This window comes from Natrinema sp. H-ect1, from assembly GCF_041821105.1.
Taxonomy (GTDB): Archaea; Halobacteriota; Halobacteria; order Halobacteriales; family Natrialbaceae; genus Natrinema; species Natrinema thermotolerans.
Genome location: NZ_JBGUBA010000003.1, coordinates 165,095 through 388,870 on the forward strand (window position 1 = coordinate 165,095; position 223,776 = coordinate 388,870).

The 223,776-nt window shown below is 65.0% G+C and carries 215 protein-coding genes, 5 tRNA genes and 2 pseudogenes (2 of these 222 only partly in view); 108 read left to right on the top strand and 114 right to left on the bottom strand.

The features are described 5' to 3' along the window. Both ACERIM_RS09150 and ACERIM_RS09155 read right to left on the bottom strand, forming a co-directional pair. A protein-coding gene (locus tag ACERIM_RS09150) for a hypothetical protein (protein WP_373632213.1) crosses the window boundary here: on the bottom strand, positions 1-170 show its 5' portion. 142 nt of this gene lie to the left of the window's left edge; the window shows 170 of its 312 coding nt (coding positions 1-170); the start codon lies at positions 168-170; its stop codon lies off the left edge, out of view. Between the two features lie 113 nt (positions 171-283). Further along, the gene (locus ACERIM_RS09155; protein ID WP_373632215.1) at positions 284-961 is read right to left on the bottom strand and encodes an IS6 family transposase; all 678 of its coding nucleotides are present in this window, start codon (positions 959-961) and stop codon (positions 284-286) included. 174 nt (positions 962-1,135) lie between these two features. On the opposite strand from ACERIM_RS09155, the gene ACERIM_RS09160 reads away from it, so the two are divergent. Then, a complete protein-coding gene (locus tag ACERIM_RS09160; RefSeq protein WP_373632217.1) occupies positions 1,136-1,723 on the top strand; it encodes a hypothetical protein in 588 nt (195 codons plus the stop codon). 72 nt (positions 1,724-1,795) lie between these two features. Then, on the top strand, positions 1,796-1,999 hold the full coding sequence (locus ACERIM_RS09165; protein ID WP_373632219.1) for a hypothetical protein: 204 nt from the start codon (positions 1,796-1,798) through the stop codon (positions 1,997-1,999). A 52-nt stretch (positions 2,000-2,051) separates the two neighbouring features. On the opposite strand, the gene ACERIM_RS09170 is transcribed toward ACERIM_RS09165, so the two are convergent. The 4 genes from ACERIM_RS09170 to ACERIM_RS09185 form a co-directional block, all read right to left on the bottom strand. Then, entirely contained in the window at positions 2,052-2,498 is a 447-nt protein-coding gene (locus tag ACERIM_RS09170) for a hypothetical protein (RefSeq protein ID WP_373632221.1), read from the bottom strand. Positions 2,499-2,552: 54 nt separating this feature from the next. Then, the gene (locus ACERIM_RS09175; protein WP_373632222.1) at positions 2,553-2,960 is read right to left on the bottom strand and encodes an HNH endonuclease; all 408 of its coding nucleotides are present in this window, start codon (positions 2,958-2,960) and stop codon (positions 2,553-2,555) included. 86 nt (positions 2,961-3,046) lie between these two features. Continuing rightward, complete coding sequence (locus tag ACERIM_RS09180; protein WP_373632224.1) at positions 3,047-3,277, bottom strand: hypothetical protein; 231 nt, start codon at positions 3,275-3,277, stop codon at positions 3,047-3,049. Between the two features lie 169 nt (positions 3,278-3,446). Next, positions 3,447-3,656 (bottom strand): hypothetical protein, encoded by a 210-nt coding sequence (locus ACERIM_RS09185; protein ID WP_373632227.1) that lies wholly within the window; start codon positions 3,654-3,656, stop codon positions 3,447-3,449. A gap of 194 nt (positions 3,657-3,850) precedes the next feature. Here ACERIM_RS09185 and ACERIM_RS09190 point away from each other — a divergent pair, with 194 nt between their 5' ends. Continuing rightward, positions 3,851-4,087, top strand: a complete 237-nt coding sequence (locus ACERIM_RS09190) for a hypothetical protein (protein ID WP_373632228.1) — start codon at positions 3,851-3,853, stop codon at positions 4,085-4,087. 19 nt (positions 4,088-4,106) lie between these two features. Here the strand turns inward: ACERIM_RS09190 and ACERIM_RS09195 are convergent, their stop codons facing one another. From ACERIM_RS09195 to ACERIM_RS09205, 3 genes are all read right to left on the bottom strand, one after another. Continuing rightward, entirely contained in the window at positions 4,107-4,679 is a 573-nt protein-coding gene (locus ACERIM_RS09195) for a hypothetical protein (protein WP_373632231.1), read from the bottom strand. A gap of 597 nt (positions 4,680-5,276) precedes the next feature. Then, on the bottom strand, positions 5,277-6,581 hold the full coding sequence (locus tag ACERIM_RS09200; RefSeq protein ID WP_373632233.1) for a tyrosine-type recombinase/integrase: 1,305 nt from the start codon (positions 6,579-6,581) through the stop codon (positions 5,277-5,279). Between the two features lie 339 nt (positions 6,582-6,920). Then, positions 6,921-7,832: an alpha/beta fold hydrolase gene (locus ACERIM_RS09205; protein ID WP_373632234.1), complete on the bottom strand. Its 912-nt coding sequence runs from the start codon at positions 7,830-7,832 to the stop codon at positions 6,921-6,923. A 351-nt stretch (positions 7,833-8,183) separates the two neighbouring features. Here ACERIM_RS09205 and ACERIM_RS09210 point away from each other — a divergent pair, with 351 nt between their 5' ends. After that, entirely contained in the window at positions 8,184-8,522 is a 339-nt protein-coding gene (locus ACERIM_RS09210; protein WP_006183028.1) for a hypothetical protein, read from the top strand. A gap of 173 nt (positions 8,523-8,695) precedes the next feature. Next, entirely contained in the window at positions 8,696-9,601 is a 906-nt protein-coding gene (locus ACERIM_RS09215; protein WP_373632236.1) for a ketopantoate reductase family protein, read from the top strand. Positions 9,602-9,698: 97 nt separating this feature from the next. On the opposite strand, the gene ACERIM_RS09220 is transcribed toward ACERIM_RS09215, so the two are convergent. Both ACERIM_RS09220 and ACERIM_RS09225 read right to left on the bottom strand, forming a co-directional pair. Next, positions 9,699-10,064 (bottom strand): NifU family protein, encoded by a 366-nt coding sequence (locus tag ACERIM_RS09220; RefSeq protein ID WP_006183026.1) that lies wholly within the window; start codon positions 10,062-10,064, stop codon positions 9,699-9,701. Positions 10,065-10,136: 72 nt separating this feature from the next. Next, positions 10,137-10,454 carry a DUF5783 family protein gene (locus ACERIM_RS09225; RefSeq protein ID WP_373632238.1) on the bottom strand — a complete coding sequence of 106 codons (318 nt, stop codon included), beginning with the start codon at positions 10,452-10,454 and terminating at the stop codon, positions 10,137-10,139. A 157-nt stretch (positions 10,455-10,611) separates the two neighbouring features. On the opposite strand from ACERIM_RS09225, the gene ACERIM_RS09230 reads away from it, so the two are divergent. Then, positions 10,612-11,001, top strand: coding sequence for a hypothetical protein (locus tag ACERIM_RS09230; RefSeq protein ID WP_006648394.1), 390 nt, complete (start codon positions 10,612-10,614; stop codon positions 10,999-11,001). Positions 11,002-11,033: 32 nt separating this feature from the next. Here ACERIM_RS09230 and ACERIM_RS09235 read toward each other — a convergent pair whose 3' ends face one another. Both ACERIM_RS09235 and ACERIM_RS09240 read right to left on the bottom strand, forming a co-directional pair. Continuing rightward, positions 11,034-11,840 carry a hypothetical protein gene (locus tag ACERIM_RS09235; RefSeq protein WP_373632240.1) on the bottom strand — a complete coding sequence of 269 codons (807 nt, stop codon included), beginning with the start codon at positions 11,838-11,840 and terminating at the stop codon, positions 11,034-11,036. Continuing rightward, on the bottom strand, positions 11,837-12,763 hold the full coding sequence (locus ACERIM_RS09240; RefSeq protein WP_006648392.1) for a hypothetical protein: 927 nt from the start codon (positions 12,761-12,763) through the stop codon (positions 11,837-11,839). The genes ACERIM_RS09235 and ACERIM_RS09240 overlap by 4 nt, the downstream gene beginning before the upstream one ends. A 1,063-nt stretch (positions 12,764-13,826) precedes the next feature. Between ACERIM_RS09240 and ACERIM_RS09245 the strand changes: the two genes are divergently transcribed. After that, positions 13,827-14,582 carry a PHP domain-containing protein gene (locus tag ACERIM_RS09245; protein ID WP_006183022.1) on the top strand — a complete coding sequence of 252 codons (756 nt, stop codon included), beginning with the start codon at positions 13,827-13,829 and terminating at the stop codon, positions 14,580-14,582. A 328-nt stretch (positions 14,583-14,910) separates the two neighbouring features. On the opposite strand, the gene ACERIM_RS09250 is transcribed toward ACERIM_RS09245, so the two are convergent. Further along, the gene (locus ACERIM_RS09250) at positions 14,911-16,395 is read right to left on the bottom strand and encodes a DHHA1 domain-containing protein (protein ID WP_373632242.1); all 1,485 of its coding nucleotides are present in this window, start codon (positions 16,393-16,395) and stop codon (positions 14,911-14,913) included. 158 nt (positions 16,396-16,553) lie between these two features. On the opposite strand from ACERIM_RS09250, the gene ACERIM_RS09255 reads away from it, so the two are divergent. Genes ACERIM_RS09255 through ACERIM_RS09265 form a run of 3 tightly spaced genes read left to right on the top strand, consistent with a single transcriptional unit; the run spans position 16,554 to position 19,194 of the window. Further along, positions 16,554-17,432, top strand: a complete 879-nt coding sequence (locus ACERIM_RS09255) for a complex I NDUFA9 subunit family protein (protein WP_373632244.1) — start codon at positions 16,554-16,556, stop codon at positions 17,430-17,432. A 53-nt stretch (positions 17,433-17,485) separates the two neighbouring features. Beyond that, a complete protein-coding gene (locus ACERIM_RS09260; protein ID WP_006648389.1) occupies positions 17,486-18,169 on the top strand; it encodes a DUF4166 domain-containing protein in 684 nt (227 codons plus the stop codon). Next, a complete protein-coding gene (locus ACERIM_RS09265; protein ID WP_373632246.1) occupies positions 18,166-19,194 on the top strand; it encodes a YndJ family transporter in 1,029 nt (342 codons plus the stop codon). The genes ACERIM_RS09260 and ACERIM_RS09265 overlap by 4 nt, the downstream gene beginning before the upstream one ends. A gap of 13 nt (positions 19,195-19,207) precedes the next feature. Here the strand turns inward: ACERIM_RS09265 and ACERIM_RS09270 are convergent. The 5 genes and pseudogenes from ACERIM_RS09270 to hemC form a co-directional block, all read right to left on the bottom strand. Continuing rightward, positions 19,208-19,360, bottom strand: a pseudogene (locus ACERIM_RS09270) (recombinase RecJ); the annotation flags it as partial. 68 nt (positions 19,361-19,428) lie between these two features. Further along, a complete protein-coding gene (locus ACERIM_RS09275) occupies positions 19,429-20,517 on the bottom strand; it encodes a CapA family protein (RefSeq protein ID WP_373632247.1) in 1,089 nt (362 codons plus the stop codon). Further along, complete coding sequence (locus ACERIM_RS09280) at positions 20,514-21,254, bottom strand: uroporphyrinogen-III synthase (protein WP_049965321.1); 741 nt, start codon at positions 21,252-21,254, stop codon at positions 20,514-20,516. Before ACERIM_RS09280 ends, ACERIM_RS09275 begins: the two co-directional genes overlap by 4 nt. Positions 21,255-21,257: 3 nt before the next feature. After that, complete coding sequence (cobA, locus tag ACERIM_RS09285; protein ID WP_006648384.1) at positions 21,258-22,064, bottom strand: uroporphyrinogen-III C-methyltransferase; 807 nt, start codon at positions 22,062-22,064, stop codon at positions 21,258-21,260. Between the two features lie 14 nt (positions 22,065-22,078). Beyond that, complete coding sequence (gene hemC, locus ACERIM_RS09290; RefSeq protein ID WP_373632249.1) at positions 22,079-23,218, bottom strand: hydroxymethylbilane synthase; 1,140 nt, start codon at positions 23,216-23,218, stop codon at positions 22,079-22,081. A gap of 185 nt (positions 23,219-23,403) precedes the next feature. On the opposite strand from hemC, the gene ACERIM_RS09295 reads away from it, so the two are divergent. Then, positions 23,404-23,769 carry a group 1 truncated hemoglobin gene (locus ACERIM_RS09295; RefSeq protein ID WP_049965323.1) on the top strand — a complete coding sequence of 122 codons (366 nt, stop codon included), beginning with the start codon at positions 23,404-23,406 and terminating at the stop codon, positions 23,767-23,769. Between the two features lie 250 nt (positions 23,770-24,019). Then, positions 24,020-26,344, top strand: coding sequence for a nitric-oxide reductase large subunit (locus ACERIM_RS09300; RefSeq protein WP_006648381.1), 2,325 nt, complete (start codon positions 24,020-24,022; stop codon positions 26,342-26,344). Positions 26,345-26,517: 173 nt separating this feature from the next. Here the strand turns inward: ACERIM_RS09300 and ACERIM_RS09305 are convergent, their stop codons facing one another. The 6 genes from ACERIM_RS09305 to ACERIM_RS09330 all read right to left on the bottom strand — a co-directional run bounded on the left by ACERIM_RS09305 (position 26,518) and on the right by ACERIM_RS09330 (position 34,143). After that, positions 26,518-26,970 carry a hypothetical protein gene (locus ACERIM_RS09305; RefSeq protein WP_373632251.1) on the bottom strand — a complete coding sequence of 151 codons (453 nt, stop codon included), beginning with the start codon at positions 26,968-26,970 and terminating at the stop codon, positions 26,518-26,520. Between the two features lie 96 nt (positions 26,971-27,066). Next, entirely contained in the window at positions 27,067-28,413 is a 1,347-nt protein-coding gene (locus tag ACERIM_RS09310) for a glutamate-1-semialdehyde 2,1-aminomutase (RefSeq protein WP_373632252.1), read from the bottom strand. A gap of 139 nt (positions 28,414-28,552) precedes the next feature. Continuing rightward, complete coding sequence (locus tag ACERIM_RS09315; RefSeq protein WP_006648377.1) at positions 28,553-29,140, bottom strand: PH domain-containing protein; 588 nt, start codon at positions 29,138-29,140, stop codon at positions 28,553-28,555. A 126-nt stretch (positions 29,141-29,266) separates the two neighbouring features. Beyond that, complete coding sequence (locus tag ACERIM_RS09320) at positions 29,267-30,967, bottom strand: ammonium transporter (RefSeq protein WP_006648376.1); 1,701 nt, start codon at positions 30,965-30,967, stop codon at positions 29,267-29,269. 490 nt (positions 30,968-31,457) lie between these two features. Then, positions 31,458-32,471, bottom strand: coding sequence for a porphobilinogen synthase (hemB, locus tag ACERIM_RS09325; RefSeq protein ID WP_373632255.1), 1,014 nt, complete (start codon positions 32,469-32,471; stop codon positions 31,458-31,460). Between the two features lie 52 nt (positions 32,472-32,523). After that, entirely contained in the window at positions 32,524-34,143 is a 1,620-nt protein-coding gene (locus tag ACERIM_RS09330) for a succinic semialdehyde dehydrogenase (protein WP_373632256.1), read from the bottom strand. A gap of 417 nt (positions 34,144-34,560) precedes the next feature. Between ACERIM_RS09330 and ACERIM_RS09335 the strand changes: the two genes are divergently transcribed. Then, positions 34,561-34,884, top strand: coding sequence for a ferredoxin family protein (locus ACERIM_RS09335; RefSeq protein WP_006648373.1), 324 nt, complete (start codon positions 34,561-34,563; stop codon positions 34,882-34,884). Here the strand turns inward: ACERIM_RS09335 and ACERIM_RS09340 are convergent, their stop codons facing one another. Then, entirely contained in the window at positions 34,885-35,049 is a 165-nt protein-coding gene (locus tag ACERIM_RS09340; protein ID WP_006183007.1) for a DUF6757 family protein, read from the bottom strand. 56 nt (positions 35,050-35,105) lie between these two features. Then, positions 35,106-35,885 carry a PHP domain-containing protein gene (locus ACERIM_RS09345; protein ID WP_373632258.1) on the bottom strand — a complete coding sequence of 260 codons (780 nt, stop codon included), beginning with the start codon at positions 35,883-35,885 and terminating at the stop codon, positions 35,106-35,108. Between the two features lie 159 nt (positions 35,886-36,044). Between ACERIM_RS09345 and ACERIM_RS09350 the strand changes: the two genes are divergently transcribed. Then, positions 36,045-36,332 carry a hypothetical protein gene (locus ACERIM_RS09350; RefSeq protein ID WP_006648371.1) on the top strand — a complete coding sequence of 96 codons (288 nt, stop codon included), beginning with the start codon at positions 36,045-36,047 and terminating at the stop codon, positions 36,330-36,332. Positions 36,333-36,603: 271 nt separating this feature from the next. Here ACERIM_RS09350 and ACERIM_RS09355 read toward each other — a convergent pair whose 3' ends face one another. Continuing rightward, positions 36,604-37,668 (bottom strand): zinc-dependent alcohol dehydrogenase family protein, encoded by a 1,065-nt coding sequence (locus ACERIM_RS09355; protein WP_373632259.1) that lies wholly within the window; start codon positions 37,666-37,668, stop codon positions 36,604-36,606. A gap of 89 nt (positions 37,669-37,757) precedes the next feature. Continuing rightward, positions 37,758-38,765 (bottom strand): DUF5784 family protein, encoded by a 1,008-nt coding sequence (locus ACERIM_RS09360; RefSeq protein ID WP_373632261.1) that lies wholly within the window; start codon positions 38,763-38,765, stop codon positions 37,758-37,760. Between the two features lie 136 nt (positions 38,766-38,901). On the opposite strand from ACERIM_RS09360, the gene ACERIM_RS09365 reads away from it, so the two are divergent. After that, positions 38,902-39,075, top strand: a complete 174-nt coding sequence (locus ACERIM_RS09365) for a DUF5786 family protein (protein ID WP_006183001.1) — start codon at positions 38,902-38,904, stop codon at positions 39,073-39,075. Positions 39,076-39,112: 37 nt separating this feature from the next. On the opposite strand, the gene ACERIM_RS09370 is transcribed toward ACERIM_RS09365, so the two are convergent. Beyond that, positions 39,113-40,105, bottom strand: coding sequence for a YkgJ family cysteine cluster protein (locus tag ACERIM_RS09370; protein WP_373632262.1), 993 nt, complete (start codon positions 40,103-40,105; stop codon positions 39,113-39,115). Between the two features lie 117 nt (positions 40,106-40,222). On the opposite strand from ACERIM_RS09370, the gene ACERIM_RS09375 reads away from it, so the two are divergent. Continuing rightward, a complete protein-coding gene (locus tag ACERIM_RS09375; RefSeq protein WP_049905478.1) occupies positions 40,223-40,468 on the top strand; it encodes a hypothetical protein in 246 nt (81 codons plus the stop codon). Between the two features lie 160 nt (positions 40,469-40,628). Here ACERIM_RS09375 and ACERIM_RS09380 read toward each other — a convergent pair. Further along, positions 40,629-40,717: transfer RNA gene (locus ACERIM_RS09380), tRNA-Gly, on the bottom strand. Positions 40,718-40,940: 223 nt separating this feature from the next. Here ACERIM_RS09380 and ACERIM_RS09385 point away from each other — a divergent pair. After that, positions 40,941-42,782 (top strand): helicase C-terminal domain-containing protein, encoded by a 1,842-nt coding sequence (locus ACERIM_RS09385; RefSeq protein ID WP_373632264.1) that lies wholly within the window; start codon positions 40,941-40,943, stop codon positions 42,780-42,782. Positions 42,783-42,788: 6 nt separating this feature from the next. Here the strand turns inward: ACERIM_RS09385 and ACERIM_RS09390 are convergent, their stop codons facing one another. From ACERIM_RS09390 to ACERIM_RS09405, 4 genes are all read right to left on the bottom strand, one after another. Then, positions 42,789-42,911 carry a hypothetical protein gene (locus ACERIM_RS09390; RefSeq protein ID WP_275040184.1) on the bottom strand — a complete coding sequence of 41 codons (123 nt, stop codon included), beginning with the start codon at positions 42,909-42,911 and terminating at the stop codon, positions 42,789-42,791. Between the two features lie 35 nt (positions 42,912-42,946). Then, complete coding sequence (locus tag ACERIM_RS09395) at positions 42,947-44,086, bottom strand: class I SAM-dependent methyltransferase family protein (RefSeq protein WP_373632266.1); 1,140 nt, start codon at positions 44,084-44,086, stop codon at positions 42,947-42,949. Continuing rightward, entirely contained in the window at positions 44,079-45,200 is a 1,122-nt protein-coding gene (locus ACERIM_RS09400) for a 60S ribosomal export protein NMD3 (RefSeq protein WP_373632267.1), read from the bottom strand. The genes ACERIM_RS09395 and ACERIM_RS09400 overlap by 8 nt, the downstream gene beginning before the upstream one ends. A gap of 302 nt (positions 45,201-45,502) precedes the next feature. Next, positions 45,503-46,276 carry a creatininase family protein gene (locus tag ACERIM_RS09405; RefSeq protein ID WP_049965338.1) on the bottom strand — a complete coding sequence of 258 codons (774 nt, stop codon included), beginning with the start codon at positions 46,274-46,276 and terminating at the stop codon, positions 45,503-45,505. 137 nt (positions 46,277-46,413) lie between these two features. Between ACERIM_RS09405 and htpX the strand changes: the two genes are divergently transcribed. The 10 genes from htpX (at position 46,414) to ACERIM_RS09455 (ending at position 60,017) form a co-directional block, all read left to right on the top strand. Continuing rightward, complete coding sequence (gene htpX / locus ACERIM_RS09410) at positions 46,414-47,304, top strand: zinc metalloprotease HtpX (protein WP_006648361.1); 891 nt, start codon at positions 46,414-46,416, stop codon at positions 47,302-47,304. A gap of 24 nt (positions 47,305-47,328) precedes the next feature. Beyond that, entirely contained in the window at positions 47,329-47,934 is a 606-nt protein-coding gene (locus ACERIM_RS09415; RefSeq protein ID WP_373632269.1) for a hypothetical protein, read from the top strand. A 274-nt stretch (positions 47,935-48,208) separates the two neighbouring features. Then, entirely contained in the window at positions 48,209-49,417 is a 1,209-nt protein-coding gene (locus ACERIM_RS09420; protein WP_373632270.1) for a PQQ-binding-like beta-propeller repeat protein, read from the top strand. 143 nt (positions 49,418-49,560) lie between these two features. Beyond that, positions 49,561-50,592 (top strand): DNA repair and recombination protein RadA, encoded by a 1,032-nt coding sequence (gene radA, locus ACERIM_RS09425; RefSeq protein WP_006182991.1) that lies wholly within the window; start codon positions 49,561-49,563, stop codon positions 50,590-50,592. A gap of 602 nt (positions 50,593-51,194) precedes the next feature. Then, on the top strand, positions 51,195-52,568 hold the full coding sequence (locus ACERIM_RS09430) for a diaminobutyrate--2-oxoglutarate transaminase (RefSeq protein ID WP_373632272.1): 1,374 nt from the start codon (positions 51,195-51,197) through the stop codon (positions 52,566-52,568). Continuing rightward, positions 52,565-54,148 (top strand): aspartate aminotransferase family protein, encoded by a 1,584-nt coding sequence (locus ACERIM_RS09435; protein WP_373632273.1) that lies wholly within the window; start codon positions 52,565-52,567, stop codon positions 54,146-54,148. Before ACERIM_RS09430 ends, ACERIM_RS09435 begins: the two co-directional genes overlap by 4 nt. Next, positions 54,145-56,034, top strand: a complete 1,890-nt coding sequence (locus ACERIM_RS09440) for an IucA/IucC family siderophore biosynthesis protein (RefSeq protein ID WP_373632275.1) — start codon at positions 54,145-54,147, stop codon at positions 56,032-56,034. The genes ACERIM_RS09435 and ACERIM_RS09440 overlap by 4 nt, the downstream gene beginning before the upstream one ends. Next, complete coding sequence (locus tag ACERIM_RS09445) at positions 56,031-56,696, top strand: GNAT family N-acetyltransferase (protein ID WP_373632276.1); 666 nt, start codon at positions 56,031-56,033, stop codon at positions 56,694-56,696. The genes ACERIM_RS09440 and ACERIM_RS09445 overlap by 4 nt, the downstream gene beginning before the upstream one ends. Continuing rightward, positions 56,689-58,155: a lysine N(6)-hydroxylase/L-ornithine N(5)-oxygenase family protein gene (locus tag ACERIM_RS09450; protein WP_373632277.1), complete on the top strand. Its 1,467-nt coding sequence runs from the start codon at positions 56,689-56,691 to the stop codon at positions 58,153-58,155. The genes ACERIM_RS09445 and ACERIM_RS09450 overlap by 8 nt, the downstream gene beginning before the upstream one ends. Positions 58,156-58,157: 2 nt before the next feature. After that, entirely contained in the window at positions 58,158-60,017 is a 1,860-nt protein-coding gene (locus tag ACERIM_RS09455) for an IucA/IucC family siderophore biosynthesis protein (protein WP_373632279.1), read from the top strand. A 308-nt stretch (positions 60,018-60,325) separates the two neighbouring features. On the opposite strand, the gene sufU is transcribed toward ACERIM_RS09455, so the two are convergent. The 8 genes from sufU to ACERIM_RS09495 form a co-directional block, all read right to left on the bottom strand. Further along, the gene (gene sufU / locus ACERIM_RS09460) at positions 60,326-60,745 is read right to left on the bottom strand and encodes a Fe-S cluster assembly sulfur transfer protein SufU (RefSeq protein WP_006182984.1); all 420 of its coding nucleotides are present in this window, start codon (positions 60,743-60,745) and stop codon (positions 60,326-60,328) included. Positions 60,746-60,856: 111 nt separating this feature from the next. Beyond that, positions 60,857-61,489: an HD domain-containing protein gene (locus ACERIM_RS09465; protein ID WP_049965349.1), complete on the bottom strand. Its 633-nt coding sequence runs from the start codon at positions 61,487-61,489 to the stop codon at positions 60,857-60,859. A gap of 50 nt (positions 61,490-61,539) precedes the next feature. Continuing rightward, complete coding sequence (locus ACERIM_RS09470) at positions 61,540-61,992, bottom strand: response regulator (RefSeq protein ID WP_373632281.1); 453 nt, start codon at positions 61,990-61,992, stop codon at positions 61,540-61,542. Positions 61,993-62,223: 231 nt separating this feature from the next. Continuing rightward, positions 62,224-63,471, bottom strand: coding sequence for an aminotransferase class V-fold PLP-dependent enzyme (locus tag ACERIM_RS09475; RefSeq protein WP_373632282.1), 1,248 nt, complete (start codon positions 63,469-63,471; stop codon positions 62,224-62,226). A 361-nt stretch (positions 63,472-63,832) separates the two neighbouring features. Beyond that, positions 63,833-64,684 (bottom strand): sensor domain-containing protein, encoded by an 852-nt coding sequence (locus ACERIM_RS09480; protein ID WP_373632284.1) that lies wholly within the window; start codon positions 64,682-64,684, stop codon positions 63,833-63,835. Positions 64,685-64,695: 11 nt separating this feature from the next. Next, complete coding sequence (locus ACERIM_RS09485; RefSeq protein ID WP_049965352.1) at positions 64,696-65,031, bottom strand: hypothetical protein; 336 nt, start codon at positions 65,029-65,031, stop codon at positions 64,696-64,698. Positions 65,032-65,074: 43 nt separating this feature from the next. Continuing rightward, positions 65,075-65,398, bottom strand: coding sequence for a hypothetical protein (locus tag ACERIM_RS09490; protein WP_049965353.1), 324 nt, complete (start codon positions 65,396-65,398; stop codon positions 65,075-65,077). A gap of 5 nt (positions 65,399-65,403) precedes the next feature. Further along, a complete protein-coding gene (locus ACERIM_RS09495; RefSeq protein WP_006182977.1) occupies positions 65,404-65,745 on the bottom strand; it encodes a winged helix-turn-helix domain-containing protein in 342 nt (113 codons plus the stop codon). A 102-nt stretch (positions 65,746-65,847) separates the two neighbouring features. Here ACERIM_RS09495 and ACERIM_RS09500 point away from each other — a divergent pair, with 102 nt between their 5' ends. Then, positions 65,848-66,834: an ATP-binding cassette domain-containing protein gene (locus ACERIM_RS09500; protein ID WP_373632287.1), complete on the top strand. Its 987-nt coding sequence runs from the start codon at positions 65,848-65,850 to the stop codon at positions 66,832-66,834. Then, positions 66,831-67,706: an ABC transporter permease gene (locus ACERIM_RS09505; protein ID WP_373632289.1), complete on the top strand. Its 876-nt coding sequence runs from the start codon at positions 66,831-66,833 to the stop codon at positions 67,704-67,706. Before ACERIM_RS09500 ends, ACERIM_RS09505 begins: the two co-directional genes overlap by 4 nt. A 43-nt stretch (positions 67,707-67,749) precedes the next feature. Here ACERIM_RS09505 and ACERIM_RS09510 read toward each other — a convergent pair whose 3' ends face one another. Further along, a complete protein-coding gene (locus tag ACERIM_RS09510; RefSeq protein ID WP_006648342.1) occupies positions 67,750-67,950 on the bottom strand; it encodes a hypothetical protein in 201 nt (66 codons plus the stop codon). Positions 67,951-68,547: 597 nt separating this feature from the next. On the opposite strand from ACERIM_RS09510, the gene ACERIM_RS09515 reads away from it, so the two are divergent. Next, positions 68,548-70,152 carry a PH domain-containing protein gene (locus ACERIM_RS09515; RefSeq protein WP_373632290.1) on the top strand — a complete coding sequence of 535 codons (1,605 nt, stop codon included), beginning with the start codon at positions 68,548-68,550 and terminating at the stop codon, positions 70,150-70,152. Between the two features lie 102 nt (positions 70,153-70,254). On the opposite strand, the gene ACERIM_RS09520 is transcribed toward ACERIM_RS09515, so the two are convergent. The 4 genes from ACERIM_RS09520 to ACERIM_RS09535 all read right to left on the bottom strand — a co-directional run bounded on the left by ACERIM_RS09520 (position 70,255) and on the right by ACERIM_RS09535 (position 74,679). Then, on the bottom strand, positions 70,255-71,160 hold the full coding sequence (locus ACERIM_RS09520; RefSeq protein WP_373632292.1) for a halocin C8-like domain-containing protein: 906 nt from the start codon (positions 71,158-71,160) through the stop codon (positions 70,255-70,257). Between the two features lie 569 nt (positions 71,161-71,729). Next, a complete protein-coding gene (locus ACERIM_RS09525; protein WP_006648339.1) occupies positions 71,730-72,020 on the bottom strand; it encodes a DUF424 domain-containing protein in 291 nt (96 codons plus the stop codon). Positions 72,021-72,024: 4 nt separating this feature from the next. After that, the gene (locus tag ACERIM_RS09530; protein ID WP_373632294.1) at positions 72,025-72,963 is read right to left on the bottom strand and encodes a tetratricopeptide repeat protein; all 939 of its coding nucleotides are present in this window, start codon (positions 72,961-72,963) and stop codon (positions 72,025-72,027) included. Between the two features lie 63 nt (positions 72,964-73,026). Beyond that, a complete protein-coding gene (locus ACERIM_RS09535) occupies positions 73,027-74,679 on the bottom strand; it encodes an FAD-dependent oxidoreductase (RefSeq protein WP_373632296.1) in 1,653 nt (550 codons plus the stop codon). 119 nt (positions 74,680-74,798) lie between these two features. On the opposite strand from ACERIM_RS09535, the gene thpR reads away from it, so the two are divergent. The 5 genes from thpR (at position 74,799) to ACERIM_RS09560 (ending at position 77,092) form a co-directional block, all read left to right on the top strand. Beyond that, the gene (thpR, locus tag ACERIM_RS09540) at positions 74,799-75,356 is read left to right on the top strand and encodes an RNA 2',3'-cyclic phosphodiesterase (protein WP_373632297.1); all 558 of its coding nucleotides are present in this window, start codon (positions 74,799-74,801) and stop codon (positions 75,354-75,356) included. 175 nt (positions 75,357-75,531) lie between these two features. Further along, a complete protein-coding gene (locus tag ACERIM_RS09545; RefSeq protein ID WP_004267621.1) occupies positions 75,532-75,684 on the top strand; it encodes a 50S ribosomal protein L39e in 153 nt (50 codons plus the stop codon). Between the two features lie 2 nt (positions 75,685-75,686). Continuing rightward, positions 75,687-75,965, top strand: a complete 279-nt coding sequence (locus ACERIM_RS09550) for a 50S ribosomal protein L31e (protein WP_006182969.1) — start codon at positions 75,687-75,689, stop codon at positions 75,963-75,965. Positions 75,966-75,967: 2 nt separating this feature from the next. Then, positions 75,968-76,633, top strand: a complete 666-nt coding sequence (locus tag ACERIM_RS09555; RefSeq protein WP_373632300.1) for a translation initiation factor IF-6 — start codon at positions 75,968-75,970, stop codon at positions 76,631-76,633. 135 nt (positions 76,634-76,768) lie between these two features. Further along, positions 76,769-77,092, top strand: coding sequence for a hypothetical protein (locus ACERIM_RS09560; protein ID WP_373632302.1), 324 nt, complete (start codon positions 76,769-76,771; stop codon positions 77,090-77,092). Here ACERIM_RS09560 and ACERIM_RS09565 read toward each other — a convergent pair whose 3' ends face one another. Beyond that, positions 77,093-77,404 (bottom strand): ASCH domain-containing protein, encoded by a 312-nt coding sequence (locus tag ACERIM_RS09565; RefSeq protein WP_373632304.1) that lies wholly within the window; start codon positions 77,402-77,404, stop codon positions 77,093-77,095. It lies immediately after the preceding gene. 150 nt (positions 77,405-77,554) lie between these two features. Here ACERIM_RS09565 and rpl18a point away from each other — a divergent pair, with 150 nt between their 5' ends. The 6 genes from rpl18a to ACERIM_RS09595 all read left to right on the top strand — a co-directional run bounded on the left by rpl18a (position 77,555) and on the right by ACERIM_RS09595 (position 84,388). Next, a complete protein-coding gene (gene rpl18a, locus ACERIM_RS09570) occupies positions 77,555-77,728 on the top strand; it encodes a 50S ribosomal protein L18Ae (RefSeq protein WP_006182965.1) in 174 nt (57 codons plus the stop codon). Then, positions 77,728-78,174, top strand: coding sequence for a prefoldin subunit alpha (gene pfdA, locus ACERIM_RS09575; RefSeq protein WP_006648332.1), 447 nt, complete (start codon positions 77,728-77,730; stop codon positions 78,172-78,174). Before rpl18a ends, pfdA begins: the two co-directional genes overlap by 1 nt. 28 nt (positions 78,175-78,202) lie before the next feature. Beyond that, positions 78,203-79,846 (top strand): signal recognition particle-docking protein FtsY, encoded by a 1,644-nt coding sequence (ftsY, locus tag ACERIM_RS09580; RefSeq protein ID WP_373632306.1) that lies wholly within the window; start codon positions 78,203-78,205, stop codon positions 79,844-79,846. 239 nt (positions 79,847-80,085) lie between these two features. Further along, complete coding sequence (locus ACERIM_RS09585) at positions 80,086-80,670, top strand: hypothetical protein (protein WP_373632308.1); 585 nt, start codon at positions 80,086-80,088, stop codon at positions 80,668-80,670. A gap of 303 nt (positions 80,671-80,973) precedes the next feature. After that, on the top strand, positions 80,974-82,674 hold the full coding sequence (locus ACERIM_RS09590; RefSeq protein WP_373632310.1) for a nitrite/sulfite reductase: 1,701 nt from the start codon (positions 80,974-80,976) through the stop codon (positions 82,672-82,674). Continuing rightward, positions 82,664-84,388: a Coenzyme F420 hydrogenase/dehydrogenase, beta subunit C-terminal domain gene (locus ACERIM_RS09595; RefSeq protein ID WP_373632311.1), complete on the top strand. Its 1,725-nt coding sequence runs from the start codon at positions 82,664-82,666 to the stop codon at positions 84,386-84,388. Before ACERIM_RS09590 ends, ACERIM_RS09595 begins: the two co-directional genes overlap by 11 nt. 359 nt (positions 84,389-84,747) lie before the next feature. Here ACERIM_RS09595 and ACERIM_RS09600 read toward each other — a convergent pair whose 3' ends face one another. Beyond that, a complete protein-coding gene (locus ACERIM_RS09600; protein ID WP_373632313.1) occupies positions 84,748-85,707 on the bottom strand; it encodes an AEC family transporter in 960 nt (319 codons plus the stop codon). A 322-nt stretch (positions 85,708-86,029) separates the two neighbouring features. Here ACERIM_RS09600 and ACERIM_RS09605 point away from each other — a divergent pair, with 322 nt between their 5' ends. The 4 genes from ACERIM_RS09605 to ACERIM_RS09620 all read left to right on the top strand — a co-directional run bounded on the left by ACERIM_RS09605 (position 86,030) and on the right by ACERIM_RS09620 (position 88,576). Continuing rightward, entirely contained in the window at positions 86,030-86,638 is a 609-nt protein-coding gene (locus ACERIM_RS09605) for an N-acetyltransferase family protein (RefSeq protein WP_373632314.1), read from the top strand. Between the two features lie 84 nt (positions 86,639-86,722). Further along, positions 86,723-87,388, top strand: coding sequence for a thiamine phosphate synthase (gene thiE, locus ACERIM_RS09610; protein ID WP_373632316.1), 666 nt, complete (start codon positions 86,723-86,725; stop codon positions 87,386-87,388). Beyond that, positions 87,385-88,215: a hydroxyethylthiazole kinase gene (gene thiM / locus ACERIM_RS09615; RefSeq protein WP_373632318.1), complete on the top strand. Its 831-nt coding sequence runs from the start codon at positions 87,385-87,387 to the stop codon at positions 88,213-88,215. The genes thiE and thiM overlap by 4 nt, the downstream gene beginning before the upstream one ends. Positions 88,216-88,303: 88 nt before the next feature. Further along, positions 88,304-88,576, top strand: coding sequence for a hypothetical protein (locus tag ACERIM_RS09620; RefSeq protein WP_066299301.1), 273 nt, complete (start codon positions 88,304-88,306; stop codon positions 88,574-88,576). Positions 88,577-88,887: 311 nt separating this feature from the next. On the opposite strand, the gene ACERIM_RS09625 is transcribed toward ACERIM_RS09620, so the two are convergent. The 3 genes from ACERIM_RS09625 to ACERIM_RS09635 all read right to left on the bottom strand — a co-directional run bounded on the left by ACERIM_RS09625 (position 88,888) and on the right by ACERIM_RS09635 (position 90,853). Then, entirely contained in the window at positions 88,888-89,523 is a 636-nt protein-coding gene (locus ACERIM_RS09625) for a hypothetical protein (RefSeq protein ID WP_006648320.1), read from the bottom strand. 68 nt (positions 89,524-89,591) lie between these two features. Beyond that, positions 89,592-89,804, bottom strand: a complete 213-nt coding sequence (locus ACERIM_RS09630) for a hypothetical protein (RefSeq protein WP_006648319.1) — start codon at positions 89,802-89,804, stop codon at positions 89,592-89,594. A gap of 191 nt (positions 89,805-89,995) precedes the next feature. Further along, a complete protein-coding gene (locus tag ACERIM_RS09635) occupies positions 89,996-90,853 on the bottom strand; it encodes a sulfurtransferase (protein WP_006648318.1) in 858 nt (285 codons plus the stop codon). 279 nt (positions 90,854-91,132) lie between these two features. On the opposite strand from ACERIM_RS09635, the gene ACERIM_RS09640 reads away from it, so the two are divergent. Then, positions 91,133-91,936: a sulfurtransferase gene (locus ACERIM_RS09640; protein ID WP_373632320.1), complete on the top strand. Its 804-nt coding sequence runs from the start codon at positions 91,133-91,135 to the stop codon at positions 91,934-91,936. Positions 91,937-91,952: 16 nt separating this feature from the next. On the opposite strand, the gene ACERIM_RS09645 is transcribed toward ACERIM_RS09640, so the two are convergent. The 4 genes from ACERIM_RS09645 to ACERIM_RS09660 form a co-directional block, all read right to left on the bottom strand. Then, the gene (locus tag ACERIM_RS09645) at positions 91,953-92,294 is read right to left on the bottom strand and encodes a HalOD1 output domain-containing protein (RefSeq protein WP_373632322.1); all 342 of its coding nucleotides are present in this window, start codon (positions 92,292-92,294) and stop codon (positions 91,953-91,955) included. 52 nt (positions 92,295-92,346) lie between these two features. Continuing rightward, positions 92,347-93,024, bottom strand: coding sequence for a helix-turn-helix domain-containing protein (locus ACERIM_RS09650; RefSeq protein ID WP_049965374.1), 678 nt, complete (start codon positions 93,022-93,024; stop codon positions 92,347-92,349). 59 nt (positions 93,025-93,083) lie between these two features. Then, positions 93,084-94,538: a dihydrolipoyl dehydrogenase gene (locus tag ACERIM_RS09655; RefSeq protein ID WP_373632323.1), complete on the bottom strand. Its 1,455-nt coding sequence runs from the start codon at positions 94,536-94,538 to the stop codon at positions 93,084-93,086. Between the two features lie 85 nt (positions 94,539-94,623). Continuing rightward, complete coding sequence (locus ACERIM_RS09660) at positions 94,624-94,845, bottom strand: hypothetical protein (RefSeq protein ID WP_049965376.1); 222 nt, start codon at positions 94,843-94,845, stop codon at positions 94,624-94,626. A 145-nt stretch (positions 94,846-94,990) separates the two neighbouring features. Between ACERIM_RS09660 and ACERIM_RS09665 the strand changes: the two genes are divergently transcribed. The 4 genes from ACERIM_RS09665 to ACERIM_RS09680 all read left to right on the top strand — a co-directional run bounded on the left by ACERIM_RS09665 (position 94,991) and on the right by ACERIM_RS09680 (position 98,604). Then, positions 94,991-95,527, top strand: coding sequence for a sugar-specific transcriptional regulator TrmB (locus ACERIM_RS09665; protein WP_373632325.1), 537 nt, complete (start codon positions 94,991-94,993; stop codon positions 95,525-95,527). After that, positions 95,528-95,977 carry a hypothetical protein gene (locus tag ACERIM_RS09670; protein ID WP_373632327.1) on the top strand — a complete coding sequence of 150 codons (450 nt, stop codon included), beginning with the start codon at positions 95,528-95,530 and terminating at the stop codon, positions 95,975-95,977. Between the two features lie 123 nt (positions 95,978-96,100). Then, entirely contained in the window at positions 96,101-97,495 is a 1,395-nt protein-coding gene (locus ACERIM_RS09675) for a signal recognition particle protein Srp54 (RefSeq protein ID WP_006648310.1), read from the top strand. 113 nt (positions 97,496-97,608) lie between these two features. After that, positions 97,609-98,604 (top strand): hypothetical protein, encoded by a 996-nt coding sequence (locus tag ACERIM_RS09680; RefSeq protein WP_373632329.1) that lies wholly within the window; start codon positions 97,609-97,611, stop codon positions 98,602-98,604. On the opposite strand, the gene ACERIM_RS09685 is transcribed toward ACERIM_RS09680, so the two are convergent. Together ACERIM_RS09685 and ACERIM_RS09690 are read right to left on the bottom strand one after the other, a co-directional pair. Beyond that, complete coding sequence (locus ACERIM_RS09685) at positions 98,601-99,014, bottom strand: RNA-binding domain-containing protein (RefSeq protein ID WP_373632330.1); 414 nt, start codon at positions 99,012-99,014, stop codon at positions 98,601-98,603. The two genes, ACERIM_RS09680 and ACERIM_RS09685, sit on opposite strands and share 4 nt — an antisense overlap. After that, positions 99,011-99,589, bottom strand: coding sequence for an AAA family ATPase (locus ACERIM_RS09690; RefSeq protein ID WP_373632332.1), 579 nt, complete (start codon positions 99,587-99,589; stop codon positions 99,011-99,013). Before ACERIM_RS09690 ends, ACERIM_RS09685 begins: the two co-directional genes overlap by 4 nt. A 390-nt stretch (positions 99,590-99,979) precedes the next feature. Between ACERIM_RS09690 and ACERIM_RS09695 the strand changes: the two genes are divergently transcribed. The 3 genes from ACERIM_RS09695 (at position 99,980) to ACERIM_RS09705 (ending at position 104,032) form a co-directional block, all read left to right on the top strand. Beyond that, positions 99,980-103,351 (top strand): carboxypeptidase regulatory-like domain-containing protein, encoded by a 3,372-nt coding sequence (locus ACERIM_RS09695; RefSeq protein ID WP_373632334.1) that lies wholly within the window; start codon positions 99,980-99,982, stop codon positions 103,349-103,351. Between the two features lie 90 nt (positions 103,352-103,441). Then, positions 103,442-103,516: transfer RNA gene (locus ACERIM_RS09700), tRNA-Arg, on the top strand. A 186-nt stretch (positions 103,517-103,702) separates the two neighbouring features. Beyond that, positions 103,703-104,032: a hypothetical protein gene (locus tag ACERIM_RS09705; RefSeq protein ID WP_373632335.1), complete on the top strand. Its 330-nt coding sequence runs from the start codon at positions 103,703-103,705 to the stop codon at positions 104,030-104,032. 287 nt (positions 104,033-104,319) lie between these two features. Here ACERIM_RS09705 and ACERIM_RS09710 read toward each other — a convergent pair. Next, positions 104,320-104,640, bottom strand: a pseudogene (locus tag ACERIM_RS09710) (glutamate--cysteine ligase); the annotation flags it as partial. A 429-nt stretch (positions 104,641-105,069) separates the two neighbouring features. Here ACERIM_RS09710 and ACERIM_RS09715 point away from each other — a divergent pair. Genes ACERIM_RS09715 through ACERIM_RS09725 form a run of 3 tightly spaced genes read left to right on the top strand, consistent with a single transcriptional unit; the run spans position 105,070 to position 106,982 of the window. Then, entirely contained in the window at positions 105,070-105,675 is a 606-nt protein-coding gene (locus ACERIM_RS09715) for an NAD(P)/FAD-dependent oxidoreductase (protein ID WP_006648303.1), read from the top strand. Between the two features lie 48 nt (positions 105,676-105,723). Continuing rightward, positions 105,724-106,344, top strand: a complete 621-nt coding sequence (locus ACERIM_RS09720) for a VOC family protein (protein WP_373632337.1) — start codon at positions 105,724-105,726, stop codon at positions 106,342-106,344. Then, positions 106,341-106,982, top strand: coding sequence for an alpha/beta hydrolase (locus ACERIM_RS09725; RefSeq protein ID WP_373632339.1), 642 nt, complete (start codon positions 106,341-106,343; stop codon positions 106,980-106,982). The genes ACERIM_RS09720 and ACERIM_RS09725 overlap by 4 nt, the downstream gene beginning before the upstream one ends. Positions 106,983-107,015: 33 nt before the next feature. Here the strand turns inward: ACERIM_RS09725 and ACERIM_RS09730 are convergent, their stop codons facing one another. After that, positions 107,016-107,435: a universal stress protein gene (locus tag ACERIM_RS09730; RefSeq protein ID WP_006182934.1), complete on the bottom strand. Its 420-nt coding sequence runs from the start codon at positions 107,433-107,435 to the stop codon at positions 107,016-107,018. Positions 107,436-107,553: 118 nt separating this feature from the next. Then, positions 107,554-108,648 carry an aminopeptidase gene (locus ACERIM_RS09735; RefSeq protein ID WP_006648300.1) on the bottom strand — a complete coding sequence of 365 codons (1,095 nt, stop codon included), beginning with the start codon at positions 108,646-108,648 and terminating at the stop codon, positions 107,554-107,556. A 125-nt stretch (positions 108,649-108,773) separates the two neighbouring features. Between ACERIM_RS09735 and ACERIM_RS09740 the strand changes: the two genes are divergently transcribed. Next, complete coding sequence (locus ACERIM_RS09740) at positions 108,774-109,790, top strand: low specificity L-threonine aldolase (RefSeq protein ID WP_373632342.1); 1,017 nt, start codon at positions 108,774-108,776, stop codon at positions 109,788-109,790. A 20-nt stretch (positions 109,791-109,810) separates the two neighbouring features. On the opposite strand, the gene ACERIM_RS09745 is transcribed toward ACERIM_RS09740, so the two are convergent. Both ACERIM_RS09745 and ACERIM_RS09750 read right to left on the bottom strand, forming a co-directional pair. Then, entirely contained in the window at positions 109,811-109,957 is a 147-nt protein-coding gene (locus ACERIM_RS09745) for a hypothetical protein (protein ID WP_006182931.1), read from the bottom strand. 439 nt (positions 109,958-110,396) lie between these two features. Further along, positions 110,397-110,909 (bottom strand): metallophosphoesterase, encoded by a 513-nt coding sequence (locus ACERIM_RS09750; RefSeq protein WP_373632344.1) that lies wholly within the window; start codon positions 110,907-110,909, stop codon positions 110,397-110,399. A gap of 148 nt (positions 110,910-111,057) precedes the next feature. On the opposite strand from ACERIM_RS09750, the gene ACERIM_RS09755 reads away from it, so the two are divergent. Next, positions 111,058-112,002, top strand: a complete 945-nt coding sequence (locus ACERIM_RS09755) for a cation diffusion facilitator family transporter (RefSeq protein ID WP_373632345.1) — start codon at positions 111,058-111,060, stop codon at positions 112,000-112,002. A 20-nt stretch (positions 112,003-112,022) separates the two neighbouring features. Here ACERIM_RS09755 and ACERIM_RS09760 read toward each other — a convergent pair whose 3' ends face one another. Then, a complete protein-coding gene (locus ACERIM_RS09760; RefSeq protein ID WP_373632347.1) occupies positions 112,023-112,433 on the bottom strand; it encodes a hypothetical protein in 411 nt (136 codons plus the stop codon). A gap of 150 nt (positions 112,434-112,583) precedes the next feature. Here ACERIM_RS09760 and ACERIM_RS09765 point away from each other — a divergent pair, with 150 nt between their 5' ends. Continuing rightward, positions 112,584-114,752: an ATP-dependent DNA helicase gene (locus ACERIM_RS09765; protein WP_373632349.1), complete on the top strand. Its 2,169-nt coding sequence runs from the start codon at positions 112,584-112,586 to the stop codon at positions 114,750-114,752. Between the two features lies 1 nt (position 114,753). On the opposite strand, the gene ACERIM_RS09770 is transcribed toward ACERIM_RS09765, so the two are convergent. Further along, a complete protein-coding gene (locus ACERIM_RS09770) occupies positions 114,754-115,254 on the bottom strand; it encodes a 2'-5' RNA ligase family protein (protein WP_006648294.1) in 501 nt (166 codons plus the stop codon). Positions 115,255-115,302: 48 nt separating this feature from the next. Further along, complete coding sequence (locus ACERIM_RS09775; RefSeq protein WP_006182922.1) at positions 115,303-115,488, bottom strand: hypothetical protein; 186 nt, start codon at positions 115,486-115,488, stop codon at positions 115,303-115,305. Positions 115,489-115,572: 84 nt separating this feature from the next. On the opposite strand from ACERIM_RS09775, the gene ACERIM_RS09780 reads away from it, so the two are divergent. The 10 genes from ACERIM_RS09780 to argF all read left to right on the top strand — a co-directional run bounded on the left by ACERIM_RS09780 (position 115,573) and on the right by argF (position 126,263). Next, positions 115,573-116,694, top strand: a complete 1,122-nt coding sequence (locus ACERIM_RS09780; RefSeq protein ID WP_373632350.1) for a helix-turn-helix transcriptional regulator — start codon at positions 115,573-115,575, stop codon at positions 116,692-116,694. 340 nt (positions 116,695-117,034) lie between these two features. Beyond that, the gene (locus ACERIM_RS09785) at positions 117,035-118,237 is read left to right on the top strand and encodes an argininosuccinate synthase (RefSeq protein ID WP_373632604.1); all 1,203 of its coding nucleotides are present in this window, start codon (positions 117,035-117,037) and stop codon (positions 118,235-118,237) included. Between the two features lie 2 nt (positions 118,238-118,239). Next, on the top strand, positions 118,240-119,802 hold the full coding sequence (argH, locus tag ACERIM_RS09790) for an argininosuccinate lyase (protein WP_373632352.1): 1,563 nt from the start codon (positions 118,240-118,242) through the stop codon (positions 119,800-119,802). Positions 119,803-120,030: 228 nt separating this feature from the next. Beyond that, the gene (gene lysW, locus ACERIM_RS09795; RefSeq protein ID WP_006182918.1) at positions 120,031-120,195 is read left to right on the top strand and encodes a lysine biosynthesis protein LysW; all 165 of its coding nucleotides are present in this window, start codon (positions 120,031-120,033) and stop codon (positions 120,193-120,195) included. Positions 120,196-120,283: 88 nt separating this feature from the next. Next, entirely contained in the window at positions 120,284-121,162 is an 879-nt protein-coding gene (gene lysX / locus ACERIM_RS09800; protein ID WP_373632354.1) for a lysine biosynthesis protein LysX, read from the top strand. Beyond that, positions 121,159-122,235 (top strand): N-acetyl-gamma-glutamyl-phosphate reductase, encoded by a 1,077-nt coding sequence (gene argC, locus ACERIM_RS09805; RefSeq protein ID WP_373632356.1) that lies wholly within the window; start codon positions 121,159-121,161, stop codon positions 122,233-122,235. Before lysX ends, argC begins: the two co-directional genes overlap by 4 nt. Next, the gene (locus tag ACERIM_RS09810) at positions 122,232-123,098 is read left to right on the top strand and encodes an acetylglutamate/acetylaminoadipate kinase (RefSeq protein ID WP_373632358.1); all 867 of its coding nucleotides are present in this window, start codon (positions 122,232-122,234) and stop codon (positions 123,096-123,098) included. Before argC ends, ACERIM_RS09810 begins: the two co-directional genes overlap by 4 nt. Further along, positions 123,095-124,243, top strand: a complete 1,149-nt coding sequence (locus ACERIM_RS09815; RefSeq protein ID WP_373632360.1) for an aspartate aminotransferase family protein — start codon at positions 123,095-123,097, stop codon at positions 124,241-124,243. Before ACERIM_RS09810 ends, ACERIM_RS09815 begins: the two co-directional genes overlap by 4 nt. Continuing rightward, positions 124,240-125,310, top strand: a complete 1,071-nt coding sequence (locus ACERIM_RS09820; protein ID WP_373632361.1) for a [LysW]-lysine hydrolase — start codon at positions 124,240-124,242, stop codon at positions 125,308-125,310. Before ACERIM_RS09815 ends, ACERIM_RS09820 begins: the two co-directional genes overlap by 4 nt. Positions 125,311-125,333: 23 nt before the next feature. Beyond that, positions 125,334-126,263 carry an ornithine carbamoyltransferase gene (gene argF / locus ACERIM_RS09825; protein WP_373632363.1) on the top strand — a complete coding sequence of 310 codons (930 nt, stop codon included), beginning with the start codon at positions 125,334-125,336 and terminating at the stop codon, positions 126,261-126,263. Between the two features lie 220 nt (positions 126,264-126,483). Here argF and ACERIM_RS09830 read toward each other — a convergent pair whose 3' ends face one another. Then, positions 126,484-126,969: a hypothetical protein gene (locus tag ACERIM_RS09830; RefSeq protein WP_049965416.1), complete on the bottom strand. Its 486-nt coding sequence runs from the start codon at positions 126,967-126,969 to the stop codon at positions 126,484-126,486. A 472-nt stretch (positions 126,970-127,441) separates the two neighbouring features. On the opposite strand from ACERIM_RS09830, the gene ACERIM_RS09835 reads away from it, so the two are divergent. The 3 genes from ACERIM_RS09835 to ACERIM_RS09845 all read left to right on the top strand — a co-directional run bounded on the left by ACERIM_RS09835 (position 127,442) and on the right by ACERIM_RS09845 (position 130,628). Next, the gene (locus ACERIM_RS09835) at positions 127,442-127,825 is read left to right on the top strand and encodes a helix-turn-helix domain-containing protein (protein WP_006648283.1); all 384 of its coding nucleotides are present in this window, start codon (positions 127,442-127,444) and stop codon (positions 127,823-127,825) included. Between the two features lie 55 nt (positions 127,826-127,880). Continuing rightward, entirely contained in the window at positions 127,881-129,158 is a 1,278-nt protein-coding gene (gene thrC, locus ACERIM_RS09840; protein WP_373632366.1) for a threonine synthase, read from the top strand. 543 nt (positions 129,159-129,701) lie between these two features. Next, the gene (locus ACERIM_RS09845) at positions 129,702-130,628 is read left to right on the top strand and encodes a transcription initiation factor IIB family protein (RefSeq protein ID WP_015299249.1); all 927 of its coding nucleotides are present in this window, start codon (positions 129,702-129,704) and stop codon (positions 130,626-130,628) included. 90 nt (positions 130,629-130,718) lie between these two features. Here ACERIM_RS09845 and ACERIM_RS09850 read toward each other — a convergent pair whose 3' ends face one another. Next, on the bottom strand, positions 130,719-134,237 hold the full coding sequence (locus tag ACERIM_RS09850; protein WP_373632368.1) for an LAGLIDADG family homing endonuclease: 3,519 nt from the start codon (positions 134,235-134,237) through the stop codon (positions 130,719-130,721). A gap of 86 nt (positions 134,238-134,323) precedes the next feature. Next, positions 134,324-134,971 (bottom strand): DUF502 domain-containing protein, encoded by a 648-nt coding sequence (locus ACERIM_RS09855; RefSeq protein WP_006648279.1) that lies wholly within the window; start codon positions 134,969-134,971, stop codon positions 134,324-134,326. A 243-nt stretch (positions 134,972-135,214) separates the two neighbouring features. On the opposite strand from ACERIM_RS09855, the gene ACERIM_RS09860 reads away from it, so the two are divergent. Next, positions 135,215-135,391, top strand: a complete 177-nt coding sequence (locus ACERIM_RS09860) for a hypothetical protein (RefSeq protein ID WP_006182904.1) — start codon at positions 135,215-135,217, stop codon at positions 135,389-135,391. Positions 135,392-136,327: 936 nt separating this feature from the next. On the opposite strand, the gene ACERIM_RS09865 is transcribed toward ACERIM_RS09860, so the two are convergent. Continuing rightward, a complete protein-coding gene (locus ACERIM_RS09865) occupies positions 136,328-136,468 on the bottom strand; it encodes a hypothetical protein (RefSeq protein ID WP_157557362.1) in 141 nt (46 codons plus the stop codon). Between the two features lie 729 nt (positions 136,469-137,197). Between ACERIM_RS09865 and ACERIM_RS09870 the strand changes: the two genes are divergently transcribed. Beyond that, the gene (locus ACERIM_RS09870; protein ID WP_172704512.1) at positions 137,198-137,875 is read left to right on the top strand and encodes a hypothetical protein; all 678 of its coding nucleotides are present in this window, start codon (positions 137,198-137,200) and stop codon (positions 137,873-137,875) included. Between the two features lie 387 nt (positions 137,876-138,262). Then, the gene (locus ACERIM_RS09875; protein ID WP_084813283.1) at positions 138,263-138,673 is read left to right on the top strand and encodes a helix-turn-helix domain-containing protein; all 411 of its coding nucleotides are present in this window, start codon (positions 138,263-138,265) and stop codon (positions 138,671-138,673) included. A gap of 440 nt (positions 138,674-139,113) precedes the next feature. On the opposite strand, the gene ACERIM_RS09880 is transcribed toward ACERIM_RS09875, so the two are convergent. Beyond that, positions 139,114-139,186 (bottom strand) — tRNA-Pro (locus tag ACERIM_RS09880). An 82-nt stretch (positions 139,187-139,268) separates the two neighbouring features. On the opposite strand from ACERIM_RS09880, the gene ACERIM_RS09885 reads away from it, so the two are divergent. Beyond that, positions 139,269-139,520, top strand: coding sequence for a pro-sigmaK processing inhibitor BofA family protein (locus ACERIM_RS09885; RefSeq protein WP_006182897.1), 252 nt, complete (start codon positions 139,269-139,271; stop codon positions 139,518-139,520). On the opposite strand, the gene ACERIM_RS09890 is transcribed toward ACERIM_RS09885, so the two are convergent. Further along, a complete protein-coding gene (locus tag ACERIM_RS09890) occupies positions 139,521-140,213 on the bottom strand; it encodes a hypothetical protein (protein ID WP_006649753.1) in 693 nt (230 codons plus the stop codon). It abuts the gene before it with no gap. A gap of 110 nt (positions 140,214-140,323) precedes the next feature. Further along, the gene (locus ACERIM_RS09895; protein WP_006649754.1) at positions 140,324-142,390 is read right to left on the bottom strand and encodes a DEAD/DEAH box helicase; all 2,067 of its coding nucleotides are present in this window, start codon (positions 142,388-142,390) and stop codon (positions 140,324-140,326) included. Between the two features lie 142 nt (positions 142,391-142,532). Between ACERIM_RS09895 and ACERIM_RS09900 the strand changes: the two genes are divergently transcribed. Beyond that, positions 142,533-144,881 (top strand): methyl-accepting chemotaxis protein, encoded by a 2,349-nt coding sequence (locus ACERIM_RS09900; protein WP_373632371.1) that lies wholly within the window; start codon positions 142,533-142,535, stop codon positions 144,879-144,881. 1 nt (position 144,882) lies between these two features. Here the strand turns inward: ACERIM_RS09900 and ACERIM_RS09905 are convergent, their stop codons facing one another. The 6 genes from ACERIM_RS09905 to ACERIM_RS09930 all read right to left on the bottom strand — a co-directional run bounded on the left by ACERIM_RS09905 (position 144,883) and on the right by ACERIM_RS09930 (position 149,114). After that, positions 144,883-145,992 (bottom strand): ABC transporter substrate-binding protein, encoded by a 1,110-nt coding sequence (locus ACERIM_RS09905; protein ID WP_373632372.1) that lies wholly within the window; start codon positions 145,990-145,992, stop codon positions 144,883-144,885. Between the two features lie 54 nt (positions 145,993-146,046). Beyond that, positions 146,047-146,904 carry an ABC transporter ATP-binding protein gene (locus ACERIM_RS09910; protein WP_373632373.1) on the bottom strand — a complete coding sequence of 286 codons (858 nt, stop codon included), beginning with the start codon at positions 146,902-146,904 and terminating at the stop codon, positions 146,047-146,049. Beyond that, entirely contained in the window at positions 146,904-148,013 is a 1,110-nt protein-coding gene (locus tag ACERIM_RS09915; protein ID WP_373632374.1) for a FecCD family ABC transporter permease, read from the bottom strand. The genes ACERIM_RS09910 and ACERIM_RS09915 overlap by 1 nt, the downstream gene beginning before the upstream one ends. 124 nt (positions 148,014-148,137) lie before the next feature. Further along, entirely contained in the window at positions 148,138-148,503 is a 366-nt protein-coding gene (locus ACERIM_RS09920; RefSeq protein ID WP_006649760.1) for a cupin domain-containing protein, read from the bottom strand. A 110-nt stretch (positions 148,504-148,613) separates the two neighbouring features. Beyond that, positions 148,614-148,808, bottom strand: a complete 195-nt coding sequence (locus ACERIM_RS09925; RefSeq protein WP_005554588.1) for a cold-shock protein — start codon at positions 148,806-148,808, stop codon at positions 148,614-148,616. 87 nt (positions 148,809-148,895) lie between these two features. After that, positions 148,896-149,114, bottom strand: a complete 219-nt coding sequence (locus ACERIM_RS09930) for a hypothetical protein (protein WP_373632376.1) — start codon at positions 149,112-149,114, stop codon at positions 148,896-148,898. Positions 149,115-149,197: 83 nt separating this feature from the next. Here ACERIM_RS09930 and ACERIM_RS09935 point away from each other — a divergent pair, with 83 nt between their 5' ends. The 3 genes from ACERIM_RS09935 (at position 149,198) to ACERIM_RS09945 (ending at position 153,906) form a co-directional block, all read left to right on the top strand. Beyond that, the gene (locus tag ACERIM_RS09935; protein WP_006182886.1) at positions 149,198-149,659 is read left to right on the top strand and encodes an Lrp/AsnC family transcriptional regulator; all 462 of its coding nucleotides are present in this window, start codon (positions 149,198-149,200) and stop codon (positions 149,657-149,659) included. A 304-nt stretch (positions 149,660-149,963) separates the two neighbouring features. Continuing rightward, entirely contained in the window at positions 149,964-151,460 is a 1,497-nt protein-coding gene (locus ACERIM_RS09940; RefSeq protein WP_373632378.1) for a proton-conducting transporter membrane subunit, read from the top strand. Beyond that, positions 151,450-153,906 (top strand): DUF2309 domain-containing protein, encoded by a 2,457-nt coding sequence (locus ACERIM_RS09945; RefSeq protein WP_373632379.1) that lies wholly within the window; start codon positions 151,450-151,452, stop codon positions 153,904-153,906. Before ACERIM_RS09940 ends, ACERIM_RS09945 begins: the two co-directional genes overlap by 11 nt. An 18-nt stretch (positions 153,907-153,924) precedes the next feature. Here ACERIM_RS09945 and ACERIM_RS09950 read toward each other — a convergent pair whose 3' ends face one another. Continuing rightward, complete coding sequence (locus tag ACERIM_RS09950) at positions 153,925-154,644, bottom strand: carbonic anhydrase (RefSeq protein ID WP_373632381.1); 720 nt, start codon at positions 154,642-154,644, stop codon at positions 153,925-153,927. A 130-nt stretch (positions 154,645-154,774) separates the two neighbouring features. Between ACERIM_RS09950 and ACERIM_RS09955 the strand changes: the two genes are divergently transcribed. Beyond that, positions 154,775-155,791: an NADP-dependent oxidoreductase gene (locus ACERIM_RS09955; protein WP_006649766.1), complete on the top strand. Its 1,017-nt coding sequence runs from the start codon at positions 154,775-154,777 to the stop codon at positions 155,789-155,791. A gap of 34 nt (positions 155,792-155,825) precedes the next feature. On the opposite strand, the gene ACERIM_RS09960 is transcribed toward ACERIM_RS09955, so the two are convergent. From ACERIM_RS09960 to ACERIM_RS09975, 4 genes are all read right to left on the bottom strand, one after another. After that, positions 155,826-156,338, bottom strand: coding sequence for a DUF4870 domain-containing protein (locus ACERIM_RS09960; RefSeq protein WP_373632605.1), 513 nt, complete (start codon positions 156,336-156,338; stop codon positions 155,826-155,828). A 31-nt stretch (positions 156,339-156,369) separates the two neighbouring features. Then, complete coding sequence (locus tag ACERIM_RS09965; protein ID WP_373632382.1) at positions 156,370-157,173, bottom strand: ABC transporter permease; 804 nt, start codon at positions 157,171-157,173, stop codon at positions 156,370-156,372. Further along, positions 157,173-158,180 carry an ATP-binding cassette domain-containing protein gene (locus ACERIM_RS09970; protein WP_373632384.1) on the bottom strand — a complete coding sequence of 336 codons (1,008 nt, stop codon included), beginning with the start codon at positions 158,178-158,180 and terminating at the stop codon, positions 157,173-157,175. Before ACERIM_RS09970 ends, ACERIM_RS09965 begins: the two co-directional genes overlap by 1 nt. Before the next feature lie 94 nt (positions 158,181-158,274). After that, entirely contained in the window at positions 158,275-159,513 is a 1,239-nt protein-coding gene (locus ACERIM_RS09975) for a CBS domain-containing protein (protein WP_373632386.1), read from the bottom strand. A gap of 196 nt (positions 159,514-159,709) precedes the next feature. Between ACERIM_RS09975 and ACERIM_RS09980 the strand changes: the two genes are divergently transcribed. Next, positions 159,710-159,961, top strand: coding sequence for a MarR family transcriptional regulator (locus tag ACERIM_RS09980; RefSeq protein ID WP_373632387.1), 252 nt, complete (start codon positions 159,710-159,712; stop codon positions 159,959-159,961). Positions 159,962-160,008: 47 nt separating this feature from the next. Here the strand turns inward: ACERIM_RS09980 and ACERIM_RS09985 are convergent, their stop codons facing one another. Continuing rightward, positions 160,009-161,283, bottom strand: a complete 1,275-nt coding sequence (locus ACERIM_RS09985) for an RNA-guided endonuclease TnpB family protein (RefSeq protein ID WP_006649772.1) — start codon at positions 161,281-161,283, stop codon at positions 160,009-160,011. Continuing rightward, positions 161,280-161,660, bottom strand: coding sequence for an IS200/IS605 family transposase (tnpA, locus tag ACERIM_RS09990; RefSeq protein WP_006649773.1), 381 nt, complete (start codon positions 161,658-161,660; stop codon positions 161,280-161,282). Before tnpA ends, ACERIM_RS09985 begins: the two co-directional genes overlap by 4 nt. A gap of 164 nt (positions 161,661-161,824) precedes the next feature. On the opposite strand from tnpA, the gene ACERIM_RS09995 reads away from it, so the two are divergent. Beyond that, the gene (locus ACERIM_RS09995) at positions 161,825-162,355 is read left to right on the top strand and encodes a 50S ribosomal protein L16 (protein WP_006182876.1); all 531 of its coding nucleotides are present in this window, start codon (positions 161,825-161,827) and stop codon (positions 162,353-162,355) included. Positions 162,356-162,661: 306 nt separating this feature from the next. Beyond that, entirely contained in the window at positions 162,662-163,531 is an 870-nt protein-coding gene (locus ACERIM_RS10000) for a RimK family alpha-L-glutamate ligase (protein ID WP_373632388.1), read from the top strand. Positions 163,532-163,971: 440 nt separating this feature from the next. On the opposite strand, the gene ACERIM_RS10005 is transcribed toward ACERIM_RS10000, so the two are convergent. Next, positions 163,972-164,373, bottom strand: a complete 402-nt coding sequence (locus tag ACERIM_RS10005; protein ID WP_373632390.1) for an Hsp20/alpha crystallin family protein — start codon at positions 164,371-164,373, stop codon at positions 163,972-163,974. 156 nt (positions 164,374-164,529) lie between these two features. Then, positions 164,530-165,543: a type II glyceraldehyde-3-phosphate dehydrogenase gene (locus ACERIM_RS10010; protein ID WP_373632392.1), complete on the bottom strand. Its 1,014-nt coding sequence runs from the start codon at positions 165,541-165,543 to the stop codon at positions 164,530-164,532. A gap of 212 nt (positions 165,544-165,755) precedes the next feature. Here ACERIM_RS10010 and ACERIM_RS10015 point away from each other — a divergent pair, with 212 nt between their 5' ends. From ACERIM_RS10015 to ACERIM_RS10035, 5 genes are all read left to right on the top strand, one after another. After that, positions 165,756-166,712 (top strand): aminopeptidase, encoded by a 957-nt coding sequence (locus tag ACERIM_RS10015; RefSeq protein ID WP_373632394.1) that lies wholly within the window; start codon positions 165,756-165,758, stop codon positions 166,710-166,712. A 71-nt stretch (positions 166,713-166,783) separates the two neighbouring features. Beyond that, positions 166,784-167,365 (top strand): LURP-one-related/scramblase family protein, encoded by a 582-nt coding sequence (locus ACERIM_RS10020; RefSeq protein WP_373632396.1) that lies wholly within the window; start codon positions 166,784-166,786, stop codon positions 167,363-167,365. 66 nt (positions 167,366-167,431) lie between these two features. Continuing rightward, positions 167,432-168,085, top strand: a complete 654-nt coding sequence (locus tag ACERIM_RS10025; protein ID WP_006649778.1) for an HVO_0476 family zinc finger protein — start codon at positions 167,432-167,434, stop codon at positions 168,083-168,085. 163 nt (positions 168,086-168,248) lie between these two features. Further along, positions 168,249-168,890, top strand: coding sequence for a protein-L-isoaspartate(D-aspartate) O-methyltransferase (locus ACERIM_RS10030; protein ID WP_373632397.1), 642 nt, complete (start codon positions 168,249-168,251; stop codon positions 168,888-168,890). Positions 168,891-169,021: 131 nt separating this feature from the next. Beyond that, complete coding sequence (locus tag ACERIM_RS10035) at positions 169,022-169,792, top strand: protein-L-isoaspartate O-methyltransferase (RefSeq protein ID WP_373632399.1); 771 nt, start codon at positions 169,022-169,024, stop codon at positions 169,790-169,792. Between the two features lie 555 nt (positions 169,793-170,347). On the opposite strand, the gene ACERIM_RS10040 is transcribed toward ACERIM_RS10035, so the two are convergent. From ACERIM_RS10040 to ACERIM_RS10055, 4 genes are all read right to left on the bottom strand, one after another. Further along, entirely contained in the window at positions 170,348-172,462 is a 2,115-nt protein-coding gene (locus ACERIM_RS10040; RefSeq protein ID WP_373632400.1) for a bacterio-opsin activator domain-containing protein, read from the bottom strand. Between the two features lie 111 nt (positions 172,463-172,573). Beyond that, positions 172,574-172,987, bottom strand: coding sequence for a group I intron-associated PD-(D/E)XK endonuclease (locus tag ACERIM_RS10045; RefSeq protein WP_373632401.1), 414 nt, complete (start codon positions 172,985-172,987; stop codon positions 172,574-172,576). A 223-nt stretch (positions 172,988-173,210) separates the two neighbouring features. Further along, positions 173,211-173,283: transfer RNA gene (locus ACERIM_RS10050), tRNA-Asp, on the bottom strand. A gap of 366 nt (positions 173,284-173,649) precedes the next feature. Next, positions 173,650-173,722: transfer RNA gene (locus ACERIM_RS10055), tRNA-Asp, on the bottom strand. A gap of 316 nt (positions 173,723-174,038) precedes the next feature. Between ACERIM_RS10055 and ACERIM_RS10060 the strand changes: the two genes are divergently transcribed. The 6 genes from ACERIM_RS10060 to ACERIM_RS10085 are packed head-to-tail and all read left to right on the top strand — an operon-like array spanning position 174,039 to position 182,229. Then, entirely contained in the window at positions 174,039-174,266 is a 228-nt protein-coding gene (locus ACERIM_RS10060; RefSeq protein WP_006649783.1) for a DNA-directed RNA polymerase subunit H, read from the top strand. After that, positions 174,267-175,847: a DNA-directed RNA polymerase subunit B'' gene (locus tag ACERIM_RS10065; RefSeq protein WP_049905742.1), complete on the top strand. Its 1,581-nt coding sequence runs from the start codon at positions 174,267-174,269 to the stop codon at positions 175,845-175,847. It begins immediately after the preceding gene. 3 nt (positions 175,848-175,850) lie between these two features. Next, positions 175,851-177,680 (top strand): DNA-directed RNA polymerase subunit B, encoded by a 1,830-nt coding sequence (rpoB, locus tag ACERIM_RS10070; RefSeq protein ID WP_006649785.1) that lies wholly within the window; start codon positions 175,851-175,853, stop codon positions 177,678-177,680. Positions 177,681-177,683: 3 nt separating this feature from the next. Continuing rightward, positions 177,684-180,611, top strand: a complete 2,928-nt coding sequence (locus ACERIM_RS10075) for a DNA-directed RNA polymerase subunit A' (protein WP_006649786.1) — start codon at positions 177,684-177,686, stop codon at positions 180,609-180,611. Beyond that, complete coding sequence (gene rpoA2, locus ACERIM_RS10080) at positions 180,604-181,800, top strand: DNA-directed RNA polymerase subunit A'' (RefSeq protein WP_006649787.1); 1,197 nt, start codon at positions 180,604-180,606, stop codon at positions 181,798-181,800. The genes ACERIM_RS10075 and rpoA2 overlap by 8 nt, the downstream gene beginning before the upstream one ends. Positions 181,801-181,803: 3 nt before the next feature. Beyond that, positions 181,804-182,229, top strand: a complete 426-nt coding sequence (locus tag ACERIM_RS10085; RefSeq protein WP_373632404.1) for a NusA-like transcription termination signal-binding factor — start codon at positions 181,804-181,806, stop codon at positions 182,227-182,229. Between the two features lie 85 nt (positions 182,230-182,314). Here the strand turns inward: ACERIM_RS10085 and ACERIM_RS10090 are convergent, their stop codons facing one another. The 4 genes from ACERIM_RS10090 to ACERIM_RS10105 form a co-directional block, all read right to left on the bottom strand. Continuing rightward, the gene (locus ACERIM_RS10090) at positions 182,315-183,160 is read right to left on the bottom strand and encodes a molecular chaperone (RefSeq protein ID WP_006649789.1); all 846 of its coding nucleotides are present in this window, start codon (positions 183,158-183,160) and stop codon (positions 182,315-182,317) included. A 2-nt stretch (positions 183,161-183,162) separates the two neighbouring features. Continuing rightward, the gene (locus tag ACERIM_RS10095; RefSeq protein WP_373632406.1) at positions 183,163-184,365 is read right to left on the bottom strand and encodes a 4Fe-4S dicluster domain-containing protein; all 1,203 of its coding nucleotides are present in this window, start codon (positions 184,363-184,365) and stop codon (positions 183,163-183,165) included. Positions 184,366-184,367: 2 nt separating this feature from the next. Continuing rightward, positions 184,368-187,907 carry a molybdopterin-dependent oxidoreductase gene (locus ACERIM_RS10100; RefSeq protein ID WP_373632407.1) on the bottom strand — a complete coding sequence of 1,180 codons (3,540 nt, stop codon included), beginning with the start codon at positions 187,905-187,907 and terminating at the stop codon, positions 184,368-184,370. A gap of 420 nt (positions 187,908-188,327) precedes the next feature. After that, positions 188,328-189,533, bottom strand: coding sequence for a P-loop NTPase (locus ACERIM_RS10105; protein ID WP_373632408.1), 1,206 nt, complete (start codon positions 189,531-189,533; stop codon positions 188,328-188,330). 269 nt (positions 189,534-189,802) lie between these two features. Between ACERIM_RS10105 and ACERIM_RS10110 the strand changes: the two genes are divergently transcribed. Further along, positions 189,803-191,314: an aldehyde dehydrogenase family protein gene (locus ACERIM_RS10110; RefSeq protein WP_373632410.1), complete on the top strand. Its 1,512-nt coding sequence runs from the start codon at positions 189,803-189,805 to the stop codon at positions 191,312-191,314. A gap of 72 nt (positions 191,315-191,386) precedes the next feature. On the opposite strand, the gene ACERIM_RS10115 is transcribed toward ACERIM_RS10110, so the two are convergent. Continuing rightward, positions 191,387-192,022 (bottom strand): 4-vinyl reductase, encoded by a 636-nt coding sequence (locus ACERIM_RS10115; RefSeq protein WP_049965455.1) that lies wholly within the window; start codon positions 192,020-192,022, stop codon positions 191,387-191,389. Between the two features lie 415 nt (positions 192,023-192,437). Here ACERIM_RS10115 and ACERIM_RS10120 point away from each other — a divergent pair, with 415 nt between their 5' ends. The 3 genes from ACERIM_RS10120 (at position 192,438) to ACERIM_RS10130 (ending at position 193,889) form a co-directional block, all read left to right on the top strand. After that, positions 192,438-192,866: a 30S ribosomal protein S12 gene (locus tag ACERIM_RS10120; RefSeq protein WP_004267302.1), complete on the top strand. Its 429-nt coding sequence runs from the start codon at positions 192,438-192,440 to the stop codon at positions 192,864-192,866. A gap of 2 nt (positions 192,867-192,868) precedes the next feature. Continuing rightward, complete coding sequence (locus ACERIM_RS10125; protein WP_373632412.1) at positions 192,869-193,477, top strand: 30S ribosomal protein S7; 609 nt, start codon at positions 192,869-192,871, stop codon at positions 193,475-193,477. Between the two features lie 283 nt (positions 193,478-193,760). After that, a complete protein-coding gene (locus ACERIM_RS10130) occupies positions 193,761-193,889 on the top strand; it encodes a hypothetical protein (RefSeq protein ID WP_006182851.1) in 129 nt (42 codons plus the stop codon). Positions 193,890-193,984: 95 nt separating this feature from the next. Here the strand turns inward: ACERIM_RS10130 and ACERIM_RS10135 are convergent, their stop codons facing one another. The 4 genes from ACERIM_RS10135 to ACERIM_RS10150 form a co-directional block, all read right to left on the bottom strand. Next, the gene (locus tag ACERIM_RS10135) at positions 193,985-196,054 is read right to left on the bottom strand and encodes a hypothetical protein (RefSeq protein ID WP_049965457.1); all 2,070 of its coding nucleotides are present in this window, start codon (positions 196,052-196,054) and stop codon (positions 193,985-193,987) included. A gap of 72 nt (positions 196,055-196,126) precedes the next feature. Beyond that, positions 196,127-196,825, bottom strand: coding sequence for a hypothetical protein (locus ACERIM_RS10140; RefSeq protein WP_373632414.1), 699 nt, complete (start codon positions 196,823-196,825; stop codon positions 196,127-196,129). 129 nt (positions 196,826-196,954) lie between these two features. Beyond that, positions 196,955-197,710, bottom strand: coding sequence for a DUF5781 family protein (locus tag ACERIM_RS10145; protein WP_049965459.1), 756 nt, complete (start codon positions 197,708-197,710; stop codon positions 196,955-196,957). 164 nt (positions 197,711-197,874) lie between these two features. Then, positions 197,875-199,686: a hypothetical protein gene (locus ACERIM_RS10150; protein WP_373632415.1), complete on the bottom strand. Its 1,812-nt coding sequence runs from the start codon at positions 199,684-199,686 to the stop codon at positions 197,875-197,877. Between the two features lie 243 nt (positions 199,687-199,929). Here ACERIM_RS10150 and ACERIM_RS10155 point away from each other — a divergent pair, with 243 nt between their 5' ends. After that, entirely contained in the window at positions 199,930-202,116 is a 2,187-nt protein-coding gene (locus tag ACERIM_RS10155; RefSeq protein ID WP_006649801.1) for an elongation factor EF-2, read from the top strand. A gap of 473 nt (positions 202,117-202,589) precedes the next feature. Continuing rightward, on the top strand, positions 202,590-204,128 hold the full coding sequence (locus ACERIM_RS10160) for a hypothetical protein (RefSeq protein ID WP_373632417.1): 1,539 nt from the start codon (positions 202,590-202,592) through the stop codon (positions 204,126-204,128). 383 nt (positions 204,129-204,511) lie between these two features. Here ACERIM_RS10160 and serS read toward each other — a convergent pair whose 3' ends face one another. Then, positions 204,512-205,891, bottom strand: a complete 1,380-nt coding sequence (gene serS / locus ACERIM_RS10165) for a serine--tRNA ligase (protein WP_373632419.1) — start codon at positions 205,889-205,891, stop codon at positions 204,512-204,514. Between the two features lie 109 nt (positions 205,892-206,000). On the opposite strand from serS, the gene ACERIM_RS10170 reads away from it, so the two are divergent. After that, the gene (locus ACERIM_RS10170) at positions 206,001-207,209 is read left to right on the top strand and encodes a potassium channel family protein (protein WP_373632421.1); all 1,209 of its coding nucleotides are present in this window, start codon (positions 206,001-206,003) and stop codon (positions 207,207-207,209) included. A gap of 161 nt (positions 207,210-207,370) precedes the next feature. Here the strand turns inward: ACERIM_RS10170 and ACERIM_RS10175 are convergent, their stop codons facing one another. The 4 genes from ACERIM_RS10175 to ACERIM_RS10190 form a co-directional block, all read right to left on the bottom strand. After that, positions 207,371-207,952 (bottom strand): magnesium transporter, encoded by a 582-nt coding sequence (locus ACERIM_RS10175; protein ID WP_006649805.1) that lies wholly within the window; start codon positions 207,950-207,952, stop codon positions 207,371-207,373. Next, positions 207,952-208,527, bottom strand: a complete 576-nt coding sequence (locus ACERIM_RS10180; RefSeq protein WP_373632423.1) for a magnesium transporter — start codon at positions 208,525-208,527, stop codon at positions 207,952-207,954. The genes ACERIM_RS10175 and ACERIM_RS10180 overlap by 1 nt, the downstream gene beginning before the upstream one ends. Before the next feature lie 141 nt (positions 208,528-208,668). After that, complete coding sequence (gene crcB / locus ACERIM_RS10185; RefSeq protein WP_373632424.1) at positions 208,669-209,097, bottom strand: fluoride efflux transporter CrcB; 429 nt, start codon at positions 209,095-209,097, stop codon at positions 208,669-208,671. Next, the gene (locus ACERIM_RS10190) at positions 209,094-209,501 is read right to left on the bottom strand and encodes a CrcB family protein (RefSeq protein ID WP_373632426.1); all 408 of its coding nucleotides are present in this window, start codon (positions 209,499-209,501) and stop codon (positions 209,094-209,096) included. The genes crcB and ACERIM_RS10190 overlap by 4 nt, the downstream gene beginning before the upstream one ends. 211 nt (positions 209,502-209,712) lie before the next feature. Between ACERIM_RS10190 and ACERIM_RS10195 the strand changes: the two genes are divergently transcribed. Continuing rightward, a complete protein-coding gene (locus tag ACERIM_RS10195) occupies positions 209,713-210,624 on the top strand; it encodes a cation diffusion facilitator family transporter (protein ID WP_006649809.1) in 912 nt (303 codons plus the stop codon). A 12-nt stretch (positions 210,625-210,636) separates the two neighbouring features. Here the strand turns inward: ACERIM_RS10195 and ACERIM_RS10200 are convergent, their stop codons facing one another. Then, positions 210,637-211,797, bottom strand: a complete 1,161-nt coding sequence (locus ACERIM_RS10200; protein WP_373632428.1) for an ATP-binding protein — start codon at positions 211,795-211,797, stop codon at positions 210,637-210,639. A 144-nt stretch (positions 211,798-211,941) separates the two neighbouring features. On the opposite strand from ACERIM_RS10200, the gene ACERIM_RS10205 reads away from it, so the two are divergent. The 3 genes from ACERIM_RS10205 to ACERIM_RS10215 all read left to right on the top strand — a co-directional run bounded on the left by ACERIM_RS10205 (position 211,942) and on the right by ACERIM_RS10215 (position 217,095). Then, entirely contained in the window at positions 211,942-212,862 is a 921-nt protein-coding gene (locus ACERIM_RS10205; protein ID WP_049965467.1) for an MBL fold metallo-hydrolase, read from the top strand. Between the two features lie 203 nt (positions 212,863-213,065). Continuing rightward, a complete protein-coding gene (locus tag ACERIM_RS10210) occupies positions 213,066-215,024 on the top strand; it encodes a long-chain fatty acid--CoA ligase (protein WP_006649812.1) in 1,959 nt (652 codons plus the stop codon). Between the two features lie 187 nt (positions 215,025-215,211). Continuing rightward, the gene (locus ACERIM_RS10215; RefSeq protein ID WP_373632430.1) at positions 215,212-217,095 is read left to right on the top strand and encodes a cation:proton antiporter; all 1,884 of its coding nucleotides are present in this window, start codon (positions 215,212-215,214) and stop codon (positions 217,093-217,095) included. Positions 217,096-217,125: 30 nt separating this feature from the next. On the opposite strand, the gene ACERIM_RS10220 is transcribed toward ACERIM_RS10215, so the two are convergent. Together ACERIM_RS10220 and ACERIM_RS10225 are read right to left on the bottom strand one after the other, a co-directional pair. After that, the gene (locus ACERIM_RS10220; RefSeq protein ID WP_006649814.1) at positions 217,126-217,539 is read right to left on the bottom strand and encodes an EamA family transporter; all 414 of its coding nucleotides are present in this window, start codon (positions 217,537-217,539) and stop codon (positions 217,126-217,128) included. A gap of 51 nt (positions 217,540-217,590) precedes the next feature. Beyond that, complete coding sequence (locus tag ACERIM_RS10225; protein ID WP_373632433.1) at positions 217,591-218,214, bottom strand: DUF2391 family protein; 624 nt, start codon at positions 218,212-218,214, stop codon at positions 217,591-217,593. Between the two features lie 145 nt (positions 218,215-218,359). On the opposite strand from ACERIM_RS10225, the gene ACERIM_RS10230 reads away from it, so the two are divergent. Next, positions 218,360-220,045, top strand: coding sequence for an aldehyde ferredoxin oxidoreductase family protein (locus ACERIM_RS10230; protein ID WP_006649816.1), 1,686 nt, complete (start codon positions 218,360-218,362; stop codon positions 220,043-220,045). A 45-nt stretch (positions 220,046-220,090) separates the two neighbouring features. Here the strand turns inward: ACERIM_RS10230 and ACERIM_RS10235 are convergent, their stop codons facing one another. The 4 genes from ACERIM_RS10235 to ACERIM_RS10250 form a co-directional block, all read right to left on the bottom strand. Then, the gene (locus ACERIM_RS10235) at positions 220,091-220,849 is read right to left on the bottom strand and encodes a TraB domain-containing protein (RefSeq protein ID WP_373632607.1); all 759 of its coding nucleotides are present in this window, start codon (positions 220,847-220,849) and stop codon (positions 220,091-220,093) included. Between the two features lie 47 nt (positions 220,850-220,896). After that, on the bottom strand, positions 220,897-221,214 hold the full coding sequence (locus tag ACERIM_RS10240; protein WP_049965474.1) for a hypothetical protein: 318 nt from the start codon (positions 221,212-221,214) through the stop codon (positions 220,897-220,899). Positions 221,215-221,298: 84 nt separating this feature from the next. Then, a complete protein-coding gene (locus ACERIM_RS10245) occupies positions 221,299-221,433 on the bottom strand; it encodes a hypothetical protein (RefSeq protein WP_373632435.1) in 135 nt (44 codons plus the stop codon). Between the two features lie 381 nt (positions 221,434-221,814). Next, a complete protein-coding gene (locus tag ACERIM_RS10250) occupies positions 221,815-222,951 on the bottom strand; it encodes an acetyl-CoA C-acyltransferase (protein ID WP_373632437.1) in 1,137 nt (378 codons plus the stop codon). Between the two features lie 206 nt (positions 222,952-223,157). Here ACERIM_RS10250 and ACERIM_RS10255 point away from each other — a divergent pair, with 206 nt between their 5' ends. Next, positions 223,158-223,776, top strand: partial view of a DUF5806 family protein gene (locus ACERIM_RS10255; RefSeq protein WP_006649821.1) — the 5' portion only. Its footprint extends 38 nt past the window's final position; 619 of the gene's 657 nt are visible here — the first part of the coding sequence; it begins with the start codon at positions 223,158-223,160; the stop codon falls past the right edge of the window.

Here is a 223,776-nt window from a genome sequence, read left to right on the forward strand (position 1 = left end):
TGTCTTGCCTGGTTGAACGTGAGATCATCAAGATCATGCAGATTCGAAAGTTCATCACCCTGATCTACATCTATAGACACGTCAATACTGTCCACCATCAGCCCACGTTCAGTATACACCTTCCGAACAGCGCTTGCAACAAAATCTTCCATTATCTCGGTATCGGTCATATGCCCGTGCCCATCATCTGTTACCATGAGGAAAATGAATGCTAAGGCGTCGGGAATCCTATTATAAAGCGTTCTCTGTTCTTCTAATGGTATTTCTTGATCATCGGCACTGTCTAGTTCTGCACCTCCTCGATCGGTGTCTTTCCGTCGAGAGCTTGATGCGGTCTCTGGCGGTTGTAGTAGTGCATGAATTGTTCAAACCATTCGCGTGCGCTCGACCGACTGCCCACCCACGAGTTGTGGAAGCGGTCGATCCGCATTTTGAGGGTGTGAAACCACTTTTCGATGAGGTTTCGCTCGGTATAGTTGACCCGACCGTTCAATCCTAATCGAGCAAGGGCAGTCCGATATCCGAACTGATCGACGAGAAATACGGTATCGGAGAGATCGTATTTCTCGTCGAGTCGATGCAGAAACGCAGCTGCCGGATCGGTGCCATGCCGACCAAACAACGCGACATCGAGAATCAACTTCGTCTCGGTATCTATTGCAGCATATAGCCAAGACCACTCGCCGTTGATTTTGACAGCGGTCTCGTCAACCGCGACCCTTGACGGCTTCGCCGTCGGTGGGTCGCGCCCGCTGTCAGCCAGCCGATGTACCCAATTCCAGACGGCTCCATGTGAGCGTTCAACGCCTAATTCAGCTAAAATCGTTGTTGTCTCTCGAAGAGAACAACCAGTCTCGTGGAGGCGGACGGCGAACGCCCTGACGGGCGTCGCCGTCCGCTCGTTCTCCCAAGATTCTTCTAAATCCGCGTCGTAGCTCTCGCTGAGCAGGTCTGCGAGCATCTTGGTCGATTAACTCAACGACCTGCTCACTTCTCAAACTGGCTCAACTAGACAGTGCCTAGTGTTATTTCTGATTAAAATCAAATACTGCGACCCTGCGAAATACTTATTTACCAATAGATAGTGGTTGTAAATATAACTGGTGATAATAACTGGACACGAAACAGGCGTACTGTGCTTCGATCAGCAGCCTCTCTCGGAGGAATAGTTTCGATCCCGTTTGTATCAGAGACAGTCGCAGCGAAGTCCGACGAGACAGAGACAAAATACGGATACGAGATCAACGACAATGGAGATCTCGTCTACAACGGTCCGAAGGATTCAGAACACATCGAAGAAGCTGTAGAAGGAATGAACGAAGCAAAGGACGAAGGAAAGATTGAGTTTGCCGTCGAGGACGAGAGGGTCGTCACGAAGAGTACGTCTGACGTCAAAATCGCAGAAAATTGTCCTGGAGAGGACGACTACTGGAACAGTTTCGATGGATTCGAAGGCGTCCGGCACTATTGCCTATGGGACGACTGTACCACTCGCGAAATCATAGATAAGATGCTTGCTGGAGCCGGAGCTTCCCAGATTGCAGCTATAATCACTGGAGTCCACGGAGCGATCCCAGCTGCAGCAGCTGCCGAGATCGCTGCGGTACTCTTAGCTGCCGGGTGGCAAATACTCGACAACAACAATAACGGAGAAGGGGTGGAATTCAATATTCTGCTTCCGATGTGGCTCACGACTGATCCGTGGGACATCGAGCCTCAGTAACGAATTCACAGTAGACCAGACTACCTCGAACCACCAAAAACACTATTTCGACACACCCATTACTTATTTGCTATGGAATCAGAAGTCATCAGTAAAAATCAACTGCGTAAGTTATCGGTCGCAGCATCGGTTATAATCCTGGCATTGCTCGTTGGGGGCCTCATGCGTGGCGGGAGCTCAGCAAACTTCGGAAACCCATACTTCACGTTCGCGTTTATCGTGACTGTTCTTAGTGGGATCTACGCGATTGTCATGCTCTTCCGAGAATCGGAGTAAGTGACATCACTCAATATACCAATTCTACTCCCGAATCATAGGCTATAGCCGCTTACCAGGAACCATCGTCTTCAACACGGACCTCGTATTCTAAGTTACTCAATCGTTCACCTAGTTCACTAATCTCTCCCTCAATATCCTCAAACCGTTCTGGAACCTCATGGTTCAATCTAACGTTCGGGTAGAGGGCATCTCCCTCTGAATTTTTGTAATAGAGTTCTGCGTCTTCCCCCTCTATCTCGATAGCCCTACACGTAACAAACTCTCGCCGGTCTAATCGGTCAAGGACTGCCGCAACGAGTGTCGTCACTCTCTCCTTACTGTCATGGATATGGTTCGGGACTAGTTCGGGATATTCCTCTAAAACCCAATCTGCGATCTCTTCGACAGTGTATGCCTTATCTGGATTATTCAGTAGAAGTCGGTGAGCGATATTGGTACTTAGCCTATCAACGCCTACTCCTGACTCCCACTTTTCTGAATCCGTATCTATTGGCATACTCTCACTTCTCGGTCACTAATCATAAATCTTGGAGAAAACTCTAGTCAACAATTACACCTTTGGGATCACCTTATGACATTCTTCACACAGGGTTACGAGGTTTGTGAGTCGGTGTGTCACTTCCGGCACCCCTCTCGGTACGATATGATGTGCCTCGAGTTCCTTCGGTCCCATTCTATCACCGAGTTTCCAACAGTTCTGACAGAGAAACCCGTCGCGAACAAGAGCGTATTGGCGGCGCATCGGCCAATCACGTGGGAGTTCTCCCTTATTCGTGACCTTCGGTAAGCCTGCCTCGGAATCTGTATCCCAATCAGTGATGTCCTCAATCAGGTCTATTGGAACTCTATCCCGTTGTCCATGTTTCCCGTCCCATAGTATCGCCCATTCTCCGCTCTCATGGAGTTTGCAGTTTTCCCACGTTTCAGAACGGCCGTCTCTAAATCGGACAAGTACCATGCCAGTGAAACCCCCAGACTAACGAAAATAGGTATTTCGACCGTTCCTTCCCCAATCAACTGGGTGAATGTGCTAATTGTGTGTTCCTATAGCATACCGACATCTTTCAGATGGTCTGTTCCACAGCCCCGACAGAGCGTTTTCTGAGTCTCTTCTTTCTCATCACGGGGGACCGTGGCTTCGGCGAAATCCCCACACTGTCCGCACTCGAGTTCGACTGTCTCGCCCTGTTGCTCGAGTTCGTTCAGCCACAGTTCGGCTTCGGCTTTCGTTGGGAGTTCGATCGTCTCGGCCGTGGGTTCGGTGGTTTCGCTCATGTGTCTCTGTTGAAGGTCGTTCTTAGTTCTCGCCCGATCCGGCACCGCTGAGCATTTCGGCTTGCTCGTGACAATTCGAGCAAGCGTGTAGAACGCCGCTGTTGTCGGCAAAGACGCGCTTGTACTGCTCCGTAACGTGTGAACCACAGTTGTCACACTCGGGCATAGTTCAGTTACCACCGAACCGGCAGCCGTCCCGGTGGGAGACGTGTTCTCGGTCGATCCCTTCGAGGACTTCCCGGCCACAGTCCCGGCAGCGGTAGTATTCCGCGCCGGTCAGGTTACCGTACTTGTCGTATTCAGGGAAGGGGCCTTCCCAAGCGTCAGTCGTTTTACTAACTTCGCAACCGTCTTGAATCGCCGAGTCGTTCGTTATCATGGGTTTCTCTGCCCCGAGACAACCCGGCTCGAGTGCTCCAACACTCGGGCGTTTCTACGAAAATCACGCCCCAAGAAGCGGGTCTGTCTCTAACTATACAATATAGTGCGAACCACATATAGGTTGCGGCCATAATGTAGACGTTGTCTGTATACACGCAACCCTTTTGCATTCGGGGGTCCACAGTATAATGTATGGCTACGCCCCAAACGTCGACTATGGCAGAACGCCGTGCATTGTTGACTGAACGAGAGCGGGAGATAGTTTCTGGAGAAGCTGACGATGTCAGCGACTCGTACCGCTATCAAACGATCAGTCGAGTCCGAAAGCGTATGGAACTCTTAGAGGATGATTTGGAAGCACTTGAGAAACATGGAGATCTCTTCGATGAACTTCAAGAAATAGTCTGCGGAGATGAACTCGAGCAATAAGCCATTCAATTTTGTCCCGTCAAAAGGAGAGATACAGGGCTACTAGGACTAGACTGGGGATAATTCCAAGAGTGGCTACCAGTACTCTTTCTATAAATGGAGTATTATCCATCTTCCGTTGCAAAATATAACCTAAGCTACGTAATGACGACGCGAAAAATAAACCTGGTATCACACCAACTATTGACATGATTAAACTATCAGCAAATTTCATATCTGAAAATGGCCTGAGTAATAGCGTTAATACTGCAAATAGTGTATGAGAAATCAAGAATGCGGAAAAGGAAACCAACGGCTCCGGCTCATAGATTAAATCATATATCCTCACGCCTATGACTTCTTCTAATATTATGACACCTGTGATGGATGTTAGATAAAAAACGAGGCCACGGAAGAACCACCGGTAACTCCGTTCATGTAGAATATTGTATATATCATCATTATTTTCAGTTGGTTCAGTATCCTTTTTGGTATATGGGTTCTTACGAGTCCTATTCCAGGGAAGCTCTATCAGTATCTTCACAAAATAGAACGCTTTTATCGCGTAAACTAGTATCAGGGCGAAAATTAACGGGACAGAAAGGAGGACCATGATGAGGAGACTTGAGTTTACTATATTTCGGTAAAGAATGTCACTGTTTAATAATTCTGTTATGAAAAGCCTATCATAGCAGGCAAAAGAGATATCCAAGCGAGAATTGTGAAGCTGACCCAACTATTGAGTGCTTTTGGCCACTTTTCGCAGAAATTTTGCACACTATCCTTCCAGTGAACGGGATCGGTAAGAATCACATGTTTTGCTAACTCCCAGTCCATGCCCACAGAAGAGTTCCAAGCCAACTTATCAACTTTGACTAATCATATCTGATATAATCAATTCCGATTGGGCGTGGTGGCAAATTTCTCCCCATATCACCACTATCACCACTATCTCACGTACACCGGTTAGAAATAGAAATCCGATTCTGATTTTCTAGCCAAATCAATGTAGACCCAAGACCCGTGATAGTAGTGACACCCGGCAAAATGACCCGGGTCTGTGGCTACTCGCGGAGGGTCAGATGAATAAGAAAAAGATCGGTCCATCATTGGCGTGGGGTTACTATAGACCACCACGTCCAGTGAAAGGACTTCAGCGGGACGGTCTGGATCGATAGACAACTAGACAGCGATTCCTACAGAGTGATTCTCAATGACTCTGATCGTCTATTTTCTCGAGTAACGCTTTTCTCACTTCTGGGTCCTCTAAGAGGCCATCTAAAGCGTCAATCTTGTCCATCGTGTCTTCATCCTCTGGGTCCGTTTCCCCATAAGATCGCTTCATATCTTTCTCTACTTGCTCTCTTGCCTGTTGCGCATCTGGTGTGTAGACAGTTCCACAATTGGAGCAAGCCTTCGCACTTGGTTCCAGAGGATTGTTACAAACCCGACACACGTCGGGGGTAAAAGACGATTCTTCTTCGGGTTCACGGATGCCAAAGGCCTCTTCAGCCCGTTGTACGTGGTCGTCACCGGATAGATGTGCGTATGTACTTTCCATGACGGTCGAATCCGCGTCATGGCCGATTAGATACTTGATCGTATCGTCGGGTATGTCATAGTCCCGTTTTGCGATAGTGACGAAATTGTGCCGCATGGCGTGTGGGTGCATCGGCTTGGTGATGTCGGTCTCTTTCTTGATATTCTCCATAACCTTCCGAATCGTCTCACCACTAACTGGCGTCGTTGGATCAACAGCGGAGTACCCCGTTCTTGCCGTAATGAGGTAGTTTTCTGGATCCGACGGTTCAGGGTGGTAGTTGTTGATCCAGTCTTGCACCGTCGCTTTCGCGGCTAGGAGTGGTCTATTACCATTCCGATCGCTTGCCCCTTTCAAGCCCTCAACTTCGGGGTTAAGTCGAAATGTTCCTTCTTGTGGACTCACGTCCTTAATCCGAAGCGTTCGAAGCGCCTCTCGTCGCTGCCCGGTGTAGATCAATAAGTCATAGATCAGCAGATCGCGCGGATTATCAATTACGTCTCGGGCTTCATGGATCTCCTCCTTAGTGAGCATGTCATTGGGATCAACAGATGTTTCTTCTTTATCGAATAGAGGGATGTCGTTCGGGTCTACCCCATAATCGTGGTAGCCGTAGAACTTCCGTATTGCCGCCTGATACGCTCTCAGTGTCCCTTTCTTGAGTCCTTTATCTTGAACGTGTGGATACTCACCCGAATGCATCTCTTGCACGTCTTGGTTAATGTCGTCGGCTGCCGCTTCGGTTAAGTCCCGGTATTGAGCAAAAACCATCAACCGATAGAGCCACGCCATGAGTGTTTGTGGTGTTCGGTGACTCTCCCCCTTGGGTTTCGTCACCATGACGTTATTCTCGTCGTAGGCATTGAGCAATTCGCGGATGGCCTCGGCCGTATATTCGTCTATCTTACCGTCCGTGACGAGTTTCTCAAAACGATCTTTCCGTGCCTGCAGCTTCTCGCGCGGACTGTTCCCCATGTTTGTGTATCATTCTACTAGAACATAGTACTTTGGAATTCCGCAGAAGTCGTAACGTAGTTCGACAAGAACAAGCAAAGTGGGATCGAGGATTTCATGTAGACCTAAATTTTGCTCTGCGGGCCGCCTACGGCGGCCCTCGGCAAAATTTAGTATAAAAGCACTCCTCGTTCCGTTCGCTCGCGCTGCTCGCTCACATCAGTCGTCGGCCCGCTCGCTCACCCTTCGGGTTCGCTCGCGGTCGTGATCGGGTAGCTGCCTGCCCTTCCCCGGGTTCTGCGTCTCTCGCGTCTGCTCGAGACGCACTCCCGGCCGAAACGAAAACCGAATGCTCCGAACTCAATCGCCGCTGGCTCGCGTCACGCCGGGCATTCCTTCCTTGGTGTACTGCGGTTCCGGCGCGTATCGCGGGTCCGGCAGCCAGTCCTCGAGGATCTCGTTGAACCGGTCGGGTCGCTCTCGAGGCGTCCAGTGGCCGCAATCCTCGATCACCCTGAGTTCGGCGTCGGGGATCCGGGCGGCGGCCCGTTGTGACCACTCGAGGGGGACCAGCGGGTCCTGCCGGCCGTGGACGAGCAGCGTCGGCACGGAGAGGGTCTCGAGGTCGTCGACGTAGTTCGTCGCGACCCGGCCGTTGAAGGAGAGTTCGTTGTCCTGGAACTGCTTGAACGCCTGTATCGAGCCCGGTTCCTGCAGCTTTTCCCTGACGTCCGCGACGAAGGGCGCGGGGAGGGCGTCGGCGTCCGCGACGAGGCTATCGAGGACCAACCGGACGCTCCGCGTGGATGCGCTGGCCGCGATCTTCCCGAATTCGGTTGCGCCGGGGAACCGCGAGAGGACCTTCCACTGGAGGGCGCTCGGTAGTCGGTCGCCGAGTCCGTAGCTGTCGATCAGCGCCAATTTCTCGACGCGGTCGGGGTTCGCGAGCGTATAGCCCAAGGCGACGCCCCCGCCCATCGAGATGCCTGCAAGCGTCACGCGGTCGAACGGCAGCGTCTCGAGAAAGCCCTCGAGGACGTCGATGTATCCGTCGACTGTGTGGGTGACGTCGCCGGTGCTGTCGCCGTACTCGGGCCAGTCGATCGCGTAGACGCGGTAGTCGTCGGCCAGTGCGTCGATCGCGTGTTGCCAGGAGACGGTCGCGTCGTCGATCCCCGCGCCGTGACAGAGGACGACCGGCGGGCCGTCCGTTCCCGCGCGTCGGTAGGCGACCCGACAGCCGTCGATCGTGGCGACGCCGGTCCCGCTCATGATCGAATCACGTGCCCGTTTCGAGGGCTCGTGACTATCTCAGCGACCGGGTTGCCCGTGCCGGCCGCGACCGGCCACGGGAGACACGCACTACCAGTGGCCGTGTCTGGTGGGACGCCGGCGAGTAATCCCTGGGTGAGACGAACTATCATGATACGGGTTCAGTACTGGGAGTGTATATTGTTTTCTATTAGCACGGTGTGGCTTAACAGTCGTATCTCGTCGCGGTGCTGACGCATCGACTGCAGCCGTCGCTCCGTTCGTGCCGATTCACGCCGTCTCGAGGCTGTGAGCGGCCGCTCGCACAATGCACGCCCTGTCTTTATTCCGATCGGCGGTGTGGCTCCGGTCATGGTCGAAACCGGTGAGAAGCCCGCGGAAGAAGGTGAGCAGGAGGCAATCGAGGCGGTAGAGAAACTCAATTTCGGCCAGCGGGTCTACGACGAGGACGGGAACGAGATCGGGCGGATCCGGGGGTTCGAGCAGAGCGGCGTCTTCGTCACGACCCGCGAGGGCGCGGAGGCGATGAGCGTCGAACACGCCCGCTCGGGCCACGAGTTCGGCGAGGCCGAACTGATGTGGCGCTGCATGGAGTGTGGCGAGATGGGCGAAATCGACGACGGACTGCCCGACCGGTGTCCGAACTGTGACTCCGAGCGCGAGCAGTTGATGTACTGGACCGAGGACTGACTCGACCGCGTCGACCGGGTTTCTCCACCGGCTAGTCCGCGATTTAATATAGCACCATAGGATTTACGGAGGGTATTGCTCACGTCTTCGGGTGTCGGCGGGGAACTCGTCCAGCCGGTTCGAGCCGTCCATCGGACGAAACCCGTTTATACCGCTCCGTGTGACCTCGAGCCATGGAGATCGTCGTGTTCGGAGCCGGCAGCCTCGGCAGTCTCGTCGGCGGCCTCCTCGCGCGCGACCACGACGTGACGCTGGTCGCTCGCGAGGACCACGCCCGCGCCGTCCGCGAGTCGGGGCTGTCCCTCGAGGGGGCAGTCGACGGCCCTGACCGCGTCTTCCCGGCGGCGACGACTGACGGCACCGGGCTCGAGGCGGACCTCGCCGTGGTGACCGTCAAGGCCTTCGATACGGCAACGGCGGCCGACCGGCTCGCGACGGGAGCCATCGATGCGGTTCTCTCGTTGCAAAACGGGATGGGAAACGAATCGATCCTCGCCGACCGGCTCGAGGCCCCGGTTCTCGCCGGGACGGCGACCTACGGGGCCGTCCTGCGGAAGCCGGGCGTCGTCGAGTGTACCGGCGTCGGCGAGGTGGTACTGGGCGCTCGCGAGGGCGGTCCCTCCTCACTCGCCGACCGCGTCGGCGAGCGGTTCCGCTCGGCGGGCATCGAGACGCTCGTCGCCACGGATATGCCCCACCGGCTGTGGGAGAAACTCGCGGTCAACGCGGGGATCAACGCCGTTACTGCCCTGACCGAAACCGAAAACGGGGCCGTCCTCGACGCGCCGGCGGCCGATCTCTCGCGCGCGGCGAGCCGCGAGACGGCCCGCGTTGCCCGCGCCTGCGGCGTGTCGCTCTCGAGCGACGAGGCGGTGGCTGCCATGGAGGCCGTCGCCGAAGCGACGACCGCGAACACGTCCTCGATGGCCCAAGACGTCCGTGCCGGTCGGCGCACCGAGATCGACGCGATCAACGGCTACGTGGTCGACCGGGCGGCCGACCACGGTCTCCCGGTCCCGACGAATCGGACGTTGGCGGCGCTGATACGGACGTGGGAACGCGGTCGCGGGTTGCGATAGCGCCGTTCGCTCGGATCAATAATGGACGTTCCGCGACCCGTACCGTCGGCTATCGGGGCGGAAATAGCGGAAAACTCGCGTCGAAACTACGGCGGCGTTAGAACGGTGCTTCGGGGCCTTCGTCGACCTCGCCGTCGTCGTCATCGACGGTTTCGCCGGGGAAGGAGGGACTCATGCCGCCCATCTCCTCTTCGCCGCCGTCCATGCCGGTGGAGGCGTTGACTTTCTCGATTTCGGGAATCTCCTTGACCATCCGGCTCTTGATCGCCTGGATCGTCATCGGCGAGATCCCACAACCGCTGCAGGCGCCACCGAGAGCGATGCTGACTTCGCCGCTCTCGCGATCGATGTCCTGAATCGCTGCGCTGCCGCCGTGCATCTGGATCTGCGGGAAGTTCCGGCGAAGGAAGTTCGTCACGCGCTCCTCGAGGTCGTCCCCGTCGTTCTGGGTCTCGGTGCTCATGAAACGCTCTTGGGTATCAGCCCCCCTAAACCTTCCGTCCGCCATGTTCGTCTGCCACCGTCGCCGACGGCGTTACTCGAACTCGAAGACGCGTCGGAGTTCCGTTTCGATCTCCGTGACGTGTTTCTCGAGGAGTTGCTCGAACCGCTCTTCCTCGACGAGGACGCCGTCGAGACGGCCATAGGGGTCGTTCGGGAGTTCGACCCGGAACTCGCCGTCGCCCTCGTAGAAGGGCTCGCTCTCGTTCAGGACCTGCTGGTCGATCGCGTGGACCAGTTCGGAGTCGTAGCTGTCGTTCATCCGGTTGAACGCGTTCTTGTACGCCTGCTGGAGTTCGGGGAAGTAGTTGGCGTACTTGTCCTCGAACTGCTCGGGGTCGAAATCGGCCATACCCGACTCGAGGACGAGCGGAGACAAAAGTCGGACGATCGACCCGTTCGCCCGGCTTCCTCGCGACCGACCGTCGACCCGCGGTAGGGGATGCCTACAGAGATGCCCGCGCTCGCAAGCGGAACGAACACCCCCGCACCCGGCGATATCAGCGTACATGGCTGTCGACCAGGATCCTATTCCCCAGGAGGCCCTGCCGCCGCGCTGGGGCCTCGCAGAACGCTGTGAGGGTCGATTCGTCTACCGACACGCTCGCCCGCGGATCGACCTGATCGCGGACTGTGTCCCCGCACGGTCCCATCCGACCCTCGGTCTTTGTCGACACTGGGAGCTTCAGTACCGCTTTTTCCTCACTGATCGGTCGGTCTCCCGCTCGATCGGGCGCGTCTCGACCCGACGGGCGGCCGTCGACGGCTTGCTCGAGTGCATGCGGCGGGTCCACGAGAGGGTCTCGACGGCCGACGATCCGCTCACGGTCGGGACCGTTCTCGAAGACGTTTCGCTGGCCGATCTCGTTCCGGACCGACTCTCCGAGTCGCCGCCGTAGCGCGGTCCCGCCGGACTGAGACGCGATACGGACTACACGCGCCGAGTCAGGTGGGCCCGGACCGTCCGCTGACAGTCGCCACAGACCCCGTAGAGCCGCGCGGCCGTCGAGAGGAGCGGATATCTAGCCGGCTGCGCGGAGTACACCGACTCGACCAGCGTCCGATACCGGGTCCCGCCCGGCCCGTACCGGTTCGTCGTCTCGGTGAGCTGTGACTGCCGCCGGGCAGTCAGTTCGTCGAGTCGCTCCCGGTAGCGCTCGAGGCGGTCGTGTTTCGCCCGCAGCGTCTCGAAATCACACTGTAGCAGCGACTCCTCGGCCGTCGACTGCAGCCACGTCAGGACCTCGTCGACCTCGTCGATCGCCGCGACGACGGTCTCCCGTTCGGTCTCGAGGGTCTCCCGAACGACGTCGACCTCGCGGCGTCTGGTGGCGATCTCCTCGAGAACCGCGCGTTTGAGCGTCGGCGTCCAGCCCGTTTCGGCGGCGAGCGCGACGGCGACGTCCTCGTTCAGTTCGGCCGCGATCGTCTCGACGAGCGGTTCGTCGTCCGCGAGGTCGGCGGTGCTGTGGGGTGCGACCGTCTCGGCGAAGGCCTCGCGAACGGCGACACACTCCTTCCCGTCCGTCGTCGCGCTCGCGCCGCCCGCTTTACCCGCCGTCGTCATCGCGACCGGCGCCGCCGCGGTCGTCCCTCCGCGGCCCGTCGCCGGGTTCGTCGCTGGGAGGTCACGGACACGCCGGGCGAACGTCCCGAACGCCTCGTCCCGAGTGGCCACCGCCGCCAGTTCCCGGTCGACGCAGTCGGGGGCGCCGTGGAGCGCGGTCGATCCGGTCATGGCCGCTCCCCTCGAGTACAGACGAGTCCGGCCGCCGTTCCCGCGTTGCTGGTGAGGACGAACTCCCAGTCGCCGTCGCCGAGGGCCCGCACGTCGGTGACCGCCGGCGCGTCGGCCGTTTCCGACCGTCGCAACACGTCGATCCCGATCGGCAGCGTCGGGAACCGCCGGTCGCCACACTCGATGGCGTACCCCCGCAGCGAGACGGTCCATACGTCCCGGTCCCCGGCCGCTGTCGACCCGCGGCTCAGTCCGTACTCCCGGAGCAGCGACAGCGAGTCCAGGAACTCGAGGCTCGCGGCGACCGGATCCGCAGCCGACGCCACCGGCGGGAGGTTCGACGCCGCTGCCTCCAGCAGGCGGGTCCGCTCGGCCGCCGCGAGGTGGGTCTCTAACTCCGCGGCCATCGCCTCGAGCAACACCAGACAGAGCGTGTTCGGATCGGTCGTCGCCTCGGCCGCAGCCAGATACGTCTCCATGATCGCTCGCTCTGCGGCGTCGTGATCGCGGGCCGACAGCGCCTCGAAGACGGAGCCGGAGACGTCGTGGCAGAAGCTGATCAGGGGGTCGTCGTCCGCGGGCGCGCTTCCGGTCGTCGACGCCGAGACCGCCTCTTCCGCCCGTGGCTGTCCCGACTCCGGGGTCGGCCGACTCGAGGCCGTCGGCGTCGGGTCGTCGCCGGACCGCTCCTGACAGACGACCGGATCGTAAAACGGGAGCTGTGGATCGTAGCGTCTGAGCGCGGCGCGGTACTGTTCGGTCGCCTGTGCGGCGTCGGCCGCGGCGGTCCGCGTCGGGAACCGCTGTCCGGCAACCGGGACGGGGCGCTCCCCGGAGCGGGCACAGACGACGTAGTAGTTCCCGTCGTCGCTGGCCAACTGTTCGATGTGATGGCGAATCTCTCGGAGCGTGGTTCCGACCATGGGTTCCTCCTGTCTCGTCCCCGAAGAGCCGACTCCGAGCCGTTCGGGATGGCTCGAGTGCCTATCGGCGACGGTGTTGTTATCGTTTAGGCCAACCTAAACAATGATAAGTCCATCGGAATTTAGGCCGGCCTAATTCACTCGTTCACGCGAACGATCCGGCAAACCCGGCTCGAGAATCCGGTAACAGGTGATTTCCGGTCGATCCCCTGTTCGGTCTTTCTGACCGACCATCACCAATTCTGTATACCGAAATGGGATATATGATCGGGCCGCGTTCCGGTCGGCTGGGTCACGATTCCCCGACGAGACGTCCTGTCGCCGGGTCACACGACCGTTTACGAGGATTCGGCCCTAACCGGTGAGCAACTGCCGTCTACAGCACGCGTATCGGATTCGGCCATCTATTGTGGCCGTTCCTCGAGCGCGGGCATCCGCTACGTCTCGCGACGCGGCGAAAGCGACGGATTCGACCGACGCTCGAGACGGTCGTCCGCCACGTAGCGACTCCGATGCGGTCGTGCGGTTCGGCGGCTGGCTGCTGTCGCGTCGGCTCGGTCCCCGGGTGTGAACGGCCGGTTGCCGGCTGCCTACCGGTGACGACCGAACGAAACCGACCTCCTCCTGACCTCCCACGGGGTCACGTCGTGCCCTCGAACGGAGTCCCCGGCCTCGAGTGGTCGTCACCCGTCACCCGTCGGCTATCGACCATCGTGGACACTGGTGAATACCGGTCACGCTGACGACCGTCGACGCAGTGGGGTCGTTCGCTCGCGACTCGGGATCAGCGACTCCCGTGATGACTGTTCACGGCTGCTCGTCGACCATCGAGTATGGCATTTCCGTCGGTGTAATCCGCTGACACCGCGTTTTCACTGTTTTGCTGCCGTCTCGCCGTTCGCGACTGCCGCTCTCGAGTCGCCCGTTCCATCCCCTATTAAACTGAATAACGATATATTGAATTGGGCGACGGCTCGACGATGCCCCGATCGCCGCGACACACAGTGTTTATGCTCGGCAACGAGCTATTGGTAGTCACGACGCGCAGGCCAGTCATTCCCCTATGTCCTCTCAGATTCCGTTCGCGATCGACTTTCACGTGCATTCGGACGACTCCTACGACGGCCACGAACCGATCGAACTCATCCTCGAGCAGGCCGCCGACATCGGACTCGACGGCGTGGTGATCACTGACCACGACGAGATCTCGGAGTCGCGGCGGGCTGCCGACCTCGCGCCCGACTACGGGTTGATCGGCATCCCCGGCGTCGAGGTGTCGACGCGACACGGGCACCTGCTGGCGATCGGGGTCGAGGAACGGCCCGATCCCGGCCAGCCGTTCATGGCAACCGTCGAGACCGTCCGCGAGTTGGGCGGGGTCGCGATCGTTCCCCATCCGTTTCAGCGCAGTCGCCACGGCGTCCGCAAGCGCTATATCGAGGACGCCGACGCGATCGAGACCTACAACTCGATGGTCTTTACCGGGTACCGCAACCGTCGGGCCCGGACTTTCGCCAGCCGGCGGGACTACCCACAGATCGGTGCCAGCGACGCCCACTACCTGCCCAACGTCGGCAAGGCTTACACCGAGGTCCTCGTCACGCCCGAGGCCGCGACCCCGACCAAAGCCGACATCGACGGCGACGACCTCGTCGAGGCGATCCTCGAGGGCCGGACCCAGATCCGCGGCAAGCGCACACCGATCCGGAAAAGCGCCGTCCAGTACGGCAAGGGAGCAGTGCGCAAGGCGACCTACATGTTCACCTCGCGCGCGCCACTGTTACCGACGGTGCCGGCCTCGATGGACCGATCGACCTGATTCGTGGGTAGCGGAACCGAGTTGCGTCGCCGTTCCGTCTCCGTTCCGTTCGAACCGGTATCACACCGGCAGACTTGCGTACAGGATTCCAAAATCGGGTCGAGTCTGCTATCGTGGCTGCAGTGAGTCGCCACGGCCTCCCCAACCGACTCACTCGCTGCTCACGGCTCCCTCCGGTCACCGTTCGCTTTCGAGACCTCACTCCGTTCGGCCTCGCACCGCTCGTTCGTCCCTCGCACGACGTCGTGAGACGGCTCACTGGTCGTTCGCCGTCTCACAGCGCGCGCCACCGCAGACCGGTCGAACGGTCCGAGCTGCGACGACAGTACTAGGACAGTTGCTCGCCGACGATCTCGTCGGCGCGGTCGACGAACGTCTCCTCTTCGCCTTTCGGTACCGTCGCGCCCGCGGCCACGTCGTGACCGCCGCCGTCGCCGCCGACGGCGCGGGAGGCTTCACCCATTACGACCGAGAGGTCCAGTCCCTGCCGGACCAGCGAGTGGGTCCCTCTGGACGAGACCTTGACCTCCTCGTCGTTCTTCTCTGCAAAGGCGATGATGGGCTTCGAACGACTGATTCCCTCGTTGCCCATCGCCATCCCGGCGACGATGCCGACGATGGTCTCGCGGATCTCGTCGCCCGCGTGGAACCACTGGATGTGGTCTTCTTGGGTCGCCCCCTTGCGTGTGACCAAATCGATCCCGTTCGAGAGGTTCCGCCGGTGTTCGCGCAGGAGCTGTCGCGCCCGCTCGAGCGCGCCGTCGCGATCGCCCAGACAGACCCCGAGGCCGACGTCGGCCCGCTCGTAGCGGGCGGTCGCATTGAGTAGCGTCGAGAACTCGCTGGCGTCCCGGAGTTCGGTGCCGACCGGCTCCTCGCACAGGACGTAGGCCGTACTGACGAGTTCGTCGATCTTTGTCGCGGGGACGCCGCTCGAGACCGCCCGCTGGACGAGCGCGCTGGCGACGGTCCGTTTCTCGTCGTTCGAGAGATCGGCCCACGTTCGCCACTCGCCGTCGCGTTGCAACTCGAGATCCAGCCCGTCGAGAAAGCGCAGCGCCCCGTTCTCGTCGTTCGAGATGCCGGGAATGTGAACGTCGGTGGCGTACTCGAGCAGTTTGGGAAGCGGCCGGGTCTGCTTGCCGTAGAGCGCGAGGTCCTTGCCCGTCTCGAGGACGCCGGCCTCGACGCCCTCCTCGACGATACCCGCGTTCGCCCCGTGGAGTTCCCCGCTGGTGGCTTGCATGTCCCCGACCGCACCGACCACGGCGAGGGCGGCGAGATCGCGGTTGTCCGCGCGGGCGTCGGCTGTTCCCGACGCGGTGATCGTCCCTCCATCGGTCGCGACCGACGAACCGGGACCGCCGTCCGCTACGTCCGCGAGCCCCCGAGCGAGGACGTAGCTCGCGCCCGCTCCCGACAGCTCCGACGCGCCGTTGATCCCGAACAGCAGCGGATTGAGGTGGTACTCGGTCTCCCGGTCGGCGGGCTGGTGGTGGTCGGCGATGACGGGGGTAAAGTCGCCCGCGTCCTCGTGGTCGCCGATGAGATCGAGCTGGCCGCTCCCGAAGTCGGTAAAGAGGACGGTGTCGTACTCCGTCGCCGCGATCGCCGCGATCGCCTCGTCGTCGAGTTGCTTCTCGAAGACCGTCTCGAACGGAATCCCCGCCCGCTCGAGCGCCTGTGCGGCGATCGCGGCGCTGGTGAGTCCGTCGGCGTCGATGTGTGAGGCAAGCAGCACGCGGTCGGCCGCACACAGCCGCTCGGCGCACGCGACCGCACGATCCTCGAGTTCGGGAACCGGCCCTGTCATCGGTGCATCGGTCGATGATGGGGCGCCATCGGGGATAAATTTCCGGATGCACGTTCCCCCGTCCGACGTGTCACGTCCCGGCGCTCGAGCGTTCCGAACCGGATTGTGTGCCGTCAGTACAGCGGTAACATTAGGTTGCGTTGGCCGAATAAAAGCGTATGAACGTCCTGATCGCGGGCGGTACGGGATTCGTCGGCCGCTCCCTCTGTCGCGTTCTGGTCGACCGCGGACACGCGGTGACGGCCGCCTCGCGGACGCCCGACGCGGCCGGATTGCCGGACGGCGTCGAGACGACGATGCTGGACGTGACCGAACCGGATCTCACCGACGCCGTGACCGGTCACGAGGCGGTCGTCAACCTCGTAGCGCTCCCTTCTCACGTCCAGCCCCGCGGCCGGAGCCACGAGGCGGTCCACTACGACGGGACGCGCCACCTCGTCTCGGCCAGCGAGGACACCGGCGTCGAGCGGTTCGTCCAGCTGAGCGGACTGGGCGTCGACGACGGCGTGGAGACGGCGTACTTCCGAGCCAAGCGGCGAGCAGAGCGCGTCGTCCGCGATTCGAGTCTCGAGTACGTGATCTACCGCCCGTCGGTCGTCTTCGGCGACGGCTGTGCGTTCGTATCGTTCGTCGAACGGATGGTCCCGCCGCTCGTGACGCCGCTGCCCGGCGGCGGCCGGATGCGACTGCAGCCGATCTGGGTCGAGGACCTCGCCCCGCTGATCGCCGATGGACTCGAGGACGACCGCCACGCGGGCGGGTGTTACGAGATCGGTGGCCCCGAGCGGCTCACCCTCGCGGAGACGGTGACGACGATTCGCGGCGGTGGCGTCGTCGTGCCGATTCCGATGGCCGTCGCCGGACTCGCGGCGCGAGCCGTCGACCCGCTCCCCTGGCCCCCGTTCGGTCGCGATCAGTACCGCGCGCTTGGGTTGGAGAATACGACGGCCGACGCCGCCCTCGAAGCCTTCGGCGTCGATCCGGACGCGCTTTGCACGCTGTCGGCGTACATCGAACGGTCTCGAGGTGAGCGATAGATGCGAACGACGGGTGCAGGCGACCGGATCGACGCAATCGCGGAGGGACGACCGTGACCGGACTCTTCGAGCGTGCGGTCGGCGAGGGCTGGGACACCCTCCATCCCCGCGTCCGAGAGCGCTACGGCCTCGAGGCCGGCGAGGACCGCGAGGCGGTCGGCGTCGGTCGGATGGACGACCTCCAACGGAACCCGCTCGCGACGCCGATCCGCTGGCTCGCGACCCTCGACGACTTCCTCTTTCCGGAGGGCGGTACCGACGTTCCGTTCTCCATCGTCACGGAAGCGTTCGTCGACGACGCCGGGAACGAGGCGCTGTGTCTTCACCGGCGATTCGAGACCGACCCGCCGCGGGAGTTCGTGGACACGCTACGGTGGAATCCCGCTCGAGGCTGTCTCACCGACCTGTTCGGCCGCCGGGGCCACGTCGCTGCGGACCTCCACGTTCGAGCCGACGACGGTGCGCTCGCGCTCTCGATCGGGACGCAGTGGCTCCGTGCGGGTGGACGCTACGTTGCGCTCCCCGGCCCGCTGTCGGTCGACGGCCGGCTCCGCGACTGGTACGACGATGACAGCGACCGGTTTCGCGTGGCCGCGGAGATCACCAACCCGATCGTCGGGACCGTGTTCGGCTACACGGGCAGGTTCGAGAGCGACTTCCGGACCGTCGACCGCGACGCGGCGACTCGGACCCGATCCGATCTCGGCGGCGTCGATCTCCCGGGTGAGAACGCGTGACCGGCCTCGAGCCGTCGAGCGCCAGAACGCGGCGCTCGAGTCCGTCCCCGACCGTCGCCGGCCGGCGTCTCACCGACCTGAGCGCGCTGATCGGCGGTGCCGTCTGGCTGGCGCTGGCGATAGGGACTGTCGGCGGGTCGATCCCGCTTTCGCCCGTCGAACGCTACGTCGCCCTCGCGACGTTCGTCGTCGTGCCGCTGGGGCTCGGGCTGCTCGAGCCGATGAGCGACGCCGCGGGATCGCTCCCTGACCGAACGGTGACTCCATATCGAGTCGCCGTTGGCGGCCAGCTTCCCGCCGCGCTGGCCGTCGTCGCCGGACTCGTCGCGCCGCAGGGATCGCCGGCTGCGGTGGCGCTCGTCGCTCCGTGGCTCGTCGTCACCGGTGCGATCGCGCTGGTTGGACTCCGACGATCCCTGGCTCGAGGCACCGGTCCGCTGCCGGAACTCGCGATCGACGCCGCGCTCCTCTACGTGCCAGTGGCCGCAGTCTTCCTGTGCCTGCACGCGGCCGACATCAGTTTACGATTCGCACCGATCATCGTTCTTCTGACAGGGGTCCACTTCCACTACGCGGGGTTCGCCCTGCCGCTGGTCGTCGGCCTGACCGGGCGCATCGCGGCGACCGACGACGGCGGATTCCCGCCCACCGTCGCGGGACGAGTGTCGGCCGCGGTGACGGCCGTCATCGCGGTCGGCATTCTCCTGATCGCCGTCGGTATCACCTTCTCGCCGCTGCTCGAGGTGGTCGCGGCTGCTGCGTTCTCGGCCGCCGTGGTCGGGTTCGCGCTGTGTCTCCTCCGCACGGTCGTCCCGACGGTCCCGCGGTTCGCTGGGGCGCTGTTCGCGGTCGCCGCGGTCTCGCTGTGCTGGACGATGGCACTGGCGCTCGCGTTCGCCTACTCGGCCCTTCCCGGCACCGCCACGCTCGTGTCGATTCAAGAGATGATCCGCTGGCACGGGAGCGTCAACGCCTTCGGGTTCGCGCTGCCGGCGCTGCTCGCGCTTCGATCGCTCGAGCGATGATGCATCACGTACGGATCGCCGCCCGCTCGAGGGCCCGGGCGGCGATCGCGGCGCTGGTGAGCCCGTCGGCGTCGATGTGTGAGGCGAGCAACACGCGGTCGGCCGCACACAGCCGCTGGGCACACGCGACCGCACGATCCTCGAGGTCGGGAACCGGCCCTGCCATCGACACACTGTGGGGCGGCTTCGCCCATAAACCAGCGGATCGCCGGCAGCGAGCGGCCGCCGACGCACTTACAGCGAAAGGACGAGGTCTCTGCCGTCGCGGTCGTACTCGGTGTCGAAGGGTGCCGAACGCTCGCGCATCGTCTCTCGGAGCCACGCCGCCTCGTCCCCGTCGGCCGGTGTGACCGTCTCGTCGTCGATGACGGCGGGAACGAGGCGCAGTTCTGCCGGCGTTCCGTCCTCGAGCCCGAGTTCGAAGAGGACGGTTCGGTCGTTGCGCAACTCCTCTTTGATCACGTAGTCGTCGACGATGTCGCCGGTGTCGTGGAGGACGAGGCCGTCGCCGTATCGCTCGACGCCCTGGACGACGTGAGCGCTATGGCCGTGGACGACGTCGACTCCCTGATCGATCAGCCAGTGGCCGAACGCCCGGAGGTCGTCGTCGGGATGTTCGACCCAGTTCGGTCCCCAGTGGACCGACGCGACCAGCAGGTCGGGGTCGGTCGCCGCGGCGCGCTCGAGGGACTCGCCGACGAGCCGCCGACTCTCGGCCGATTCCGGGTCGAACTCGACGTAGGCCGTGCCGGGTCGGTCGTCGGTCGCGCCGTACTCGGCGTAGTGGTCCGCGAAGGAGACGACCGCGACGTCGACATCGCCGATCGAGACCGTCGCGGGAGCGTGGGCCGCCGTCGGCGTCTCGCCGGCACCCGCGAACCCGATCCCCGCGTCGTCGAGGGCGTCGACGGTGTCGCGAAGCGCCGTCGGTCCGTAATCCAGCATGTGATTGTTCGCGAGCGATGCAAAGCGGACGTTTCCGGCCTCGAGGGCGGGAACGGCCCACCCGGGATCGGCCCGGAAGTAGTAGGTCCGGTCGGGGAACCGCTGGCCCCGCGTCGACAGACAACACTCGAGATTACAGCAGACGCCGTCCAGCGACTGCAGTCGGGGTCGGAGGGCCCCCCAGACGGCTGCCGGGTCGGTTCCGGCGCGTCCGTATCGCTCGTCGACGTTGCGGCCGAGCATCGCGTCGCCGACGAATCCGATCGTCGCGTCGTGGCGCTCGTGGTCCTCGAACGCGGTCGGCTCGACAGCGGGCGCGGCACAGCCGCCAAGCGCCGCGGCACCTGCGGTCGCGAGAAACGCGCGACGGCCGGTCATTCGCCGTCTGTCGCCGCGTCGACGGTCTCCGCGGCCAGCCGCTCGAAGGTCGCTTCGCTCGCGACCAGATCGACATCGACGCCCCGCTCGGCGGCGGTCTCGGCCGTCGGCTCGCCGATGACGCCGACGACGGCGTCCTCGAGTCCCGCGATGGTTGCTTCCCGAACCCCCGCCTCCGCGGCGGCCTCGAGGAAGTGGTCGACGGTCAGCGACGAGGTGAAACAGGCGGCGTCGAGGTCGCCCGCCGCTGCCAGCCGGGCGGACTCGCCGCTTCCCTCGGGACGGACCAGCCGGTAGAGGATCGTCTCGTGGACGTACGCGCCAGCCTCCTCGAGCCCGTCGAGCAACACCGGGCTGCCGTGGTCGCTGCGGGCGACCTCGACGCGTGCGCCGTCGACGGCGTCCGAAAGCGCTGCGACCAGCCCGCTCGAGGTGTACTCCTCGGGGACGAGGTCGACCGCGTACCCCTCCGCGCGGAGCGCGTCGGCCGTCGCTGGCCCGATGGCACAGACGGTTTCGCCGGTCGGCTCCCAGCCGGCTGCGGCGATCAGTTCCGCGCCGGTCTTGCTCGTGAAGACGACGTAGTCCGCATCGGTCCGCGGGACGGCGTCGGTCGCCTCGACCGCGAGCATCGGGTCCGGGACCGGCTCGGCACCCAGTTCCGCGAGCAGTTCGGTCGCCCGCTCGATGCGGTCGTCGTCGGGCCGAAAGACGGCGACTGTCGGTGTCTCGGTCATCGGTTACTCCCCGGCCCCGGCGTCGCCGGCCGCGCCGTAGTCGTTTTGCAGGAACTCAACCACCGACTCCCGCGTCCCAGCCACGTCGCCGATCACCGTCACCGCGGGCGGTTCGATCCCCGCCTCGTCGCGGGCGTCGACGATCGTCTCGAGGGTGCCCGTCGCGACTCGCTGGCCGGGCCACGTCCCGCGCTCGACGAGCGCGACCGGCGTCTCGGGGGCCATCCCGGCCTCGAGCAGGGCCGTGGTGTAGTCCGGCAGGCGGCCGACGCCCATCAGGACGACGATGGTGCCGCCGGTGGCGGCAAGCGCGTCCCAGTCGACCGCGGATTCCGCCTTGGTCGGGTCCTCGTGGCCGGTCACGAACGAGACCGAGGAGGCGTGATCGCGGTGGGTGACGGGAATGCCCGCTACCGCGGGCGCGGCGATCGCCGAGGTGACCGCGGGAACGACCTCGAAGGGGACCTCGTGGGCCGCGAGATACTCCGCTTCCTCCCCGCCGCGGCCGAAGACGAACGAGTCGCCGCCCTTCAGCCGGACCACGCTTTTGCCCTCGCGGGCGAGTTCGACCAGCCGCTCGTTGATCTCGGACTGGGGCGTGCGTTCGCCACCGGCGCGCTTGCCCACGTCCTCGCGGCGGTCCTCGGGAAGCCGGTCGATGATTTCGGGGCCGGGCAGCTTGTCGTGGAGGACGACGTCGCACTCCTCGAGCAGCCGCTTCGCTTTCACGGTCAACAGGTCGGGATCGCCGGGGCCGCTGCCGACGAGGTAGACGGTGCCGGGTTCGGCGTCGATGGCGTTGCCTGACATTCGTTACTCGCTAGCTATTTCCCCTCGGGCTTATCTTCCTCGGAGACGCCCTCGTCGTCGCCCTCGGCGTCCTCCCGTGCCCCTTCGATCAGCGCCGCGGCCCCGCGGTTGGCGAGGTCCCGGGCGAACTCCCGGGCGGCCTCGGCGTGGCTGTCGACGGGCAGGTCGCGGCTCCCGGTCACCGACTCGTCGCCGTCCCGATCGAAGACGGTCACGGTCGCATGGACGTGTTCCCCCTGCAGGATCGCGTAGATGCCGACCGGCGCGATACAGCCCCCACCGAGTTCCGCGAGGATCGTCCGCTCGACGGTCGTCTCGACGCGGCTCCGCGGGTGATCGATCGCGCTCTTGATCTCGCGTGCGGTCTCGCTGTCCGGGGCGGTCACCGCCAGCGCCCCCTGTCCCGGCGCGGGAACGAACGTATCGGTCGGCAGTTCCTGATACGCCACGTAGTGGGCGAGCCCGCTGCGCTCGAGGCCGGCCTGTGCCAGCACGATGGCGTCGTACTCCGTCTCGACCTCCCGGCCCAGCGCCTGGCGCTCGAGTTCCGAGAGATCGTCGAACCACTCGTCGGTGGTGCGGTCGTACTCGGCCTCGAAATCGTCGTCGCCGGTATTCCCCTTCCGCTCTTTGTCGGCTTCCGAGCGCTCCTGATGTTCCGCCTGCAGCGACGGGGCCAACAGCTTCTCGAGGCGCGTGTCGACGTTGCCACGCAGGGGTTCGACCTCGAGGTCGTCCCGTTCCGAGAGCAGTTGCGCGCGCCGGCGCAGACTCGAGGTGCCGACGGTCGCACCCGCCGGCAACTCTTCCAGCGTCGAGCCGTCGGGCGTGATGAGGACGTCACCCGGTCGTCCGCGCTCGGGAATCCCGGCGGTCACGAGTTCTTCGGGCTGTTCGGTGGGCATGTCCTTCATCGAGTGGATCGCGCCGTCGAGGTCGCCCTCGAGGACCCGTTCGTCGAGTTCGCGGACGAACGCGCCCGTCTTGCCGAGCCGGTGAATCAGTTCGTCCCGGATCTGGTCCCCCGTCGTTTCGACCGTGACGAGTTCCACCTCGTACCGGCGGTCTTCGAGGGCCTCCTTGACGAGCGAGGCCTGTCGCCGGGCGAGAGCGGACCCCCTCGTCGCCAGTCGTAACGTCCCGCGTGTTCTCATAGGCGTCAGTCCGAGCCTCGGGTATGAAAAGCGCACGCTTGTCCGACGCGTGGCGGACCGGTCTCGGACCCGTCGATCGAGAATGAAGTCGGTCTCTTTTCATGTGTTTGGTAACCACACACAAGTTTTTTCCACAACGTGTTCGGGCCGGACTTTATCTACTTCAAGTGGGTACATATGACCCGATGACAGACTCGCTTTACGAGCGACTCGGTGGCGAAGACGCGATTACGGCCGTCGTCGACGAATTCTACGACCGCATCATGGCGGACGAACAGGTTGCAGGGTACTTCGACGATGTCGATATGCAGAAACAGCGGGCCCATCAGGCCCAGTTCATCAGTTCGGTCACCGGCGGTCCCGTCGAGTACGCCGGCGGGGAGATGGAAGCCGTCCACGCGGACATGGGTATCACGCCGTCGGACTTTCAGGCGATCGCAACCCACCTCGACGACGCGCTCGCCGAGTTCGATGTCGACGAGGACGACCGCGAGGCCGTCCTCGATGAGATCGCGAGCTATCAGGACGCGATCGTCACGGCCGCCGACTGAGACGGTCCATCCGAATCGCGGATCGACCATACCCGTCGTATGATGGGGCCAGCACCGTTTTCGTGACTCGAGCGATCACCGCCTCGCAGCGGCGGCCGCGACCCGTTCTAGCCCCGTAATTTTCGACCTTGTCCGGACTGATACTCGCTCCGTTCCCCTAACCGCTGTCGCGAACACGTTCGTATGTTTTTCCAGTCCGTAGGAACTCCCGGGACGTTTGACGGGGGTCACGGACTGAGTTGCGATCGTCATGCAAGTAACGCGAAAACAGCTGGCGACGTTCCTCGCCACGATCTTCGTCGTCAACCTCATCGTCATGGGCGGTGGGGCGTGGCTCTCCTATGCGAACTCGCCCGACATCCCCGATACCATCGTCGGGCCCGACGGCGAGACGGTCGCCACGAGCGAGGACGTCCAGGACGGCAAAGCTGTCTTCCAGGAGAACGGCTTGATGAACCAAGGGTCGATCCTCGGGCGCGGTAGTTACTACGACACCGACTACACCGCCGATACGCTCGATTCCAAGGCCGAGTACATGCGCGACTATTACGCGCAAGAGCGCCACGACGAGAACTACTCGGCGCTGAACGCCTCGGTCCAGGCCGGCATCGACCAGCAGGTCCGGCAGGAACTGCAGGACAGCGAGTACGGCTCGCAGGTCCAGTACTCCGCGGCGGAAGTCTATGCCCACCAGCAGGTGCGTGAGGACTACGTCGAGCGCTACCACGAGGGCGACCGCGAGCGAGGCATCCCCGCCGGACAGATCGAGAGCGCCGAGGAAGCGGAGGAGTTCGCCGACTTCGCGCTCTGGACCGCCTGGATCTCCCACACTGACCGCCCGGACTCCTCGGCTTCGTTCACCAACGACTGGCCGTACTCGCCCGCGGCGGGCAACGACGCCGGCGGCCCCATCATGATCTGGAGCGTCATCGCCATGGTGTTGCTGGTCGGCGGTGCCGGGGCCGCCATCTGGCTCTACCAGTCCATCGACCTCCCCGAACCGGAGGCCGAGGGCGCGTCGATTCCCCACCCCAGCGAGATCGAACTCACGCCGAGTCAGCTGTTGAGTACCCGGTTCGTCCTCATCGGGGCCCTGCTGTTCGTCGCCCAGACGTTCCTCGGGGGCTTGCTCGCCCACTACTACATCGAGCGCGACGGCTTCTTCGGCATGCGGGAACTGATCGGCGTCGACATCCTCCAGTGGCTCCCCTGGTCGATCGTCAGGACCTGGCACGTCGATCTGGGTATCCTCTGGATCGCCACCATGTGGCTCGGCGCCGGGCTCTTCCTCGCGCCGCTGCTGACCGGCCGCGAACCGCCGAAACAGGCGCTGTACGTCAAAGGCCTCGTCGGCGCACTACTGGTCGTCGCCGTCGGCGGTCTGGCCGGCATCTGGCTGGGCATCAACAACTTCTTCGACGGCCAACTGTGGTGGCTGCTGGGCAACGAAGGCCTCGAGTACGTCGAGATCGGCCGGATCTGGCAGGTCGGCCTGCTGGTCGGCTTCCTCGGCTGGACCGCCCTCGTGGCGCGGGGCTTCAAGCCGCTGCTCGATCGCGAACCCCGCTACGGACTTGCCCACATGATCGTCTACGCGGGCGGCTCGATCGGCCTGTTGTTCATGGCCGGCTTCCTCTATACGCCCAAGACCAACATCGTCGTGACGGAGTTCTGGCGCTGGTGGGTCGTCCACATGTGGGTCGAGGGCGTCTTCGAGTTCTTCATCCTCGTCGTCATCGCTCTGACGCTGGTCTCGATGAACCTCCTCTCGAAGAAGTCCGCCGAGAAGGCGGTGATATTCCAGGCCGCCCTCGTGATGGGCAGTGGGATCATCGGCGTCTCCCACCACTACTGGTGGGCCGGCCTCCCCGAGGTCTGGCTCCCCATCGGGAGCGTCTTCTCGACCATCGAGTTCATTCCGCTCCTCTTTATCCTCTACGAGGCGCTGGGCCAGTACCGCGCGATGGATACCGCCGGGAAGGACTTCCCTTACCGGATGGCCTTCTACTTCATCGTCGCCTCGAGCGTCTGGAACTTCTTCGGGGCCGGCGTCATCGGCTTCTTCATCAACCTCCCGATCATCAGCTACTACGAGACCGGGACCTACCTCACGGTCGCCCACGCCCACGGCGCGATGTTCGGTGCCTTCGGCCTGCTCGCGATGGGGATGTCCGTCTACATCCTCCGGGTGACCACCCGCGCCGAGAGCTGGACCACGCGCCGGCTGCGCTGGTCGTTCTGGCTGTGTAACCTCGGGCTGGCGCTGATGATCTTCCTCTCCCTGCTGCCCGTCGGCTTCCTCCAGCTCGAGGTCGGGTTCACGCAGGGGTATGCCGCCTCACGGAGCCTCGAGTTCTACAACGGCGAGCTGATCCAGACGCTGTTCTGGCTGCGTATGCCCGGCGACACGATGCTGATCGCCGGTGCAGTCCTCTTCGCCTGGGACGTCGTCGCGAAGCTGCTGTTCCAGCGGAAAGCGACCGCCGGCGAGTCGAGCAGTCACGTCATCGCCGACCGGATCTTCGGCGACAGTGACCCGTCGGACGTCGTCGACCCCGTCAGCGACGACGACTAACCCGACGCGGGCCGGCGGCTCTTTTCGAGGTATCCTGCCGATCAGTGACGGCCCCTCGGCCGTCCCAGTCCCGTCGAGACCGAAAACAGATCGCCGGGGCCGGAACCCGATCCCGACTACTGAAACGATTCTCCACCGATCATACCGCATCGGACGAGCAGGGACGTTCGATTTCAGTCGCTACTCGAGTCCGTGACCGCGATCGTGTGTTCCTTCGTCACCGAGTCGGCGTCGTCGCGGTCGGCATCGGCCCAGGCCGTGACCGCGTAGGCGTACTCCCCCGGCGCCGCGTCTTCGGTGGCCCGAATCGGCACCTCGAGGTCGACGTTCGAACGCGTCTCGGCCCAGCGCCAGCACGGCGGCGACGAGTCGGTCCGATCCGACGGCGACGGTGACAGCGTCGCTGCGTCGATCTCGAAGACCACCGTCTCGGTGGCCGGGACGCGCTCGAACTCGATCGCGCCGACGGTCGTGGCCGAGAGGTAGAGAGTCGTCTCTTCGCCGGGACCGAGCGAGACCGTTCCGCCACCGATACTGGGAGACCGCTGTGCGCGGGCACCGAGACACCCGGCAAAAGCGCCGATACTCGTGACTGCCGCGGACGAAAGCAGCGCCCGTCGATCCATGCCGACGGCTTTCCGGACGACCCGGATACGTGCTCCCCCGAACACGTCCGCGTCGGCGGCGAGGGTTCAGCGATCGAGCCCGCGACGGGCGGACACCTATAGCGCTTCTTTGTACGCCTCGAGGGTCCGCTCGACGTCGTCGTCGGTGTGGCCGTAACTGACGAACTGACACTCGAACTGGTTCTGCGAGAGGAACACGCCCTCGTCTTTCATCCCTCCCCAGAAGACGCGCCGCCAGCGTTCGGTCTCGGCGTTTTTCACGTCGGCGGCGTTTTTCGGACAGTAGTCGTAGCGCGGACAGGTCGGATCCTGTCGACAGCCGGCCGAACACTGCTCCTCGAGCGAGTCGGGACCGGGACCGTCTCGAGTGAAGATGACTTTGAACATGCTGTCGGTGCCGGTGACGGTGTAGCTCGGTGCCTGGTCGGCGACGATGTCGCTGAGCCCGCTCCGGAGCCGGTCGCCGAGCCCGTTGACGTGGTCGTAGACGTCGTTTTCCGCGGCGAACTTTAGGGTCTCAAGGCCGGCGGCCATCGTAACGGGGTGGCCCGAGAAGGTCCCGGCCTGGAAGACATCGCCGGCGGGCGTGAAGTTCTCGACGATTTCGGCGCGGCCGCCGATGGCGCCGACGGGGAAGCCGCCGCCGATGATCTTGCCGAACGTGGTCAGATCGGGGGTGACGCCGAACTCGCTTTGGGCACAGCCCAGTCCGCCCACGCGGAAGCCGGTGATCACTTCGTCGAAGATCAGCAGGGAGCCGTGTTCGTCGGTGATCTCCCGGAGGAACTCGTGGTAGCCCTCTTCGGGGTAGACGATGCCGTAGTTCCCGAGGATGGGTTCGGTCAGCACCGCGGCGATGTCGTCGCCGTGTTCCTCGAAGACTTCTCGGATGGCGTCCTCGTCGTTGAACGGCACGGGGAGGGTGTGTTCGGCAAAGGACTGCGGGATGCCGGCCGAGGAGGGTCGGGGGTTCTCGGCGTCGCCCTCGACCAGCGTCGACTCCTGTGCGCCGTGGTAGCCGCCCTGCATGACGACGATCTTGTTCCGGCCGGTGTAGCCCCGCGCGAGCCGCACTGCGGAGGTAGTCGCCTCGGTGCCGGAGTTGACGAAGCGGATCTTCTCGACGCTTGGGACGTGGCGAACGACGAACTCCGCGAGGTCGACCTCGATCTCGGTCGGGGTGCCGTACATCGGCCCTTCGCTTGCCTTCTGCTGGACGCTCGCCTGGACGGGGTCGGGTAGGTCATGGCCCAAAAGCAGCGGGCCGAGCCCCATCACCCAGTCGATGTAGCGGTTGCCATCGGCGTCGATGACGTGGCCGCCCTCGCCCTTCCGGACGAAAAACGGATAGGGTTCGATCGCTGCGCGAACTGCGGAGTTGACGCCGCCGGGCAGCACCGACAGCGCTCGATCGTACAGGTCACGCGAGTTGTCGTCGCTCATATCGCTGCCTTGGAAACCCGACGGGAAAGTAGTACCGAGGTCTCCTCGCTGGCGGTTCCGGACCGGCGGTTCGGACGGCTACGAGTCGATTTCGGTGCGGTCGAGACCCATCCATCCGTCACCGAGCCGACAGCCCGTCTCAGTAATCGCCGGCCTTCCGCTCGGATTGGCGCTGCCGGATCGTGTTCGCCACGTCGTCGTAGTTCGGCACGCCCGAGAGTACCAGCGCGTTCGTTCGGCTGAACCCCTGCGTGAACCCCTGCGGGATCACTGCGTGCGAGACGGCGATCGTTCCGAACCCCCGGTCGCGGCTGAAGGCGGTCGTACTCGTCTGTAGCCCGCGGATGTCCTCCATCCACGTCTCGGTGGTCTTTCTGGCGGTAAATCCCGCGATCACGACGATCCGCCGATCGGTGACGAGGTAGCGGACTCGGTTCCGTCGATACCAGATATAGCCCCCGATCACGAGCGCCGTGACGAACCCGAGCAACGCCGCCGCCGTACTCCCGACTGCGAGGCCGACTACCCCGACCAGTCCGGCCAGTCCGCCGACGACGGCGTGGCCGATCCAGTTCCACCACGTCGGCTGTGCGTCGACGAGGACCTCCTCGCCCTCGAGAAGCGAAAGTGGGCTCGTCGAGTCGGTTCGATCCGACCGGTCCGGATCGCGACCGACCGTTTGAGCTTCGTCGTACGCTACGTTCGACCCGTCGCGTTGCTGACTCATTCACGATCCGTCTCGGCGGCAGATAAATCAGTGTACTGGTCGGTTCGCTCGAGCATCACGCGAGCGCTCGGGCGACACACGAGGGAGGAGGACCCACAGAAGCAGTGAAACGGGGTGTGGCCGCGATCAGACCGCGTCCCGGCCGGTCTTGCCGGTCCGGATCTGGGTCGCGCTCTCGACGGGCATGACGAAGATCTTGCCGTCGCCGGGCTCGCCGGTTTCCGCGCCCTCGCGGATGGCATCGACGACCTCTCCGGCGGGGATGTCGGCGACGACGCACTCGATCTTGACTTTCTGGTGGAGGTCGACCGTGTACTCCTCGCCGCGCCATTGGCCCTTCTTCGCGGGCTGGGAGCCGCGGCCGGAGACGTTGGTGACCGTCAGCGACGGCGCGCCGGCTTCGGCCAGCGACTGCTTGATCGCCCCGAGGCGGTCGGGGCGGACGATCGCGGTGACCATCTTGATCTCGCCGTCGTTCGGCTCGCCGCCGTCAGAGCGAAGCTCTGACGAGGATCGCGACTCGTCGAGTCGCTCACCCCCGTCGGCGCGGATGACTTCGTCGGAGCCACCGTCGGTGGCGACGTCGGGCTGGCCGAACTCGGGGTAGGTGTCGACGCCGTGTTCGGAGACGTCGAGCCCGTCGCGTTCGTGTTCCGGCGAGACGCGGGCCTGGCCGGTGGCCTTGAACGCGTACCAGATAACGCCGGTCGCGACGATCGTCCAGGCAGCGATGACGACGACGCCGATGACCTGGGCGACGAACGCGTTCGCGATGCTATCGACGACCCCCGGTGCGGCGACGAAGGGGAACAGCAGCGTCCCGAGGACCCCGGCCGAGCCGTGGACGGGGAACACCGCACAGACGTCGTCGATCTTCAGGTACTGCTCGACGAACTCGAAGACGAGGGGCAGTTGCACGCCGGCGAGGCCGCCGACGACGAACGCGCCCCACCACGCCGTGGTGTCGGGGATCGCGGTGATCGCGGCGAGGCCGGCCAGCAGCCCGTTGGCGACGTACAGGGTATCGACTTTGCCGGTCTTGAGCCACGCGACGAGGCCGGCCCCCATCGCACCGCAGGCCATCGCGGCCGTCGTGGTCAAGGCGACGCGACCGAGCTGATCGCCGAGGAACGCGCCCTCGCCGATGATCGCCGAGGTACCGACGTTGAAGCCGTACCAGCCGAAGGCGAGGATCAGCGTGCCGAGCACGGCGAAAGTCAGCGAGTGACCGGGAATGACGTTCGCGCTCCCATCACTGTTGTATCGGTCCATGCGCGGACCGAGGACCCACGCGGCGGTGAGACCGGCGATACCACCCATGCCGTGGACGATCATCCCGCCAGCGAAGTCGTGGAACAGGACGTCGCCGTACGCGAGGTGTTCGCCGGCCCACGTGAGACCGGTGACGACCGGGTAGATGACCGCCGCCAGCAGGAAGGTGTAGCTGACGTACGCACGGAGTTTCGCACGACCGGCGACGGCACCCGAAACGATCGTCGCCGCGGTCATGGCGAAGACCGCACCGTACAGCCAGTCGAGCCAGCCCGCGGCATCGCCTTGGAAGGCCGGCACGAAGCCGTCACCGGCGACGACGCCCTCGACACCCACGCCGATGAGGAAAAACACCGTCACGCCGACGCTCCAGGTCAGCAGGTTCTTCGTCAGTTGGTTCGCCACGTTCTTCGAGCGCACCTGCCCCGCCTCGAGCATGGCGAAGCCGGCGTGCATGAAGAAGATCAGGAACGTGGCGACCAGGATCCACATGTAGTTGATCGAGTCGATCAACATCTCGACCTCGGCCTCGCTCTGCAGGAGCGTCGGCTCCATCAGGCGTCCACCCCAGTTTGCCACGCACTGTTACTCTCGCCGACCAAACGATCGTCGTCTTCCAATGCAATTGCGCTCATGTTTGACCTCTTAATCACGTTTGAGTTGGTTGCACTTACACCATTTAAGGGTTAGCGTTGACAAATGGCTAAAATTGTGGGTGTAATAGGGTCATCCGTTCAAAGCTAAAGCAGCTTTAATGTGTATAAGGGTGTTGGAAATTACGTCCTTTTCGAACGGCGGTTATATTTTGCTTGTTTGTAAACCCGGACAGTACGGGCTATCCGCTCGCTGTTGCGAGAATTACCGGTTATCGTCGGCCGGGAGGGGCCTATCAGTGCGATTCCGCTCGCGCGCGGCAGATCTTGCCACTCCTTGCTCCGCGGCGGACTGCTAATTGACGATCGTCTATTATTCGGTCCAGAGCGGTCAAACGTGGTCGATTCGACGGTGGCCGACTACGGGCGGGTCGACCGGCAACCCGACCGATCTACAGTTGCTTTGCGACGTCCTCGGCGAAGTAGGTCAGAATCAGGTCCGCGCCGGCTCGCTTGATCGACAGCAGCGACTCCGTCGCGACCGCCTCGAGGTCGAGCCACCCCTTCTCGGCGGCCGCATGTAGCATCGCGTACTCGCCGGAGACGTTGTAGGCGGCGACGGGATGGTCGAACTCCCGGCGGACGGCACTGATGATATCGAGGTAGGAAAGCGCGGGCTTGACCATCATCACGTCCGCGCCCTGCTCGGCGTCCAGTCGGACTTCCCGCATGGCCTCGCGGGCGTTGGCCGGATCCATCTGGTAGTGTCGGCGGTTCCCGAAGGTCGGCGCGCCGTCGGCGGCGTCCCGGAACGGCCCGTAGAACGCGCTCTCGTATTTGGCCGCGTAGCTCATGATCGGGACGTTCGCGAACCCCTCGCGGTCGAGCGCCGACCGGATGGCCCCGACCATTCCGTCCATCATTCCGCTGGGCGCGACCATGTCCGCGCCCGCCCGGGCGTGAGACGCCGCGATCTTCTCCAGGGCCGCGAGCGTCGCGTCGTTGTCGACGGTCATCGTGGGCTCGCAGGCCGGACCGTCCGCGGCGACGCCGCTCTCGCTTCGCAGCTCCTCCTCGAGCGGGCCGCAGTGGCCGTGGTCGGTGTACTCGCAGAGACAGACGTCCGTGATGACGTAGGCGTCGGTCTCGCTCGTGATTCGGCGCAGCGCCTCCTGGACGACGCCGTCCTCGGCCCAGGCACGGGTCCCCTCGGGGTCTTTCGATTCCGGGATCCCGAACAGCATGACGGCCTCGACGCCCGTCTCGAGGACGTCCTCGACGCGGGCGACCGACTCCGCGATCGGGACCCGCTCGTGGCCGGGCATCGACTCGATCGGCCGGCGCTCGTCGGTCGTCGCGTCGACGAACACCGGGGCGATCAGGTCCGAGGGCTCGAGGCTCGTCTCGCTGACGAGCCCGCGAACCCGGTCCTGTCGGAGCCGCCGGGGGCGATGTGTGAGGTCCATACCCGAGTATTCGACGGGAGCCGCAAAAGCGCCTCGTTCGAGGAATCGCTCGTCAGAAGCCCGCGTCCCGGAGTCGCCGCGTGACGCTCGCAACCGTTGGCAGCCGCTGTTGGAGGCGCGCCAGCGCGAACATCCCGCGAGCGTACCACGCGGTCGGCACCCCCGGCGGGACGTCGAGCGGTCCGGTTCGGGAGGTGGCGATCGTCCGGGACTCGAGGTAGCGCTTGATTCCCTCGGGGCCGTGCCGGCGGCCGAGCCCGGAGTCGCCGAAGCCGCCCATCGGCGCGTCGACGGCCGCCCAGCCGGAGACGTAGGCGTCGTTGACACAGACGGTTCCACAGTCGATCTCGCGGGCGACGGCGACGCCGCGCTCGCGGTCGCCGGTCCAGACGCTCGCGTTCAGGCCGTACTCGGAGTCGTTGGCTCGCTCGATCGCGGTCGCAACGTTCGGGACCGACTCGACCGACACGACCGGGCCGAACGTCTCCTCACAGGCGGCCGTCGCCTCGGGCTCGAGGTCCGTCAGGATCGTCGGTTCGTAACAGAACGGCCCCACGTCGGGGCGGCGTTCGCCGCCGGTAAGCACCGTCGCACCGCGCTCGCGCGCGTCCTCGACGTGACGCTCGACACGCTCGAGTTGGTCGCCGTCGATCAGCGAGCCCACGTCGTCCTCGTAGTCGAAGCCGGTTCCGAGGGTCAGGTCCCGCGTCGCCGCGACGAAGGCCTCGACGAACTCGTCGTGGATCGAGTCGGCGACGTAGACCCGCTCGGCCGCGAGACACAGCTGGCCGGCATTCGAGAAACAGGCCTGGACTGCGCCGCGGGCGGCCTCCTCGATGTCGGCGTCGTCGAGGACGAGCAAGGGGTTCTTGCCGCCGAGTTCCAGCGAGCAGCCGATCAGGTTGCGGCCCGCCTGTTCCGCGACGAGCCGGCCCGTCTCGGTACTCCCGGTAAAGGAAATGTAGTCGACGCGGTCGATCAGCGCCGGCCCGACGGTCGCGCCGCGGCCGGTAACGATCTCGAAACAGCCGTCCGGAAGCCCGGCTCGCTCGAGCAGGTCCGCCAGTGCCAGCGCGGTGTACGGCGTCTTCTCGTCGGGTTTGAGGACGACGCTGTTGCCCGCGATGAGCGCGGGGAGGACGTCGGTCAGCGAGAGCGTGAGCGGGTAGTTCCACGGGGAGATCGCGCCGACGACGCCGACCGGCTCGTAGGTCACGCGGGCGGTCGTCGCCGGCGGGATCGCACCGCGTCGTCGCTCCTCGCGAAACGCCGCGTCCCCGCGATCGGCGTAGTACGAACACGTCAGCGCCACGTCGACGACTTCCTCGACGGCGTGGCGGCGGGATTTACCGGTCTCGAGTTGCAGGATATCGAGCAGCTCCGCCCGGTGGTTCAGCACGAGGTCGCCGAACCGGGCGACGATCTCGCGGCGTTCGTCCATCGCCGTTTCGGCCCACGACGATTGGGCCGCTCGAGCGCGGTCGACGGCCCGCTCGACGTCGGAGCCGTCGCAGTCCGGAACCGCACCGACTGCGGTGTCCGTCGCCGGCGCTCGTACCTCGATCGTCTCGCTGCCGTCGGCGTCGACTCGATCGGCCAGCGCCGCGAGTCGACTCGCGGAGATGCCCGTCGCCGCGAGGACGTTCGCTCGGGATTCGGTCTCGAGTGACATGTGTACTCATCTCGTCTGTGCCTGCACCCATACGCCTTTGTGTCGCGGAGGGTCTCGATCGGTCTCGGCCGCCGAAGCGGTTCCCGTGTCCCGTTTCGCTATAGTAGCCACTGACAGTCATTGCACACCTGACTGCACGACAGCGTTGCGATCAGTGTGTGAATCGTTTCAGTGGCTACTATAGCGGAGGCCCGGCCGACCGGAACGCGATCGGCCGTCCGGACCTACGGCCGGAATCACGGCTTCGCCGTCTGGACCCGCGAACTGCTCGACGACCGGGTGGCGGACCGCGACGCGGACCGGACGACGGGCGGCTGCATTCCTGCGACCGCGTCCTGCGGTCGCTCGAGTCGGCGAGTCACGCGTCGCAACGAGTACGCAAATTTAAGTGCGCGTCCCGCATTGAACCTGTTAGCAATGGCCATAGATCCGCAGTTCAATGAGAACCGCGAACAGGTCGACGAACACGAGGGCCACGCGGTCTGGGGCCCGGTCGAGGAGCCGGAGGAACTCGGCATCCACGGCACCCACGTGGCGGTCGATTTCGACATCTGCATCGCCGACGGGGCCTGCGTCGAGGACTGCCCGGTCGACGTCTTCGAGTGGATCGACACGCCGGGGCATCCGGAAAGCGAGGAGAAAGCCGACCCGGCCAACGAGGCACAGTGTATCGATTGCATGCTCTGTGTCGACGTCTGTCCGGTCGACGCCATCGACGTCGACGCCGGACGAACGGCCTGATTACTCGGCGCGGTCGACGTCGACCTTCTCTTTGAGGCTCTCGAGCCCGTCGGCTTCGGCGAGTTCCTGGAGGCGCTCGCGGAAGTGTTCCTCACAGAGGCCGACTTTGAGTCCATCGGACTCGGCTGCGAAGGCGGCCTCGCGGTCGCAGTAGTGGCAGTTCATACTCACGCGTTGGGACCACGTCGCATTGAACCCTCCGCTAGCGGCCAACGTTTGGATCAATCGACTCTCAACTCGAGTCGCTCGAAGGCGTCTCGCGAGAGGCCCGCGACGCCGATTCGGTCGTCGTGGGCGTCGCTGCCGCCGGTGACCAGCAGATCGTGGCGCTCGATCGCCCGTTCGACGGGGGCGCGGTCGACGTCGCGGCCGTACGGATATCGCAACTCGACGGCGTCGAGATCGGCCGCCAGCGCGAGCGCGCTCTCGGGGTCGCGATACCGCAACGGGTGGGCGAGCGAGACGAGCCGACACGACTCGGCCAGTGCCGCCCGCCCGCGCTCGAACGACGGTACGTCCCGGGGCACGTAACACGGACAATCCGAGCCGATGAGGTGGTCGAACGCGCCCTGGTAGTCGTACTCGGCGTCGGGATGGGCCTCGATCGCCCGCGCGATGTGGGGTCGTCCGAACCCGCCGTCGACCGTCACGTCCAGTTCGATCCCCAGCCGGGATTCCACGCAGTCGACGATCGCCCGGCCGCGCTCGATGCGGTTCTCCTGAATCGTCTCGAGGATCGCCTCGAGGTCGCCGCTCGGCTCGAGGCCGTAGCCCAGCAGGTCGAGCCGCTGGCCGCCCGGCGTCTCGACGCGAAGCTCGATCCCGTGGATGAGCGTCACGCCGTCGCGTTCGACGACCGGGCCGGCGAACGGCTGGACCCGGTCGTGATCGGTCACCGCGACCACCTCGACGCCGCCGCGGCGCGCGGCCTCGGGCACCGCCTCGAGATCGAGGCTCCCGTCCGACCGCGTCGTGTGAACGTGTAAGTCCGCGTGAGGCATACGCTATCCGAACCGGGCCGCTCCTAAAGGCGTTTCTCCGTGCCCGCGTTCGGTTTTCGAAAATCTCTAGGGGTCTACTAGGTGTTCTAGGTCTACAGTGCGACTAGGAAACATAGATGGACAATGTTTATAATCATTGTTCACGGAGGATCTGGTGTAATGCTGCTCAATGGCACCGGCGACGTCATCGACGACCACGAGTACCCCGCCACGACCGAGGAACTGATCGAGGAGTACGGGGACCGCACGCTCGAACTCCCCAACGGGACCGAGACGGTCGGCGATGTACTCGCCCGCCTCGAGTCCGAAACCTTCGAAAACTCGGAGGACGCACGCTTTGCCGTCTACTCCGCCGTCAGCGACAAGGCCGTCGGCCGCGTCGGATACAGCGACCGCGACCCGACGCCGGTCGGCAGCCCGTACGCGCCCGACGCCGTTTCCTTCTGAACCGAACTTTTTCCGCCTCGGGTTCGCTCGCGCTGCTCGCTCACCACTCGGCGCAAAAACTTCGATGAAAAAGGGCCGAGCGCTCACTTCGTTCGCGCTCGGTACAACTACTTGCACCTGCTACGGTCGTTGCGGGTAGAGGAACACCGTTTGCACCCGCGAGCGAACGCAGTGAGCGAGCGGGCCGACGACCGACCCGTAGGGGAGGGAGGAGTGCTTTTATACTAAATTTTGCCGAGGGCGCGGCAAGGCCGCGCCCGCAGAGTAAAATTTAGTTGAATGTGTCGATAACCGGAATGCCGACCGTCTCGAAGTCGGTCATCGACTCGAGTTTGTCGCTGACGTCCTCGAGGCCGATCGTCTCGGAGACGACTTTCTCGGGCTCGAGTTTGCCGGTCGAGACCATCCGGAAGATCTCGTCGTAGCGGGTCGGGGGCATCCCCAGCGAGCCGATGAACTCGATCTCCTGCATGACCATCGCGTCGGACGGCAGCGAGATCATCCCCTGTTCGTCCTGGGTCGTCAGCCCGACCTGAATGTGCTGGCCGCGGGCGTCGAGGCTCGAGACTGAGTTTTGGCTGGTCGTCGCGATACCCAGCGCGTCCATCGAGACGTGAGCGCCGCCGTCGGTGATCGCCGAGACCTCGCCGGGGACGTCGCCGACGTCGTCCGCGTTGATCGTCTCGACCGCGCCGAGGGACTCGGCTTTCTCGAGTTTCTCGTCTTTGAGGTCGACCGCGACGACGTTGGCACCGAGCGCGTCGGCGATGTGGACCGCCGAGAGGCCGACGCCGCCGCAGCCGTGGACCGAGACCCAGTCGCCGGCACCGACGTCCGCGCGGTGGGCCAGCGCGTGGAACGAGGTCATGAACCGGCAGCCGAGGCCGGCCATATCGACCGACGAGACGCCGTCGGGGAGTTCCACGAGGTTGTGGTCGGCGACGGGGACGTGGACCTGTTCGGCGAACGCACCCTGTGCCTGCTCGATGAACCCAAGCGGCATCACGTTCTCGCAGATGTTCGAGCGGCCGCGCTGGCACCGCGGACAGGTCCCGTCGCCGAGGTTGAACGGGACGGCGACGTGATCGCCTTCCGCGACGTTTTCCACCTCGTCGCCGACGGCGACGACGTGGCCGGCCGGCTCGTGGCCGAGGATCTGGCCGGGCTGGGTCTCGAGGCCGAGCCAGCCCCAGTCGCCCTGCCAGCCGTGCCAGTCGCTCCGACAGACCCCGCATGCTTCGAGTTCGACGACGGCCCCGGTCGGTGCCGGCTCCGGCGCGTCGACGTCTTCGATCGAGAGCGGTTCGCCGTGTTCTTCGAGGACTGCTGCGCGCATGGCTGTGGCTATCGTTGCCAGTGGTCAAATACACCCGACCCCGTCTCAGAACCTGATAATTCACGCAGCCGAACGGTCGGCGGCCGCGCTCAGTCCAGAAAGTCGATCGCGTCGGCCAGCTCGAGCGGGACCGCGCCCTTGCGATAGCCCTCGACGTGGCCGTTCGGACGGGTGCGGTAGACGACCGCGGGGCGGTGGCGTACGTCGGGTTGTTCGCCCCGAACGGCGGCCCACGCGTCGTCGCGAAAGCTCGAGCAGTCGACGAAAAGGGTCGCGCCGCCGCCGTGTTCCGCGAGTTGGCCGTTGGTCTTGGTCTCGGCGGTATCGCGGACGGCGGCCACGGGGCCGGCCGCGGCGCGGTTGATCGGCGGCTGGGGCCGCGTGACCTCCACGAGGACGTTCGTCTCGGCGTCTTCCGCCCGGAAGTCAAGCGAGTGGCCGGTCGTGACCTCGATCTCCGGGACCACGTCGTAGCCGGCCTCGGTGAGGATCTTCGCGGCGATGAACTCGGCCATCGCGGCGCTCATCCGGACGCGATCGACGTGGTCGCTGGTGCCGAGTTTACCCGACATGACGTGTCGGTACCCGTCGAGGACGCCGGTCGAGAGGAAGTCCTCGAAAAAGCGGGTCGTCTCCCGGCGGCCGGCGTCGGGGAAGCCGGCCGCATGCTCGCGGAAGAACGCGCGGGTCGACTCGCGGCCGTCCTTGGACATGAACACCGGGAGGAAGAACCACGAGAGATGGGGATACTCGGCGAGCCACGGATCTTCCTCGTGCAGCGTCGCGGTCAGTTCCCGCGTCGCCCACCGCGAGACGGGGTAGGGGATCTCGCGCCAGCCGAACTTGTCGGTCTTCCACAGCGCGGAGGGCGTTTCGGTGTTGCCCATCCAGTAGGCCTCCCCGTCGGTGCGCGCGAACAGTGCGATGTCGCCGTTTGCCATCTCGAAGCGGTGTGTCTGCCAGTCGCCGCCGATCTTGAACCACGGCGAGACTGACTGTGCGCCGATGTTCGACTGCAGCGGCTGCAGAATCTCGTTGTGAACTCGCCCGTCGCTCCACGACTGGGGCGAGTACCGAAAGCGAAGCGGCCGTGCCACGGCCGTCCCTACGGGTCGGGGTCGCATATATCGTTCGTTGCGCGTCTCGACGGCGCGCCTACGTTTCACTCGTCCGAGGGGTGTGATGGACCGTTACATTCATACCTACCACGCGTCTACTATGTACATACCTACCATGTCAATGGGTGCCTATGACGAGGACGAACACGAGCGTCGCGAACAGCAAGCCTCGAAGGTGGACACCGATTTCGACGACGAGCGGACGATCTATCACGGCGAAGTCGAGTACGACTCCGGCGACTCCGCCGAGGACCTGCTAGACACCTTCGAGCAGATCAAATCCGAGTAACGACGGTCGGTTCGCTTCTCCCTTCTTCGCCGCTGTGTCACTCGAGGACGTCCCAGCCCGGCGTCTCGGGCGCGCCCCGATCGGTCTCGACGGCGTCGGCGACGGCCGGTGACGGTACCGTGCCGTCGGCGTCCCGAAAGCGGCGCTGCCAGTCGCGGATCACCGGCCCGACCCACGAGGACCGCTCGTTGTCCCCCTCGAAACTCGCGTCGTCGTCCGCATTGCCGAGCATGCGCTCTCTGGCTCGCTCGTAATGGTGGTCGGAGATGGCCAGCGTTCCGGGGCTCGAGGCGGCTGCGATCGCGACGGGTTCGGTCCGATCGTCCCGCGTCAGTTCGCCCGCCGCAGCCCGGTCGACGATCCCCTCGAGTTCGGCGGGCTGGGGGTGACAGAACAGTTTCGCGCCGATCGCCTGCGAGCCCAGCAACAGCCCCTTGGGATCGTCGTGGTCGGCATCGAGCAAGCGTTCGCCCCCGACGGTCGCCTCGACGCGTTCGCACTCGGTCGTCCCCTTGAGCGCGAGATTGTGTTCGGGATACGCGCCGCACTCGTCGGGAAAGCGCTCGTCCCCGTGGATCCGACACTGCAGCGTCGTCGGATCGAGGAAGACGCAAGTCGGGAGCCAGACCGGCTCCGCGAGCCCGAACGGGGCGACGGGCTTTGGCGGCTTCCGGAGGCCGACGAAGAAGGCCGGCCGGCCCGCGACGGCGGCGAGGGTGTGGCCGTCCACGTCGACGCCGTCGTCCTCCTCTCGAGCCGCCCAGAACCGCGGCGTCAGGACCTCGCCCATCCCCGCCTCGAGGAACCCGCGCACCTCGTCGCGGGTCAGCGCCACGAAGTTGGTGTCGTCGTCGAGGGGCTCTCGAGACGGTCGTTCGCCCTCGCCGCCGGTGAACGGGTCGTCCCGCTGCCGGTGTCGGTGATCGGTTTCGCCGCCCTCGCCGTCGTCCTGAGGCGCGGATCCGTGTTCCTCGAGCAGCGATCGCCAGTCCATGCAACAGCCGGCACAGCCCTCACAGTTCACCTCCATGTTCGATCGTATGCTACCAGGACGCATAACCGCTGTGCGGGCCCCTGCGGACGGCCTCCGGTTCGGACGACGGCCTTCGGGCGAACGGTTTTCATCGTCGGGCACCGACGACCGTGTATGTCGAAGGACTCCTGTGACGGCTGTGGTCGCACCGTCACCGTCTCGGGCGGGATCGCCAACATCTGGTCGTTCGGGACCGACGCCGGCACCGTCGGAACCGCGATAACGCTCGAACTCGATGACGGGGGGTCGTACCTGCTGTGTTATCCGTGTCTCGAGGCGTTGCCCGATTATCCGACCGACGCGGACATCGATCAGCTGGAGCAGGTCGACGAGGAAACCTCGCGAGTCGGATCGCCGTAGGCCGCGGTCGGCAGTGTCGTGCCGTGGTCGCTACTGCTTCTGGTCCGTCGGCGCAAAAAATACGGAGTCGGCGGCCTCGAGAGACGGGTCGGTCCACCGCATCGCTCGAGCGCGAGTACGGCCGGGCCGGTCGGACCGCCGCGGTCCTCGCGGCCGGAAGCGGAAGGGGTGGGATTCGAACGCCACGAGGCGAAATGCCGCCGCGGTCCCGGATGGTACCGCGGTACTCTACCGCTGAGCGACCCTTCCGTACCTGAATCGGAGGACGGAGTCCGTATTTGTAATCGGTCGGTTACCGGCCCGGTTGTGGACAGCCGTCGACGGTAGGCGGCTGCTACCGGCCGGTAGACGGTAGTTTCGGCCTCGAGCGCCGGTCGCCGTCGATCGACCGCTGGCTCTCGTCGACCGGTCGTTCGTCAGCGGGCGCGACGCTCCGTAGCCTTTAGGACGTGGCCGCGCCCTGCATCGAACGGTGAATCCCGAGCGGATCTTCGAGGAGTTCCCCGCGCCGAGTTACCGCGGGACGCAGGAACAGGCCCTCCGCGACGTTCGCGACGCCTTCGCGGCCGGCAACGACGTCGTCCTCGTGCGCGCGCCGACCGGGAGCGGCAAGTCCCTGCTGGCCCGCGCCGTCGCCGGCTGTGCGCGCCGTGCCGGCGCGGGCGATCCCAGCGACGCCACCGGTGCCTACTACACGACGCCGCAGGTCTCCCAACTCGACGACGTGGCCGCCGACGATCTGCTGGCGGATCTCAACGTCATCCGCGGGAAGTCCAACTACACCTGTATTCTGCCCGAGGAGCGGGACACGCCGGTCAATCAGGCCCCCTGCGTGCGAGAGCGGGGGTACGACTGCTCGGTCAAGCACCGGTGTCCGTACTTCTCCGACCGGGCGATCGCCTCGAACCGCGAGATCGCGGCGATGACGCTCGCCTATTTCATGCAAACTGCCGGCAGCGACGTCTTCCGCAAGCGCGACGTCGTGGTCGTCGACGAAGCCCACGGCCTCGCCGAGTGGGCCGAAATGTACGCGACGATCCAGCTTGGCCCCCGGACAGTGCCGTTCTGGGACGACCTGCGGGTCCCCGACATCGACTCGATCGAGCGCGCCGTCCGCTATGCCGAGAGCCTCGCAGGGACCTGCGAACGCCGGAAAGACGACCTGCTCGCTCAGGACTCGCTGTCCCCCGCCGAGGTGCGCGAACGCGACCGCTTGCAGGAACTCATCGGCGACCTCGAGTGGTTCGTCTCCGACTTCCGCGACCCCCAGAGCCCGACGACGTGGCTGGTCGACCAGTCCGACCCGCGTTCCAGCGGGCGAGACGGCGGCGACGGGGACGACCCGCAGGGCGGCCCCTTGACGATCAAACCGATGAGTCCCGAGAAGTACCTCCAGCACACCGTCTGGGACCGGGGCAACAAGTTCGCCCTGCTGTCGGCGACCATCCTGAACAAGGACGCCTTCTGCCGGCAGGTCGGCCTCGAGCCCGACCGGGTAGCGCTGGTCGACGTCGACCACACCTTCCCCGTCGAGAACCGCCCACTGTACGACGTGACCCAGGGGAAGATGACCTACGACGAGCGCGACGAAACGACGCCGAAGATCGCCCGGACGATCGTCCGGCTCATGCAGCACCATCCCGACGAGAAGGGACTGATCCACGCCCACTCCTACGACATCCAGGACCGACTCGCCGACCTGCTTTCGGACTTCGGCGTCGGCGACCGGGTCCGCACCCACGACCGGGACGGCCGCGACGCCGCCCTCGACGCGTGGAAAGCGAGCGACGACCCCGACGTCTTCCTCTCGGTGAAGATGGAGGAAGCGCTGGATCTGAAAGGCGACCTCTGTCGCTGGCAGGTCATCTGCAAAGCGCCGTTCCTCAACACCGGCGACTCGAGGGTCGCACACCGCTTAGAGGAGGGCCAGTGGGCGTGGTACTACCGGACGACGCTCCGGACGGTCATCCAGGCCTGCGGCCGGGTCGTCCGCGCCCCCGACGACTACGGCGCGACGTATCTGGCCGACTCGAGCCTGCTCGATTGCTTCGAGCGGGCTCGGACGGACATGCCCGACTGGTTCGCAGCACAGGTCGACCGGATGAAACGGCCGGAGCTACCGTCGTTTGAGCCTCGAGCTGCGCTTGCGGGGACGGACGCGGGCGGTCGCTCCGGCCGCGGGTCCCGAACGCGTTCGCGCGGGGCGAACGCCGACGGGAGCGGCGGATCCGGGCGGTCACCATCGCGCTCGAGCGGATCGCGACGGTCCTCGGGCTCGAGCCCGCTGGCGGACGTCTGGGACACCGACGAGTAGTACGGGCTAGAAGATGGCCGTCGCGCCCCAGGCGACCATCGAGGTCACCATCAGCAGCGCGAAGACGACGGCGATGAGCTGATTCTTGTCCATACAGCGACGCAGTCCCTGCTCGAGTATCAATGCCACGACACCCCGTGGCCGGCGACCGTTTCCGGTCGGCCCTACTCGAACCGAGCATCGACGACGACGTGTGTAACACCCGCACTGTGGCTCTTGACCCGTCGTTTCTCGAGAATCTCGAGATCGCGTCCGGCCGCGTCGGCGGCCGCCTCGAGGCGTTCTCTCGGCCGCTCCCACAGTAGCGATTCGGGCGTCGCCTCGTGGTAGTGAACGACGCCGCCAGGGACCAGTGCCGCGAGGGCATCCTCGAGGAAGTCGTGGGCCTCGTCGCTGCGCGTGCCGTGATCCGCGGTTCCGTCTTCACCGCCATCGGCGTGCCCGTAGTAGCCCATGACGACCCGGTCGGCTTCGATCTCGCTCGCGAGGTCGCGACAGTCGGTCATGTAGGCGTCGACCCGGTCGTCGACGTCGTTGAGGACGGCGTTCTCGAGCAGGTAGCGGAAGGCGGTCGGGTTGATCTCGGTCGCGGTCACCCGCGCGCCGGCCCGGGCCATCGGGAGGGTGAAGTAGCCGATGCCGGCGAACATGTCGAAGACGCGTTCGTCGCTACTCCCACGTTCTCCCATCCGGACCCGCTCGGCCTGGTTGCCGGGCGAGAACATCACTTTCGCGGGGTCGAGCCCGTACTGCGTCCCGTGTTCGGTGTGGATCGTTTCCGTGTTCGCGTCGCCGGCGAGCAGCCGTGTTCGGGGCTCGCGGTGGGCGCCGGCCGCACCGTCGTTTGCGATCCCTTCGTCGGCCAGCACGCTGTCGGCCTCGCCGTGGAGTTCGAGCAGCGCCTCGCCCAGTTCCCGCTCGTCGGGGCAGCCCTCGGGCACCGTCACGAGAATCACCGAGCCGATCACCGCCCACGATCCCGGCACCGACTCGAGGTCGCGCTCGCTCCAGCCCCGGTCGGCGAGCAGGTCCTCGAGATCGGGGCTCCGGGATTCGGGCTCGAGTTGTCGGACGACCTCGAGGACGTCGGTCTCGGTCGGCGGCTCGGTGATCGGGAGCGCGACCCTGTCGGGGCCGTCTTCCCGGACGCGCCGCGTTTCGTCGTAGACTCCCTCCGCACGGAGCGACTCGGCGGCCGTCTCGGCGCGGGGTTTTGTGACCACGGCGGCAAGCGGGCCGTCGGCCGTCGCCCGCTCTAAGACCTCGTCGGCCGCCGGCTCGAGGTCGGCGTCCTCGTCAGTCATCGTCCTCGGGCAGGATGTGCAGGCCGGCACGGCTCTTCAGCACGGGGACGGTCTCGGCGTCGGGATCGAAGTAGTCCGGCCGAGCGACCGTCGTGGCCCGGAACGTCTCGGGATCGAGGACCTGCACGGCGTTGTCGTCCTCGACGGTGACGACCGTCGCTTCTGTCGCGTCCTCGAGGTCGCCCAGTTTCCGTGCGTCGGGGGAGTTGCCCTCCTCGTAGCCGGCCTCGTAGCGCTCGCCGGTCGTCACGCGGACGCCCTTGAGGTTGCCCCGGGCGCTGCGGACGAGGACGGGGCCGCCATCGTCGTCGGCGAGATCGATCACGTTGCCGGGCCTGTAGGGCGGCAGGCGGACGGCGAAGGTGACCCGGTAGACCTCGTTGCCGTCCTCGTCCTCCGTGACGAGGGTTTCGGCGTCGTTGACGGTGCCGCCGAACTCCTCGATCATCTTGTTCGAGATCTTCTTCCCGATCTTGTTGGTCGAGACCTTGATGTTCAGGCCGTCGTCTACCTCGCCGATCTCGGTGACGAAGGCGTTGCGGTCGCCCGTGGCCTCCATGTCGGCGACGATTCCGTTCGCGATCTCCTTTGCCCGTTCGATCTCCTCGGTCGTCGGGGTCCGGTCCTCGGCGCGGATCTGGACGATGCTGGCGTAGTAGTCGCCGGCGATCCGTCCACAGCGGGTACAGGTCTGGCGGGCGATCTTGACCGGCACGGTCACCTCCTCCTCGACCGGCGTCTCGCGGACGACGCCGGTGAAAAACGAGTGCATCCGGATCGTGTTCTGATCGACCTGCTCGGGATCGATCTGCCAGGCGACATCCTCGACGTCGACGTGGACGCCAAGTGCCTCGCTGACCTCCTCGATGGCGATGTCCGTGTAGTCCTGTGCGCCGACGTCGACCCATCGGTTCCCCCGGTAGACCGCGCCACATTGGGCACAGACCCGGACGTCGATCCGGTCCGGCGCATCGACGAAGTCGAAGTCCTCGAAGTAACAGGAATCGCAGAGTTCGACCTCGGCACCGGGGCGCAACGGATCGTTCGCGTCGGTGGTCGACCGCTCGGGGACCGGATCCCCACACCGGGGACAGAACGCGCGCGACTCACTCATTGGCCCCGTTTGGGACCTCGCGGAGTTAAGCGGCCCGTCTCCGCTCGAGAGCCGTCCGATCGGCCCCCGTCGCTTCCGGTCTACGACCGGGACGGTTCCGTGACCCTCGCACCGCTCTACGCGGAACGGGGGGAGAGTAGCAAAACGTCAGACAACCGTCACACTACAGCCGGTACGGTCGCGTCAGACGTGACTCCGTCACAGGGTCTCCATGCGAAACGAAGGGGTTCGATCGACCGACTCGAGACGTATCAACTACGATTACAATACCGCCGGCGGTCACGACGCGGAGCCGTCGCCGGTCACTGCGTCCCGTCGCTTACCGCGTCGCGTTCGGCTTCGATACGCTCGACGTATGCGTCGGTGACGGCGTCGAAAATCGCCTCGCCGGCGTCGGCCGTGGCCTCGCTGGGATCTCCCAGAACGCCGTTCTCCGTGATCGATTCGAACCCCTCGCTGAGCAGTCGCGCCGTTGAGAACGATCCCTCCGGACCCGTCTCGAGGCGGTCCGTCCGGACGAGCCCCTCCTCGATCGCGAGGATCATGGCCGTCTCGGCGGCACCGGCGTGGATAACATCCTGTTGATACTCGAGGCCGGCCTCCCGAAGACCCTCGTTCAGCAGTTCCATGTGATCGTCGAGGTCCGCGAGGGCGATCACGGAGGCATCGATCTCGCGAGCGATTTCGGGCGCGACCGTCGAGACCGGCGCGAAGTTCCCGCCGTGGGTCGGGACGAGGACGACGTGGTCGAACCCGTGATCGTCCAGCGAGCGACAGTAGGCGCGGATCACGTCCATCAGCGTCTCCGGCGGCATCGTGATCGTCCCCGGAAACTCCATGTGGTGGCCCGAGCAGCCGGGGCGGATCGTCGGGGCAGCCAGCGCGTCGCCGAGTTCCGTGGCGATTCGGCGTGCGAGTTCGTCGCCATCGAGCGTGTCCATGTTCAGCGGCAGGTGCGGTCCGTGTTGCTCGATCGACCCGACCGCGACGATCGCCGTCCGCGTTCCGTTCTCGAGTGCCGTTTCGACTTCCGTCCACGTACACTCCTCGAGGCGTACCGACTGTGGGGAGGGCATTGCTGTTTCGTCGAAACGCGTCGACCAAAATATACGTTTTCACGGACTGGTCCGACGGCTCCACCCCTCGACGGGCCGGTGCGTTTCTCGGCCCGATGGTCAAGGTACTTATTTCGGCCCAGCCCGTTGCTCTAGGCATGAACTGGCAGGCGGACTGGGGATTGCGACTTCGGATGTTCGTGACGATGTTTCTGCTATTTGCGCTGTATATCGTCTTCGCGGCCGTGATCACCGCCTACGTCGGCGGCGGATTGCTGGTCTTCGGGCTGTTCTTCGGCGGCTTCTCGCTCGTACAGTACTACTTCAGCGACACGCTGACGCTGAAGAGTATGGGCGCGAAGACGGTCTCGGCCGACGAGTACCCGCAACTGCACGCCTCGATCGAACGGCTCTCCCAGCAGGCCGACCTCCCGAAACCGAAGGTGGCAGTGGTCGACTCGAACACGCCAAACGCCTTCGCGACCGGCCGCAATCAGAAAAACGCAGCCGTCTGCGTGACGACGGGCATCCTGAACACGCTCGAGCAGGACGAACTCGACGGCGTCCTCGCTCACGAACTCGCCCACGTCAAAAACCGCGACATGATGGTGATGACTATCGCCTCCTTCCTCTCGACGATCGCGTTCATGATGGTTCGCTGGGGGGCGTTCTTCGGCGGCGGCCACAGACGCGGCGGCGATCGCCAGGGCGGGGGCGGTATCGTCGTCGCCATCCTCGTCTCGTTGCTGGTCTGGATCATCAGCTACCTGCTGATCCGGGCGCTCTCCCGGTACCGCGAGTACGCCGCCGACCGCGGGGCCGCGGCCATCACCGGCAACCCGTCGGCGCTCGCCTCTGCACTGTTGAAGATCTCCGGCGAGATGGACAAGGTCCCGAAAGACGACCTGCGCGAGGAGGCCGAGATGAACGCGTTCTTCATCATCCCGATCAAGTCCGGCGTCGTCGGCCGACTGTTCTCGACGCATCCGCCGACCGAGAAGCGCGTCGAACAGCTCCGCGATCTCGAGCGCGAAATGCAATCGTTCTAAGGTACGGCGCCCGTCACTCGAGGTATGGGACTGCTGGACGGGCTGCGGGCTATCCTCGGCTCCCGGGCCGAGGCCGACGCCGGCCGCGACGCCGACCCCGACGACCTCTTCGGGATGAGTACCGCCTACCTCACGATGCAGGCCGATCTGGGCTACGAGTCGCTCGACGTGGGGGCGCTCTGTTTCTCCGGCGTCGACTCGGCGGCTTTCCGCGACGCCGTCGACGAGGTCGAGGCGATCCTCGAGGCCGGCCGCGAGGAGACCGGCACCGCCTTCTCGGTCACCAGTGACGACCACGGCTATCACTGGGTCGTCCTCGCGGACGACGACCCCGAGGACCTGATCACGAGCATGCACTTCGCGGCGGACACGTTCATCGAACACGGCTACGGCTCGCGGCTGCTGGCGGCTGTGTTCGCCTACGAGAATCGCGACGGACCGGCGTACTGGATCTACTCCTTCCGCCGGGGCCGCTTCTACCCCTTCGTGCCCCGGTCGGGCCGGGAACGGGACTCGAGCGCGGAGTTCACTCTCGAGTCGGCCTTGGACGGCGAACTCGAGATCGAGCGCGAGAAGGAGTACTGGTACCCGCTCTGGCCCAGCGAGGGCGGAACCCACCCCTGGGAGTAGCGGCGTCTTCGAACGGGTCGAACCCGCCGTTGCCCGACGAGGGGATCACGTCGTCGGGGTTTCCCTCGCGGATCGACCGACTTCCAAATCGTGTAGGAGTCAGTGGTATGCCTGCGCCCCGTCTAGGAGGAGGTACGCGGCAGGAAGCCACATCATCATCATCACAACTGCGCCATACACCAGTTGCAATCTTTTCCTGCCGCTCGCTCCGTTCGATGAGCGACGGCAGTGGCTCCACCCACTGTTATGACGGTTCGCTCGGTAGCCGGGGACAGTGACCGAGTGGAACCAGTTCAAGGGCGATCCGCACAACTCCGGGTGTCGGCGCGAGATCGACGGGCCCACCCGCGTGACCGAGGGCTGGACGGCCGACCTCGTCGGACCGCCGGGATCGCCGGTCTGTGACCGCGATACCGTCTACGTCGGGACGACACGGGGCAACTGCTACGCCCTCGAGCGGGCGACCGGCCGTCGGCGGTGGGTCGTCGAGACGACGGCCGCGACCGACGCCGCGCCGCTCGTGACCCGCGACCGGCTGTTTCTGGGGACCGCCGACGGCACGGTTCGCGCGCTCGACCCCGGCCGAGGCGAGGTGGAGTGGGAAGTCGACCTCGCGGACGGTCTCGAGGCCGCACTCGCGCTCGCGTCCGGCCGACTCTACGTCGGCCACGCGGACGGGCTGACCGCGCTCGAGCCCGAGACGGGGACCGAACTGTGGACCCACGAGACTGAGTCGGCCGTGGTCGGCGCGCCGGCGGTCGCCGACGGCCGCGAGGGACGGCGTCGTCGTTCGGCCCTCGAGCGGGACGATCCGTCAGCCACGGACTCGCTCGAGTCGACACCGTCCGACCCGCTCGCGGCCGACCGGACCGCCGATACCGACGGCGAATGGGCCGGGGATCGGATCTTCGCCGGGACCGCGTACGGTGCCGTCGTCGCCGTCGATGCCGAGACGGGCGAGGAGGTCTGGACTGCGCCGGCCGACGGCACGATCGAGGCGGGGCCGACCGTCGCCGACGGCCGGGTCTACGTCGCCGACGACGAGGGCACGATGGTCGCGATGGACGCCGGTACCGGCCAGTCGTGGTTCACCTACGAGATCCGCGACGCCTTCACCACGTCCGCGACCGTCCTCTCGGCCGCCGAGACCACCTTCGTCGGGGCCGCGGACGGCTACTGCCACGTCACCGACACCACCGTCGGCCGGCGGAAACTGCGGGGCTGGCTCTTCTCCCGGAAGGGGATCGAACTCGACGGCCCGATCCGGTCGTGTCCGGTCGTCGCCGGCGATGTCGTCTGCGTCGGCGACGCCAGCGGCTCGATATACGGGATCGACGTCGCCGACGACTGCGACCTCGCGTGGCACGTCGCCCTCGAGGACGGCGTGATCGGCACGCCCGCGATCGGGGACGGCCGGCTGTTCGTCGGCTGTGAGGACGCGCGCCTCCACTGCCTCGAGTGGGACGACGAACCGCGGCGCTGACCGCTGCCCGCTGACTCCGTCGACCGCGCCTTTCGTTCTAAACCCATTGCTTCCGTTCCCGTGTCCCCCGCTGCCCGCTTGCACTTTCACTTTCACTCCCCTGTAAACGAGGGTTTATGGGGGGTCCGGCACAACGGAGGAGTATGCCCGAAGCAGATCTCGAGGAACTCCCCGGTGTCGGACCCGCGACCGCAGACAAACTCCACGATGCAGGTTTCGACTCCTTCCAGAGTCTCGCCGTCGCCTCGCCGTCGGAGCTGTCGAACACGGCCGACGTCGGTGAGTCCACCGCTGCGGACATCGTCAACGCCGCCCGTGACGCCGCCGACGTCGGCGGCTTCGAGACCGGCTCGACGGTACTGGAGCGGCGGAACGAAATCGGCAAGCTCCGCTGGCACATCGACGAGGTCGACGACCTGCTCGGCGGCGGGATCGAGACCCAGTCGATCACCGAAGTCTACGGCGAGTTCGGGGCCGGCAAGTCCCAGGTCACCCACCAGATGGCCGTCAACGTCCAGCTTCCCCAGGAAGTCGGCGGCCTCCACGGCAGCGCCATCTTCGTGGACAGCGAGGACACCTTCCGGCCCGAGCGGATCGACGACATGGTTCGGGGCCTGTCCGACGAGGCCATCAACGCGACCCTCGAGGACCGCGAGATCGAGGGCTCGGCCGACGACGAGGACGCAGTCGACGCACTCGTCGAGGACGTCCTCGAGAAGATCCACGTCGCGAAGGCGTTCAACTCCAACCACCAGATGCTGCTTGCCGAGAAGGCCAAGGAACTCGCGAGCGAACACGAGGACAGCGAGTATCCGGTCCGTCTCCTCTGTGTGGACTCGCTGACCGCCCACTTCCGCGCGGAGTACGTCGGCCGTGGCGAACTCGCCGACCGACAGCAGAAACTCAACAAGCACCTCCACGACCTCGACAAGGTCGGCAACCTCTACAACACCGCCGTCATCGTCACCAATCAGGTCGCCTCGAACCCCGACTCGTTCTTCGGTGACCCGACCCAACCGATCGGTGGCAACATCCTCGGCCACAAGTCTACCTTCCGGATCTACCTGCGCAAGTCCAAGGGCGACAAGCGGATCGTCAAACTGGTCGACGCGCCAAACCTCGCCGACGGCGAGGCCGTCATGCGCGTCCAGGACGGCGGCCTGAAGCCCGAGTAATCGGTTTGTCGCCTTTTTCTACCGATCTCAACCGTCTCGCCGCCCCGTCACTCACGCCGCGGCCGCTTTTACGCGCTCGCGTCGAAGCGCGACCATGACCCAGACGGTCGCCGTCACCGGTGGCAACGGTCGCGTCGGCCGGACCGACGACGGGCCGGTACTGGACCCGTCGCCGGCTCTCTGACTCCCCTCGATCCGGGGCCGACGGTGGACCGCGGCGTCCGAACCGATCCCTCAGTACGACGGTCACTTAAATTAACCCGCCCTGTTTCGCGGGTCGCCGTCGGGACGGTCCGATCCTGAACCCGGCCGGGTAGCGGTAGTTACCGCCTGCTACCGGTCGATCCGGCGACCGGCTGCCGGCCGCTGATTCCGCGGTTCGGACCCGATCACTGGCTGCTTCAGTGGGTCGATTCGTCCACTGTGATCGCCGCTTAGCTCCGTTCCACGCCGTTTTGCTTTCTTTCAGCACTTCCCGTATAAGCTTTAGGTTGGCCTAAAAACCGATACGCTTTTCAATATTTAGGCTGGCCTAAAACCTGCATGACGACGCGACGACTACTACCGACCCGACTCGAAGATCGGTCATCGGGTGAGCGACCGTGACCGACGGCAGTTCGTCGGCCGAGCAGCTCCTCGCACAACAGGCCCGGCGCGAATCGAACGCGCGGACCTACCCCCGATCGCTGCCGCTGGCGATCGAACGCGCCGACGGGGCGATCCTCGAGGACGTCGACGGCAACGAGTACATCGACTGTCTGGCGGGTGCGGGGACGCTCGCGCTCGGCCACAACCATCCGGCGGTCGTCGAGCGGATGGAGGAACTGCTCGAGCGGGGACGTGCGATCCACACGCTCGATCTGACGACGCCGGTCAAGGAGCGGTTCGTCGACCGGCTGCTCGAGAGCCTCCCCGACGCGTTCGCCGAGAACGCGAACGTACAGTTCTGCAGCCCGGCCGGGACCGACGCGGTCGAGGCCGCGCTGAAGCTGGTCAAGACCGCGACCGGGAACCGGTCGATGCTGGCCTTCCAGGGCGGCTACCACGGGATGACCAACGGCGCGCTCAGCCTGATGGGTGACACGGCGGCGAAAGAAGACGTGCCGGGGCTGATGCCGGACGTCCAGCATCTGCCCTACCCCTACGCCTATCGGTGCCCGTTCGGGCTCGGTGGCGAGGACTGCTGGCGGACGAGCGCCGAGTACGTCGAGCGAACCCTCTCGAACCCCGATAGCGGACTGGTCGACCCCGCCGGCATGATCCTCGAGCCGGTCCAGGGCGAGGGCGGCGCGGTGCCGGCCCCCGCCGACTGGCTCCGCGAGATGCGCCGGATCACCCGCGAACGCGACGTGCCGCTGATCGTCGACGAGATCCAGACCGGGCTCGGGCGAACCGGCGAACTATACGGGATCGAACACGCCGACGTCGTCCCGGACGTGATGACGCTCTCGAAGGCCATCGGCGGCGGACTTCCGCTGTCCGTCGTCGTCTACGACGAGTCGCTCGACGTCTGGGAGCCCGGCGCACACGCCGGCACGTTCCGCGGCAATCAGCTCGGCATGGCCGCCGGCGCGGCGACCATCGAGTACGTCCTCGAGAACGACCTCGAGGACCACGCCGCGGCGATGGGCGATCGGTTGCGGGGCCGTCTCGAGGAGACCGCGGCGACGTTCGAGGTGGTCGGGGACGTCCGCGGGCGCGGCCTCATGCTCGGCATGGAACTCGTCGATCCCGACGGCGAACCGGACTCGCTCGGTCACTATCCCGCCGACGGTGACCTCGCATCGGCCGTCCAGTCGGCGGCGTTCGATCGCGGGCTCGTCGTCGAGACCGGCGGTCGGGACGGGAGCGTCGTCCGGTTCCTTCCCCCGCTGACGATCTCGCCCGCCCGGATCGACACGGTCGCCGAAATCGTCCACGAGAGCGTCCGCTCAGCCGTCGCGACCGGGCGGGATCGCACGGAGGCTCCGGCATGACCGGCAGCGACCTCGCCGGGCGGCGTCGCCCGGCGGGCGATGGTCCGACGCCACCGGACGCGGCCAGCTCATTCCTCGGCGACCCGGACGGCAACGCCGCGTACGCGGCGGCGATCGACCGGGCTCGCGACTGTCTCCTCGAGTCGTTCGCGACGGTCGATGGCCCCTACGCCGGAACCGATCACGAGACGCTCCGTGCGCGGATCGACGAGCTGACTGTCGTCCCCGAGACGGGCGATTCGCTCGCAGCCGTCCTCGAGACGGTCGGCGACGAGATCCTCGCCGACTCGGTCCGGGTCCACGACCCCGACTGCGTCGCGCATCTCCACTGTCCGCCGACGATTCCGGCACTGGCCGCGGAGCTGTTGCTTTCGGGAACCAACCAGTCGCTGGACTCGTTCGATCAGGCTCCCGCCGCCTCCGTCCTGGAGGAACGGGTCGTCGACGCCTGCTGTGACCTGTTCGACTATCCGGCCGGTGCCGACGGCGTCTTCACCGGCGGCGGCACGGAGTCGAACCTCCTCGGGCTCTTGCTGGCCCGGGACTGGTACTGCCGGACGCGGTTCGACCGCGACGTCCAGTCGGCGGGGCTCCCGCCCGAGGCGGCCGACCTCCGGATCCTCTGTTCGGACGCCGCCCACTTCACCGCCGACCAGGCCGCTCACCACCTCGGGCTCGGCGAGGACGCGGTCGTCACGGTACCGACCGACGACGACCGCCGGATGGACCTCGCGGCGCTGGACGAGACCCTCGAGGCCCTCGCAGCCGACGGCCGCCGCCCCTTCGCGATCGTCGGAACCGCGGGCACGACCGACTTCGGGAGCATCGACCCGCTCGCGGCCCTGGCGGATCGGGCCGCCGAGCGGGACCTGTGGCTGCACGTCGACGCCGCCTACGGCGGGGCCTGTGCGATCAGCGACTCGCTCCGATCGAAGCTCGCGGGGATCGATCGCGCCGACTCGATCGCGGTCGACTTCCACAAGCTGTTCTACCAGCCCATCGGCTGTGGGGCTTTCCTGTTGCGCGACGGCGACCGCTATCGGTTCCTCGAGCGCAACGCGGCCTACCTCAACCCCGAGCGCGACGACGCGGCGGGGGTGCCGAACCTCGTCTCGAAGTCTCCGCGGACGACCCGCCGGTTCGACGCGCTGAAGCCGTTCGTGACGTTCAACGCGCTGGGCCGGGTCGGCGTGGCCGACTGCGTCGAGTACGTCTGCGAGCTGGCCGACGCCGTCGCCGCCGAGATCCGGGCCGAGCCGGCGCTGGAGCTGTGTTGTGACCCCGAACTCAGCGCGGTGGTCTTTCGGTATCGGCCCTCGGACCGCGGCGCTCGAGCGGGCGAGTCGGACGACCGGCCCGGTTCCGCGTCTCGGCCCGCGCTCGATCGGCTCAACCGCGGGATCCGCGACGAACTGTTCGCCGACGGCGAGGCCATCCTCGCGCGGACCGAAGTCGACGGTACGGCCGCGCTGAAACTCACCCTGTTGAACCCGAAAACGACGCTTTCCGACCTCCAAGCTGTCCTCGCGGCGGTCGTCGACCGCGGCGAGGCACTCGAAGCGGAGACCGATTCCACATGACAGTACGACCCACGACACGGACGAGTACGTCCGACGACGGCGTCGACGCGACGCGAGTCGCACGCGACGCGACGGTGCATAGCTTCCTGAACTGCTACTGCCTCGAGACCGGTGCCGGCGAGTTCGTTCCCGCGGCCGAGACGCCGATCGACCGCCGGCCCGAGAGCGGGCTCGTCCTGCGGTGCCTGCTCGCGAACCAGGGGATCGACCTCTTCGTTCCGGTCAGGTACCGGTCCCCGACGGGCCGTCATCTGTTCGATCTGCCGGCCGCCTACCGGGCCGGCGACGGCGAGCCCCAGCCGTTGGACTACGCGACGCTCGCGACGCTCGCGACGAAGGAACTCGAACTCGCCCGCGGCGCGGACCCCAACCGCGACGACCTCCTCGAGCGGGTGGTTCGCTCCTGCCGGAACGTCGAGCGGTACGTCGCGGCCCGGGCCGACGATGGCGATGCCCTGTACGGGACGGACTTCACGTTCCGCGAGGCCGAGCAGTCGCTGGTCTTTGGCCATCTCCAGCACCCGACGCCCAAGAGCCGTCGGGGAATGGGCGACGACGCCGAGCGCTACGCCCCGGAACTCGAGGGCTCGTTCCGGCTGCACTACGTCCGCGCGGACGCCGAGATCGTCGAGAGCGAGTCCGCCCGCGAGGACTCGGCCGCCGACTGGGTCCGCGAGGCGCTCCGGGCCGATCCGGCCGTTGCCGACTCGGTCCTCGAGGGGTATCTGGGGGACGACGATGTCCTCCTGCCCGTCCACCCCTGGCAGGCCGAGCGACTCCTCGATCGCCCCGACGTGCAGGATCTCGTCGCGGCGGGGAAACTCGAGTCCATCGGTCCGCTGGGACGGGAGTTTTCCCCGACGACGTCGGTGCGGACGCTGTATGCCCCCGAGTCGCCGTTCATGGTCAAGGGGTCGCTGGCCGTCGAGATCACCAACTCCCTGCGAACGAACAAGCGGCCGGAACTCGAGCGCGGGGTCGCGATCTCGACCCTGCTGGCGACCGAACTCGGCGACGACCTGCGCGACCGGTTCCCCGATTTCGACGTGATCCGCGATCCGGCCTACCTAACCGTCGATCCAGACGCGCTGGCGACCGACGGCGACGAGTCCGGCTTCGAGGTCGTCCTCCGGGAGAACCCATTCCGTGGCGAGGACGCCCGGCAGGCGACGCCCGTCGTCGCGCTCTGTCAGGACGCCATCGGTGACGGCCGCTCGCGGCTGGGCCGGATCGTCGCCTCGATCGCCGAGCGCGAGGGCCGCGACCCCGCCGCCGTCAGCGAGGAGTGGTTCCGGCGCTACCTGTCGATCTCGGTGCGACCGCTGCTGTGGCTCTACCTCGAGCGGGGGATCGGCCTCGAGGCCCACCAGCAAAACAGCGTCCTGACGCTCGACGAGGCGGGGTATCCCGACGAGTTCCGCTACCGCGACAATCAGGGCTACTACTTCCCCGAGAGCGCCTACGACCGGCTCGAGGCGGTCTGTCCGGGGATCGGCGAGCGGGCGAACTCGATCTGTCCCGACGCGATCGCCGACGAGCGGATCCGTTACTACGTCGTGTTGAACAACGCGCTGGGCGTGATCAACGCCTTCGGGACCGCGGGGCTGGTCGACGAGACGCGGCTGCTCGCGATCCTCCGCGAGGAACTCGAATCGCTCCGGGAGTTCGACCGGCCCGGCACGTCGATCCTCGACCCGCTGCTCGAGTCCGAGACCGTCCCCCGCAAGGCGAACCTGCTGACGCGGTTTCGCGGACTGGACGAACTCGACGCGCCGTCGCTGGACGAGCAGTCGGTCTACGCCGACGTGCGGAACCCGCTGGTCGACGCCGGGGACGCGGCCGGTACCAGTACGGGGCAGTCGTCGGGACCGGAGGTGAACCGATGACGGCCCGGACGCCGGAACGTGGCCCCCACGCCACCGCCGTCGCCGAGTACGACTTCGAGTACTACGACCGGACCATCGACCGACACATCGGCTTCCGGCCGGTCGACCTCGAGCGCGACCTCGGTCGCCTGCACGCGTGGCTGGGTTCGGACCATGTCAAGCCCTCCTGGGACCTCGACGAGCCGCTGCCCGAGTTCCGCGAGACGCTCCGGGAGAAGCTCGCGGACGATCACCAGTCGCTGTATATCGGCTGTCTGGACCACGTCCCGATGAGCTACTGGGAGCGCTACTGGGTCGCCGAGGACGACCTCGCGGCGTACTACGACGCCGAGCCGGCCGACCAGGGGATTCACCTCCTGCTCGGTCCGCCCGAGTACGTCGGCGAGGGGGACGCGATCCCGTTTCTCCGGGCGATGACGGCCTTCCAGTTCAGCCACCCCGAGACCGACCGGGTCGTCGGCGAGCCCGACGCCCGCAACGACGCCGTATTGACGGTCGCCCAGCAGTGTGGCTTCGAGTTCCGGCGACAGTTCGAGTTCCCCGAGGAGGAGAAGACGGCCAACCTCGTCGTCTGCACCCGCGAGCGGTTCGAACGCGAGGTCTGGCCGCCGACCGCCGACGGGGCCGCCGCGTCGCCGACCGAGGTGGGCGACGATGACTGAAGGCAATGCCGACGACGCCGACGAACCAGTCGTCGATCGGGGTCACTACGACGTCCTCGGCGTCGGCCTCGGTCCGTTCAACCTCGGGCTCGCGGCGCTGCTCGACGGCGCGGACGCCGACCTCGAGGCGGTCTTTCTCGAGCGCGACCCCGAGTTCGCCTGGCACGAGGGGATGCTGATCGAGAGGGCCACCCTCGAGGTCCCGTTCCTCGCCGATCTGGTGACGATGGCCGACCCCACCAGCCCTCACAGCTTCCTCAACTACGCCCGGGAACGGGACCGTCTCTACGAGTTCTACTTCTACGAGACGTTCCAGATCCCCCGCCGGGAGTACGACGATTACCTGCGGTGGGTCGCCGACCGGCTTCCGACGACGGCGTTCGACCGCGAGGTCACGAGCGTCGAGTACGAATCCGACGGCGACTCGGAGGGAGCGGAGCCGGACTCGAGCGGTGCCGACCCCGTCGATGGCGGGACCTTCGTCGTCGAGGCCCGCTCTCCCGAGACGGGCCGGCGCTACCGCTACCGGGCCGCCGACCTCGTCATGGGCGTCGGCTCCCGGCCCGCCCTGCCGGGGTTCGCCCGCGACTACGCCGACGGAGAGGCTCCCCTGTTTCACACCGCCGACTACCTCGAGCGCCGCGATGCGGCCCTCGAGCGCGACGCGATCACCGTCGTCGGCTCGGGACAGAGCGCCGCCGAGGTCGTACTGGACCTACTCGAGCGCCAGCCCGATGGCGGCTACCGGCTCGACTGGCTCACCCGCTCGGACGGGTTCTACCCGATGGAGTACTCGAAGCTCGGCCTCCAGCATTTCACGCCCGAGTACTCGCGGTACTTCTACGACCTCCCCCAGTCGGAGAAGGACGACCTGCTGGCCGACCAGGACCTGCTGTACAAGGGGATCGATCCCGAGACCAGCGAGCGGATCTACGACGCCCTCTACGAGCGCTCGATCGGCGACCGCGACCCCGAGTTCGGCATGCTCGCGACGACCGCGGTCCGGGACCTCGAGCGCCTCGAGGGCAGTTACTGGCTCGAGTGCGAGCAGCGCCAACAGGGGGAAGCGTTCGCCCTCGAGACCGACGCCGTGATCTTCGGGACGGGGTATCAGCGGCCGACGCCGACCTTCCTCGAGCCGATCGCCGACCGGATCGCGTTCGACGACCGGGGCCGGTTCCGCGTGACCGAGGACTACCGTCTCGAGGGCGCGTTCGGCGGCCCCGATGCCGGCCGCGTGTTCGTCCAGAACGCCCCGCTACATGCCCACGGGGTCGGGACACCCGACCTCGGGCTGGGCTGTTACCGGAACGCCATCATCGTCGAACAGCTCGCCGGGCGCGAGATCTACCCCGTCGACCGGGACACCGTCTTCCAGGACTTCGATGTCGACCAGTTCGCCGACCACGCGTCAGTTCGTGCCGACGCGCCCCAGTCGCTGTCGCTCAACACGGAGTAATCATGCAACACACACGACACACCACGGACCAGGAGTACGGATTCGACGGAACCGACACGCTCGAGACGGTGCTGACCGAGGCCCGCTGGGACGACGCCGGCCGCGAACTCCTCGCGAAGATCGTCCGGGAGTTCACCTACGAAGACCTCCTCGAGCCGGAGCCGGTCGCCGACCCCGACGGCGAGTGGACAACCTACGAGGCCGACCTCGACGGGACCCGGTACCGCTTCGACGCCGTCGAGCGGTTCTGGGACTCGATCAGCGTCCGCGTCGACTCCCTCGAGCGCGACGACGGCGACGGGTTCGAGCCGGCCGCCGACCCGCTGCAGTTCGTCGTGGATCTCGAGCCGACGATCGAGATGGACTCGATCACCGCGGGGCATCTCGTCCGCGAGTACACCAACACGCTGCTTGCGGACGCCCACATCGACGCCGACGACGGGGCCGACGCTGACGCCGCCGATGCGACGGCCCGCTCCGTCCTCGATATGCCCTACGCCGAGATCGAGGGCGAGATGACCGGCCACCCGTGGCTCACGTTCAACAAGGGCCGGGTCGGCTGGGGGTACGACGACTACCGCGACTACGCGCCCGAGCGGTCCGAACCGATCCGGCTCTCGTGGTGTGGCGTCTCCCGCGAGGCCGCCACGTTCGTGGGCGTTTCGGGCCTCGATCACGAGGCGCTGCTCGAGGCTGAACTCGGCGACTACTACGGGCGGTTTCGGGACGACCTCGCGGACCGCGGGCTCGACCCGGACGACTACCTGTTCCTGCCGGTCCACGACTGGCAGTGGGAGAACGCGATCGTTCCCCTGTTCGGCCGCCAACTCGCGACCAACGACATCGTCCCGCTGGGGCCCGGCCCGGACGAGTACCTGCCGATGCAGTCGGTTCGGACCTTCGTCAACGCCGACGAGCCGGCCAAACACAACGTGAAGCTCCCGCTGCAGATCGTCAACACGCTCGTCTGGCGTGGCCTCCCCGGCGAGCGCACCGAGGCTGCGCCGCTGGTCACCGAGTACGTCAAGGACGTCCGGGATTCGGACCCGTTCCTGCGCGACGAGTGCGAACTCGTCCTGCCCGGGGAGATCGCCGGCGTCAACTTCGATCACCCCACCTTCGACGCGCTCGAGGCACCGCCCTACCAGTACAACGAACTGCTGGGCTGTGTCTGGCGCGAGAGCGTCACCGACCTGATCGACGACGATCAGCGAGCGATGAGCCTCGCTGCACTCCTTCACGTCGAGGACGGCGAGCCGGTGGTCTCGAAGTTAGTCGAGCGCTCCGATCTGTCGCTGTCGGCGTGGCTCGACGAGCTGTTCGAGACGATGCTCCCGCCGCTGTTGCACTACCTCTACCGGTACGGGACCGCGTTCTCGCCCCACGGCGAGAACACGATCCTCGTCCTCGAGGACGATCGGCCCGCCCGGCTGGCCGTCAAGGACTTCGTCGACGACGTCAACGTCGCCGACGCGCCCCTCGCGGAACTGCAGGGACTGCCCGAGGACCTCGACGACGTGTTGCTGTCGGTCCCGCCGGAAGAACTGCGGCTGTTCGTCGTCTACGGGCTGTTCGTCGGCGTCTACCGCTACCTCGCCGACCTGCTCGCGCGCCATCACGACTACCCCGAAACCGAGTTCTGGGGCCGGGTCCGGGCCGCCATCGAGGACTACCACGATCGCTTCCCCGACCTCGAGGAGCGGTTCGAGCTGTTCGACCTGCTCGAGCCGTCGTTCCCGAAGCTGACGCTGAACCGCAATCGGATCGTCGACGTGGGGTACGGCGACCTCCCCGAGCGGCCCCACGCGATCGAACACGGCACGGTGCCGAACCCGCTGGCCGAGGTCGATCCCCAGCGGTGAACTGAGTCGGGAGGCGGCGATTCGCTCGAGCGATGGACACGAACCCATCGCCGCCGAAACGAGCCGTCTCGCTACTCCGGAGACGTGCGGCAGGCGTTGCTGGGGAGATGTGACGTCCAGAGGTCGCACCGCGAGCGAACGAGAGCACGGCGCGTAGCGCCGCGCCGAGTGAGCGAGCGGCCGTCCTCGTGAACGCAGTGAACGAGGGCTCGGAAGAACTGCGCTCTTCCGGTGTTTTTTGGTCCAGATTTTTTGCGTGAGCGGTGAGCGAGCCCAGCGAGCGAACCCGAACGCAAAAAAGGTGGGTTCTAGTCCTCGGTCGTCGTCTTCTCCACGTCGAGTTCGCCCTCGTAGATCTCCGCGCCGTCCTGTGCGACCTTCTCGGCCAGCACGGCACATTTGACTCGCATGGGCGAGACCTCGACCCCGAGCATGTCGATCACGTCGTCGCGATCCATCTCCTGGAGTTCCTCGAGGGTCTTGCCGACGAGTTCCCCGGAGAGCATGCTGGCGGAGGCCTGACTGATCGCACAGCCGTCGCCCTGGAAGGCGACCCGCTCGATCGTCTCTCCGTCGTCGGCGAGGTCGATGTCCATGCGGATCTCGTCGCCACACATCGGGTTCTCGCCGATGTGTGTGTACGTCGGATCCTCGAGTTCCCCGTAGTTGCGCGGGTTCTTGTAGTGGTCGAGGATCTGCTGTCGGTACATATCGGAGCCCAGTCCCATCGTTGGCTACGGATAGGCCAGTGAGTTGTAAAAGGGTTCCGGGGCCGAAACGGCCGATCGCGTCGGTTTCCGACGGGTTCGGGGCCGTCGGGTCCGGTCGGCGACCGGCCCCTATCGCTCGCCGACGACCTCGCTATCGAATCGCTCGAGGTACTCGCGAACGAACCCGACGCGATCCGCAGCGAGGTCCCGGCCAACGTCGGTGTACATCCGCGCCGGCAGGTCGAGGATCTTCTTGTGGAAGTGGTTGTACTGTGTCGCGCCGGCGTCGGTGTCGTCTTCCGCGATCGGCTGGGCCGGATCGTGGATCGGATCGCCGATCTCGCCACCGTAGGCGAACACGCGGGCGATGCCGACCGCACCGAGCGCGTCGAGGTTGTCCGCGTCGGCGACGAGTTTCGCCTCGAGCGTCGCGGGCTCGAGGTCGTTCGAGTAGCGGTGAGCCCGAATACAGTGTTGGACCCGCTCGATCGTCGCCGTGCCGGCCCCGCACTCGCGCAGGATCCCCTCGGCTTCCCGCGCGCCCCACTGCGCGTGGTCGTCGATCTCGCCGCGGTCTTCCTTCGTCCGGCCGACATCGTGACAGTAGACGGCGAGGCGGACCACCCGATCGTCGACGGCGTCGGAGTGGCGCTCGCACAGCGTCTCGGCCAACCGCTCGACCCGCTGGACGTGGTGCCAGTCGTGGGCCGGTGACGCGTCGTCGAAATAGGTGCGGGCACGGTCGCGAACTGCCTCGAGCATCGTCCCCGCCTTTCGCCGGCCGGAAAATAAACGCGCCGTCCTCGCGGCGGTCACTCGGCGGACTTCTGGACGATCGCGAACCAGAAGTCCTCGACGGACCGGACGAACTCGACGAAGTCCTCTGGTTCGACGGGCTTTTGCAGGTAGGTGTCGGCCTCGAGGCCGTGGGACCGGACGACCTGCTCGCCCGCATCGGAACTCGTGAGGACGACGACCGGGATCTCGTTCAACACGGCGTCGTTCTTTAGTTCCGAGAGGACTTCGATCCCGCTCTTGCCGGGCAGTTGTGGCTCGAGCAGGACGATGTCGGGTCGGGGTTCCTCGGCGAACTCGCCACGCTGGTGGAGAAACGCGAGGGCCTCGTCGCCGTCGGAGACGGTGTGGATGGTGTTGAGCAACTTCGCATCCGTGAACTGCTCCTCGAAGAGCCGGCTGTCGCCGGGGTTGGGCTCGACCAGCAGGATATCGATCGGATCGTCCGTGCCCTCGTCGTCCGTGGCCATCGCCGTTACGTAGCGAGCGAGCGGGTAAAACGTCCGTGTCACTCGGGTTGAACAGTGTTCGTACCCGACCGGTCGCGATTCGGCTCGGCTCGAGTCGATCGTTCGTCCGTGCCGTCGCAGTACTGGTCGGTCACTGACGGTCGACGGGGGGAGCCGTCGCCACCCGCGCGAGCGGAGAACTACGCTTTCCAAAATCCACTGAAACACTCCCCAGGCGTCGACGAACGGTAGTTATGCGAACAGCTGCCGGGCGTCGTCGATCGCCGCGACCAGCTTGTCGATCTCCGCTTTCGTGTTGTAGATGTAGAACGAAGCGCGAGCCGACGCGGCCACGCCGAGCTTGTCGTGTAGCGGCTGGGTACAGTGATCGCCGGCGCGGATCGCGACCGCGTGGTCGTTCATGATCGAGGCCAGGTCGTGGGCGTGGACGCTCTCGAGGTTGAACCCAACGAGGCCGCCGCGTTCGGGGCCGGGTTCGGGACCGTAGATCTCGATGCCGGGCTCGGCGTCGAGCTGTTCGTAGGCGTAGCGGGCCAGTTCCTCCTCGTGGGCCTCGATGCGTTCCATGCCGATCTCCTCGAGGTAGTCGATGGCGGCCACGAGCCCGACGGCTTCCGCGATCTGTGGCGTGCCGGGTTCGAATTTCCAGGGGAGGTCGTCCCAGGTGGAGTCCTCGAAGGTGACCTTGCGGATCATGCCGCCGCCGTAGAGGTAGGGTTGCATGTCCTCGAGGATCGCTTTCTTGCCGTAGAGCGCGCCGATTCCGGTGGGGCCGGCCATCTTGTGACCGGAGAAGGCGTAGAAGTCGGCGTCGATCGCCGCGACGTCGACGGGGCGGTTGGGGACGGCCTGTGCGCCGTCGATGAAGGCCAGCGCGTCGTGGTCGTGGGCGATGTCGACCAGGTCGGACACGGGGTTGACGGTGCCGAGCGTGTTCGAGACGTGGACCGCCGAGACCATCGCGGTGTCGTCGGTGATGATCTCGCTCGCGTGGTCCATGTCGAGGCGGCCGTCCTCGTCGATCCGGATGTACTTCACCTCGGCCCCGGTGCGCTTGCCGATCTGTTGCCACGTGACCAGCGAGGCGTGGTGTTCCATCTCAGTCAGCACGATCTCGTCGCCGGGGCCGAGTTCGTTCAGTCCCCACGAGTAGGCGACGAGGTTCTCGGCCTCGGTCGTGTTCTTCGTGAAGACGATCTCCTCGCGGCCGCCGCTGGCCCCGATGAACTCGGCGACGCGGTCGTGGGCCTCCTCGTAGGCGATCGAGGCCTCCTGGCTGAGGTGGTGGATGCCGCGGTGGACGTTGGCGTTGTACTCGCGGTAGTAGTCGCTCATCGCGTCGACGACCGGGTCCGGCGTCTGGGTCGTCGCCGCGTTGTCGAGGTAGACGAGTTGCTCGCCACTGAACTCCCGCTGGAGGATGGGGAACTCCTCCCGGATCGCCCCGACGTCGAGCGCCTCGAGGTTCTGTTGACTCATTGGCGACTAGCAGGGACCGCACGCAAAACACTCCTTCGGTCCAGCGGTGGCCGACGTTCCGGAATCGCGTCGAATCGGCCGCGTCGGTTCGGGGCCGCGATCGCCGGCCGGTCGGCTTCGGACGCGTGGGCGAAACGGACGGTGAGTGGGGAGGAAGGGGGTGGGGTGTGGGGACGGGAGGTGACGGCAGGGGGGAGTGGGGTCGGATCTGGTGGGTGCCCTGCCGCAGTGGGTACGTGGAGCGCCACGGGGATACGGCTACCTCCAAACGATTTTGGGACGCCGACGGCGCGAGTGACGAGCCCGGCTGCGGACCGACGGATGCGGGACCGGAGACGGCGAGCCACGGTGGCCGCGTGGTTCACTCCGTCGGCGGTTCGCTGAAGACCGACGGCTGGGTGCCGTCCAACACCAGTTCCGTGTACCGGGCAAACAGCCACGCGACGGCGTTGAGCAGATGGAGGACGATCAGTCCGATGAAAACGCCGACGGCCGAGACGACCAGCGCCGACGGCAGCGAGTCGACGTACACCGACACCAGTTCGCCGTCGGTGATCGACAGCGGGATCGGCGAGGTCAGGTCGACGGCCCAGTCCTCGTGCTGGTAGGTGAGTTCGGGGACGATCTCGATCGGGTCGCCGATGTGGATCCCGACCAGCTGGTTCCGGTAGTGAAGCGGTGCGGCGACGAGGACGTACGTGAACGCAAACCCCATGATGACCGCGATAAACGAGCAGAGTCCGAGTACGAACTTGCTGAACAGGTAGCCGACTCCCTTCCACGTCCCCCGATCGAAGACGAGCCGGCGGGCCCGCTCGCGGATGCTGTCGGCCGGCTCGCCGGTTCGGACGTCCGCACCGAGTAATCGCGTCGCCAGCAGCCGCTCGAGGGCGGTCAGTTCGATCGACGCGAACAGGACGCCGGCCACGAGCGGGCCGCCGATACACACCAGGACCAACGAGAGCGGAATCCCGGCGATAAGCAACGCGATCGGCTCCGTCATGGCCATATCGACGACCGCGAACCCGAGCCCGATCGGGATCGCCGCGCCGGTCACGAGGACGGTGAAGTAGCCGATCCCGAGCGGGAACGACAGCAGCAGGTACGCGATGTTGGCGTAGGTTTGCTTGCGGGCGACGACGCCGAAGAACCAGCGGCTCCAGGCGCGGACGCGGTCGAATACGGTTCCGACTGTCGTACGTGCTGAAGTCATGGGTGTGGATGTCATGTCGAATCGGGCCTCCTGAACGAGCGAACGATCGCGAGCAGTCCGAGCAGGTGCGAGACGGTGACGACCAGCAACACCGTCGCATCGGTCGCGTCGGTGCCCCAGTCGACCGCGTACGACGAGACGAACGGTACGACCGTGAGGAGGGCGATGCCGACGGCCAGAAACAGCATCGGCCGACTGTCGTTTCGCGCGTACCCTCGATAGGCCGTCCACGCCACGACCGTTCCGAGCGCGGCGCTTGTCAGCCCCGTCAGGAAGATCGTCGTCGCCTCGTCGAGCCCGAAGACGGTCGTCTCGAGCGCGGCCGTCGCGAGCCCGGGCCCGGTCATCGGCCCCACCTCGCGCTCGCTCGAGCGATTCGGCCGCTATCGGTCACGGCCGCCCGTAGACGGTATAGAGGATCGCGACCAGGCCCGCGATCTCGCTGCTCGTCGCGAGGACGGACGTCGTCACCGACGACGCACCGAGTACCGTCGGTAACAGGAACCGAAGGACCGTCGGCACCGCGGCCAGCAGCGTGATCCCGAGAGCGAGCCACAGCAGGGGCTTCCGGCGGACGTCCCGGTAGCCGTCGTAGGACCGCTTTGCGATCCAGCACGCGACCACGAACGCCGTCGCTTGCCCGAGGAAGACGGCGACGGCGATCGCCGTCGTCCCGCCTTCGCTTTCGACCGTTTGTAGTAGTGGTCCGAACATGACGCTCACAGGTCTTCGAACAGTCTGGTGAACCGGTCGGCGGGATCCTCGTCGCGGCGGTACACGTCCATTTCCATCGAGCCCTCGGCGATCTCGATCGCCACGCGCTCGAGTCGCGTGCTGTAGGTCTTGTAGTGGTGTCCATCGGGATCGAGTTCCTGATACTCGTCGAGGAACCCCTGGTCCGCGAGCCGCTCGATCCGCCGGTAGATCGTCGGCGGCGAAGCGTCGCAGCGTTCGGTGAGGCGGTCGACGGACATCGGTTCCTCGCTGGCCGCGATGAGGATGCGACGCGCGTACTCGTCGTCGAGTAAGGCGAGTACTTCTTGGTCCTCATCGTCGGTCATTCGATCGTTCGTATGACAGGATGATATAAAAGACCCCACAGTTTCCGGCCGTGAAACCGTGGTTCCAGCCCTATACACGTGCCCGCTGTAGCCCCGCTCGAGATGGTTGCCATCGAAACGACCGGTCTGACCAAGGAGTACGGCGATCTCACCGCCGTCGACGATCTGGATCTGACCGTCGACGACGGCGAGGTGTTCGGCTTCCTCGGCCCCAACGGGGCGGGGAAGTCGACGACGATCAACATGCTACTCGATTTCGCGCGGCCGACCGCGGGGTCGGCGACGGTACTCGGCTACGACGCACAGGCCGAGGCCGACGCGATCAGCCCCCGCGTCGGCGTCCTCCCCGAAGGGTTCGACGTCTACCCCCGGCTGTCCGGCCGCCGCCACATCGAGTTCGCCGCCAAGACGAAAGGGGCCGACGACGATCCCGACGAACTCCTCGAGCGGGTCGGGCTCGATCCCGCGGACGCCGAGCGGCCGGCCGGCGACTACTCGAAGGGGATGCGCCAGCGGCTCGCGACCGGCATGGCACTGGTCGGCGACCCCGACCTGCTGATCATGGACGAGCCCTCGACCGGGCTCGATCCCCACGGCATCCGCGAGATGCAGGACCTCGTCCGTCGCGAGGCCGAGCGGGGGACGACGGTCTTCTTCTCGAGTCACATTCTCGAACACGTCGAGGCGGTCTGTGACCGCGTCGGCGTGTTGAACGAAGGCGAACTCGTCGCCGTCGATACGATCGCGGGACTGCGCGAGGAGATCGGCGGGGGCGCGACGATGACGCTGACCCTGGCCGATCGGAGCGGGGCCGACGCCCGCGACCTCGTCCGCGACCTGTCCGGGATCACCGACGTCACCGCGTCCGGGCGTACCCTCGAGTGTACGGTCACCGAGCCGCCCGCGAAGGCCGACGTCGTCACCGTCGTCGCCGACGCGGGCGTTTCGATCGACGACGTACGGATCGAGGAGGTCTCCCTCGAGTCGCTGTTTACCGCCCTGACGAACGGCGACGCGGCCGAGAACGGGGGGATAACGGGGGCGGCCGAGGCGGACGCGACCGCGGTCGAACCGGAGGTGACCCGATGACCTCGCACATTCCGACCGTCGCCCGCAAGGAGTTCGACGACGCCGGCCGGTCGAAGCTCCTCTGGTCGCTGATCGGGCTGCTCGTCGGGCTGGTCGCGATCGGCTACACCGCGATCTGGTACACGGTCGACGACGTGACCGCGGCCGAGGTGCTGAACTTCCTCGGGCTCCCGCTGCAGGTAATCATTCCGGTCGCCGCGCTGATCGCCGGCTACATGGCCGTCGTCGGCGAGCGTCGATCGGGCAGCATCAAGCTCCTGCTCGGCCTGCCACCGAACCGAACCGACGTCGTGTTCGGCAAGCTACTGGGCCGCACGGCGGTCGTCGGGGTAGCGGTCGGCCTCGCCTTCCTCGCCTCGCTCGTCCTCGGTGCCGTCTTCTTCGGCTCGGTTCCGTTCGCCGACTGGCTGGGTTTCGCCGCCGTCTCCCTGCTGTTCGGGACGACCTTCGTCGGGCTGGCCGTCGGCGTCTCCGCGGCCGTCTCCTCGCGGGGCAAGTCGATGGCCGTCGTCGTCGGGTGCTACATGGTGTTCGTCGCGCTCTGGGAACTGCTCACTGCCGGGCCGTACTACCTCCTCTACGACGAGGGGCCGCCGATCGAGGCCGAGACGTGGTATCTCCTCCTCGAGCAGTTCAACCCCATCTTCGCGTACACCAACTTGGCCAGCAGCGTCGTCGAGGGGACGATCTATCCCTTCCAGTTCCAGTACGGCCTGCAGTCGCCGGAGGCCTATCAGATGACCCCTGCCGAGCGGTTCCCGGGCGACGCACCGTTCTATCTGCAGGACTGGTTCGGCGTCGTCGTCATGCTCGCCTGGCTGGCCGTGCCCGTCGCGATCGGCTACTACCGGTTCAAGCGAACCGATCTCTGAACGCTCGAGCCGCGGCGGCCACCGGGCCGGTGTCCGTAGCCGGTTAGGATCGCATGCGGTGCCCGAGATAGTACGCGATACCGGCTGCGGCCCCGGTAACGACGACTTCGGCGATGCTCGCTCCGAGGTTGCGCCCGATAGCGAGAGGGAACCCGAGCAACAACAGCGCCGCCCCGACTGCAACGACGAGCGCCGCGATCTCGATCGAGACTTCACCGCCGAACCCGGTCCTGACGCTTTCCATACATCAGCCACCGTTTCACAACGAATTAATGCTTTCTCGCTAACAAGACGGTGCGGGCCAGACCGATCGACATATCGGTGTCTTCAAACTGTTTTGGTGCCGGTTCGGCGGCCGCTCTTCGAGGAAGTCTCGCAAATTCCCGCTGCAGAAAACCCGACAGTCGCGTTCGCTTCGGTCGTTCGAATAACCCCAGCGAATATTTCTTCGCACTCTGCACAAAATATATGTGCGTACTGGGAATATGAGTCACTATGGGTTCCCAGTCCGACACCGATGCAGGCACTGACGACGAGGAGAACGAAAAGAACGAACTGCTCGATCGTCTGCTGAGTTTCTTCGCGACGTTCCTCCCGTAAGTCGCCGAAAGGTCGGTCCGTGGGATGCCCCTCGCAAACAGTGGCCGTCGGACCGAGTTCGCCGTACTGGAACGCGGTGATCATCAGCCAGACTGACCGAAGACGGATCGACTATGTCGCTCTGAGTCCCGGATCCCAAATCACGAATTCACCAGTACAGCGTGGACGGAAACAGAAATACTCCACCGCACCACCGTCCAGAGGATACCGTAACGGACCGGCGTTTGAACTGCAGTTTCCAATGGCATCTGACGTCAATCACTTACACCCGTTAAGTGCAGTGCGAATCGCGTTCCGGAGGGGATTCCTCGGATTCTCGGCACCGATTTTCTTCGGTATGATTGCGGCCAGCATCTTCCCGATCGATCTGATCTGGGCACTTCGTCTCAGTCCCATCGGATTCATCGCTGGTGTCTGTTACGGTCTCACGTACTATTACCGATTCACCTATGAGATCACGCCAGACACGTTCGACATCACCTCCGGTGTCTTCGCCCGGCGTTCCCGCGAGATCCCGTATCGGCGGATTCAGAACGTCGATGTGTCACAACGTATCGACCAGCGACTGCTCGGATTGGCCGTCGTCTCGATCGAGACGGCCGGCGACAGCGACACCGAAGCGATGCTGGATTTCGTCGGCGAGGACGAAGCCGATCGGATTCGGAGGGAGATACGCCGCCGGACGGCCGCCGCTGACACAACCGATGATGCCGACAGAGCAGCTACAACGGAGTCAAGCAGTGGTGCGGGTTCCGGCGACACCGGCCACGAGGAACCCGCTCGAACGGATCGCGAACCGACGCTGTTGTTCGAACTAAAACACCGCGAACTACTGCTGTACGCCGTTTCCTCGTTCCGATGGGACACCGTACTCTTTCCGCTCCTGCTATTTCTCTGGATAACTGACGGCGATCTTCGATCCGCGCTGTTGCCGCAGTTCATGTTTGAGATCGCCCGTCCCTTCGGCGGGCCTGTATCGCTCGAGGGTGCTGCGGGCAGTTCTCTCGTCGTGTTACTCGTGATCGCCGCGATCCAATGGGTACTCCTCACGTATCTCGCCAGTATCCTCTACAAGATCGGCACCTACTACGGGCTCTACCTCGGTCGACAGGGCTCTGATCTTGTCTATGAACGAGGTCTGGGTCGACGGTACAGCGGATCGGTCCCGTTCGATAAAGTCCAGTCCGTAACGGTGACCGACAATCCCCTGCAACGATTCGTCGGCTACGCCGGACTGTGGGTCGAAACTGCTGGGTACGGACCCAGAAGCGGCGGCAGTAGTCAATCGGTCGTTCCCCTCGCCGACGCATCTCGCGTCTTCCGCTTCGGGGAATCGCTTACCGGTATCGACCGACCGCAGTTTCGGCGTCCACCGACGACCGCTCGACGCCGATATCTCGTCCGCTACTCGCTCGTGGCTGCCGGTGTAGTCGGTACTGCCTTCGCTATCACCCGGTTCTCTACCATCGAGCGGTGGCAGTATACCGTTCTCACCTTCGCGGTCGTTCCGTTGGCTGCCCATCTGAAATACGTCCATTTGGGGTACGTCGTCGGCGACGAGTGCCTCGTTATCCGACGCGGGTTCTGGCGGCGCCGGACGACCATCGTTCCCTACTACCGAATTCAGACCGTCTCGACGCGTCAATCGATCTTCCAACGCCGGCTCGGACTCGCCTCTCTCGTCGTGGACACAGCCAGTTCACGGACGTTCGCCTGGAGAACGCCTGTGATCTACGATATTGACCTACAGGCGGCTCGAGAAATTCATCGCACCAGTCGGGGGAACCTACAGCGGTCGCTCCGGGACCGCGCACAAAACAATCAATTTCCCGACGGGATTGCGTGAGTTCGCTGGCGTTCGTCCGGATATTCGAAAGAAATTCCGAGTCAGGCGGAGCGGTCCGAGTCGCGTGGACCGCTTCGAAGACGATGTGCGTTCGTGTCGCCCTCAGAAGTACGGGATATCGACGTCGATGATATCACCGTCAGCGTCTGGTCCACAGACACCGAGCCCGGACGATTTACAGAGGGTAGCTGCAACGTCGTCACCGCAACCGCTTGCTCTCTCAGCGACCCAACAGACTCCTTTTACGAACGCGACGCAGCCCACCGGTCCGACGACCGTGATCCCGAGCAGTCCACAGAGGAATCCGCCGAACGCCCCGCACACGTTCCGACAGATCAGCTTCGAAGCGTAGTAACAACCACTACACGAATTGATGTTCAATTCGTCGGGGAGATCAGGTAACGACTGCGCCGGCGTGACGGCATTAGCTCGTTGCAGGTCGTTCGTGAACTGCCGGACCGACGCCTCGTCGGGTCGAATCTCACGCTTTTCGATTGTCGGCTCAGTACTGGCCGCGGAACTGAGGCCCGTTTCCGACGGATAGTCGCTCACGGACAGTTCGTATCGGTCTACTTTTTCAAGGAGTCCGTCGTCGTAATAGTACTCGACATCAAGCTGCGCGAACTCAATCTCGTGCGTGTCCAGGTTCCGGCCGATAATGATCCCAGCACGAGCGTCCGACTCGACGTCTTCGAGTTCATACGCGACGACCTCACGGCGCAGTGTATCGGCCTCAACTCGACCCGCATCGATAGCGTCGGCCTCAAACTCGAACTCGTAACCCAGCTCGGTTGCCGTCTCGAGCAGATCGGCGAACGCCCGAGTTTCTTTGATTTCGCCAGCGACCCTAAGCTTTTCCCGACCTTCGAGAATCGTGATCGGATCTGACGACGTACCGTCGGCTGCTGCAACAGATACCGACATCGATGCCCCGATTCCGACCAGCCCGGCACTGCTAAGTCCTTTTAGCACGTTGCGCCTGTCTATTTTGCTGTCTTTATCGGGCATCCATATAGTATATAAAGATTAGAAATTAAGAATTTTTCTAACGATCATAGATATGTATGAAGAATGTTACTGGTTGGTATGGTAAATATTTTACATGCTATTTCCGACCTCGGAATGAATACACCGTCTACGATGGTTTGAGCGGTCTAATAGGCCGATATGAGAATACCGCAGCGGAAGCCGCGGGAGGGAGTGAACGCTCGGTAACTTAGGGGATTGATTATTAGTCTGATAAGAGGGCCGTGATATTACTGAACTGGTGGTCGTGAAAGCGGGTCACGAAGAGAGGTTCTGCCGCCTCGCTGCTACGCAAACGCGTCGACTCATGAGGTTCGAAAACGGCATGTCGCAGGATTCTGTCGTCCGTTTCCGCTCCGTATTTCGCGTACACCGTCGTGTCTCAATCCATTCTCCTCGTCGCTTTCGGGGCGTAAACGGTCAGAATTCCTCCCGTGAAAACCCGTTTCGTCTCTCGAAAAACGGGGTCTTCGAGCCGTCCCCGGGTTCAAATCGATTGGTGTCCGCTCGATCGGATTGCTTCCACTGTCTTTGAACGCCGCCCGCGAGCGCTACATCCACAGCAGTTGCGCGTGCAGCGTCGCCCCCACCTCGAGGACGTTCGCCTCGTCGATAAAGCCCTCCTCGACGGCGAGTTCGACGGCGCGGGTGCCGACGATGTTGGCCACGTCGGCCTGCGCGAGGCTCTCGACGACGGCGTCCTCTTCCACCGCGTCGCCGCCGTAGAACTCCTCGGTGACGGTCAGCGAGAGGTCGCCCTCCTCGAAGGTCTCGCCGAGGACGTCCTCGTCGCAGACGGCCACCAGCAGCCCCTCCTGGGTCTGTCGTTCGTTGACGATCATCCGATCACTCGAGTTCCCACTCGCGGTCCTCGTCCTCGTCGCCGGTGTCGAGGTCACCGAGTCCGAGATCCTCGAGCCCGATGTCGCCCTGCTGGGGTCGCGACTGCCGGCCGGTCCCGAGTCCGGGCTGGCCGCCGGCTCCCGGCCCGGCACCCATGCCGCCGGCCCCGCCGGGGCCGCCCCGGCCGCCGCCAAGGGTTTCCTTGCGGTCGTCCATCAGCTCCTGTTCGGCCCGCTCGCGCATCTCGTTTGCCTCCTCGGCGATCTCCTCGGCCTGATCGAACTCGCCGAGTTCCTCGAGGATCTCGGCTTTCTCCTCTAAGACCTTCGCGTTGCGCAGGCCCAGCCGGATCGCGTTGTCGATACAGTGTAAGGCCTCCTCGGAGAGGCCCCGCTCCGAGAGGAAGAACGCGCGGTTGAACCAGCCGGCGGCGAAGCGTTCGTCGATCTCGATGGCGCGTTCGGCGTGTTCGAGCGCCTCGGTCGTCTCGCCGAACTCCCAGAGCGCGTAGGCGAGGTTCGTCTCGGCGGTGGCGGCGTGTTCGCTCTCGTCGTCGATCCGCAGCGCCTCGCGGTGGGCCCCGATCGCCTCGTCGTACTCCTCGAGTTCGGCGTGGGCGACGCCCTTGTTGACCCAGGCCTCCTGCTCCAAGCGCTCGTCTTCGGCATAGCGGGCGGTCCGCTCGAAGGCCTCGGTGGCCTGCTCGTAGCGGTTGATCTGCATGTAGTTCAGCCCGACGTCGAGCAACTCGGTGGCGTCGACCTCGTCCGAATCGATGTTGTGTTTGTCCAGCGTGTCGGTGACGACGCGGGAGTCGACGGGGTCGACCTTCGAGGGGTCGACGCCGAGTTCCGGCGGATCCAGATCGAACTCCTCGTAGGGATCGCCGAAGCCCTCGCCCTCGGAGAACTGATGGTCGCGATCGTCGTCTCGGTCAGTCATTAACAGGAATTGGCGACGGCGACTGTTAAGGGCTGCGACCCGGGTAGCGGCGGGGCTCGGGCGTCAGATCCGCTCGCCGAGCCGTCTGGTCACGCCCCGCAGCGACTGGGTGACCGCAGCCGGATGGGGGAGCCCGAGCCGGTACCGGACACGGTCCTGGCGCTTGAACGGTTCGAACACGCCGGGCTCCTCGAGGTCCCAGACCCGCGCCCGCGAGCAGCGGGCACCGCGTCGGTCGAGGACGGCGTTTGCCGCCCGTCGGCCGGCCTCGTTGGCCGACTCCATCGAGGCCAGATCCGAGTTCGTCCGCACGTAGTCGCTGGCCAGCGCGAGGTTTCGGACGCCGACGTCGGCCGGCGGCCGGTTCCGGAGCGAGCCGACGGTGTTGATGAGGAGCGGCGAGCGGTTCTCGACGCCGCCGTCCGCGCGTTGCGTCTCCGACGCAACGCTCTCGACGATCGACGGATCGAGGAACCAGTCGACGAGATGGTCGTCCCGCAGTCGCTCGTTGGGACCGTTCAGATGTGCTTTCAGCTGCGCCCAGATCTCCTTGGCGATCTCCTCGCGGGTACACTCCCGGGCCGGCTTCTGGTGGACGATTCCCGGCGTGTCCCAGTCGGAGGCGATCACCGACAGGACGCCCTCGACCCCGTCGGGACCGCGCCCCTCGAGGTCGTAGTCGGTCCAGAACTGCCGCTGTGAGATCGAGGTCAGCGCCCACGGGGCGTCCGCGTAGACCTGATGCCCCCGCGTCAGCTCGATGTCCGTCGAGAGGTAGAACTGGATCCCGTTCATCCAGGCCGTCTCGAGGCGTTCGATCCGCCCCAGCTCCGGTGCGGCCCGGCGCAGTTGGGGCGTGACGAACTCGGGGGCGACCTCGACCGGCACCGCCAGCACGTAGTCGTCGGCCGCGACCGTCTCACCGTCCGCCAGCGTGGCGCCCGTGACCCGGTGGCCGTCGAACTCGAGGGCCCGCGCGGGCGTCTCCGGCCGGAAATCGACGCCCAGCGACTCGAGGTGGCGGACCCAGGGGTCGATCCAGGCCTCGTTGGTCGGTGCGTTCAGGATCCGCTCGGTCGGCGCGGTCGGGTCGAGCTGGCCGAACAGCAACTGCAGGTAGATCGTCCCGACGGTCCGGGCGCTGCCGACCTGCGGTCGGAGCGCGACCAGCGCCTGCGTGGCGTAGGCGAGTCGGTCACGAAACTCCGGCGAGCGGTTCTCGGCGTCGATGAACTCCCACCACGAGACGTCGTCGAGTTCCTCCTCGCGTCGCTGCTGACAGGCCGTCAGCAGGTAGAGCAGTCGCTCGAGGAGGTATCGAACGTCCTCACGGGGCAGGTCCTCGGCGAAGGCCGGGCGCAGCGCCGCGAGCCAGCCACGGACCGAGTCGGGCGTCTTCGTCTCGGCGATCCGTTCCTGACCGTCGGTACTCGCGATCAGGGTCGCTTCGGTCTCGACGAGGTTGTCCGCGACGACCCCGTCGCCGTCGGGGACCCGCTCCATCGTCTCGACGACGTGCCGGTAGAACGCCGGAAAGAACCGGAAGCCGTGTTCGCCCTGAAGCGCGTCCGGCTCGTCCGTGATCGGCATCGAGCGCGCTTTGCCGCCGAAGCGATCGTTGGCCTCGAAGACGGTCACCTCGAGTCCCCGCTCGGCGAGTTCGTGGGCCGCGGTGAGGCCGCCGATCCCGCCGCCGAGGACGGCTACGTCGGTCATTACCCTCTCTGGGGTCCCAGCCGTCATAACGCGACCCCCTAACTACGAACTGCCCGGGGCGGATGCCGCCGGTTCGGGTACCCGTCACGCTTGAGTGGCCCGCCGACGAGGCTCCGCGTATGCGACTGTTCGCCAGCGTCGACCTCCCCGACGATCTCGCTGAGCCGGTCGCCGATCTCCAAGACGAGTTCGCGGACGCGAGCGGCCTCGAGTTCACCGACCCAGCACAGGCCCACGTCACGATGAGGTTCCTCGGTGACGTGGACGAGGACCGACTGCCGGCCCTCGAGCGGGCACTCGGGGCGGCGGTCGCCGACGCCGCCGTCGACCCCTTCACGGTTCGCTACGGCGGGCTGGGTGTCTTCCCGAGCCTCGAGTACATCAGCGTCGTCTGGCTGGGCGTCGCGGACGGCGACGAGGAGCTGACCCGGCTGCACGAGGCCATCGAGGACCGAACGACGGCGATGGGGTTCGATCCCGACGACCACGACTTTACGCCACACGTCACGCTCGCCCGGATGACGCACGCCGGCGGGAAGGAACTGGTCCAAGAACTCGTTGAGGAGCGCGAGCCGGCGATCGGCGAGGCCCGCGTCGACGAGGTCCGACTCACCGAGAGTACCCTCACCGACGAGGGGCCGGTCTATTCGACCGTGGCGTCGTTCCCGCTCGAGTGACCGTCGGGGACGGACCGGCCTCACCGTACGTGACGCCCGTTCTCGGGCGGCGGTTCGAGAACCGAACCCCGTCTTCGGGACGTGTTCGCGCGGTCTCGTGCCCGTTCGAGGGCCGACCGGCCGGCCCCACCAGATGGACAAGATTTTAAGCCACCGCGGGCTACGTCCGGCTACTATGGGTAAGAAATCGAAGGGCAAGAAGAAGCGACTTGCCAAACTCGAGAACCAGAACAGCCGCGTGCCGGCCTGGGTCATGATGAAGACGGACATGGAAGTCCAGCGCAACCCCAAGCGACGCAACTGGCGGCGCAACGACACTGACGAGTAACGATGAGTGCAAGTGATTTCGAGGAACGCGTCGTCACCGTTCCCCTGCGAGACGTCAAGAAGGGCGCGAACCACGAGGCCGCCGACTACGCGATGCGACTGGTCCGCGAACACCTCGCGAAACACTTCGCGGTCGAGGAAGACGCCATCCGACTGGACCCCTCGATCAACGAGGAAGTCTGGTCGAACGGGCGCTCGAACCCGCCGCGAAAGCTTCGCGTCCGCGCGGCCCGCTTCGACGAAGAGGGCGAAGCGGTCGTCGAAGCCGAGGTCGCCGACTAAACTTGCAACGCCTCGCCTTCGCCGGGTCGGCCTACGTCGGCGTCTTCGCCCGCGCGACCGACTCGTGCGTACTCGTTCGCCACGATGTCGACGACGACGTCGTCGCCGATCTGTCCGACGAACTCGAGGTCCCCGTCGTTCCCACGACCGTCGGCGGCTCCTCGACGGTCGGTGCCCTAGCGACGGGTAACGAGAACGGCCTGCTCGTCAGCTCCCGGGTCCTCGAGTACGAACTCGAGACCCTCGCGGACGAGATCGACGTGCCCGTCGCCGAACTGCCCGGCAGTATCAATGCCGCCGGCAACGTCGTCCTCGCGAACGATTACGGGGCCTACGTCCATCCGAATCTGCCCCGCGAGGCGATCCAGATCGTCGAAGACACCCTTGAGGTCCCCGTCGAGCGCGGCGACCTCGCCGGCGTCCGGACCGTCGGCACCGCCGCGGTGGCGACCAACACCGGCGTCCTCTGTCACCCGAAAGCTACCGACGCCGAACTCGACGGGCTCGAGGAGGCCCTGGACGTTCGGGCCGACGTCGGCACGGTCAACTACGGCGCGCCGTTGGTCGGCTCCGGCCTGATCGCCAACGAGGCCGGCTACGTCGTCGGCGAGGACACGACCGGCCCCGAACTCGGCCGGATCGAGGACGCGCTGGGCTATCTCGACTGACGGTCAGTCCCCCCGATTTCGATTCTCACGTCTTCTCGAGCGGCCGCGATCGACGTCGCTTGACGCCGGTATTTCGTCTTCTCGAGGCTTCTTCCGACCGATATCTATATTTACTCGCTAACGGGTACCTACTGTATGGTCTGGCAGGATTTGCTCTTCATGGCCGGTAGTCTGCTCTCGGTGGTCGTTCTCGCGCCCGCGCTTCGGGACGTAAACGCGCGGATCCCCCTCGCGACGAGTCTCCCCAAGATGGCGTTGGGCGGCGTCTACGCGATCACGTTCGCGACGATGGGCATGTCGCTGGCCGCGGTCGGCCTCCTCGCCACCGGGGTCATGTGGGGGCTGCTCGCGGCGTATCGGTCGCCGTCGGCGACCGCGCCCGCTCGCTCCCGCCCGAACGTGCCGGTCGGTACGGTCGAAAACGATGGACAACGGCCGCTTCGGCGACTCGAGGACTGATTACTGCCGCTCGAACCGATGGCGGACGATGTCGCTGTCGTCGTCCCACTCGAAGTTCTCGTGGGCGTGATCGAGCATGCGTCGGTACCCCTCGAGGTCGTCCATCCCTTCGGCTCGGGCGTCCTCGTCGGTCAGGTCCCCGAGCGTGCGTTCTCGCACCGCGGTCACCTCGAAGGTCGTGTCGTCGATCACGAACGTGTCTCCTTCGTCGGCATACTGCTGGCCGCGATGGATCTGGGTGACCGCGCCCTCGAGGGCCTGCTCTCGCATTCGCTCGCTGGGCAACAACTCGTCGGGATCGAGTTCGCTCATGCGGCCGGGTTCGATCGCCCGTCGGAAAACGCTTGACCCTTCGCTCGTGGGGAACGTCGGGGAGAGACCCTCGTTCCGGCACCTCGCGTCGGTCGGCGGCCGTCGAATGGGAAGGGAAGATTCTTCCGACTGCCTGCCGGAGGGATAGGCATGAGTCAATTTACGGTCAGTGGTCGGTTCAAGAACCGCGACGGGTTCGCGGAGTTCGAGACGACCATCGACGCCGAGAACGAGAACGTCGCTCGCGAATACGCCTACACGCAGCTCGGAAGCCAGCACGGGCTCAAACGTACCGAGATCGAACTCGAGGAGGTATCCCAATAATGGGTCAGCAGCAACTCCAGCAGCTGTCCCAGGAGCTTCAGGAGATCGAAGAACAGATCGAAGGTCTGCAGGCGAACGTCGAAGCCCTGCGACAGGAACAGACCGAGGTCGACGAGGCCATCGAAGCGATCGAGACCCTCGAGACCGGCTCGACGGTCCAGATGCCGCTTGGCGGCGGTGCCTACCTGCGAACGACGATCGAAAACATCGACGAGGTCATCGTCGACCTCGGCGCCGACTACGCCGCGGAGTTCGAGGAGGGCGACGCTGTCGACGCCCTCGAGAACAAGAAGGATCACCTCGACGACCAGATCGACGAACTCAACGAGGAGATCTCGGAACTCGAGACCGAGAGCGACGAACTCGAGCAGCAGGCCCAGCAGCTCCAGCAGCAGGCGATGCAACAGCAGATGCAGGGAATGGGCCAGGGCCAGCCCGACGAGTAACGCGGCGTAGATACTTTCATCGCCAGCCATGTTCGATAACCTGAAGGACAAGCTCGGAAGCTTCCGCGACGACGCCGAAGAAGCCGCCGAGGAGAACGTCGAGGAGGTCGACGAGGAAGACCTCGAAGCGGACGAACTCGCCGACGGCGACGCCGATACCGAACCGACGGAATCGGCCGACGCGGAACCGGCGAGGTCGGCGGACGCGGAAGCCACCGATACTACCGCCGACGCCGAACCGGCGAGGTCGGCGGACGCGGAAGCCACCGATACTACCGCCGACGCCGAGACGGCGGCCGCCGCGGTCGAACCGGACGCGTCGGTCACTTCCGAGTCGGGAACGGAGCCGACGACCGAGACCGCCACCGCGGACGCGGCCGAATCCGCGGGGCAGGAACCAGCGACCGGCCCCGATCTCGAGGCCGACGACGCCGGTTCGGCCCCGGACGAACCGGTCTCGGACGAGGGGCCGGCCGGCGACGAAGACGACGAGGCCGCGGCGGACGACGAAGACGACGGCGGTCGGACCGGGCTCGGTGCCAGAGCCCGCTCGCTCTTTTCGGGGTCGTCCGACGACGCCGAATCCGATGCCGACGAAACCGGTTCCGACGACGAGCCGGTCGACGCCGCGACGCCGGACGAGGCGGCGGCAGAGACGGCGACGGTCGACGACCCGGCCGCCGAAACGGCGGTCGACGAGGGGCCAGTCGCCGGGGACGCCGACGAGACCACGGATGAGGCCGACGCCGACGAGGACGATGCGACCGCCGACAACGGCGGGACCGGCTTCGGCGCGAAGGCCAAGTCCCTCGTCAAGGGGAAGTTCGTCATCGAGGAAGAGGACCTCGAGGGGCCGCTGCACGAACTCGAGATGGCGCTGCTTTCCAGCGACGTCGAGATGGGCGTCGCCGAGGAGATCCTCGACAACATCCGCGACGAACTGATCGGGGAGACCCGGACCTTCACGACCTCGACCGGCGAGGTCGTCGAGGACGCGCTACACAACGCGATCTACGACGTGATCAGCGTCGGTCAGTTCGACTTCGACGAGCGCATCGCCGAGGCCGACAAGCCGGTCACCATCGTCTTCACCGGCGTCAACGGCGTCGGGAAGACGACCTCGATCGCCAAACTGAGCCGCTACTTCGAGGAGCGGGGCTACTCGACAGTGATGGCCAACGGCGACACCTACCGCGCCGGTGCCAACGAGCAGATCCAGGAACACGCCGACGCGCTCGAGACGAAACTCATCAGTCACGAACAGGGCGGCGACCCCGCTGCGGTGTTGTACGACGCCGTCGAGTACGCCGAGGCCAACGACGTCGACGTCGTGCTGGGCGATACCGCCGGCCGGCTCCACACCGACGAGGGACTGATGGATCAACTCGAGAAGATCGACCGCGTCGTCGGCCCGGACATGACGCTGTTCGTCGACGAGGCGGTGGCGGGACAGGACGCGGTCAACCGCGCTCGGGAGTTCAACGACGCCGCCGAAATCGACGGCGCGATCCTGACGAAGGCCGACGCCGACTCCAACGGCGGCGCGGCGATTTCGATCGCTCACGTCACCGGGAAGCCGATCCTGTTCCTCGGCGTCGGGCAGGGATACGACGACTTGGAGCGGTTCGATCCAGACGAGATGCTCGACCGGCTGCTCGAGGACGAGGCGTAACGCCCATTCGTCGCCGCTGGATTCTCGAAAGATCGTCCGCGGAGTCGAAGGCTTGAACGACGATTCTCCCGATCTCACGGCGGGTAACGAGACCCCAACCGTGGTGAGCCTCGTCGGACCGCCGGTCCGACGCTGGCACGGGACCTCGATCGACTGCTCGAGGGGTCGGAGCCCCGACCGTACCAGTGGATCGATCGTTCTTTCAGAAGATACTTATTGTTAGTTTGAGACGTTAGCGTATGAACCGCCTCCGACCTCGCCGCGGGTTCCTCGCGTCGGTCGTCACGACCGTCGCGGTCACGACGGGCGGTTTCGAGTACGCGTCGGGCGGGCCGACCGGCCCGCCGCTGGACTCCGGAACCGTCCCGGCCGATTGGTTCGAGTGTGACGACGTCAACCGTCCCGATCCCGATCCGCCGGACGACGCCCCGCTCGAGCCGCGGACGTATCCGTCGTCGCCGTCGTCGCTGGACGATACCATGGTCGAATACGTCACGACGTTCGAGCGGGCGTATCAACACAACGCGTTTCTCGGCCAGTACGGTGCCGAAGCACGGACCGTCGACCTCCGCCGAACGGACGGCCGTGTGGCTGCCGTCGGGTCGGCGACGAACCCGGACGCGGTCATGGTCGCGATCCGATACGACCTGACGACCGGGACCGGCCGCTCGAGCGTCGACCCGCGTGACAGGTGGGACATCCGCGCCGTCTATTACGTCGACGAGAACGTCGTCCTTCGATCCCGGTACCACGGACTCGCCGAGGAGTTGCGCTTCGAGCCCGATCCACGAACCCAGGGCGAACTCGTCGCCTGTTTCGACTAACCGGCCCTGCTCCGAATCCGGCGTCGCCGTCGGGTACGGTACCGGAATCAATTACCGCTACCGACGACGGGTGGCGTCCCGGTGTCGCCTCGTTCCCGTCCGTGCCGGTGTCTTGCCGACGATTTCCATCCGCCCCCCTCGTCGGTGGCACCACGTCGGGGCAATATTTACTGGTGGGAACGACCCACGTCATGATTCGCCGAGTTGCGGGGGTGTATACGAACGGGGTCGCATTACCCGCTAAACAATGGTCCTTGAAGATAGTCCGACCGCTCGAGTGGCTGCCGACCGGCGGTGGTCCCGATGAACACGGTCGAGCAGCACAAACAGGAGAAACATCCCCTCGACGTCGTCGACGACGTCTACGACTACGCCGACGAGGAACTCTCCTTCGAGGAGATCGAGGAGCGCGCCGGCGGCGGCGAGTGGGAGCGTCTGAAGTGGGCCGGCATGTACGCCCAGAAGCAGGAGGGCTACTTCATGATCCGGACGAAGGTCCCCGGCGGGAAGCTCACGCCGGAACAGGCCGAGGTCATCGGCGAGGTCACCGACGACCTCGCGGTCGCCCCCGAGGAGTACGGCGGCGAGGAACAGAACGAACTCTGGGGCGACGCGTACCTCGACATCACGACCCGACAGGACATCCAGAAACACTGGATCCGCGTCGAGGACGTCCCCGAGATGTGGGACCGATACGACGAGGTCGGTCTGACGACGGTCCAGGGCTGCGGTGACTCGGCCCGGAACGTCCTTGGCTGCCCCGCGGCCGGCCTCGACGATCACGAGTGTTTCAACGCACAGCCGGTCATCGAGGCGGTCTCGGACTTCTTCACCGAGAACCGCGAGTACGCCAATCTCCCCCGGAAGTTCAAGATCACGATCACGGGCTGTGCCCACGACTGCGCCCAGTCCCAGATCAACGACGTCGGGCTCGTCCCCGCGAAGAAAGAGATCGACGGGGAGTCCCTCTACGGCTTCCACGCCCGCGTCGGTGGCGGCCTCTCCGACGGCCCGCGGATGGGATCGGAACTCGACGTCTTCATCAAGCCCGAGGACGCCGTCGAATTCTGCCGCGCCGTCGCCCAGACGTTCAAGGAACTGGGCGACCGGAACAACCGCGGTGTCTGTCGCATGCGGTATCTCGTCGAGCAGATGGGGGCCGAGAAGTTCGAGGAGGCCGTCCGCGACCGCTGTACGATCGACCTGCCGACCGGCGGCCAGAACCTGACCGTCGGCTACCAGAGCGACCACGTCGGCGTCCACGAGCAGAAACAGGACGGGCTCAACTACGTCGGCTTCAACGTCATCGCCGGCCGCATGGGTGGCGACGAGTTCGCGGCAGCCGCCCGCGCCGCCGAGAAGTACGGGACCGAGGACGCCTCCGTCCGCCTCGCGACCGATCAGAACTTCCTCATCACCCACATCCCCGACGAGAACGTCGACGACCTGCTAGCCGAGCCGTTCGCCCAGGAGTACAGCCCCGATCCGGGGCCGTTCTCCCGCGGTGCGGTCGGCTGTACGGGCAACGAGTTCTGTAACTACGCCATCATCGAGACCAAAAAGCGGACCAAGCGCTGGGCCCGCGAACTCGACGACCGCATCGACGTCCCCGACGACATCGAGTCCATCCGGATGCACATGTCCGGCTGCTCGGCCTCCTGTGCCCAGCCCCAGATCGCCGACATCGGTTTCCGCGGCGAGACGGTCAAACTCGAGGACGAGAACAGCACCAACGCCGAGGGCGACAACATCGTCGAAGGGATGGACTTCGGCCTCGGTGGCTCCCTCGGTGCCGACAACGAGTTCCTCGACTGGGTCGAGAGCGCCGTCCCCGCCGACGCCGTGATCCCGGCCCTCGAGCAACTGTTCGAGGCCTACTCCGCGGACCGCGACGACGAAGAGGAGTTCTACGAATGGTGTCGCGGCGTCGACAACGGGCAACTTCGGTCGATCATGCAAGACGCGGACGCACCGGTTGCACGAGGTGTTGCTCATGGGGACTAACGGCGAGGACGAGCGAAGCGAGTCCTCGGATCGAGCGAGTAGCGCGGAGCGAAGCTCCGCGGACCGTTCGAGCGGGCGAAGCCCGCGAGAAAACGGTGAAACCGCGAGCCGCGAGGACGACCGATTCCCTCACGTTCCGGCCTCGGACGACGATGACGACGCCGTCATCGTCCCCGACGCCGACAGCGGTGCGTCGCGTTCCCGGGAGAACACTGACCACGCTCGAGAGGGCGCCATCGCCGCGGACGGCGGCGAGCGAGCCGACGCAGGTTCTGAGGGCGAGAACTGCTCGCCGAACACCTGTACCTGCGGCGAGAAAACGGCCGCCGACGCCGAGTCCGAAACGCCGCCCGTCGCGACGGACGGTGCGGGCGTCGCGAACGTCGACGAGATGGGCGAACTCGGCGACCTCGAGTTCACCGAGCCCGCGGAAGACGTCAGTCAGGACGTCTACGACGACGCCCCCGACACGCGCGTCGGGATCCCCGAGGGCGTCGATCTGGACACGCCGGAGTATTCGATCCGGTCGCGAATGAACGACATCGAGACGCCCGACGAGAAGACCTGGTTCATGGAACTGGACGAGGCGGTCATCGACGAGGGCCGCTGTATCCAGTGTGGGACCTGTGTCGCCGCCTGCCCGTCGGACTCGATCGGCGTCGGCGACGACGGCCTGCCGGAACTGGTCAAGATGTGTACCGGCTGTTCGATGTGTTGGGACTTCTGTCCCCGCGGCGGCATGCGCTACGAGCGCCAGTGGAAGATCACCGGCGGCGAGGACAACGTCAAGGGCGCGGGCGACCCGATCACGGAGTTCTCCGCGAAGGTCGAGGACGACTGGACCGACGGGGCCCAGGACGGCGGCGTCGTCACCGGCGTCCTCTCGACGCTGCTCGAGGAAGGCGAGATCGACGGCGCGCTCGTCGCGACCGAGAGCGAGGAAGAGGAGTGGAAAGCGGAGAGTTACCTCGCGACCACGACCGAGGAACTCATCGAAAACGCCGGCACCGTCTACAACCAGACGCTGGCGCTTGGCAACCTCGACTTGGAGCAGTGGGAACACAAGCTCCCCGACAAGGACTGGGACGACCTCTCGCTGGCCATCGTCGGTACGCCCTGTGAGATCGAGGGTATCCGCGCCCTGCAGGACTTCGAGTGGGACTACCAGGCCCAGAACGAGGGTATTCGGGCCGTGGACTACACGATCGCGCTGATGTGTACGAAGAACTTCAACTACCACAGCCTCATGGGCGAGCAGTTGGAGGAGCAACGCGGCATCTCGCCGTCGGAAATCGGCAAGATGGACGTCCTCGACGGCAAGATGATGGTCTACGACCACGACGGCGAGATGATCGTCGAAGAGGACATCGAGAACTTCCACGACGCCGCCTTGAAAGGCTGTGACGAGTGTGCCGACTTCACCGGCTTCTGTTCGGACATCACCGTTGGCTCCGTCGGCTCGAGCGACGACTACTCCAGCGTCATCATCCGCACCGAACAGGGGATGAACGCCTGGGAGCTGACCGAGCCGAAGCTCGACTACCACGACTTAGAGGACAAGTCGGCGGTCGGCAAGCTCCAGGGCTGGGACAAGAAGAAGGCCTTCGAGAGCCTCGAGCGGCCCTTCGATCCCGACGCGCCGCGGTTCATCGACTACACCGACCACGCCGAGAACTACGGCACGGCGCTGAACCCCCACGACCAGGGCCACTGAGCGGTCGCGTCCGTCTTTTTCCGCTGTTGTACGCCGGGTTGCGTCGCGCTCGAGTGCCGTCGCTGTGGGTCGCATTCCGTCGCTCGAGCCAAAAGGGGGTATGAGCCCCGGGTTCGCCGCCCCCAATGTCCCAATCGTGGCGCTCGCGGTGTCGGATCGGTCGGCGTGATCCACCTCCGGATCAGTGTCAGTTCCGGACGCGGACCATGGTTGACTGTGGGAACGAGACGCATAGTCCTTGGCCCGACCTATGCATGGACGGCGCGCAGGCACGCGATCTCGGGTCCGAGCGACGGCGAGGTGCCGTTCCGAGCCGGCCGAGTTACCGGTGGCCGCGAGCCGTCACCCACCGCCCTCGTTCAGATTACGACGCCGGACTGCAAGAGTGCGATCAGGGCGGTCAGTATCGGCACCGACAGCAGCGTCGTCAGGAGGACGCAGGTCGAGACGTACTCCGAGACGAGGACCCCCTCCGTTCGCGCGCCGTCCGCGAACTCGATGACCAACACCAGCGGCGTCACCGCGGCGGGCATGGCCGTCTCGAGGACGAACACGCGCGCGACGGTCGGGTTCTCGAAGCCGATCAGCACGGCGACGCCGACCCCGACCAGCGGCGCAACGACCGTCTTGAGCGCGGTCGCGGGCCAGGCCCGGGAGACCGCCGCGGCGGTATCGGCTCGCGCGAGTTGGATCCCGAGGATGAGCAACATGAGCGGGATCGAGGCGTCACCGACGAGTCCCAAGGTCTCCATCGCCGCGGTGTCGGCGGGCGGAACGAGACCCAGCGCCCGCGCACCCAGCGCGGCGGCGACGGCGTAGACCAGCGGGATGTAAAACACCCGGCGGACGCCCTCGAGGCCGGCGGAGCCGCTGCTCCGGGAGGCGACGTAGACGCCGACGGTGTACATCAGCACGGACTGGACCGAGAGGAAGAGGACGGCCGTCTGGCGGCCGACCGGGCCGAACGCGAAGTCCGAGACCGGGACGCCGAGGTTGCCGGAGTTGGTGAAGATCGCGACGAGTACCAGCCCGCTCAGGGCCGGTTCCCGTTCGCCGACGGCGCGGCCGGTCAGTTCCGCGACCGCCCACATCGCCCCCGTGAAGACGCCGATCCCGACCGTCACTCGCACTAGCGTCGCCGCCTCGAGTTCGGTAGTAGCGAGGCTGTGAAAGACCAGCGCGGGCGCGAGGACGTAGACGACGGCGGTGTTCAGCGGCTCGGGATCGATCTCTTTGACGGTAGCCAGCAGGTAGCCTACCGCCGCGATGGCGACGATCGGTCCGATCGCCGAGCCGAAGATGGCGAGCAGGTCGGCCATCGGTCAGCGCGCCCCCTCGCGTCGCGCTCGTGGGCTCGAGGGACTCATCGATCGGTGGGCGGTCGCTCGCTGCATTCGCGGGCAGCTACTCGCCACGCCGGGTATGGCACTTGCGATGGCGGCGCGGCGCCGACCGCTGGGAGAGCGGTCCGCGTTCGTCGTTTAAGTGGCTCTGGTCACAAGGTGTAGATACGACGGGAGAACGGTCCCTTCTCGAGGCAGTCACGATCGGCCAGCGACGCGTCCCGGCCGTCGTCGGAACGCCCGGCCGCGTCGTCGTCGCTTCGGCGGACTTATTCGCCATCGCACGGGAGCCACGACCATGCCTTCCGATGTCCGGATCCGCGTCGCGACGCCGGCCGATGCGGCCGCCGCTCGCGACATCTACGCGCCTTTCTGTGAGTCGACGGCAGTCACCTTCGAAGAGGCCCCACCGACCGAGAGCGAGTTGGCCGACCGGATCGAGTCCACCCTCGAGCGACATCCGTGGCTCGTCTGCGAACGTGACGGCGCGGTCGTCGGCTACGCCTACGCCGGCCCGCTTCGGAAGCGCCGCGCCTACGAGTGGGTCGTCGAACTGTCGGTCTACGTCGCTGACTCGGCCCGCGGATCCGGCGTCGGCCGCGGACTCTACGAGTCGCTGTTCGCCGTCCTCGAGCGCCAGGGGATCCGCGACGCCTACGCCGTGACGACGGTCCCCAACCCCGAGACGGAGCGGTTCCACAAGTCGATGGGATTCGAGCGGCTGGTCGACTTCCCGGCGATCGGCTACACCCAGGACGAGTGGCAGGACGTGGCGTGGTGGCGCCGTCCCCTCGCCGAGAAGTCCGATTCCCCCGACCGGCCGCGGCCGTTTCCGTCGGTCCGCGAGGACGACGACTGGGAGGCGCTCGTCCGGACCGGCGAGGACGCGCTCGAGCCCTCGCCGTAGCGCTCGGTCGGCGAGCGGGTGGCGGTCGCCCGCGGTCGGCGTCCGACCGACACCGCTTAGTGGCACTACCGACTGGTACCGCCCGTGAATCCCTCGAACTGGCGGACTTACCTCGTCACGCAGGCGTCGCTCTCCGACGGTCGGTCGACGCCCGAGATCGTCCGCGCGGCCATCGATGGCGGTGTCGACGCCGTCCAGCTGCGCGAGAAGGACACGAGTGCCCGCTCGCGGTACGAACTGGGACTCGAGCTACGCGAACTCACTGCTGAGGCGGGCGTCGACCTGATCGTCAACGACCGGATCGACATCGCGCAGGCGATCGACGCCGACGGCGTTCACGTCGGTCAGTCGGACCTGTCGGTCGCGGTCGCCCGCGACCTGCTCGGGCCGGACGCGATCGTCGGTTGTTCGACGTCGACGGTCGCCGAAGCCCGCGAAGCCGAACGCGAGGGTGCGGACTACCTCGGCGTCGGGGCCGTCTACGGCACCTCCTCGAAGGACGTCGAGGACGGAAAAGACGGAATTGGCCCGGAACGGATCGCCGAGATCGTCGACGCCGTCTCGATCCCGGTCGTCGGCATCGGCGGTGTCACGGCGGACAACGCCGCGCCGGTGGTCGAAGCCGGTGCGGCCGGGGTGGCCGTCATCAGCGCGATTACGGCGGCCGCCGATCCGGTGGCGGCGACCGCGGCGCTTGCCGAGACCGTCGAAACTTCGAAGGGAGTCGCCGACGGAGGTCGAGGCGCATGAGCGTTACCGACATCGCCGCGGCCGACCTCGCCGACGCCGTCCGGACGGTCCGGGAGACCGAACCGCTCGTCCAGCACGTGACCAACACGGTGACGATCAACGACGTGGCGAACCTGACGCTGCACTGGGGCGGACTGCCGGTGATGGCCGACTCCTTCGGCGACGCCGGCGAGATGACCGCGGCCGCGCGCGCCCTCGTCATCAACATCGGGCAGGTGCCCGACGACCGCGTCGAGGCCATGCACGAGGCCGGCCGGAAGGCCAACGAGCGCGGGGTTCCGGTCGTCCTCGACCCCGTCGGCCTCGGCTCGACCCCCTCGCGCGAGGCGGTCACCGAGAGCCTCCTCGAGGCGGTCGACTTCGCCGCGATCAAGGGCAACTACGGCGAGATCAGCGCCCTGGCCGGGGTCGAAGCGAACGTCGAGGGCGTCGAGTCCGTCGGCGATTACGAGGCGATCGAGGAGACCGCTCAGTCGGTCGCCGACTCGACCGACGCGGTCGTCGTCGCCTCGGGCGTCGACGATGTCGTCGCCGACGCCGACGGCGCGGTCCGCATCACCGCCGGCCACGAGATGCTCGGCGAGGTCGTCGGCACCGGCTGCATGCTCGGCGCGACCGTCGGCACCTTCGCCGGCGCGCTCGAGGATCCCCGCGAGGCCGCCGTCCACGGGACGCTCGCGTTCGGCATCGCCGGCGAGCGTGCGGCCGCGATGGACTACGCTGGTCCGGGCAGTTACCGGACGAACTTCCAGGACGCCGTCTATGGCGTCACCGGTGACGACCTCGAGTCGGCCGACCTCGCGGACCGGCTCGAACCGGCGCTGTAGCGCGACGCGAACCCGTCGGTTCGACCGGTGTTCCCGATTTCCGGAACGTACTGCAACGATTTTAGTCCCACCGGGCGAACCCGTTCGTATGGCTCGAGACGAACTCGAGAACGCGGCCGACGCCATCGAGGCGGCGGCAGCGGCCGCGGCAGACGACGAGGCACAGGAGCGACTCGAGAAGCAAGCGGCGAAGTTCGCGGAGTACGCGGACGCCGACCGCGGGCCGGACCACGGCCAACTCGCCCGCCACGAACACATCTTAAACGACATCGCCGACGAGGAGGGCGGCGACGTCCAATCGAAGCTCGCCGACGCGCTCGAGTCGATCAGCGCGTTCCGGGAGACCGTCGAGGGCGTCTAGCGATTCCGGCGATCGGCTTCTTGCGGCTCGTAAAATACCGTTTTTTGATGATCGTTCGGACGGCCGTCGATCGGGTCGGATAACGTGACGTGTTCTGCTATCGTGGCAACACGGAGTGACCACACCCTCCCCAACCGATTCGCTCGCTGCTCACGGCTCCCGTTGGTCACCGTTCGCTTTCGAGGCCTCCCTCACGGTCGGCCTCGCACCGCTCGCTCATCCCTCGCACGGAATCGGGCCGCGGTTCGTCGACGACTCACCGCGCCCCAGCGCGCGCCACCGCATGGCGGCTTTCCAGTTCGCAGAACCCGCTAACAGACCGGCTTCGGGTTCGCGCCCATCCCCTCGAGCGTCTCGACGTACTCGTCGTAGGCGGCCTGGATCGCGCCGCTTGCGGCCTCCTGAGCGCGCTCCCAGTCGTCGTCGCTCTCGCAAACGTCGCCGAGGAGGTCTTTCGCGCGCTCGAGCTGGTCGTCCAGGTCCTCGCCGAACCCGCGGAACAGGCTGGCCGTCTGGGGGTCGGCGTCGCCGACGAAGTAGCCGACGACCTGGTCCTTCGAGCGCTGGCTCGCGAGGATGCGGCCGACGAGCGCGCCGACTCGTTCGACGGTGTCCTCGCGGTCGCGGAGGTACTCGTGGAGCTGGGGCGTCTCGGTCGGTTCGTAGTCGTCGGCGTCGAGTTTCCCGTCGACGGTCTCGTAGTGGTCTTGCTCCTCGTCGGCCGTTTGCTCGAAGGCCGCGCGCGCTTCGTCGTCGGCCTCGTCGTCGGCCCACTCGAGGAAGGTCTGCCAGGCGGCGTACTCGGCGTCCGCCGTCGCCTCGAGGACGGGCTCGGTGTCGATCTCGCCGCCGGTGTCGGCATAGAGCGACTTCGAGGAGCCGAGTCGCGAGAGCGCGGTCTGGTTGTCGTCGTTGACGGTCTCGACGAATGCGTCCGGATCGGTCATAGGCGGGCATTCGGGCAGCCGAGTGTTAGGCCTATCGTCACGAGGGGGCATGCGAGCCCACCCGACGATTACTCGCCGTCGGTACGGAGCAACCACCCGAGAAACAGGACGATCGCCGCGACGAGTATCAGGATCAGCAGGCTCTCCGCGACGACCCGTATCGCCGCGGGGCCGATGTCGCCGACGCTGACGAAGCCCGCGGCGAGGACGACGATCGCGAACCCGAGCAGTCGGTTCGTCGTCTCGCGGCTCGCGAGCCACGAGTCTTCGCCGTCGCTCATCGTTTCGGATAATTAATCGGTTCGTAATATCGGTTCCGGTCCGGGCGATCGGTCGGCCCCGATCAAGGACCGCGTCGGGAGTGATCGCGTCTCCGGCGGGACGCTCCGCTGATCGATCGGAAGCAGGGAACGAAACGACGACGGGACGATCGCGACGGTCACGCCCCGCGTCGGACGGGCGAAGGACCGCGTTAGTTGCCCTTCTCGATCGGCGCGTTGACGAGGTTGCCCCACTCGGTCCAGGAGCCGTCGTAGTTGACGGTGTCCTCGTAGCCCAGCAGTTCGTGCAGGGCGAACCAGGCGACCGACGAGCGCTCGCCGATCCGGCAGTAGGCGACGGTCGTTTCGTCGCCGTCGATGTCCTCCTCGGCGTAGAGGTCCTCGAGTTCGTCGGGGGCTTTGAAGGTGCCGTCGTCGTTGGTCACGGCGGCCCACGAGATGTTCTTCGCGCCGGGGATGTGGCCGCCGCGCTGGGCGGTCTCCTGGAGTCCCGGGGGCGCGAGGACCTCGCCGGAGTACTCCTCGGGCGAGCGAACGTCGACAAGCGGCACGCCGCGCTCGATCGCCTTCTCGACGTCGTCGCGGTAGGCGCGGATGCTCTCGCGCGGGCCGGCGGCGTCGTACTCGGTTTCGGAGAAGTCGGGCTCTTCGTCGGTAGTCGGGTAGTCGTTCTCGAGCCAGTATTCGCGGCCGCCGTCGAGGAGTTTCGCGTCGTCGTGGCCGTAGTACTTGAACTGCCAGTAGGCGTAGGCGGCGAACCAGTTGGAGTTGTCGCCGTAGAGGACGACGGTGTCGTCCTCGCTGATGCCGTGGTCGCCGAGCAGGGCCTCGAAGTCCTCTTTGTCGAGGATGTCCCGCTGGGTCTGGTCCTGAAGCTGGGTCTCCCAGTTGAACCCGATCGCGCCGGGTGCGTGTTCTTCCTCGTAGGCTTCCGTGTCGACGTCGACTTCGACGAGTCGGAGGTCGGAGTCGTCGTCCTGAAACTGGTCGAGTCGGTCCTCGACCCAGTCAGCCGAAACGAGTACGTCTTTGGCGTAGTCGTCTGCCATGGACGGTCCTACGATGGCGACACACAAAGGGACTTCTTAACCGGTCAATTCGGACACCGGTCGACCGTGGGGGAAACTTTTGCCGCGTCTTTTCGCCGTGATTCGGCTCGCGCTCGGGAAGCGCGACGCGTTCGGCGGTCAGACGCCGCTCTCGATAGATACCCGTATTTATAGGCTGGCTCCCTCGGCAAACAGGGGCAAGAGTTGCCACTGTCCCGGTATCCGCCGCTCGCCCCGAAACCGGTGCGTACTCGGGGCTTGGCTTCCTATGCCGGCCCAATGGACGAATCCGTCGTCGTCTCCCCCGACTGGCTCGCATCGCGTCTCGACGATCCCGCCGTCCGCGTCGTCGACGTCAGGGACGCCTGGGAGTTCGATGGGATCGGACACGTTCCCGGCGCGGTGAACGTCCCGTTCGACAGCTACCGCGACGAGAGCGACGTCGACCGCGGGACCCTGCCCGGTGCGGACGCCTTCGCGACCCTGCTCGGCGACGCCGGGATCTCGCCCGAGGACACCATCGTCGCCTACGACGATACCCACGGCGTCTTCGCGGCCCGCTTTGTCCTCACCGCCCTCGAGTACGGCCACGACGACGTCCGCCTGCTCGACGGCGACTACAGCGCCTGGAACCAGGCCTACGAGACGACGAGCGACACCCCCGAGATCGAGCCGACTGATTACGAGGCCGACCCGCTCGAGCCCGCGGAGAGCCCGCTGGTCGGCTACGACGCCGTCGAAGCGGCCCTCGAGCGCGACGCCGTCCTCGTGGACACCCGCGAGCGCGAGGAGTTCGAGGAGGCCCGCTTGCCGGGTGCCGTGCGGTTCGACTGGCGCGACGTCATCGACGACGAGACGCGCCGACTGAAGCCCGAAGACGAACTCGACGCACTGCTCGCCGACCGCGGGATCACGCCCGATCGCGAGATCGTCCTCTACTGTAACACGGCCCGCCGGATCAGTCACACCTACGTCGTCCTCACAGCGTTGGGCTACGAGGACGTCATGTTCTACGAAGGAAGCCTCACGGAGTGGCTGGCCAACGACGGCGAGACCGAGAGCGGACCGGTTTCGACCGAGTGACCTCGCCGTCCGTCTGTTACTCGGCCGGTTCGCCGGCCGCTCGCTCGAGTCGCTCGAGGCCGATCCGTCGGTCACCGGTGATCGTAATCTCGTACCCGTGGTAGGTAAACGTCACTCGGTCGGGCGTTCCGGCCGTTCCGAAGCCGTCGCTTCCGAACAGTGCGTCGAGTGCTTCCGGGTCGACGGCAGTGTACAGCGGGTCGAGCGCCGTCGTTCCACCGGCGGTACCGCCGGTCGGAACCATCTCGGCGTCCGAAGCGGTCGCAACCGCCGTCACGACCCCCGTACTGATCGACTCGTCGTCCGCAAGCTCGTACACCGTGGCCGTTTCCCCCCGCCGCTGGTCGCTCCTTTCCATCACGTGGGGATACTCCGGGTGGACTGGTGAGTCACCGTCTTACCTATGTAGTCTATTTATACGGCTGGTCGCTGCTCTGTGGGTCCCCGACGATCGTTCCCTCGATGAGGTTCCGATACCCCCGCCTGAGTCGGGACGAAAACGCCTGTCTCGAGATGCCGAGCTGGGAGGCGAGCGTCGCCTGATCGGTCTCACGCGTATCGCTGTAGTACCCCTGATTGTAGGCCAGCAACAGCGCCTCGCGCTGTTCCGGCGTGAGGCCGTACTCGGCTCCGGCCGTCATCTCCGAGAGGCGATTGAGTCGCGTGAGCGTCACCTCGATGTCGTGGTCCGCACAGTACTGCTGGAACGCCGAGAACCGATCGACGGACCCCGCACGGAGTTCGAACACCCAGCCCGTTCTGGTCCCGGTCGCCGAGACGACCGTGACGCCGGTTTCCGCGATCGCTCGCATGATCCCCATGTACTCCGGCTTCCACTCGGCGCGATAGAGGCCCCGGTCACCCAGGTCCTCCATGAGAACCGCCGAGCGAAGCTCCGGCAACCCCTCGAAGATATCCAAGATTGCCGCCAGTTCCTCGTCGGGATCTTGTACCCAGAAGTACGGCATGACCGTGTCACCGCTCGGGACGACGCGGTCGAGATCCAGCGTCACCTCGGGTCTGTCCTCGAAGACTCGCCCGAGTGGAAAGTCCGCCGGCGCGAGGGTGAACTCGGCGATCGAAGTCATAGTGACCCTTGGCGCTCTCGACTGTTAAGCCTCACCACGGGCGGGATCCTCGAGGGTCCTTACCCGTCGCCGACGTCCCGCCAGTCCGGGGCCGTGGAGTACGCCCGCGATGAGAGTTCGTCGAACGCCGCGTGGACGACCTCGTTCAGCGCGGGGTGGACGTGAACCGGCCCGGCGACGTCATCGACGGTGCCGCCGCCGTCCATCGCGACGACGACCTCGTGTAGCAGCGTCGCGGCCTGCGGCCCGACGATGTGACAGCCCAGGATCTCGCCGTCCGGTCCGGCAAGGACCTTCACGAACCCGTCGTCGGCCTCGAGGATCAGTCCCAGCGGCGCGGCGTCGTAGGGAACCGTCGCGACCTCGTACTCCCGGCTGGCGTCCTCGAGGTCGCCCTCCGTTCGCCCGACGCTCGCCACCCGGGGCTCGGTGAAGATCGCGTGGGGCATCGCCCCGTAGTCGACCGTCCGGTCCGCGTCGTCGAGGACGTTCGCCATGACGAGCCGCGCCTCGTAGTCGGCCGCGTGCTTGTACGGCTGCCGGCCGATCACGTCGCCCAGCGCCCAGACGCCGTCGACGGCCGTCTCGAGGCGGCTGTCGGTCTCGACGTACCCCTCCTCGTCGGTCTCGACACCCGTCGCCTCGAGGTCGAGCGCGTCGGTGTTGGGCCGGCGACCGGTCGCGAGCAGGAGGTCGTCACCGGTGAGTTCGACCGCCTCGTTGCCGTCGTTGCCGTCGTCGCTCGGCTCCGCGGTAACGACGATCCCCTCCCCGCCTTGCCTCTCGTCGGCCGGCTCCACTTCGGCTGCCTCGGAGCCGGTGTAGACGTCACAGTAGTCCGCGAGCGAGTCGGTCACGACCGCGCTGACGTCGTCGTCCTCGCGGGGCACCAACCGCTCGCTCCGGCCGACGAGCGAGACGTCCGTCCCCAGCGCGCCGAAGAAGTAGCCCAGTTCGGTCCCGATGTAGCCGCCGCCGACGATCACGAGTTCGTCCGGCCGCTCGTCGAGGAACAGCGCGTCGTCGCTGGTGAGGAAATCGACGTCCTCGAGGCCGTCGATCGGCGGGATCATCGGTCGACCGCCGACGGCGATGACGACCGTCTCGCCCGTTATCTCCGCGGTTCCACTTCCGTCGTCGGGGTCGACCGCTATCGTCCGGTCGTCGACGAACCGTCCCTCCCCACGGTAGCGCGTCACGTTCGCCGCCTCCCGCATGCTCGAGGTCTGGTTGTCCGCCTTCGCGTAGACGGTGTCGTGAATCGCGTCCGTAATGCCGTCGTAGTCGACGCCGTGTACCCTCGCATCGATACCGAACGCCTCGGCCCCGCGGACGTCCTCGATCACGTCCGCGCGGTGGATGAGCGCCTTCGAGGGGACACAGCCCCGGGTGATACACGCGCCGCCCAGCGGGCCGGGTTCGACGACCGCGGCCTCGAGGCCCCGCTCGGCCGCCGCGGTCGCGACCTGACTGCCCGAGCCGCCGCCCAGCACGACGATGTCGTACGCCTCCATACCCCCTCCGACCACGGACGGCCGCCTAAAACGAGCGCCTGCTATGCGAACGTGGGGTCGTGAGCCGGTCCGCGTCGCTCGTCGCTCAGAGCCAGTCGTCGCCGGTCTCGTCCGACTCGGCCTCGCGATGGGTCTCGACAGCGGCCGCGAGGTTCGCCAGCGCCGCCTCGGGAGTCTGGCCCTGACTCGAGATTCCAGTCGCCTCGTGGTCCGCGATGTGCAGGCCGTGTTCGTTCTGTCGCATGGTGACGTCATCGCCCGCGAGGGCCTCGTAGTCGTCGGGATCGACGTCCGCGTCGGAACTCATGGACGGCTCTTGTCGCGGTCGCGTGAAATACGCATCGACGCCGCTCGAGCGAGTCGTGATCCGCTCGAGACGGCAACCGCCGCCGCGGTCGCACACATATTTGCGAACCCGCACACATATTACTGTGTATCACGTCGGTACGACCATGAGCGAGTTCGATCCGGTACCGGATTCCGACGCCGTCGACGACGTCCGCCAGCGGTGGCGCGAGACGACCGATACGTTCGGCCGGGTCTACGAGACCGCCCTCGGGGTCACGGAGCCGACGCCGTATCCCGAGATCGCGTCGACCGCGGACTGTTCGCCCAACGCAGCGAAGAAACACCTCGACCGGCTCGCGGAGATGGGCATCGTCCGGGCCGACACCGACGCCCGACCGGCCCGGTACGAGCGCGACGACGGCTATCTCGAGTGGCAGGAAGCCAGCCGGATCGCGAGGGAGCTGACCGTCGAGGAGATCATCGATCGCGTTCGCCAGCTGGAAGCCCGCCACGAGGCGTTCGTCGATCAGTTCGGAGCCGACGATCCGTCCGCAGTGTCGCTGCTCGAGCGCGACGACCACGAGGAAATCCACGAACTGATGGAACGGCTCAGTGACTGGGAGGCCGTCGAACGGGACATCCGCCTCTACGAACTCGCGCGACGGCTAGCCCAAAACGACGGGCATCTCATTCCCGCATAGATGGGCCCGGACCGGGAGGGCGGGCCATCGTCACCGGGGCCGCCCGATCGTCGGACGCTCCGACTCCTCGAGCGTCGCCTCGCGGACGACCCCCTCGTCGCCGGGTCCGCGTTCGATCCCGACAGTACCGAACCGCGGGTACTCGAGGCGCGTCTCGATAGTGACCTGTTTTCACCGTCGATCGACGGTGCCCGGTTCGATATTCGCTGGTTCACGACCGCCGATTTCACGATCCATTACGTCGAGACCGGAGCCGATGGCCATCGATGGGAGTGTCGCTGGGATCGACATCCGAACCCGCACGACCCGCGATTGCACTTTCACTACCCGCCCGACGGAACCGAGACGGCCGCCCTCGAACTGCCGTCCGTCCATCCGCTAGATGTCATCGCAACGGCTCTCGCCGCTGTCGAGGAACGGATCGACCGAGCGTGGGATGCCCGTGACTGATGGCAGTCACGTCGATCGTGATCGACCGGTCCGGACGAGACTGAAGCGACTCGTTCGACGGACCGAACGATCGCGTCGCGCGTAGAAAAAGCCTTTAACGCTATCGCCTCGTACACCCAGCAAATGGTACTCGACGATCTCGGGAGTTCTCTGCGGGGCACCCTCGACAAGCTCCGCGGGAAGTCGCGACTCAGCGAGGAAGACATCGAGGAGATCGTCAAGGAGATCCAGCGCTCGCTGCTCTCCGCCGACGTCGACGTCTCGCTCGTGATGGAGCTGTCGGACAGCATCAAGGAACGCGCCCTCGAGGAAGAGCCACCCGCCGGCACCCCCGCGCGGGACTTCGTCCTCCGGATCGTCTACGAGGAACTGGTCGACCTCATCGGCGACTCGACCGAACTGCCCCTCGAGGAACAGACCATCCTGCTGGCGGGGCTGCAGGGCTCCGGGAAGACGACCTCCGCGGCGAAGATGGCCTGGTGGTTCTCCACGAAGGGGCTGCGCCCGGCGGTCATCCAGACCGACACCTTCCGGCCCGGCGCGTACGACCAGGCCGAGGAGATGGCCGAGCGCGCGGAGGTCGAGTTCTACGGCAATCCTGACAGCGAAGACCCCGTCGAAATCGCCCGCAAGGGCCTCGAGGAGACGAGCGAAGCCGACGTTCACATCGTGGACACGGCCGGTCGCCACGCGCTCGAGGACGACCTGATCGACGAGATCGAGCAGATCGAGGGCGTCGTCGAACCTGACACCTCCCTGCTCGTCCTCGACGCCGCGATCGGGCAGGGGGCCAAAGAGCAGGCCCAGCAGTTCGACGAGTCGATCGGGATCGACGGCGTCGTCATCACGAAACTCGACGGGACCGCGAAGGGTGGCGGCGCGCTGACTGCCGTCGACCAGACCGACTCCTCGATCGCCTTCCTCGGGACCGGCGAGGAGGTCCAGGACATCGAGCGCTTCGAGCCCGACGGCTTCATCTCGCGGCTGCTCGGGATGGGCGATCTCTCCCAGCTGGCCGAGCGCGTCGAGCGCGCGATGGAGCAGACCGAGATGGAGGAAGACGACTGGGACCCCGAGGACATGCTTCAGGGCCAGTTCACCTTGAACGACATGCAAAAGCAGATGGAGGCGATGAACAACATGGGGCCGCTCGATCAGGTCATGGACATGATCCCCGGGCTCGGCGGCGGGATCAAGGACCAGCTCCCCGACGACGCGATGGACGTCACTCAGGAGCGGATGCGGACCTTCAGCGTGATCATGGACTCGATGACCGACGCCGAAAAGGAGTACCCAAAAGCCATCGGCGCGAGCCAGATCCAGCGCATCGCCCGCGGCTCGGGCACCAGCGAAGAGGAAGTCCGGGAACTGCTCCAGCAGTACAAGATGATGGAACGCACCATCAAGCAGTTCCAGGGCATGGGCTCGGAGAAGGAGATGCAGCGCATGATGCAACAGATGCAACAGGGCGGCGGTGGCGGTGGCGGCGGGATGGGCGGCATGGGGCCGTTCGGATAACGCCGCGCCCATCGACCCACTGCCACAGACCGCTCCGTCCTCGAATTCTAAGCGACATTGACACTCTCGGTGCCACTACGTTAATGCCCTTCTAGACGAACCCTCGAGTAGGAATGAATCGTCGGCAGTATCTCGCTCGAACCGGCGCGGCCGGTGCGAGCCTTACGACCGTGACGGCGCTTTCCGGTTGTCTCGACGCCCTCGAGGAGTCGTCGGACGAGACCGACATCGAGGTCGAAGATCGGAGCGGCCAGCGGGCGCTCGATCGGGCCGCCGGAAACCTGAACAGGGCGGCACAGCAACTGGACGAAGTCGAGGGGTTCGAGGACCCCGAAACCGTCGAGTTCGACTCGACGCAAGCCCGAGAGTACCTCTCGGACGCACGAAACTACCTCGAGACCGCCGACTCAGAACTGGGCGACGATCGGTCGGCCGACCTCGAGACCATCCGCGCGTACGCGTCCGTCCTCGAGGGACTGGTCTCGGTGACGGTGACCGTCACGGACGACACGATCGAGGACGACATCGATGAGGTCACCGCCGCGGTCGAAGAAAACGGGGACATCGAGGGCGCGAACCAGACGGTCGACGACCGCCACGAGACCGTCGTCGCGGCCGTCAGTCGACACGGACGGGTAACCGACACCCTGCAGTCGATCGACGGCGAGCGACTCAAGGCCATCGCCGGCACCGATACCGCCGATCTCGAAGAGGGCGCGGCCACGCTCGGCGACGTGGTAACGTCGCTCGAGACGCTGACCGGGGCCTACGATTCGATGCTGGATCTCGAGACGGGATACGGCGCGCTCGAGGACGGCCGAACGCACCTGGATAACGAGCGGTTCGGAGCGGCACAGGAGTCCTTCGAAACCGCCGAAGGGACGTTCGGCGACGCGCTCCGGCGTCTCGAGGACGGGACCGAGAACGCGCCGGACGGACTCGGCGAGTACTTCGAGACGGCTCGGTGTCAGAACGAGCATCTCGCGGCGGCGTCGGGGCACTTCGCCGACGCGGCGGCGGCGGCCGAGGACGGCCGCTATCGGACCGCGAGACGAAAGCGGACCGACGGCGAGGCGGCGCTCGACGACGTCGGCGACTGTACGAACTAGGCGTCGACCGGCCGCCCGTCTTCGGTCGGCGGCGCGATATGGTCGACGTACTCCTTGAGGCTGGGTTCCTCGACGCGGACGCGAACGGCTATCTCGCCGAGTTCGTCGGGTTTGCCCACCGAGAAGTTGATGTAGTCCTCGAAGGCCGCCTGCTTTTTCAGCGCGAAGGTGAAGGTGTCGCCCTCGCGATTGGCGAAGAACTCGCCGCGGGCGGTGTCGAGGATCTCCTGTTGGTGGAGCAGGTCCGAAAAGTGATCGAGGGCGTGGGCCTCGCCGCGGACTTCGCCGAACTCCTCCTCCAAGTCGGCGTTGGGGAAGATATTGGCCACGGCGTCGACCACTCGGTTCGTGACTTCGGTGTCGTAGATCGGTGCCGTGATCTCGACGTCGACGCGGTAGATCTCGCTCATGGGTCGGCTTCGGCCTCGGCGGGTTTCCCGTCGTCGGTTCGGATCACCGACCGGATCGACTCGTGGAAGGCCGCCAACGAGTCGGTGTTCTCGACGACGACGTCGGCCCGGTCCATCGCGTCGTCCATCCCGAAGCCCCGTTCGCGTTCGTCACGCGCCGCGAGGCTCTCGCCGCCGTCGGCCTCGCCGGCGTCCCGGCCGCGCTCGTCGATCCGCTCGGCCCGAGTCTCGAAGGGGGCCTCGATACTGACCAGCGTGAACGCGTCGCCGAACCGCTCCTCGAAGACGTCGACCTCGACGTCCGACCGGAGGCCGTCCACGAGGACGGTGTCGTGGTCCTCGAGGCGGTCCTCGATCATCGGCAGCGATCGCTCGGCGATGGCCGCCGGGCCGTTCTCCTCGCGCAGCGCCTGCGCGACGGTTCCGTGGTCCTTCGCGGGGTCGAGCCCGCGGTCGGCCGTCTCCTGGCGGACGACGTCGCCCATCGTCACTACGGGAATCCCGTCCTCGCGTGCGACGGTGGCCGCCTCGCCCTTGCCGCTCCCGGGGAGCCCCACCGTTCCGATGACGTGCATCGAGCCCACGTACCGGCGAGACGGGCATAAACGCTGTGTTCATCGTTCGGGGTAATCACGGTCTCGACAAGGTCACTGTGATCGCCGTCTGCTCGTTCTCATTCATACGGAACGAGAGTTTTCGCTTAGCGCTTGGTCTGACGGACCGGGTAGATGCTATACTCGCCTTCTTGATCAATGTTCATCTCGACGACGCGACGAGGAAGCAGACGGTCGTATGACCGATCCGGAACACACTCTGCGATATTATTTAGCACAACATGTCACGACAGCCTGTTATTCTATTGCTAATGGTTCTTAACTGAACTAAAAGAGAAGATTGCTTCTCCTATAAATATTGAAATTCAGAACGGTAGTAATTTATATTATAGGTTTATTTTTAATAATCGCATGAAGGACAATAGACGAAAATTCCTGAAGAAGACGGCCAGTGTCGGCACAATCGGATACATCGGAACGAACACCGCCGGTGCATACAGCGACACACAAGGTGCAATTATCGGAACAGTCACGGACGCTTCCCAATCCACTCCAGTCGCGAACGTGACGGTCGATGTGAAGGGATCGGATATCACTATGGAGACCAATGACGAGGGCGAGTTTGGACTCCTTCTAGAAGAAGGGACGTATGAGCTCACGCTATCTGCTGACGGCTACCAGTCTACGACGGAAACCGTCGATATCGTTGCGGGAGACCACAAATTACTCGATTTCGAACTTAGCCCTTCGGAAACGGGCATCGCGTTCGAGGGTCTGATCTCTGATATAGAGGGTTCCACCGTCGAAAATGCTCACGTCTTCGTTCAGGAGAAGGAAACCTCTCGAAAGGTAGCCGAAACGAAGACGGATTCGAACGGAACGTACACCATTCCGTTCCCTCAGGGAGCGTCGTCGAAGTCGGTTATCCTCGAAGTTAGTGCCGACGGATACGAGACGGTGTCTCGGGAGGCGAAATTCACCCATACGACGGCGAATCAAAATTTCTCTCTCTCACCGAAAACGGGAACTATCGTTGGAAACGTTTCCCTTGAAGACGGCTACGTTCGTGCCGAACATCACGATGTGACAATCGAAGCTAACGGACGGACAACGAAACCTGCACCCCACGGCGACTTTGAACTCGTGGCCCCTTCCGGGACACAATCTGTGAAAATAAGGAGTGAAAACCACGTCAACAAGGAAGTATCAGTGGACGTAACTCACGGTGGGGTTTCCGATATCGGTGCAGTTCAACTGTCCAATGATTCCGATACTGCAATGGTTTCGGTCAGCATCAGTGGAGAAGGTGATTCTGAAATCTCAAACGGACTAGTTACGTTCATCCCGAAAGATAGTAACAAATCAAAGGTAGAGACGACCGGAGAGTTTGGAATTTTCGAAGCGGAAATCCCAGCAGGCGACTGGACAGTCAGAGCGGAGGCTGATGGGTTCATCACCCACAGGAAGGATATCTCGGTCGAAGTGAATCAGCATCCCGTTCCCGTTTTCCGAATGACTCTCTGGGAGGAAGGATCTATTGGGACTCTTACCGGATCCGTCGATGTTCAAGGTAACAGCCATCTTCCTTCACAGGCAATCGTGAAGGCCGCTGGGAGAGAAACGTCGCCGAGTCTCACGGGCGGCTTCGACCTCGATCTTGTAGAGGGTGAACACGATGTCACATTCACTGTGTCGGAGCACGGCGACGTGACGAAAACCATCACTATCAACGCCGGCGAGACGACCGATATCGGTACGGTTTCGCTTGAACCGATCGATGGGTCGGAAACCCTCTCGGTAGATCTTGATGTCCCTGACGGTGATTCTAACAAACTCGGAGAGAGCGAAGTACGATTCGTTCCGGAGGATCCTGCTTACTCGATAAAACACTCCACTACTGACGAATTCGGCCTCGTCGACCAATATCTTCCACCAGGAACGTGGACGATCGAGGCGAACCCCTCGGGATATGCTCTCGCTCGGAAAACGGTCGACGTATCTGGGAGCAAGAAGGTTGTCATCGACCTCGACGATGTGGGAACGAAGGGAACGATCACTGGGAACGTCGACGTCGAAGGGAATTCTCATCTGCCGTCGTACGTGACGGTGAAAGCTGGCGGCCAACAAACCTCTCCCTCGCTTACTGGTGATTACGAACTAACGGTCAGTGCTGGCAGTCATACCGTCGAATTTCTAGCCGACAACCACGCTGACAAAGCAGAGAGCGTGCGGGTTGGAACGCAACAGCCCGAAACCGTCGACGTCACTCTCGAAAACGATTCCAACACGGGGCAAATCTTCGGAAAAGTACGGGACCAGAATGGGAGCGTCGCCGGCGCGTCGGTCCATTTCCTCCAGAACGGAACGAAACAGAAATCCGTGAAAACGGACGAGTTTGGACTCTACGAAACGAATATCGAGGGCGGCAATTGGACCGTCGAGATCGATACGGATAAACACGTGACAGCCACGAAAGAGGCTAGTGTCGACGTAAACCAGGTCGAGAGAGTCGACTTCGACCTCAAAGAAGAAGCTTACTTCGAAATTAGCGTAGAGGACACCAAAGACGCTCCGATCGCGGATGTCGATGTCACTTTCGAGAGTGCTGCTGAAGAAACGAAAACGGAGACGATTTCTTCAAATCCCACTACTGTCAGCGTTAGTCCCGGTGATTGGGCTATCACCGCCACTCGAGATGGGTTCCAGGATAAGACGGTGGATAAATCCATTGGGGGAGGGCAGACGAAGGGTGTCAATTTGACTCTGTCTCTCGATCTCGCTCCGGAACTCGCGTCTAGTACGGGGCTTGCTCATACTTGGGAATGGGATGATGGCCACTTTCTCAGTGAACTCAGCGTTTATGCCAGCCAATCCCTATCCTTAATAGACAAAACTGAAACGGAGAATCCAGCCTCTACCGGCTTCGGAAATCGCCCGGGCTACGAATATACATTCGCGCTCTCATCAGTCGGACTCGCTGTAGGTAGTCCTTCGTCGCGGGATAACATCCATCCAAACGTTGCTGGAAAATGGTTTTCGGAGAAGGGATCTCTCTCTATTGAACTTGATGAGTTCCGTGATTCGGATGGCAATTCCGTGACGTTAACAGATATCTTCGATACGCATCTTGAATCCCCACGTATCGGCAGCAAAGAGTCTGTGGATTCCACAATATTTGGTGATAAGCAGTCACTTACCGACATCGATAGAACGGATGTCGAACAAGTGAGACCACACGTCTACGACCCATCAAGTTTCCTCGGAGGCGCTTCAGTAGGATTAGGGATCGCTAGCCTTGTGGCTGGTGCTGTTGTTCCTCCGCTTGGAGCAGCGGGCACCGTATTGTCTCTGGTAGGCGCGGGAGTAGGCGCTGCTGACCTGTTGATGGATACTGAGTTCAACGTTATCACCGAGGAATTGCAGAATGGTGGTGACAAATACATATACTCATGGAACAATGACTCCGACGTATGGCTCAGTAAACACTATATGGGGTTCAAAATATTCATCCCGAAGGGTACCTCTGCGACAGTATCCGTTTCTGACACCCTTAACCAAGGGAATGCCGTGAACGCACCTGTTCCTAATAGTGACAAAGGTGTGGACGAAGTGAGAGAGATGATTGACAAAGACGGGAGGGCCGAATGGGAAATAGAATTCGACGAGAATGGGAAGCGCCCATCTATCGATCTCCGGTCCTCTTGGAGTCGTGTCCCTGATACCGAGCGCTCGTCTGGGTATGTTATCAACCAGAATGGAACAACGGTGAGTAGCGAACACTGACTCTACTCTCCCGATAGCATCTCTCTTTGCCGCATATTTGAGAGCCAAATCCACACCGCTTATACCGATCCGTCTTGGATTTTGACTCGAGGGCGCGTAGCTCAGTCCGGAAAGAGCGTCGGACTTCTAATCCGACGGTCGTGGGTTCAAATCCCATCGCGCCCGCTGTTCTGTGAGGAACGGACGTGACGAGCGAACAGCACACTGAGATGGATTTGGATCAGGGAGGAGCTTTGCTCCGACCGTGGTTCAAATCCCATCGCGCTCGAGTTTTCGCCGGATTCATCGCCGATCGCAGACGTCCGATACTGGTTACACAACTGTTATGATACCATGCCGTCTGGAGTACCTATGACTGATACGACGGCGACGCGGTCCCTGCGGGGAAGCAGCGTCGTCGCGGCGGCAGCGATACTCGTCGGCGCACTGGTGGCCGGCTACGGACTGCTGGTCGTTCCGGCGTCGGTGCTGGGCGGCGGCTGGATCGTCGCGATCGGACTCTCGCTGCTCCTTTCGGGCGCGTTCGCGACGGAGTGGGCCGGCGACCGCACCGATCTCTCGCCGACGACCCGGCACAGACTGTCGCTCGGGCTCGCCGCCCTCGCCGTCTGCCTGCTGCTCGCCTTGGTCGCCGTCAGCGGCGCGACGTTTACGTCCGACACGATCGAGGTGAGTTCCTGAGTCCGCCCCGATCGCTCGAGCGTCCCCTCGAGGCGAGAGTCGATACGGCCCGCCCGAAATCATACCTCTACTGATTGGTTCCGATACACTAATGTCGGCCACTAACGTTATATACGGTGTCGGCAGCGCCGGCCGATGGCATCACAGGGGATACGGGGGACACGGATCATCGCCGCACGACGATCACAATCCCCACTGCCGACTGTGTACACCCTTTCGATACCCGACGATACCCCGCCAGCGACCGCCGTCGCTCGCGATGCGTTCCCCTCGGTCGGCGACCCGGTTCAGGCCCGAACGCGGCCCCGCTCGAGGTCGGCCTCGAGCCGGTTGGCGGCCCGGAGTCGCAGTCGCCGCGCCTCCCGATCGGTGAGCCGGCCGTCCGGCATGCGGTCGGCGAGCGGGTCGTAGTCGGCGGGAGTGAATCCGAGCCCGCGCAGGTAGTGGCGGACGCCCGTGCCCTCGAGGCCGTCGCGGATGGCCGCGTCGGTGACCGTTCCGTTCGCGTCGGCGCGGGCGACGACCGACCGGACCTCGCTCGCGAGGCGTAGCACCTGACTCGGCAGGGCCGCGTCGGGCGAGTGCCACTCGACCGTTGGCATCGCTTCCGTCCGTATCGACGACCCAGTACTCTACCTCGAGGCTGGTTTTCATGGATGTATCCGTTGGAGCGTTCCGAATGGCCCTCGAGCAAGCCGTCACCGGGCCACTATAGTAGCCACTGAAAGCCATTGCACACCTGACCGCATGACTGCGTCGCGATCAGTGTGTAAATCGTTTCAGTAGCTACTATAGTCGGGGCCCGTCGGCGACCGAGTTCCGTGAGAACTCGGGTCGGCCGGACCGGTACCCCGTCGTCTCCTGTTGGATCCGCCGCTACGCCCGACTAATGCGAAGGGGTTGAGCCTGCGGCTGCTGGCAGTGATAGGTGGTACCGCCTCTCCTGAAACCCGTTCGTCCCCACTGACATCGGTGTTACGTGGTGGCCCGCGGGTTGCTGCTGGGTTTATACCGCTGGTAACACAATGTGACTACACATGAGCGACGAAGCGACTGCAGACGCGTCAGTGATCGTAGTCGGCGGCGGCCCCGCCGGACTGAGTGCAGCGCTGTTCACCGCGAAGAACGGCCTCGAGACGACGGTGTTCGACACCGACGGAACCTGGATGCACAAGGCCCACCTGTTCAACTACCTGGGTATCGGCTCGGTCGGCGGCAGCGAGTTCATGGCGACGGCCCGCCAGCAGGTCGACGACTTCGGTGCCGAGCGCCGACAGGGCGAGGAAGTGACTGCCGTGAGCGAGTCCGGTGACGGCTTCTCCGTCGAAACAGACGACGGCGAGTACGAGGCGGACTTCGTCGTCCTCGCGACGGGCGCGAACCGCGACGTCGCCGAAGACCTCGGCGTCGACTTCGCCGAGGACGGCACCGTCGACGTCGGCGTCGAGATGGAGACCAGCCTCGAGGGCGTCTACGCGACCGGCGCGATGGTCCGCGCCGAGGAGTGGCAGGCGGCAATCGCCGTCGGCGACGGTGCCGCCGCGGGACTGAACATCCTCTCGGCGGTCAAGGGCGAACACTACCACGACTTCGACGTCCCCGCCGACGCCGAGCGCCTCTTCGGCGAACAGCTCGCGGAGTAATCCGACCGACCCGGCCGCGGGACCGACCCGATACCCGATTCAGCTACCATGTCCGACGACCAAATCAATCCAGTCACCGCCGAACTACCCGACAGCCCCGTCCACACCACGGGGACCGACCACATCACCATCTGGGGCTCCAACGAGGAGGACACGATCGAGTTCTATCAGGACTTGCTCGGAATGCCGCTGGTGCTTCGCCAGCCGAACCTCGATGATCCGTCCCAGACCCACCTGTTCTTCGACACGGGCGACGGCCGCATCCTGACGTTCTTCGTCAGCGACGACCGTCCCTCCGCCCGCGGCCAGCGCGCCGGCGTCGGCGCGGTCCATCACCTCTGTTTCAGCGTCGACCCCGACGAGTACGAGGAGACGATGCAGGCCTTAGAAGACGCCGGCCACGGCTACAACGTCTTCGACCGCGGCATCTTCCACTCGATCTATACCCGCGACAACAACGGGCTCGTGATCGAACTCTCGACGGACAAATACGAGATCCCCGACGACCGCCGCGGCGAGGTCTTAGCGAAGGCACAGCAACTCCGCGAGGACGACGGCGCCGACTACGCCAAGGACGAACACCTCCGCGGCGCGATCGAAGCGCTCGGCCTCGAGGTGATCGAACACGATCTGCCCGAGGCCAGCTCGGGCGTCGGTGGTGTCGAATGAGCGCCGACGGCCCCCATCAGGGCCAGCCGCTCGTGACCGGTGGAACCGATCTCGCCGACGCCGAGGCTGTGCTGGTGCTGACCCACGGTCGCGGGGCGACCGCACAGGGGATGCTCCAGTTGGCCGACGAGATCCACCGCGAGGGCATCGCCTTCCTCGCGCCGCAGGCGGCCCGCAAGACCTGGTACCCGAACTCGTTTCTGGCACCGGTCGAGCGCAACGAGCCCGGCCGGACCTCCGGCCTGGGGGCGATCCGCCACGCCATCGACGAGGCCACCGGTGCCGGCGTCCCCACCGAGCGGATCATGCTGGTCGGCTTCTCGCAAGGGGGCTGTCTCGCCAGCGAATACGTCGCGCGCAACCCGCGCCGCTACGGCGGACTGGCCGCTCTGAGCGGCGGCCTCATCGGCGAGGAACTCGACGACGAGTATCCCGGCGACCTCGAAGAAACCCCCGTTTTCCTCGGCTGTAGCGACGTCGACCCACACATCCCCGAGAAGCGGGTCCACGACACGGCCGCGGTCCTCGAGTCGATGAACGCCGACGTGACAACGCGGCTCTACGAGGGGATGGGTCACGGGGTCAACGAGGACGAACTCGAGTTCGTCGCCGGAATGGTCGCCGAACTGCTCGACTGAGTCGACGGGCTCGACTCTCCGGTTCGAATCGCGTCAGCGGATGACGGTCACGGGGACCGGCGAGCGGCGGACGATCTTTTCGGCGACGCTTCCCAGGAGGACTCGAGAGAGCCCCTCCCGGCCGTGGCTGCCGATGATGATGTGATCGATCTCGTCGTTTTCGTCCGCGAACGAGACGATCTCGCGGGCGGGGTCGCCGACGGTGGTCTCGGTCCGGAACTCCCTGTCGGGATCGCCGATCAACTCCGCGATATCCTTCGGGAGTTCCTTGGCGACTTTCTCCTCGCGTTCCCGAAACATCTCCTGTGCGAGTTTGATGCCGGCTCCGGTCGATCCCTCCGCCGCTTCGACGACGCGAATGAGGACGACCTCCTCGTCGGGATAGGTCGTAAACGCGTGTTCGACGGCGTCCTGTGCCGGTTCGGAACCATCGTAGGCGACGAGTACTGCCATACCTGTGGTCGGTCTTTCAGGAATATAAACCCGTCCGGTAGTTCCCGCCCGCTTTGCTCGCCACCGCTCGTGAAACACCGTCCGGAAAATCGCCCGCTTTACCCGTTGCTCGCCGTCCCTACGCGTCGAAGCCGTCTTCGAACCGGAAGGTTCCGTTCCGCTGGACGACCTCGCCGTCGACTTCGATGAACGACTCCTCGCTCATGTCGACGATCATGTCGACGTGGACCGCCGAATCGTTGGCCTCGTTGCCCTCGCCGACGGTATCGTCGTAGGCGCGGCCGACGGCCATGTGGACCGTATCGCCCATCTTCTCGTCGAACAGCATGTTGTAGGTGAACTGGTCGATGTCGCGGTTCATTCCGATACCGAGTTCACCGAGTCGGCGCGCGCCGTCGTCCGTGTTGAGGACCTCCGTCAGGACGTCTTCGTTTTTCGCCGCCGAGTGGTCGACCACTTCGCCGCCCTCGAACTCGAGGTAGACGTCCGTGATCTCCCGGCCCTGATGATAGAGCGGCATGTCGAACAGCACCTCGCCCTCGACGCTGTCGGGCTGAGGGGCAGTAAAGACCTCGCCGCCGGGCAGGTTGTGTTCGCCGTGGTCGTTCAGCGTCGGGTTCCCCTCGACCGACATCGTTACGTCCGTGGTATCGCCGCTGACGATCCGGACCTCCTCGGCGGGATCCATGATCTCGACCATGTTCTCCTGGTGTTCGCGCTGGGCGTCCCAGTCCTTGTTGACGGCGTCCCAGACGAAACGCTCGTACCCCTCGGTACTCATCTCCGCGAGCTGGGCGTTTGCGGGCGCGGGGTACTGCGTGAGACACCACCGCTTGGAGAGCCGTTCCTCGAGGATGGGGCGGTGGGCCTGTTGGTGGGCCGCTTGCGTTTCGGGGTCGACGTCGCTCGTCTGGGTCATGTTGTCCGTCGCGCGGATGGCGATGTAGACGTCGGTGTTCTCGACGAGCGCGAGTTCGTGGTCGGGCGTCTCGAACTCCTCGTCCGACGCGCGTAGGTACGCGCGCTGCTGGCGTTTTCCGGTCCGTTGGCTCGTCGTGATCGGGTTCGCGCCCCGATCGCCGATCACTTCGTGGAGGGCGACGACGAGGTCCTCGGCGACCGGATGGGCGTCGATGATGACGTTGTCGCCTTCCTCGAGGTCGACGGAGTGGTTGGCAATGATCTCGGCGTGTTCGCGAATGCGCGGGTCCATATCCCGACATTACTCCGGGAGGAAAAAAACGGTTCGTAATGGCGACCCCGTCATCTAGTGGTCCGTCGTTGGGTCGATCCGACGCGAACAGGACGTATTTCACCCTCCATCCGGTATCGAGTTTCATGATTGACTTCCGAAGCGATACCGTCACCACTCCCGACGAGGCGATGCGCGAGGCCGCCGCCACCGCCGCGGTCGGGGACGACGTCTACGGCGAGGACCCGACGGTGAACGAACTCGAGGCCCGCGTTGCCGACCGCCTCGGTACCGAGGCGGCGCTGTACTTTCCGACCGGGACGATGGCGAACCAGACCGCCGCCCACGTCCACACCGAGCCCGGGCAGGAGGTGATCGCCGATCGGGAGAGCCACGTCGTCAAATACGAACTCGGCGGGCTGGCACAGCACTCCGGGCTCCAGCTCCGGACGCTCGACGCCGACCGCGGGGTTCCTTCGCCCTCGCGGGTCGACGCGGCAATCGTCGACGAGGACCTGCACCGCCCCGGCACCGGACTGTGCTGTCTCGAGAACACGCACAACGCCCGCGGCGGCCTCGCGATCGAACCCGGGGCGATCGCCGCGGCGGCTACGGCCGCCCGCGAGCGCGGCGTGTCAGTCCACCTCGACGGCGCGCGACTGTTCAACGCCGCGACGGCGATCGACGTTTCCGTCGCCGAACTCGCGGCGCCGGTCGACTCCGTCATGGTCTCGCTCTCGAAGGGACTGGGTGCGCCCGTCGGTTCGATGCTCGCCGGCAGCGACGAGTTCGTCGAACGGGCCCGCCGGACGCGGAAACTGTTCGGCGGCGGGATGCGCCAGGCCGGGATCGTCGCCGGGCCGGCCCTCGAGGCGCTCGAGAACGTCGCCGATCTCGAGCGGGATCACGAGAACGCGCGGCAACTGGCCGCGGGACTCGACGACATCGACGGGTTCGACGTTCGAGAGCCCGAGACGAACATCGTCATCGCGGACGTCTCGGGGACGGGCGAGGCTCCGTCGACCGTCGTCGACCGCCTCGGTGAGCGGGACGTGCTGGCGTCGCCGTTCGGCCCGACGACGGTCCGGTTCTGTACGCACCGTGACGTCTCCCGCGGGGACATAGAGCGGGCGCTCGAGCGAATCGGCGACGAGTTCGCCTGATCGCGGCCGCGTCGTTTGTGCTACCGCTCGCCGCGCATCCCGTCTCGAAACTCCAGGACGGTCCGTCGCAGGAGGAGATACGAGAAGAAGACCAGCGACAGGAGGATGACGACGACCGCGATGATGACGGGATCGTCGGGGACGAGACCGGTCAGGGTGTCCAGCATACGCGGGCGGTACACTGTCAGCGTGGTTAATCGTTTCGACCTCGATCGGTCGTATCCGTACGGCCACGTACCTAACTAAAACTCGAGTTTCAGCTTGCGCCGACTATAACGTGGGCCGGCGCGTATCCCCGAATGCGCCTCGATCGCCGGCCCGCTGCCCTCCACGCCCGTTCGGGTCGGCTCGGGATCGAGGCCAGCTTCCCCTGACATCCGTTCCGATCATCCCCCGACCGCCCGCGGCCCGCTCCGTTCGACAGCCCACCGCCGCGGGCGGTCGTTTCCCACTGCTGGCCGTTCCGCCCTGGACCCCCTGACGCTTGCACTCCTACTGACCGGTTCGCTGTCTACACGCTTCTCTGTTTCGTCGCCCGCTGATTTACGCAAGATTCGAGGCGAACGCCTCGCCGTTCACGGCGGGACGAAACCACCCGACTGGCGCTCATTCTCCCGCGAACGCCACTGTCTCGAGGACCGTCCCGTCGGGCTCGCGGATCTCCCCCTCGAGTCCCCCGCCGCGCTCCTCGAGGACGGCGAAGCCGGGCCGGTTTCCCCGCGGATCGGCGTGGCTGCCCGGATTCAGCAGGACGACGTCCTCGGTTTCGACGACCGTCGGCCGGTGGCTGTGCCCGAAGACGACGAGGTCGGCCCCGCGTGACCGGCCGAACATCGCGAGTCCCGTTTCGCCGCCGTCCTGTCGGTGGGTCACCGCGATCCGAACGCCGCCCGCCTCGACGACCCGGGCCGTCGGCAGCCGGTCCCTGACCGCCATGCTATCGGCGTTGCCGTGGACCGCGAACAGGCGGTCACACTCGTCTCGAAACCCCTCGACCGCCGCGTTGCTGGTGAAATCGCCCGCGTGGACGACGACGTCCGCCTCGCGCGCGGCGGTCAGGGCCGCGCCCTCGAGTTCGTGGCCCGCGCTGCTGTGCGTGTCCGAAAAGATCGCGATCATGGGCGGCCTTCGACCGGCGGCGACAGGTGGCTTTCGGACGCGACCGACCGGCGGGCCGCGGCCGCACCCCGTCCGTGGCCTCGAGCCCCGCCGAAACTGGCTCTAGAACGGCTTACATTTTAGGGACGCGCCTTCGTAGAGGACGCCGATGGCCAGTAGCACCTCCGTCGTCCTCGCCGCCCTGTTCGCGAACGGCGCGATCGCGGTTCTCAAGTTCGGCGGGTATCTGTTGACCGGCAGTCCGGCGATGTTGTCGGAGACGTATCACTCCATCTCGGACACGGGGAATCAGGTCTTCCTGTTGGTCGGGATCAAGTACGGCGCACAGGAAGCCAACCGGTCCCATCCGTTCGGCCACGGGAAAGCGCAGTTCTTCTACAGCCTGCTCGTCAGCGTCATGCTCTTTGGCATCGCCGGCTGGGAGAGCGCGCGCCACGGCTACGACGCGTTGACTCACGGCGGCGTCCACCGCGTCGCCGAAGACGTTACCCTGTTGGGTCAGACCTTCGATCCGGTCTACGTCAACTACGCCGTGTTGCTCGGCGCGATCGCCTTCGAGTCCTACGCGCTCTGGAAGGCCTATCAGGGGATCAGCCGCCAGATGGACGAGTACGGCTGGACGAGCCTCCGCGAGGCCTTCGCAAAGACCAGCGACGTGACGACTCTGACCGCGCTCACCGAGGACACCATCGCGCTGGCCGGCGCGGGGATCGCCCTCTTCGGGATCTACCTCACCCGGACCACCGGGAACCCGATGTACGACGCCGCTTCCGCGCTCCTCATCGGGATCATGCTGATGGGCTTCGCAATCGCGCTCGCCTGGCAGAACAAGCGACTCATCCTCGGCGAGAGCCTGCCGAGAGACGACGAGGACGAACTGCGCGAAATCGTCGCAGGCTGGGACGATGTCACCGAACTCGTCGACTTTCGGACCGTCTACTTCGGTGCCGAGGAACTGCTTGTCACCGCCGACGTTGCCTTCGAACCCGATCTCGATGCCGAGACGGTTGCCGAACGCATCACCGAGATCGAACTCGCGCTAATGGATCATGACGGGCAGGTACAGAAGGTCTACATCGAGCCCGAAACGTAGCTCGCTGTCGTCCGAGATCGCTATGCGTCGCGTTCGTCGTCCGTATCGTCGTACCCCGCGACCACCGTCGAGCCCGGCGGCCGATCGTTCAACACCGCCGTCACCGTCGTCTCCTCGAGATCGACCGTCGACTCGAGCGGTTCCCAGCCGTCCTCAGTCTCGACGGCGACCGCCACGTCGGTCGGACTCGCGCCGGCCGGCAGCCGCGAGGGGTCGTAGACGAGCGCGATCCGGACGGCCTCGATCGCCTTCAGGTCCTCGCACGCCACGAGGTCGACCGGGTCGGCCAGCGCATCGACCGGCGGTTCCGTGCCGCTCTTTCGGAGGGCGAACGCGTCCGGGACGACGCCGGCGACGAGGTCGACGCGGGCTCCCACCTGCTCGAGTGTATACTCGGCGACGGTACTGGAATCGTATCCGGGAATCGTCATACGGGAGGCAGGTACTCGAGACGTATGGCCCTGTAGCGCGCGTTCGCCGGCCGGGCCGGTCGGCGAGTTGGCAGGTATCGCGTCGGCGTTTAAAGGGACCGACGGAATCGAGACGAATCCTTTTATCGGAGCGCGAACCTATCCTCCCATGTGTCCGAAACCGGGTATATGCGCTTTTTCCCGTACGATCGGCCGTACGAGAACCAGCGCGAGGCGATGGACCGCATCCACAACGCCCTCCACCGGGGACAGGACGTCCTCTTCGAGGGGGCCTGCGGGACCGGCAAAACCCTCTCGTCGCTCGTCCCCGCCCTCGAGGTGGCTCGCGAGCAGGACAAGACTGTCGTCATCACGACCAACGTCCACCAGCAGATGCGTCAGTTCGTCGCCGAGGCCCGCGCGATCACCCGCGAGGAGTCGATCCGCACGGTCGTCTTCAAGGGGAAGGGCTCGATGTGTCACATCGACGTCGGCTACGAGGAGTGTCAGACGCTCCGGGACAACACCCGCGCCGTCGTCGACGCCGAGCAGGATCGCGAGCAACTCGAACGCCGCCAGCGCGAGTTGCTCGCCGAGAGTCAGGACGGCGACGGCTCGGCGGCCGACGCCCGCTCGGCGGTGATGGACGAACTCGAGTCCATCGAGGAGCGACTCGAGGACCTCGAAGAGCAGAACGTCTGTGATTACTACCGGAACAATCTCACGCAGGATACGGACGAGTTCTTCGGCTGGCTCTTCGAGGACGTCCGCACGCCCGACGAGATCTACGAGTATGCCGAGCGGCAGGAACTCTGCGGGTACGAACTCCTCAAGGAGGGGATCGAGGGCGTCGATCTGGTCGTCTGTAACTACCACCACCTGTTGGATTCGACCATTCGAGAACAGTTCTTCCGGTGGCTGGGTCGCGATCCCGAGGACGTGATCGCCGTCTTCGACGAGGCCCACAACGTCGAGGACGCCGCCCGCGAACACGCGACCCGGACCTGCTCCGAGCGCACGTTCGAGTCGGCGCTCGAGGAGTTGGCCGACAGCGACGACCCGCGGGCCGAGGACGCCGCGAACGTCCTCTCGGCGTTTCACCGCGCGCTCGTCGAGATCTACGAGGACTCCTTTGGATTCGGTGATCGGGAGGGAGTCGGTGAGAACTGGACGGACGTCCCCATCGCCAACGACGACCGCAAGGACGATCTCACCCTCGAGTTCCTCCAGCGCTACTCGGGTCGGGGAATCGACGACGATCTGGAGGCGGCGATGAAGTTGGGCCAGGAGTTAGACGAGGAGTACGAGGAGGCCTATCGGGAGGGCGAGACGGCCACGCGAACGGAGTGTCAGACCCTCCAGGCAGCGGCCTTCGTCAGCGCGTGGATGACCGAGGGTTCGACGGAGGGGTTGTATCCGGTCGTCGCCGTCACCCGCGACGCCGGTACGGACGAAATATACGGTCGCGTGGAGCTGTACTCTTGTCTGCCACGGCAGGTGACCGGCCAGCTCTTCGACGAGATCTACGCGACCGTCCTGATGAGCGCGACGCTCCAGCCGTTCGAGGTCACCGAGGACGTACTGGGAATCGAGGACGCGGTGTCGATGGCCTACGGTCTCCAGTTCGCCGAGGAAAACCGCCGAACGTTCGCCGTCGAGACGCCGCCGCTTTTCTCCTCGGATCGCGACGACCCCGGGGTCCAGGCGGACGTGACTGAGACGATCCACGACGCCGTGCGGATGACGCCAGGTAACACGCTGGCCTTTTTCCCCAACTACGGCGAGGCGAGCCGGTACGCCGACCGACTCGTCGGTCGGACCGACCGGACGGTATACGTGGACGAGCCGGGCCAGTCGGCCGAAGACCTCCGCCAGCAGTTCGTCGCGGACGACGGGGCGGTGCTGTGTACGTCGCTGTGGGGCACCCTCGCGGAGGGGGTGAGCTTCGACGGCGACGACGCCCACACGGTGTTGGTCGTCGGCGTCCCGTACCCCCATCTCGATGACCGGGCCGAGGCGGTTCAGGAGGCCTACGACGCGGCGTTCGACGGCACCGATACGGGCTGGCGCTACGCCGTCGAGTTCCCGACGATCCGCAAGACGAGACAGGCGCTCGGTCGGGTCATCCGGTCGCCGGAGGAAGTCGGGGTTCGCGCCCTGCTCGACCGGCGCTACTCCCGGCAGGCAAAGCCCGATCTGGGCAAGTACAGCGTCAACGGCATCTTCCCCCACGAGGAACGGGAGGAACTGATCGACATCGAGCCGGGAAAACTCAAGTTCGCGATGCTCAACTTCTACGGCGGCCACGACGCCTACGACGGCGAGCCGCCGGCGCCCTGACTCAGGACGGCAGCGAAACGCTGCTGACCGGTAGCTTGTGGGTCCCGTCCCAGAACTCGAGTTCGCCGACCGTCCAGCGGACGGGCTCGATCTCTCGGTCGGCCAATCGCCGTGCCGTCTCGCGGTCGCCGCCGCGCGCGAGGGTCACGTGGGGGACGTAATCGCTGCCCTCGAGTCCCTCGACGGCGTCGAAGGCGTCGGTGAGGTCGGCGTGGATCCGCTCGAGCCCGGGGCTCTCGACGGTCAGGTAGACGACGGGCGCGGAGCCAAGCGGCGGGTCCGCGAAGTAGTCGATGCCGGTTACCGCGGCCTCGACGGCGGGCTCGCCCTCGAGCGCGCGGTGGGCTCGGTGTTGGAGCTGTGCGACGTGGTCTGCCTCGCCGAGTCGCTTGAGCAGACAGGAGTGGTCCTCGCGGACGGTCTCGAACCCGATCAGCTCGGGGTGGAGCCGGTTCGCCAGTTGCCGGACGCGACCGGGGAGAGGGACGTTGACGCTGTACACTTCGTTCCCCTTTCGTTCGAGACGGCTATCAGTTTGCTGGTCTCTCTCTCAGAGTCGGTCGAGCAGCCAGAGGACGATCAGGACGGCGATCACCAGCGCGATCAGCGGTCCCAGCAGACCGATAATGGTCCCGACGATCGCCTCGAGAACCTCGATAACGAGCAAAACGGCGAGCAGTCCGAGGACGATCTTCAGCAGCGTTTCGACCTCGAGTTCGCCGCGCGTGTCGAGCATACCGGTCGATACGCGTGACTGTCTCAAAAACGCACCGACGCGTTCGTCGGAAAACCTATCTGGACGGCTGAGGCATGTCCGATAATGGACGCGAGGGGGCTGCGAGCCCTGAGTATCGTGCTGGTGGTGGTTTGTTCGGTCGCCGCCGCGGCGGCTCCGATCGGTGCCGCGGCCGACCCGGGGAGCCGACCAGCGGCGCTGCAAGCGGAGGACGAACTGGCCCTCGAGGACGCCGATCAGATCGTGATGGACGTTTTCATCGCGGAAAACGGCTCGGCGCTGGTCACCGTCGACTACCAGTTCCGCTACGGCGAGAACGGGACGTCCAAGGCGGCGTGGGAACGGCTGCGGACGGACGTCGAGTCCGACACTGAGGCCTACGTCGACGCGGAGCGGACCAAGTGGAACGACACCGTCGCCGACGGGGCAAACGAGACCGGGCAGAACATGTCGCTGTCGAACCTCTCGATCGCGACGGAAAACGAGACCGCACTACAGAGAATCGGCCACGTCGAGGTCTCTTTCCGCTGGGAATCGTTCGCGGCCGTCGAGATCAACCAGCTCACGGCGGGGCCCGCACTCTCCGGGTTCACGCTGGACGACGACACGCGATTGCAGTTTCGCTGGCCGGCCGGGTACTCGATCTACGAGAACGACGGTCAGCCCCAGATCGATCCGTCGCCGAGCAATCGGACCGACGACATGGTCATCTGGCGGGGGAGCGAGGTCGACTTCTCCACGGCACAGCCGTGGGTCGTCCTGATCGAGGACGGCGGCTCGAACGCGAACACGACCGCGACGCCCTCGAACGAGGGGCCGACGATGCCGTGGACGATCGTCGTTCTGGCACTGGCCCTGCTCGCGGCCGTCGGCGCCGGCGGGTGGCTGCTCGGCCGCGAACGGACCGCCGACAACGGGAGCAAACGCGAGGCCGAACGGCCGACACAGCCCGACGGATCGACCGGTTCGGCGTCGAACGCCGCCGACGGCCCGCCACCGGAACTGCTCAGCAACGAGGAACGCGTCCTCCGCCTGCTCGAGGAACGCGGCGGTCGGATCAAACAGCAGGCGGTGGTCTCGGAACTGGGCTGGACCGAGGCCAAGACGAGTCAGGTCGTCGGCGACCTGCGCGAGGCCGACGAGATCGAAGTCTTTCGGATCGGACGGGAGAACGTACTCTCCCTGCCCGAAGAGGACGAGGAGTAGCCGGCCACCTCATCGACGAGCCGCTCGCGGCGTGTCGGCACAGTCGTCGCCGAACCGAACTCGGAAAGGTTTTAATACTCGGATTCCCCATCCCCTACCAATGAGCCACTCCGTCGGCACCACGTTCGCCGTTCTCGGTACCGACGGGACCGTCGCTCGGCGGCGACCGCGACGACTTCGACGGGCCTTTTGAGCCCGTCTACCCTTTCACTCCACGTCCCCGATTCGTTTCATCGATCCCGAAACTGCAGATTTTTCGGTTAGCAGACGCTCTAACGGTTATTTTCAAACACTAAACCAATGGGCTTAAGGCCGTCCGCTGGTGTCGTTCGAGTACGACATGACCCGCGTTGCACTCGCGTTCTCGGGCGGCCTGGACACGACCGTCTGTGTCCCGCTGCTCGAGGAGGAATACGGATATGACGACGTGATCGGCGTTACCGTCGACGTTGGCCAGCCGGCCGAAGAGTTCGACGAAGCCGAAGAAACCGCCGAGGCGCTCGGCCTCGAACACTACGTCGTCGACGCGCGAGCGGAATTCGCTCAACTCTGTCTCGAGAGCGTTCGCGCGAACGCGACCTATCAGGGCTACCCGCTCGGCACGGCGCTTGCCCGTCCCGTGATCGCGGAAGCGATCCTGGAGGTCGCAGAGGAACAGGACTGTACCGGCATCGCCCACGGCTGTACCGGCAAGGGCAACGACCAACTGCGCTTCGAGGCCGTCTGGCGCAGTTCCGATCTCGAAGTGATCGCCCCCGTTCGCGAACTCGGACTCACCCGCGAGTGGGAACAGGAGTACGCCGCCGAGCGTGACCTGCCCGTCGAGGGCGGCAGCGGCGGCGACTGGTCGATCGACACCAACATCTGGAGCCGCTCGGTCGAGGGCGACGCCCTCGAGGATCCCAACTACGTCCCGCCGCGTGACATCTACGCGTGGACCGACGAGCCCGGCACCGAGACCGAGGAGATCGAGATCGCCTTCGAGGATGGCTACCCCGTCGCCGTCGACGGCGAGGAGTACGAGCCGGTCGAACTCATCGAATACCTCAACGACCTCGCCGGCAGGTACGGCGTCGGCCGCACCGACATGATGGAAGACCGCATGCTCGGGCTGAAGGTCCGCGAGAACTACGAACACCCCGGTGCGACGACGCTGTTGAACGCCCACGAAGCGCTCGAGGGGCTCGTCCTCACCCAGGAGGAACGCCAGTTCAAGCAGCAGATCGACCAGCAGTGGTCCCAGAAGGGCTATGAAGGCCTGATCGACGCACCGCTTGTCAGCGCGCTCGAGAGTTTCATCGACGAAACCCAACAGCGCGTGACCGGGACGGTCACGATCCGCTTCGAGGGCGGCCAGGCGCGCCCGGTCGCTCGCGACAGCAAGTACGCGGCCTACTCGGCCGAACACGCCTCCTTCGACACCGAGACGGTCGGGAAGATCAAACAGGAGGACGCGACCGGCGTCGCGAAGTACCACGGCTTCCAGCGCCGCCTCGCGAACGAGGCCATCGCCGCGAACGCCGCGGACGAGGACGACGAGTAACCATGACCGAGGAGAGCGCTCACGGGGACGGCGCGGTCGAGCCCGACCCGACGATCGCGACGGACGGCGGCGAGCCGACCGACGGCACGGACGACGAGGCCGGTGAGCGATCCTCGTCGGCTCTCGGATCCGACGGCGTCGTCCGCCGGGACCGCTTCAGCGGCGGCCCCGCCCGGAGCTTCCTCTCCTCGCTCGCGGCCGATCGGCGCATCTTCGAGGCCGACCTCGAGGTCGACCGCGCCCACACCGTCATGCTGGCGGAACGGGACATCATCGGGGACGACGTAGCCGGCGAGATCCTCACCGCACTGGACGCGATCGAGGTCGACGGCCACGGCTCGCTGCCCGACGGCGAGGACGTCCACGAAGCCATCGAGACCGCGGTCATCGAACGCATCGGTGCCGAGGGCGGGAAGATGCACACCGCACGCTCGCGCAACGACGAGGTCGCGGCCTGCATTCGCTACCGCCTGCGCGAGGATGTCCTCGAGGCGATCGAGACGACGCTCGCGCTGCGCGAGTCGCTGATCGACGTCGCCGACGACCATCGGGAGACGATCATGCCCGGCTACACCCACCTCCAGCCCGCCCAGCCGACCACCGTGGCCCACTGGGCGCTGGCCTACGAGGGTGCGGTTCGCCGCGACACCGAACGGCTGCTCGCGGCCTACGGCCGCATCAACGAGTCGCCGCTGGGCGGTGCGGCCTTCGCGGGCACGACGTTCGATATCGACCGCGAGCGGACGGCCGACTTGCTGGGCTTCGAGGGCGTCGTCGAGAATTCGATGGACGCCGCCTCGAGCCGCGATTTCCTGCTCGAGACGACCCAGGCACTGTCGACCCACGCGACGACGCTGTCGGGGCTGGCGGAGGACGTGATCATCTTCGCGAACCGCGGCTTCGTCGATCTGGCGGACGACTACTCCTCGACGTCGTCGATCATGCCCCAGAAGAAGAACCCGGACACGCTGGAACTCGTCCGCGCGGTTGCGGGCGACGCGGCCGGCGGCGTTCAGGGACTGACGACGACGCTGAAGGGGCTGCCCCGCGCGTACAACCGCGACCTTCAGCGGGCGACGACCCACGCCTGGGAGACCGTCGACGCGGTGACCGAGGCCAGCGAGGTCGCAGCGGGCGCGGTCGCCACCGCCGACTGGGACGAGGAGACGCTGGCCGCGGAAGCCGGCGAGGGCTTCTCGACGGCGACCGGCGTCGCGGACCTGCTGGCGGCGAACGGGTTGCCGTTCCGGACCGCCCACGAGTTGGTGGCCATCGCTGCCGAGGGCGGTGCGGACTACGACGCCCTCGAGGCCGCGGCTCAGGAGGTCCTCGGCGAGTCACTCGAGGCCCACGTCGAGCGCGAGGCGGTCGAAGCGGCCCTCGACCCGGTCGAGAGCGTCGCGAGCCGCGACTCGCAGGGTGGGCCCGCCCCCGAGGCGGTCGCCCCGCAACTCGAGGCCGCACGGGAGTCGCTGGCGACCGACGCCGACGACCTCGCGGCGTTGACCGACGCGCTCGAGGCCGCCCACGAGCGGTTGCGCTCGGAGGTGAACGGCTATGTCTGAGGTCGTCAGTTCGCCAGTGTCGGCGGAACACCGGCCGCAATCGCCCCCCGCAGACCGGCCGGTACGACGACGATCCCCGCGAGGGGATCAATTACCGAACACATGATATGTCAAAGTAGACCTGCCGTAATGTAGCTCCGACGGACCGTTAGCGTGGCGTGCAGATAATGTAATTTTGCTGTTAAGTTCGAAGGCTTTAAGGGATCCCGGCACCCACGTTGGGGTACAATGACCGAATGTGTCGAGTGTGGGGCTGAGGTGTCCCTGCACGACGATCTGGAAGTGGGAGAAATCGTTGACTGTACGACCTGCGGTGCCGAGCTGGAAGTCGTCGATACCGAGCCGCCAGTCCTCGAGCAGGCCCCCGAGCTGGAAGAGGACTGGGGTGAGTGACCTTGCAGACGGCTGGGAAACTGCCGTCCTCCGCTGCGACGGTTCGCGGGGCGCGTAGCGCCGCGACCCACAATCAGGGGTGGCTCGCGTGAACGTAGGCATACTCTACTCACGGATTCGCAAAGACGAGAAGCTCCTGCTCAACGAGCTTCGCGAGCGCGATCACGAGATCACGAAGATCGACGTCCGCAAGCAGACCTTCGACATTGCGGAAGCGCCCGCGGCGTTCGACGGGCTCGACATCGTCGTCGACCGGTGTCTCGCCACGAGCCGGAGCCTGTACGCCACGCAGTTCTTCGAATCGTACGGCATTCCCGTGGTCAACAGCCACGAGACCGCCGACGTCTGTGCGGACAAGGTAAAGAACAGCCTCGCGCTCGAGGACGCGGGCGTCCCGACCCCCGCGACCAAGGTCGCGTTCACCAAAGAGACCGCGATGGACGCCATCGAGGAGTTCGGCTACCCCTGCGTCCTCAAACCCGTCGTGGGCTCGTGGGGGCGACTGATGGCCAAGATCGACTCCGAGTCGGCCGCCGAGGCCATCCTCGAACACAAGGCGACGCTGGGCCACTACGAACACAAGGTGTTCTACGTCCAGGAGTTCGTCGAGAAGCCCGGCCGCGACATCCGCGTGCTGGCGATCGATGGCGAACCCATCGCCGGGATGGTCCGGTCGTCGGACCACTGGATCACCAACGCCGCGAAAGGCGCGGAGACGGACGTCTTCGAGATCGACGACGAGGCGCTGGATCTCGTCGAACGAGCCACCGACGCCGTCGGCGGCGGGCTGCTCGGGATCGACCTGATGGAGACCGCGGACGGCTACACCGTCCACGAAGTCAACCACACCGTCGAGTTCAAGGCCCTCGACGAGGCCGTCGAGACCGACGTCGCCGGCACCGTCGTCGACTGGCTCGAGGAGAAAGCCACGGCCGCCGATCCGGAACTCGAGGTGTCCGCCAAATGACGGTAGGCAACGACATCGGTGCCGCGCCGGACGCCGAGGCGGTCACCGCGAGCGTCATCGGCGGCAGCGGCTTCACGGGCGGCGAACTCCTGCGACTGCTCGCCGGCCACCCCAACTTCGAACTCGTCGAAGTCACGAGCCGGTCGAAGGCCGGCAAGAGCGTCGGCTCCGTCCACCCGCCGCTTCGCGGGTCGGACCTGCGCTTTACCGAACCCGACGACCTCGAGTCGGTCGACGTGCTGTTCGCCGCGACGCCCCACGGCGTCTCGATGGGCCGCATCGACGACTTCTTCGAGATCGCCGACACCGTCGTCGACCTCTCGGCGGACTTCCGCCTCGAGAGCGAGGCCCAGTACGACGAGTGGTACGACGGCCACGAGGCACCCGAATACCTCGAGAAAGCCGAGTACGCGCTGCCCGAAATCAACCGCGAGAACCTCGAGGGCGCGGAACTCATCGCGGGTGGCGGCTGTAACGCCACCGCGACGATCCTCGGGCTCTACCCGCTGTTCGAACACGATATCCTCGAGGGCGGCGAGCAGATCGTTGTCGACGTGAAAGTCGGCTCCTCGGAGGGCGGCGCCGGCGGCGGCGAGGCCTCGAGCCACCCCGAGCGCTCGGGCGTCGTGCGTCCGTACGCGCCGACGGGCCACCGCCACGAGGCCGAGATTGAGCAGTTCCTCGACACCTCGGTGGCCTTCTCCTGTCATGCCGTGGATATGATCCGCGGCGCGAGCGCGACGAATCACGTCTTCCCGTCGGGACCGGTCTCGAAGGGGGACCTCTGGCAGGCCTATCGGGGCTGTTACGAGGACGAGCCGTTCGTCCGGATGGCTGCCGGCGGTTCCGGCGTCTACCGCTACCCCGAACCGAAGGCGGTCGCTGGCACCAACCTCGCCGAGGTCGGCTTCGAACTCGATCCCTCGAACAAGCGCATCGTCGTCTTCTCGGCGATCGATAACATGATGAAAGGCTCCGCGGGACAGGCGGTCCACGCCGCCAACGTCGCACTGGGCCTCGAGGAGACGGCCGGACTCGAGTTCACGGGGCTGCACCCCGTGGGGGCACCATGACGGTAGTAGTGAAGATCGGCGGCGCACGCGCCGTCGATCCCGAAGGGGCGCTTTCCGACGTCGCCTCGCTCGTCGCGGACGGCGAAGACGTCGTGTTGACCCACGGCGGCTCGACCGCTGTCGACGAGACGCTCGAGGACCTCGGCAAGGAACCCACCTACGTCGAGACGCCCGGCGGCGTCGTCGGCCGCTTCACCGACGAGGAGACGATGGACGTCTTCAAGATGGTGATGCCGGGCAAGCTCAACACCGACCTGGTCGAGAGCCTGCACAACGAGGGCGTCGACGCCGTCGGCCTCTCGGGCACTGACGGCAAGCTCCTCGAGGGCAAGCGCAAGTCCGCCGTCCGCGTCACAGAGGACGGCAAGAAGAAGATCAAGCGCGGCGACCACTCGGGCAAAATCGAGTCGGTCAACGCCGACCTCCTCGAGACGACGCTTTCGGGCGGTTACACGCCCGTCGTCTCCGTTCCCATGCTGGGCAAGGAGAAGTCGGGCGGCTACACGGCAGTCAACGCCGATGCTGATCGCGCTGCGGCGGCGATCGCCGGCGCGCTCGAGGCCGACCTCGTGGTGCTGACCGACGTCTCGGGGATCTACGAGGATCCCGACGACGAGTCCACCAAGATCGACTCGGCGTCGACCCCCGAGGAGTTCGCGGCCGTCAAGACGGCGGCTGAGGGGTTCATGACGAAGAAGGTCATGGCCGCCGAGGAAGCCCTCGAGGGAGGCGCGGCTTCGGTCACCGTCGCGACGGCAAACGCCGACGACCCGATCTCGAGTGCGCTCGCGGGCGAGGGGACGACCCTCGAGCCCGGCGCGCTCGCGGACGAACACGACGCGGAAACGGAGGCCGACGAATGAGCGACCTCGATTTCATCTCCGGAAGCAAACCGATCGGTATCGAACGCGGTGAGGGGCCGTACCTCTACACCGACGACGGCACGGAGTATCTCGACGTCGGCGCGAGCTACGCCTGCACGCCGCTGGGCCACTCTCACCCCGCGGTCGTCGACGCGGTACAGGAGCAGGTCGCCGACCTGACGTTCGTCGACTCCTCCTATCCCGTGCAGGCGCGCGAGGACGCCTACGCCTCGCTCGTCGCGGCCGCGCCCGACGGCCTCGAGTCGGCTTGGTTCTGTAACTCCGGGACCGAGGCCAACGAGGCCGCCTTGAAGTTCGCCCGCTCGGCGACCGGTGACTCGAAGATCGTCGCCGCGACCCGCTCGTTCCACGGGCGCACCATGGGATCGCTCGCGGCTACCTGGAAGGACAAGTACAAGAAGCCCTACGAGCCGCTGGCCGGCGACGTCGAGTTCGTCCCTTACGGCGACGGCGAGGAACTCGCGGACGCGGTCGACGACGAGACCGCGGCCGTCATCCTCGAGCCGATCCAGGGCGAAGGCGGGATCAACGTCCCGCCCGCGGGCTACCTCGAGACGGCCCGCGAGGCCACCGAGGAGGCCGGCGCGGCGCTCGTCCTCGACGAGGTCCAGACGGGAATGGGCCGCACGGGCGAGATGTGGGCCTGCCAGAACGCGGGCGTCACGCCCGACGTGTTGACGACGGCGAAAGGGCTCGGCAACGGCCTGCCCGTCGGCGCGGTCGCGGTCCAGGACTGGATCGCCGACGGCGCGGCCTCGCACAACGCCACGTTCAGCGGCGGTCCCGTGGTCGGTGCGGCCGTCCACGCGACGATCTCGACGCTGGTCGAGGAGGAGTGGCCCGCTCATGCCGCCGAGATGGGCGACTATCTGGTTACCGAACTCGAGGCGGCACTTGGCGATTCGGTGCGTGAAGTCCGCGGCGAGGGCCTGCTCGTCGGCGTCGAGTTGAAACGCGGCGCGAACCGCGTCGCCCGCGACCTCGCGATGAACCACCAGGTACTGGCGCTGCCGGCCGGTCGAACCGTCCTCCGACTGCTCCCGCCGCTCGTCCTCGAGCGGGCCGAGGCCGATCGAGTCGTCGACGCGATCGCCGACGTTCTCGGAGCGAACGACGACTCATGAGTGCGAACGCCGACCCCTCGAGCGACGTGTCGGCCGCCGAGGCCCGCGAGTTGCTCGTCGATCTCGTCTCGATCCCCTCGCCGACCCGCGAGGAACGCGAGGCGGCCAAACGGCTCGTGGACTTCTTCGAGGCCCACGACCGGGAGGTCTGGATCGACGCGGTCGGGAACGTCCGTGCGCCGGCGGACGATTCCGTCCTCCTGACCTCGCACATCGACACTGTCCCCGGGGACATCCCCGTCGAGGTCGAGGAGACCGGCGACGACGAGATCCTCTGGGGCCGCGGCAGCGTCGACGCGACGGGGCCGCTCGCCGCGATGGCGGCCGCCGCCGTCCGAACCGGCGTCTCCTTCGTCGGCGTCGTCGGCGAGGAGGTCGACTCGAAGGGGTCGCGTTATCTTGTCGACGACCGCGACGAGTCGCCCGAGGCCGTCGTCAACGGCGAGCCGTCCGGCGCCGACGGGATCACGCTAGGGTATCGCGGCCTGATCGCCGGGACGTACGTCGCGACCAGCGAATCCGGCCACACCTCTCGGCCGGACCCGAACGCGATCCAACACGCCGTCCGCTGGTGGTCGGCCGTCGAGGAGTACTTCGAGGGCGACGAGTACGAACCGGTCTTCGAGCAGGTGACGACCAAGCCGGTCGACATCGAGGGCGGCGTCAGCGACGACGGACTCTCCGTCGAGGCGACGATGGACGTCCAGTTGCGCGTGCCGCCGGCTCTCGACGTCGGGACCGTCCGCGAGGCCGCCGAGGCCGAACTCGAGGTCGGGACCGTGACCTGGAAGGACAAGGTCCCGCCGGTGATGATGAGTCCGCGAACGCCGGTCGCCCGGGCGTTTCGGGTCGCCATCCGGAAGGAGGGCGCCGATCCGCGTCTGGTGCGCAAGACCGGCACGAGCGACATGAACATCTACGCTGGGGCCTGGGACTGCCCGATGGTCACCTACGGACCGGGCAACTCGGACCTCGATCACGCGCCCGACGAGCGACTGTCGCTGTCGGAGTTCGACCGATCGGTATCGGTCCTCGAGCGCGTCGCACGGACGCTCAGTGAGCAATAACGTTTCAGACCACCTATCATACCATGACAACAGCAACGAACGAGACGGAGCCGAGACACTTCCTCGACGTCGATGACCTCTCCGAGGCGGAACTGCTTGCAGTGCTGGACAGGGCCGACGAGTACAAACGCGCCGTCGACGCCGGCGATGACCACGCGGACCTGTCCGGCCAGACCCTCGGGATGCTCTTCCAGAAGGCGAGTACCCGTACCCGGGTCTCTTTCGAAACGGGCATGACCCAACTCGGCGGGCACGCGATCTTCCTCGGGGAAGACGACATCCAGCTCGGCCGGGGCGAACCGCTGAAAGACACCTCGCGTGCGCTCTCGCGGTACGTCGACGCCGTGATGGCCCGCGTGTTCAAACACGAGAACGTCGAGGTACTGGCCGAGTACTCCTCGGTGCCGATCGTCAACGGACTCACCGACGACGCCCACCCCTGCCAGACGCTCGCGGACCTACAGACGATCCGCGAACACCAGGACGGCTTCGAGGACGTCTCGGCGGCTTGGATCGGCGACGGCAACAACGTCGCCCAGTCGTTCGCGCTCGGTTGTGCGCTGACCGACATCGACCTGACGATCGCGACGCCGGAGGGGTACGAGGTCGACGGCGAGGTCCTCGAGCGGGCCCGTGAGCTGGGCGGCGATCCGACGGTCACGACCGATCCCGTCGAGGCCGCCACCGACGCCGACGTCATCTATACGGACGTCTGGATCTCGATGGGCCAGGAGGACGAACGCGACGTCCGGATGAACGACTTCGAGGGTTTTCAGGTCAACACGGACCTGCTCGAGAACGCCCCCGACGCCTCGGTCATGCATTGTCTCCCAGCCCACCGCGGCGAGGAGGTCACGGATGACGTTATCGAGGGCGACCGGTCGATCGTTTTCGATCAGGCCGAGAACCGACTCCACGCGCAGAAGGCGTTGTTGAGTTGGCTGCTGGAGTAAGCGGCCGATCACGAACGGAGTGAGTGATCGGTTTTTTGGTCCAGATTTTTGCGTGAGCGGTCAGCTCTGCTGACCCGAACGGAAAAAGGTGGGTTGTAGAACCGACTGCACGCGCAGAAGGCGCTGTTGAGTTGGCTGCTCGAGTAGGCGTTTGATCACGAACGGAGTGCGGGCGGTTTTTGATCCGGGTTTTTGTGTGAGCGAAACGGAGTGCCGAATCTCAGCCACGGTAGGTGTCCAGCCGCGGGACGACGGCCGCGTACACGACTCCGAGGCCGAGACCGTAGACGATGTGATCGACGATCGGGCCAGCCGCCAGCGGATCGATCGGCGTCGACATCGAGAGCAGGTGTGGCGCGAGAACGAGGTTCCAGCCGATGACGATGTTGCCCAACCACAGGGCGACCCCGTAGCCAAGGCCGAGGACGGCACCCGTGGGAATCGATTCCGAAAACGGCCGCAGCCGGTGGTGGTAGACGATCAGCCCGTATCCGGTCGCGAAGACGGCGCTGTATCCGATGTGGAGGACCCACCACAACTGCATTTCGGGCAGCGTCGTGAGGACTCCCGTGGTCGGTCCGATATCGGCAAAGATCGTCAGGGCCGGCCGAATCACTCCGACCAGTCCCCCGAGAAGGACTGCGTACGGCCAGTACGAGTGGACGACGAGCGATCGGTCGGCGTGGTGAGCATGGTCAGTCGACATACGCGATGCTTGGGATGGGATTCGAATATACGTCCAGTGACGTTTCCATATGCTGGGAACGAGCGCCCGGCAACCGGCCTCCGGCCCGTTGAACGGTGGCAGTATCATCCCGCCTGAACGTCCTGCTACTGATCACACGGTGGCTATTCGGTCGGCCGAACCGACTCGCTGCTCGGGGCTTCCCGCTTCGTGACCGTCAACCGATGACCCGCTCCGCTTCCGATTAATCGGTTGTTTCTCCGATATAACGTCTCCCATACCTGTTGAAACGAAAGGAGGTATTATACTGCGGGTGATAATCACTGAAATTTACAATGTGGTTTCGATTCGTACTCGCCGCACTGCTCATGCTACTGGGGCCGATGGCGGTACTCGTCGTCTACCTGTTGTAGCGGGGCGAACCCACGGCCGGAGCCGTTCGTACCGTTCCGACTGCAACGGGTATTTTGAGACGGTCGTCCATAGGGATCGTATGGCCGAGCCCCACCAGCATCGCCTCGGAGAACTGATGGAGGAATCGGACCCGGCGTTCGAAGAGGTGATGAGTTGCGTGTTTGGGATCGAGGATCACGAGACACGGACCTATCTCGTCCTGTGTGACCGGCCCGGGAGTACGATCGCGGAACTGGCCACGGCCCTCGAGCGCGACCGGAGTACGGTCAACCGGTCGCTGTCGACGCTCCGGGACCGCGGGCTCGTGTACCGGGACCGGCGGCTGCTCGACGGCGGCGGCGACGTCTACCAGTATACGGCCACGTCGCTGCCCGAGGCCAAGGCAATGCTCCACGAGGCCCTGGACGCCTGGACCGCGACGGTCCACGACGTGATCGACGAGTTCGACGACGGGGCCGACTGAGACGTCCACCGCGGAATCCACCCACTTTTTGCCCCTGCGGTCCTCCCCTCCGACAATGAGTCTCAGTCTCTCGGCCGAGCAACCCGATCAACCCGCCGACGCCGACGAGGGCGTTTGGCTCGAGTGCATCGAGTGCGGCGAAACCTTCGCACCGTTCGACGACGTCCGCTACACCTGCGACGACTGCGACGGCCTCCTCGAGGTCCGCTACGCCGATTTGCCGACGTTCGACGATTTCGAGGGCGAGGGCGTCTGGCGCTATGCCGACGCCCTGCCGTTCGAGGCCGGCGTCTCGATTCAGGAAGGGGCGACCCCGCTGTACGAGGTCCCCCGTCTCGAGGACGAGATCGGGATCGAAGCGCTGCGGATCAAACACGAGGGGATGAACCCGACGGGCTCGTTCAAGGACCGCGGCATGACCGTCGGCGTCAAGGTCGCAAAAGAACTCGACGTCGGCCGACTGGCCTGTGCTTCGACGGGCAACACCAGCGCCGCCCTGGCCGCCTACGGCTCCCGTGGCGGGATGCAGACGCTCGTCCTCTTGCCCGCGGGCAAGGTCGCCGCCGGCAAGATCGCACAGGCCAGCCTCCACGGAGCCCGCATTCTCGAGGTCGACGGCAACTTCGACGCCTGTCTCGACATCGTCCAGGAACTCGCGGGGCAGGGCGAGGCCTACCTGCTGAACTCGCTGAACCCCTTCCGGCTCGAGGGTCAGAAGACGATCGGCCTCGAGATCCTCGAGGGCTTTCTCGCCGACTACGACACCGTCCCGGACCGAATCGTGCTGCCGGTCGGCAACGCCGGCAACACGTCGGCGCTGTACAAGGCCTTCCGCGAACTCGTCCAGGCCGGCGCGCTCGACGAGGACGACGTGCCGAAACTGACCGGCGTGCAGGCCGAGGGGGCCGCGCCGATGGTCGAAGCGATCGAGAACGGGGCCGACGAGGTCCGCCGCTGGGATGACGTCGAGACTCGCGCGACCGCGATCCGGATCGGGAACCCGGTCAACGCGCCGAAGGCCCTGCCCGGTATCCGAGAAACCGGCGGGACCGCCGTCGCGGTCTCCGACGAGGAGATCACCGAAGCCCAGCGGGATATCGCCGCCGAAGGGATTGGCGTCGAACCGGCTTCCGCGGCCTCCGTCGCCGGCCTGCGAAAACTCCGAGCCGAGGGGATCGTCGACGACGACGAACGCGTCGCCTGTCTGACCACCGGCCACCTGCTCAAAGATCCCGACGCCGCCGTTGCGGCGGGGAGCGAACCCGAACCCGTGCCGGCCGACACCGACGGCGTCCTCGCGAGTCTTGCGAGTGAGGGCTCGTCGGATCGATAGATCCGACGGCGTCCTCGAGTACCTGCAGGAGTAACGTCGGCCGGATGCACGACCGCCGTCTGACGCGTCTGACACCCGACTGACTGACCTTTTTCCGATCCAGCGTCGAACCCGTAGGCGAGCCATGTCCGTCGAACGAGGTCCGACCCAACCCGCCGTCGACGAACCGACGCGTATTACTCACCGGAACCGGTCCGTTCGAGCCGATCCACGCCGGTGTCGTCCTCCGGTCGAGTCCATCGACCAGACAGCCCCCTGTGAACTGCCGCTGTCCGTTCGGATCGAACGAACTCGACTTCGACTTCGAATCGCCGCGCTCGAGCGACTCGTCGCGAGGAGCGAAACCCGCCGACAGGCCGTCATCGACCGGTACGAACGGTTGTTAGCGGACCGAGACGATTCGACCCAGGACGCCGCAACTTCGTCGTCGTCATCGCTGCTGGCTCAGCTACGCAGTCTCTGACCCTGTCCTGTTTAATTCAAACAGTCCTACATTTTAAATATCAGGGGTTGTCAATCTATTGTAGGGAGAACAAATAACCGATGGCAGATACGGCTGCAGTCTGTCCCGAATGCGATGGCAGATTACGGCAGAGAGGTACCGAAATCGTGTGTGAGGACTGCGGACTCGTCTCCGGCGAGGATTCGATCGATCGCGGCCCGGAATGGCGGTCCTTCGAGGACGAGGACACCGATCGACGACGGACCGGCGCGCCGCTTACCCGCTCGAGACACGATCGTGGACTGTCGACGGAGATCGGCTACGGCTCCGGCTCCGATTCGGGATACAGTTCCCGGCTGACCGGCCGGAAGCGTCGACAGATCGCTCGCCTCCGAAGGGAACACAACCGCGCACGCATCTCCTCGAAAGTCGAACGGAATCAGGTCTACGGGTTCGCCGAAATCAGACGGATTACCGCCTCGCTCTCGCTGCCGGAATCGGCCAGAGAGCAGGCCTGTGCCCTCTTCGAGTCCGCACAGTCCGAGGGGCTCTTCCAGGGCCGCTCGCTCGAGGGGTTTGCGGCCGCCGCCATCTACGCGACCTGCCGGACCCGGTCGATCGCCCGGACGACCGACGAGATCGCCGAGACGGCCCGCGCCGACGGCGACGAACTCTCCGTCGCCTACGACGCGCTGAACCGCGAACTCGGGCTCCCGACCGGGCCGATCGATCCCGCCGAGTACCTGCCCCGATACGCCTCGAAACTCGAGGTCGGAACGGCCGTCGAGCAACGCGCCCGCGATCACGTCCAAACCCTGCTCGAGTCGGGACGGATCGGCGGGCGAAACCCGAGTGGCGTTGCGGCGGCCTGTCTCTACAAAGCCGCCGGGGAACGCGAGGACTGGCCCACACTCACGCAGGCCACGGCGGCCGAGGTCGCCGACGTCGCACCGGTGACGATCCGGTCGACCGTCGTCGATCTCAGGGAACTCGGGTCGGCCGAACTGGTCTCCGCTCCGTCGGACTGACCGGCAATCACCGTTTCTCGGTGCCGAGTGGCAGTGGCACCTCGCTCGACGCGTAAAAACACTCTCGTCCCGTTCAGCGGCCCCGCTCGATCACGTCGTCCGGAGCGTATTCGTACTCGGTTCGTAGACCTCGCCTTTCTGTTTGAGCTTGTCGATCTCGTGTTCGGCCTTTGACTGGTCCATGCCGATCTCCTCGGCCCGCTCCATGACGATGTCGACCGGCGCGCCGTCGTCGTATTCCTCTTCGATGTCCCCGATGAGCTGTTTGAGGTTCTTGATCCGGTCGCGCTGGGACTTCGAGGTCCCGGCCTCGACGATGTCCGCGTCGAACTCGCCGGTCTCGGGATCGACGCCGACGTCTTGCAGACACGAACGGACGATCTCGATGACCCGCTCGGCGTCCGCCTCTTCGACCGTATCCGAGAGCCGAACGCGGGCGCTGGCCTCCGAGAGCCGCACCAGCGCCTCGAGTTTGCGGGCCGTGACCGGCACCGCGGCGTCCTCGTCAGTCCCTTTCGAGCGCAGATCGACGTAGAAATCCCGGATCGCATTGCGGGCCGCCTCGGTCATCCGCGGGTGGCAGTTCTGCTTGGCGTAGGCGATGTATTTCCGCAGGAGTTCGGCGTCGATCTCCGGATCGACCTGGTCGGTCATCTCGTCGATCTCTCCCTGACTGACCTCGAGACTGGACATCTCCTCGCGCTGGGTGGTCAACTCGCCGGCGTAGTTGGTCGTGATGATGTGTTCCGCGAGATTTCGGTCTTTCTCCTCGTCGGGCGTGTCCGTCACGGTAAAGATCAGGTCGAACCGCGAAATCAGGGCCGGCTCGAGGTCGATCTGCTCGCTGATCGGTTCGTACTGATCGAATCGGCCGTACTTGGGGTTTGCCGCGCCGAGCAGCGAACACCGGGACTTCAACGTGGCGTTGATGCCCGCCTTCGAGACGGAGATCTTCTGTTGCTCGAGGGCCTCGTGCATGGCGGACCGGTCTTCCGGTCGCATCTTGTCGAGTTCGTCGATGGCGGCGATCCCCTGGTCTGCGAGGACGAGCGCACCGGCCTCGAGGCTCCACTGCTGGCCGTCGCCGAAGTCGTCACGAACGGCGGCGGCGGTGAGACCCGCCGAACTGCTACCCTTCCCGGAGGTGTAGACGGCTCGCGGCGCGATGTTCTCGATGTATGCTAGCATCTGAGAGTTGTGCGAAACGATGCCGTTCGAAACGTAGTTGTGCGTCCCTCCGACCTCGAGGTCGTATACCCAGTCGTAATCGGGGTCGACTTCGTCGATGGATTCGATCCGTTCCCAGCAGATATCGCCTTCGGCGAACTGCTTGAGAGCAGTGACGTCCTTTGCTACCGTTCCTCCGTCAGTCAGAACTGCGCCCTCGTTCGGATGTTCACTTTTCGGTAACGCATCTTCGAAAGCCGAAACGATTCGTCGGAGACTGTCTCGGCTCGGATTTCGTGATCCTCGTTCGTAATGCTGGTACGTCGACCGGGGGAGCCCACATTCGGCCTGTGTGAGCGAGAGCGCTTCACGAATTCGTCGAAGCTCCGTTCCGAGATTCGGGATGATGTCGAGATTGGTGTTCCCGTCCGTGTCAGCGTACTGTCGCGCGGTCCGCTGTTTCCGCTGGGTTACGAACCCGATATTGGAAACGTATTTCTCGAATTCATCGCCGCTTATTCTGAGCCGGTAACTCCCGTTCTGTCGGTCGTGAAGCTGTGAACGAATCCCCAGTGAGAGAAGCAGTGTCCTCACGTTTTCGAGGAGTTCACGACTCGTCGAGGCAGCAGTTATCTCTCGCTGAGATTCCGAGACGTGCCCTTCTCCTTCGATGAACGCTTTGAGGAATTCGGATCTGATCGACTCGGTGGTCCGGAAAATCGGATCGGGAACGCATTGATTGTCCGAGGACTGTAGAAGCTGTTCTGCTAATGTGTCGAGGAAGCTTACGAATTCGCCCGCTGAACAGAGCAGTTCGCGTGCGTCCTTGGACTCATGCGGGTCCCGTTCAGTAACATTCAGCCCCAAGTCCGCTAGTGCATTCGCTGCGTCATCTAACACTTCTCTATCGTTGTTCGTAATCGAAACGAAGCCTGTCTGATCGTCTCGCTGCTCGACGTATCCTTCTGCAACGATGTATCCGATTAGACGTGCCAGTGATGGAGTCCATTTCTCGGGCAAATCAAGCTGAACCGCATTTCGGGACTTGGATCGTCGGAAATCAACCTCAAGGGTATCGTCGCTGTTCGTCTCGACACTTCGCGGGGTTGCGATAAACTGTCCCTCGTTGAGTTCATCAGCAACGATCGGCATGAACCGTCCGTCCTGTTGGACGAACAGGGGATGCGACGGTGTCACCTCGAGTTCCCGCCCGCCTGCAGTCCGGAGTCGATACATCCGGTCGGGAGCCTCTCGCTTCCAGACCTTTGTCGCACGCTGTGGATCGATCTCCCCGTTTTCTTGCAAGGAGGGGACGTCGATATCGATCTCGTCGTACCAGCCGTCGTCGATCGGTTTCGGATCGTCGAGGTTCGATTCGACGAGGTCGCGGATGGGCACGTCACGCCCGTCTGCGAGCGTGACCTTCGTATCGCCGCGGACGCACTTACCCGTCCCGGGGTCCCCGATGAGAAGCATGTGCAGGTCGCCCCGGATCCGCGAGCCATCGGGCAACTGCTTCGTGACGCCGGAGAACAGTTGGAGGATCATCGAGAGCTTCTCCTGGTCGTAGCCGTAGATCGAGGGGGCGATGGAGGCGACCATCTTCTCGTAGATGTCCTCGGAACTCGAGAGACGGACGATCTCCTCTTTGTCCTCGCCGGTGATGTCCATGTCCTCGAACTGCTCTTCGTCGATCTCGACGGACATGCCCTCCATGTAGAAGTCGAAGACCGGCGACGGATCCTGTTGGTCGCCCTGTTGCTCGAGGCGGAGAACGCCGGTCGCGGAGACGTGGTCGCCGGGGGTGACCTCGCCGGTGATGTCGTCCTCGATGTTGATATCCAGTGCTTGTGGCGTCTCCCCGCCGCGAAGCCCCTCGGGACTCTCCTGGACGCGGAGCTTCTGGGAGTCGACGAACTCGGACTGGTCGAAGTTCACGCGGAAGGGACCCTGCCGCTCACAGCCCTGACATTCGTGGGGTTCCTGGAAGTCGCCGCTGGACTGGGGGACGCGAGTGAGCGTCCCACAGAGCTGGCACTCGAAGGCGGCTTCTTCGATCTTCGGGCGGACGTCGGTGGCCTTGCGGACGATGCCGTGGACCTGCACGAGGGAGTTCATATCGCGGGCGCGGATCTCGCGGATCTCGGGCGACTCCGTCTCCGGGAGGTTCCGCACGCGGACGTGGGCCTGCCCGAGGCTCACGTCGATCGGGAGGTCGTACAGCCGCAGCGCCTCCTCGGCGTATCGTTGCAGCTGTTCGGGCTGGTTGATGAAGTCGTCGGCAAGATCGGGATCGAACCGGTAGAGGTCCTGCCAGTCGACGTGCAGCGACCGCTGCTCGTTGGGGTACTGCTGGGCAAGCTGCTTGATCTCGCTGTCGTAGTAGTTCCGGAAGAACTGCTCGAAAGAGTCGACGAGTTCGGAGTTTCCCGCTTGCGCCATTGCACACCGCTAGGGCCGCCATCGGGTATAAATGGTCGTATACCGGGGCGAAACTGGTTCCGGACAGTCACGTCGCCTGCCGCCGCTCAGTCGCCGGCTTTGGCCTCGCCGAGGCTGTCGGCGGCCACGCCGAGCGTCGCGATCGACCGGAACGCCTCCTCGACGGTCAGGTCGACCTCGTGGACCTTCTCGGCGGGCATGTGCATGACGTAGCCGTTCGTAGCGGGGTTGGGCGCGAGCGGGACCATCAGCGTCACCATCTCGTCCTCGCCCGCGCTGGCCTCGACCATGGGGGGTGTCTCGGCCGTGAGAAAGCCGAGCATGTACGCACCCTCGTGGGGAAACTCGACGAGTTTCACGTCTTGGAACTGGTCGGATTCGTCCTCGACGAGCAGTTTGCTGGCGCGGCGAACGCTCTCGTAGACGGTGCTGACGCCGGGGATCGTCTCCATCGTCGCGTGGACCCGCTTGGAGAGGTAGGTTCCGGGAGTGTATTCGGCGACCAGTCCGACTAGCAGGAAGACCCCGATCACCGACGCGAGCGTCGCGAACTGGATCACCGGCACCGGCGGCTCGTCGGGCCAGACGTAGGTGATCCCCGCGATCACCGGTGCGAGGGCCCCGAGAATGAAATTGAGGACGACCGAGACAACCAGTAGCGTCGCAACCAGCGGAATCGTGATGACGACCCCGTTGATGAACAACCGCTTGACGCTCGAGGCAGGATCGGCCATGCGTCCTGTCACTTGCGGTGACGCCGAAACCGTTGGGCTTGCGGGCGGATCAAGCACGGACCTGTTCCGGTCGGAGTGTGTCCCCCGCAGTCATGTGTTTGGCCGCTGAGGGCTCCGGTTCCGTGGGTCGGCGCTCGGCCGTGGCCGCCGGCTCGAACTGATCGTTCTCGCGGACGGTCCGCTTTGGTCCTCCTTCACATTTTGGAACGACAGTGATTGCGATGGAGGGCGTTGTTGTACTCGATGTCGACACACTCCGACCCGACGCGAGCCGCGGTCCGCTGTGAGGGCTGTGGCGTGATCCTCGTCGCGGAAATCACGGGCGACGACTCGATCCGTCCGCTCGGCACCAGCGAGGACTGCGTCTGCGGCGACGGGAGTTTCGTTCGACTCGAGCGACCCGCGACGGTCGCGCACTGACCCAGTCTGTCGGTCGGTTCCGTCGCAGTCGGTCGCCGTCCCCTGTCCTCGAGCGTTAATTGGTCACAAACACCAGTGTCCGTGTTCCAGAAATCGAACAGTGTCGTACTGAGCTGATCTGTATGGACATTCGTTTCTCTTCCCCGCATAGACTACATCTATTGCGCTAGTGGGAACCTTTATTATTGAACGGACGATACAGTAGTGTGAGGTGATGACAACGAACACAGACACGACCAATGCAGCACCGACCCGCCCACTGTGGCCATTGTGACCGCTTGTCCATACACCCCTCGTGGTTTGACACTGGACGCCGCTTGTTCCCGCCGTGGAACGTCGCCATCCACGGTCGTTTAACCGTCTGCGTTTTCGTCCGTCCCATCGAAGCGCCCGCTATCGGCATCTCCTGTTCCTACCGTGATCGTCGGTCGCCGTCGCACTCGAGACCGCGAGACGGTCCCGTCTCGAGCGTTCGATCGCTACCGGCCGGCTCGAGCGACTCCGCCGTTCGGTATCGTGACCGCGATAGTAGCCACTGCAAGTCATTGCACACCCGACCGCACGACGGCTGTGTGATCGGTGTGTAACCGTAGAGTACGGCGATCTGCCCCACCTCTGGACAAGAGTGATTGGTTCCATCGGATGGGTACCAAACCGGGGCAGATCACGCGAATCTTGCAAGCGTTCCTACAAAACCTCTCTCATTTACTGTCGGTGAACGACTCGTCCCCGCGCTGGTACTGGTCTCCTGTCGATACGTGTCGACGGTTCCGACCGCGGACTCGTCCACACGGGCCCTCGCTTTTCGGCGCACTATCGTAGCCACTGCAAGTCATTGCACACCCGATCGCACGACGGCTGTGCGATCGGTGCGTAAATCGGTTCAGTCGTTACTATCGCTGGTCGATCTCCCACCGGCGGTGCCCGGTCGAAGAATCAGAACCCGAGCGACACCAACCCGTAGTAGTCGGTGACGACATCGACCGCCCCGTACGCTACCGCCAGGATCACAGCCGCACAAAGCAGGAGGAACAGCACGACGAGAGAGACGATATACGTGAGGCTCTCGGAGTCCATACTACTCGATCAGCGGCTCTTCGACAAAAACGTGGTGTTGATCCGTTTCCGGGATCGCCTTGGGGTCATCCGGCGCATCTGGGACACAGCGGACGTAGCTCGAACCCTGTGATTTTCGGCACTGTCGGCCACGGGGACTCCCAGCAAGGGCCCTTCGCGCGAGGCGCGAACCGGTTCCGCCGGCGTTGCCGTCACTATTGATTCGGATTCACAGACTCGTACACACGCCCCCCGAAATTCGCGTGCTTTCGACTCACTGAACGGCCCCGTTTCAGTCCAACAACGACGGGCCCTCGTGGTCCAGTCGTATAGAACAGTGTCTCGAGTGGTGGCTCGACTCGAGAGATGCACACGCGATGTCGCGACTCGTGTGCATATTCGGGGATCGGATTCTGTCGACGTACATCCACAGGGAGGCTTGAGCTTTCATTGATGTTCTGCATCTGAAATCGTATATGATTAAAAGGGAGTATACGAATATTCACTACACTCTCAATGCCGTCACCTCTCCGTCCTGTCTCTATTCATGACAATACCGGCACTCAGATTCGTGCCCAGCACCTGATTGGTGTTGATGAATCGGGGAATGAGGCATCAACGGATGGAATTTGTGTCTGTGTTGCAGTTCGAACTCAGCGCAGTGGAGATCTGGATCTAGTCCGATCTCTTATTCAAAGTAATCTAAAGCCGTTTAAGCACAAATCCTCGTCTCTTGTCCGATATGAGGATGTGTGTCTTGATGAACGAACGAACCGTGTTGAAGATTTCATAGATTCGCTAGAACAAACATCAGTCACATGGGCTGCAGTTGCATGTGTAGAGGAAGTTACGATAGAGTCACAGGCCGCTGCTACAAGTATGGCAGCAAAAAAGGCAGTAACCAACGCTATCGGTCAAGATATCTTTAGTGGGAAGTCTGATCCTGCTGCTCTCCTCCATGATGGGACACAAGACCAGTATTCAGATTATGAGAAACACCTCCGGAAACAGATTTCAGCAGACTTTGATAATAGCTTTCAATATGAGATCTGCCCTGTCCACCTGACATTTATTCAAGACGCCGATCGCACATATCCACAATCCAATGCGGCAGATTATATTGCAGGGTATATACGCGAGAAGTTGGATAACGATCACACTATTGGGGATCTCCCATTCGAAAATATTCATCGGCTTGACCCATCGTGGATTCGGACAGCAGGTGAGTCGGTCCCATTTTATCAATTAGCCGAATTTGATCCAATTCGAGAAGACCGCCTTCGATCCCGGATTCTGAGTTGGCTAATTGGAAAAGGGATTCCACAAGATCCCGAACCAACTACACAAGATCCATATCGGGATATTGTAACCCAAATCACAGACGAGAGCGTTCGGAAGTATCTCCTCACAGAAGTTGAAACGGAATGAACCGGATGTCATTAGGCTGTGAGCTACTACCTCACTGCCCTCACCGGTGCGGCGGCGCGTTACGCTAACCGCCAGCACCGCATCCTCATCTCATAGTACCCTCTCTCTGCTCATAAGTCCTTCTATCAGATGTTTGCAGTACTATCAATGTAATATAGGCCAACATCAAATATATCATCCAGTATGTTATGTAGATTACCGTAGTTGTGAATAGTATTGATCCAGGCATCCACAAATAACACTTAATTATCAAATAAACTATGTTATATGCTCAATCTCTCCGTATCCCGTTTAGAGGATATACAATAGCGTTAATCTCTTTCCAGATACGGTCAATAGACAAAACAAATGCGATAATTATATGCAGGTACATTATGATGTTCAAGTATGACACAAGACAAGGTCTATAGGATTGATAATGAGACTACGCTCCAGTTCCGCTCGGTAAATCTCACTCCAGAGGACATTGATCGACTAGAAAGATGGGGTATCATAGAAGACACACAGCTACGAAGTGGAAGTGGAATAAAAGGCCAACGGATAGACGGCGTTCAAATGGACTTTCAGGCTGTGAGAGAGCTTGCATATGAATATGATCTTCTACAAAAAGTGGCGAGTCGTGTTGAGACACAAATACTGGACTGTTTCCGAAGTTCTAAGGAAACAACGCTTACTACTGCTGAAATAGCCGACCAGATTGACCGTCCAAAATCAAGCATCAGTCGCTCACTCGGGCAACTTGTAGAAAAGGGTCAGCTCACAAAAGTCCAGAATGGTGTGTATCGGCGAGCAAAATAGATCCTTGTCTCACTGATTAAGTAATCGAAATACCATCTTTCCCTCGCTATTTTCAAGATATTATTACAGAAAAACAGGTAAGTATATACATCTCTATGGGTTCGTGTGTTTCACCTAGATATCCCGCGCAAAGGTGAGGGTAGGATGCTGTAATTTTTTGGCGCTGTCGCCTTGGCGACACCCGCCAAGGCGTTCTCGTCGCACTCGAGGGCATACGCTTCTCGCGTCTCATTTGGAACTCGAGCCACGCTCGAGAACCTGCGCTCCGCGCAGAACCTTAGAATCCGATCTTGTAGCCACCGCTTACCGATCGTTCACGATAACGGAGGGATCGCCCGGATTTGAACCACGCGAACGGCTCGCTATCGCTCGCCGTTCTCTCGTTCGAATCCGGGCTCGTTCCAATTGCTGCTGCTCGCGATTTGCTCGCAGCAGCAATATGGGATCGCCCGGATTTGAACCGGGGTCACGGGCACCCAAGGCCCGAAGTATACCAAGCTAACCCACGATCCCGTACCATCCGCTACCGTCCCAACGCCATAAAGCGTTTCGTTACGGTCCGAACGGTTTTGGGGGCTGCCGTGATACCGCCGCTATGACCGGCCTCGAGATTCTGGTGTTGGTGGCAGTCCTTGCACTCGTCCTCGTCGCGGCCCAACTCGTCAGAGCGGCCAGCCCCTTCATCGTCAACGCGATCGTCGGCCTCGTCGTCTTGTACCTCGCCCAGGCGGTCTTCGGCCTCGCGATCGCGATCACGCCGGTCGTCATCGCCATCGTCGCCCTCGGCGGTCTTCCCGGCTCGATCGTCGTAATCGTCCTGTCGGTCCTCGAGATCGCGTTCGTCTGACTATCGGCTGAGGGTTCGCGCGATCTCCTCGTCGGTGGCCTCCGAGTCCGCCGCGGGCTCGAGGTCGTCGCTTGCCTCGTCCTCCCACTCTGCGAGGAGGTCGGCGACTTCCTCGTCGGTCGCTTCCGGGAGTGACTCGTCGGTATCGTCGGCGACGACCTCGTCGAAGATCGTTCCGAACGTCGAGACGACCCGGTCCTCGTGACGGGTGGGGTCGAAGTGAAAGTGGGCGTAGGCGTCGACGTTCGCCAGCCGGTTTGTGAGGACGTGTGCGAACTGGAAGACCGCCTCGGGCGAGGTATGTCGGAGGAGTGCGTCCAGCGAGTCGAAACAGACGGCGATATCCTCGTCGGCCGCGGACCAGTGCTTGCAGAACCGACTGATGGCGACGCCGATCTCGGAGAGGTCGGTCGGATCGGTGACCGAGTCGGTGACGACTGTCTCGCCGAAGTCGGGGGACGACTCGGTCCCCGAATCGGCCAGCACGTCCCCGATGGTGAGCAGGCCTCGCTTGCCATCGACGTCGTCCGCGGCCGGTGGCTCCGGTGTCTCGTCCCCGAAGGTCACTATGAGTCGCGCCGTCTCCGCACCCTCGTGACACAGTTGTTCGCAGGCGTCGGGCTCGTCGCAGTCAGGATGGACGAGCAGGAGGTTCGCCGGCGGCTCGATCGCGGCTGGCGTAAGCGGATCCATGATAAGGCCGGGGAGATCCCCGCGTTGGCCTTCGATTGCGCGCTCTCGTTCTTTATGGTTCCGGCCGGATCGAGACCGCGGGCACGGCCGCCGTCACCGATCGTCGACGGTCACAGCTCTGCGTCGCGTAACTCGATGTCGGCGACGAGTTCGTAGGGGTGGGCGTCCTTCCGGATGCCGTCGAGCAGGGTAAAGGCCTGTCCGGGCGCGAGGAAGTGTTCGGTGACGACCTGTCCCAGCGGCGTGGGCTCGAAGCCGTCGATGAAGTCGTACTCGAGCAGTTTTCCGATGGCGTGTTTCGTGGGGACTTCGCCGAGCATGCGGTCGTTCAGCGACTTCGCGGCCTTGCCGCCGACCGCGACGTTCGCGAGGGTCTCCTCGACGGCGGCGGCCTCGTCGTAGTGGGTCATCACGGACTCCATCTCCCCCTTGAGGAGCTTGAACGCGACCTCGTCCTCGGTCATCTCCATCGAGTTGTGGTAGGCGGTGTCGGGTTCGACCAGCACGTACACTTTCCCCTCGTCGTGGTAGTCCGGCCGTCCGGCTCGTCCGAGCATCTGGTGGAACTCCTGGACCGAGAGCCACTCGATGCCCATCGCCAGCGAGTCGAAGACCACCTGCGAGGCGGGAAAGTCGACACCGGCTGCGAGCGCGGCGGTCGTGACGACCGCCGACAGCTCCTGCTCGCCGAACTTGCGCTCGACTTCCTTGCGGCGTTTGTAGTCCAAGCCGGCGTGGTAGGGCGCGGCCGAGTAATCGAGTTTGCGCGAGATTTCGTGACAGCGCCGCCGGGAGTTGGTGAAGATGATCGTCTGCCCCCGGTACCCCTTCGACGATTCCGTATCGAATTCGCGTTTGACGAGTTTGTTCTCTACCCTGACTTTCTCCTGGCCGTCCGCGAAGGTGACGTGGCGTTCGATCGGGACCGGCCGCTCTTCGAACTCGATGAGTGTCGACTCGAGTACCTCGGCGAGGTGTTCGGGGTTGCCGACCGTCGCCGAGAGGTAGACCCACTGCGCGCCGCCGTAGTCGTCGCGGCGCTTCGCGCGCTGCTCGCAGGTGTACTTGAGTCGGGAGATCAGCCCGTCCAGCCGGTGGCCCCGGTCGTCCTCTTTCAGGGTGTGGACCTCGTCGATGACGACGGTTCCGATGTCGCCCATCTCCTTGCCCGTCCGCAGAGCGTGGTCGATCCCCTCGTAGGTGCCGACGATGACGTCGGCCTCGGGATCGAACCGTTCGCCCTCGTCGGCGATCCGGCTCGCGCCCACGCGAATGGAGACGTCGACGAGGTGGCCGTACTCGTCCTGAAAGTCCTCGTACTTCTGGTTTGCCAGCGCCACGAGGGGCACGAGAAAGAGCATCGTCCCCTTATCGTTCAACACGCGGTTGATGCCGGCCAGTTCGCCGACCAGGGTCTTCCCGGTCGCCGTCGCGGAGACGACGAGCTGGTCGTCGCCCTCAAAGAGACCGTGTTCGACCGAGAGGCTCTGGACCGGTAGCAAGGTATCGAACCGGTCCTCGAGTAAGTTCTGCAGGCCTGGATGCAGGTTCAGCGAATCGGTCCGGACGGGGTCGACCTCGTCGGTCGTCGCCGAGATGGTATCGAACTTCGTCAGATCGGGATCGAGCCGCCCCTTGAGGAGGTTGACGATCCGTTCTAGGTCCTGGACCTCCATCATGAGGTCCTCGAGGCGTTCCTTTGCGGCACCCGAGACCGCGCCACCGCCGGAAAAGGACAGTTGGCGCTCGAGTTCCTGCCGAGCGCAGTCGCGACAGATCCAGTCGTCGTCGTCCTTGACGGCGGTGTCGGTCGTGATCGGCGAGTACCGCCCCGCGCCGGCACAGTACCGACAGGTCCGGACGGTCTTGGTCTTGTCCTCGAGCTGGTAGCCCGCGAGCATCTCCCGCAGGTCCTGTCGGCCCGCGGCGGAGGTCTGTTCGGAGATACGGATCCGCTTGGCTCGGCGGGCCAGTTCGACGAACTCGTCGGGCTGGCGGGGCTCCTCGCTCGAGCCCTGTTTCAGCCGGAACTTCGCGGGGCGTGGCCCGGCCGAAGTCTCCGAGAGTCCGAGTTTCGCGCGGAATAGCCGTTTGCCGTCACGTTCGACGACGACGAGGTAGTCGTCGCCCGTCTCGTGACAGAAGATCGTTTCGACCTGCTGGACCTGCTTCGACACGGAACGGAGTAGGCCGTGACGGTATTTCAGCGATTCGGACTGCGGCGACGGCGATGGCGTCCATATCCGTCGGGACCGATCTATAGCCGTATATATAATTCTTAGCGAGGTACATATCGGGGGCGTCGGAATCCGACGCTGTATGGGGATACTTTCGTGGGAGACCGTGCCGGGAGTCCGCCGCAGCTACGCGCTCCGGTTCTTCGCCGCGCTCGTCGCCATCCTCGTGGTGATCGGGGCGTTCGGGGGCAGTATCTACGCACACACCGGGACCGAACTCGAGTCCGAGGTCGAATCGCAGCTGGTCGGCGACGCGAAACAGGACGCCGATCGGCTCGACATCTGGTTCCAGTCGACTGAACGGCAGCTGGAATCGCTGCCCAGATCGGCGGCGTTTCGCGGCGACGACCGGGTCGCGATCGCCGATTCGCTCAACCGCCTGACCGACCGGTCCGCCGTCGAAGGGGCCTACTACGTCGGGTCGGACGGCACCGTTCACGTCGACGCCGGGACGGACGCGGTCGTCGACGACGACCGGACCGTCAGTCCGGCGGTCGCCGACCGGCTCTCGAACGCGGCGGCGGACGGGTCGCAGGTCGTCTTTTCCGAGGCGTTCGAGACGGGCGACGGGCGACCGGCGATGCTCGCGATCAGTCAGGTCCCGGGCGAGTCCGACCGGGCCCTCGTGGCGCTCGTCGACCTCGAGTCGCTGTCCCGGTACATGGTCGGGGGCGACGACACGAACGAGGTCGTCGTCACCGACGCGAGCGGGACGGTCGTCCTCGCCGAGGACCGCTCGCTGTTGCTCGGAAACGATACGGTCGCGCCGACGGGTGCCGGTGACGACGCCGGAACCACGTCGATCGAGGGCGAGGACGACGAGACGCTCGTTGGATACGCGGACCTCGGGAACGCGGACTGGACGCTGACGACCCGCGTGCCGGCCTCGCAGGCCTACTCGCTGCAGTCGGACATCTCGAACTGGATCCTCGCGATGCTCGCGGTCTCCTTCGGGGGGATGCTCGTCCTCGGCGCGACCGTCGGCCGGTCGACGGCCCGATCGCTCCGGTCGCTGTCCGACCGCGCGGCTGCGATCGAGGACGGCGATCTCGCGGAGCCAGTCGAGTCGGACCGGAGCGACGAACTCGGGGAGCTGCACCGCTCGCTCGATCGAATGCGCCGATCGCTGCGCGATCGCCTCGAGGAGACCGAGGCCGCCCGGGCAGAGGCCGAACGGGCCCGTTCGGAGTCCGAGACGTTCTCCCGGCACCTCGAGCGGACGGCCGACGAGTACGGCGCGACGATGCAGGCCTGTGCCGAGGGCGATCTCACGCGGCGGCTCGAGCCCGATACCGAGAGCGAGGCGATGGCGACGGTCGCCCGCGAGTTCAACGCGATGATGGACGACATCGAGGCGACGGTCGCCGCTGCACGGGCCTTCGCCGACGCGGTCGACGACGCGGCCGCGTCGACGGCCGACGGCGTCGTCGAGGTGCAGTCGGCCTCTCAGCAGGTGACGACGTCGGTCCAGGAGATCGCCGACGGGGCCGAGCGCCAGAGCGACCGGCTCGCGTCGATCAGCACCGAGATCGACGAGCTGTCGACGACGACCGAGGAGATCGCGGCGACCTCATCGCAGGTCGCCACCCTCGCGGAACGGACCGCGACCACGAGTACCGACGCCCGCCGGGCCGCTCGCCGCGCCATCGAGGGGATGAACGCCATCGAGGACGAGGCCGACGCGGCCGTCACCGAGGTCGACCGCCTCGAAGCGGAGATCGAGGCGATCGACGACCTCCTCGAGTTCATCGGCGGGGTCACCCAGGAGACGAACCTGCTGGCACTCAACGCGAGCATCGAGGCCGCCCGCTCGAGTTCCGACGACGCGGAGTTCACGGCCGTCGCCGATCAGGTCAAGTCACTCGCTGCGGACACCCAGGAAGCCGCCGAAGACGTCGAGGAGCGCCTCGAGCGGGTCAGCCGCCGGACCGAAGCGGTCGCGGCCGTCGTCCGCGAGACCGACGACCGGATCGCTGACCACCGGGAAGCGGTCGAGACCACGGTCGGAGCGCTCGAGGAGATCTCGGACTACGCCGCGGAGACCAACGACGGCGTCCAGGAGATCTCGGCGGCGACCCAGCAACAGGCCGGCGCGACCCAGGGGCTCGTCTCGATGACCGACGACGTGACGGCGATCAGCGAGGAGACCAGCGCGGAGGCGGAGACGGTCGCGGCGGCCGCGGAGGAACAGACGTCGTCGCTTGCCGCGGTGTCCCGGACCGCAACATCGCTGTCGGACCGTGCGCGGGAACTCTCGGACGCGCTGTCGACCTTCGAGGTCGACGCCGAGCCGGCGGACATCGTTTCGAGCGGGACCGAGGGCGAACCGCCGGCGGTCGACGATTACGCGGCCGACCCGGACGCCGACGAGCGCGGGGTCGCGGACGAATCGTCGGCCAAGCGGCCGTTCGACTGGCTCGAGGCGCGGTAGCCTAGAAGTCGCCGTTGACGATGTCGGCGACCCGCTGCCGGTCGAACAGTTCCTCCTCGACGCCGTAGACCTGTTTGGCCGCACGTTCCGTGACGACGAGATTCGTGATCGGACCCTGATAGAGCGGGCCGCCGCGGTAGACGTCGCCGTTCTGGACGGCCATCAGTTCCCGTGCGGTGTCGTCGTCTTCCATCTGCGAGACGATCGTGTCCTGGAACTCCTCGGCGGTCTTGCTCTCGTGTCCGCGGAACAGGATGATTTCGGGATCGATCTCGAGGAGCGTTTCGTAGTCGACCTTCCCGCGCGTGCTGTGAAAGTCGCGCACGTCGGCGTTGGCGAACGCGTCCTTGACCCCGAGGTCGCGCCACTGCTTGAAGCTCGTTCCCTCGCCGATCAGATACGGAGAGAACGACCCCATATCGCTCTCGACGGCCCACATGATCGCGACCTCGGGCCGCTCCTCTTCGGACGGAACGATCTCCTCGACGTTCGACTGGAACTCGTCGTGGACCTCGCCGAAGGCCTCGTAGCGCTCGGTCTCCTGGAAGACTTCGGCGAGTTTCCCGAACGCCTCGTACAGAGACAGGTACTCGTAGTCTTCGTGCCACGGGTAACCGGTCGAGAAGATGCTGTTCCCGAAGAACGGCGCGATGTCGTTTTCGATGTCTTCGATGTCGCTCTCGCTGACATCGTCGCCGAACCGGTTCGTCAGGAAGTTGGGGTCGATGACGTGGACGTCCCCGTCCATCTCGTAGAACGTCTCCGGATCGACGCCGTCGTCGGAGATCCGCGTCATCCCCGATTTGTCGACGCTGACGTCGGGAATCTCGTCGTAATACTGCGTGTGGTATCGGGACGGCAGCCAGACGCCTTCCGGCGGGTCCTGGCCCAGCGCGATCCCCATATCGGCCCAACTCCCGTTGTTGGCGACCCACGTCTCCGGGACGCCAGGGAATCCGACTTCGCCGACCGGCGGCATCGACACCGTGTATTCGATCTCGTTCCCGGACGATCCGAGGGAATCGAGACAGCCGGCCATCGCACCGACGCCGGCGACCGCCCCACCCGTTCGAAGCACGTTGCGCCTCGTTACGCTGCGTTCATTACTCATCGTCTTTTAGGCTGACCTAAAAATAGAAAAACCCACCGATTGGTGACGGGGCGGTTACCGATCCGGGAGCGCTCGCTTGGGGAGGACCTGTAGTTCGGGTTCGTATTCGACCGTGGCCTCGATGCCGAACACGTCGGCCAACAGCTGTTCGGTGACGACCTCCTCGGGCGGTCCCCAGTCGTACAGTTCCCCGTCGTGCATCGCGACCAGATAGTCCGCGAAGCGGGCCGCTTGTGCGATGTCGTGGAGGATGACCGCGACCGTGACGCCCCGGTCCTCGTTCAGTTGTCGGATCGTCTCGAGGACGCGGAACTGGTGGTGGACGTCGAGAAACGTCGTCGGCTCGTCGAGCAGCAGGACGTCGGTGTCCTGTGCCAGCACCATGGCGATCCAAGCCAGTTGCTTCTGCCCGCCGCTCAGTTGGCCGAGTTCGGCGTCGCGGATCTCTTCGATGCCGGCTAGCTCGATCGCTCGCTCGACCGCTCGATGATCCGCCTCGTCGCGACCGTCGAAGAACCCGCGGTGTGGGTAGCGGCCGTGATAGACGAGGTCTTCGACGGAGATCGAGCCCAGCGAATCGTTCTCCTGCGATAGAACCCCCAGTTCGCGTGCCAGCCCCTTCTGACTGAACGAGTCGAGGTCCTCGCCGTGGATCCGGATCGTTCCGGCGTCCGGCTCGAGGTGGTTCGAGAGCGCCTTGAGGAGCGTACTCTTCCCGCTGCCGTTCGGCCCGACGAGTGCGGTGACCGCTGCCTCGGGGATGTCGAGTCGGGCACACTCCACGACGGTTCCGTCGCTCGACGGATAGCTGAGTTCCAGCCCGTCGCCGACCAGTGCGCTCTCGATTTCGACGCCCTCGTCGTCGGTGATTCGTGTCCGTTCTCGGTCCGCATCCCGCTGTGTACGTGCCATTATAGCTCACCCATCGATTGCTGTTTCCGCATCAGGTAGAGGAAGTACGGGCCGCCGATCAGACCCGTCACGACGCCGACGGGCATCTGCGTCCCGCCCATCGCGAGCCGGGCACCGACGTCGGCGGTAACCATCAGTGCGGGGCCGGCGAAGGCGCAGCCGATCATCAGCCGCCGGTAGTCACCGCCGACCGTGTTTCTGACGATGTGGGGGACGACGAGACCGAAGAAACTGACAACGCCGGCAACGGCGATGGCGACGCTGGCAGCCAGAATCGCGACGCCCGAGAAGAAAAAGCGGACCCGTTCGACGCGCATTCCAAGCGATCGCGCGGTACTCTCGCCGAGCATCAGGACGTTCAACTGGCGCGCGCCGGCGAGCGCGATCCCGATCGAGATCACCGCTGGTAGGATCGCGATTCGGACTTCTTCCCACCCGGTTCCCGTCAGCGAGCCCGTGATCCAGGCGATCGCCGTCTGGACGACGCCCAGATCGTCCGCGAAGAAAAACAGTCCCTGCTGGAGCGACTGGAAGACCATGTTGACGATCACGCCCGCGAGCACGAGCCGAACGGGGCTCGTCCCCCCCTTCCAGGCGATCGCGTAGACGATCCCGAACGCGAGGGTCCCTCCCAGTGCGGCGATCAGCGGGAGGAAGGGCGTGAGACCGCTGAACACGACAAGTGTCGCCAGTACGGCGAATCCAGCGCCGGAGCTGACGCCCAGAACGAACGGACTCGCCAGCTCGTTTCGCGTCACGGCCTGAAAGATCGCACCCGAGACCGCGAGCGTCGCACCGGTGATAATAGCGACGAACACCCGCGGTAGCCGGAGGTTCCAGACGACGATACTGTCGGTACTCATGTCCGGCCGCTCGGTGCCGAACAGGAACGAGGCCCAGGCGTTGAGATCGAAGATCACTGCAGGGTTGAACACCGCCTTCCAGGCCTCGAGAAACGTCATCGAGTACTCTCCAAAGCTCACCTGAATCAGGCCCGCAACGACCGTGACGACCGTACTCGCCAGGCAGAAGAGGACGAGGGTCCCCGTTACCCAGCCGTCTCGCTGTCCGGTCGTCGCGTGCCCGCCGACCGACTCCGCTTCTGCCATCTTGATTTAGGTATACCTAAAAGATGTATAGTAGTTGCGGTCCAATGCCGCCGTGCTAGTGGCTTGCGAGGAAGGATGGGATAGCGGGACCTGGCTCCGGCGGGCGCTCACCCGCTGAGTACCCTCACTCGAGCAACTCGATCTCGTCGTCGCCGTTTGGCACCGCACAGATGAACGCGCCCGGCCGGTCGCTCTCGTTGCGGTACCAGTGGACCGTCCCCGCGGGGATAAGCAGCGAGTCGCCGGCTTCGACCTCGTACTCCTCGTCCTCGAGCCCCACGGTGTACTCGCCCGCGAGGACGTACTGTTCGTGTTCGACGTCGTTGGTGTGTTTCGGTACCTCGGCGCCGGGTTCGAGGACGAACCGTCGGATCGCAAACGTCGGCGCGCCGTGATCGTCGTTGAGCAGGACGGCCTTCTCGAGGCCGTCGGCTGCCTCGACGGTCTCGTACTCGAGGTCCGCGCCGCGGCGAAGCAGTGGCTCGGTCATACCGGAACACAAGCGCCGTCGCTACTAAAGGCCAGTGTCACGGCCACGAGCGCTGCGGCTCGGGGATATAAAATACTGCAGTCAAGTGCCGATACCGTTACGAATCCGCTCTACAGGCGCTCGACGTTCGTCGCGCGCGGGCCCTTGGGGGCCTGCTCGATGTCGAACTCGAGCTCCTGTCCTTCTTCCAGGTCCGGGCCGCCGATGTCTTCCATGTGGAAGAACACGTCGTCGTCCGCGTCCTCAGTCTCGATGAATCCGTAGCCGCCAGTGTCGTTGAAGAAATCAACGGTTCCTTTCGCCATTGCTTCTAAAGAGAACGGCCGGGGAGTCTTAAACCCTGTGACTCCGGAGTCGTCTCGAGAACTGTCGGATACGACGCGCTCGGGCCCTCAGATACTGTCGCCGTCCTCGAGTCGCTGGACCGAGATAGCGATGAAGTACACGAGCATGAACAGGAAAAAGCCCCCCGAGAGGCCGACCAGTTCCACCGTTCCCACGCCGTCGGGGTTGATAAGGGCGAAGGCCGCCATCCCGACGACGAACACGGCGATGATGAAGCCGCCGACGGCGTAGTAGAAGCCGAGATCCGACTCGAGTCGTTCGCGCATGCCTTCCCCTTTCGGCTCCCAGTATAAGTATTCGGAGTCTTGGGAGCCGAAGTACCTTATAGCCGCCGCGGCAACGAACGCGTATGGCGGAGTACGAGCTGGACGCGGTCGACCGGGAAATCCTCTACGCGCTCCAGGAGGAGGCACGGAACCTCTCCTCCAGCGAGATCGCCGACCGGACCGACGCCTCCTCGAGTACGGTCCGCAAGCGCATTCAGCGACTGGAGTCCGAGGGGGTCATCAAGGGCTACAGCGCCAACATCGATTACACGAAGTCCGGCTATCCGATCCGGATGCTACTGTTCTGTACGGCACCGATCCCCGACCGCGGGGAGTACATCGACGACCTGCTCGAGATTTCGGGCGTCGTCTCGGTGCAGGAGTTGATCACGGGCGAGCGGAACCTCCTCGTGACCGTGGTCGTCGAGAACGACAGGGCCGTCACGCCGATCGCACAGCAGATCGCGGACATGGGACTGACGATCACCGACGAAGTCCTCGTCCGCAGTCATCGATCGACCTCGTTCGACGAGTTCTCTTCCTAACGCGGTCGTCGGGAACCCCGGCCTGGACGACCGGTGCGAGGGGACCGGGCCCGCGGGCTTCGTATCGACAGCCGGAGGCGACTTCGTCATGCGATTCAGCCGAAAGCCGCCGGCTCGGCGCTCGAGCGGCCGGTTACGAACGATCGTAACGGCCCGTTCCGCCGACTAACGAACGATTTGTTCGAACCGAAGGCTATAATAACCGCTCTGTTCACATATGGGGTAGAGACGACCGGTTACGCAAGTGTTGCCGCGAACGACACGTCGCGACGGGACCCGGTCCCGTACTGGTCGACTACGATACATGACCGAGGACATAGCAACGATCGACGACGACGTCGCACAGCGCCCCGAACCGACGCCGCCGAGTTCGGCCGTGCCGCGAGCGTCGACCTGGACGGTCTGGACGCTCTTTCTGGCCAGTCTCGGCGTTCTCGCGCTGACGGTTCGAGGGGGTGCCGGCTGGGAGGTTTCGACGCTCCTGCGGGTTGACGGATTGACCGCGGTCATGTGGGTCGTGGTCACGTTCTTCAGTGGGATCGTCCACAGCTACTCGCGGCGCTACATGGCCGGCGACCGTGACATCGAGCGGTTCTTCGGTCGCGTGTTTGGCTTTACCCTCGCCGTCATGACGATGACCGCGGCGAACCACGTCGCGCTGTTCGTGGCCGCGTGGCTGGCGATGGGCCTGCTGCTGGCCGGTCTCATCGGCCACGTTCGCGACTGGCCACAGGCCCAGGCTGCCGGCCGAGTCGCCCGCCGCTATTTCCTCGCCAGCAGCGCCCTGCTCGCCGGCTCGGTGGCGCTGCTCGCCTGGGCGACCGGCGCGATGACGCTTACCGGTATCCTCACCGGCCTTGAGGGCGTCTCGCCGACGGTCACGCTCGTCGCCGCCGCGGGGGTCGTCCTCGCGGCGATGGTCCAGTCGGCGCTCGTGCCGTTTCACGGGTGGCTGCTGTCGTCGATGACCGCGCCGACGCCGGCGTCAGCCCTGATGCACGCCGGGTTCGTCAACGCGGGCGGGGTCCTGTTGACCAGGTTCGCGCCGTTGGTCGGCAACGAACTCGTGATCATGTCGGCGATCGTCCTCGTTGGCGCGGTCAGCGCCCTGCTCGGGCAGGCGATGATCCTCGTCCAGACGGACGTCAAGCGCAAGCTCGGCAGCTCGACGATCGCCCAGATGGGCTTTATGTTACTCCAGTGTGGGCTCGGCTTTTTCGCCGCGGCCATCGCTCACCTCATCCTGCACGGTTTCTACAAGGCGTATCTCTTCCTCTCGTCGGGGGCTGGCGTCGAGCGCGTAGCTCCCAAAGACGCGGGCCACACCGAACTCGGCTTCCCCGGGATCGCCGTCAGCCTCGTGACGGCCGTCGGCGGCGGCGCGCTCTTTGGCATCCTCACCGGAAAGGCGACGAGCCTGACGCTGAACAGCGGCACCATCCTGACGCTGGTCGTGGTCCTGACGACGCTGACCGCGGCCCGCGATATCCTTCGCCGCTCGACCCTGCCGACGATGGTCCGGTTCGTCAGCGTCCCGCTGGTCGTCCTGACCGCCATCGGCGGCTACGCCGTGATGTTCAACGCCGTCTCGTCGATGCTGTCCGGCGTCCCGATGACCCACGTTTCGACCGAGCTGACCGTCGTCCACTACCTCGTCGTCGCCCTCTTCGTCGGGGCGTATCTCGTCGCGGAACTCGGCTGGTATCGCTCGAGCGAGCGTCTCTACGTCGCCTTGCTGAACGTTTCCCAACCCGATCCGTCGACCGTCCTCACCAACACGGAGGAATACAATGACGCGTAACACCGACGACGCCCGTCGCATCGAAGCGAGCATCGACAGCGCGGCCGAGCGCATCGGCTCGGTCTGGCCGCTGCACTCGTTCGTCACGGCCAACCCCCTCTCGGGGTTCGAGGACGAGCCGTTCCACCGCGCCGTCGCGGAAGCCGAAGAGCTGTTCGGCGGCCGGGGCTACCCCCACCCGTCGGTCTTCCGCCGCGCCTGGGAGTCGGGCCGTATCGACGCCGACACGCTCCGGGCGGAACTGGCGGCCCACGGGATCGACCGCGATCCCGAGACGCTGCTCGAGGAGATGGCCGACGCCGAAGCGGAACGTACGGCCGCAGACCCCGACGACGCGACCGAGACCGTCGATCGGGTCCTCTCGAAGTGGCTCGCGGCCTTCCTCGACGAGGGGCAGGCCAAGTGGCCGATGCCCAACCGCGAGGCGGGGTTCTATCAGGCGTGGCGCGCGGTGGCCCCCCACGACGGCGACGTGCCCGGCCCCGCCGACGCCGACGACCTGCCCGAGACGGCAATCGAGGCGCTCGAGTCGGTCCTCGGCGACTACCCCGAGGGGCGCTGGGTCGAGATCCTCGAGGCCCATCTCGCGGCGCTGCCGGGCTGGAGCGGGTTCATCACGCAGCGGACCGACGACGCCGTCGATCCGTGGCAGGAGCAGTACCCGATCACGCTGGCCCAGTACCTCGCCGTGCGGCTGACGATCACGGATCTGCTCGACGCGCCGATCGATCTCGACGCCGGCGACGGGATCGACGCCGATGCCGACGAGGTCCCGCTGCCCGAGATCTGGCTGACCGCCTGGGAGAAGAGCTACCGCGAGCGGCTCCTCGACGGGATCGACGACGCCGTGACCGGTCCCGAAGCCGCCGGGGACGGCGGTCGTCCAGCCGCCCAGCTCGTGTTCTGTATCGACACGCGCTCGGAAGTGATCCGCCGCCACGTCGAGACACAGGGCCCCTACGAGACCCACGGCTACGCGGGCTTTTTCGGCGTGCCGATGCGCCACCGCGGCTACGAGGCCGCGGCCGATACCGACGCCTGCCCGCCGATCGTCGAGCCCGAACACCGGATCGTCGACCGGCCCGCCGACGCCGAGTCGGCGGCCGCCCGCGATCGCTGGACCGGACTCGCCACGGCCGCGCGCAAGCATTTCAAGACGCTCAAGTCCAACCTCGTCGCGGCCTTTACCTTCGTCGAGGGGGCCGGCAGCGCCTACGGCTCGGCGATGGCCGCCCGCACGCTGTCGCCGTCGACGATCGCCACGCTCGAGTCGGCTATCGCGGAGCGCGTTCCGAGCCGCCACGAGGCCGCCGCACCTGCCGTCGACTACGACGCGTACGACGATCACGACCACGCCGACCACGCCCTCCCGCAGGGGATGAGCCACGAGGCGAAAGTCGAGTACGCCCGGAACGCCTTCGAACTCATGGGCTGGACCGAGTTCGCCCGGCTGGTCGTCTTCACGGGCCACGCGAGCGAGACGACGAACAACCCCTTCGGCTCGAGTCTCGACTGCGGGGCCTGTGCCGGCAACCCCGGCGGCCCCAACGCCCGCGTCCTCGCGGCGATCTGTAACGACCCGGACGTCAAGGCGGCGCTGCGCGAACACGGGATCGATATCCCCGAGGACACCGTCTTCCTCGCGGGCGAACACAACACGACGACCGACGAGATCACGCTGTTCGACGACGACGTGCCCGAGAGCCACCGTGAGGACCTCGCGTCCCTGCGCGAGGACCTCGCCCGCGCCCGCGCCGAGGCCGCCGCCGAGCGTACCGCGTCGGCCGACGACGAGGCGGCCGTCGACGAGGTCGAGCGCAAGGCGGCCGACTGGGCCGAGACCCGTCCCGAGTGGGGGCTGGCCGGCAACGCCTCGTTCGTTATCGGGCCGCGCGAACTGACCGCCGACCGCGACCTCGACGGCCGCGCGTTCCTCCACTCCTACGACTGGTCGGTCGATCCGGACGGCGACGCCCTCGAGGCGATCGTCACGGGGCCGCTCGTGGTCACCCAGTGGATCAACAACCAGTACTACTTCGCGACGGTCGACAACGGCGTCTACGGGAGCGGCTCGAAGGTCACCCAGAACCCGGTGGGCAACGTCGGCGTCGTCCAGGGCAACGGCGGTGACTTGTTGACCGGCCTGCCGCTGCAATCGCTCAAACTCGACGACGAGCGCCCGTTCCACCAGCCGCTGCGCCTGACCGCGGTGATCCACGCGCCCCGCGAGCGCGTGACCGAGATCCTCCGCGACCACGAGGACGTCAGGGAACTGCTCGACAACGGGTGGATCGGCGATCTGACCGTCGTCGATCCCGAACGCGACAACGAGTCGTTCCACTACGCGGGCGATCTCGAGTGGGCGAGCCACCGCGAGGAGGTGACTCCGGAAGCGGCGACGCCGACGGAGACGACGCCGGTCGCGGAGTCGACGGCCGACGACTGACGCTGCTCGCGGTCGCCGTCACTCCACCGATCCGTCGCCGTACAGCAGACTTTTCACCGCTGACTCGTCGCCCGACGGCACCCGTTCGGCGAGGACGTCGGGATCGGTCTCGCCGTCGACGCTGACGAGATATGCACGCCCCGGTTCGTCGCCGTAGATGCCCTGAAAGTCGTAGACGAAGCCGTAGACGTCGACCCGGTCCGGGATCTCGTCGGCGGCACACAGCGAGCGGGCCTGATAGTCGACGTTGTACTCGACGAGCCGGTTGATGACGGCCTCGTCGTCGGCCGCGCGGTCGATCAGCCCGCTCTCGAGGGCCTCTTCGATCACGGGGACGAGCATATCGACCCACTTATCGACGCCGCGCGGCCCGGGCGGATCCCCACCGGTCGCGACCCGATAGGCGGCGGTGACCGCTCCACAGCCGGTGTGGCCCACGACGGCGACGGCGTCGGTCCCGGTGTGGTGGATCGGATAGAGGACGCCGCCGTCGACGATCCGCTCCCCGTTGTCGTCGTCCCAGACCTGATTCCCGATGTTGCTGGGCGTAAACACCGTTCCCGGCCGATCGACGCCCCACATCCCCTCGTGAGAGACCCGCGAGTCGGAACAACAGACCGCGACGACGGACGGGTGCTGGCCGGTCTGGACGTCCGCGAAATGCTCCTCGGGCAGCGACTCGACGTGGCGGCGGTTCCCGGCGAGTAGCCGCTCGAGGGTATCGCGATCGGTTCCCATACTCGACCTACACGAACGGTGATGAAAAAGGTTCGAGGCCAGTATCCCGTCGTGGGAAGACGACGTCCGCGCCGACGCCGCGAGGTTCCGCGAGCCCAATCTTCACCTATGACCGTCTCCATGAGTGGGTATGGCAGAAACCAGACAGTGGCAACTTGCCAGTCGCCCCGTCGGTGAACCGACTCACGACAACTTCGAACTCGTCACCGTCGACCGGCCCGAACCGGACAACGGTGAGGTACTGGTCGAGACGCTCTATCAGTCGGTCGACCCGTACATGCGCGGTCGCATGCGCGACGCGGAATCGTACGCCGAACCCTGGGACGTCGGCGACCCGATGAAAGCAAGTGTCGTCGGCGAGGTCGTAGAGTCAAACAGCGGCCGGTTCGACGAGGGCGACATCGTCACCGGCGAGCTCCTGTGGGCGGAACACGCCGTCGCGGACGCGAACGAACTCCAGCGAGTCAATCCCGACCACGGACCGATCTCGACCGCGCTGGGCGTTCTCGGAATGCCCGGCGTCACGGCCTACTGGGGGCTGAACGACGTCGGTGACCCGAAACCCGGCGACACGGTGGTCGTCTCCGCCGCGGCGGGCGCGGTCGGCTCCGTCGTCGGTCAGCTCGCCCGCCTCGCGGGCGCTCGAGTGGTCGGTACCGCCGGGAGCGAGGCGAAGATCGACTGGCTCACCGACGACCTCGGTTTCGACGCCGCGATCAACTACAAGGAGACCGACGACCTCTCGGCCGCGATCGACGAGACCTGTCCCGACGGCGTCGACGTCTACTTCGACAACGTCGGCGGCCCGATCACCGACGCCGTCTGGCCTCGGCTGAACGTCGACGCTCGCGTCGCGGTCTGTGGCCAGATCGCGCTCTACAACGAGACCGAGGTGCCGACCGGCCCGCGGAAACTCGCCAAGCTCATCGAATCCCGCGCGACGGTCGAAGGGCTCCTCGTCAGCGACTACCAGCCCCGGTGGGGCGAGGCCCTCGAGCGACTCTCGACGTTCGTTCAGAACGGCGACGTCCAGTACCGCGAGAACGTCGTCGAAGGCTTCGAGAACGCACCCGACGCCTTCCTCGGACTGTTCGAGGGCGACAACATCGGGAAGCAGTTGGTGCAGGTCGCCGAGTACGAGGGGTAAGCCGCGCCTCGCCGGCGGCGGTCGTTCCGGTTCTTCAGATGATGTCAGGAGTCGCCGGATACGACCACGCCTCGCCGTCGGCAGCCTTGACCGCGGCGATGGCACAGAACGCCAGATCGACGACTGGCAAGAGCAGTACCGGGACGATGCCGATGATCGCGAGGACGAAGACGGCCGAGACGAGCATGTAGAACGTGAACGCGATCTGCCAGTTCAGCGCGTTCCGCGCGTTCTCCTCGACGAACGGGTCGTCGGTCGCGATGAGGACGATCAGCGGCCCGATGGCCCACGTGAATATCGCGAGGACGTGGGTGAGCGCCGCCATCGTCGTGTCCCCGTCGGTCCGGCGGCTCGAGCGGTATTCCGTCCGCGAGTCGCTCCGCGAACCGTCCGAGTCCCAGCTACTCTCCTCGCTCGAGACGCCCCACGAATCGTCGTCAACCGCGTCACCGCACTCGCTGCAGTAGTTCGCGGTCGGCGAGAGCGAGGCACCACAGTTCGGGCAGCTGTCGGGAACCATGGTCCCACATCGAGTCGACGGACAAATAATTGTATCCCGACCGGTCCGTCGATCGCTATCAGTCGGTCAGCCCGTACCCGATCTTGAACAGGTAGACGTCGATCGCCAGCACCGCCGCAGTGGCGGTCGTCAGGATCCCCAGCGCGAACAGCGGCGCGAAGTCGGCGTAGGGCGCGGGCAACACGCCGACGCCGATCAGGTCCGAGTGGCCAAGCAGCCCATAGCGGACGCTGTCGACCATGTAGACCATCGGGTTCAGCAGCGAGAGGGTTATCTGCCAGGCCTGCTCGAACGTCTCGAGCGAGTAGAAGACCGCGCCGAAGAACACGAGCGGTCGGAGGATGAACTGGTTCATGACCGTCAGGTCGTCGAAGTCCCGCGCGACGAGCCCGCCGATAATCCCGAGCCCGGCGAACAGCGACGTGATGACGACCATCGTCGCGATCAGGAACAGGCCGTGTTCGAACCCGATCGGGACGAACAGCCGGCCCACGGCGGCGATGATGATCCCGACGACCAGGCCACGCACCGCGCTGGCACCGACGTAGGCAACGACCATCTCCGCGTAGGACAGCGGCGAGGTCAGCGTCTCGTGAATGTACTCGTTCCACCGCCCGTGGAAGATCGAGAACGAGGCGTTCTCGAAGGCGTTCGAGATCGCCCCGAGGACGATCAGTCCGGGGACGATAAAGAGGATGTAGGGGTAGCCCGCGATCTCGTCGATCCGGCCGCCCAGGATCACGCCGAAGACGGCGAAGTAGAGGACGTTCGTGATCGCCGGCGGCATGAACGTGTTCTTCGGCCGGCGGACGAACCGCAATACCTCGCGCCGAAAGAGCGCCCGGAAGCCGACTGACAGCATCAGGCGACCCCCTCTTGTTCGCGTTCCCGCTCGCGGTCGGTCGCCGTCTCCTCGCCGTCCGCGCTCTCGGCCGACGATCGCGTGACGGTCCGGTCCTCGCTGCGGGTCAGATCGACGAAGATCTCCTCGAGCGAGGTCCGCGTGATCTCGAGGTCGGCGATCTCGAACCCGCGGGCCTCGAGGTCGTTGAGCAGCCGCGGCGCGGTCGCGCCGCCGTCGTCGACCCGGACCTCGAGCCGGTCACCCGACACCGTCGTTTCGTGTGCGTAGGCCCCGAGATCCGGCGCGGTCGACGGCTCGGACTCGAGTCGCACGGCGATGGTGTCGGTGCCCCGCTGTTTCAGTTCGTCCGGGGTCGCGACGGTCACCTTCCGGCCCTCGTTCATGATCGCGACCCGATCACAGAGCCGTTCGGCCTCCTCGATGTAGTGCGTAGTGAGGAGAATCGTCGTCCCCTCCTCGTTGAGTTCGGTGACGAGTTCCCAGAGGTCGTGGCGGAGTTGAACGTCGACGCCGGCGGTCGGCTCGTCCAGAATGAGGAGATCGGGATCGGTGACGAGCGCTCGAGCGAGCAGCAGCCGACGTTTCATCCCGCCGGAGAGCCAGTCGAAGCGTTCGTTTCGCTTGTCGTAGATCCCGACGCGTTTGAGGACCTCGTCGGCCCGTTCGGCGGCCTCGTCCTCGGGGATTCCGTGGTAGCCGGCCTTGTGCATCAGCACCTCCTTGATGGGGAAGAAGCGATCGACGTTGAACTCCTGGGGGGCGAGGCCGATGGCGTCGCGAGCTTGCCGGTAATCGTCCTCGACGTCGTGACCGAAGACCCGAGCGTCGCCGCCGGTCTTGCGGACCAGGCCGACCAGCGTATTGATAAACGTCGTCTTTCCCGCCCCGTTGGGGCCGAGCAGGCCGAAGAACTCGCCTTCCTCGACGGTCAGCGACAGCTCTTGGAGGGCGCGGAGATCGCCATATTCCTTCACGAGATCGACGGTTTCGATGGCCGGTGGCATCGCCATGGCATCGGCCCCCGCCGCGGTTAAGAATGTTGGTATCGGCACTCGAACCGGCCGATACGGCCGATATCGTTGCTCACACTGGGGGCGATCAGTCCGCGGTTCGGGGTCGGCTCGAGGGCGCGATCGAACCGCTTTGCTGGACGATGTCGAGGGCGGTCATCACGTCGCTGCGCGAGATCAGCCCGACGAGGTCGCCGTCTTCGGGTCGGGGTTCGCCGAACGACCCGCCCGCGTCGGGGGTCTCGACGACGAGGAGTCGGCCGATCCCGTGTTCCTGCATCCGTTCGATGGCGGTCATCGCGTTCGAGTCCGGCGTGATCGTCTGCAGGTCGGTCGTCATCACGTCCGCGACGGTGTAGGCCTCCCGTTCGACCTGATCAATCTCGCGGGCGTCGGACAGGGTCACGAGCCCGACAAGGCCCTCGCCGGTCGCACTGCGTTCGACGACCGGGTAGCCGGTGTGTCGCTCCCGGAACATCCGTTCGATCAGCACCGCGACCGTTGTGTCGGGTTCGACCGTGTGGAGGTCCTCGACCGGCGTCATGATGTCGCCGACGGTGACGTCCTGAAAGGCCGCCTTCATCGTCACCTGCTGGGCCTCGCTCGAGGCGGCGATGAAGACGAAGAAGGCGACGCCGATGAGGATGATGTTCAGCGCGAACAGTCCAAACAGACCCATGAAGACCGCGAACAGCTTCCCGACGCTCGCGGCCTGTTGGGTCGCCTGCGCGTAGGGGCGGCCCCGGGCCAGCAGCGCGCGCAGCACGCGGCCGCCGTCCATCGGGAACGCGGGGAGCATGTTGAAGACGGCGAGCGCGACGTTCAGAATCGCGAGATAGCCGAGGACGAACCGCGTCCCGCTAAGCAGTCCCGGCGATGCTCCGCCGAGGACTTCGGGCGTGAGGACGAAGAGACCGTAGGAGCCGATGCCGACGAGGACGCTGACGATCGGCCCCGCGATGGCGATGTTCAGTTCCTGTCGCCAGTCTTCGGGCATCTCCGAGAACGAGGCGATACCGCCGAACAGCCAGAGCGTGATCGAATCGATGGGGAACCCGTACCGCTGGGCGGTCAGCGAGTGGCCCAGCTCGTGAAGGACGACGCCGACGAACAGGCCGACAGCGGCTGTCAGCCCGAGGAGCCACGGAATCGGCCCGCCGGTGATGGCCCCGATGTCGATCCCGGCTCCCAGCACCTCGTTGAGGATCTCGGCGACGGGTTCGATCCGTGTGCCGATTAGGTACGCAAACAGCGGCAACACGAGCAAGAACGTGAGATCGAGCTTGATCGGGATCCCGAACAGCGAGCCGATCCGGAAACTTCTCATAGTCGTTTCTTTCGGCGGCGGACCCTTAAGCGCGCCGACGACTCGACGTTTGCGGTCGAAGCCGCGCGGCGCTCGAGCGGTTCGACCGCTCGAGCAGGCTATAGGGACATATAATTGCAATAATACTACCTAGCGTCTCGATACTATGCCTCCCATAGCGTTATATGCGAGTTCGTGGTTTCGTGTTCGTACACTGATGGAAACGACAACTCCCTCACCGCGCGTCGACGAGCTACCGGCCGAACTCGAGTCCGCCCAGTCGAAACTGGTCTACCTCTACCTCGAGGCGGCCGGCGAAGCGACCGCGACCGACCTACAGCAGGCGCTTGGCCTCCGGAAACTGGCGATTCTGAGCGTCGTCGGCTCGCTCTCGAGTCGGGGGCTGCTCGAGGAAACCGAGGCCGGCTACGTGACCGCGGCCGCCGCGACCGACCCGATCACGGCTTGACATCCTCCCCGCGCTAAAGCGCGAGGATTCCTCCGTTGGGGGTTCGGCTACCGACCCACGGAGGCAACTTGCGGGTTCGTGCGCACTTCTTTGGGACCTTCATGAGGGTATGGTTTCCCCGACCAGTCGTGGTCGTCCCACTCGAATCGCACGGGCCGTGCCATCGGCCTGACTTCGCAATCGCTGTTTTCTCGAAGGAACGTCTCTGACGCTGTGAGGTCGGCGTGCCCCTCGAACCCACACGGACACGACAGCGTATCCTCGTGGCGAACCGTCTCCTCGTGGTCGCCACACTCAGGACACGTCTGACTCGTCCATGCTTCCGACTCGACTTCGAGAGAGATGCCGTACTCCTCACAGACACACGCGAGACGGTGGATGAACTTCTTGAACGCCCAGAAGTTGTGCGTCTTCTCGTTCACCCTGTCCGACCAATGTGTTTCCAGCACGTCGGTCAAATCGCCCACGTACACCGTCGCCACGCCCTCGTCGTACAACCGTTCAACGAGGTCACGCACTAGCGCGTTCTGCGCGTGGTCACGGCGCTTCGTCCGCTGTCGGTACAGCCGTCGAATCCGCTTGGAACTGTAGCGTCCCTCTCGGAGTTTCGACTGTAGGCGGGCAATTTCGTTGGTCGTCTCGCGGAACCGTCCGAACAACTCACGACCGTCGTAGAGGTACTGGGAACCAGTAGTTGTGGAACACGCGACGAGATTGTTCGCGCCAACATCGAGGGCGGCTTCTTCGGAAGCCAGTGGTGAATCCAGTCGAGAATCAGGGACAGTGACTGGTTGAAAAGCCCTGAACGTGTCGCTAACCCCGTCGTACTCGAGTTCCAGACGACCCTGTTCGCCGTTCCACTTCGGGTTGCCTCGGACTTCGAGGCGGAGTCGTTCGTGGTAGCCGAGTCCGTATTCGTCTTTCAGTTCTTGCCCGACAGGAATTTCGAGACGGCTACGATCGCCCCACTCAATCGTGTACTGGTTGTTGCGGATGTAGGTACGGAGTTCGCGTCCGTCTTCCTCGTTGCCCCAGTACGACGGTGGGTTGGCGTCCTCGCCTTTCTCTTTGAGGGCGAAGAACGACCGCCACGCTTCGCTGTTCTTGCGCGTGACCTGTTGGACGGTCGCGCTTCCGACGACGCCGTTGTAGCGCCCTCGATACTCGGAAGTGTCCCACACGTCGCCGTCACCGAAGTAGTTCTGACGACGTTCGTAGGTCAACTCGTTCCACAGAGAGGCGGAGGCGTCAAGTAGCCGTAGGAGGCACTCTTTGTCGTTCTCGGTCTGTGGAACCACCTCGAAGGTGTTGACGCGCTTCATTCGCCGTCACCTTCCTGTTCAGCGATGTACTGTTCGACAGCGCCCTTCGAGGCGCTTCCCGCTGTTCCGACGTAGTACGAACGAGTCCACTTCACGCGGTCATCGTACCGCTGATTGTACTTGCGGGCGGAGATGCCCTTCACCCAGTTGACGATGAGTGACGGGGCGTTCTTCGGTGGACTCCCGATGAACAGGTGTACGTGGTCAGGCATGACCTCGGACTCGGCCAGTTCGAGGTCTTTGTCGTCACAGATTTCCGCGAAGATGGTTTCGAGACGTTCCTTCGTCTTCTCCGTCAGGTGCGAACGCCGATACTTCGGCACGAACACTATGTGGTAGTAGAGTTCGTATTTCGCGTGACGGGTACTCTTTACCATCTATGCATACTATTACGGTCAGATGATTAAAGATTGCGTTGGAACCCCGTCTATGCCATCGTCGGCGGTTGAATACTGTTGGTCGTAACTTCCCGACAGCGACGGACGCGGCGCTTCGAAGCCTTTATCCGCTCGGTGGGCTTCCGTTTTCGTAAGTAACCACCATGTCCGACAAACCTGCCTCCATGTACCGGGAGATCAGTAAGCCGGCCTACACGCGCCGCGAATACATCACCGGCATCCCGGGTTCGAAGATCGCACAGCACAAGATGGGCGACGCTCAGGCAAACGCCGAGGACTACCCCGTCCAGATCAGCCTCATCACGGAAGAAGAGGTCCAGATCCGCCACGGGAGCCTCGAGGCCTCGCGCCTCTCGGCGAACCGTCACATGCTGAAAAACGCCGGCGAGAACAACTACAAGATGGTCCTGCGCAAGTTCCCCCATCACGTCATCCGGGAGAACAAGCAGGCGACGGGCGCGGGGGCAGACCGTGTCTCCGACGGGATGCGCCAGGCCTTCGGGAAGATCGTCGGCACCGCCGCTCGCATCGACGCCGGCGAGCGCATCTTCACCATCTGGTGTGACGTCGACGACGCCGAATTCGCCAAGGACGCCCTGCGGCGCTCCTACAACAAGATCTCGCCGCCGTGTCGCGTCGTCGTCGAGCGCGGCGAAGAGCAGCTGATCGCCTAGAAACCACCTTTTACGCTGCGCTCGTTTCGCGCCGGGAGCGCCGTTGGCGCTCCGCGGCGCGCCGTCGCTCGGTAAAAGCTGGACCAAAAGCACTCCTCCCTCCGTTCCGAACGCATAGCGTTCTCCACATCGGTCGTCGGCCCGCTCGTTCGCTTCGCTCACTCGCGGTCGGTACCGGTGAGCGCCTGCCCTCCCCCGGGTTGTGCGTCTCTCGCAGTCGCTCGAGACGCACTCCCGGCCACTGCGGTTTGATTCCGGATCGCCGCCTCGAGCAGTTTTTTGCCTCCCTCGCCCCGAGTCCCACGTATGATCGATCTCGCGGTCGCGAACGACCAGGAGACGTTCGGGCGGATGCGAGAGCCGCTGGCCGAGCGGGGGATACGGGTTCATCACGTGCCCGCGAGCGAGCGCGTGATCCCGCTGGGGGACGACGCGCCGTGGGCGGCCGGCGACTACGACGTCGGCTTCGTCTACCCCGGCCGGCTCATGGAGGGCGGGGTCGCCGACGCCCTGCTCGAGATCCCGTGGCTCAACGACCACGACGCCGTGCTGACCTCGCGGAACAAAGCCGAGGTGCTGGCCCGCCTCGAGCGGGCAGACCTCCCGGTGCCGCGGTCGGTCTACGTCTCGAACGACGTGAGCGAGGACGAACTGGCGGCGGTCTTCGACCGCTTCGAGCCGCCGGTCGTCGTCAAACCAAATTCGACGACGCGGGGAGTCGGCGTCGCGAAGGCCCACGATCTCGATTCCTTCCTGGGGATCTGTGACTACCTCTCGCTGGTCCACGACTACCGCGCGACCGGCGACCGCTCCTTTCTCGTTCAGGAGTACCTCCCGAACGCGACGGACTACCGCGTGATGGTCCTCGAGGGCGAGTACGTCGGCGCGGTCGAGCGACGACTGCCCGACGACGCGATGCAGGAGGGCCAGTGGAAACACAACGTCCACCGCGGGGCCGAGGCCACCGGCGTCGATCTCCCCGCGGAGTGGCGAACCCTCGCCGAATCCGTCGCCGCCGAACTCGAGATTTCGTTTCTGGGTGTCGATCTGCTCGAGACCGATGACCGGCTGGTGGTCAACGAGACGAACGCCCGCCCGACGATCGACGCCGAGACGAAGTACGAGCCGGACTTCTACGACCGGCTCGCGACCGCGATCCGGACGGCCGCGGAGTGACGGTCGTCGGAGCGCCGACTGGTCGTTCGAAACGCGGCCTGAAATGCTGCGCTTCCACGTACGCATACGGATGGAGATGCGGTGGCGCGCGCTGTCGACTGCCTGAACGATAGTGAAGGCAGTCGAGGACACCGTGCGAGGGATGAGCGAGGGAACGAAGTGACTGAGCGTTAGCGCGGAACCGACGGTTCCGCGAACCATACGACCGGGCACTTCGTGCCCGTGAGTAGAAATCGGCTGGGGAGGGCGTGGCCATTCAGTATTGCCACGATAGCAGGACGCTTTCTGCCCCAACCGTGTCAAAAGGGATCGTTCCATTTCCATTAGATCCCGCCGATCCGCCCGTCTTGCCCGTGAACTCCACAATCAGTTAGCCATAGAACCAGCTCCGAACGCCCGATGACGAGACGGAAAACGAGGGGTCGACCGCGACTGCCCGACTACTCGAGACTGATGTCCGAGGACTGTTCGGCCCGATCGAAGACGACCTCGAGGACGCCGTTGTTGTAGGTCGCCGAGGCGGTGTGTTCGTTGACGCGGCTCGGCAGGGAGACGCGCTCGTCGTACTGGCGATGATCGCTCTCCGCGGAGATGGTCAGGGTCTTGCCGTCGCACTCGAGTTCGATGTTGTCCTTCTCGACGCCGGGGAGGTCGGCGACGACCCGGACCTCGTCGTCGGTCTCGTGGATGTCGACGTGCGTGTCCATACCGAAGCCGTTCTCGACGTCGTTCGAGGAGTCGAAATCGACGTTGCCGTCCGCGCCGTTCATCATCTCGTTCATCATCCGCTCGATCTCGCGAAACAGGTCGTCGAAGGGTTCGTCGCGGTCGTCTCGGCGCATGTGGCGGTCTAGGGGACCGCGTGGCAAAAACTTTCTGTCGTCGCTATAGAATCGGTGGTCGCGTCCGACCGCCGGTGCCTGACCCGATGTCGTTCCGGTGTTCTCGAGGCCTCGAGCGGTCCTCGAAACCCGTTCCGAAAACCGACTTTTTCGCGTCTATAGTCCGATGCCAAGCGCCTCGTTGGTGGTTGCGATGCTCTCGGCGGCGTCGGCGCTGCCGGTTACGGCGCGGATCGCGTCGACGTTTTCGGGGACGACGTCGCTCTCCTGGTGGATCCCCTGGAAGAGATAGAGGTCGTCGCCGACGGTCGAGATCGACTCCTCCCAGATGCAGTTCTCCCAGATGTCGCCGCGCGGACGACCCGCGTCGAGGGCGTACTCCTTGAGTTTGCCGCTGCCGTCGATGTCCATTCGCTCGGGGATCAGGAACAGGCGCGACTCGTCGGCCAGCAGTTCGCGGACCTCGGCGGCGTCGACCTCCTCCTCGAGGGTGACGTTGAGACTGTGCATGTGCATCAGCGTCGCGGGTACCTTCATCCCGAGCGTGTCGATGTCCAGATCGTCGAAGATGGTCTCGACGTCGGGGCCGTGGTGGGACGGAATGGTGACCGGGTTCGGCAGGATGTCGTTGATCGGGCCGCGGGAGGTCTGGCCGGGGTCACCACCGCGACGAACGAGCGTCGCGCGGACCTTCTCGACGCCGTAGGCCTCGCGCAGCGGGGCGATGACACGAGAGAGGCCGGTCGTGTTACAGGAGACGACGCGGACGTGGTCGGCATCGACGGCGTCCTCGAAGTTCGAGCGCGCGTTGAAGCTCGTCTCGACGAGGTCGGCGTCCTCGCCGCCCTGGTAGAGCGCCGGCGTGTCGTACTCCTCGTAGAGGTCCTTGTTTTGGGCACCGATACCGGAGGGCGTGGCGTCGACGACGACGTCGGCCTCGGCCACGAGGTCCTCGACGGGACCGGCGATCTCGAGGCCGGCCTCGTCGAACAGGTGTTCACGCTCCTCGACGGCCGCGTACAGCGGGAACCCCTTCTCGACCGCCGTCTCGGCCTCGAAGTTAGGGCGGGTCTTCGCGACGCCCAGTACCTCCATATCGGGCTGCTGTCGGACCGCGTCCGCGACGCGTTTGCCGATCGTACCGTAGCCGTTGATCGCGACCTGTTGCATATGCTCGGGAGTGGACCACCGAGCGGGATAATCGTTTCGAGCCGTCACAGTCGACGTTTACTCGGATCGGAGTTTTCGATCCCTCTCGAGGCCGATCTCGGCGCTCGAACGGCTCGCTCGAGCCGCCGATCCACCGCGTCGGGACCGGACGATTGCATGCCGGCGACGGGCCGAGGGCAAGACATATCGGCCCGCTTACCCCAGGGTACTGTATGGCAGCACTTCGAGCGGCGGCGGAGACGGCCGTCCGTCAATGTCTGGCTCTCGACGCGGCGGAGTCGTGTGCGATCGTCACCGACGACAAGCGCGAGCGGATCGGCGAGGCGCTCTACGAGGTCGCCTCCGAGATCACCGACGACACCGTGATCGTCAGATATCCGCCGGGCGACACGCACGGCAGCGAGCCCCCCGAGCCCGTCGCGGCGGCGATGGCCGGGGCCGACGTGGTTCTGGCACCGACGACGAAGAGCCTGAGTCACACCCGCGCCCGGACCGAGGCCAACGAAGCCGGGGCGCGGGTCGCGACCCTGCCGGGGATCACCGAAGACGTGTTCACGACCGGACTCGAGGCCGATTACGAGTCGATCGCGGCCCATTGCGAGTCGGTCCGCGAGCAGGTCGCCGACGCCGACGAGATCCGGGTCACGACCGAAGCTGGGACCGACATCACCTTCGGCGTCGCCGGGCGGCGGTGGCTCTCGGACACCGGCATCGTCCACGAGTCCGGCGAGATGTCGAACCTGCCCGCGGGCGAGGTCTTCATCAGCCCCGAGACCGCCGACGGAACCTTCGTCGTCGACGGGACGATGCGGCCCCACGGGCTGTTCGAGGCCGACCAGCGGCTCACCTTCGAGGTCGAGGACGGCCTCGTCACCCGCATCTCCGACGACGAAATCCGCGAGACAGTCGAGGGCGCGGCCGAAGACGTTGGCGACGCCGCGTACAACCTCGCGGAGCTGGGCATCGGGACGAACGTCGCGGTCACCGAACTCGTCGGCTCGGTCCTGCTGGACGAGAAGGCGGGCGGGACTGTCCACATCGCGATCGGCGACGACGCGGGGATCGGCGGCGACACGGACGCGCCGATCCACCTCGACGGCATCCTCCGCGAGCCGACCGTCTACGCCGACGGCGAGCCCATCGATCTGCCGACGCCGACCGACGCCTGACCGGGCTTCGATGCGTGCCGGAAGTGTGCGAATATAGTGGATTCAAGTGATGGTGCCGTGTGGCCCCAATCATGAGCGATTCTCGAGCGTACGACATTCGGGGTCTCGAACTGACCGACGACCGCTACACGGTCGAGCAGGGACTCGTCCGGAACAAGTACAGAGCCCTCGATAGCGACGGCAACACCGTCCTCAAGGGGAAGCAGAAGATGCTGAAGATGAAAGAGGAGTTCCCCTTCGTCGACGGCGAGGGCAACGAGGTCTTCACCGTGAAAGCCGGCGGGATCCTCGACGTCGCGGGCAACTACGTCCTCACCGACGCCCGGACCGGCGAGGACCTCGTGATTCTGGACAACGACTACTCGCTGTTGCAGGACACGTGGACGATCCGCGACGCGACGACCGAAGAGAAACTGGCCGCCATCGCTTCCCGCGGCGCGATGGTAACGCTGGTCCGGAACGTCGTTCCGTTCGGCGAGCTGATCCCGCACAAGTACGAGATCACCGACCAGTCGGGCGCTCACGTCGGCTCGATCGACGGCCAACTCGGGCTCCGTGACCGGTACGAGATCTCCATCGACGACGCCAGTTCCGTCCCGAAAGAGCCGATCGTGGCCGCGGCGATGGTCATCGACGCGATCCAGGACAACTGACGACCGCCGTTCGAACGGGCGCGACGGGTTCAATCGCCTTTTCAGTGCGTAGCGTCTAGACAGCCCATGAGCGAGACACCGGATCGGGTTCCGACGCCCTGTCCCTCCTGTTCGCCGGACCTCGAGACGGTCCATGAGGTACTGACGGAAGGCGGCGGCACCTACACCGTTCGTTGCAGCGAGTGCAGTCACGTCCACAAGGTCCAGCCCGACAGCGAGCGCGAGGTCACGATAGACGTCGTCGTCTCCCAGGGCGGCGAGTCCTTTACTGCGAACGTCACCGCACCCGAAGACGAGTCGATCGAGGTCGGCGACGAGTTCATCTTGGAGACCGAGGAAGTCCTCTCGACGGTTCGCGTCACGAGCGTCGAACTCGACGGTCACAAGCGGGTCGATGAGGCACCCGCGGACGAGATCGAGACCGTCTGGACCCGCGAGGTCGACAACGTGGCAGTCAACGTCACCGTCCACCCACAGGACGGCTCGAAAGACGACAGCCGTTCCATTACGGTGCAGGTGCCCGGCGACTACGAGTTCGAGGTCGGCGCGGTCGAGTCGTTCGGCGACGACGAGTTCGAGATCGACGCCTTCGTCGTCCGCGGCGACGCCGAGGGCTACCGCCGGGACCGCTTCGAGGAACCGGGCGACACCGGCTTCGCGAAGGACATCAAGCGCGTCTACGCCTACGACGAGCAAAGCAGCGCCTGGTCGGCCTGGTAGTCGGACGACATCACGAACCGTCCGGTTCGTGTCGGTCTCCCCACTGGTACCGACCGACGGGTTCTGCCTCGAGAGTTATACCTAATCCCGTCAGCCGCTGCTCCGGTCGGTGCCGGGACCTGCTACCCGACCGCATACGGCGTCCGAGTCCGTACCCTCGACTATGTCCGACAGCGACGAGGCCGCCCGCCAGCGGATGGTCGAGACCGTCGCGGCTCGCGTCGACGACGACCGTGTCCTCGCGACCCTCGAGGCCGTTCCACGCCACGAGTTCGTCCCGCCGGACCGTCGCGAGAGCGCCTACGCCGACCGACCGCTCCCGATCGGCGACGGCCAGACGATCAGCGCGCCGCACATGGTCGCGATCATGGCCGACCTCCTCGCGGCCGAACCCGGCGACCGGGTCCTCGAGATCGGCACCGGCTGTGGCTACCACGCGGCCGTCACGGCCGAACTGGTCGGCGACGAGCGCGTCTACAGCGTCGAGTACAGCGCCGAACTGGCCGACCGAGCCCGCGAGCGACTCGCCGATCTGGGCTACGACGGCGTCTCGGTCCGGGTCGGCGACGGCCGCGAGGGCTGGCCCGACCACGCGCCCTACGACGCCGTCTATTTTACCTGCGCTATCGCCGAGTTCCCGGCTCCGGTCGTCGAACAGGTCCGGCCCGGCGGACAGCTGCTCGCCCCTGTCGGCACCGGCCGCCAGACGCTCGTCGACGCGACGAAACGCCCGGACGGCTCGCTCGAGCGGACCGAACGCGGCGGCGTCCGGTTCGTCGAGATGCGGGGCGATAGTAGCCACTGAAAGTCACTGCACGCCCGATCGCACGCCAGCGTTGCGATCAGCGTGTCAATCGTTGCAGTGGCTACGATAACCGTGTGACGGCGTCTCCCCGCAAGCGCGCCATTCATAACCGCCGCCCCGATAGCTGACGTATGGACCCCGCGGTACTGCGCGAGGACATGGTCGACGGCCTCGAGTCCCCGCCCAGGGACGTACTGAGCGATGAGGACGTGGCCGTCGCGATGCGCGACGTCCCGCGTCACGCCTTCGTCGACGACGAGCGGACGGCCTACGCCGACCGCGACCACGAGTCCCTCGGGACGCGCGTCCTCGCCCCCAGCACCGTCGCCCGCCTGCTGCAAGCGCTGGCGCTCGAGCGCGACCAGACGGTGTTGATCGTCGGTGCCGGCGTCGGCTACACCGCCGCCGTGACGGCCGAGATCGTCGGCGAGACGAACGTCCACGCCGTCGACATCTCCCGCCCGTTAGTCGTCGCGGCTCGAGGCAACCTCGCTGAAGCGGGCTACGAGGGCGTCCTCGTCGACCGCCGCGACGGCGCGGACGGCCTCCCCGAGTACGCGCCCTTCGACCGCATCCTGCTCGAAGCGGCCGCGGTCGATCCGCCCCGCGCGCTGCTCTCGCAGTTGACCGACCGCGGCCGGCTCGTCTTCCCCCGTGGCACTCAGCGACAGCGTCTCGAGGCCGTCTCGAGCGACGGCGCCGTCGACCGGTTCGACCCGGTTTCGTTCGACCCGCTTCTCGTTGAGGGCGAGCAGTCCGGCGCGGTCGAGCGCAATCGGACGACTCGCGAGGACCGCGAGCGGGCCCAACGACGCGCCGAATCCCGCCGGGGCTGGGAACACGACTGGATCGAGTGGGAGGATGCGGGCGACGGGCAGTCCCGACGACAATCGCCACGATAACATCGTCGTCTCTCACGGGCCGGTCGCACCGCTTTCCCGGTTGGTCTCGCTTCGAGATCGTCCGCAGTCGCTGTCGCTGAACGGGACGTGTGGAAAGGGGGGTGGGGAAAGGGGGTGGGGGTGGCGACAGTCTGTCTCGTATCGCCACTTACGGGTACGTCGCGGTGTGGGTTAAGAATATCTTCTAATCTATTAGTACTGCCGAGATACTATTACTAATCAGTTAGTGCCGAATCGGATAATAACTACTGGCAGCTACTACTTCCCGTCGAGTTCAGTTATCGGGTCGTTCGGCAATGTCCCCGCGAACGACTGTCGCACCGACGGGTCGTCGGCGCCGTGTCGCGTGACGAATCGGTTCGTCGTTTCACTCGACTCGCTCGATGGCTCGAACCACGGAAGCCAGCGGTCGCTATCGGGCGCGAGTTCGGGGAAAGGGGAGTGGGGGAATTGGGGGTGGCGACAATCGATTGCGGATCGCCATTCGGCGGTACGAACCGATGCTGGGTACGGGCAGTCTCTAATCGGTTGGTGTCGGAAGTGACCAGGTACTAATCAGTTAGCGCTTCCGTCGAACGCCAACGAAACGAGCTTTCGTTCGGCCGCACGGAGATGGTAGTGATAGGTCGGCGACGACACGTCCAGTGCGTCCGCCAGATCCTCGCCGGTACTCTCGCGTGGCCACTCGAAAAACCCGCTGTAGTGGGCCGCCTGCAGCGCTTCCAACTGTTTGTCGGTGAGTCGCTCGGCCAGATGCGTATCGAGCTGTCGCGCCGATATCGTTCCCGTCCGCTCGCGTTTGGCCACGAGTTCCGTCTCGGGATACTCCTCTCTGATCGCCTCGACCAGCGACCGGGTCTCGACCCCCTGTGGCACCTCGAGGACGACCGTCGCCGTCCCGTCCTCGGCCGTCGCCATCCGTATCTGGACATCGTAAGTCCGCAAGACGTCGAGAAACGGCGTCGACGTGACGGTGAGTTCGAACAGCCGTTCGTCGTCGCCCTCGGAGACGATCGACAGCGTCTCGATCGACGCCCAGTCGGCCTCGAGGTCGGTCAGCGACGCCGTCGCCGGCGCACTGACGAATAGCACGACGCCGTCCTCACCCCGATCGACCACGCCCTCGAGCCTGATCGGTCCCGTGTTCGCGGCGTGGTCGGAGAGGCGGTTGAGCAACAACCGCGAGTCACCGACCGTGAGTTCGAGTTCGAGACGGCTGTCGGTCACCATCGCGCGGGTCCGTTCGACCGACCGGATCGCGTGGCCGATCGTCTCCCCGAGTTCGGCGAGGACTTCGCGCTCGCTCTCGCCGACCGAGTCGGCCCCCGCGACGTGGACCACCAGGGCCCCGTATCGGCGCTCGTCGGCGACCAACGGTACGCCGAGTACAGTCTGATAGCCGTAGGTTAGCGCCTCCTTGCGCCGCGACTGCCACCCGTCGGCCTCGAGGACGTCCCGGACCGTTCGGACGCCGTTCCCCTCGAGCGTCTCCCGGACCAGTCCGATCTCGGGTGCGCGCTCCCCGTCGTCACGGATCCGGTCGATGTAGGCGGCGTCGATACCGGCCCAGGCAGCCGGGACGGGCGGATCGTCGTCGCTCACGGCGATCCAGGCGAAGCGATACCGGTCCGTCTCGGCGAGTCGATCGCAGACGGTCGCTTCGATTTCGTCCCGCGTCGACGCCTGTGCGATCCCGTGATTGATCTCCCGGACGATCTCGTTCGTGTGATTGAGTCGGGTCAGCTCCTCGTTTTGCTGGGTCAACGTCCGGTCGTGATCCCGAAGCAACTGCTCGCGCTCGGCGCGATCCAGTGCGGCCTCCGTGTTGGCCCCCAGGATGTGCAACAGCTCCGTCATCGTCTCGTCGAATCCGCCAGTCCCCTCCGTTCCCGCGACTAACACGCCGTGGGTTCCAAGCGGTACGATCGCCTCGCACCGACTCACCGCCTCGATGCCGTCTCCGCGAGTGACGTCCGTGTAACAGGCACTTTCCCCTTCGGAGAACACGTCCCAGACGAGCCCCTCGCCCCGCTCAAAGCGCGTCTCGGGATCGCCCAACTCCAGTGACTGTCCCGTCGATGCCGCGTGTTCGAGAACGCCCGCGGTCGGCTCGAACGCGTAGGCCGCGGCGACGGCTACCTCGAGGATCTCGTCGGCCGTCTCGACCGCCGACCGATAGATCTCGTCTTTGGTTTCCGCGCGCATCAGGTCCCGCGTCGTCTCGTGAAGCGTCGTCAGCGTTCGCTCGTACCGGCGCTCGCTCTCCCGGAGTTCCGTCTCGGTACGGTACTGGGCGACGGCGTTCGTGATCTGGTTGGCCAGCAGGGCATACTGCTTCGTGCCCGACTCTTTCTGGCGGTACTGTGTGACCCCCGCCGCGATCGCCTCGCTGGCGATCTCCTCCGATCCCCGCCCCGTAAAGAGAATAAAGGGGAGATCCGGATCGTCCTCGCGGACCCGCTCCAACAGCTCGAGGCCGGTCATCTCCGGTATCTCGTAGTCGCTGACGATACAGTCGACGTCCTGCCGCTCGATGACTGCCAGCGCCTCCCGGCCGTTCGTCGCCGCCTCGGCGACGATCGACTCGCGTTCGCGCTCGAGCATCTCGCCGGCGAGGTCCGCGAATCCGGGTTCGTTATCGACGATGAGTACGGTGATCGGGTTCGTCATTGCCTTGGACGCTACTCCTCGTTTTCCGACGTATTGGTGAGCGGGGACTAAATGATTAGCATTCCGTTTGGGCCGACTCGAATTATCTAGTGTCCACATCGGTCGCGGGAGTCACGGCAGCCGCCCATCGAACTCGTACTCCGAAGCCCAGTTGATCGCAGGGTGATCAATCTCACCGTCGAACCGCAGCTCCATCTTCTGTGCCGTCGCTTCGGCCGCGTCAATGCAGTAGAATCGTTCGTTCTCGGGATAATAGACGAGGAACGCGTCGACCGAATCGTGATACGTCGTCTCGTGGTACTGTCCGTCCCGCGTCGTCTGGGAGTGCGTGTTGAATCGCAGCGTTTCCGGCTTGTTCGACCAGCCGGTCTTACATTGAATCCGCGTGAGTTCGGAGCCATCGTCTGCGATGAGGTCGTACTTGTCGTTATCGCCGAACGGAACCGAGACGCTGTACCCGTGGGCGACGAGCGTCGCGATGGCCCTCGCTTCGGTCACGTCACCGACCGCTTTCGAGTTTCGCATGCTGCGATTCGCCGCCCGTTGGCAGAAAAACGATCGGGCGGGACACCTCTCCTCGGAACGTCGCTCGTTTTCGTCCCGAAGCCGACCGTCGATGACGTATCGAATACACGCCAGCAGTGTTTCGGAGTTGATTGTTGAAGAAGACGCTCGAGTACCGCTGTTCCGATCCCGGACTACTCGCGGCCAGTAAACTGGTCGCTGGTGGAAGTTGAGATCGGAAAAGCGCCCGAGGCGGGATTTGAACCCGCGTCACAACCGTGACAGGGTTGTATGATGGGCCACTACACCACCCGGGCTCGCAACTCTTCGTTTCGCCGTCGGAGTATTAAGGGTTTTGTTCCCCGACCGTTTTTGATACTGACTGACAAGTTATTCTCGCGGGTCCCGTAACAGCGTACCGTGTCGTCTATATAATGTGTCTGCCGGTGGCAACTGTGACACGGTGCAGTTACTCGAGTGAGCGTTCGATCCGTTGACCCGTCTCGTTGTGATCCTCCATCGCGACGTTCTCCGTTTACGGCGTCGGGGTCGTCTTTGCGTGATACGTAGCGCTACACATTGCTGTCGGTTAGTTCATGAAAAACGCCCGAATACCGCTGTTCCGATCCCGGACTACTCGCGGCCAGTAAACTGATCGCTCGTGGACGTTGAGGTCGGAAAAGCGCCCGAGGCGGGATTTGAACCCGCGTCACAACCGTGACAGGGTTGTATGATGGGCCACTACACCACCCGGGCTCGCAACTCTTCATTTCGCGGTTACAGTATTAAGGCTTTTCAATCGAACCCCGTGTGGTACGGTCAATCGATCCATGATCGCCGCCTCGAGCGCCCCTCTCGCCAGTATCGTGATACCGGATCACACGACCCACAAGGAATATAACTGAGAACCGGCTACTCTCGAGTGTGATCGTTCGCTCCGGTCAGGTTCGCCCGGCCGGGTAGCCCTGCTTGTGCCCCGAGTTAGTAACCGTTAAATGGTTCCCGCCGCTATCTGCCTGTAGTATCTCGTGACAGCCGCTTCTCTCCCGATAGCAGACACGCACACCCACACATGGTAGACGTAAGCCAACACGAACTCGTTCCGGAGCATACCGTCCTCGAGGACGACGAACTCGAGGAAGTGCTGACGGAATACAACATCGATCGTACAGATCTGCCGAAAATAAAGCGCAACGACGCCGCGCTCCCCGACGACGCGGCGGTCGGCGACGTCATTCGGATCGTACGCGACTCGCGGACGACCGACCAGTCAGTCGTATACCGACTCGTGGTGGAATAAATGGCAATGGAACTCAACCGCGACAAACGACGAGAGATCTCGCGCGAATATTTCTCGAAGGAACGGATCGCCGAACACCACTACCGCTCGTTCAACGCCTTCCTCAACCGGGGGATGCAGGAGGTCGTCGACGAGAAGGCGACGATCGACACGGACATCGGTGACAAGGAAGGCGAAGAGCCGGTCCACGTCGAGCTGGGCGACGTCCGCGTCGTCACGCCCCGCGTCCGCGAGGCCGACGGCTCCGAGGAACTGCTCTACCCGCAGGAGGCCCGCCTCCGGAACATCACCTACTCCGCGCCCGTCTTCATGGAGATGTCGATCGTCAAGGGCGAGGAGGGCGACCAGCGGGTCGTCGACTCCACGGAGACGAAGATCGGTCGGATGCCGATCATGGTCGGCTCCGAGAAGTGTAACATCGCCGGCTTCTCCGACGAGGAACTGATCGAGATCGGCGAGGACCCCGCCGACCCCGGCGGCTACTTCATCGTCAACGGCTCCGAGCGGGTCCTGATGACCAGCGAGGACCTCGCACCGAACAAGATCCTCGCCGAATACGACACCAAGTACGGCGACGAGATCCAGGTCGCCAAGACGTTCTCCCAGCGCCGTGGCTACCGCGCCCTGGTGCTGTGTGAACGAACACGGGACGGCCTGCTCGAGGTATCGTTCCCGTCGGTCTCGGGCTCGATCAACTTCGTCACGCTCGTGCGCGCCCTCGGACTGGAGTCGGACGAGGAGATCGTCCACAAGGTCTCGAACGACCCCGAGGTCGTCAAGTACATGCTCGAGAACTTAGAGGAAGCGGAGGTCCAGACCGAAGAGGAGGCCATCGAGGAACTGGGCAAACGCGTCGCCTCCGGGCAGGGCAAGAACTACCAGCTCAAGCGCGCGAATTACGTCATCGACCGCTATCTCCTGCCGCATCTCCACGAGGACGGCGTCGAGGAAGAGGACGTCCGCATCAACAAGGCCCACTACCTCTGTCGGATGGCCGAAGCCTGCTTCGAACTCGCCTTGGGCCGGCGCGATTCCGACGACAAGGACCACTACGCGAACAAGCGGCTGAAGGTCAGCGGCGACCTGATGAAGGACCTGTTCCGGACCGCGCTGAACAAGCTGGCCCGGGACGTCAAATACCAGCTCGAGCGCGCGAACATGCGCAACCGGCAGCTCTCGGTCAACACGGTCGTCCGCTCGGACGTCCTGACCGAACGGCTCGAGCATCCGATCGCGACGGGCAACTGGGTCGGCGGCCGCTCCGGCGTGAGCCAGCTGGTCGACCGGACCGACTTCATGGGCGTTCTCTCGCACCTGCGCCGCCTGCGCAGTCCGCTCTCGCGCTCGCAGCCACACTTCGAGGCGCGGGACCTCCACGCGACCCAGTGGGGTCGCATCGGTCCCTCCGAGACGCCGGAGGGTCCCAACTGTGGGCTGGTGAAGAACTTCGCCCAGTCGATGGAGCTGTCCCAGAACGTCGAGGACGAACAGGAACTCAAACGCGAACTGGCATCCATGGGGGTCGAGGGCATTCCCGGCCTCGAGGGTATCGAACGAACGGCGGCCTCAGGGGACGACTAAATCATGAGCAGCCAAGAACGAGAGGCGAAAGTCTACGTCAACGGATCGCTGGTGGGGACCCACCCCGATCCGCACGAACTCGCAGAACAGATCCGAGAAGCACGACGCATCGGCGATGTCTCCGAGATGGTCAACGTCTCGGTCAAAGACCGCACCCGCGAAGTGATCGTCAACGCCGACGCCGGCCGCGCGCGACGACCGCTTCTGGTCGTCGAGGACGGCGAACCGCGCATCTCCGAGCAGGAAATCGAGGCGCTCCAGGAGGGCGACCTCGAGTTCGAAGATCTGGTCGATCACGGCTACATCGAATTCATCGACGCCGAGGAGGAAGAGGACATCCTCGTGGGCGTCGACGAGGACGATCTGACCGAGAACCACACCCACCTCGAGATCGACCCGTCGCTGATCTTCTCGATCGGTGCGGGGATGATCCCCTACCCCGAACACAACGCCAGTCCCCGCATTACGATGGGGGCGGGGATGATCAAACAGTCGCTCGGTCTGCCCAGCGCGAACTACCGCATTCGGCCGGACACGCGCCAGCACCTGCTGCATTACCCGCAGCTCTCGATGGTCAAGACCCAGACGACCGAACAGATCGGCTACGACGAGCGGCCCGCCGCCCAGAACTTCGTCGTCGCCGTGATGAGCTACGAGGGGTTCAACATCGAGGACGCGCTGGTCATGAACAAGGCCAGCGTCGAGCGTGCGCTCGCTCGCTCGCATTTCTTCCGGACCTACGAGGGCGAGGAACGCCGGTATCCGGGCGGCCAGGAGGACCGCTTCGAGATCCCCTCCCAGGACGTCCGCGGGGCCCGCGGCGAGGAAGCCTACAACCACCTCGACGAGGACGGACTGGTCAACCCCGAGACGACGGTCGACGAGAACTCCGTCCTGCTCGGGAAGACGTCCCCGCCGCGATTCCTCGAGGAGCCCGACGACATGGGTGGACTCTCACCCCAGAAACGGCGCGAGACCTCCGTCACGATGCGCTCGGGCGAGTCGGGGATCGTCGACACCGTCACGCTCATGGAGGGCGAGGACGGCTCGAAGCTCTCGAAGGTCTCGGTGCGTGACGAACGGATCCCCGAACTCGGGGACAAGTTCGCCAGCCGCCACGGCCAGAAGGGGGTCGTCGGCCACCTCGCACCCCAGGAGGACATGCCCTTCACCGAGGAAGGGGTCGTCCCCGACCTCGTGCTGAACCCCCACGCCCTGCCGTCCCGGATGACCGTCGGCCACATCCTCGAGATGATCGGCGGCAAACTCGGCTCGATGGAAGGTCGCCGCGTCGACGGGACGCCCTTCCTCGGCGAGGACAAGGACGAACTCCGTGAGGGGCTCGAGGAGGCCGGCTTCGATTCCGCCGGCAAGGAGACCATGTACTCGGGCATCACGGGTGAGAAGATCGAGGCCGAGATCTTCGTCGGCGTGATCTTCTACCAGAAGCTCTACCACATGGTCTCGAACAAGCTGCACGCCCGCTCGCGCGGGCCGGTGCAGGTGCTGACCCGCCAGCCCACCGAGGGGCGGGCCCGCGAGGGCGGGCTCCGTATCGGGGAGATGGAACGCGACGTGTTCATCGGCCACGGGGCGGCCATGACGCTGAAAGAACGACTCCTCGACGAATCCGACCGTGAGTTCATCCACGTCTGTGCCAACTGTGGGATGAGCGCGGTCGAGAACGTCGAACAACGGCGTGTCTACTGTCCGAACTGCGACGAGGAGACCGATATCCACGAGATCGAGATGAGCTACGCGTTCAAGCTCCTCTTGGACGAGATGAAGGCGCTGGGTATCGCACCGCGACTCGAACTGGAGGACGCCGTCTAACCCATGCAAGACACGACACCCAAAGACATCGGAGCGATCAACTTCGGGCTCATGGAGCCCGAGGAGTACCGGGAGATGAGCGCGACGAAGATCATCACCGCCGACACCTACGACGATGACGGCTTCCCCATCGACATGGGGCTGATGGACCCGCGGCTGGGCGTCATCGACCCCGGCCTCGAGTGCAAGACCTGCGGGAAGCACTCGGGTTCCTGTAACGGCCACTTCGGTCACATCGAGCTGGCCGCGCCGGTGATCCACGTCGGCTTCACGAAGCTCATCCGACGGCTCCTGCGTGGCACCTGCCGGGAGTGTTCCCGCCTGCTGCTGACCGAGGACGAGCGCGACGAGTTCCACGACCAGCTCGACGAATCGCGGAAGCTGAGCCGGGATCTCAACGACGTGACGAAGGCCGCCATTCGGCAGGCCCGTAAGAAGGACCGATGTCCGTTCTGCGGCGAAATCCAGTACGACATCGACCACGAGAAGCCGACGACCTACTACGAGGTCCAGCAGGTCCTGACCAGCGAGTACTCCCAGCGCATCGCCGGCGCGATGCAGGGCGACGAGGAGGAAGGCATCGAGCGGACGACGCCGGACGAACTCGCCGAGCAGACCGAGATCGAACTCACCCGGGTCAACGAGATCCTCTCGGGCTCGTTCCGCCCGCGCGAGAGCCAGCGCAAGGCCATCGAGAAGGCCCTGGACATCGACCTGACCGAGGAGGACACGAACAAGCTGATGCCGAGCGACATCCGGGACTGGTTCGAAGCGATCCCGGACGAGGACATGGAGGTTCTGGGGATCAACCCCGAGCGCTCCCGTCCCGAATGGATGATCCTCACCGTCCTCCCGGTACCGCCGGTCACCGCGCGGCCGTCGATCACGCTCGACAACGGCCAGCGCTCCGAGGACGACCTCACGCACAAGCTGGTCGACATCATCCGGATCAACCAGCGGTTCATGGAGAACCGCGAGGCCGGCGCGCCCCAGCTGATCATCGAGGACCTCTGGGAACTGCTGCAGTACCACGTCACGACGTTCATGGACAACGAGATCTCGGGAACGCCGCCGGCGCGACATCGCTCCGGCCGCCCCCTCAAGACCCTCTCCCAGCGCCTGAAGGGCAAGGAGGGTCGCTTCCGCGGCTCGCTGTCCGGGAAGCGTGTCAACTTCTCCGCCCGAACCGTCATTTCGCCGGACCCGACCCTCTCGCTCAACGAGGTCGGTGTCCCCGATCGCGTGGCCAAGGAGATGACCCAGACGATGAACGTCACCGAGCGCAATCTCGAGGACGCCCGGCGGTTCGTCTCCAACGGACCGGAGGGCCACCCCGGCGCGAACTACGTCCGACGGCCGGACGGTCGTCGGCTGAAGGTGACCGAGAAGAACTGCGAGCAACTCGCCGAGAAGGTCGAGGCCGGTTGGGAAGTCAACCGCCACCTCATCGACGGCGACATCGTCATCTTCAACCGCCAGCCGTCGCTGCACCGGATGTCGATCATGGCCCACGAGGTCGTGGTCATGCCGTACAAGACGTTCCGGCTGAACACCGTCGTCTGTCCGCCCTATAACGCCGACTTCGACGGCGACGAGATGAACATGCACGCGCTGCAAAACGAGGAAGCCCGCGCCGAAGCGCGCGTCCTCATGCGCGTGCAAGAACAGATGCTCTCGCCGCGGTTCGGCGAGAACATCATCGGGGCAATTCAGGACCACATCAGTGGGATGTACCTCCTGACCCACGACAACCCCCGGTTCAACGAGACGCAGGCGCTTGACCTGCTGCGTGCCACCCGGATCGACGAACTGCCCGAACCCAGCGGCGTCGACGACGAGGGCGAGCCGTTCTGGACCGGTCACGACGTCTTCTCGGAACTGCTTCCCGACGACCTCGATCTGGAGTTCACCGGCACCGTCGGCGACGAAGTCGTCGTCGAGGACGGCCAGCTCCTCAAGGGGACCATCGCCGAGGACGAGGTCGGCGAGTTCGGCGGCGAGATCGTCGACACCATCACGAAGGTCTACGGCAACACCCGCGCCCGGATCTTCGTCAACGAGGTCTCGACGCTTGCCATGCGGGCGATCATGCACTTCGGGTTCTCGATCGGAATCGACGACGAGACCATCCCAGATGAGGCCGAGTCCCGCATCGACGAGACGATCGCGGACGCCAACGACCGCGTCGAAGAACTGATCGAAGCCTACGAGAACAACGAACTCGAGAGTCTCCCCGGGCGGACCATCGACGAGACCCTCGAGATGAAGATCATGCAGACGCTCTCGCGTGCGCGTGACAACGCGGGGAACATCGCTGACGAACACTTCCAGGACGACAACCCCGCGGTCGTCATGGCCAACTCCGGTGCGCGTGGGTCGATGCTCAACCTGACCCAGATGGCCGGTGCCGTCGGTCAGCAGGCAGTTCGGGGCGAGCGGATCAACCGCGGCTACGAGGACCGCACCCTCTCGCACTACGAACCGAACGACCTCTCGGCCGAGGCCCACGGCTTCGTCGAGAACTCCTACACCAGCGGGCTCACGCCTCGGGAGTTCTTCTTCCACGCGATGGGTGGCCGCGAGGGCCTGGTCGACACTGCAGTCCGGACCTCGAAGTCCGGCTACCTGCAGCGGCGGCTGATCAACGCCCTCTCGGAACTCGAGACCCAGTACGACGGCACGGTCCGGGACACCTCGGACACGATCGTCCAGTTCGAGTTCGGCGAGGACGGCACCTCGCCGGTCAAGGTCTCCTCCGACGAGGACAACGACATCGACGTCGAGGCGATCGCCAGCCGCGTCCTCGATTCGGAGTTCGATTCCGAGGAAGACCGCGAAGAGTTCCTCGGCTCCAAGCCGCGCCCGACGAACCTCTCGGAACACGCCGACGACCGACTGACCGAGGGCACGGAGGTGAGTTCCGATGACTAACGTCGAGTACGACGTCGACGACGATACCATCGCGGTCGTCGAGGACACCGATCTCCCGCGGCGACTCAAGGACAACGTCTACGAGACCCTCGAGGATCGCGGCGACGCGACCGTCGAGGACGCCGACGAACTGGCGAAGGCCGTCGAGACCCGGTATCTCGACACCCGCGTCGATCCGCTCGATCCCGTCGGCACCGTCTCGGCCCAGTCGATCGGCGAACCCGGGACGCAGCTGACGATGAACACGTTCCACTACGCCGGCGTCGCCGAGATCGACGTGACCCAGGGGCTGCCCCGGCTGATCGAACTGGTCGACGCCCGGAAGACCCCGGATACGCCGATGATGACCGTCTACCTCGAGGGCGAGTACGCCACCGAGCGCGAGAAGGCCCACGAGGTCGTCTGGAAGATCGAGGCGACGAAGATCCTCGCGCTGGGTGACGTCTCGACGAACGTCGCGGACATGCGCGTCCAGATCTCGCTCAACGAGGACACCCTCAAAGAGCGGATGATCACACCCGACGAGGTCGCGGGGATCATCGAGGACTCACTGGGCGTCCAGACGGTCCAGCAGGGCACCGAGATCCAGTTCGGCCCCGAGGAGCCGTCCTACCGGGACCTCCTCCAGCTCGTCGAGGAGTTGCGCGATATCACGTTCAAAGGAATCGAGGACATCTCCCGCGTCGTCATCCGCCGCGAGGAACTGGACAACGGCAACGAGGAGTTCGTCCTCTACACCGAGGGGTCGGCCTTCGGCGACGTCTTGGAGATCGAGGGCGTCGACGCCTCACGAACGACGTGTAACAACATCCACGAGATCCATCGGAACCTCGGCATCGAGGCGGCTCGCGAGGCCATCATCGAGGAGACGAACAACACGCTGGCCGAGCAGGGTCTCGACGACGTGAACGTCCGCCACCTGATGCTGGTCGCGGACATGATGACCAACCGCGGCGAGATCGAGTCGATCGGTCGCCACGGGATCTCGGGCTCGAAGGAGTCCGTGCTGGCCCGCGCGGCGTTCGAGGTGACGGTCAACCACCTGCTCAACGCCGCGATCCACGGCGAAGTCGACGATCTCGACGGCGTCACGGAGAACGTCATCGTCGGCAAGCCGATCAAGCTCGGCACCGGCGACGTCGATCTCCGGATGGGGTCGACCACCTCCGGCAGCGGTCAGGCCGACTGATCGATGGGCGTTACCCTCGACGACGACGCCCGGCAGTATCTGGCGGCCTTCGAGGACGTGACCGGCGTCGACGGGCGGGACTGTCTCGTCACCGACGGCGGTGACAGTCTCCTGATCGTCGTCGAACGCGGCGGCATGGGCGAGGCGATCGGTCCCGACGGCCGTACCGTAAAGCGGTTCGAGGATCGTGCCGATGCGCAGGTCCGACTCGTCGAAGACGCCGACAACACCGCGGAGTTCGTCGCCAACGCGCTCGCACCGGCGGCGGTCTACAACGTCACGATCAGCGAAAACGACGATACCGTCGCGTACGTCGAGGTCGCGCAAGCGGATCACGGCGTCGCGATCGGCACGAACGGTCGCACGATCGACGCCGCCCGCACCCTCGCGAAGCGCCACTTCGGAATCGACGACATCCAGCTGTTGTAGCCCGTTTTTGGTTTCTCTCTCGAGGCGGAGCGACGCGACCTCCGACGCGGAGGTCGGCCGATCAGAACGCTTTTCGCCGCGATTCTCAGCCCAAGTCGCCGACGTTCGCGCCGCAACCGCCACAGCCGCGGCCGGCGTCACCGAAGACGTCCTCGTTCCACTCGGTGACCTCGGGATCGTCCGGGACCCAGTCGGGGTCGAGGTCGAGGGTCTCGATCTCGTGTTCGACCAGTGCGGCCAGTAGCTCCGCGAGCGCGGCGTAGAACGTCCCGTCGTCGTGGCTGCCGACCTCGTCGGCGAGCCGCCAGTACCACCGGCCGAGGTGGTCCTCGAGGAACGAGCGCCGCGCGTCGACGACGATCGCGACGCCCTCGTCGTCGCCCCTCTCCCGGAGCGAGGCCTCCCGGAGACAGAGCGCACTCAGGAACTCCGTCAGGTAGCAGACGTGATCCCCGCGGTCGGTCCCCTCGTCGGCCAGTGAGAGGTCGAACGCCTCGTAGAACCCTCTGATGTCGGCGAGCCGGCGGACGTTGGTCATCAGCGGGCCCGGGAGGTACGTCAGCTCGTAGGGGGAGACGGTCACCCCCTCCTCGACGCCGAACAGGGCGGCCCACTGGTGGTGGAGTTCGTCGCCGTCGATGCCCTCGAGGGCGTCGGTGACGGCCGCGGCTGCCGCGGCAATCTCGGGATCGATCGCCGCTGCGGACGCGTGGAGGTCCGCGGCGTATGCGTCCTCGTCGCGGGCCGCCTCGAAGTCCTCGCCCGGGCGGTCGAACCCGAGCGAGAGCAGCGAGTAGAGCCGGCTCCGGTGGACCGCCGTCTCGGCGTCGCCCGGCAGGTCGGCCGGGTCCGGCGTCGGCTCGGTTTCCGGTTCGTCGGTCGCGTCCGTGGCCCGGTTCGGCGGGCCGCCGAGGATGGTGTTCTCGCTCATGGTTACGTGATATCCAGCCGGTAGACGTCCTCGTCTTCGTCGTAGCGATCCCGTTCGGCGGTGGGTTCGGTGATCGGCACGCGACCGACCTCGTCGCCCTCGTAGTAGCCGACCGCTTCGTCGCCGTCGATCTCGAAGGCCGTGATCGACCACTCGGTCGACCCCATCAGTTTGAACAGCCCCTTGAGCGCGGGCTCGTCGCCGTTACGCATCGCGCGGTAGGTGGCGATGGCGTCCTCGACGCCCGGACCGAACATCTGGGAGAGGTAGTCGGTCGGTGCCGTGATCGGCGGCACGTAGTAGACGTTCGGCTCGAGGCCGAACTGCGGGTACAGCGGCTTCGCCAGCTCTTTCTGGTGGACGACGAAGTCGAGCGGGTTCGTGGGCTCGGCCATCGGATCGGATTCGTCGGCTTCCTCGGGCGGGTTGATGTAGCCGTGGAGGCGGATCTTCCCCAGACAGTTCTCGAAACACTGCGGGGCCTTTCCCTGCTCGGTCTTCGTATAGCAGCCGATGCACTTCTGTGACTTGCTCTCGGCGGGGTTGAAGATCGCCTTCTTGTAGGGGCAGGCCTCGTTGCACTGCTGGAAGGCCTGACAGGAGTCCTCGTCGATGAGGACGACCCCGTCCTCTTCCCGCTTGTAGATGGCGGGGACCGGACAGGAGCCGGCACACGCGGCGTACGTACAGTGGTTGCAGATCCGCGGGAGATAGAAGAACCACACGGGGTGGGTCTCCTCGTCGAAGTGGGTGATCGACTCCATCGAGTCGCCGGCGATCTCGTCCTCGCCGAGGTTCGGATACCGCCAGTCGTCGGTGCCCGGGAAGAAGCCGGCCAGCTCCCCGGCCGCCTGCTGGGACTCCTGGGGATTGTTCTCCGAATCGTCCCAGTCGGTCCCGTTGGCCTCGAAGATCGTGTCGCCCTCGTAGGTCCCGTCCTCCCAGTCGCCGGGGTCGAGATCCTCGAGGGTGCGCTTGTCCCAGCCGACCGGGTGGGAGCCGTAGGGTTTGGTTTCGACGTTGTTCCAGAACATGTGTTCCTGACCCTCGCCGTGGGTCCACGTGGTCTTGCAGGCCAGGGTACACGTCTGGCACTCGATACACTTGTTCAGGTCGAAGACGCCGGCCCACTGGTCGTCGGGGCGTGCGCCCTCGTAGGGGTACTCCATCTCGCGGCCGAGTTGCCAGTTGTCGACTGTTGGCATCGTTAGTCACCCTCCGTTGACGTGAAGTCGCCGTCGAGATACCGCTGCATCGTCTCGGTTTCGTAGCCGGGCCGTAGCCCCATCTCGGCAGGTCGCCACAGCCCTTCGCCGTCCTCGCCGGCGTCGCCTTCCTTCTCGAACTTGACGAACGATTCTCTGGGTGCGCCGTTGGCACAGTGGACGTCCGGGGCGAAGCCCTTGCCGATGGTCTGGCCCATCAGCCCCTTGCGGTTCATCTCGTCGGTCAGGATGGTCGGCCGGAGCCACGAGCGGGTCATGCTCTGGTGGCCCCCGCGCCGGTACAGCGACACGTAGTCGGTCTCCTCGTTTTTCGCCATGCCCGTTCGGTCGGGCGTCGCCTCGGTCGTCCCGTGGCTGGCCTGATTGAGGTTGTGCCAGCTCCGGGTCACGCCCCGCGGCATGGCGGGCTGGTATCGCACCCGCATCAACGCCCGCGAGTACTCGTCGGGATCCCCGTTGGCGCTGGGATACGGCCGGTCATTGGGGTCGGCGTCGACCCACACGTAGTCACCGTCTTCGAATCCCTCTTCTTTGGCGTCCTCGGGGTTCATCTCGACGTAGCCCTCGCCGAAGTACGGTTTGCGATCGTCCTTGCGGTCCCGGTCGCCGAACGGCCCCCACCAGACGGCGATGTTCGGCAGGGCGTTACAGAACGTGTGTGCGCCGTGTCTGTACTTGGGGGTCATAAAGGAGTACTTGAACCCGGGATCGACGTCCTGCAAGGGGTGACTCGAGTTCACGAGGTCGTCGGTACTCACGACCTCGTTGCGGACCTGGCGGGCGGACGCGTCCTCGATGTTGTCGTCGTCCCAGCCCAGATCGTCGGGGGTTTCCGGGTCGATGAGCGGGTGGTCGCCGTCGTCGACGATGACGTTAGGTTTGTAGATGGTGCCGTCGACCGCCTCCCGGTGGACTGGGAGGGTCTCGCCCACCTCGGTCCAGGTCTCCTCCTCGCGGAGGAACTCGAGCCGTCCGGTCTTGGTGTACCAGGGTTCGTCGTCTTTGGCCTGTCTGGTCCCGATCTTCTTGGGGTAGGTCGTACTCATCATCAGGGCCGGCTCGCCGCGTTCGGCCTTCTCGATGAGCGTCTCGGCGTCGTACCCCTTCGTCATGTTGGAGTTGTCGAGGATCCGTTGGACGTAGGGTTTGCCCCTGTACTCGTCCTCGTCGATGAACTCCCACATCTGCTCGAGGCGGGGTTCGCCCAGTTTCTCGGCCAGTTTCTCCGCCACGCCCTGATAGATCTGGCAGTCATGGCGCGTGTCGTAGACGCGGTCGATGCCCGTCTCCGGGAACACCATCAGGAAGGGGTTGGTGACGGAGGCGGTGAGGTCGTGGACGTTCTGCTCGGCCCACGAGTCCGCCGGGAACACGATATCGGAGTACTCGCAGGTCATCGTCCACCACCACTCGTTACAGAAGAACGCCTCGAGTTTCCCGGTTCGCAGCAGACCCTCGATGATCTTGTACGACCCCTTCGCGTTGCCCAGAATCGAGTTCGAGCCGGCGACCCACAGCGACTTCGTGGGCGTGTTCATGTGGCTGTCGCCCATGTGGTACTCGCCCTCGATCTTCAGCGGCTTGTCGAGGTTGGAGTAGAAGTGCATCGACTCCATCGTGATCCGGCTATCGACCCGCGAGTCGGCGTCGGGGTCGAGTTCCGGATCGAAGGGATCCTCGAGGTGGTAATGGGGGATCCCGTTGAGCATCGCCGCACGGTAGTTGCCCGCGTAACTGCCGACGTTGCCGCTGTGGGTGCCGACGTTGCTGGTCAGCGACGCCACCAGGAAGGCCGCGCGGTCTTTCAGGTCACCGTTGAAGTACTGGTTGGGCCCCATCCCGGTGAGCAGCAGGGTACTCTCCTTGTTGTCGGCGAACTGCTCGGCGAGGTTCGTGACCGCCTCGGGTTCGGTCCCGGTGACCTCGGCGGTGGATTCGGGGTCCCACGTCGTGTCGAGGTACTCCGTGACGAGGTCGAACACCGGGCGGACCTCGACGGTGTCGCCGTCGGCGAGTTCGAGTTCCCAGCTGCCCTCCAGCGCCGCGTCGACGTCGAACTCCTCGCCGACCGCCTCGCGGTCGACGGCCCGAACGCCGCCGGCCGCGTCGTCGTAGACCACGAAGTCGTCCCAGTCCTCGCGCTGGTCCGGGGTGATCCACTGGTCCGCGGTGTCGACGGTCGTCGGGGCCGGGTGTTCGTCGGCTGGCGCGACCTGCGTCCGCTCGAGATCCGCCGGGTCGTAGTCCGCGAAGACGTCGCTCGCACGGAGGTGGTCGCCCGTATCCATGCGGACCAACAGGGGCAGGTCCGTGTTCGACCGGACGAAGTCCTCGTCGTAGCCGTCGGTGGCGATGATCTGCTGGGCGACGCCGAGGAACAGCGCCGAGTCGGTCGCCGGGCGAATGATGACCAGCTCGTCACACTTCGAGGACGTGGCGTTGTAGTCGGTGAAGATGCCGGTCACGTTCGCGCCGTTCATCCTGGCCTCGGTGAGCCAGTGGGAGTCGGCCATCTTCGTACACATCCAGTTGATCCCGGCCAGGACGATGTTGTCGGCGTACTCGACGTTCGCCAAGTCGAAGTCGACCGTCTGCTGGCCGGTCACCATCGGATGGCCCGGCGGGAGGTCGGTGTGGAACGTGTAGTTGTCCCCGCCGACGCCGCCGAGCGCCTCGTCCTCGCCCACGTCGCGGACGTGGTGATCGACGAGCGCCATCGAGTTGGCAAAGCGGTACTCGCCGAACAGCCCGATAGTACTGAGCATCGGCATCCCGCCCCGGAACTTCATCGTACGGGTCCCGACGCCTTGCATCTCCTCGACGACGCGGTCGTCGTACCCCTGCTCGAGCAGCATCTCTTGGGCGTCCGCCCCGGAGTAGTGGTCGGCGAGTTCCAGGAACGTCTTGGCGGCGTACTCGTAGGCCTCGTCCCAGCTCGCCTCGTACCAACTGTCTTCGCCACGCTGGGCGTACTTCTCGGGCATCGAGCCGTCCTCCTCGCGCGGGAACCCCTCGTCGACCCAGTCTTTGAACCCCTGCCGGATCATCGGCGAGGTGACGCGGCGTTCGCCGTAGAAGCGCTCGACCATCGACAGGCCCTTCTGACAGACCCGCGGGTCCCAGCGGTCCGAGGCCTGATTCCCGTACAGGTCCTCGGCCTCGCCGTAGTTCATCGACGGGCCGAGACGCGTCACGACCCCGTTCTTGACGTTCGCCTCGAGGTAACAGTTGTGCGTATCGTTCGGCCGACACGCCAGGTAGTAGGTGTCGTCGACGTCCCAGACGTCGCGGTAGTGGCTCTCCCACTCCCGGTTGGGGTACTCCGTCAGCGGGTTCAGCTTCGACGCCGTCGACGTCCCGTTGCCGTTCCCCTCCTCGTCGTCGGTAAACAGTCGGAGACAGCCCGCGAAGCCGGCGACGCCGGCTGCCCCTGCGCCACCGAGGAGCGTCCGACGGGAGACCGACGTTCCTTCGGCCGACCGCTCGTTTGCCGAGTCGACGCTCCGATCGCGGTTAGCCATGGCGACACCACCTCCCGGCGTCGATCACGCTCGAGAGCCGGTGCCGCGGTGACTGTTCGAGCACCATGTGTGACGGATGGTGATCGGTACTGTAAGTGGCTCACCACCGTTCTTATCTGACAGGAACGGTCTGGAGGTGTTCGCCCGACCATTTATGTGCCTGCCCCGTTCCTTCACTGGTACAGGTTTATAAACCACCGTTCAAACGGCATCACGCCCCAGAATTATCGGATATCGTCGATTCCGGCTACCTGCAACTGTTGCGGTATTCAAGTCGGGTCGGCAAGTAGCGTCCCTCGTCGTTGTGCCGAGTCTTCAGTCTCGCACGCGCAGGCGGAACATATTATTACGAAACGGATCCAGCAGTCGCGAAAACCGTCGTCACCGCGCCGCTACGTCCGTCCCGGGGTCATACGCCGATCAGCGCCGCGTCACTGTCAGCAACGCACCGGTGGTAGCGATCCCCTCCCGGTCGACGTCCGCGAGCAGTTCGCCGGCGTCGCTCCGGAGGGCGTCCCGGACCCATTCGGGGTCCTCGACGACGACCCGGACGGTGTCCCCGGTGTCGGCGGCCGCCAGCTCATCACACAGCTGGCGCGTCTGGCTGGCCCGCGGCAGCCCCCGCAGATCGAACGCGTCCTCGGGGACGTCCTCGAGGACCTCGTCGATGAACGATTCGACGGTCTCGGCCAGCGCATCGATCGTCTCGTGCGAGTCACCCCCGCCGGGAGCGCGCTGAAGGGTGCGATCGAACGGGAGGTCGTGGACGACGGGGACGTCGATGTCGACGGGGTCCTCGAACAGCCGGTTGCGCTCCCCACAGCACTCGCAGTCGAAGCTGTTCATGTTGACCACCCCGGCGACCGGTGCGACCCCATTCTCGGCGAACAGGTCGACGGTCCGTTTCGTGTCGTCGACGCTCGCGTCGAAGGGGGTCGTGACGAAGACGGCCCCGTCGACCGGGACGTGTTCCAGCGCCGCCCCGACTACGTCGTCCGTGCCCGCGGGCATGTCGATGATCATGACGTCGCGGTCCGACCAGTCGCCCTGGCCGAGCAGGTTCTCGACCGCACCGTAGGCGATCGCCCCCCGCCGCGCCGTCGGCGCGTCGCCGCCGGCCACGCCGGGGCTGAGCATCTCGAGTCCGTTTTCGGCCGCCAGCGGCACCGGCTGGCCGTGTTCGTTCGTCAGGACCGGCCCGTCGACGTCCTCGAGCAGGTGGGGGACGTTCGGGCCGTAGATGTCCGCATCGAATAGCCCGACGTCGACCCCACGGGCGGCGAGGGTCCGCGCCAGTGCGACCGCGACCGTCGTCTTGCCGACCCCGCCTTTCGCGCTCGCGACGGCCAGGACGTGATCGACCGTGGGCAACTCGACGTCTTTGTCCGCGTCCCGGACCGATTCGATGCGGACGTGGTCCGCGTCCGGCAGCGCAAGCGCCGCCCCCCGGACCTGTTCGACGATCCGCTCGGCGAGGTCCTCGCCGAGCCCGTCGATCGCGATTTCGACCGTCATCGTGCCCTCGTTCGAGCGGATCCGCCGGACGATCCCTTTCGAGATCGGATCGCTGCCGTCGGGCAGTTCGATCGCCCGGAACGGCTCGAGGGAGTCGCTCTGCTGTGCCATATCGGCGCGTAGGCCACACAGCGCGTAAAAACCGGACTCGCATTCCCGCCGGGTGAAAAACGGCTGTCGCGGGTTTCGATCCACTGCGTGTCCGATCGTTTTCGGGACCCGCTCGCCCGGCGAGCGGCGCTGGGCCACCTTTTCCAGTCGCTCGAGCAGCGAAACTCCCAGCGTCGGCGGGGGCATGCATCCCGGACGATCCCGATAGTCCGCTATCGTGAATGTCGGATCCAAATGAATAAGCCGGGCCCACCGATAGGCAGACTCACATGACGAATACGAGTGCAGAATCAGCCGACGAGATCGCCGTCGATGACTTCGAGATCGCGCCGGAAACCGGCTGGAACGCCCTGTATCTCGACGGAGAGTGGGTTCCCGCGGGTGACCGTGACCTGATCGACGTCGAAAACCCCGCGACGCGGACGTCCCTGACGACGGTCCCCTCGGGCACCGAGGACGACGTCGACGAGGCATACGCGATCGCGGAGGAAGCGCAAGCGGAGTGGGCACAGCGACCGCCCCAGGAGCGTGCCGGGATCGTATCCGAGGCCTGTCGGTTGCTGGGCGAGTACGCCGACGACCTAGAGACGTTGTTCGCGGTCGAGTGCGGCGGTGTCGGGCTGAAAGCGGACTTCGAGACCCAACTCGCACAGGGGACGATGGAGGTCGGTGCCGGACTGGCGATGCGCGACGGCGGTCGCCGCAAGGACTCGGTCACGCCGGGCAAGGAGAACCTGCTCGTGCGCGAACCGGCCGGCGTCGTCGGCGTCATCACGCCGTGGAACTTCCCGCTGTATCTCTCCAGTCGCGTCGTCGCACCCGCCATCGCGCTCGGCAACAGCGTAGTGTTAAAACCGGACGAACACACTCCGATGACGGGCGGCCTCGTCCTCGCGAAGGTCTTCGAAGAGGCCGGCCTCCCGGCGGGCGTCCTAAACGTCGTCCCCGGCTACGGCCACGAGATCGGCGACCACTTCTCGGGTCACTCGGTCCCGTCGGTGATGTCGTTTACCGGCTCCTCGGAAGTCGGACGCGGCGTCGGCCAGCGTGCCGTCGGTGCGTACACGGAACCCGCACTCGAGCTGGGCGGCAACAACGCCCACATCGTCCTCGAAGACGCCGACCTCGAGCGGGCGATCGACGCCGGCGCGTTCGGCTCGTTCACCCATCAGGGACAGGAGTGTATTTCGATCAACCGCCATCTGGTCCACGAATCGCTGTACGACGAGTACGTGGCGGGGCTGGCCGACCGCGCCGAGCAACTCCCCATTGGCGATCCGCTCGAGGAGGGGACCCTCGTCGGCCCGGTCATCAACGAGAGCCAGCGCGACAAGATCGTCGGCTTCCTCGAGGAGTCGGTCGAACGCGGCGCGACGGTCGAGGCCGGCGGCGACTACGAGGGACTGTTCGTCGAGCCGACGGTGCTGTCGGACGTCACCAGCGACATGCCGGTCGCCTGCAACGAACACTTCGGGCCGGTCGCGCCGGTCGTTCCCTTCGAAACCGACGAAGAGGCGATTCGGATCGCCAACGACACCGAGTACGGGCTGTCGGGATCGGTTCACTCGGCGGACGTCGCTCGAGCGCGTGACGTGGCCGACGCGATGGAGACGGGCATGGTCCACATCAACGACCAGCCGCTGAACGACGAACCGCACGTCGCGTTCGGCGGTGTTGGCGCATCAGGAATGGGTCGGTACAACGACGAGTGGATCCTCGAGACGCTGACGTCGGTCAAATGGATCTCGGTCCAGCGCGAACCGAGAGAGTATCCGTACTGAGTCAGTCTCCTCGTTCCGAAACCGGAACGACCGGGTCGACCGGCTACGTCGCCGGTCGCGACACGACCCCCATCAAAGCCATTCGACGCGATACTCACAGCGGTGATCGCCGTCCGATCGACACTGGTCGCCGACTTCCTCGACCTGGACGGGGTTGTCGGCGAACTTCTTCGCGACGCCCTTGATGAGCCCCTTATCGAATTCACACGGATAGGGGTTCTCACAGATCATCACACCCGCGTTCGGACCCTCTTGTTGGAACTCGTAGGACCCGATCTCGCTGCCGCGGTGGTTCTGGTGGTAGGCCGTATCGATCGCCCGTAACGCGTTATCGACTTCGGACAAGTCCGGCGGAAATTCGACGTGTTCGGGGACGTTCTGGCCCATGTTTCGCATCCTGACGTCGCCGTATTCGTCGCGCATATCGTACAGCATGGCAAGCGGGACCTGGAGCGGATACCATTCGTCGGGTTCGATCTCCTCGAGTCCGTACTCGGCGAGTTTGGACGTGATCTCTTTCCCCACGAACGCGGAGATCGATTCGCCGGCAGCGATATACGACAGGGGACTCCGCCCGATCACTTCCGCGTCCTCGAGTGAGGCTTCGAATCCGATTCGGTCATCGACTGCCTGCAGTTCGTCGCTGGACTGGGACTCCTCGTCGGCGCTCCCGACGAGTCGCTTGATCCAACTGTTCAGTGTGGCCATAACGAGTACAGAACAGCCCTAGTCTATCTAATAACTTTAGCTATCGATCCGGTAAGATTATATGTCTCGGGTTGCCCCGACTCGCGATCGGCGACGTTCCGGTCGCTTCGGATCGCAGTTGTCGGACGGTTCGCGGCAACAAACCCACCCCCGATCGCGCTTCGAGACGAAAGGCGGGCCACGACTCGACGCGCAGCGAGGCGAACAAGGTGTCGATTGCCGGACTGCGTCGGGAACGAGTGGTCGTCGCGAACGGCACCGATACCGATCCGAACGCAACCGATCCGACGCCAGCGAGCGCCTCCGGCGACGAAACGCGCTGAAATCGCTTCGTTCCCCCTCGTCGCCGATTCTCGAGCCGTAACGCGCGACTCGAAACGGGTCGCTTAAGTGCCTCCGTCGGATAGCGACGCCCATGGCAAACGGCAAATACGCCGCGCGCAAGCTCAAGAAGGACCGCCAGAATCAGCGGTGGTCCGACTCGGACTACGCGCGCCGCGCCCGTGGACTTCGCGAGAAGTCCGACCCCCTCGAGGGCGCACCTCAGGCCCGCGGTATCGTACTCGAAAAGGTCGGCATCGAGGCCAAACAGCCCAACTCGGCGATTCGGAAATGCGTCCGGGTCCAGCTGATCAAGAACGGCAAGCAAGTCACCGCGTTCTGTCCCGGTGACGGTGCTATTTCGTTCATCGACGAACACGACGAAGTCACCATCGCCGGGATCGGTGGGGCCAAGGGTCGTGCGATGGGTGACCTCTCCGGTGTCAACTACAAGGTCGACAAGGTCAACGGCGTCGCACTGAAGGAACTCGTTCGCGGGAACGCGGAGAAACCGGTGCGATAACCATGGCGGCAGAAGACCAACCCGACCCGGACGCGCCGGCCGGCGGCGCGGACGTTTCGGCCAAGCTGTTCGGCGAGTGGGAGATCGGCGAAATCGAGTACGCTGACCCCTCGACCGAACGCTACATCACGGTATCACCCGTCGCTCACACCGCGGGTCGCCACGCCAGCAAACAGTTCAAAAAGTCCGAGATCTCCATCGTCGAGCGCTTCATCAACCGCTTGATGCAGACCGAGGAGAACACGGGCAAGAAACAGCAAGTCCTCAACTACGTCAGCGACGCGTTCGACATCGTCCACGAGCGCACCGAGGAGAATCCGATTCAGATCCTCGTGACCGCCGTCGAGAACGCGGCCCCGCGCGAGGAAACCGTCCGCCTGAAATACGGTGGTATCTCGGTCCCGAAGGCCGTCGACGTCGCTCCCCAGCGCCGCGTCGACCAGGCCCTGAAGTTCCTCGCCGAGGGCGTCTACAACGACTCGTTCAAGACGACCACTGACGTCGAGGAGTCCATCGCAAACCAGCTCGTCGGCGCGTCCAACTACGACGTTGGCACCTACGCCGTCAGCCAGAAAGAAGAGAAAGAGCGCGTCGCGGCAGCCGCACGCTAACGCGTTATACCGTTGCGTTTCGGTTTTCTTCGGACGGGATAACTTCGCCTTCCGGTAGCGAGCGGGCTGCTCGTGACCGCGGGCCATTTTCGACGAACATAGCGGTTCGAGATCGCTTCTCCGAGTCGAGCCGCTTCCGCCGGCCGACTCGAGGCCGAAGATAATTCCGGTCGGTTCTTGCATCCGCGTTCTACTGATGTTCCACATCATTGATATTATTGGTTTGGCATATCTTATATTAAGATAGATTTATGTCAACAGACAACTATTGGTTGACTGTACCATGACGGATGTTACACAGTACCTGAAGAACCACCCACGACTGATCGGCGCGCTGTTTACGATCCTGTTGTTACTCGGACAGACAGGCAACGTCGCAGCGACGAACGCGAGTACCTTCGTCGGCCCCTAAACCGGAAATCGCGGACCGGGAGCTGAGTTCGTGTGCCAGTGTTGACCGCCGTCGGGTATCGACCGCCGTGATCGCTTCCGTCCGTCGGACTCGAGTCAGTCGTCGACGAGGTCGGTACTCCACTGGACGTGTCCGTTCCGTATTACAGGGAACAACGCCTCATCGAAAAGCGCCTCGAGTTCCGACTCCGTCACCGAAATCGGCCCCGTCTCACCGGGAACGACGAAATACGACTCGACCGAATCGATGTGTGGCGACAGGACGCTTCCGTGCCGTCTGTTTGCCGCCGTGTACGCGACGATGTTCGCCGTGAGCGTGTCACGTTCCCCGGAGACCAGACAGACGTTCGGGATTCGCGTTTCGGACTGTGTGATCGTCGTTCTTCCATCACCGACTAACTGGTACTGTTGCCCGACGATGTTTTCCTGCCGGGCGATGTCCAGCGTGCTGTAGAGGGAGAACCCGAGGTTCAACAGCTGGGAAACGAGGACGCCGACGCTGACTGCGCCGCTGTTGACGACGTTACTGAGCGTGACGATTCCGCCGATACTCCCCCGCTCGACGAGATGCAGTCCCTGCTCGTGGGATCGACATGCGTTCAATAAGAACGCTTTTATCCCGACGGTATCGACTGTGTGGGCATCTAACTTCCCGTCCGAACACTGGAATCCCTCGTCGTCGATGTGTCCGATGTAGTGTAAGAAGTCGCTGTCTTTCGCGAGAACGGCCGCGAGGTCGTTCGTGGTGAGATCGTAGTGGATCGTCGTCTCGAACGGGAGTCGCGTCCGGCTCCCGTAGGTTCCGTTGACGCTTTCGAGTTCCTCGCGCATATCCGGGTCGTTACAGACGACCTCGATTTCGATGGGGCCGTCTTTCGGCGTTCGCCCGATATCGTTCCGGTAGGCCGTGACAGACGTGGTGCTGACGATTTCCGTATCGTCGATACCGGTCCACGACTGCTGGACCGTCGGGACGGCCGACTGTTCCGTTGCCGTCTCGACGCGTGTGTCCCCACGGACGGAACTGGGCTGTGTGCTTCGCACGAAATCGTCCCGCGTGAACGCGTCGATCGCCCGTTCCGCGACCGGCTCCGGCCCCGCCCGGTCTCGGTCGCTTTCTCTCGTCGTGACGACCGCGAGATCGTCGGCGAGAAACGGGAGAAACGGCACGTGATCGGCGGTCGGCTCGAGTCGTGTCTCGAACTGCCAGTCCGGGAGATGGGGTTCCAGTTTCTCGTATGGAATCTCGAGATAGCGCTCGAGCCGTTCGGCCAACGGTCGGTCGTACGTGTCCGCGATATCGAGGTCGATCACCGGTTCGATCGATCGTCGTTCGCGTGACGGGAGCGGCGTGTTTCCTTCGGTCCTGACGACACAGTCGAGGAGGAACGTTCGTTGCAGGGCCCGCTTGACTGCCGGTTCGAACCCGTCCGAACCGTCGAGTGACTGCGTGTATCCGCTTTCGGTGACGATCCGTGGACTCGATCCCGGAACGACTTCCGCATCGAGATAGTACGCGAGCGGTGCGACGACGAACACGTGCCGGAGCGTCTCGGGAACCGCTATCCGAACGCTGTGATCTCGATCGAGTGGGGCCGGTATCCGGAGTTCGTCGCCGAGTTCGAGACGGGGCGGATGCCCCCGCAGCGTCGGATACGCCCGTTCCGGTGACGTCGTCTTCAGCTCCGAGCCGAACGCCGACACTGCGGCCATCAGATCGGTCGGCGCAGTCGTCGTCGTAATCGTTCTCGCCGGGCGCTTGTGTAACGATCTGGCCCCGAGGTGGACGGCCGTCTCCGTCCCGAAGGTGAGATACGTCTTCTCCCGGTCCGAAAACACCTGTACGGAACCGGTAACACGAGCGTATACTTTCAGCGGACCGGACAAATCAAGCGTATACTCGTCCGGCGGGAGCCCCACCTGCTCGGTCGGGCTTACCTCGGTGAGCATCAGCCCGTCCGAGTCCCGAACGAGGACCGTATCGGGCTTCGGTAACGTGATCGAATCGGTCGTCACCGTCACTGCGGACCCGATCGGAAAGCCGATCCGATCAGTATCCGCTGCCGATGGGGTTACCGGACTTCCGGTCTCGAGATGGTAGCGGTGTCGCTCGATCGGATCGATTATTTCTACGCCGCGTCGTGTGGGCTCGAATTTCGGTTTCATTGGAACGGTCACTCGTGCGGTCGCCCGCGAACCGCCGGGGTCGTCGCTCGGAACTGGGCTGGCTCCGAGCCGTTACTCGGCGCCGACCGATACCCAACCGGAACGGCGGTCGCCGTCTTCGATCGTCCAGCGCTCCTGGTAGTCGCCGTTCCGCTCGCGGAGTTCGACGATAATATCGAAAAGCGGCGAGAGAGTCTGGACGATTCTGGCGTCGCGCTCGACCGGCAGGTGGTAGTGGGCCATCCCATTGACGTCCCGCGTTCGTCCGTTGATGAGATGAAGGAATTTGAACACCCGCTGGCGACCGTCCGCCTCGAGCAACGGGAGCAGCGAGTCGATCCCCAGCCTGACTTCGCCGGGTTCGAGCGCGGCGGTACTGGTTTCGAAGTTCTCGATCCCCTGTTCGATGGCGAGCCCGAGGTCGGCGAGCGACTCCGCTTCGGTCGTTTCCGTGCCGACCGACGGTGTCTCCCCCGGCTCGGCCGTTGTGACGTTGCGAGCCTGCGTCTCGTAAGCGATGACCGAGAGGGCCGCCGACCCGGCCTCGTCGATGTGGTGTGTGGCGTGGTGTGGGCCTGCCGTCGTCGAGACGAGGACGCGTCGCCGGACCCGATCGGCATCACAGCCAAGCAGCCGTCGACAGGCGTCCCGACACTGATCGGGTTGGACGGAGCCGACGACGAGAACGCTTGCCCCCCGGCGTTTCAATCGCGATAACTCGTCGGAGAACCCCCCGTCAGTAGCCCCCACGCCGTCCGTTCCCGAGAACATTCTCTATGTTCCACACGTTCTTGGCATCAAACAATAAACGTTCGGGCCGAACTGTAGGCTGGCTCGAGCGATGGGCGTCGCGTTGTGCGCTGTGGGTGTCGATGCCGGACCCACACGTCACGACGGTACTCAATCGGCCGCAAGGCCGTCACCGCCGACGTACGACCGGGTCGCATCGACCAGCACCTGTCGGTACGTACTCGCGTCGGTCTCCCGCCCGAGTTCCCGGAACCGCCGTTTGAACCCTTCGAAGTCGATCTCCGGGGCGTCCATCGCTGCCGCGTGCGCGAGATCGTAGAGTCGGTGGTCCCTGTCGACGAGGTCGTGTCGCTCCGCGAGCGCGAGCGCGAAGGCCGCGTTCACCGCCGTGATCTCGGGATCGGCGCTGGCGGACAGCCGCTCGAGGCCTGGACGGGGCGGCGTTTCGGGCCGATCGGCAACCGCCGCGGCCAGACTCGACTCGAGGAAGGAGAGCAGTTTCTCGCCGGGACCGACCGAGAGGGTGATGTCGTCGGCGTAGATGTCTTTCATGTGGTTGGCGATCTGGTAGCAGTGCGAGAGCTTGCGGCGTTCGACGCTCTTGCCGGCCAGTGCCAGGTAGAGAACCTCCTCGGTCGACTGGGTGTGTGAGGGGTGGTCCTGTTCGTGACGCGCCATGTGTGCGAACTCGTGGAGGGCGAGTTCGCGGGCCATCGCGCTCGAGGCGGCCTGTCGTGAGATGTTCAGGACGTGGCGATCGTCGTAGTGGGCGGCCCAGGTCCGTTCGTCGGGATCGTCCCGAAGCTGGACGTGGACCGGCAGCGAGAGGTCGTGTTCGGTTTCGAAGAGGTCCCGGGCGCTGAGGAATGGAGAGGTCGGGCCCGGTCCCTGCACGCGAATGTCCATGTGTAGTTCTACCAAGAGCCGACGGGATTTGACTCTTTTGTGCGTTCGCACGGAGACTACAACGCGTTGTACGCCCGCGTTACACGGTCCGGTGACTCCGAACCAGCCGCCGTCGGTTCGGGGAGCGAACGGCGACGATTCAGCGACGGCTCACGACGACACGACTACGGGCTCGGGATCTCCCTGCGCTCGAGTATTTCCCCTTCGGGACGCCAGCCGACGAAGAGGAGTCCACCGTAGTCGCCTTCGGTCAGGTCGACCGTCACGGAATCGCCCCGTTCGACGGTCCGGTCGCTCGACAGTTCGCTCCAGGCGACATCCCGGGACCTCTCCCCGTGGACGACGACGTCCAGTTCGTCGGCGGGAACCGAATCGCCCCCCGTGTGGTGGACGGTCGCTGTGTCGCGACTGAGGTCGAATTCGATGGCGAACGATGCGTTCAGTTGGCTACTCGAGGTCTCCGGGACGGATTCGACGTGGAGTACGGCGGGTCCGGGGGTCCACACGACCCGGAGTTCGCTGCCGGGATCGGCTCCGTCGACCCCGACGGTCGTCGTGTGGCCCGGTCGAACGTCGTCGACGCTCGAGACCGATTCGAACGGGATCGTCTGCGTCTGGCCGTCACGCTCGAACCGCACCGCGAGGTCGCTGACGGGAATCGTCTCGCCGTCAGTGTGCGTGATTCTCGCCGTACCGCGATCGATTTCGACGGCAAACGATGCGTCAGGTCGGCTATTCGTCGTCCTCGGGACCGACTCGACGTAGAGTACATCGGGCCCCGGCGTCCACACCACCCGGAGTTCGCTGCCGGGGTCGGCACCGTCGACTCCGACGGTCGTCGTGTGGCCCGGTCGAACGTCGTCGACGCTCGAGACCGATTCGAACGGAATCGTCTGCGTCCGGCCGTCACGCTCGAACCGCACCGCGAGGTCGCTGACGGGAATCGTCTCGCCGCCGGTGTGCGTGATCCGCGCCGTGCCGCGGTCGATTTCGACGGCGAAGCTCATCTCAGGGGGCGACTCCTCGCCGTCGGGCTCGCCGTCTCCGGTCGCACCCCCCTCGTAGGTGAGGACGACGCCCTCCTGTGTGCTCGTCGGTTCGTCGAACCACTCGAGTACGGAGAGGGTATCGGCGAACGCGCCGGTGTCGTCGACCGGATCCGCGGTGATTACGGTCACGCGGTAGTCGGTGTTCTCTTCGTCGGCATCGAGGGTGAAGCCGGCGGCCTCGACCGCCGGCGTCTCGTCGTCGCCCGCGGACTCGAACAACGACTCGGCGTCGCCCTGCAACGTCGGCGCCCCGAAGACCACCGTTCGCTCGCCTTGCTCACGCAGGAGCCGGTCGGCGCTCTCGTCGCCGGCGTGCAGCCGAGCGGCGTCTCCGGCCCGAGCGTCGATCATCGTCTCGACGATGTCACGGCCCGTTGCGTCCTGTGCGTCGCCGGCGTTCCCCATGAGGTACGTCGGGAGGCTTTCGTCACCGATCGCGATGGCGTACTGGTCGTCGTAATAGACGTCGTAGGACCTGTGGGTCGCCGTCTCCACGTCGTCTTCCTCGGTGGTCGACTCGTTTATTTCCGACTGTATCTCCGCGACGTCGAACCCGCCCGCGATGACGGCTCCGAACGTGGTCCGCTCATCGCGGTAATCGATCGAAACCGCGTGATCGACGTCGTCGAACTGCTCGTTGTCCCCGTAGCGGATCGTCTCGAGCGCCCACCCGATGTTCGGGGACGACCGGTCGCTCGTCCCGTCTTCGAACGTCTCGCCGTCAGCGTACGTGTACGTGTATGGGCCGATACCGACGGCTTCGGGTGCGTACAACCAGCTGTGAAACGACGGCAGGCTCGTCCCCTCGTCCTCGCCGTTGCCGTCGTCGGTACCGAGCCCGGGAATGTCACCCGTACAGCCCGCGATCCCGATACTCCCCGCTGCGATCCCCCCTGCCAGAAACGCTCGTCGACTCGAATCGACCATGTCAACAATCGTTTCGTTCATGTTACCATGAAAGTTCTTGCCGTCGTCCCGACGCGGGCGGCACGACTGATCCGGCCGATACCCGGGCCGGTCGCTGCTCGTTCCTCCCACCGAACCGGAGAATTATGAGAACGATTCACTCACCCAAACTGGATATTCAACCGTTCGAACGGGGAAAAGCGGCGGATTTCGGCGCCGACGAAACACTACCCTTTTGACCCCGCTGCCGGTAATGAGGGGTATATGGGCCGACGCAAGAAGATCGTCCAAGAGTGTGAACGGCTGATGGACGAACCGAAGAACATTCGGAACATCGCCATCGCCGCTCACGTCGACCACGGGAAAACGACCCTCACGGACAACCTGCTGGCCGGTGCCGGCATGATCTCCGACGAGACCGCCGGTGAACAGCTCGCGATGGACACCGAGGAAGACGAGCAGGAACGCGGGATCACCATCGACGCGGCGAACGTCTCGATGACTCACGAGTACGAGGACGAAAACCACCTCATCAACCTCATCGACACGCCGGGCCACGTCGACTTCGGTGGCGACGTCACCCGCGCGATGCGGGCCGTCGACGGTGCCCTCGTGGTCGTCGACGCCGTCGAAGGGGCCATGCCCCAGACCGAGACGGTGCTGCGACAGGCACTGCGAGAGGGCGTCAAGCCGACGCTGTTCATCAACAAGGTCGACCGCCTGATCTCCGAGCTGCAGGAGGGTCCCGAGGAGATGCAACAGCGTCTCCTCTCGGTCATCCACGACGTCAACGAACTCATCCGCGGCATGACCGAGGAGATGGACGACATCGAGGACTGGACGGTCTCCGTCGAAGACGGTACCGTCGGCTTCGGCTCCGCGCTGTACAAGTGGGGCGTCTCCATGCCGTCGATGCAACGCACCGGGATGGACTTCGGCGAAATCATGGAACTCGAGCGCGCCGACAAGCGCCAGGAACTCCACGACCGGACGCCGCTGTCGGACGTCGTCCTCGACATGGTCTGTGAACACTTCCCGGACCCCCTCGAGGCCCAGCCCCGTCGTATCCCGCGTATCTGGCGCGGTGACGACGAGAGCGACCTCTCGGAGTCGATGCGCCTCGTCGACGAGGACGGCGACGTCGTCCTGATGGTTACCGACATCGGGATCGACCCCCACGCCGGCGAGATCGCCGCGGGACGTGTCTTCTCGGGTACCCTCGAGAAGGGCCAGGAGCTGTACGTCTCCGGGACCGCCGGCAAGAACCGCATCCAGTCGGTCGGGATCTACATGGGCGGTGAACGCGAGGAGGTCGACGAGGTTCCCGCCGGGAACATCGCCGCCGTCACGGGTCTCAAAGACGCCATCGCCGGCTCGACCGTCTCGAGTGTCGAGATGACGCCGTTCGAGTCGATCGAACACATCTCGGAGCCGGTCATTACGAAGTCCGTCGAGGCCCAGAACATGGACGACCTGCCGAAGCTGATCGAGACGCTGCGACAGGTCTCCAAGGAGGACCCGACGATCCAGATCGACATCAACGAGGACACCGGCGAACACCTCATTTCGGGACAGGGTGAGCTTCACCTCGAGGTCATCACCCAGCGTATCGAGAAGAACCAGGGTATCCCGGTCAACACCGGTGAGCCGATCGTCGTCTACCGCGAGCAGCCCCAGGAGCCCAGCGACGAAGTGGAGGGGATCTCGCCGAACCGGCACAACCGCTTCTACATCTCCATCGAGCCGATGACGGACGACCTCGTCGAGACCATCAAGCGCGGCGAGGCCTCGATGGACATGCCCGAGCAGGAACGCCGTGAGGCCCTGCAGGAGGCCGGCATGGAGAAGGAGACCTCCCAGAACGTCGAACACATCCACGGGACGAACGTCCTCATCGACGACACGAAGGGGATTCAGCACCTGAACGAGACGATGGAACTCGTCATCGAGGGGCTCGAGGAGGCCCTCGACAACGGCCCGCTCGCCAACGAGCCGGTTCAGGGGACGCTCATCCGCCTGCACGACGCACGGCTCCACGAGGACACCATCCACCGTGGCCCGGCACAGGTCATCCCCGCGACCCGCGAAGCCGTCCACAAGTCGCTGATCGACGGCCAGATCAAGATGCTCGAGCCGATGCAGGACGTCCGCATCGACGTGCCCAACGACCACATGGGCGCGGCCTCGGGCGAGATCCAGGGCCGTCGTGGCCGCGTCGACGACATGTACCAGGAAGGCGATCTGATGGTCGTCGAGGGCATCGCGCCCGTCGGCGAGATGATCGGCTTCGCCTCGGACATCCGCTCCGCGACCGAGGGCCGCGCCTCCTGGAACACCGAGAACGCCGGCTTCGAGGTCATGTCCAACTCCCTCCAGCGCGACAAGATCATGGAGATCCGCGAGCGCAAGGGCATGAAGCTCGAACTGCCGCCGAGTATCGACTACATATAAGGCCGCCGTTCGAAACGGACAGCCTCGCACCCACGTGCTGATCGGACGCGTTCGGTTCTCTCCGATCAGCCGCGCTTTCTATCGACCGCGAGTGGAGACGCTCTCACGGCTCGTCGACACCGTGTTCCAGTTTCGCCCGTCGTTCCGACGAAACCCGTCGTGACGTGGAACCGCCTAACTGCTCTCGAGGAGTCCTGACGTTGTCGTGTCGCAGCCGTTGATTCGCCACTACCCGTTCTCGATGCATCGTCGATCGGCATGTTGGCTGGTTGTTACTTTAATAAATCTAAAAACGGTTGAAAATTATTTGTAATTTATAATCGAAAATATTTATCACTGGGGGCATAGTTTGTTGCGCCACTCACACGCAAATAAGTCGCGTTGCGAACGCGGTCGGTCAGTGCAGGTAACCGACGAGTGGCAATGCTGTGAGTCCGCCAGCGCCGGGCGTCGTACGGCGTCAGAGAGCAACAATGAATCGACGCAAGTTCATCGCGAGTACAGGCGGTATCGGCACGGCAGCTATCGGCACTGCAGTAGTGCTTTCGGGTTCAGCAGCAGCAGAAATCGGCGACTATCGGTTCACCGGAACTAGCATCAGCGGGGAAAGTGACGACGGGTCCCTCTCGGACATCCGTGCAGGTGCGACCAACGTCGTCTTCCAGTACGAAGGACTGGACGAGAACCCAGGGGAAGCGACGGTCGAACTCCAGGTAGTCCACGGTGGCAACGCGGCGACGATCGACGAGGCGACGACTTCGGTCAGCGGCACCAGCCAGTCGGACGTTTCCCTCGGAGAGGACCTTTCGGGGAGCGTCCTCGATCACGACGGTCTCTCCGCATCGGATTTCCGAGCGGCAGAAGACGGCAGTGTGACTGAAAAGAACGTCGCCCTCCGCCTCGTGGTTAGCGTCAACGACGTCAGCGGCTCGAGCGAGACGGACCTGAACGTCGTCATGCGCAACGCGGCTGCAGACGCCGGTATCGGCGGCGAAGCCGACGGCGAGGTCGTCACGGAAGAAGAGGACGAAGGTCCCGGCGATGACGGCCCCGTCGCGGAGATCAACGCCATCATCGAGGACATCAACGCGCAACTCGCAAACGTCGAGCCGGTTGGGACGATCGAGGACACCGACGACGAGACGATCGGCGCGCTCATCGAGGAGATCTTCACGCAGGTCACGGCCGAGATCGAAGCGCAGGCCGGCGTCGAGTACGACGTGAGTACGCCCGCGGAGGCACGGGAAGCGGCCGAGGAGGCCTCGTTGCCGCCGATCGCGGACGCGCTGAACAACGCGGCCGATGCCGTCGAGGAGATCGCGGCTATCGCCGACTACACCATCGACGACGGTGATGACGACGGTGGCGACGACGATCCGGTCGCGGAGATCAACTCGATCGTCGAGGACATCAACGCACAACTCGAGAACGTCGAGCCGGTCGGGACGATCGAGGACACCGACGACGAGACGATCGGCGCGCTCATCGAGGAGATCTTCACGCAGGTCACGGCCGAGATCGAAGCCCAGGCCGGTGTCGAGTACGACGTGAGTACGCCCGCGGAGGCACGAGAAGCGGCCGAGGAGGCCTCGTTGCCGCCGATCGCGGACGCGCTGAACAACGCGGCCGACGCCGTCGAGGAGATCGCGACTATCGCCGACTACACCATCGACGACGGCGGCGACGGTGACGACGGCGACGGTGAGGACGGCGATAGCGAAACGGTCGCAGAGATCAACTCGATCGTCGAGGACATCAACGCACAACTCGAGAACGTCGAGCCGGTCGGGACGATCGACAGCGCCGATGCCGAGACGATCGACGCCCTCGCCGAGGAGATCTTCACGCAGGTCACGGCCGAGATCGAGGCCCAGGCCGGCGTCGAGTACGACGTGAGTACCGTCGAGGAGGCCCGTGCAGCCGCCGAAGACGCTACGCTGCCGCCGATCGCGGACGCGCTGAACAACGCGGCCGACGCCGTCGAGGACATCCGGAACTTGGCCAGCCAGTAACGCCGTTAGTATCGGTGCGGGCGACTGACCCGGGGGCAGTAACCCGGCCATCGACGGTGATTCCGTCGCGGTGATCCCCCGAACTGGCCGCCGGCGCGCGTTCGCGGCGATCGTCCGCCGTCGGCACCCCTACCCGTCGAGTCAGCAACGGACGACCCAGTCGTCGACGAGGATCCGATCGCACAGTATTTCTCACCTCCACTGGTCAGCATATCCCGCCCCAGACGTATCGACTCCGGACCCGAGATCACCGTTCTGACGGGCTATAGTAGCTCTTGAAAGTCAATGCACACCCGATCGCAGGACAACGTTGCGATCGGTGTGTAAATCGTTTCAAGAGCTACTATAGGTGATTCCGGACAAGGGAGACCGGCGGGAGCGCGCTACTCGCGTTCGCCTGCACCCAGCGCCGACTCGCCGACCTTCTCGTGGCCTTCGATGACCTCTTTGCCGCCCATGTACGGCCGCAAGGGTTCGGGGATCGTGACCGTGCCGTCCTCGTTCTGGTAGTACTCGAGGATGGCCACCATCACCCGCGGGATCGCGAGTCCCGACGCGTTCAGGGTATGCAGGTACTCGGCCGACTCGTGGCGCTCGGGTCGGTAGCGCAGGCCGGCACGCCGGGCCTGGAAGTCCTCGAAGTTCGATGCGCTCGAGACTTCGAGCCAGCGCCCGCCTTCCTCGGGGCCGTCGTCCATGTCGTCGCCGGGGGCCCAGACCTCGATGTCGTAGGTCTTGGCGGAGGCGAACGTGAGATCGCCGGTACAGAGTTCGAGGATGCGGTAGGGCAGGTCGAGCCGACGGAGGACCTCCTCGGCCTCGTCGAGCAGGTCCTCGAGGCGGTCGTAGCTGTCCTCGGGTTCGACGAAGTTGACGAGTTCGACCTTGTTGAACTGGTGGACGCGGACGATGCCCCGGGTTTCGGTGCCGTGTTCGCCGGCTTCACGCCGGAAGTTCGGGGTGTAGGCCTGGTGTTTCAGCGGGAGGTCGTCGTCCAGCAGGATCTCGTCGGCGTACATGTTGGTGACCGGGACCTCTGCCGTGGGACAGAGCCAGAGGTCGTCGTGGTCGTACTCCTCGTCGTTGCTGCCGCCCAGCCGGTAGGCGTCGTCGGCGAACTTCGGCAACTGGCCGGTTCCCTGCATCGACGAACTCTTGACCGGGACCGGCGGGAAGACGTCGACGTAGCCCTGCTTGCGGTGGACGTCCATCATGAATTGGATCAGGGCGTGTTCCAGCTGTGCGCCCTCGCCTTTGAGGAAGTAGAAGCCGGCACCGGTCGTCTTGGCGGCCCGTTCCTCGTCGATGATGTCGAGTTCCTCGCCGAGTTCGTAGTGGGGGGTGACCTCGTCGGGGAGGTCGTGGTCCTCGTCGAAGCCCCAGCGGCGATCCTCGACGTTGTGGCGCTCGTCGACGCCCAGCGGCACGCTCTCGTCGGGGAGCTGGGGGACCTCGAGCAGCCGCTCCTGGAGTTCGTCCTGCAGTTCGATGGCCTCGTCCTCGACGTCCTCGATCTCGGCTTTGAGGTCCTGGGAGCGCTCGATGGCCTCCTCCCGTTTCTCGTCCTCGCCGTCGGCGACGAGCTGTCCGATCTTCTTGGTGATCTGGTTGCGCTCGTGGCGCAGGTCGTCGCCGCGGGCTTTCAGCTCCCGCCAGCGCTCGTCGAGTTCGAGTAACTCGTCGATATCGACGTCGGCCCCGCGGTCATCGAGGGCCGAGCGCACCTCGTCTGGGTTCTCGCGTAGATCGGTCCGGTCGAGCATGCTCGTGCGTTCTCTGTGCCCGGGCAAAACCGTGTCGGAAGGCTGGCTCGCGGTCGGCCGCGGGATCGGCGGGAAACGCTTTTTTCGTCGGCGGGCGGACTCTCGAGGTATGGATCCGCTCGAGGGCGAGACATCGTCGGCATCGATCGAGTACGAGCCGGTCAGTGTCAAGGACGTACTCGTCGAGATGAAAGACACCGCGGAGCTGTTGATCGACCTCTCGTACTCGGCGGTCCTCCATCGCAGCGAGGAACTCGCGACGGAGGTCCTCCGACTCGAGGAGCGAATGGACGTCCTCGAGATGCGCGCGCGGATGAGCCTGCTGATGGCCGCCCGGAAACCGGCCGACGCCGAACAGCTCGCGCCGGTGCTTGGCATCGTCGGGGCTGCCGACGAGATCAGCGATGCCGCCGGCGACATCGCGAAGATCGTCCTCGAGGATATGGGGCTGCCCGAAGCGATGCGGGCGGCCCTGCCCGACGCCGCGGAAGCCCTGCTCCGGGGGGTCGTCGCGGCCGACTCCCCATACGCCGGCCGGACGCTGCAGGACATCGACCTCGAGTCCGAGACCGGCGTCCGAGCCATCGCGCTCCGGCGGGGCAGCGAGTGGCTACTCAACCCGGGGCCGACGACGCGGATCGAGGCCGACGACGTCGCCTTTCTCCGGGGGCCCGACGCGGCGATCGGCGATGTCTGTGAGACCCTGACCGGGGAGGCCTACGAAGCGCCCACGGTCGAGAGCCCCGACATCGACGATCTCGAGCGGGCGGTGGACACGATCATCCACATGAAGGACTTCTCGGAGCTGGCGGTCGATCTGGCCTACAGCAGCGTGCTGTTCGACAGCGAGGAACTCGCCGAGGAGGTCCGCAACTTGGAGGTCGAGGTCGACGCGATGCAGTCGCGGTTCGAGGCCTGGACGTTGCGGGCGGCCGCGGACGCGACGGATCCGGTCGTGTTGCGCGGACTGATCCAACTGGGCAGCAGCACCGAGCGGATCAGCGACACCGCGATCGAGATCAGCGAGGGCGTCCTGCGCGATATCGACGTCCATCCGGTCGTCCAGTTGGCGGTCCAGGAGAGCGACGAGATCATCGCCCGCATCCCGGTCGAACGGGGCAGCGAACTCGACGGGACTGCGGTGACCGAGGGCGTTCCCGACGCCGACTCGACGATGTCGGTAATCGCCATCCGCCGGCCGGACGAGGGCTGGCTGCTGGTGGCCGACGCCGATGCCGAACTGCGCGGCGGCGACGTATTGATCGCGAAAGGGACCCGGACGGCCGCCGCCGCCTTCCGGGATCTCGCGTCCGCGTAGCCACGCGGAGGGCGGGTTCGGGGCCCACCGGGTCGCTCGCCCTTTAAGTAGTTCTGGTCACAAGGTGAAGATACGACGGGAAAACGGTCCTTTCTCGAGTCGGCTGTGACCGGTGAGACGCCAGTCCGGCGTTCGAGCCTCGAGTTCCGTTCGGGACGGTCTCAGTTCAGGACGACGATCGCAACCCCCGAGAGGACGATCACGCCGAGGATGTCACAGACGTTCGTGACGACCGGGATCGTCGTGTCGTCGGGGTCCAGCCCCTGTTTGTAGGAGACGTAGGTCGCGAGGACGCTGAGGACGATCGCCAGCCCGGCCAGCACCATCCCGCTGACGACCGAGATGACCATGAGGTCAACGAGCGCCATCGGTTCGGCGATGAACTGGCCGACGAGCCAGGCGACGATCCCCAGCGCGGTAAAGATCGTCGCCGCGAGCCCGAGTATCGCCAACACGTTCGTCCACAGCACCTCGTCGCGGGGGTCGAACTCGAGCAGGCCCAGGTGGAGCCGCGTCGAGAGCCGCGAGGAGAGGATCGCGCCGAGGTTGCCGCCCATACCGATCATCACGGGCACCAGGACGAGCAGCGTGGGATTTGCCAGGTAGGTTGCCTCGAGTTCCTCGAGGACGTAGCCCGACCCCATCTCGAGGATCGAGAGTGCGATCAGGATGGGAAACATCGTGGCGACGATGCTCCGGACCGACCAGGTGTTGACCGACTCGTCGGGATCGGTCGCGCCCATCAGAAGATCACCCCGACGACGGTGATCGCGACGAACAGGAAGACGACGCCGAAGATATCGCCGAGTGTGGTGACGATCGGCCCGATCAGGTTGTCGGGATCGAGCCCGTACTCGTAGCTGGCAAACACCAGCGCCAGCATGCCGAAGATCAGCGTGAACGAGGTCAACACGCCCGAGACCAGCATGATACCGATGAGTTCGATCAGCCGCGCGGAGTCGCGACCCAGCAACTGGAGAATTCCCCACGAGAGGACGGCGATGAACACCGAGATGCCGATCCCGTTGATAAAGGAGGCCGCGACGGCGTTGACGAGTCGCCGGTCCCACGAGAACTCCGGATCGATCATCCCCTGATGGAGGCCACTCGAGATGCGCGCGCCGAGTGCCCCGTAGACGTTCCCCCGAGTCGCGAGGAATGCGGGCAGGAGCAACAGGAGGCCGGGGAACCGCTCGAATCCCGCGGTCATCCCCTCCGAGCCGAGGACTGAGCCGGCGAAAACCCCGCCGGCGAGGCTGACCACGAGGATCGGCAGTGACTCGCGGTAGATGCGCCACGCGTCTTGGCGAGCCGCCATAGCGTCGTCTAACGCAGGCCGGACATATACCTACCACGGGTCGAACCCGAGCGGATCGCGCGAAACCATGGGGATAGGTACCGCACCTGGGGGATCGCTAACGTGTTTCGACCGGGCCGGCGTGGTGCCCGGAGCCGGGCCTCAGAGGGCGGCGACGAGTCCCCACGCGAGGCCGATCGCGGCGAGCGACCCGGCGAGACTGGCCGCGGCGTTGCCGATCGCGAGGGCGCGGTCGCCGTCCTCGTACAGTCGAACGGTCTCGACGGAAAACGAGGAAAACGTCGTGAACGAGCCACAGAACCCGGTCGCGACGAGTCGTAGCGTCGACTCGCTCGCGCCTGCGAAGACGACGAGCCCGAGGGCGAAGCTCCCGAGAACGTTGACGACGAACGTCGCCAGCGGGAGCCGCCCGCTCTCGAGGCGACTCGAGGCCCAGTGGCCGACCAGGTACCGACAGACCGCCCCGATCGCGCCGCCGGTGCCGACGACGTGGGCCGGCTCGGGGTCGACGGTGACGGTCGCGCTGGCGAGCGCCTTGAGCAGCGGGGCGCTCAGCAGTGCCGGGCTCACGCCGTCTCACCACCGGCGGGTCGGGGACCGCCGAGGCGACGCGCGAGCGCACGACCCGCGAGTACCCCGGCAAGTCCGAAACCGTAGTTGGCGGCGACGATGCCCAGCAGGGCAAGCGGCGTCGACGCGAGCGCGGCCTGCAGCGCGAACGTACTGTAGGTCGACAGCGAGGAGAGGAATCCGGTCGTAAAGACGAGTCGCGCCCGCGACGACAGCCGGCCGGCGGCCTCGGCCTCGTAGACGACGACGGCGAGGACGGCACTGGCGACCGCGTTGACGAGGACGATCGACGCCGTATCCGGGACCACACCCATCGCGAAGAGCCGGAGGTTCGAGCCGGCGAACCCGCCGATAGCGATCAGTGCGACCGTCTCGAGTCGAACGAGGGGATGTGAGTCTGCCATGGCTGGTGGTGGCAGGGACCGTCAGCCGACCGGCGCCCACGACGCGGGAGTGTCACGGCCCAGGAGCGACAGTCGGCAGTTGGGTCAGGCGGGCCCCATCGCCCGGATACGACGCGGTTCGTCCAGGCACGAAATGAACGTTGCGAACACCGTCACGCCGCGACGAGCGAGGAGGGAAAGACCCAAGGTTAGACTCGCTCTAAACCGAGCCATGGCCGAAGACGTCCCCGCGGACGGTGGTCGGTCGGCGTTCGCGCGAGCGTCGTGGGCGAACGTCCTCGGTAACGTCGTGAAGATCGTCGCCGAGGGAAGCGCGGGGCTTGCCTTCGGCAGCGTTGCCCTGCTCGCCGACGCGGCCCACTCGCTGGCGGATCTGGTCGCCAGCGTCGTCGTCCTCGTCTGGGGGCGGAGTTCATTCGACGAACCCGACACGACGCATCCACACGGGCACGACCGGATCGAACCGCTGACGGCGCTTTTCGTCGGGGCGATGATCGCACTGCTCGGGCTGAACCTGCTCTACCGGTCGGTCGAGGGTCTCCTGGCAGGCCCCGATATCGAGTTCAGCGTCCTGTTGCTCGCGGCGCTTGGCTTCTCGATCGGCGATATGTACCTGGTCTATCGCTACACCGTCCGGATCAACGACCGTCTCCAGTCGACCGCACTCGCCGCGCTCGCGAAGGACTGTCTGAACGACATCTACACGTCGATCGCCGCCATCGTCGGCGTCCTCGGCGTGCTGGTGAACTACCCGATCCTCGACCCGATCGCCGGCGGCCTCGTCAGCCTGCTCGTCGTCTATCAGGGCGTCGAGATCGGCCGGGAAAACGTCGACTACCTCATCGGTGCTGCTCCCGGGCCCGAGAAACGGGGGGAGATCACTGGGGCCCTCCGTCGCCACCCGGCCGTCGAGGGCGTCCACGACCTGACGGTCTTCTACGACGGTACCGTCCTCGAGGTCGAGGTCCACGTCGAGGTCGACGGTGACATGCCGTTCCGGGAGGCCCACGACATCGAGTCGGCGTTGGTCGATCGCCTCCGGGGCCTTGAGGACGTCGGTGACGCACACGTCCACCTCGATCCATCGGGGATCGGCGAGTGGAAGGAGTCGGCCGAGCGGTGACGGGCAGTCGCCTCACTGCGAACGCTCGGCCGCATCGACGTCCGCGTCGGTGGACGCCGCGCGCTGTAAGGTCACCCCGAAGACGCTGCCGTCCGGGCCGGTCTCGACGAGTTCGACGCCGCCCCCGTACCTGTTCGCGAGGATCCGCGAGAGGTAGAGCCCGAGCCCGTGGTTGGTCGATCTGCGTTCGAACAGCGTTTCCCTGTCGGCCTCGGCAATTCCCGGGCCGTCGTCGGCGACCCTGACGACGACGGTTTCCGGCCCCCGCTCGGCGGTGACCCGAACGCGGGCCCGCCCCTCGTTGTGTTCGATCGCGTTCTCGAGGAGGTTCGCGAAGATCCACTTGACGCCTTCGTTAGCGCTGACGTGGGCAGTTTCCGGCAGGTCGGCCTCGATGTCGACGTCGTCGAACCGGGTGCGATACTCGAGGAGTTGAGCCTCGAGTACCGCGACGAGATCGACCGCGGTCCCGCTCTGTGGCCCCCGATTCGCGTCCAGCATCGCCCGAACGTCCTCGATGACGCCGACGAGATCGTCACTCTCGCGTTCGATCGTCTCGAGGCGGTCGCGGACCGCCTCGCGGTCACACTCCGCCTGCAGGAGCGTCGCATGCCCCCCGATGATCTGGGAGGAGTTGAGGACCTCGTGTCGCAACAGGTCGTTCAGGTACGCCAGCAGCTCCCGTTCGTCCTCGAGTTGCCGGGCGCGGACCGTGGCGGCCGTCGCTTCGACCTCCCGCTGGATGGCCCGCGCTTCGACGTAACCGACGGCGAACCCGCCGACAGCGCCCGTGTTGAGCGCGAAGTGGGCCCAGGTGGTGTTGGCGGCCACCGAGTCGGCGGGAAAGAAGACGATCGATAGCATGTTGACCGCCAGAAAGGCGACCGCACCGCCGAAACACCACTTGCATACTCGGCCGTACCGGCTCTCATCGATGTCGCTTTCCGTGAGCCGGTGGCCGCCCCAACCCAGTCCGACGGCGGGGACGCCGATCGAGAGCAGGGTGGTCAGGTAGGCGGTGGCCCCGATCGTGTCCGCGAAGGCGAGCCACCAGCCGACGAGGCCGGCGATCGAGAGCCCGCCGAACGCGGTGACGAGCCAGGGCAGCGACGACCGCTCGAGCCACAGCGGGGTGCCGATGAGTCGGCTCGAAGCCGGCGTATCGTGGCTCATATCGGCCCCGATGACGGTGGCGATTCGCGGACGATGCGGGTCATTTACACTGTCCATGAGAGCGAGGTGTGAAATCTGTACCGGCTCTGGGCCCGGGGTCGCCGCGACGCGAGCTTTTATCGGGTCCCATGACGGCGTTTCGATATGGCAATCGGAGACGTCCGCGAGGTCACCGCCGGCGACTGTTCGGACTGCTACTACCTCGATACGGGAATGTACGAAACCAGCGGCTACGGTGCCGTTTACATCCTCGACGATGACCGCCCGGCCGTCGTCGATACGGGCATCGGTACGAACTACGACCTGCTTCGGGAGGCGCTCGCCGAGGTCGGCATCGACCGCGAGGACCTCGCGGTCATCGCGCTGACACACGTCCACCTCGATCACGCCGGCGGGGCCGGCTTTCTCGCCGCCGACTGTCCGAACGCCGACGTCTACGTCCCCTCGCTGGGGGCCGATCACATCGCCGACCCCTCCCGACTGGTCGCGGGGACGAAGGCGGCCGTCGGCGACCAGTGGGACCACTACGTCGAACCCGAACCCGTCCCCGAGGACCGGATCGTCGCGATCGAGGACGGGGACCATATCGATCTCGGGACACACGAACTGCGAGTCCACGCGGCACCCGGCCACGCCCCCCATCAGGTCGTCTACGAAGATCCCGCAAACGACGCGGTCTTCGTCGCCGACGCCGCCGGCATCTGGGTCCCCGACGTCGAACGGATCAGGCCGACCTCGCCGCCCTCGAACTTCGACCTCGAGCAGTGTCTCGCGGACGTCGAAATGCTGCAAGCCCTCGACCCAGCCGTCCTCCTGTACCCGCATTTCGGCCCTCGATTCGTCGGCGACGACGCCGAACGGGCTCTCGACGAATACGCGACCGTCCTCGAGGAGTGGGTCGACCTGGTCGCCGACAAACGCCGCGAACTCGCCGACGACGAGGCGGTGCTGGAGTACTTCGCCGACGAGGCCGAGCTGGCCGACGTCTGGGGCAGGGAGAAAGCCAGCGAGGAGGCGAAACTGAACACGCGTGGCGTGTTGGGCTATCTCGACCACCGGGAGTGACCGGGTAGCGTCGCCGCCATGGCGACTCGGTTTCATCGCTCGGAGCCGATTTCGAAACCAGCGCTCGGATCTTTTCGGTTGAGCGCCCGGTTTCGGGGCGCTCGCGGGTTCTCTCCCGTACGGCAGCGACGAGCGATAAACGTAGTGATAGATGAAACAAGTTTCATCACGTTTTATCGCACGGGAGCAACTCTCACACACATATGAACTGGCGGGACGCGGAACGAGAGTACGAGGACGAGGTCATCGGCGAGACGAATCTCGCACGCATGTTCGAGGACGCGGCCGAGCGGTACACGAACCGTCCAGCCCAACAGTACAAGGGCGGTATCTACGATCGGTCGCTGACGGACGACGTCGTCCCCGCCGCGACGCCCGGCGAGTTCCGGACCCTCTCCTATGCCGAGATGCGCGACATCGTTCGCAACCTCTCGGCCGGCTTTCGCGAACTGGGGGTCGAAACGGGCGATCGGGTCGGTATCTTCTCGAACACGCGCATGGAGTGGGCCCAGACCGACTTCGCCCTGCTGTCTGCTGGCGCGGCCGTCACGACGGTCTATACGAGTTCCTCGCCCGACCAGGTCGCGTACCTGCTCGACGACCCCGACGCCGACGGCGTCGTCGTCGAGAACGCGGACCTGCTCGAGAACGTCCTCGCGGTCGAGGACGAACTCGACCTCGAGTTCATCGTCACCATCGACGAGGTCGACGGCTACGACGATCGCGACGACGTGCTGACGCTTGGCGAGGTCTACGACCGCGGTGAGGACGCCTTCGACCTCGAGACCTACCAGGAGCGCATCGATGGGATCGATCTCGACGATCTGGCGAGCCTGATCTACACAAGCGGGACGACGGGCAAGCCAAAGGGCGTCCAGCTGACCCACTGGAACTTCCGATCGAACGTCAACGGCTCCCGGAAGCGGTTCGGTCCGCGGCCGGACAAGGACGACGACGTCCCCGTCCTCGACGAGGAGTCGGTAGCGATGTCGTATCTGCCGCTGGCTCACGTCTTCGAGCGGACTGCAGGCCACTTCGCCCTGTTTGCCGGCGGCACCTGTATCGCCTACGCGGAGAGCCCGGACACGCTCCAGGAGGACTTCAGCACCGTCCAACCGACGACGGCCACGAGCGTTCCCCGCGTCTACGAGAAGATCTACGACGGCATCCGCGAGGAGGCCAGCGGCTCGAGCGTCTCCCGGCGGATCTTCGAGTGGGCGACCGACGTCGGCGTCGCGTACCAGCAGGCGGAGTCGCCGGGCGCGATCCTGAAGGCCAAGCAAGCCCTGGCCGACAAACTCGTCTTCTCGACGGTTCGGGAAGCGCTCGGCGGCAACATCGAGATCCTGATCAGCGGCGGCGGGAGCCTCTCGCCGGAGCTGTGTCGGCTCTATCACGCGATGGGGCTGCCGATCTTCGAGGGGTACGGGCTGACCGAGACCTCGCCCATCGTCGCGACGAACCCGCCCGAGGGCGCGAAGATCGGGACCATCGGGCCGACGCTGTCCAACGTCGAGGTGAAAGTCGACGAGGCCATCGCCGATCAGGACGCCTTCACGGACGACGCCGGCGAGGTCGGCGAACTCCTCGTCAACGGCCCCAACGTCACGCAGGGCTACTGGAACAAGCCCGGTGCGACCGAGGGCGCGTTCACCGAGGACGACGACGGCACGCGCTGGTTCCGTACCGGCGACATCATCCACGTCCGCCCCGACGGCTACCTCGAGTTCCGCGATCGCGTCAAGCAGATCATCGTCCTTTCGACGGGGAAAAACGTCGCGCCCGGCCCGCTCGAGGACGCCTTCGCGGCCAGCGAGGTCGTCGAGCAGGCGATGGTCGTCGGTGACGGCGAGAAGTTCATCGGTGCCCTGCTGGTACCGAACACGAACCACGTCCGCGAGTGGGCCGACGCGGAGGGGATCGACCTGCCCGACGACCCGCAGGCGATGTGTGACGACGAGCGCGTCCGCGATCACATTCAGGAAGAGGTCGATCGCGTCAACGAGAACTTCGAGAAACACGAGACGATCAAGCAGTTCGAACTCGTTCCCCAGGAGTTCACCGAGGAAAACGACATGCTCACCCCGACGATGAAAAAGAAGCGACGGGTCATCCTCGAGCGGTTCGAGGATCGGGTCGACCGGATCTACGAGGACGCCTGATCGGTCCGGCTTGCCGACGGCCGACGCGTTCGATCCCGCTCGGCCGCGATCGACGCGGCAGCAGTTACCCTCGGCCATTCGTACGGATTTCTCACAGGAGTTAACCGCATGGACTGATTCCTTCCAACCGAATGGACGGACGAGTCGCACCGGGACGGCGATCGGGTATGGAGCGCCGGGTCCGACAATGACGGGTGCAGAGGCCAGTGGCGACCTTCTGATACTGGTCGCCATGATCGTCGGACTCGGTGTCCTCTCACAGTTGTTGTCGGCACGGTTTCGGGTGCCGAGTGTTCTCTTTCTCATCACCGCGGGGGTCGCGATCGGTCCGGAGGGGCTCGGCGTATTGACCATCGATTCCTTCGGCGAGAGCGGACTCTCGACGATCGTCGGGCTCTCGGTAGCCATCATCGTCTTCGAGGGTGCGTTCCACCTCAAGGCCGAGAAGATACGGGAAGCGCCGGCAGCCGTGATCCGATTGACGACGGTCGGTGCGGCGATCGCCTTTCTGGGAACCGCCGGCGCAGTCCGCTTTTTCCTCGGGGCGAACTGGGACATCGCGCTGTTGATCGGCGCACTCTTGGTCGCGACGGGACCGACGGTCGTCACGCCGATCCTGAAGGTCGTCCCCGTCCGTGACCGGGTCGCAGCGACCCTCGAGACGGAGGGGATCGTCAACGACGTGACGGCGGCGATCCTCGCGGTCGTGCTGTTCAAGTCGATGACCGTCAGAGAGGCCCACGCGGACGTCTACCTGCAACTGTTCGCCGAGCGGCTCGGAACGGGCCTGCTCGTCGGCGTCGTCGTCGCTGCGGTCGTCTGGGCGGTGTTGCAGTACGTCGACATTTCGCCCGACGATGCGCCGCGGAACGCACGATTGCTGACGTTAGCGGGGGCGATCGTCGCCTTCGGGACGGCCGATTACGTTTTCGCCGAGGCGGGCGTCGCGGCCGCGGCGACGGCCGGCCTGATCCTGGGCAACGCCAACCTCCCCTACGAGGAGGAGATCGAGGCGTTCAAGGGCGATATCACCCTGCTCGTTCTCTCCTTCGTCTTCATCACCCTCGCGGCACTGCTCGAGTTCGACCAACTGTTCGCGCTCGGGCTCGGCGGCGTGGCGGTCGTGGTGGCTGTCATGCTCGTCTTGCGGCCGTTTCTGGTCTTTCTCTCGACACGGGGTGGCCGGTTTACGTTCAGAGAGCGGCTCTTTATGAGCGCCGTCGGGCCGCGGGGGATCATTCCGGCCTCGGTCGCGACGCTGTTCGCGATCCGACTCCAGACCGGCGCAGCGCCGACCAACCCGGCCGGTGCGGACCTGCTCGTCGGGACGGTCTTTCTCGTCATCCTCGTGACGGTCGTCCTCGAGGGCGGCCTGGCCCGGCAGATCGCGGAGACACTCGACGTGATACCCATGCGTGTACTCATCATCGGCGGCGGCCGCGTCGGTCGCTCGCTGGCAGAACGACTCGAAGCGCGCGGCGAAAACGTGGTCCTGATCGAGGCGGACAAGACGGTCCTCGAGGAGCTTCGCAACGACGGGTTCACCGCCCGCGAAGGCGACGGCACCGACACCGAGGTGTTACGCGAGGCGGGCGTGGAGAACGCCAAGACCGTCGTCGCGGCGTCCGGCGACGACGACGTGAACCTCCTCGTGGCCCAGCTCGCGAAATCGAACTTCGACGTCGAGAACGTGATCGCTCGGGCGAACAACCCGTCGAACGCGTCGGCGTTCGAGGACCTCGGCGTCCAGACGATCTCGGCGGCCGAGTCGACCGCGTGGGCGATCGACAATCGGATCGAGCGGCCCGCGCTCTCGGACTGGATGTCCGAACTCGGTCGCTCCGGCGACGTACAAGAGATCGAGATCACCGACGAGGATCTCGTCGGGCAGCGGATCGTCGACGTCGGGGGCGAACTCCCGAACGGCGTTCTCATCGCACTCGTGAGCCGGAACGGGACCAGCGAAGTGCCGACCCCCGACGTCGAACTGCAGGCGGGGGATCATATCACGCTCATCGGCCGCACGGAGGCCGTTCAGGAGGCGATCAACCAGTGTGGCAAACCGGTCTAACACTCGGCTTCTCGCGGACGGACTGACTGATCAGGTCGCGACGAGGCCGACGGCGACGACCGCGAGGACAAGTCCCGCGACGTTCGTCGCGCTGAGCTGTGCCCCGAAGTAGAAGACGCCGACGATGGCCGGGATCACGAAGTAGAGCGCCGCGATCGCGGAGACGATCGCCATGTTGCCCCGGGCGAGGCCGGCGTAGAAGCAGATGGAGGCGGCCGCGAGGAACGCGCCGGAGACGAGGGCGGCGGCGACGTCGACGCGGGTGCCGGAGACGGGACGGCGAAGCGAGAGGACGTAGCCGCCGGCGATGACGAGGCTCGCGACGTAGGAGAGGAACACGGCGTTGACCGGCGAGAGCGAGCGGGTCGCGACGCCGCCGGCCACCGCCCAGCCGCCATAGAGGAGCAACGCGCCCAGTGCGAACAGGATCGACGTACTGACCATGCGGCCGGCTTCGCCGTGATTCGGAAAAACGTTGCGTTCGCGCCGACTGTCTTACGCGTCGTCGCGATCGTCCCCGTGACGATCGGGGGCGTCGGTCGGCCGATGCTCGGCTTCGCCGGGGAGGATATCGCCCAGCGAGCCGCCAAGCGCCATCGCGGTGAAGACGACCGAGACCTGACAGAGATTGACCCACGGCTCGTCCCACGCGACCCGCCCCCACAACGTCATGAGCCCGGCCGCGGTCGCGAACGCGATGAGCAGGACCCAGACCGGGCGACGCGGCACGAGGCCGAAGTAGGGGTCGTGGATCTGCACCTCCCTGAAGTCGGCGACGTAGAGGATGCCGACGACGAGCCCGACCGTAAACAAGAGGTTCGCCGCCAGCAGCGCCGGATGGGTCGCGAGGAACGCGCCGATACTGAAGACGCCGTCCTCGACCAGCATCGGGAGCCCGATGACGACGCTGCCGACGAACGCTTCGGCCTTGTCCTTGTAGGTGAACCGGGTGATGACGTTCCCGACCGCCGCATTGTGCGAGAGCCGGCCCAGTAGCCGCATCGTCCGCCGCACCTCCGTCCGCTCGTCGGCCGTGTCGACCGTCTCCTCGAGCGTCTCGAGTTGCTCGTAAACGTCGTCGATGGTCGCGCCCTCGAGCGACTCGTCCGGCTGGGACATACCGGGACCAGACGTTGCGAGTGGATAAATCCGGGCCGACTCGGGATCCGCCGGCCCGATCGCAGCCGCCGCCCGAACGGCTCAGCGTCGAATCCCGCCCGAAAAACCGATACCGTTTTGCGGCCGTGTCCACCACTGTGGTACTATGAAACACTCACGGGGACCGCTGTGTTCGATCGATGTCGGGGACCGAACCGTCGAGACCGAAGACATCGACGACGTCCTCGAGTCCTATGTCGGCGGTCGGGCGCTCGGGACGAAACTCGCCCACGAGCGGATCCCGTTCGATGTCGATCCGCTCGGAGCCGACAACCGCCTGTTCTTCGCGACGGGGCCGCTTCAGCACTCGACGATGAGCTTCACCGGGCGGACGTCGGCGACGACCGTCTCGCCGCTGACCGACGGGCTGCTCTCCTCGAACGCCGGCGGGTTCGTCTCGCGGAACTTTACGGGGACCGGCTACAGTGCCGTCGAGATTACCGGCGCGAGCGACGACCTCGTCGTCGTCCACGTCACCGACGACGGCGTCGAGTTCGAGGCCGTCCCCGACCTCGAGGGGGCGACCGTGCCCGAGACCTGCGAGTACCTCGAGGACGAACACGATCTCGGGCCGGAACACACCGCCGTTATCGGGCCGGCCGGCGAGAACGAGGTCCGCTTTGCCTCGGTCATGACCTCGGAAGAACGGGCCTTCGGCCGCGGCGGTCTCGGCGCGGTGCTGGGCGCGAAAAACGTCAAGGCGATCACCTTCGACGGCGACTCGACCCGCGAGGTCGAGATCCCGGCCGTCCAGATGGAGATCCACGGCGAGGCCGCGCAGGCCGACCACCCGATGAAGGCACAGGGGACCACCTCGGTCGCCGAGTACGCCAACATGGTCGAGGCCCTCTCGAGTTACTACTTCGAGGACCTGTCCTTCGAGGGGATCGACGGGATCAGCGGCGACCGCGTCGAGGAGAAGAAGTACAAGAAAGGCACCTGCTCGTCGTGTGCCTTCGCCTGCAAGCTGCCGACCCGGGACGAGGAGTCCGGCCTCGAGACGGAAGGCCCTGAGTTCGAGACGCTGATGGCCTTCGGCTCGAACTCGGGCGTCGACGACATCGTCGACGTGATGCAATCGAACAAGCTGTGTGACGTCTACGGGCTCGACACCATTTCGACGGGCGACACCATCGCGGCCTACCTCAAGAGCGAAGACGAGTTCGGCAACGTCGATCTCATCCACGACCTCGTCGAGCAGATCGCCCACCGCGAGGGCGTCGGCGATACGCTCGCGGAGGGCGTCGACCGGATCCACGAGGACCTCGGCGTCGAGAACTGGTCGGTCAAGGGCATGGAATTTGCCGCCCACGACGGCCGCACCCTGAACGGACAGGGGCTGGCCTTCGCTACCTCGAACCGCGGTGCCGACCACATGTACGCCGAGTTCTACCCCTACGAGTACCCGCTAGTCGGCGAGGAAGACGCGTTCCAGAAGGAGGGTCTCGAGGGCAAGCCGCCCAAGCTCGTCGAACTCGAGAACCTAAACGCTGTCAAGGACAGCGCGATCTTCTGTAAGTTCTCCCGGGACTTCCTGACCGAGGAACGCATCGAGACGCTGCTCGATGCCGACTACGACGACCTGCTCGCCCTCGGTGGCGAAGTCGTCGCCATGGAACGGCACTTCAACAACCAGCGCGGCTTCGACCGCGGCGACGACCGGCTGCCCTACGAGCTGCCCGACTTCGAGCAGGGCCTCGAGGAGTACTACGCCGAGCGCGGCTGGAACGACGACGGCACCGTCCCCGACACGAAAGTCGGCGGGGGAAGCGCGGCACCGGCCGACGACTGATCGCGACCCGATTTGCCCCGGTCGGCGCGAGCGACTCGAGCCCGCTCACTCGATCGGAATTCGCGTTACCGTCCGTGCGGGCGTTCTGATCGGGACCGACTCGGTCCGCTCGGCGGCGTTGCGCTCGCCCTCGAGCGTCGCGAGCCGCCGCTCGACCCCGTTGTGGTGGCCCGCGCCGACGACCGCGACGACGTCGTAGCCCTCACGACGGAGCGCGTGCAGTCGCCGCGCCATCGACCGATCCCGGCGGTCGATCAGTACCGCCGCCACCTCGGGGAACAGCCGCCGTAGGTGGTCGATCGCCGGCTGGACGTCGTCGCCGTGTGAGATCTCCGCGACGGGCTGCTCGAGCAGCGCCAACTGGTCGACGTACGCGTCCGGTCCCATCGACTGCGCACGGAGCATACTTCGAGGGATCGTCAACGGCCCGACGCGACGGGCGAGTTCCCGCAGGGTCTCCGCCACCGGATCGTCGATCAGCGCGACGTCGAGGTCGCACTCGGCGGCCGTCTCGATGGCGGCCTCCATGTCGGTGTAGTCGGGATCGAGTCCGGCGAGGCGAACGACCGTCCGCTGGAACGCACGCACCGCGCTGTAGGCAGCCGCGGCCGGCGGCGACAGTTCGCGGCTCAGTTCGGTGAGAGCCGGCCCGCTATCGGCCTCGAGGCGCTCGAAGCGCGACTCGTCGAGTTCGACGGCCACGAGGTCCGGCTCGACCGCACGGATCCGTTCGCGGACCCGCCGGCAGTGGCTCGGCGAGAAGTGGACGCTGGGGACGAGGGTGACTGTGCCGTGGTCGGGCATCCCCTGTGGGTTCACCGGCCAGCGGCTTGAAGCCACGACCCCGTCCGCTACTCGTCGTCGGTTTCCTCGAGTTCCGGCTCGAGGCGGTCGTCACCGCGTGACGGCAGCGACGTGTCGTCGGCGCGCGAGGGGTGGATGTTGACGTTGTGTCCCCGATAGGGGTCGCTCTCGGGGTCGTAGGAGAGTTCGCTGCGCTCGAAGATGTAGATGAAAAACCCGATCAGCGGGATACAGAAGGTGATCGCCGCCCACTTCCACTGGGGCTCGAGGCCCACCCGACCGGCGTCCCAGTAGGCGACCGCGGTGAGCCCGAGATGCCAGGCCAGCGGGATGCCGACGATGATCGCGAGGAGGCCGATGCGCATACGCGGCCTACGGACTCGAGACTACTAAACGACCCGCCACCTGACGGGACTCGAGGACGGTGGCAGTGAGAGGACGGGGTGCTGTTAGCTCTCGTTGGCCCCGAAACGTCCGAACGCGTACTCCAGACCGAACATGACAAGCGCCATCGTGAGCGCTCGAAGGAGGAGGAGGTCTCGACTCAACAGGTACCCGGCTGCGAGGACGCCGATACCGGTCATTAGCCCCAACACGGCCGCGTACGGTCCGCGAGAGAGTCCTCGGAGCCACGTATCGGTGCGATCATAGAGACGTTTCACACCGCTCATATGTGACCGAAACAACTCGAGCGTGAATATCCTATCGGAGCAACAGTACTTTTTGTCTCAGGCGACGCTCCCGCGTTGTCCTCGCAAAATCCGGACCAAAAAGTCCAGTTTCCGCCGCTCGCGGGTCACCGCGTTCCCCGCTCGCGATCCGCGGTTCTCGGCCGCTGGCCTCCGAACCGCGCTCAGTTCACGTCGAATTCGATCGCCGCACCCTGACGCGACCACCTTTTGTCTCGGACGACGCTCCTACGTCGTCCTCGCAAAATCTGGACCAAAAAGTCCAGTCCCCGCTGCTTAGTTAACGTCGAATTCGATCGCCGCACCCTGACCGAAGCCGACACACAGCGTCGCCAGCCCGAGGCCACCGCCGCGCTTCTGGAGTTCGTGGATCAGCGTCACGGGCAGACGCGCGCCCGAGGCACCCAGCGGGTGACCCAGCGCGATCGCTCCGCCGTTGACGTTGAAGATGTCGGGGTCGATGCCGAGTTCGTCCCGCGAGTACAGCGACTGGCTCGCGAAGGCCTCGTTGAGTTCCACGAGGTCGTACTCGTCGATGTCGCGGCCGTTGCGCTCGAGCAGGCCCTTCGTGGCCGGGACCGGGCCGATCCCCATGACGGTCGGGTCGACGCCGGCGACGTTGTTCCGGCCGACCTCGGCCATGATCTCGAGGTCGTGTTCCTCGGCGAAGTCCTTGCTGGTGACCAGCAGGGCGGCCGCGCCGTCGGAGATCTGGGAGGCGTTGCCGGGCGTGACGGTGCCGTCCTCCTTGAACACGGTGGGGAGTTCGGCGAGCGTCTCCGTGGTCGTGCCCGGTCGGATGCCCTCGTCTTCCTCGACGGTGCCGTCCTCGGTTTCGATCGGGACGATCTCGTCGTCGAAGCGGCCTTCCTCGGTCGCCTCGGTGGCTCGCTGCTGGCTACGGGCGGCGTACTCGTCCTGTTCCTCGCGACTGACGCCGTACTCCTCGGCGACTTTCTCGGCGGTCATCCCCATCTGCAGATCCCCGAGGTCGTACAGTTCGGAGATCTTCGGGTGGATGTGGCCGTAGCTCTCGCCCATCGCGACGCGGCTCATGCTCTCGACGCCGCCGGCGATGATGGCGTCTCGGTTGCCGGCCGCGATGGCGTCGGAGGCGGAGATGACCGACTGCATCGAGGAGGCACACCAGCGGTTGATCGTCGTCGCCGGCACCGACTCGCCGAGTTCGGAGAGCAAGGCGATGACGCGGGCGAGGTTGTTGTCCTGTTCCTCGCGCTGCTGGGCACAGCCCCACATCAGATCGTCGATTTCCTCACCGGAGAGGCCGGTTTCGGCCAGGATCTCGTCGATCAGTGGCACCGAGAGGTCCTCGCTGCGAACGTCGGCGTACACGCCGTCTTCTTTCCCCTGTGGCGTCCGCACTGCCTTGACTACGACTGGCGTCTGTGACATATACTACCGCATGCCCCTCACGGACTTAAATCCGGTCGAACTCCGGCTGGCGGGAAAAGTGTTTACGGGCCGAGTAACCGGTCCCCGACCGCCCGTCGTCGCCGACCCACGGCCCGCCGGGGTCGACGACGGGGGTCGATCGCGCCGCCCTCGAGCCGGTCGGCTCGAGAACAACCCTTATCTCGGATAGCTGGTAATACGCGGGCATGGACGAGGACGGACTGGACGCGTCTCGGTTCGAGGGCGACGACGCCGAATCGGACCGCGATCCCGAACCCGAACCCGCTGGGACGGCAGACGAGGACGGCGACGGCGGCTCGATGCCGGGGGTGCCGGACCCCGACCCGCAGGACGACGACGTCCCCGAGGACGTACAGAAGTATGCCCGGTTCACGAAGATGGACGGCGCGCAGTACGACCGGGTCAACGAGTTCCTCCGGGACCGCACGTACATCACCGCTCGCGAGTGGGCCATCGCGCGGCTCTGTTCGGACTTCCGGACCGAGACCGGCGTCGAGATGACCAAGATCGGCGAGAACCTCCCCGAACTCGTCCCCTTCATGACCGACACCTACTCCCCGCAGGCGGTCAATCAGGCACGAGCCTCCTTCGAGGAGAAGGTCCGAACCGCCGGCGCGACCTTCCTCTACGGCGCGATGTGTGACTTCTTCACCGCCGAGGAACTCGACGACGTGATGTACGAGGCCACCGAGGTCGCCAAGTTCTTACTCGAGGTCGAAGGCGTCGACCTCTCGGTCGAGGAGGAACTCGAGGCCGAGGAACGCATCTCGACGGTCATGCGGGAGGTCCGCGAGGCCAGCGAAG

What these genes read in the sequence shown, in the direction of transcription:
- ACERIM_RS09155 (WP_373632215.1), bottom strand. Translation starts at nt 961, where the DNA reads ATGCTCGCAGACCTGCTCAGCGAGAGCTACGACGCGGATTTAGAAGAA.
- ACERIM_RS09165 (WP_373632219.1), top strand. Translation starts at nt 1,796, where the DNA reads ATGGAATCAGAAGTCATCAGTAAAAATCAACTGCGTAAGTTATCGGTC.
- ACERIM_RS09170 (WP_373632221.1), bottom strand. Translation starts at nt 2,498, where the DNA reads ATGCCAATAGATACGGATTCAGAAAAGTGGGAGTCAGGAGTAGGCGTT.
- ACERIM_RS09175 (WP_373632222.1), bottom strand. Translation starts at nt 2,960, where the DNA reads ATGGTACTTGTCCGATTTAGAGACGGCCGTTCTGAAACGTGGGAAAAC.
- ACERIM_RS09180 (WP_373632224.1), bottom strand. Translation starts at nt 3,277, where the DNA reads ATGAGCGAAACCACCGAACCCACGGCCGAGACGATCGAACTCCCAACG.
- ACERIM_RS09185 (WP_373632227.1), bottom strand. Translation starts at nt 3,656, where the DNA reads ATGATAACGAACGACTCGGCGATTCAAGACGGTTGCGAAGTTAGTAAA.
- ACERIM_RS09190 (WP_373632228.1), top strand. Translation starts at nt 3,851, where the DNA reads ATGGCTACGCCCCAAACGTCGACTATGGCAGAACGCCGTGCATTGTTG.
- ACERIM_RS09195 (WP_373632231.1), bottom strand. Translation starts at nt 4,679, where the DNA reads ATGGTCCTCCTTTCTGTCCCGTTAATTTTCGCCCTGATACTAGTTTAC.
- ACERIM_RS09200 (WP_373632233.1), bottom strand. Translation starts at nt 6,581, where the DNA reads ATGGGGAACAGTCCGCGCGAGAAGCTGCAGGCACGGAAAGATCGTTTT.
- ACERIM_RS09205 (WP_373632234.1), bottom strand. Translation starts at nt 7,832, where the DNA reads ATGAGCGGGACCGGCGTCGCCACGATCGACGGCTGTCGGGTCGCCTAC.
- ACERIM_RS09210 (WP_006183028.1), top strand. Translation starts at nt 8,184, where the DNA reads ATGGTCGAAACCGGTGAGAAGCCCGCGGAAGAAGGTGAGCAGGAGGCA.
- ACERIM_RS09215 (WP_373632236.1), top strand. Translation starts at nt 8,696, where the DNA reads ATGGAGATCGTCGTGTTCGGAGCCGGCAGCCTCGGCAGTCTCGTCGGC.
- ACERIM_RS09220 (WP_006183026.1), bottom strand. Translation starts at nt 10,064, where the DNA reads ATGAGCACCGAGACCCAGAACGACGGGGACGACCTCGAGGAGCGCGTG.
- ACERIM_RS09225 (WP_373632238.1), bottom strand. Translation starts at nt 10,454, where the DNA reads ATGGCCGATTTCGACCCCGAGCAGTTCGAGGACAAGTACGCCAACTAC.
- ACERIM_RS09230 (WP_006648394.1), top strand. Translation starts at nt 10,612, where the DNA reads ATGGCTGTCGACCAGGATCCTATTCCCCAGGAGGCCCTGCCGCCGCGC.
- ACERIM_RS09235 (WP_373632240.1), bottom strand. Translation starts at nt 11,840, where the DNA reads ATGACCGGATCGACCGCGCTCCACGGCGCCCCCGACTGCGTCGACCGG.
- ACERIM_RS09240 (WP_006648392.1), bottom strand. Translation starts at nt 12,763, where the DNA reads ATGGTCGGAACCACGCTCCGAGAGATTCGCCATCACATCGAACAGTTG.
- ACERIM_RS09245 (WP_006183022.1), top strand. Translation starts at nt 13,827, where the DNA reads ATGTCCTCTCAGATTCCGTTCGCGATCGACTTTCACGTGCATTCGGAC.
- ACERIM_RS09250 (WP_373632242.1), bottom strand. Translation starts at nt 16,395, where the DNA reads ATGACAGGGCCGGTTCCCGAACTCGAGGATCGTGCGGTCGCGTGCGCC.
- ACERIM_RS09255 (WP_373632244.1), top strand. Translation starts at nt 16,554, where the DNA reads ATGAACGTCCTGATCGCGGGCGGTACGGGATTCGTCGGCCGCTCCCTC.
- ACERIM_RS09275 (WP_373632247.1), bottom strand. Translation starts at nt 20,517, where the DNA reads ATGACCGGCCGTCGCGCGTTTCTCGCGACCGCAGGTGCCGCGGCGCTT.
- ACERIM_RS09280 (WP_049965321.1), bottom strand. Translation starts at nt 21,254, where the DNA reads ATGACCGAGACACCGACAGTCGCCGTCTTTCGGCCCGACGACGACCGC.
- cobA (WP_006648384.1), bottom strand. Translation starts at nt 22,064, where the DNA reads ATGTCAGGCAACGCCATCGACGCCGAACCCGGCACCGTCTACCTCGTC.
- hemC (WP_373632249.1), bottom strand. Translation starts at nt 23,218, where the DNA reads ATGAGAACACGCGGGACGTTACGACTGGCGACGAGGGGGTCCGCTCTC.
- ACERIM_RS09295 (WP_049965323.1), top strand. Translation starts at nt 23,404, where the DNA reads ATGACAGACTCGCTTTACGAGCGACTCGGTGGCGAAGACGCGATTACG.
- ACERIM_RS09300 (WP_006648381.1), top strand. Translation starts at nt 24,020, where the DNA reads ATGCAAGTAACGCGAAAACAGCTGGCGACGTTCCTCGCCACGATCTTC.
- ACERIM_RS09305 (WP_373632251.1), bottom strand. Translation starts at nt 26,970, where the DNA reads ATGGATCGACGGGCGCTGCTTTCGTCCGCGGCAGTCACGAGTATCGGC.
- ACERIM_RS09310 (WP_373632252.1), bottom strand. Translation starts at nt 28,413, where the DNA reads ATGAGCGACGACAACTCGCGTGACCTGTACGATCGAGCGCTGTCGGTG.
- ACERIM_RS09315 (WP_006648377.1), bottom strand. Translation starts at nt 29,140, where the DNA reads ATGAGTCAGCAACGCGACGGGTCGAACGTAGCGTACGACGAAGCTCAA.
- ACERIM_RS09320 (WP_006648376.1), bottom strand. Translation starts at nt 30,967, where the DNA reads ATGGAGCCGACGCTCCTGCAGAGCGAGGCCGAGGTCGAGATGTTGATC.
- hemB (WP_373632255.1), bottom strand. Translation starts at nt 32,471, where the DNA reads ATGGACCTCACACATCGCCCCCGGCGGCTCCGACAGGACCGGGTTCGC.
- ACERIM_RS09330 (WP_373632256.1), bottom strand. Translation starts at nt 34,143, where the DNA reads ATGTCACTCGAGACCGAATCCCGAGCGAACGTCCTCGCGGCGACGGGC.
- ACERIM_RS09335 (WP_006648373.1), top strand. Translation starts at nt 34,561, where the DNA reads ATGGCCATAGATCCGCAGTTCAATGAGAACCGCGAACAGGTCGACGAA.
- ACERIM_RS09340 (WP_006183007.1), bottom strand. Translation starts at nt 35,049, where the DNA reads ATGAACTGCCACTACTGCGACCGCGAGGCCGCCTTCGCAGCCGAGTCC.
- ACERIM_RS09345 (WP_373632258.1), bottom strand. Translation starts at nt 35,885, where the DNA reads ATGCCTCACGCGGACTTACACGTTCACACGACGCGGTCGGACGGGAGC.
- ACERIM_RS09350 (WP_006648371.1), top strand. Translation starts at nt 36,045, where the DNA reads ATGCTGCTCAATGGCACCGGCGACGTCATCGACGACCACGAGTACCCC.
- ACERIM_RS09355 (WP_373632259.1), bottom strand. Translation starts at nt 37,668, where the DNA reads ATGCGCGCAGCAGTCCTCGAAGAACACGGCGAACCGCTCTCGATCGAA.
- ACERIM_RS09365 (WP_006183001.1), top strand. Translation starts at nt 38,902, where the DNA reads ATGTCAATGGGTGCCTATGACGAGGACGAACACGAGCGTCGCGAACAG.
- ACERIM_RS09370 (WP_373632262.1), bottom strand. Translation starts at nt 40,105, where the DNA reads ATGGAGGTGAACTGTGAGGGCTGTGCCGGCTGTTGCATGGACTGGCGA.
- ACERIM_RS09375 (WP_049905478.1), top strand. Translation starts at nt 40,223, where the DNA reads ATGTCGAAGGACTCCTGTGACGGCTGTGGTCGCACCGTCACCGTCTCG.
- ACERIM_RS09395 (WP_373632266.1), bottom strand. Translation starts at nt 44,086, where the DNA reads ATGACTGACGAGGACGCCGACCTCGAGCCGGCGGCCGACGAGGTCTTA.
- ACERIM_RS09400 (WP_373632267.1), bottom strand. Translation starts at nt 45,200, where the DNA reads ATGAGTGAGTCGCGCGCGTTCTGTCCCCGGTGTGGGGATCCGGTCCCC.
- ACERIM_RS09405 (WP_049965338.1), bottom strand. Translation starts at nt 46,276, where the DNA reads ATGCCCTCCCCACAGTCGGTACGCCTCGAGGAGTGTACGTGGACGGAA.
- htpX (WP_006648361.1), top strand. Translation starts at nt 46,414, where the DNA reads ATGAACTGGCAGGCGGACTGGGGATTGCGACTTCGGATGTTCGTGACG.
- ACERIM_RS09415 (WP_373632269.1), top strand. Translation starts at nt 47,329, where the DNA reads ATGGGACTGCTGGACGGGCTGCGGGCTATCCTCGGCTCCCGGGCCGAG.
- radA (WP_006182991.1), top strand. Translation starts at nt 49,561, where the DNA reads ATGCCCGAAGCAGATCTCGAGGAACTCCCCGGTGTCGGACCCGCGACC.
- ACERIM_RS09435 (WP_373632273.1), top strand. Translation starts at nt 52,565, where the DNA reads ATGACCGGCAGCGACCTCGCCGGGCGGCGTCGCCCGGCGGGCGATGGT.
- ACERIM_RS09440 (WP_373632275.1), top strand. Translation starts at nt 54,145, where the DNA reads ATGACAGTACGACCCACGACACGGACGAGTACGTCCGACGACGGCGTC.
- ACERIM_RS09445 (WP_373632276.1), top strand. Translation starts at nt 56,031, where the DNA reads ATGACGGCCCGGACGCCGGAACGTGGCCCCCACGCCACCGCCGTCGCC.
- ACERIM_RS09450 (WP_373632277.1), top strand. Translation starts at nt 56,689, where the DNA reads ATGACTGAAGGCAATGCCGACGACGCCGACGAACCAGTCGTCGATCGG.
- ACERIM_RS09455 (WP_373632279.1), top strand. Translation starts at nt 58,158, where the DNA reads ATGCAACACACACGACACACCACGGACCAGGAGTACGGATTCGACGGA.
- sufU (WP_006182984.1), bottom strand. Translation starts at nt 60,745, where the DNA reads ATGGGACTGGGCTCCGATATGTACCGACAGCAGATCCTCGACCACTAC.
- ACERIM_RS09465 (WP_049965349.1), bottom strand. Translation starts at nt 61,489, where the DNA reads ATGCTCGAGGCAGTTCGCGACCGTGCCCGCACCTATTTCGACGACGCG.
- ACERIM_RS09470 (WP_373632281.1), bottom strand. Translation starts at nt 61,992, where the DNA reads ATGGCCACGGACGACGAGGGCACGGACGATCCGATCGATATCCTGCTG.
- ACERIM_RS09475 (WP_373632282.1), bottom strand. Translation starts at nt 63,471, where the DNA reads ATGAGTCAACAGAACCTCGAGGCGCTCGACGTCGGGGCGATCCGGGAG.
- ACERIM_RS09480 (WP_373632284.1), bottom strand. Translation starts at nt 64,684, where the DNA reads ATGACTTCAGCACGTACGACAGTCGGAACCGTATTCGACCGCGTCCGC.
- ACERIM_RS09485 (WP_049965352.1), bottom strand. Translation starts at nt 65,031, where the DNA reads ATGACCGGGCCCGGGCTCGCGACGGCCGCGCTCGAGACGACCGTCTTC.
- ACERIM_RS09490 (WP_049965353.1), bottom strand. Translation starts at nt 65,398, where the DNA reads ATGTTCGGACCACTACTACAAACGGTCGAAAGCGAAGGCGGGACGACG.
- ACERIM_RS09495 (WP_006182977.1), bottom strand. Translation starts at nt 65,745, where the DNA reads ATGACCGACGATGAGGACCAAGAAGTACTCGCCTTACTCGACGACGAG.
- ACERIM_RS09500 (WP_373632287.1), top strand. Translation starts at nt 65,848, where the DNA reads ATGGTTGCCATCGAAACGACCGGTCTGACCAAGGAGTACGGCGATCTC.
- ACERIM_RS09505 (WP_373632289.1), top strand. Translation starts at nt 66,831, where the DNA reads ATGACCTCGCACATTCCGACCGTCGCCCGCAAGGAGTTCGACGACGCC.
- ACERIM_RS09510 (WP_006648342.1), bottom strand. Translation starts at nt 67,950, where the DNA reads ATGGAAAGCGTCAGGACCGGGTTCGGCGGTGAAGTCTCGATCGAGATC.
- ACERIM_RS09515 (WP_373632290.1), top strand. Translation starts at nt 68,548, where the DNA reads ATGGCATCTGACGTCAATCACTTACACCCGTTAAGTGCAGTGCGAATC.
- ACERIM_RS09520 (WP_373632292.1), bottom strand. Translation starts at nt 71,160, where the DNA reads ATGCCCGATAAAGACAGCAAAATAGACAGGCGCAACGTGCTAAAAGGA.
- ACERIM_RS09525 (WP_006648339.1), bottom strand. Translation starts at nt 72,020, where the DNA reads ATGATCGTCAACGAACGACAGACCCAGGAGGGGCTGCTGGTGGCCGTC.
- ACERIM_RS09530 (WP_373632294.1), bottom strand. Translation starts at nt 72,963, where the DNA reads ATGACTGACCGAGACGACGATCGCGACCATCAGTTCTCCGAGGGCGAG.
- ACERIM_RS09535 (WP_373632296.1), bottom strand. Translation starts at nt 74,679, where the DNA reads ATGACCGACGTAGCCGTCCTCGGCGGCGGGATCGGCGGCCTCACCGCG.
- thpR (WP_373632297.1), top strand. Translation starts at nt 74,799, where the DNA reads ATGCGACTGTTCGCCAGCGTCGACCTCCCCGACGATCTCGCTGAGCCG.
- ACERIM_RS09545 (WP_004267621.1), top strand. Translation starts at nt 75,532, where the DNA reads ATGGGTAAGAAATCGAAGGGCAAGAAGAAGCGACTTGCCAAACTCGAG.
- ACERIM_RS09550 (WP_006182969.1), top strand. Translation starts at nt 75,687, where the DNA reads ATGAGTGCAAGTGATTTCGAGGAACGCGTCGTCACCGTTCCCCTGCGA.
- ACERIM_RS09560 (WP_373632302.1), top strand. Translation starts at nt 76,769, where the DNA reads ATGGTCTGGCAGGATTTGCTCTTCATGGCCGGTAGTCTGCTCTCGGTG.
- ACERIM_RS09565 (WP_373632304.1), bottom strand. Translation starts at nt 77,404, where the DNA reads ATGAGCGAACTCGATCCCGACGAGTTGTTGCCCAGCGAGCGAATGCGA.
- rpl18a (WP_006182965.1), top strand. Translation starts at nt 77,555, where the DNA reads ATGAGTCAATTTACGGTCAGTGGTCGGTTCAAGAACCGCGACGGGTTC.
- pfdA (WP_006648332.1), top strand. Translation starts at nt 77,728, where the DNA reads ATGGGTCAGCAGCAACTCCAGCAGCTGTCCCAGGAGCTTCAGGAGATC.
- ftsY (WP_373632306.1), top strand. Translation starts at nt 78,203, where the DNA reads ATGTTCGATAACCTGAAGGACAAGCTCGGAAGCTTCCGCGACGACGCC.
- ACERIM_RS09585 (WP_373632308.1), top strand. Translation starts at nt 80,086, where the DNA reads ATGAACCGCCTCCGACCTCGCCGCGGGTTCCTCGCGTCGGTCGTCACG.
- ACERIM_RS09590 (WP_373632310.1), top strand. Translation starts at nt 80,974, where the DNA reads ATGAACACGGTCGAGCAGCACAAACAGGAGAAACATCCCCTCGACGTC.
- ACERIM_RS09595 (WP_373632311.1), top strand. Translation starts at nt 82,664, where the DNA reads ATGGGGACTAACGGCGAGGACGAGCGAAGCGAGTCCTCGGATCGAGCG.
- ACERIM_RS09600 (WP_373632313.1), bottom strand. Translation starts at nt 85,707, where the DNA reads ATGGCCGACCTGCTCGCCATCTTCGGCTCGGCGATCGGACCGATCGTC.
- ACERIM_RS09605 (WP_373632314.1), top strand. Translation starts at nt 86,030, where the DNA reads ATGCCTTCCGATGTCCGGATCCGCGTCGCGACGCCGGCCGATGCGGCC.
- thiM (WP_373632318.1), top strand. Translation starts at nt 87,385, where the DNA reads ATGAGCGTTACCGACATCGCCGCGGCCGACCTCGCCGACGCCGTCCGG.
- ACERIM_RS09620 (WP_066299301.1), top strand. Translation starts at nt 88,304, where the DNA reads ATGGCTCGAGACGAACTCGAGAACGCGGCCGACGCCATCGAGGCGGCG.
- ACERIM_RS09625 (WP_006648320.1), bottom strand. Translation starts at nt 89,523, where the DNA reads ATGACCGATCCGGACGCATTCGTCGAGACCGTCAACGACGACAACCAG.
- ACERIM_RS09630 (WP_006648319.1), bottom strand. Translation starts at nt 89,804, where the DNA reads ATGAGCGACGGCGAAGACTCGTGGCTCGCGAGCCGCGAGACGACGAAC.
- ACERIM_RS09635 (WP_006648318.1), bottom strand. Translation starts at nt 90,853, where the DNA reads ATGGCAGACGACTACGCCAAAGACGTACTCGTTTCGGCTGACTGGGTC.
- ACERIM_RS09640 (WP_373632320.1), top strand. Translation starts at nt 91,133, where the DNA reads ATGGACGAATCCGTCGTCGTCTCCCCCGACTGGCTCGCATCGCGTCTC.
- ACERIM_RS09645 (WP_373632322.1), bottom strand. Translation starts at nt 92,294, where the DNA reads ATGGAAAGGAGCGACCAGCGGCGGGGGGAAACGGCCACGGTGTACGAG.
- ACERIM_RS09650 (WP_049965374.1), bottom strand. Translation starts at nt 93,024, where the DNA reads ATGACTTCGATCGCCGAGTTCACCCTCGCGCCGGCGGACTTTCCACTC.
- ACERIM_RS09655 (WP_373632323.1), bottom strand. Translation starts at nt 94,538, where the DNA reads ATGGAGGCGTACGACATCGTCGTGCTGGGCGGCGGCTCGGGCAGTCAG.
- ACERIM_RS09660 (WP_049965376.1), bottom strand. Translation starts at nt 94,845, where the DNA reads ATGAGTTCCGACGCGGACGTCGATCCCGACGACTACGAGGCCCTCGCG.
- ACERIM_RS09665 (WP_373632325.1), top strand. Translation starts at nt 94,991, where the DNA reads ATGAGCGAGTTCGATCCGGTACCGGATTCCGACGCCGTCGACGACGTC.
- ACERIM_RS09670 (WP_373632327.1), top strand. Translation starts at nt 95,528, where the DNA reads ATGGGCCCGGACCGGGAGGGCGGGCCATCGTCACCGGGGCCGCCCGAT.
- ACERIM_RS09675 (WP_006648310.1), top strand. Translation starts at nt 96,101, where the DNA reads ATGGTACTCGACGATCTCGGGAGTTCTCTGCGGGGCACCCTCGACAAG.
- ACERIM_RS09680 (WP_373632329.1), top strand. Translation starts at nt 97,609, where the DNA reads ATGAATCGTCGGCAGTATCTCGCTCGAACCGGCGCGGCCGGTGCGAGC.
- ACERIM_RS09685 (WP_373632330.1), bottom strand. Translation starts at nt 99,014, where the DNA reads ATGAGCGAGATCTACCGCGTCGACGTCGAGATCACGGCACCGATCTAC.
- ACERIM_RS09690 (WP_373632332.1), bottom strand. Translation starts at nt 99,589, where the DNA reads ATGCACGTCATCGGAACGGTGGGGCTCCCCGGGAGCGGCAAGGGCGAG.
- ACERIM_RS09695 (WP_373632334.1), top strand. Translation starts at nt 99,980, where the DNA reads ATGAAGGACAATAGACGAAAATTCCTGAAGAAGACGGCCAGTGTCGGC.
- ACERIM_RS09705 (WP_373632335.1), top strand. Translation starts at nt 103,703, where the DNA reads ATGACTGATACGACGGCGACGCGGTCCCTGCGGGGAAGCAGCGTCGTC.
- ACERIM_RS09715 (WP_006648303.1), top strand. Translation starts at nt 105,070, where the DNA reads ATGAGCGACGAAGCGACTGCAGACGCGTCAGTGATCGTAGTCGGCGGC.
- ACERIM_RS09720 (WP_373632337.1), top strand. Translation starts at nt 105,724, where the DNA reads ATGTCCGACGACCAAATCAATCCAGTCACCGCCGAACTACCCGACAGC.
- ACERIM_RS09725 (WP_373632339.1), top strand. Translation starts at nt 106,341, where the DNA reads ATGAGCGCCGACGGCCCCCATCAGGGCCAGCCGCTCGTGACCGGTGGA.
- ACERIM_RS09730 (WP_006182934.1), bottom strand. Translation starts at nt 107,435, where the DNA reads ATGGCAGTACTCGTCGCCTACGATGGTTCCGAACCGGCACAGGACGCC.
- ACERIM_RS09735 (WP_006648300.1), bottom strand. Translation starts at nt 108,648, where the DNA reads ATGGACCCGCGCATTCGCGAACACGCCGAGATCATTGCCAACCACTCC.
- ACERIM_RS09740 (WP_373632342.1), top strand. Translation starts at nt 108,774, where the DNA reads ATGATTGACTTCCGAAGCGATACCGTCACCACTCCCGACGAGGCGATG.
- ACERIM_RS09745 (WP_006182931.1), bottom strand. Translation starts at nt 109,957, where the DNA reads ATGCTGGACACCCTGACCGGTCTCGTCCCCGACGATCCCGTCATCATC.
- ACERIM_RS09750 (WP_373632344.1), bottom strand. Translation starts at nt 110,909, where the DNA reads ATGATCGCGATCTTTTCGGACACGCACAGCAGCGCGGGCCACGAACTC.
- ACERIM_RS09755 (WP_373632345.1), top strand. Translation starts at nt 111,058, where the DNA reads ATGGCCAGTAGCACCTCCGTCGTCCTCGCCGCCCTGTTCGCGAACGGC.
- ACERIM_RS09760 (WP_373632347.1), bottom strand. Translation starts at nt 112,433, where the DNA reads ATGACGATTCCCGGATACGATTCCAGTACCGTCGCCGAGTATACACTC.
- ACERIM_RS09775 (WP_006182922.1), bottom strand. Translation starts at nt 115,488, where the DNA reads ATGCTCGACACGCGCGGCGAACTCGAGGTCGAAACGCTGCTGAAGATC.
- ACERIM_RS09780 (WP_373632350.1), top strand. Translation starts at nt 115,573, where the DNA reads ATGGACGCGAGGGGGCTGCGAGCCCTGAGTATCGTGCTGGTGGTGGTT.
- ACERIM_RS09785 (WP_373632604.1), top strand. Translation starts at nt 117,035, where the DNA reads ATGACCCGCGTTGCACTCGCGTTCTCGGGCGGCCTGGACACGACCGTC.
- argH (WP_373632352.1), top strand. Translation starts at nt 118,240, where the DNA reads ATGACCGAGGAGAGCGCTCACGGGGACGGCGCGGTCGAGCCCGACCCG.
- lysW (WP_006182918.1), top strand. Translation starts at nt 120,031, where the DNA reads ATGACCGAATGTGTCGAGTGTGGGGCTGAGGTGTCCCTGCACGACGAT.
- argC (WP_373632356.1), top strand. Translation starts at nt 121,159, where the DNA reads ATGACGGTAGGCAACGACATCGGTGCCGCGCCGGACGCCGAGGCGGTC.
- ACERIM_RS09810 (WP_373632358.1), top strand. Translation starts at nt 122,232, where the DNA reads ATGACGGTAGTAGTGAAGATCGGCGGCGCACGCGCCGTCGATCCCGAA.
- ACERIM_RS09815 (WP_373632360.1), top strand. Translation starts at nt 123,095, where the DNA reads ATGAGCGACCTCGATTTCATCTCCGGAAGCAAACCGATCGGTATCGAA.
- ACERIM_RS09820 (WP_373632361.1), top strand. Translation starts at nt 124,240, where the DNA reads ATGAGTGCGAACGCCGACCCCTCGAGCGACGTGTCGGCCGCCGAGGCC.
- argF (WP_373632363.1), top strand. Translation starts at nt 125,334, where the DNA reads ATGACAACAGCAACGAACGAGACGGAGCCGAGACACTTCCTCGACGTC.
- ACERIM_RS09830 (WP_049965416.1), bottom strand. Translation starts at nt 126,969, where the DNA reads ATGTCGACTGACCATGCTCACCACGCCGACCGATCGCTCGTCGTCCAC.
- ACERIM_RS09835 (WP_006648283.1), top strand. Translation starts at nt 127,442, where the DNA reads ATGGCCGAGCCCCACCAGCATCGCCTCGGAGAACTGATGGAGGAATCG.
- thrC (WP_373632366.1), top strand. Translation starts at nt 127,881, where the DNA reads ATGAGTCTCAGTCTCTCGGCCGAGCAACCCGATCAACCCGCCGACGCC.
- ACERIM_RS09845 (WP_015299249.1), top strand. Translation starts at nt 129,702, where the DNA reads ATGGCAGATACGGCTGCAGTCTGTCCCGAATGCGATGGCAGATTACGG.
- ACERIM_RS09850 (WP_373632368.1), bottom strand. Translation starts at nt 134,237, where the DNA reads ATGGCGCAAGCGGGAAACTCCGAACTCGTCGACTCTTTCGAGCAGTTC.
- ACERIM_RS09855 (WP_006648279.1), bottom strand. Translation starts at nt 134,971, where the DNA reads ATGGCCGATCCTGCCTCGAGCGTCAAGCGGTTGTTCATCAACGGGGTC.
- ACERIM_RS09860 (WP_006182904.1), top strand. Translation starts at nt 135,215, where the DNA reads ATGTCGACACACTCCGACCCGACGCGAGCCGCGGTCCGCTGTGAGGGC.
- ACERIM_RS09865 (WP_157557362.1), bottom strand. Translation starts at nt 136,468, where the DNA reads ATGGACTCCGAGAGCCTCACGTATATCGTCTCTCTCGTCGTGCTGTTC.
- ACERIM_RS09875 (WP_084813283.1), top strand. Translation starts at nt 138,263, where the DNA reads ATGACACAAGACAAGGTCTATAGGATTGATAATGAGACTACGCTCCAG.
- ACERIM_RS09885 (WP_006182897.1), top strand. Translation starts at nt 139,269, where the DNA reads ATGACCGGCCTCGAGATTCTGGTGTTGGTGGCAGTCCTTGCACTCGTC.
- ACERIM_RS09890 (WP_006649753.1), bottom strand. Translation starts at nt 140,213, where the DNA reads ATGGATCCGCTTACGCCAGCCGCGATCGAGCCGCCGGCGAACCTCCTG.
- ACERIM_RS09900 (WP_373632371.1), top strand. Translation starts at nt 142,533, where the DNA reads ATGGGGATACTTTCGTGGGAGACCGTGCCGGGAGTCCGCCGCAGCTAC.
- ACERIM_RS09905 (WP_373632372.1), bottom strand. Translation starts at nt 145,992, where the DNA reads ATGAGTAATGAACGCAGCGTAACGAGGCGCAACGTGCTTCGAACGGGT.
- ACERIM_RS09910 (WP_373632373.1), bottom strand. Translation starts at nt 146,904, where the DNA reads ATGGCACGTACACAGCGGGATGCGGACCGAGAACGGACACGAATCACC.
- ACERIM_RS09915 (WP_373632374.1), bottom strand. Translation starts at nt 148,013, where the DNA reads ATGGCAGAAGCGGAGTCGGTCGGCGGGCACGCGACGACCGGACAGCGA.
- ACERIM_RS09920 (WP_006649760.1), bottom strand. Translation starts at nt 148,503, where the DNA reads ATGACCGAGCCACTGCTTCGCCGCGGCGCGGACCTCGAGTACGAGACC.
- ACERIM_RS09925 (WP_005554588.1), bottom strand. Translation starts at nt 148,808, where the DNA reads ATGGCGAAAGGAACCGTTGATTTCTTCAACGACACTGGCGGCTACGGA.
- ACERIM_RS09930 (WP_373632376.1), bottom strand. Translation starts at nt 149,114, where the DNA reads ATGCGCGAACGACTCGAGTCGGATCTCGGCTTCTACTACGCCGTCGGC.
- ACERIM_RS09935 (WP_006182886.1), top strand. Translation starts at nt 149,198, where the DNA reads ATGGCGGAGTACGAGCTGGACGCGGTCGACCGGGAAATCCTCTACGCG.
- ACERIM_RS09940 (WP_373632378.1), top strand. Translation starts at nt 149,964, where the DNA reads ATGACCGAGGACATAGCAACGATCGACGACGACGTCGCACAGCGCCCC.
- ACERIM_RS09945 (WP_373632379.1), top strand. Translation starts at nt 151,450, where the DNA reads ATGACGCGTAACACCGACGACGCCCGTCGCATCGAAGCGAGCATCGAC.
- ACERIM_RS09950 (WP_373632381.1), bottom strand. Translation starts at nt 154,644, where the DNA reads ATGGGAACCGATCGCGATACCCTCGAGCGGCTACTCGCCGGGAACCGC.
- ACERIM_RS09955 (WP_006649766.1), top strand. Translation starts at nt 154,775, where the DNA reads ATGGCAGAAACCAGACAGTGGCAACTTGCCAGTCGCCCCGTCGGTGAA.
- ACERIM_RS09965 (WP_373632382.1), bottom strand. Translation starts at nt 157,173, where the DNA reads ATGCTGTCAGTCGGCTTCCGGGCGCTCTTTCGGCGCGAGGTATTGCGG.
- ACERIM_RS09970 (WP_373632384.1), bottom strand. Translation starts at nt 158,180, where the DNA reads ATGCCACCGGCCATCGAAACCGTCGATCTCGTGAAGGAATATGGCGAT.
- ACERIM_RS09975 (WP_373632386.1), bottom strand. Translation starts at nt 159,513, where the DNA reads ATGAGAAGTTTCCGGATCGGCTCGCTGTTCGGGATCCCGATCAAGCTC.
- ACERIM_RS09980 (WP_373632387.1), top strand. Translation starts at nt 159,710, where the DNA reads ATGGAAACGACAACTCCCTCACCGCGCGTCGACGAGCTACCGGCCGAA.
- ACERIM_RS09985 (WP_006649772.1), bottom strand. Translation starts at nt 161,283, where the DNA reads ATGAAGCGCGTCAACACCTTCGAGGTGGTTCCACAGACCGAGAACGAC.
- tnpA (WP_006649773.1), bottom strand. Translation starts at nt 161,660, where the DNA reads ATGGTAAAGAGTACCCGTCACGCGAAATACGAACTCTACTACCACATA.
- ACERIM_RS09995 (WP_006182876.1), top strand. Translation starts at nt 161,825, where the DNA reads ATGTCCGACAAACCTGCCTCCATGTACCGGGAGATCAGTAAGCCGGCC.
- ACERIM_RS10000 (WP_373632388.1), top strand. Translation starts at nt 162,662, where the DNA reads ATGATCGATCTCGCGGTCGCGAACGACCAGGAGACGTTCGGGCGGATG.
- ACERIM_RS10005 (WP_373632390.1), bottom strand. Translation starts at nt 164,373, where the DNA reads ATGCGCCGAGACGACCGCGACGAACCCTTCGACGACCTGTTTCGCGAG.
- ACERIM_RS10010 (WP_373632392.1), bottom strand. Translation starts at nt 165,543, where the DNA reads ATGCAACAGGTCGCGATCAACGGCTACGGTACGATCGGCAAACGCGTC.
- ACERIM_RS10015 (WP_373632394.1), top strand. Translation starts at nt 165,756, where the DNA reads ATGGCAGCACTTCGAGCGGCGGCGGAGACGGCCGTCCGTCAATGTCTG.
- ACERIM_RS10020 (WP_373632396.1), top strand. Translation starts at nt 166,784, where the DNA reads ATGAGCGATTCTCGAGCGTACGACATTCGGGGTCTCGAACTGACCGAC.
- ACERIM_RS10025 (WP_006649778.1), top strand. Translation starts at nt 167,432, where the DNA reads ATGAGCGAGACACCGGATCGGGTTCCGACGCCCTGTCCCTCCTGTTCG.
- ACERIM_RS10030 (WP_373632397.1), top strand. Translation starts at nt 168,249, where the DNA reads ATGTCCGACAGCGACGAGGCCGCCCGCCAGCGGATGGTCGAGACCGTC.
- ACERIM_RS10035 (WP_373632399.1), top strand. Translation starts at nt 169,022, where the DNA reads ATGGACCCCGCGGTACTGCGCGAGGACATGGTCGACGGCCTCGAGTCC.
- ACERIM_RS10040 (WP_373632400.1), bottom strand. Translation starts at nt 172,462, where the DNA reads ATGACGAACCCGATCACCGTACTCATCGTCGATAACGAACCCGGATTC.
- ACERIM_RS10045 (WP_373632401.1), bottom strand. Translation starts at nt 172,987, where the DNA reads ATGCGAAACTCGAAAGCGGTCGGTGACGTGACCGAAGCGAGGGCCATC.
- ACERIM_RS10060 (WP_006649783.1), top strand. Translation starts at nt 174,039, where the DNA reads ATGGTAGACGTAAGCCAACACGAACTCGTTCCGGAGCATACCGTCCTC.
- ACERIM_RS10065 (WP_049905742.1), top strand. Translation starts at nt 174,267, where the DNA reads ATGGCAATGGAACTCAACCGCGACAAACGACGAGAGATCTCGCGCGAA.
- rpoB (WP_006649785.1), top strand. Translation starts at nt 175,851, where the DNA reads ATGAGCAGCCAAGAACGAGAGGCGAAAGTCTACGTCAACGGATCGCTG.
- ACERIM_RS10075 (WP_006649786.1), top strand. Translation starts at nt 177,684, where the DNA reads ATGCAAGACACGACACCCAAAGACATCGGAGCGATCAACTTCGGGCTC.
- rpoA2 (WP_006649787.1), top strand. Translation starts at nt 180,604, where the DNA reads ATGACTAACGTCGAGTACGACGTCGACGACGATACCATCGCGGTCGTC.
- ACERIM_RS10085 (WP_373632404.1), top strand. Translation starts at nt 181,804, where the DNA reads ATGGGCGTTACCCTCGACGACGACGCCCGGCAGTATCTGGCGGCCTTC.
- ACERIM_RS10090 (WP_006649789.1), bottom strand. Translation starts at nt 183,160, where the DNA reads ATGAGCGAGAACACCATCCTCGGCGGCCCGCCGAACCGGGCCACGGAC.
- ACERIM_RS10095 (WP_373632406.1), bottom strand. Translation starts at nt 184,365, where the DNA reads ATGCCAACAGTCGACAACTGGCAACTCGGCCGCGAGATGGAGTACCCC.
- ACERIM_RS10100 (WP_373632407.1), bottom strand. Translation starts at nt 187,907, where the DNA reads ATGGCTAACCGCGATCGGAGCGTCGACTCGGCAAACGAGCGGTCGGCC.
- ACERIM_RS10105 (WP_373632408.1), bottom strand. Translation starts at nt 189,533, where the DNA reads ATGGCACAGCAGAGCGACTCCCTCGAGCCGTTCCGGGCGATCGAACTG.
- ACERIM_RS10110 (WP_373632410.1), top strand. Translation starts at nt 189,803, where the DNA reads ATGACGAATACGAGTGCAGAATCAGCCGACGAGATCGCCGTCGATGAC.
- ACERIM_RS10115 (WP_049965455.1), bottom strand. Translation starts at nt 192,022, where the DNA reads ATGGCCACACTGAACAGTTGGATCAAGCGACTCGTCGGGAGCGCCGAC.
- ACERIM_RS10120 (WP_004267302.1), top strand. Translation starts at nt 192,438, where the DNA reads ATGGCAAACGGCAAATACGCCGCGCGCAAGCTCAAGAAGGACCGCCAG.
- ACERIM_RS10125 (WP_373632412.1), top strand. Translation starts at nt 192,869, where the DNA reads ATGGCGGCAGAAGACCAACCCGACCCGGACGCGCCGGCCGGCGGCGCG.
- ACERIM_RS10130 (WP_006182851.1), top strand. Translation starts at nt 193,761, where the DNA reads ATGACGGATGTTACACAGTACCTGAAGAACCACCCACGACTGATCGGC.
- ACERIM_RS10135 (WP_049965457.1), bottom strand. Translation starts at nt 196,054, where the DNA reads ATGAAACCGAAATTCGAGCCCACACGACGCGGCGTAGAAATAATCGAT.
- ACERIM_RS10140 (WP_373632414.1), bottom strand. Translation starts at nt 196,825, where the DNA reads ATGTTCTCGGGAACGGACGGCGTGGGGGCTACTGACGGGGGGTTCTCC.
- ACERIM_RS10145 (WP_049965459.1), bottom strand. Translation starts at nt 197,710, where the DNA reads ATGGACATTCGCGTGCAGGGACCGGGCCCGACCTCTCCATTCCTCAGC.
- ACERIM_RS10150 (WP_373632415.1), bottom strand. Translation starts at nt 199,686, where the DNA reads ATGGTCGATTCGAGTCGACGAGCGTTTCTGGCAGGGGGGATCGCAGCG.
- ACERIM_RS10155 (WP_006649801.1), top strand. Translation starts at nt 199,930, where the DNA reads ATGGGCCGACGCAAGAAGATCGTCCAAGAGTGTGAACGGCTGATGGAC.
- ACERIM_RS10160 (WP_373632417.1), top strand. Translation starts at nt 202,590, where the DNA reads ATGAATCGACGCAAGTTCATCGCGAGTACAGGCGGTATCGGCACGGCA.
- serS (WP_373632419.1), bottom strand. Translation starts at nt 205,891, where the DNA reads ATGCTCGACCGGACCGATCTACGCGAGAACCCAGACGAGGTGCGCTCG.
- ACERIM_RS10170 (WP_373632421.1), top strand. Translation starts at nt 206,001, where the DNA reads ATGGATCCGCTCGAGGGCGAGACATCGTCGGCATCGATCGAGTACGAG.
- ACERIM_RS10175 (WP_006649805.1), bottom strand. Translation starts at nt 207,952, where the DNA reads ATGGGCGCGACCGATCCCGACGAGTCGGTCAACACCTGGTCGGTCCGG.
- ACERIM_RS10180 (WP_373632423.1), bottom strand. Translation starts at nt 208,527, where the DNA reads ATGGCGGCTCGCCAAGACGCGTGGCGCATCTACCGCGAGTCACTGCCG.
- ACERIM_RS10190 (WP_373632426.1), bottom strand. Translation starts at nt 209,501, where the DNA reads ATGGCAGACTCACATCCCCTCGTTCGACTCGAGACGGTCGCACTGATC.
- ACERIM_RS10195 (WP_006649809.1), top strand. Translation starts at nt 209,713, where the DNA reads ATGGCCGAAGACGTCCCCGCGGACGGTGGTCGGTCGGCGTTCGCGCGA.
- ACERIM_RS10200 (WP_373632428.1), bottom strand. Translation starts at nt 211,797, where the DNA reads ATGAGCCACGATACGCCGGCTTCGAGCCGACTCATCGGCACCCCGCTG.
- ACERIM_RS10205 (WP_049965467.1), top strand. Translation starts at nt 211,942, where the DNA reads ATGGCAATCGGAGACGTCCGCGAGGTCACCGCCGGCGACTGTTCGGAC.
- ACERIM_RS10210 (WP_006649812.1), top strand. Translation starts at nt 213,066, where the DNA reads ATGAACTGGCGGGACGCGGAACGAGAGTACGAGGACGAGGTCATCGGC.
- ACERIM_RS10215 (WP_373632430.1), top strand. Translation starts at nt 215,212, where the DNA reads ATGACGGGTGCAGAGGCCAGTGGCGACCTTCTGATACTGGTCGCCATG.
- ACERIM_RS10220 (WP_006649814.1), bottom strand. Translation starts at nt 217,539, where the DNA reads ATGGTCAGTACGTCGATCCTGTTCGCACTGGGCGCGTTGCTCCTCTAT.
- ACERIM_RS10225 (WP_373632433.1), bottom strand. Translation starts at nt 218,214, where the DNA reads ATGTCCCAGCCGGACGAGTCGCTCGAGGGCGCGACCATCGACGACGTT.
- ACERIM_RS10230 (WP_006649816.1), top strand. Translation starts at nt 218,360, where the DNA reads ATGAAACACTCACGGGGACCGCTGTGTTCGATCGATGTCGGGGACCGA.
- ACERIM_RS10235 (WP_373632607.1), bottom strand. Translation starts at nt 220,849, where the DNA reads ATGCCCGACCACGGCACAGTCACCCTCGTCCCCAGCGTCCACTTCTCG.
- ACERIM_RS10240 (WP_049965474.1), bottom strand. Translation starts at nt 221,214, where the DNA reads ATGCGCATCGGCCTCCTCGCGATCATCGTCGGCATCCCGCTGGCCTGG.
- ACERIM_RS10245 (WP_373632435.1), bottom strand. Translation starts at nt 221,433, where the DNA reads ATGACCGGTATCGGCGTCCTCGCAGCCGGGTACCTGTTGAGTCGAGAC.
- ACERIM_RS10250 (WP_373632437.1), bottom strand. Translation starts at nt 222,951, where the DNA reads ATGTCACAGACGCCAGTCGTAGTCAAGGCAGTGCGGACGCCACAGGGG.